Below are 225,190 nucleotides of genomic sequence, written 5' to 3'. Positions count from 1 at the left end.
GAGAACCCGCCGGACACGCCGCTGTCGGCGCTCGCGTAGGTGCCGACGGCCTGCGTGACGCCCGAGGACAGCTCCTGCACCGACTGGGCGAGGCCCTGCAGAGCGGAGGACAGAGCGGCGAAGGCGCCGGACACCTCGCTGCTCGAGCTGCCGGCGTCGGGCGCCACCGCGAGGGCGGCGACCTCGCCCTCGAGCGTGGCTGAGGTGCCCGACAGGTCACCGGCCACGCCGGTCATCGCCGCGGTGTCGATCGTGTAGGCGTCTCCCACGAGGGCAGCATTCCCCCGTCGGGGCCCCGACCATTCGTCCGGAGGAGCACGTGACCACGACGCAGGTCTCGGAGCGGTCCTGGGAGGCCGTGCGGGAGCGGCTCGCTGCAGCACTGTCCGCGCTGCCCGACCGCGGGATCGTCGTACTGGGCGAGCCGGTCACCTACGCCCCGGCCCGCGGGCTCCTGCGCCGCAGGCCGACCCCGCTGCCGAGCCGCTACGTGCAGGTGCTGCGCACGGGGGAGCTCCTGTCCGGCGAGGTCGTCGGGGCCGCGTCGTTCGGCGGTGACTGGGACCTGACGCCGGCCCAGGACCTGGCGGTGCGCGAGCTCGGCTGGTACGCGCCCGGCGAGGTTCCTGACACCCCGGCGGGCTACCCGAACTACCGCCACGACGTGCCGCTGGCCGACTCCGACAGGCTGGCCGCCATGGCCGTCGCCGCGCTCGAGGTGCTGGAGCTCTCGCCCGACGGACCGCTCGAGCTGCGCCAGGAGGCGTGACCCGAGCCGTGGCCCGCAGGGAGAGCTCCGGGGCCGAGCCGTCGGCCGCCCGCAGCGCGCTGGTGCTGCGCGCGGTGCTGGCGGCGTTCGGCGCGCTGGTCTGCGGCGGCTTCTCCGGTCTCGCGCTCGTTGGCGCCGCCGGCCACGACGACCGCCGTGGGCTGCTCGTCTTCGGGCTCGGCACCGCCGTGCTGGCGCTCGTCGCGCTGGTCGACATCGTGGTGCTCGTCCGTCGCATCCGGCAGGAGCGGCGACCCTGGACCTGAGCCGGTCTGTCTCAGACGTCCAGCGCCGCCAGCACCTCGGCCAACCCCTCCGGCGTCGAGACCGCGCTGCCGATGCCGACGGCTCGGGCCCCGGCGTCGAGGAAGCCTCGCAGGTTCGCGGCCGTCACGCCGCCGGTGGCGGCGAAGCGGGCGTCGGGGAACGGGCCGCGCAGCTCCTTGAACCACGACGCGCCGAGGCTGCCGGCCGGGAACGCCTTGAGCCACGCACAGCCGGCCCGGCCCGCCGCTTGCACCTCGGACGCGGTGGCCACGCCCGGCAGGTGGGGGAGGCCGGCGCGGGCGCTCGCGGCGGCGACCTCGGGGTCGAACCCCGGCGCCACCGTGAACGCAGCGCCCGCGGCCACCGCCCGCTCGACCAGCTCGGTCGAGACGACGGTGCCGGCGCCGACGACCGCCCCGCGGGCCCTGGCCTCGTGCGCGAGCGCGGCCAGCACGTCGAGGGCCGCGGCGTCCTGCACAGGCACCTCGACGACGCCCGCACCTGCCGACCACACCCGGTCGGCGATCTCGAGCGCCGTGTCCCGCGGCACCCCGCGCAGGATCGCGACGAGCCGTCCGTCGCCGAGGACGTCCCCGAAGTCGCTCATGTGCGCTGCCCCTCCGTGGTTCCGGGTCTCGGCAGGTAGTCCGGCACGGCGCCCACGTCGCCGACGACCCCGAGCGACGCGGCGGCGAGCCGGTGCCCGATGACCAGCGTCTCCTGCTCCGGCAGGCCGAGCAGCAGTCCGTGCAGGTATCCGGCGGCGAACGCGTCGCCCGCCCCCACCGGCTCGACGACCTCGACCGGCAGGGCCGGCACGTGCACGGGCGGCTCGCCACGGACGTACGCGGTGGCGCCGACCGCTGCGTCCTTGACGACCAGCCGCTGCGGCTGGGGCAGGAGGTCGCGCACGTCGTCCGGGGTCGTCGCGCCCCACAGCGCAGCGGCCTCGTCGAGGCCGACGAAGCACACGTCGGCCGCGCGCGAGAGGCGCAGCAGCGGGGCTGCAGCGTCGCGGCCCCGCCACAGCGCGGGTCGCACGTTGACGTCGAAGCTGACCGTGCCGGTGCACGGCCGGTCCTCGAGCAGCCGGCGCACCAGCTCGTGGCACGACGAGGACAGGGCTGCCGTGATGCCGCTGAGGTGCAGGACCCGCGCGCCGGGCAGCGAGTCGGCCAGCGCGGGACCGAGGTGCGAGGCAGCAGAGCCGGCGCGGTAGTACCAGACGCGCGTGCCGCCGGGCTGCGGGTCCTTGAAGTAGACGCCGGTCCGCGACACCGGGTCGCGCACCACGTGGGAGACGTCGACGCCCGCCTCTGCGACCTCGTGCAGCACCCGCTCGCCCAGCGGGTCGTCGCCCACCGCGCTGACCCACGCCGTGCGCCAGCCGAGGCGCGCCGCGTAGGAGGCCACCGTCGACTCGGCGCCCGCGACGGACACGGTCGCTGTGGACGCGGCGGCCAGCGGACCGAGCGGGACGGGCGTCAGCTGCACCATCGACTCGCCGAGCGTGACGAGGTCGTAGGCGGCCACAGCCCTCCTCCCGGCGTCGGTCCTGCTGGTCCGCGCGCGACTCTACGACCTGCTTCCGCACCCGGTGCCTTCGGAGTACGTTGAGCCGCAGGCGCAGCATCGGGGGTCGCGGTGGCCACGGGGACGAGCTCGGGCGAGGTGCGCGGCACCGCCGCGCGCAACGTCGACGGGCGGGCCATCGCCATCACGGTCTTCAGCACCGTCAAGCCCTGGGGACGCGTCTGGCTCCCCGTGCTCTTCACGCTGCCGCACGTCGCGCCGCGGGTGCTCGACGAGCTGAGGCGCCTGTCCTTCATCCACTTCGCACGGTGGACGCTGGTGCGGCGCATCCCCTGGAACGGACCGCCGCAGCAGCCGGTGACGCTGCACCACCCGCACCTGTTCTTCGAGAGCAACTTCAACGGCGGGTGGGAGGAGTACATCGACGCCTTCTCGTACGTGCTCACCCGCGGCATGCGGCTCTTCTGGGGCAGCTCCTACGGCTTCCCCGGCTCGCTGCCGACCGTGCCGTTCAAGAAGTACATCCGCGACAACGAGATCGAGGCCAGCCACTACTACTCCGCCTACCCGGACGCCACTGCGTCGATGGTCCTCGCTGCGCTGCAGCTCGAGCCGGCGGTGCAGGACCTGGTCAGGCGTGCCCGCACGTCGTCCCCCGACGAGTTCTCCCAGCAGTGGCAGGTATTCCTGACCCGGGCGCAGCGATGGCTCTGATCCCGCGGCTCGACCGCAACCGCTCCGGCAGTGCGCGCGCCCTGATGGTGCTGACGCCGGTCGTGCCGGGCCGGGAGGAGGCGCTGCGTACGCTGCTCGCCGCCCTCCCGCGCGGAAGGGGTCGCAGCCCGTTCGCGGCGCTGCAGCGTACGCACTTCGCCCGTTGGGTCGTCGTCGACGACTTCGTCACCGACCCGGGCCAGCCCTCGCCCGACCCGCTCGGCGGCGCCTATCTCGTGTTCACCAGCAACCTCGACGGACCACTCGACGACTACCTCGACGAGCTGGCGTCCGGCTCGCTGTCCGTGATCGGTGAGGTGTGGGGCCACTGCGTCGCCTGTCCCCACCCGGCGCGGGGTGCGCCCTTCAAGGCCTACCTCGAGCACAACCGCATCGACACCGGCTACTTCTACTCGGCCTACCCCACCGCCACCGTCGCCGACGTGCGCCGGGCTCTCGCCCTGCGGGAGCGCATGATCCGCTTCGTGACGGCGGCGCAGACCATGGACTCCGCCGACGTCCGGGCGCTCCTCCTGCAGGAGTTCGGGTGAGCGGCCTCGAGCTCGCCGACATCCAGGGCGGCGTGCTGCGCGCCTACGGCAACGCCTATGCGTCCACTTCATACCTCTTCGTCGTCGTCACGGACCCGGCAGCCGGTCGGGCGTGGCTGCGGAGCCTGCTGCCCCTGGTGACGACCGCCGAGCCATGGACGGGAGGCAAGCCGGCCACCACCCTCAACATCGCCGTGACCGCCACCGGTCTGACCGCGCTGGGCGTCCCCGACCCGGTCGTCGAGTCCTTCTCGTGGGAGTTCACCGAGGGCATGCGGTCGCGGGCGGCAGTGCTCGGCGACGTGGGTGCGTCGTCGCCCGAGCACTGGGACGTGGGACTCGGGTCGGCGCACCTGCTGCTCCTCGTCAACGCGCTGACCACCGCAGACCTCGAGTCGCGGCTCGCCATGCTCCGCGAGGCCCGCCCGGCCGGCGTTGAGATCGTCCACGAGGAGCACACGCAGGCGCTCCCGGAGACTCGCGAGCACTTCGGGTTCGCCGACGGCTCGGCGCAGCCGGCCATCGCCGGCGTGAACGAGGAGAAGGTACGCGGTGGAGGCGTCCCACTCGCAGACGGCGGCTGGCGACCGCTCGCGGCCGGCGAGTTCATCCTCGGCTACGAGGACGAGGCGTCGCGCGACGACCCGCGCCGTGCGCTGCCGACCGCGCCGGTCGACCCGCTGGGTCGCAACGGGACCTACCTCGTCTGGCGCAAGCTCGAGCAGGACGTCCTGCTGTTCCGGCAGGTCCTGGCCGCCGCGTCGGCCCACTTCGAGGGCGGCGAGGAACTGCTCGCCGCCAAGGTGGTCGGGCGCTGGCGCTCCGGCGCCCCGCTGGTCACGTCCCCCGACGGTGCCGATCCCGCGTTCGACCCGACGGCCGAGGGTGCCAACGACTTCCGCTACGCCGAGGTCGATCCCGCGGGCCTGCGCTGTCCGCTCGGGTCGCACGTGCGCCGGTGCAACCCGCGCGACGTGCCCGGCACAGGGCCGTTCCTCAGCTTCCGGCACCGGATGGTCCGGCGGGGCATGCCCTACGGACCTCTGCTGCCACTCGATGCCACGGAGCCCGACGGGGTCTCGCGAGGTCTGGTGTTCGTGTGCTTCGTGGCGAGCATCTCCCGCCAGTTCGAGGGCGTGCAGGTGCAGTGGCTCGACGACGGCAACATCTTCGGCCTGGGGCACGACAGCGACTTCCTGCTCGGCGGTGACGGCAAGGGCACCGGCAAGATGACCGTGCAGGGCGAGCCGCCGTTCTTCCTGGCTCCGCACGCGTCCTTCGTGACGACGCGGGGCGGCGACTACCTCTTCCAACCGGGCGTCCGGGCCCTCGAGGCCGTCGCCGAGGGGGCGCTCGGCCGCTGAGCGGGTCAGGCCACCGGCAGGGCTGCGGGCAGTCGCACGACGAACCGGGCTCCCGGCGCGCCGTCCTCGAGGGCCGCCGTGCCGCCGCTCGCCGTGGCGAGGTCGCGAACGATCGAGAGGCCGAGCCCGGTGCCGCCCGCGTCGCGGCTGCGCGCGTCGTCGAGCCGCGCGAAGCGCTCGAAGACCCGCTCGCGCGCCTCGGGTGGCACACCCGCCCCGTCATCGGAGACGAGCAGCCGCACCTCGTCGCCGTGACGGCAGGCCGCCGCCTCGACGGCCGTGGCCGCGTGGCGCACGGCGTTGTCGACGAGGTTCTGCACGATGCGGCGCAGGCTGTCGGCGTCGGCCCGCACGCGGACGTCCCCGGCGACGTCGCAGGTGACCGGCACCCGCGGCCCGACGCTCGACACCGCACCCACCACTGAGGCGACGACCGCGCCGAGATCGGTCACCGGCCGGTCGCGGGTCTCGGGGGCGCCGTCGATGCGGGCGAGCAGCAGCAGGTCGTCGACCAGGCGCGTCATGCGGGCGACGTCCTCGAGCACGCCGTCGGCCGTCTCGTCCCACGGCGCGGCCTGCGGGTGGGCGACCGACACCTCGACCTGGGTCCGCACCGCCGCCAGCGGCGAGCGCAGCTCGTGGGCCGCGTCCGCCACAAAGGCGCGCTGGCGGCGCGACGACTCCTCGAGCCGCGCGATCATGCCGTTGAGCGTCACCGCGAGCCGGTGCACCTCGTCGCGCCCCGGCGGCACGGGCAGGCGCAGCCCCTCGCCGGCGCCGGTGATCTCGTCGGCCCGGCGGCGCAGCGCCTCGACCGGCCGCAGCGACGACCCGACGACCAGCCAGCACGCGACCGCGAAGCAGAGGACGGCGAGCGGCACGAGGGCCGCGACGGTGAAGGACACCAGGCGTACGGTGTCGCGCGCCTCCTGCGCCGACACCGCGACCAGCACGGTGGAGGAGCCGGCGGGGACGCCGACCAGGCGGAGCTCGTCGGGCAGCCCGACGCGGGAGCCGGCGAGCGGCACCGCGGCACCGGCGCGTACGCGGCGCACCGTCGCGGAGTCGACCAGCGGCACGAGCGAGTCGCCGCCGACCGAGGCCTCCGCGACCGCACCGGAGCCGTCGAGCACCTGGGCGACAGCGGTGCCGGCGCCGACGGCGAGCGGGCCGCTGGGCAGGCTGTCGGACTGCACGAGCGCGGCGATCTCCCGCGCGCGCTCGCGGCCCGAGGTGTCGAGCCCGTCGAGCAGCGAGTGCCGCAGCGCCAGCACGAGCAGCGCACCGCCCGCGACCAGCGTCACGGCCACCAGTGCGGTGGCGATCGCGGTCAGCCGGGCGCGCAGGCCCGAGCGCTCGAGGGCCCTCACCGCGCGGCCTCCGGCTCGCCGCCGTCGTCGGGCACGAGGCGGTAGCCCGCGCCCCGGACCGTCTCGAGCGAGCGGCGGCCGAACGGCGCGTCGACCTTGCGCCGCAGGTAGCCGACGTAGACCTCGACGACGTTCGGGTCACCGTCGTAGTAGGCGTCCCACACGTGCGCCAGGATCTCGCTCTTCGACACCACCTCGCCACGCCTGCGCAGCAGGAACTCGAGCAGGCCGAACTCGCGGGGCGTCAGCGCCACCTCGGTGCCCGCGCGGGTGACGGTGCGCCGGGCCGGGTCGAGCACCAGGTCGCCCGCCGCCAGCACGGCGGGACGCTCCGGTGCGCCGCGACGCAGCAAGGCCCGCAGCCGGGCGACGAGCACGACGAAGGAGAACGGCTTCGTGAGGTAGTCGTCGGCGCCGATGTCGAGACCGTCGGCCTGGTCGTACTCGCCGTCCTTGGCCGAGAGCATGAGCACGGGCACCCAGTTGTCCTCGGCGCGCAGCGCCTGGCACACGCGGTAGCCCGACAGCCTGGGCAGCATCACGTCGAGCACCACGGCGTCGTAGCCGCCCTCGCGCGCCAGGTGGAGGCCGGTCTCGCCGTCGCCCGCGACGTCGACGGCGAAGCCCTCGGCCCGCAGCCCGCGCTGGAGCGCCTGCGCCATCCGCGCCTCGTCCTCGACCACCAGCACTCGCACGGCCAGCAGCCTGCCGCACCGTTCCTGTGAACTGGCTGAGCGTCGTCCTCAGGAGCTCTCAGCGTCGTCACAGGGAGCGCGGCGCACTGTGGTCCTGTGCCCCGCGGGGCGCCTGCACCACCGGAACGAGAACGAGCACGAGGAGCACGTCATGTCGAGCATCCCGAAGTCGGTCGCCTGGGGCGTCCCGGCCGTCGTCGCCACCGCCGTCGCCGCCGGGCTGGCCGTGGTCCCGGTCGTCGCTGGCGCGTCGCCGGCGCTGCCCAGCCGCAGCGCCGCCGAGCTCCTGCGCGACGTCAGCGCCGCCAAGGACGTGCCGTTCTCCGGCCGGGTCGTGCAGACCTCCCGCCTGGGCCTGCCCAGCGTGCCAGGGCTCGACGCGCTGGCGAGCAAGGCCGGCAGCACCGACACGCTCGCGCTGCTCACCGGCTCGCACAACGGCCAGATCTGGTACGCGGGCAAGGACCGGCTGCGGCTCTCCGCCACCGTCGGCAGCTCGGAGACCGACCTGGTCCGCAACGGGCGCGACGTGTGGGTGTGGGAGTCCTCGGACCGCACGGTGCAGCACGCGGTGCTGCCGGCCGACTCGGACCCGGCGCTCGCCTCTCCGGCCCCGACGACGCTGGCGCTCACCCCGCAGGAGCTCGCCGACCGCGCCCTCGCGGCCGTCACGCCCTCGACCTCGGTGACCGTCGACGGCACCGCCAAGGTGGCCGGGCGCGACGCGTACGAGCTGGTGCTCCGTCCCAAGGCGAGCGGCTCGCTCGTGCGCGAGGTGCGCCTCGCGCTCGACAGCGAGAACTACACGCCGCTGCGCGCGCAGGTCTTCAGCACCAAGAGCGCCGAGGCCGCGCTGGAGGTGCGGTTCGGCTCGATCACCTTCGCCGAGCCCGCGGCCTCGGTCTTCCACTTCACGATGCCGGCGGGCGGCCGGCTCGAGGACCACGGCACCGTCCCGGGGCGCGCGGTGCCCGAGGCGCAGCGCGAGGCCTCGAAGGCCACCGGCGAGCTGCGCCGGGCCGGCGACCACCCCGTGGTGACCGGCAGCGACTGGACCACGGTGGTCGAGCTGCCCAAGGGCAGCGCCCCCGACCTGCAGCTCCCGACCGGTGCCGCGTCGACCGCCGGCAAGGGCTCCGCGGCCAGCACCGCGCTCGGCAACATCTCGCTGGGCAAGCCGGTGAGCGGCCCGTGGGGCTCGGGCACGCTGCTCGAGACCAACCTCGTGAGCGCGCTGGTGCTGTCCGACGGCCGCGTCCTCGTCGGCCCGGTGACCCCCGAGGTGCTGGAGCAGCGCGCCGCCCGCTGACCCTCCGGACTGCCCCCAACCGCGATGATCATGAGGAGGTCAGGAGACACGCCCGCGTGTCGTGCTGACTCCCTCATGATCATCGCCATGTGGGGAGGCGTGTCGGGGGCCGCTCGGGCCGCGCAGGTCGAGCGTGCCCTTGCGGCGCTGCTTGTCGTCGTACATCGCCTGGTCGGCGGCGTGGGTGAGTCCGACCAGGTCCTGGGCGTCCCCGGGCCACGAGGCGCCGCCGCCGCTGATGCCGAGGTCGGGCACCCGGCGCCGCAGACGGGCCAGCACCTCCGTCGCGACGTCCGGACCGCCCGCCGGCACGTCCTCGAGAAGCACGGCGAACTCGTCACCGCCGAGGCGCACCACCCGGTCGCGCGGGCGCACCGACTCCTGCAGCGCGTCGGCGACGCGGCACAGGACGGCGTCGCCGTGCTTGTGACCGTGCGTGTCGTTCACGGCCTTGAAGTCGTCGATGTCGAGCAGCAGCAGCTGGTGGTGCCGGCCCCGCTCGGGCTCGCGCAGCGCCCGGTCGGCCAGCCGCTCGAGCAGCCGCCGGTTGCCGACGCCGGTGAGCGGGTCGGTCAGCACCATGCGCTGCGACTCGGCGTGCCGGCGCCGGCTCACGAGCAGGCCGCTCGCCGCCAGCGCCAGCATCGCCACGAGCAGCACCTCCAGCGCCCGGTTGTGCCAGCGCAGGGCGTCGAGGTCGCGGGGCTGGGCGCTGGTGAGCGACACGGCGAACCGCACACCGAGCGCGGTCTCCCCACCGTGCTCCGTCGCGCCGGGGACGAGCCCCGAGTGCAGCCGCGGGCGCGACTCGAAGAACGGGCGGCCGTCGGCCAGCACGACCACGCGGGCCAGTGCACCGGCGCGCTCCAGCCCGTCGGCCTCGTCGGCGAGGTTGCCGCGCAGCTGCGCGAGGGAGCTCGCCGTGCGCACGTCCTCGGTGAAGACCTCGACGATGTCGGCTGCCGGTCTTCCCCGGGGCGGCGGGGGAGTGGTCACCACGAGCGCCACGCAGGCGACCGCCATGAGGGCCAGCACGGCGCCGAGCGCCTGCCAGGGCGTCGGTCGCCCCACGCGTCGCAGCAGGAGCCTCGTCACCGACGACCTCGCCTCCGATCGAGCAGTCCGCCTGCGGGCGACGGTACGCCTGCGACCTGTGCCTCAGCGTCGGTCGCGTGCCGAGCCGCAGCCTTACGATGACCGCCATGCCCAGCGACGTGCCGCACGTGCTCGGGGATCCCGCCGCGCCGGTCACCGTGTGCGAGTTCGGCGACTACGAGTGCCCCTACTGCGGGGCCGCCGCGCCGGTGCTGCGCGCGCTCGTCGAGCAGTCCGAGGGACGCGTCCGGCTGTTGTGGCGCAACTTCCCGCTCTTCGACGTGCACCCGCACGCGCTGACCGCCGCCCTCGCCGTCGAGTCGACGGCCGAGACCTCCGAGGAGGCGTTCTGGGCGATGCACCGGCTGGTCTTCGAGAAGCAGTCGCGGCTCGACGACGCCGCGCTGCAGGACTACGCCGCCCGTGTGGGTGCTGACCCCTCGATCGCCACGGGGGAGCCTGCCCAGCGGTTCGCGGGCCGGGTGCGCGAGGACTACGAGGCGGGCATCGCGATGGGGGTGCAGGCGACGCCGACCCTGTTCGTCGACGGGCGCACCTACGCCGGCCGCGTCGAGCTCGGCGCGCTGAAGAAGGCGACCGGCCTCCCCTCATCCTCCGGCGGGCGACGTCCATGGCAGCGGGGGCAGTGAGCCGGCAGGCAGCCCGCTCGCAGGGGTGCACAGGGGCGAGCGCTCGCCCATGAACCGGATGACCAGCGTGCCGAGGACCGCCGCGACCAGGCTGCCCGCCAGCACGCCGATCTTGGCCTGGTCGCGCAGCACCGGGTCGTCGAAAGCCAGGTCGGCGACGAACAGCGAGATGGTGAAGCCCATGCCGGCGAGCACCGCGCCGCCGACGAGGTGGCCGTAGCGCACCCGCCCGGGCAGGTCGCCGAGGCCGGAACGCAGCGCAGCCCACGAGGCGAGCGTGATGCCGACCGCGTTGCCGACGACCAGCGCGACCACGATCCCCAGCGTCAGCGGCGAGGTGGACGCGTCGTGCAGCACGCCGCCGTCGACGTGGACGCCCGCGTTGGCCAGGCCGAACAGCGGCACCACGACGTAGGCCGACCACGGGTGCAGCTCGCGCTGCAGCCGCTCGCCGGTCGGTACCGTCGCCTGCACGGCGAGCGTCGCGACCCGCGCCTGCGCGGCGGTCGGCTCCTCGGCGAGCGCACGGCCGAAGAACAGCAGCCGCCGGGTCTGGTCCTCGTGCACGGGCGTCGCAGGCACGAGCAGCCCGACGAGCACGCCGGCGAGCGTGGGGTGCACGCCGGAGCGGTAGACCGCGCACCACAGCGCGACACCGAGCAGGACGTACGGGGTGGTGCGCCACGCCCCCAGCCACCGCAGCGCCGCGAACGCCGCGAGCAGCGCGGCTGCGACGACGAGGGGCCACACGCGTACGGACTCGGTGTAGGCGACCGCGAGCACCGTGATCGCGCCGATGTCGTCGACGACGGCGAGCGTGAGCAGGAACAGCCGCAGGGCGTCGGGGCAGCGCGGGCCGAACAGCGCCAGCACCCCCAGCACGAACGCCGTGTCGGTGGACATCACGACGCCCCAGCCGTGGGCCGTCTGGCTCGAGTGGTCGACGGCGAGGTAGATGGCGACCGGGACGAGCATGCCGCCGACCGCACCCAGGGCCGGCACGACGACCTTGCGGGGGTCGCGGAGGTCTCCGGTGGTCACCTCGGAGGTGATCTCCAGGCCCAGCACGAGGAAGAACAGGGCCATCGCGGCGTCGTTGACCACGTGGCGCAGGTCGAGCGTCATCGCCTCGCTGCCGACCCGCAGCGAGACGGGCGTCTCCCACAGCGAGTCGTAGGAGTGCCACCACGGGGAGTTGGCCCACGCGAGCGCGACCAGCGTGGCGGCGAGCAGCACCACCGCGCTGCCTGCCTCGTTGGCGACGAAGGCGCGCACCGACGGACTGAGCCGGGGCGCCGAGAAGCGCAGCGGCGGGCCGGGCGGGACGACCGTGCTCACGGCCGCTCCTCCACCCGCAGCTCGAAGCCTCTCGCCCTCAGCCGAGCGGTCAGCGCGCCGCCGACCGCGGTCGCCGGGGTCAGCACGCCGCCGCCGCCCTCGTGCGGGTCGAGCGCCAGCGCGAGCGCGCTCTCGCCGAGCATCACGGCAGTCGCGGCGTAGCCGGGGTCGCCCGAGGCCGCCACGTGGGCGACGTAGGCACGACCGCTGCCCGTGTGCGCGGTGGTCCTGGTGCGGAACATGCCGCCCTCCCGGGTCCGCTCGCCGGGGCCGGTGCCAGGCTTGGGGAGCAGCCGGTCGACGACGCGACGGGTGGGGGACAGCCGCAGGGCCGCGACGAGCGCTCCCGTCGCCAGGGCCAGACCGCCCGCCGCGACGGGCGCCAGCCGTCCGGACCCGCACGACACGACCTCGGAGTAGCGCAGCCCGCGCCCGTAGGCCCAGCCCGTCAGCGCGTTGCTGCGCCGCACCACGCGGGTGTTGAACGGCGCCATGACGAAGGGCGCCAGCCACTCGCCCGTTTCCGGGTCGCGCCGTGGCCCGCGCAGTCCCCGTTCGCCGGCGGCCGGCTCGGAGCCACGGTCGGGGCTCAGGGCGTAGGGGTCGCCCATCAGCTGCGCCACCGCGGGGTCGGCGGCGGCCGCGTCGAGCTGGGTACGCAGCGAGTCGACGGTCCCGCCGCTGACGCCGCCGCGTGCTGCGACCAGAGCCAGCTGGGTGCGCGTCAGTCCGCCCGCGCCGTCGGCCAGGGCGCGCTCGGCGAGAGCGCGCACCGCGAGGTCGGAGGGCACCGAGTCGAAGCCGCACGCGTGCACGATGCGGGCGCCGGTAGCGACCGCCGACTCGTGCGCCACGTCGATGCTGCGCCGCACGAAGGCGACCTCGCCGGTGACGTCGGCGTAGTGGGTGCCTGCCGTGGCGCAGGCGCGGACCAGCGGCAGCCCGTGCCGGAGGTAGGGGCCGACCGTGCTGACGACCACGGCTGCGCCCCGGGCGAGCCGCGCCACCGCGTCGTCGTCGGCGGAGTCGACCTCGAGCACCGGCCAGCGAGCGGCCGGCCCGCCCAGCGAGTCCCGGACCTCGCCCACGCGCTGCGCCGACCGGCCGGCCAGCGCCACCCGCAGGTCGGGCGGCGCGTGGCGGGCGAGGTGGCCCGCCACGAGCCGGCCGACGAAACCGCTGGCGCCGAGCAGCACGAGGTCGTGCTCGCGCCCGTCGGTCGTGCCCATGCCCGAACCGTAGCGGGAGCCGGCCCACGACCCCGCCGGTCGTCCACAGGCCCCCGCGGCCTCACTCCAGCAGGCCGCGCAGCGCCTCGACCGACGGGACCACGTAGTACGCGCCGGTGAGCGGCGTGGTGTAGCGGGTCAGCGCGTCGCGGACGCCATCGGCGCCGGCCATCCGGCGCAGCATCTCGGCGAGGCGGTACTGCTCGACGCTGAAGCCGACGAACATCGTCCCGTGGTCGGTGACCCCGCCGTAGGCGACGTTGCGGCGGAAGATCGGCAGCTCGACGCCGTCGCGCTCGAGGACCGTGCGCTTGACGTGCGAGTCCCGGGGCATGTCGTCCTCGTCGAGCTCGACGCTGTCGGCGAGCGTGCGGCCGATGATCCGCTCCTGCGCGCCCGTCGGCAGCGCGGCGAAGTCCTCGGTCGAGTGGCGCCACTGCTGCACGAGCACGACGCTGCTCCCGGCACCCGGCCCCTCCTGCACGACCGCGGCGTCGTAGGCCTCGAGCTGCGAGGGGTTCTCGGTGCCGTCGACGAAGCCGGTGAGGTCGCGGTCGTGCCGGTAGAGCCAGCCGCCGACCTCGGTCGCCGCCCGGGCGAGGGGCGCGAGCGAGCGCAGCGACGACGTGCCAGCGTCGAAGACGACGTCGCGCGCGCCGCCGGCGATCCACAGCCACGCGTCGTGCTGCGTCGCCGGCATCCGGTAGCCGCGCAGGCCGACGACCGGCTCGCCGAAGTCCGCCGCGTCGGCGGGTGCGGCGCCCGGCGCCACCTCCGCCCACAGCTCCGGGCGCAGGCCGACGACGACGCTGACCCCCCGGATGGTCGTCTCCGGCCCGACCAGCGCGGCCAGCGCCGCGGCGAGCTGGCGCGGCTGCGCCCCCTCGACCAGGTCGAGCTCGACGTAGAGGTGGTCGGTGGTCCCGAGGGCGAAGATGCCCGGCTGCGCGGTCGTCACGCGGGCCATCCTGCCCGCCCCCGTAGAGTGCGCACCCCCGCCGCACGCCGAGGAGGCGCCATGACCGAGCCCACGCACGACCACGAGCTCGAGGAGCTCGAGAGCGACGCCTCCGTGCCGCCGCGGCCGGAGGAGCTGGTGGCCGACGCCGCCGACGAGAAGGCCACGCCGCCGCAGAAGGGCGACGACTGAGCCGCGCGCCCGGCGCCCGGCCGATCTAGGCTCGGGGGCATGGCTGCGCACGGCACTGCTGGGCACGTGCACTCGCACGCGCCCATCGGCGGCACGGTCACCGGCGCCTACCGGCGCCGTCTGGCGCTGACCCTCGCCCTCTCGCTGACCGTCCTGGTCGTCGAGGCCGTGGGCGCCTGGGCCGCCGGCTCGGTGGCGCTGCTCGCCGACGCCGGGCACATGCTGTCCGACAGCGCAGGGGTCGGCATCTCGCTGCTCGCCACCACGTACGCCCAGCGTCCGCCCAGCGCGGCCCGCACCTTCGGCTGGCAGCGCGCCGAGGTCCTCGCCGCGCTGGCCAACGGCGTGCTGCTCGCGGGTGTCTCGGCCTACGTGCTGGTCACCGGCGTGCGCCGGCTGTTCGACCCCGGCGAGGTGCACGCCGCGCTGATGCTCTCGGTCGCAGCGGTCGGGCTGGTGGCGAACGCGGTCGCGCTCTCGCTGCTCCACGAGGGCGCGAAGGAGAGCCTCAACGTACGCAGTGCGCGCCTCGAGGTCTTCAGCGACCTGCTCGGGTCGGCGGGCGTGGTCGTCGCTGGCATCGTGCTCGCGCTCACCGGCTGGGACCGCGCCGACGCGGTCGCCGCGATCGCCGTGGGCGCGATGGTCGTGCCCCGCGCGGTGGCGCTGCTCCACGAGGCGGCGAACGTGCTGCTCGAGGCGACCCCGCGCGGCGTCGACCTCGACGAGGTGCGCGCCCACATCCTCGAGGTCCCCGGCGTGGTCGACGTCCACGACCTGCACGCGTGGACGATCACCAGCGGGATGCCCGTGCTCTCCGCCCACGTCGTGGTGCCCGAGGACCAGGTCGCGTGCGGCCAGGGCGGGGTGCTCGACGCGCTCGGCGAGTGCCTCGGCGGGCACTTCGACGTCGAGCACTGCACCTTCCAGATCGAGCCCGCCGGGCACCGGAGCCACGAGCACTCCCACCACGACTGACGCGCTCTGCGACCATCCCTGCCATGTCGCTGCTGCTCGCGCTCGACCTGGTCGGCGTCTTCGCCTTCGCCGTCGACGGTGCCCTCACCGCGGTGCGCGCCGCCCGGCTCGACCTCTTCGGCGTCATCACGCTGGGGATGATCACGGCGCTCGGCGGCGGCATCGTCCGCGACATCCTGCTCGGCGACCTGCCGCCGGCGACGTTCAGCGACTACCGCTACCTGCTCGTCGCCGCGTCGGGCGGGCTCGTCGCCTTCACCTGGCGTCTGGAGCGGCTGGCCTCGGCCATGACGGTCCTCGACGCGGCCGGGCTGGGGCTGTTCGCCGTCACCGGGGCCAGCAAGGCGCTGGAGTTCGGGCTCGGCCCGCTGCAGGCGGTGATCCTCGGGGGCATCACCGGGGTCGGCGGCGGCACGCTGCGCGACATGTTCATCGCGCGCGTGCCCACCATCCTCACCACGGGTCTCTACGCCGTGCCCGCGCTGCTGGGCGCCACGATCACCGTCGTCGCCGACCAGCTCGGCGTCTGGAGCGCGCCGGCCGCCGTCGTCGCCGCGCTCGCCTGCTTCTCGCTGCGGATGGCCGGCGTGCGCTGGGACTGGCACGCGCCCCGCGCGATCGGCTGGCAGGACTAGCGCTCGGCCGGCCTACGCCCCGCCGTGGCGGCGCGCGCCGCCGTCGAAGGTCCAGCCCACGGGGTACTCGCCGTAGACCAGCGACCCGTCGGGGAAGTCGGCCGCGACCCTGGCCACCAGCGCTGCGGCGTCGCGCTCGCTCGCCAGCACGCCGAGGACGACCTCGGGCGCGTCGCGCTCCTCGCTCCTGACGATCCACACGCTCGTGCGCTGCATGGCCGCAGTCTGCACGGGCGTCCCGACCAGCGGACCGAGCCGGCCTGCGAGGGACTAGGCGTCCTCGGACCGCTGGGCGGTCGTTGCCGCCTCGAGCGGCGCGACCGAGCCGGCCACGAGTGCCGCGAGGGCCAGCAGCGCGGCGACGGCGAGCAGGCCGTGCAGCACGGTGGAGTGCTGGCCGAGGAAGCCGATGAGCGGCGGGCCGGCGAGGAACGCGCAGTAGGCGATCGAGGCGACGGCGCTCACCCGGCTGGCCGCCCGCGCGGGGTCGTCGGCGGCCGCGCTCATGCCGACCGGGAAGCCGAGCGAGGCGCCCAGGCCCCAGAGCACGGCGCCGACGAAGGCGACCGCCGAGGTCGGCCCGAAGACGAACAGCAGCAGGCCCACCAGGCCGAGCAGGGTCAGAGCCCGCACCACCGGCACACGTCCGTAGCGGTCCAGCATCCCCGGCCCCACCCAGCGCCCGGCGGTCATGGCGGTCAGGAACACCGCGAAGGCAAGCGTGCCCACCGCGGCCGGCGCGTCGTAGCCGTCGATCACCGCGACGCTGATCCAGTCGTTGCCGGTGCCCTCGGCGAAGGCGAAGGCGAGGACGAACAGGCCGATGAGCAACGTACGCGGCTCCCGCCATGCCGGCACGCCGCCGACCGCGCGGCGCTCGTGCTCCTCGGCCTCGTGGGCGCCGTGGTCGGAGATGAACTGGCGCACCGACAGCGGGACCGCGACGCCGATGACGACGGCCACCACGCTCAGGTGCGCGGTGACCGGCACGTGCAGGGCGATCGCGAGCGCTCCGAGCAGCGCGCCCGCGACCGTGCCGAGGCTGAAGCCGGCGTGGAAGCGCGACATGATCGAGCGGCCGAGGTGGCGCTCGACCAGGGCGCCCTGCACGTTCATCGCCACGTCCCAGGCGCCGTTGCCGAAGCCCAGCATGAAGAGCCCGATGACGACGGGGACGACGCCTGAGAGGTAGCCGAGCGCCACGACCTCGATACCCGCCGCGAGCAGCACGGCCATCACCGTGACGGTCAGCCGTGAGCCGTAGCGCGCGACGAAGCGCCCCGAGAGCGGCAGCGCGATGATCGAGCCGGCGGCGATCGCGAGCAGCACCAGGCCCAGGGACGACGGGCTCAGGTCGAGCTCGTCGCGCACCTGGGGGATGCGGGAGGCCCAGCTCGCGAAGCCGAAGCCCGAGCCGATGAAGGCGGCGTAGGTCGCCATCACCGCGCTGCTGACCCGCGCGGCGCTCGGGCGGTCGGTCGTCGTGGTCATGCGTGGTCCTCGGAGGTCTGCGGTGCGGGTGAGAGTGCCCGGGCCACTGCGGCCCGGATGTCGGAGCGGCTCGGGGGAGAGGTGGAGAGCATGGCGTGCAGCACGTAGCCCTCGATCAGGGCGTCGACGCCGCGGGCGGTCGAGGGGTCGACGTAGCGCTCGAGGACAGCGCGGCTCGTGCGCATCCACGCCTCGGTGATCCGGCGCAGCGCCGGGTCCCTCAGCGCGGCGAGGTAGAGCTCGTAGGCGACGGCCCACTCCTCGGTATCGGCGCCGGCGTCGTGGTCGACCAGGTCGGTGACGGCGTCGACCAGCTGCTCGTGCGTCGAGACGCCGTCGAAGTGGCGGGCATAGACGACCGACATCGCCCGGGCGTGGTGCTCGAACGCCTGGGCGCGCAGGTCGTCGAGGCTCGCGAAGTGGTAGGTCAGCGAGCCGAGGGGCACGTCGGCCTCCGCCGCGATGAGCCGGTGCGTGGTGCCCGCGACGCCGTGCCTCGCGATCACCGCGACCGTCGCCTCGACGATGCGGTCCTTGCGGCCGGGGTCGAACCTGCGTCCCCGCGGTGCGCGGGCGGTGCCCGCGGTCACGGGACGAGGCTGCGTACGACTCGGGCGGGGTTCCCGACGGCGACGACGTCCGCGGGCAGGTCGCGGGTGACGACGGCACCGGCTCCCACGACGGTGTTGGCGCCGATCGTCACCCCGGGGCACACGATGACGCCACCGCCGAGCCAGACGTTGTCGCCGAGGGTGATCGGCCGGGCGGCCTCCCACTTCTGCCGGCGCGGCTCGGGCTCGACCGGGTGGGTCGGGGTCAGCAGCTGGACGTTCGGGCCGATCTGCACGTCGTCGCCGATGGTGATCGGCGCGACGTCGAGGGCGACGAGCCCGAAGTTCGCGAAGCATCGGGCTCCCACGCGCAGGTGGCTGCCGTAGTCGACGAAGACCGGGGGCCGCAGCTCGGTGCCCTCGCCGACCGAGCCGAGCAGCTGCTCGAGCAGGGCGCGCCGCAGCGCGGCTTGGCGCGGGCCGGTGGCGTTGTAGGCGGCCACCAGGTCCTGGGCGCGGTTGCTCTGCTCGGCGAGCTCGGGGTCGTCGGCCAGGTAGAGGTCTCCGGCGAGCATCCGCTCGCGCATCGACGGCGCCATGCGTACAAGCGTACACATCGCGGAGCGCCCGGAGCGCGACGCCCCGGCTGTTACGCAGCGTGAGCACCGGGCGGAGCGACGTCACCAGTCGTCCGCCATCGGCGGGCGATCTGCGGGCTCCGGCACCGCGGCGAGCCGCCCTGCCTGAGTATTGCTACGTGCAACGATCCCGAGCCGCCTCCGACGACGGGTTCCACGTGCCGTCGCTCGGTGCGCTCGGGATGCGCGCGGTCGCCTCGATGCCGCGCACCAGCCTTCTCGTCGTCGACGCCGACCTGCGGGTGCACGCGGTCGCCGGGGCTGCGCTCGCGCGCGCGGGGCTCACGCGGGAGCGGGCGGTCGGGAGGCCGGTCGCCGACGTGCTCCCCGCCCGCCTGCTGGTGCAGGTGACCCGCCGGCTGGCCTGGGCCTTGAGCGGCGCCGAGACCTACGACGACGGCTGCTGGGGCGAGGACGGCGTGGCGCACGAGACGAGCTACAGCCCGGTGCGCGGTGAGGACGGCGGCGTGCTCGGTGCCGTGGCGCTGGTGCGCGAGGTCGCCTCGGAGCGCCGGGCGCTGGACGCGGTCACCGCGTCGCTCGGCCTGCGCCGCGACGTCACCGACCACGCCGGCGACGTCCTCGCCACCTTCGACGGCAGGGGGCGCTTCGCGTGGGTGAGCGAGTCGGTCACGCGCGTCACCGGCTGGACGCCCGGCGAGCTGGTCGGCCGCCGCGCCTACGAGCTGCTGCACCCCGAGGACGAGCGCGAGACGCGTCGCCGGCTGACCGCGCTCTACCAGGGCCTCGACGAGACGACGGCGCACTACCGCTACCTCCACCGCGACGGCGGCTGGGTGCGCTTCGAGGCGCGGGTGCGCGCGCTGCCCGGCCAGCGCGGCGCCGTGCGCGGGCTGGTCTCCACCGCCCGGCAGGTGCCGCTGGCAGCCCCTCCGTCCCCGGCCGATTCCCCCACCGACAGCGCCTTCGAGCTCGTGCCGACCGGCATGGCGCTCGTCGCGCCCGACGGCCGGCTCACGCGGACCAACGCGGCGCTGCGTACGCTGCTCGGCCGCGACGCCGCCGACCTCGGCGCCCGCTCGCTGCAGGAGCTCGCGGAGCAGCCGGGGCAGGTCGCCGAGCTGCTCCACGGCGACCGGGACTCCTACTCCCTGGAGACCGGCCTGCGGCGCGGTGACGGGACGCTCGCGCGCGTGGCGCTCTCCGTGCAGGTGGCGCGCGCGCCCGGCGGGGCGGCGCAGCTGTTCGTGGTGCAGGTCGACGACCTCTCCGCGCGGCACAGCGCCCACGACGAGCTCGTGCGACGCGCCTCGAGCGACCCGCTGACCGGGCTGCCCAACCGCAACGTGCTGTTCGACCGGCTCCGGCACGCGCTCGCCGCAGCGCCCCGCCGGGGCGCGCAGGTCGCCGTCGTCTTCGTCGACCTCGACGGCTTCAAGGCCGTCAACGACTCCTACGGCCACGCCGCCGGCGACGAGGTCCTGCGCCAGGTCGCGGCCCGGCTGCGCCGCGCGGTGCGCGAGGAGGACACCGTGGCGCGGCTCGGCGGCGACGAGTTCGTCGTGCTGAGCGAGGCCGTCACCGACCCGCGCCAGGTCGAGGTGCTCGTCGACCGGCTGCAGGCCGCTGTCCTCGACCCGGTGCAGCTGCCGCAGGGCCCGGTCCGCGTCGGGCTGACGACCGGTGTGGCGATGGGCTCGAGCGCGCCGGCCGAGGAGCTGGTGCGCCGGGCCGACGCCGCGATGTACGCGCGCAAGCCCGCCCGGGTCGTCGACCTGCGCTGAGGGGCGCTGCTGCAGGATGTCGGCCGTGACCGACCAGCTCGACTACGCCCCCGCCCTGGACCGGACCGACCTGTTGGCCCCGCCGGTCGTCGAGGCGCTGCGCGGCGGTGACGCGTCGGGCGTGCGCGTCGCGCCCGTCGACCCGAGCGCGGCCGACACGGCGGAGTTCTGCGCCCGCTACGGCGTCGGGCTCGACGAGTCGGCCAACTGCGTGGTGGTCGTCGGGCGCCGTGAGGGCATCGAGCGCTACGCCGCGTGCGTCGTGCTGGCCACGACCCGCGCCGACGTCAACGGGGCGGGCCGTCGCCTGCTCGGCGTGCGGAAGGCGTCGTTCGCGCCGATGGAGACGGCCGTGGGCCTGACCGGCATGGAGCACGGCGGCATCACCCCCGTCGGCCTGCCCGCCGACTGGCTCGTGCTGGTCGACGCCGCCGTGGCGTCGTCGGCGTCGGTCATCGTCGGCAGCGGCACCCGCACGGCGAAGCTGCGGCTCAGCGGAGCCGACCTCGTGGCCCTCAGCGGTGGCCAGGTCGTCGACGGGCTCGGTCGGCCGGTGGCCTCAGCAGGCGGCGGCGGGTGACGTGCGCATCCGCGAGTAGGCCGAGCCGACGACCACGTCGACGGTCGTGCCGGCCCGCCGGTCGGTGACCAGCCGCGCGCCCGGCACCCACGCCGCGACCTCGCGGGCGGCGGCAGCGCCCTTCGGGCCCGACCGCACGACCACGGTGCCGCCGACCGGGCCCGTCGAGTTGCCGACGGAGGCGACGGTGAAGCCGCGGGACCGGTACGCACGGCCGACCGCCGCCGCGAGCCCGGCCTTGGGGGTGGAGTTGAGCACCCGGACGCGCACGGTGCGCGGCGCGGGCGGGGTGCACGACGGGCCCGGCGTCGGGCTGGGCAGCGTCGCGACGGTCGTCACCGGGGCGCTCGCCACCGGACCGGGGTCGGGGTCGGCGAGCCAGCGGCCCCACGCGTACCAGCCGCCCGCGACGACCGCCGCCGCGAGCGCGACGGTCAGCAGCAGGCGTACGCGGCGGCGCCTCTTGCGCAGCCGCGCCGGCCGGTGCGACCCGCCGTGGATCTCGAACCCCCGCGGGGTGAGCATGCTCACGGGCGGACCTCAGGTCTCCAGCGCCAGGACGCGCGCGTGCAGGACGGTGCGCTGCTGCAGGGCCGCGCGGAGCGCCCGGTGCAGGCCGTCCTCGAGGTAGAGCTCGCCCTGCCACTCCACGACGTGCGCGAACAGGTCGCCGTAGAAGGTGGAGTCCTCGGCCAGCAGGGCGGCGAGGTCGAGCGTGCGCTTCGTGGTGACCAGCTGGTCGAGGCGGATCTGGCGCGGCGGGATCCGCGCCCAGTCCCGCTGCGACGTCGCGTGCGCGGGATAGGGCTTGGAGTCACCCACGGCCTTGAACAGCACGTCGGGAGCCTAACCCGAGGGCCCGTCGCGCTCGGTGCTGCACCACGACGGCCGGCGCACCGTCCCTGTGACGAGACGGTGGCGCCGGCCGTGGTGAGCAGCGCGGAGGATGCGGGATTTGAACCCGCGAGGGGTTGCCCCCAACACGATTTCCAATCGTGCGCCCTAGGCCACTAGGCGAATCCTCCGTCGGAGAGGATAGCGGTCCGGCGGCGCCGGCTGCGCACGCGTGCTGCTGCCGGCCGGGCGGGTGGGGGTACGCCTGCGGTCGGCTAGAGTGGGCGCCAGCCCCTCGCGTGGCGCCATCTCGCTGAACCCCCCCAGGGCCGGAAGGCAGCAAGGGCAGGTGGGCTCTGGTGGGTGCGCGGGGGGCCCTTCTGTGCCCGGGCCGGCTGCGACTCTCTCCGGCGGCCCCGACGCGCGTGACCTCCCCCGGCTCTGGCCGGTCCACCTCACGCAGGTCTCGGCGTCCGGGGGCGCGCGTGACCTGGGGTCGCCCGGACAGGCCTGGACGACGCGCGCCTCGGCGGGGAGCCCGACCCGCGTGACTTCCCCCGGCTCTGGCCGGTCCTTCTCACGCAGCTCTCGGCGCTCCGCGGTGTCTCGGGTGGCTCGCCCGGCCGGCCGTGCACAGGGCGGCCTCGGCGGCGTTTCGTCTTGTCGTTGGGCGCGGTTAGTGTCGTGGCGTGCCCGACGCGCTCTACCGCCGCTACCGCCCAGAGACGTTCGCGGACGTCATCGGGCAGGAGCACGTCACCGAGCCGCTGTCCCAGGCGCTGCGCAAGGACCACGTCCACCACGCCTACCTCTTCTCCGGCCCCCGCGGCTGCGGCAAGACGACCAGCGCGCGCATCCTCGCCCGCTGCCTCAACTGCGAGAAGGGCCCGACGCCCACCCCGTGCGGCGAGTGCCGGAGCTGCCTCGACCTGGCCCGCGGCGGAGCCGGCTCGCTCGACGTCATCGAGATCGACGCCGCGAGCCACGGCGGCGTCGACGACGCCCGCGACCTGCGTGAGAAGGCGTTCTTCTCGCCGGCGTCGTCCCGCTACAAGATCTACATCGTCGACGAGGCCCACATGGTCTCGCCGCAGGGCTTCAACGCGCTGCTCAAGGTGGTCGAGGAGCCGCCGGAGCACCTCAAGTTCATCTTCGCCACGACCGAGCCCGAGAAGGTCATCGGGACGATCCGGTCGCGCACCCACCACTACCCGTTCCGCCTGGTTCCGCCCTCGCGGCTGCAGGAGCACCTCGCCGGCATCAGCGAGCGCGAGCAGATCCCCGTCGCGCCGGGGGTGCTGCCGCTGGTCGTACGCGCCGGGCGCGGTTCGGTGCGCGACGCCCTCTCGGTGCTCGACCAGCTCATGGCGGGGGCCGGCGACGAGGGCGTCACCTACGCGCTCGCCACGGCGCTGCTGGGCTTCACCGACGACGCGCTGCTCGACGCCGCGATCGACGCGTTCGCGGCCGCGGACGGGGCCCAGGTCTTCACGGTCGTCGACCGCGTCATCGAGGGCGGGCTCGACCCGCGCCGCTTCGCCGAGGACCTGCTCGAGCGGCTGCGCGACCTCGTGGTCCTCGCCGCGGTGCCCGAGGCTGCGGGCAGCCTGCTCTCGCACTGCCCCGAGGACCGGCTCGAGCGCATGCGCCACCAGGCGACCCGCTTCGGCGCGGCCGGGCTCTCCCGGGCCGCCGACCTGGTCAGCGCCGGGCTCACCGAGATGCGCGGCACGACCACCCCGCGGCTGCAGCTCGAGCTGATCTGCGCCCGGATCCTGCTGCCGGCCGCCGAGGGCGGCGAGCGCTCGGTGGCGACGCGGCTCGAGCGCGTCGAGCGGCTCGTGTCGGGCGGGCTGCCCATGCCCGCGCCGACCGTCGCCCCGGTGGAGAGCGTCGCCGCGGCGAGCGCTGTGCCGGTCGCGGCTGCCCGGCCGGCCGCGGCCGCTCAGCCAGCCGCACCCGCACGGGCGACCGCGCCTGCTCAGCCGGCCGAGAGCCAGCAGGCCGCGCCGGCGGACAGGACGGCGGAGCTCGAGCGTCCCGCCGCCCCGGAGCAGCCCCCCGCCCGCGAGCAGCCCGAGCAGCCCGAGCAGGGCGAGCCCTCCGCAGCCGCGACGGGTCACGACCTCGGCTCGGTGCGCGGCATCTGGCCCGTCGTGCTCGGCACGCTGGCGACCCTCAAGCGCACCACCTGGACGTTGGTCTCGTCGCAGGCGGCCGTGGCCGGCGTGGGCGACGGGGTGCTGACCCTCGCGTTCCCGACCCCGGGCCTGCGCGAGCAGTTCGCCGGGCGCTCCGACCACGGCGAGTTCGTCCGCCAGGCGCTCATCGACGTGCTCGGCGTCGACTGGCGCGTCGAGGCGATCGTCGGCGGCCCCACGGGGGCGCCCGCCGCGGGCGCCGGCCAGCCGGCACCGGCCTCCCGTGCGGCCGGCCAGCCCGCCGCGCGGACCGGCGAGCGGCGCCCGGCGGCCCAGGCACCGTCCGCCGACGGCTGGTCGTCCCAGCCCGGGGCACCTGCCGCTCAGCCGGCCCCCGCGCAGCGAGCGGGCGGACCGGGCGCACAGGGCGGCGGCGGCACGGGTGGCCGCGCGGCCGACGACCGCGTCCCCGCCGACGACGTGCCGCCGCCCGACGAGCCCCCCGACGAGCTCGAGGGCGCCTCGCTCGAGCCCGACGGCTGGGACGTGCCGGCGCGCGCCACAGCCGTACCCTCCCCAGCTCCCTCGGCCGCGAGCGCGCCGGCCTCCCCGGAAGGCCCTGCCCCCAGCCGTCGCGAGCAGGCCCTCGCGCGCGTGGCGGCCGGTGCGGGGCAGGGGCGCCGCGGGATCGTGCCTCCCGAGCAGGACCAGGCCGAGGCCGACGACCCCGACCTCGACGACAGCGGCCTGACCGGCATCGCCCTGCTCGAGCGCGACCTCGGCGCGCGGGTGATCGGGGAGTTCGACACGACCTGAGCACCACGTAGGCTGCTGGGCGGAGCTCCGCGGCACGGGCGGTGGTCTCGACCCGCCCCAGCTCGCGACAGGAGGAAGCCGGCATGTACGAAGGCGTCGTCCAGGACCTCATCGACGAGCTCGGCCGGCTGCCCGGCGTGGGGCCCAAGAGCGCCCAGCGCATCGCGTTCCACCTGCTCGCGGCCGACCCGGCCGACGTGCGGCGCCTGGTCGTCGCGCTCGAGCAGGTCAAGGAGAAGGTGCGCTTCTGCCGCGTCTGCGGCAACGTCGCCGAGGAGCTCGAGTGCCGGGTCTGCCGCGACCCGCGCCGCGACCTCACGGTCATCTGCGTGGTCGAGGAGCCCAAGGACGTCGTGGCGATCGAGCGCACGCGCGAGTTCCGCGGGCGCTACCACGTGCTCGGCGGCGCGATCAGCCCCATCGAGGGCGTGGGCCCCGACGACCTGCGCGTGCGCGAGCTGCTCGCTAGGTTGGCCGACGGCGTGGTGACCGAGCTGATCCTGGCGACCGACCCCAACCTCGAGGGCGAGGCCACCGCCACCTACCTGGCCCGCATGGTCAAGCCGATGGGCTTGCGGGTGACCCGGCTGGCGAGCGGTCTGCCCGTCGGCGGCGATCTGGAGTACGCGGACGAGGTCACCCTCGGCCGCGCGTTCGAAGGAAGGCGACTGCTCGATGTCTGACACCCACACGCTGGTCCCCACGGGGGACGGCCAGTCCGAGGACTGGGGCGACTTCGCCGCCGAGATCTCCGACCAGGTCGAGAGCTTCGTGCTCGCCGTGCGCGAGATCGCCGCCGGCGAGAGCCCCGAGACCGCGGTCAGCCTGCTGCTGCTGCAGGTCTCGCAGGTGCTGCTGGCCGGCGGTCGTCTCGGCGCCGTGCAGGACGTCGTGCCCGACGAGCGCTTCGAGCCCGACGCGGGCGACGACGCCGACCTCGACGGCGTGCGCACCTCGCTCGCCAACCTGCTCGAGCCGGTCGACGAGTACACCGAGGTCTTCGACCCCTACGGCGAGCCGCCGGAGGTCGTGACGACCACGCTGTCCGACGACATCGCCGACGTCGTCGTCGACCTCGTGCACGGCCTTCAGCACTACAAGGCCGGCCGCACGGTCGAGGCGCTGTGGTGGTGGCAGTTCTCCTACCTCTCGAACTGGGGCGCCACCGCCAGCGCTGCGTTGCGCGCGCTGCAGTCGGTGATCAGCCACGTGCGCCTCGACGCCGGAGCGCAGCACGACGCCGAGCTCGTCGTCGAGGACCGGCTCCTGGCCGAGACCGCGGCGAGCGCGGTCGCGCCGCCGCAGGGCTACGTCCCCCGCCACTAGCACCGACGCCCCGGCGGGCCGAGGCCTGCCGGGGCGCGAGCACGGGCCGTCAGACCTCGGCCTCCGCGTACTCCTCGCGCACCGGTGCGCCGAGCACGACGGCGTCCGGTACGTCTGCCGCCCGCCGCGCACGCACGCTGCGCACCAGCGCCGGTGCGGTGACCAGCAGGCCCAGCACCGCGCCGCCGACGCTGATCCACAGCCCTGCCCGGTAGCCGGAGATCGCGTCGAGCGCTGTCGGCACGCCGTCCGGCCCGGTCCCGGTCGTCCCCTCCACGACCGCGGTCGAGACGGCCAGCAGCACGGCGCCGCCGAGCTGGAACGAGGTCTGCACCAGTCCGGACGCGAGACCCTGCTCCTCGTTGCGCACGCCTGAGGTCGCGGCGGTGTTGATGGAGGCGAACGCCAGGCCGAAGCCGAGGCCGAGCAGGAGCGTCGAGGGCAGCACGACCGCCAGGTAGGACGCGCTCGGGCCGATCCGGCTGAAGACGGCGTAGCCCGCGACGAAGGCGGCCATGCCGCCGGCGAGCGGCACGGCGGGCCCGTACCTGTCGATCAGCGTCCCGACCGGGCGGGCGACCGCGACGACGAGCAGGCCCATCGGCAGCAGGCCGAAGGCCATCCGCACTGCCGACCAGCCGAGGGTCTGCTGGAGGTAGAGAGCGGCGATGAACTGGAAGGCGACGTAGCTGCCGAACACCGTCATCGCGGTGAGGTTGGCGGCGGCGAGGCCCGGGGTCCGCAGGATGCCGAGGCGGACCAGCGGCGCGCGGCTGTAGTGCTCGACCGCCACGAAGGTGGCCAGCAGGGCGGCCGAGGCGGCGAAGCCGAGGACGGTGACGGGGGAGCCCCAGCCCTGGTCGTGGGCCCGGACGACGGTGATGACCAGCGTGAGCATGGCGGCGGTGATGCTCGCGGCGCCGGGCAGGTCGTAGCTGCGCCGGCCGGTGCCGGGCTCGTCGCGGGGGACGAAGCGGGTTCCCAGCGCGAGCAGGACGAGCGCGAGCGGGCCGGGGACCAGGAACGTCCAGCGCCAGCCGATCGAGGTGAGCAGGCCGCCGAGCACGAGCCCGAGCGAGAAGCCGCTCGCCGCGGTGGCGGTGTAGACGGTCAGCGCCTTGGTGCGCTGGGGGCCCTCGCGGAAGCGGGTGGTGATGATCGACAGGGTCGCGGGGGCGGTGAACGCCGCCGCCGCGCCCTTCACGAAGCGGGCGCCGATGAGCAGCGTCCCGTCCGTGGCGACGCCGGTGAGCAGCGACGCCGCCGCGAAGACCGCCAGGCCGACGAGCAGCACCCGCCGCCGGCCGAGCAGGTCGCTCGAGCGCCCGCCGAGCAGCAGGAAGCCGCCGTAGCCCAGGACGTAGCCGCTGATCACCCACTGCAGCGTGCTCGGGGCGAGGTCGAGCGCGGTGCCGACGGAGGGCAGCGCGACGCCGATCATCGAGACGTCCAGCCCGTCGAGGAAGACCGTGCCGCAGAGGACGAGCAGCAGCGTCCAGCCGGCGCGGCCGAGCCGGTCGCCGGGAAGACCGAGGTCGGTCGGGGCGCTGCGAGGAGGAGGGACGGGGGTGGGATGCGGCGTGGTGGACATGGCTCCACCATATGCATGCGCATGCATCGAGCGTCAAGCGCGTTATGCTGGGAGCGTGAGCCCGACGACCCGTGCCGCTGCAGGGGCCGCGCCGGCGGCCCAGCACCAGCTGGTCGAGCAGTGGCGCGACCTCGCCGGTCGCTACGCGCGCGTCAACGAGGCGCTCGAGCGCGAGCTGCAGAAGGGCCACGGGCTGGGCCGCACCGAGTTCGAGCTTCTCGCGCGGCTCGACGAGGCGCCGAACCGCGCCGGGCGGGTCACCGAGCTGGCCGGCGAGGTCGGGCTGAGCCAGAGCGCGCTCTCCCGCATGGTCGACCGGCTCGAGGCGCAGGGCCTCGTCGAGCGCGCCTGCTGCGTGGAGGACCGGCGCGGCGTCTTCGTCGAGCTCACCGCGGTGGGACGCGGCCGGCTCGGTGACGCGCGCCCGAGCTACGACGCCGTGCTGGCGCAGCACCTCACCGCCTGACCGGCGCCGCGCTGTCCACCCAGCGGGACGATCCGGCGCCCTGTCGGACACCGCCGGTAGACTCGCGACCTGCACTGGTCGTCGTGACGCCTGCCTCCGAGCGGTCGTCCACTCCCGTCTGGAGATGCAGCTCGTGGGCCTGGTCGTGCAGAAGTACGGTGGCTCGTCGGTCGCCGACGCCGCGAGCGTCAAGCGCGTCGCCCAGCGCATCGCCGAGACCAAGCGGGCGGGCAACGACGTCGTCGTGGTCGTCTCGGCCATGGGCGACACCACCGACGAGCTGATCGAGCTCGCCGAGCAGGTCACCCCGGTGCCCAGCGGGCGCGAGCTCGACATGCTGCTCACTGCCGGTGAGCGCATCTCGATGGCCGTCGTCGCCATGGCGCTGGGCAACCTCGGCATCGAGGCCCGCTCGTTCACGGGCAGCCAGGCCGGCGTCATCACCGACTCCGCCCATGGCAAGGCCCGCATCATCGACGTGACCCCGGGCCGCATCTCCCAGGCCCTCTCCGAGGGCGCGGTCGCGATCGTCGCCGGCTTCCAGGGCGTCAGCCAGGACACCAAGGACATCACCACGCTGGGCCGCGGCGGCTCCGACACCACGGCGGTAGCGCTCGCGGCGGCGCTGCAGGCCGAGGTGTGCGAGATCTACACCGACGTCGACGGCGTCTACTCCGCCGACCCGCGCATCGTCCCCGCCGCGCGCCGCCTGCCGCACCTCGCCTACGAGGAGATGATGGAGATGGCGGCGTGCGGGGCGAAGGTGCTCCACCTGCGCTGCGTCGAGTACGCCCGCCGCTTCACCCTGCCCATCCACGTGCGCTCGTCGTTCAGCCACCGCACGGGCACCTGGATCAGCGACAACCCCCCGACCCCGGACCTCGCGTCCGGCACGCTCGACGAGGAAGGCACCGAGGTGGAACAGCCCATCATCTCCGCGGTCGCGCACGACCGGAGCGAGGCCAAGGTGACCGTCGTCGGCGTCCCCGACAAGCCCGGCGAGGCGGCGCGCATCTTCCGCGCCGTGGCCGAGGCCGGCACCAACATCGACATGATCGTCCAGAACGTCTCCTCGGTCGCCACCGGCCGCGCCGACATCTCGTTCACGCTGCCCAAGACCGACGGAGCCACGGCGGTCGCGGCGCTGCGCAAGGTGCAGCCCGCCATCGGCTTCGACGACATCCTGTTCGACGACAGCATCGGCAAGGTGTCGCTGATCGGCGCCGGCATGCGCTCGCACCCGGGCGTCTCGGCCACCTTCTTCGACGCCCTGGCGACCGCCGGGGTCAACGTCGAGATCATCTCGACCTCCGAGATCCGCATCTCGGTGGTCGTGCGCGGTGACTCGGTCGACGAGGCCGTGCGCGCCATCCACACCGCCTTCGACCTCGACTCCGACGAGGGCGCCACCGTCTACGCAGGGACCGGCCGATGAGCATCGCCCCGATCGCCCGCCGCGACGGGCGGCCCACGCTCGCCGTCGTCGGCGCCACCGGTGCCGTCGGCACCGTCATGCTCGAGATCCTCAGCACCCGCGCCGACGTGTGGGGCGACATCCGGCTGATCGCGTCGCCGCGCAGCGCCGGCAAGAGGCTGACCGTGCGCGGCGAGGAGCTCGAGGTCGTCGCGCTCTCGCCCGAGGCGTTCGACGGCGTCGACGTCGCGATGTTCGACGTGCCCGACGAGGTCTCGGCCGAGTGGGCGCCGGTCGCGGCCGCCAAGGGCGCCGTCGCCGTCGACAACTCCGGCGCGTTCCGCATGGACCCCGACGTGCCGCTCGTCGTGCCCGAGGTCAACGCCGCCGCAGCGGCGCAGCGGCCCAAGGGCATCATCAGCAACCCCAACTGCACGACGCTGTCGATGATCGTCGCGCTGGGCGCGCTGCACGAGGCCTACACGCTGCAGGAGCTCGTCGTCGCCTCCTACCAGGCCGCGTCCGGCGCGGGGCAGCCCGGCATCGACGCGCTGCGCGAGCAGATGGCCAAGGTCTCGGGCGACGCCTCGCTCGGCACCGTGGCCGGCGACGTGCGCCGCGCCGTGGGCGACCCCGGCCCGTTCCCCGCGCCGCTCGCCTACAACGTGGTGCCGTGGGCGGGCTCGCTCAAGGACGGCGGTTGGTCGAGCGAGGAGCTCAAGGTCCGCAACGAGTCGCGCAAGATCCTCGGCCTGCCCGACCTCAAGGTCTCGGCCACCTGCGTGCGCGTGCCCGTCATCACCACGCACTCGCTGGCCGTCCACGCGGTCTTCGCCACCGAGGTCGAGCAGGAGCGCGCCCAGCACGTGCTCGCCCAGGCCCCTGGCGTGGTGCTGGTCGACGACCCCGCCAACCACGAGTTCCCGACCCCCGCCGACGTGGTCGGCACGGACCCCACATGGGTGGGCCGCGTACGCCGCTCGCTCGACGACCCGCGCGCGCTCGAGCTGTTCCTCTGCGGCGACAACCTGCGCAAGGGCGCGGCGCTCAACACCGCGCAGATCGCCGAGGTCGTCGCCGCCGAGCTCAACCCGCCGCGCTAGCGGCATGGCGGGTGCCCCCGGTGCGTCCGTCGCGGTCCCCGGCCGCGACGTGCGCGCCGCCCGGGTCGCGGTCGGCGCGCTGTTCTTCACCAACGCGGTCGTCTTCGCCAACGTCGTCCCCCGCCTGCCCTACATCAAGAGCTCGCTCGGGCTCTCGAACGCGGCCCTCGGCACGGCGATCGCCGCCGGCCCGCTCGGCGCCCTGATCGCGGGCGCCTTCGCCAGCTGGTTCCTCGTGCGGTGGGGCTCGGCGCGGGTGGCGGTCGGCTCGCTGGTGCTCATGGCGGCCAACCTGCTGCTCATCAGCGTCGCGCCCTCGTGGGGCGTGCTGGCGGCCGGGCTCTTCCTCGCCGGGGTGTGCGACTCGGTGGCCGACATCGCCAACAACGCCCACGGCCTGCGCGTGCAGCGGCGCTACGGACGCTCGATCCTCAACTCGTTCCACGGCATCTGGAGCGTCGGCGCGGTCTTCGGTGGTCTGGTCGGGTCTGCGGCTGCCGGGCTCGACCTCGCCCTGCCCCTCCACCTCGGCGTCATGGCGGCGCTCTCGATCGTCGTCGTGCTCGCCACCGGGCGCCGGCTGCTGCCCGGGCCCGACGACTCGGAGCGCGAGCCGGTGCACCGCGAGGCGGCGTCGTCGGCGAGCCGGTGGTGGACGCAGACGTCGGTGATCCGCGCGCTCGTGGTCCTCGGCGTCGTCGGCTCCATGGGTGCGGCCATCGAGGACGCCGGCGCGACGTGGGGCGGGGTCTACCTGCGCGACAGCCTGCGCTCGGGCGCCGCCGTCGCGGGCATGGCCTTCGTGGCGCTGCAGGGCATGCAGGCGCTGGGTCGGCTGACCGGCGACCGCTGGGTGACCCGCTTCGGCGAGCGCGCGGTCGCGCGCGCCGGTGCCGTCGTCGCGCTGGCCGGCATGGCGCTCGCGCTCTCGCTGCCGAGCGAGGCGACCACGGTCGTCGGCTTCGGCGCTGCCGGTCTCGGCATCTCGACCTGGATCCCGGCCGCGATGCACGCGGCCGACTCGATCCCCGGCCTGCCCAGCGGCATGGCGCTCAGCATCGTGGGCCTGGTCATCCGCGTCGGCTTCTTCGTCGAGCCGCCCGTGGTGGGCGTGGTCGCCGACTCGACGTCGCTGAGGTGGGCGCTGCTGGTCGTGCCGTTCGCCGCCGCTGTCACGCTGCTGGCGGCCCGCGCGCTCACCACGCGCGTCGAGCCGGCCCCCGCCGGCCGTCCCGCTCCGGCCCTGGCGGAGTAGGCGTGGCGCCGTTGTTCGTCCGGACCATCGCCTCCGACTCCCCGTGGGCCGGCGCGGTCGAGCTGCCGTGGGAGCCCGACTGGGACGACGCCACACTGGCGGCGCTGGTCGAGGAGCTCGACGGCGTGGAGCGTACGGCTCTCGTCCTGACGGGGCCCGACAACGCCCACCTCGCGATCGGCGGTTCGGCCCTGGCCGGGCTGATCGTCTACGTGTCCTACGACGAGGAGCAGTTCGCCCTCGCCGGCGGCTCTGACGACGAGGGCACCCGGCCAGTGGTAGCAGGTGGCACGGTGCAGGACTACCCCCTGCGCTACGTCATCGAGCCCGCCGTCGCAGTCCAGGCCGCGTGGACCTTCGTGCAGTACGGCGAGCTCGACGACACCTGGGAGTGGGACCGCGGCTGAGTACAGCGGGTCAGTACTGGAACTGCGAGACCGTCTGCTTCATCTCGTCCGACATGCGCGCCAGCTCGGCCGCCGAGGCCTGCGCCTCGACCACCGCGTCGGCGGTGCTCTGCGCGGTCGCCGCGACGTCCTCGATGCTCGTGTTGATGCGCGAGGTGGCGTCGGCCGCACCGGCGACGTTGCGGTTCATCTCCGCCGTCGTCGCCGACTGCTCCTCGACCGCGCTGGCGATCGTGGTGGTGTAGTCGCTGATGCGGGCGATGACCTCGGCGATCTCCTCGATGGCCCCGACGGCCGATCCGCTGTCGGCCTGGATGGCCTCGACGCGCTTGGCGATGTCGTCGGTGGCGCGGGCGGTCTCCTGCGCGAGGTCCTTGACCTCGCCGGCGACGACGGCGAAGCCCTTGCCGGCCTCACCGGCGCGGGCGGCCTCGATGGTCGCGTTGAGCGCCAGCAGGTTGGTCTGCTCGGCGATCGTGGTGATGACCTTGACGACGTCGCCGATCTGGCGGCTGGACTCGCCGAGGGTGGCGATGGTGCGGTTGGTCGACTGGGCGACGGTGACGGCCTGGCGGGCGACGTCGGCGGCCGCGTTGGCCGACTGGGCGATCTCGCCGATGGAGGCGCCCATCTGCTCGGAGCCGGTGGCCACGGTCGTGACGCTGGAAGAGACCTCGTCCGACGCGCTCGCCACGGCGCGGGCCTGCGCGGAGGCCTGGTGCGCGCCGTCGCTGAGCTGCTCGGCGACCGCGGTGTTCTGGCGGGCGGTCGCAGCGAGGGACTCGGCGGCGGTGCCCATGGTCGAGACGACGTCGCGGATGCGGGCCTGCGCGCGGGTCAGCGTCGCGGCCATGCGGCCGATCTCGTCACGCCCCTCGACGTGGGTGGTCCGGGTGAGGTCGCCTTCGGCCATGGCCTCGAGCGAGGACTGCACCGCGGCGAGCGGGCGGGTGATGCGGCGGCCCACGACCAGCGCGAAGCCGACGGCGCCGGCGAGGCCGAGCACCAGCAGGGCGACGACCTCGGCGATGGAGCGGTGGTAGGCGGCCTTGCCCGCGGCCACGTCGGCGTCGGCGTCGGCCTGCTCGATCGTGGCGAGCCGGTCGAGGGCGTCGCTCAGGTCGGTGTTGAGCTTGACGATGTCGGCGACGGCGGTCGGCACGGTCACGCCGGCGGGCGCCGCCTTGCCGAAGAACCAGTTGTCGCGGAAGGCGCGGTAGTTCGCGAGCGCCTTCTGCACGGCGGCCAGCTGGCTGGCGCGCGGGCCGGTCGTGGTACCCGCGTTCGCACCGTACGTCGTGAGCGCCGCGTCGATCGTCGTGTCCGCGGCAGCCACGCCCTTCTGCATCTGCGCGGCGGCCGCGGTGTACTCGGCGGATCCCGGCTTGAACTGCGCCGAGAGGCCGGCCACACCGATGAGGTTGTAGTACATCTCCATCAGCCCGCCCCGCGCCTGCGAGAGAGCGACGACGCTGGTGAGGTTCGACGCGCGCATCGCGCTCATGCGGTCGTTCGAGTCGCGCAGGCGGCTCACGCCCAGCCCGCTCACGGCGATCGCGACCAGCGCCACCAGCAGCACGCTGACGAGCAGCTTGGCGCGCACGGGGAGGTCGGCGACGGGGTGGCGTCGGGCGGCGGGGGCAGGGGTCGAGGTGCTCACCCGTCATGCATCGACGTCGGAGCGCCGCAGTTGAGCCGATCAGCGTCGGCGCGCCAGCACCGCGACGGCGACGAAGGTCGCCAGCGCCGCCCCAGCCGCTCCCGAGACCGCGCCGAGGAACGGGGTGACGGCGAACAGCGCGAACACGGCGGCCGCGGCGAGCGCCGCGCTGGTCCCGGCGATGCGTACGCGGTCGGCCAGCGCCGCGCGCCAGCCGCCCTCCTGCTCGCGCCCGGGCACCCGCGACGACCCGCCGCTGCGCGCCGGCTCGACGGCCGGGCGCGCGGTGGGCGCCGGGCGCGACTGGCTAGACAGGCTGCGGTCGACCTCGGCGAGCAGGGCCTCGATGTCGTCGTCCTCGCGCACGCCTCCACTGTGCCACGCCCGCGGTGTCACGACTGCTGTGTCCGAACCCGCCGGCGTCGCGACCCTGGTCGCGACGCGGCGGGTTCGGACACTAGGCGGGGGTGGGCAGGCCGAGGTGGCGGCAGACGAACCCGAGCTCGGCCCGCATCTGGCGCACCCGCTCGTCGACGACCAGCGAGCCGTGGCCCGCGTCGAACCGGTAGACCTCGTGCGGGACTCCCCGGGACTCGAGCGCCGCGAGGTAGTTCTCGATCTGGCGGATGGGACAGCGCGGGTCGTTCTCGCCGGCCAGCACCAGCACCGGCGCGCGCACCTGCTCGACGTAGGTGAGCGGTGAGCTCTCGCGGTAGCGGTCGGGCACCTGCTCCGGCGAGCCGCCGAACAGCGAGCGGTCGAAGGCCTTGAGCGGCTCCATCTCGTCCTCGTAGGCCGCGACGTAGTCGGCCACCGGCACTGCGCCGACGCCGGCCTCCCACAGCTGCGGGAGACGGCCGAGCCCGAGCAGCGTGAGGTAGCCGCCCCACGAGCCGCCCGACAGGGCTACCCGCTGCGCGTCGACGAGCCCGTCGGAGACCGCCGCCGACCAGACCGCCTCGAGGTCCTCGAGCTCGGTCAGCCCGACCCGGCCCTCGATCGCGTCGCGCCAGGCCGACCCGTAGCCGGTCGAGCCGCGGTAGTTGACCCGGACGACGGCCAGCCCGGCGTCGACGTAGGCCGCGACGTCGGCGGCGAAGGCGTCGGAGTCGTGCCACGACGGGCCGCCGTGCACGAGGAAGACCGCGGGGTAGGGCGCGGCGCCGCCCTCGGGCAGCGAGACCAGCGCGTGGATGCGACCCCCGGGCCCCTCGACCCAGAGGTCGCGCACCGGCACCGACGGCGGGGCCGGGGGACCGGGCGGCGTCAGCACGACCGCGCCGTCGAGCGTGCGGACCTGCGCGGGCGTTGCGGCCGACGACCAGGCCAGCTCGACGCCGTCGGGCCGCGCGGTGGCCCCGCTCACGACGCCCGGCGGTGTCTCCAGCCGCTCCAGCTCCCCGCTGGCGAGGTCGAGCCGGTGCAGCTCGCTGCGCGCCTGGAACTCGTGGTCGACGAGCAGCGCGGCGCCGTCGGGGTACCAGCTGGCGCTGATCTCGCCGGGCAGGTCGATCGCCAGCTCGCGGACCTCGCCGGTGGCGACGTCCCACACCAGCAGCTCGTCGCGGCCGTGGCGCTCGTGGCCCACCAGCAGCCGGGTGTCGCCGGCGACGGGCGCGAACCCCGCCGGGTGCAGCCCCAGCCCGGGGCCGTCGGAGAGCTCCGCGACGGTGGAGCCGTCCGAGACCCGCACCACGCGTACGTCGGGGTGCCGCGAGTCGCCGTGCTCGCTGTGCGCGAGCGCCAGCAGCGTCTCGTCGTCGGACAGGTCGCCGACGTAGGCGCTCTGCTCGTGGCGGTAGAGCACGCGCGGCTCGCCGCCCGGGACGACCGCGGCGATCTCGGTGCCGATCTCGTCGTCGGAGCGGCCGACGACCGCGAGGCCCGAGCGCCCGAGCGCCAGGCCGGCGGAGTACGCGGCGGCGAGGCCCGGCGCGGCCGGCTCGTCGGAGCCACCGGCGAAGGGCTGCACCCGCCACACGCCGTGCTCGTCGCCGTCGGTGTCGTCGAACCACCAGATCTGCTCGCCGTCGGGCGTCAGCGTCCCCTCGCTCGTGCCGTTGGGCCGGCTCGTCACCTGTCGGTGGGTGCCCTCGCGGCGGTCCCACGCGTACAGCTCGAAGGTGCCCGTCGGGTTCGCGACGTAGAGGCAGCGGTGGGGCGCGTCCTGCGCCCAGTCGGGCAGCGAGACGCGCGCGGCGCGGAACCGCTGCTCCCAGGCGGGCAGCTCGCGGGCGGTCTCGGTGTCGCTCATGGTGGACCATCTCACCACGCGGCGGTGCTTGCCGCTGCGCGCAGGCGGGGACCATCGGGTGTGCTGACCGCGCTGCTCTTCGCCCTCGCGGGGGCCTCCGCCCTGGCCGCCGCCGCCCTGCCGCGCGCGGCCGAGGGGCGACCGTTCAGCCTGCCGCTGGTCTTCCTCGCCGCCGGCGTGGTGCTCGGGCTGGTCCCGAGCGTGCCCGAGGTCGACCCGGTGCAGCACAACGACGCAGTGCTCAACCTCACCGAGGTGGTCGTCCTGGTCGCGCTCATGGGGGCGGGCCTGGCCCTCGACCGCCCGCTGGGCTGGAAGACCTGGAAGACGACCTGGCGGCTGCTCGTCGTCGCCATGCCGGTCACGATCGCGATCGTCACTCTGACGGGCTGGGCGCTGGCCGGGCTGCCGTTCGCCACCGCGCTGCTGCTGGGCGCCGCGCTCTCGCCGACCGACCCGGTGCTCGCCGGCGACGTGCAGGTGGGCGAGCCGAGCGACGCCGAGCACGGCGAGGACGAGGTGCGCTTCGGGCTGACCAGCGAGGCGGGGCTCAACGACGGTGCCGCCTTCCCGGTCGTGCTGCTGGCCGTCGCGCTCGCGGGCTCGCACAGCCTGACCCGCTGGGCGCTCGAGGACGTGCTGTGGCGCGTCGGCGCCGGCGTCGTCGGCGGGCTGCTGGTCGGGCGGCTGCTGGGCCGGCTGTTCTTCCACGCGCGCACGTCGGCGCTGCGCTTCGCCGAGCACGACGCCGACGGCTTCGTCGCGCTCGCGGTGACCTTCCTGGCCTACGGGCTGACAGAGCTGGTCCACGGCTACGGCTTCGTCGCGGTCTTCGTCGCCGCCTGCTCGATCCGGGCCGCCGAGCGCTCCCACGGCTACCACGCGACGATGCACGGCTTCATCGAGCAGATCGAGCGGCTGCTCACCTCGTGGGTCCTGCTCCTGCTGGGCGCCGCGCTCGCCGACGGCCTGCTCGGGGCGCTGACCTGGCGCGGGGTGCTGGTCGGCCTCGTGCTCCTGCTCGTCGCCCGCCCGGTGGGCGGGCTGGTCGCCCTGCTCGGGAGCCGGGCCGGGCGGCGCGAGCGCACGGTGATCGCGGTGTTCGGCGTACGCGGCATCGGCTCGCTGTTCTACCTGGCCTACGCGCTCGGCCACGCCGACTTCCCGGCCCGCGAGCTGTGGGCGACCGTCGGGTTCACGCTGGTGGTCTCGGTCGTGGGCCACGGTCTCACCGCCTCGCCGGCGGTCGCGCGGCTCGACCTGCTGCGCAACCGGCGCGCCCGCCGCAAGCGCGTGCGGCCCACCGCCGAGCAGATCGCGCGGGAGCACGTCTGAGCCTGCGCTGGACGCACGAAGGGCCGCACCCTCGCGGGTGCGGCCCTTCGCGTGCTGCCTGCTGTGCGCAGGCCACCGGTTGTCGGGGTGGCGGGATTTGAACCCACGACCTCTTCGTCCCGAACGAAGCGCGCTACCAAGCTGCGCCACACCCCGGTCCAGCCCGGCAAGGATAGCGGATCGTCGGGCGGGTCCTGCACGTTGCGCGGGGTCGTGCGCTGGGCAAGGGTCGGGTCATGGACTACACCCACCTGGGCCGCACCGGTCTCTCGGTCAGCAGGCTCTGCCTCGGCACCATGAACTTCGGCCCGGAGACCTCCGAGGCCGACTCGCACGCGATCATGGACAGCGCGCTCGAGCACGGCATCAACTTCTTCGACACGGCCAACGTCTACGGCTGGGAGAAGGGCGAGGGGATCACCGAGAAGATCCTCGGCACGTGGTTCGCCCAGGGCGGCGGCCGGCGCGAGAAGACCGTGCTGGCGACCAAGCTCTACGGCGACATGGGCGACTGGCCGAACGACGGCAAGCTGTCGGCGCTCAACATCCGGCGCGCGGCGGACGCCTCGCTCAAGCGCCTGCAGACCGACTACATCGACCTCTACCAGATGCACCACATCGACCGCGCGACGCCGTGGGAGGAGGTCTGGGAGGCCTTCGACGTCCTGCGCACGCAGGGCAAGGTGCTCTACTTCGGCTCGTCCAACTTCGCGGGCTGGCACCTGGCCAAGGCGCAGGAGACGGCGCGGCGGCGCGGGTCCTACGGGCTGGTGAGCGAGCAATCGCTCTACAACCTGATGGCCCGCACGGTCGAGCTCGAGGTGCTGCCGGCCGCGCAGGACTACGGCCTCGGCGTCATCCCGTGGTCGCCGCTGGCCGGCGGACTGCTCGGCGGCGCCCTGCGCAAGCAGCGCGAGGGCAACCGGCGCTCGAGCGAGCGGGTCCAGGCCGAGCTCGAGAAGAACCGCGCCGCGCTCGAGCAGTGGGAGGACTTCTGCGACGAGCTCGGCGAGCACCCGGCGCACGTCGGCCTCGCCTGGCTCCTGCACCAGCCGGCCGTGACCGCCCCGATCATCGGCCCGCGCACCGCCGAGCAGCTCGACGGCACGCTGCGCGCCCTGGAGATCACGCTCGACGCCGGCGCCCTCGCCCGCCTCGACGCCATCTTCCCCGGCCCCGGCGGCGCCGCCCCCGAGGCCTACGCCTGGTAGGAGGCGCACGCCGGACGTTGATCAACAAGGTTGATCAACGTCCGAGGACGCTCACTCCTCGCGGGGGACGAGGGTGAGCAGGGTGGCCTCGGGCGGGCAGGCGAAGCGCACGCGTACGTAGGGCGACGTGCCGAGCCCGGCCGACACGTGCAGCCACGACCCGCCCCAGCGGGAGAGCCCGCGGGCCTGGCCGCGCGGCAGGTCGCAGTTGGTGACGATCGCCGCGGGGGAGAGGGGTACGCGCAGCTGCCCGCCGTGCGTGTGTCCCGCGAGCACGAGGTCCGCGCCGTCGCGGCTCATGCCGTCGAGCACCCGCTGGTAGGGCGCGTGCGCCACCCCGAGCGTGAGGTCCGCGGCCGGGTCGGCCGGGGCGCTCACCTCCGCGTACCGGTCGCGCCGGATGTGCGGGTCGTCCACCCCGACGGCGTCGATGCGGCGCCCGTCCACGACCACGCTCGCCCGCGCGTTGGTCAGCTCGCGCCAGCCGCCCGACACGAGCCCGGCCCGCAGGTCGCGCCAGGGCAGCTCGGCGTCGGCGTGGAAGTCCTCGGGCCGCCGGATCCCGTGGGCGCTGCCGTTGGGACGGAAGTACATGAACGGGTTGCGGCGGGTCGGCGCCACGTAGTCGTTGGAGCCGAACACGAACACGCCGGGCAGGCGCAGCAGCGGCTCCAGCGCGTCGAGCACCGGCGCGACCGAGTAGTAGCCCGCGAGGTTGTCGCCCGTGTCGACGACGAGGTCTGGCTCGAGCTCGGCGAGCCGGCGCACCCACGCGATCTTCTTCGTCTGCTGCGGCAGCAGGTGCAGGTCGGAGACGTGCAGCACGCGCAGCGGGCGCTGGCCCGGGTCGAGCACGGGCACGTCGACGCGGCGCAGGCGGTACGACCGGGCCTCGGCCATCGCGTACCCGACCCCGCCGGCGCCGGTCGCTGCGAGGACGGCGGCGGTACGCGTCGCGGGGTGCATGCGCTCATCGTCCCAGACGCGCGGGGCGGGGTCCCGGGCCGAGCGGGCTAGAGGTGCGGCCGGCAGGGGCCGGCGCCGACCAGCGCCAGGCCGCGACGGTCGCCGGCGCCCAGCTCGGTCTGTCCGGTGTTGTCGCTGAACATCAGCTGCTGCGGGTCGGGCACGTGCGCGAGGCCGACGACGTGGCCCAGCTCGTGCATGACCACAGCGGTCACCTGGTCGCGGCCGCGCTGGGTGACCAGCTCCGGCAGCAGGGCCGGTGCGTCGAGCGCGACGTCTCCGGAGACGTAGGTGAAGGCGCCGTGCGTGTCCGGCCAGGCGGTGCTGCCGCCCAGGCCAGCGACGTCGCCTTCGAGCCCCGGCACCTGGGCCGGCGTGGTCCACGCGACCAGGACCGGAGCCCACTGCATGCCGTATCGGTCGGGCTGATACGCATCGCGGTCCATGCCGGCCGGTTCGTCCGTCTCACCGTCGTAGACGAACGCCAGGCCGGTCGCTGCGGAGATCCGCTGCGCCGCCTGCTGGACCAGTGCGTCCACAGCAGCAGGAGCGTCGCCGCGGTTGACCACGTAGTGCAGCGCGCGGCAGGGGTCGTACCTCACCGGCTGCGAGGAGCCGGGCTCCGTGTGCACGAACGCGAAACCGCGACCGCCGGCGGGCGCGGCCACCGCCGGCAGCAGCCGGTCGGACTGCTCACCCGCACCCGCGGGCGGCACCGAATCGCCGACATCTGCAGCGGTGGCGGGCAGCAGCCGGGGCACCACCTTCGGTGCCGCGAGGCAGAGGACCACGACGGCGATGGCCACGACCTGGCGCGACGGGCGGAACCGGCGTCGGGGCGCGTACGTCACCGGCGCCCGCCACTGGTCCGGCGCCGGCCACTGCCCAGGCGCGCGGGCGTCGAGCCGGTCGAGCGCGCGCAGCGCCCGGGTCATCCGCCGTCGGCGCCGGGCCGGCCCGAACGTCGCGCGGTCCCAGGTCTGTCCAGCCGACACGTACGGCTTCATCGACCGCCGCGCCCGGCCGCTGAGGCACGGGCGCCCGACGGCACCCGGTCGGACCAGCGCTCAGCGGTAGGCGGGCGGCTCCTCCGCCGGGTCGGACGCGACCACGTCGAGCCCGGGGTGGCGCACGAGCTCGTCGACCGCCTGCTCGGAGGCGCCGATGCCGGCCCAGTGCGGGTCGACGTCGCGGGCGACGCACCAGGCGCGGTCGGCAGGCCACACGAACGCGGGGACCGGCGCGTACCCGGGCCAGCCGGGGCGCCGCTGCACCTCGCCCCAGTCGCCGAGGTCGCCGACCTCGCCCTCGAAGAGGGCGTAGCTGCGGTGCGGCAGCTCGAGCAGCGGTCCGTCCAGCGCGGAGGCGGCCGGTACGCGGTGCGGCGCGAGCCCCGGACGCGCCGCCGTGTACGTCTGCGGTCGCTCGTGCGGGGCGTCCGCGGAGGGACCCGGGACGGTGAAGCCCCAACCGTCCCAGAGCGCGTAGTAGCAGTGCTCCGGAGTCGACGTGTGCCGGGCGAGGACGCCGAGCAGGGTACGCAGCAGCTCGGTCTCCGTGCCGGGCCACGGTTCGGCATCGGCCTCCTGCTGGCCGGGCGAGGCGGGGTCCGGCAGGAAGCGCAGCCGTGCGTACGCCGCGAAGCCCTCGGGCCCGAAGGTGACCAGCCGGTCCCACGGCAGCCGGCTCGTCCGCAGCCAGTCGGCCGGCGCCAGGTCGGTGCGGGGGGTCATCACCCAGCCATCGTCACCCGCCGCTGCGGCCGACGCCACCGTCGGCAGAACTTGTCTGCGTACCCAGCGACGAGCGGCTCCACACCTGCCTTGCGGCGCGCCCGGGGCGTACGTTTCGTCACACCCGGAAGTTCCCACCCGAGGCAACCGGATGTCTTCTCAATGTCAGAGGTCCGGATTACGGTGCAGCCACCGAACCCCCTCCGGAGAGAGGCAACCGCCTTGTCCCGACGTCCATCACTGGTCGTAGCCGCGTGCTGCGCCCTGGCTGCGGCGGGAGCGCTGCCCGCCCAGGCCGCGTCCGCCGCATCGTCCAACGCCGCGCTGTCGAAGACGCGCAACGTCGTCGTCGTGCTGAAGGACCAGCACACGAACCTTCCAGCGAGCGGCAGGACGCTCGCCACGCGCGTCTCCGCCACCGCCGCCGACCAGCGCTCGCTGGTCGCGTCGGCCAGGAAGGCCGGTGCCACCGGCATCCGCCAGCTCCACGTGGCCAACGCGTTCGCCGCGAAGCTGACCGGCACCGAGGCGGCGAAGCTCGCGGCCGACCCGACCGTGGCCGGCGTCTACCCCGACCGCCTCGTCGCGGCACCGAAGAAGCTCGCCAAGGAGGCCCCGGCCGCAGCGAGCGCACCCAGCTCGGCCGAGTCGTGCACGACGGACTCCTCGCGCCCGACGCTCGAGCCCGAAGCGCTCCAGCTGACGCACACCGCCTTCGCCGACCCGGCCACGCCGTCGGCCAACAAGATCGCCACGGGCAAGGGCGTGAAGGTCGCGTTCCTCGCCGAGGGGATCGACATCGACAACCCCGACTTCGTCCGGGCCGACGGCAGCCACGTCTTCACCGACTACAAGGACTTCAGCGGCGAGGGCACCGCGGCGCCGACGAGCGGCGGCGAGGCCTTCGGCGACGCGTCCTCGATCGCGGCGCAGGGCCGCCAGGTCTACGACCTCGCCGACTTCGCCAGCCCGGCCGCGCCCGTCAAGACGGGCTGCACCATCCGCGTCCAGGGCATGGCGCCCGGCGCGAGCCTCGTGGGCCTCAAGATCTTCCCGGCCGGCGGGTTCGCCTTCAACTCCGCGATCCTCGCCGCGCTCGACTACGCGGTGACCGTCGACCACGTCGACGTCGTCAGCGAGTCCTTCGGCAGCAACCAGTTCCCCGACACCGGTGACGACCCGACGGCGCTGTTCAACGAGCAGCTCGTGGCCGCCGGCGTCACGGTCCTCGCTAGCAGCGGCGACGCCGGGCCCAACAACACCATCGGCTCCCCGGCCAGCTCGTCCGGCGTCATCTCCGTCGGTGCCACCACCCAGTTCCGCGCCTACGCGCAGCTCGGCTACCGCGGCTTCGTGCTGTCCAACGGGCGCTACCGCAGCGGCGGCATCTCCGGGCTGAGCTCCTCGGGCTTCACCCAGAGCGGCCGCACGATCGACCTCGTCGCTCCCGGTGACCTCGGCTGGTCGGTCTGCACGCCCGACCCCGAGCGCTACGAGGACTGCGTCGACTTCAAGGGCGCGCCCGCGTCGCTCGAGCTGTTCGGCGGCACCAGCGAGTCGGCCCCCCTGGCCGCAGGCGCCGCAGCTCTGGTGATCCAGGCCTACCGCGACACCCATGGCGGGCAGACTCCCGCGCCCGCGCTGGTGCGCTCGATCCTCACCAGCACCTCCGACGACCTCGGCCTCCCGGCTGACGAGCAGGGCTCCGGCCTGCTCAACTCGCTGCGCGCCGTCCAGGCCGCCCGCTCCGCGGCCGGCTCGAGCGTCGCGTCGACCAGCTCCGACCTGCTGGTCTCGCCGACCGCCGTCACCGCTGACGCGGTGTCCGGGAGCACGGCCCAGGCGACGGTCTCGCTGACCAACGTGTCGCGCTCGGCGCGTACGGTGTCGGCCCAGGTCCGCTCGTCCGGCAAGGTACTCGGCACGCCGCAGACCCAGACCGTGACGCTCGGCGCCCTTACCTCGCCGACGTTTCTCGACGGCACCGGCGTCCAGCGCGCCTACACGACGACGACCTTCACGGTCCCGCCGGGCGCGCAGCGGCTCACCGCGCAGGTCGCCTACCCCGGCGCCTCGATCGCGGGCCGCGTCTACTACTCGCTGCTCGAGCCGGACGGCACCTTCGCCGCCCACTCGCTGCCGCAGGGCAACAACGACTACGGCTACGTCGACGTCCCTGCGCCGGTCGCCGGCACCTGGAAGGCGATCGTCTTCACGTCCAGCAACGCGCTCGGCTACACCGGCGACGTGTCGCTGACCACGACGGCGTTCAAGAAGGACGTCGCGGCCTCGGTGCCCGAGCCCTTCACCCTGGCACCTGGCGCCACCAAGACGGTGACCGTGGCGATCCCGCAGCCGCACGACGCGGGCGACCGCTCCGACGCGCTGGTCTTCAGCAGCACGCCGGCCAAGGGCGGCGCTGCCAGCTCCAGCGTCGTGCCGGTCGTGCTCCGCACCCTCGTCCGGCTGCACCAGCACCGGGCGCGGGTCGAGGGCACGCTGCTCGGCACCAACGGGCGCAGCGGCATCCCGAACCCGGCGCTGACCTACGCGTTCGACGTGCCCGCGGGCACCGAGTCGCTGTCGGCCTCGCTCTCGGTGCCGCAGCTCGCGGGGCAGTCCCTCTACGGCTTCCTCGTCGACCCGCAGGGCGAGCCGGTGTCGGAGCGCACCAACCGGCGAGTCGCCTCCGACGGCACCGTGACGCTGAGCACCGGGCTCGACCTGACCCGCACCGCTCCGCAGGCGGGGCGCTGGCAGATCGTGCTGGCACAGCTCGGGTCCTCGCTGCACACGACGACCGACACGCCGTTCCGCCTCGACCTCTCGCTCGACGCGGCGAAGGTCAAGGCCAAGGGGCTGCCGACCGGCGGCACCCTTCGGGCCGGTGTGCCGGTGACGGCGACGCTCTCCTTCAAGAACCGGGGGAGCGCCGACGCGGCCTACTTCGCCGACGCCCGGCTCGCCGGCTCGGTCACGACGCCGCTGGCCGTCGCCAACAGCGACTACACGCTCGTCGACGCACCGCTCTCGCCGTTCCCGGCGGTCTCGGTGCCGACCGAGACCACGTCGCTCACGGTCTCCGCAAGCAGCGACCGGACCATGTTGTTCGAGGTGTCGCCGTTCCCGGCCGACCAGCTCGAGAGCCTGTCCTTCGAGGGCGATCCCGACCGTGAGGCCGGCCCCGCGGGCACCTCGCCCTCGGTGACGGTCAGCGACCCGGTCGTCGCTCCGCAGACGTGGCTGGCGCTGCCCTCCGCCGTCGGGCCCGTGCCCGACTCCGGGGCCGGCACTATTCACGCGACCTTCACCGCCACGGCCGTCACGAAGGCCTTCGACGGTGCGGTCACCTCGAGCACCGGCAACCCCCAGCTCGCCCGCGTCGACGCCGCGGCTCCGGCCGCGTCGCCGGTCACGGTGAGCGCCGGGGCCTCGGGCAGCATCTCGGTGACGATCACGCCGAACGCTCCCGTCGGCACGACGGTCTCCGGCGTGCTCTACCTCGACACCCTCGACGCCGTCACCGGCAGCGTCGACGAGGTCGCGGCGCTGCCCTACACCTACACGGTGGGCTAGCAGCTCGTCCGCTCGTCACGACGGCCCCCGGGACACCTCGTCCCGGGGGCCGTCGCACGTCCGGGCTCTGTGGCCCGCGCCTGCACGGCATTGGCACGATGGGCCATCGTGGCGGCCCTATTGGCACGATGGGCCATCGTGCCAACGGGGTGGGTGCGCGCGAGGCGGGTCAGCGTCGGCGGCGGAGGGCGAGGAGCGCTGCTGCCGCGGAGAACGCGGCGAGCACCAGGTAGCCCACGACGTCGCCCGAGCTGGGACGGCCTGCCGCGTCTGCGGCGCTGCCCAGCCAGACCAGGCACAGCACCGCCGCGGGCGCCCAGCCGTAGCGGCGCAGCCTGCTCGACCGCCGCGCGGACAGCAGCCGGGCGGCCTCCCGGGCACGCCGCATCCGGCCGCGGTCGGGCTCGGCGGGCACGGAGACGGCGGTACCCGGCGCGTCCGTCGTCAGCAGGCGCACCGCGTCCGGGGCGATGCCGAGCAGGTCGGCCGCCTCGGCCAGCCGGGCCAGCGGGTCGCCCGAGCGGCGCATCAGCGCCCGCAGGGCGGCCTCCTGCTCCTGCCGTCCCAGCAGGCCGGCGATCGCGGTCGCGACCGAGGGATCCTCGTCGGCGTCCGGCTCGGGGGGCCAGGCGCAGTGCGCGGCGGGTTCGCCCCGCTCGACCACGACGATCCCGGCGCCGAGCCTGGAGGCAGCGTCCGGCTCGTCGGCCGGACCTGCCTCCATGCCCCGCTCCCACCAGAGCGTCACGGCGACCGAGTCGCGGCGCAAGGACGACGCCGCCGCACCGATGCCTACCGCGGCGCCCACGGCCGCGGCGGTGACAGCGGAGGACGCCTCGCCGAGGGCCACCACCGTCGCCGGCGCACCCACGACCCGCGCGACGGCCACGGCGTGCTCGGGCGGCAGCGCCAGCACGGTGACCGCACGAGCGTCCGGTTCGGTCCGGGTGTCGAGGCCCTCGTCCGGCTCGAGGCCGGTGTGAGGAGCACCTCCGTCATCCCGGGCGCCGGGGGACCGGTCAGTGGGCGCCGGCAACGGGACTAGGGCTTCTTGGCGCCGCCGCCACCCGGGGTGGCGGGCTTGGTCGGGGCCGTGCCCGGCTTGGTGGCGCCCGGCTTGGTCGACCCCGGCTTGGTGGTGCCGGTGCCGCCCTTGCCCGTCGTGTCGCCCTTGCCCGTCGTGTCGCCCTTGCCCGTGGTGTCACCCGTGCCCGTGGTGTCGCCCTGGCCGTCGCCCGACTTGCTCGTGTCGTTCTTCTTGTAGCCGTTCTCGGCGCGGAAGCTCGGCGCGTAGGAGCCGCCGGAGAAGAACTTGCTCTTCGGGCGCACGAAGCTGTCGCTCTCGAGGTCAGCAGCCTCGATCGCCGCTCCGACGGTGTCGTGCCACATCGGCGCGGGCAGGTTCGCGCCCTGCACGATGCCGTAGTAGTGCCCGCCGATCGACTTGCCCGACAGGCGGTAGCCGCCCTTGGGAGGGCTCGGGTCCCAGACGGTGGCGCTGCCGACGAGCGAGGTGGTGTAGCCCATGAACCACGCCTGCTGGCGTCCCTGGGTGGTGCCCGTCTTGCCGGCCACCTGGTGGTTCGACAGCCCGGCGCGGCGGCCGCTGCCGTTCAGGACGACACCGCGCAGCAGGTAGTTCATGGCGTCGGCGACGTCCGGGTCGAGCACCTGGCTGCAGCCCGGCTTCTTCAGGACCTTCTTGCCGCCGTTGCGGTCGTAGACCGCCTCGAACGGGTAGGCGGCGCAGAACTTGCCGCGCGCGGCGAACGTCGCGTAGGCCGCGGCCATGTCGAGCGGGGCGATGTTGTTGGTGCCCAGCGTGAACGACTGGAACTGGTCGAGCGCCTTGCCGGTGGCGGCGTTGTGCAGGCCCAGCTTCCCGGCGAGGGTGGCAGGCCCGCAGACGCCGACCTCCTCCTCGAGCTGGATGAAGTAGGTGTTGATGGACTGCGCCATCGCCCGCTGCATGTTGAACGTGCCCTGCTCGCTGGTGCTCTCGTTGCCGGGCGTGTAGTTCGGGTCGTTGGCAGTGCCGTCGCAGGTCTCGACCGGGGTGACCTTCTTGAGCTCGGCCGGCGCGTAGATGTTGTAGTTGAAGCCGTACTTCACCCGGCCGGACTCGGTCTGCTGCTGCAGCGCGTAGGCCGCGACGAACGCCTTGAACGTCGACCCGGCCTGCGTCCCCTGCGACCCGCCGAACCGGTCGTTGACCGCGATGTTGACCTTCGACTGCCCCTTGGACTTGTCCTCGCCGTAGGGCCGGCTGATCGCGATGCCCTTGACCTTGCCCGTGCCCGGCTGGACCAGCGTGACCACGCCCGCGGCCTGGTCGGTGGGCTTGACCCACTTCTCGACGCCCTTCTGGGCGGCCTCCTGCATCGTCGGGTCGAGGGTCGTGACGACCTTCAGCCCGCCGCGGTAGAGCAGGTTGCGCCGGGTGGTGGCCGAGTTGCCGAAGCTCTTGTCCTGGAGGAAGTAGCGCTTGGCGTAGTCGCAGAACCACTTGAAGTCGTCGTTGGCCGACGCGTCGCACTCCTGCTTGGGGGCGCGCACGTTGAGATAGCTCTTGATCGCGATCTTCTTGACCCGGTCGGCCGACGGCTGGCTCAGCGTCCAGCCCTTGATGCTGACCTGGGTCATGCGCTGGAGGACGACGTCCCGACGCGCCTGCGCGGCGGCCGGGTGGTTGATCGGGTCGGTCGCGTTGGGGCGCTGCACCAGGCCGGCGAGCAGCGCCGCCTGCTTGATGTCGAGCTTGCTCGCGTCGACGCGGAAGTAGCGCTGGGCGGCCGCCTGCACGCCGTAGGCGCCGGCGCCGTAGTAGGCGATGTTGAGGTACTTCTCGAGGATCTGGTCCTTGGTGTACTTCTGCTCGTAGGCGATCGCGAAGCGCAGCTCGCGCAGCTTGCGGTCGAGGCTCTCCTCGGTCGCAGCGCGCTCGGCCTCGGGGTCGTTGCGCTCGCGCGCGGCGTAGACGAGGCTCAGCTTGATCAGCTGCTGGGTCAGCGTCGAGGCGCCCTGCGTGCCGCCGCCGCTCGCGTTGTTGACCGAGGCGCGCAGCAGGCCGCGCACGTCGGCGCCGCCGTGCTCGTAGAAGCGGTCGTCCTCGATGGCGATCTGCGCGCGCTGCATGGCGGGCGAGATCTTGCTCAGCGGCACGTAGGTGCGGTTCTGGTCGTAGAAGCTCGCCAGCAGCGTCGTGCCGTCGTTGGCGTAGAACCGGGTGGTCGTGGGCTGCGGCAGCACCTGCAGGTCGCCCGGCAGGTCCTCGAACTTCTCGGTGCCCGAGCGCGCGATGACGCCGATGCCGGCGGCCACCGGGAGCGCGATGCCGGCCACGAGCACGCCGGCGACCACGCTGAGAGCGACGAGGACCACGAGGCGCCGGACCATGCCGGCCCCCTGCCACAGAACGTACATGCGTGCCAGAGTACGGTGCCCGGCCGACACTGGCCGGGGAGCGCGCCGCCGCGTACGGCCACTGGTGATCACCGCGCGTGGTCGGCGCGGCCGTCGCGAACGGGCCGAGACCGTACCGAGACCGGACCGAGACCGCGCCGCGACCGACTGGCTGGTCAGGTGATCACGCAGGTCAGGGGCATGTCGGAGCGTTGCCCGGCCGGTCTAGTCACTTCGGGCTATGCGCGAACTGTCCGTTTCGGGGGTGACGCAGAGTGCCAGCCCCTACGTACCTTTGTGTCCAAGGCAAGGGGTTGCCTCACGGGGAAGGGACCACGATCATGACTTGGCAGGACGACTGGGCTGCTCGCGGAGCGTGCCGCACCACTGACCCTGACGCGCTGTTCGTCCAGGGTGCCGCCCAGAACCGCGCCAAGGTCGTCTGCTCCGGGTGCCCCGTGCGCGCCGAGTGCCTGGCCGACGCCCTCGACAACCGCACCGAGTTCGGCGTCTGGGGCGGCATGACCGAGCGCGAGCGCCGGGCGCTGCTGCGCCGCTCGCCCCACGTGACCTCGTGGAAGTCGGTCCTGCAGGAGGCGCAGCGCGACTTCGAGGAGTCCTACGCCGGCGCCCGCCGCGCAGGCGTCACCACGCTGAGCATCCCGCGCCAGCGCTCCGCCTGACGCCCGGTCCGACGCTGCCTGTCGGAGGCTGCTACTAGGGTCTGCGGCATGGCCAAGTGGGAGTACGTGACGGTTCCGCTGCTGACGCACGCGACGAAGCAGATCCTCGACAACTGGGGCGAGGACGGCTGGGAGCTCGTGCAGGTCGTGCCCGGCCCCGGCGGGGGTGACCAGCTGGTCGCCTACCTCAAGCGCGAGAAGTGAGCACGCCCACCGACCGGCTGGGCGAGCTCGGCCTCGCGCTGCCGGAGGTCGCCGCACCCGCGGGCGCCTACCTGCCGGCAGTGCGCACCGGCTCGCTGGTCTTCACCGCGGGGCAGATCCCGCTGGTCGACGGCGTCGTCGCGGCCACGGGCAAGCTCGGTGCCGAGATCTCGCTGGAGCGGGGCAAGGAGCTCGCCCGCGTCTGCGTGCTCAACGCGCTCGCCGCCGCCGCGGCCGAGGCCGGCGGCCTCGACCGGGTGCGCCGCGTGGTCAAGCTGGTCGGCTTCGTCGCCTCCGACCCCTCGTTCACCGCCCAGCCCGCGGTGGTCGACGGCGCCAGCGAGCTGCTGGGCGCGGTGTTCGGCGACGCGGGCCGCCACGCGCGCTCCGCCGTCGGCGTCGCGGTGCTCCCGCGCGACGTCCCGGTCGAGGTCGAGCTCGTCGTCGAGGTCGAGGACTAGCGCTGCCGTGGTGCCCGGAAGCGCCCAGCTGCCGGCCGGCGTGGTGCTCGTCCGGGCCGACAACCCCGGCCCCATGACCCTCGAGGGCACCAACACCTGGGTGGTCGACGGCCCGCACGGCGTGCTCGTGGTCGACCCGGGCCCGCTCGACGAGCAGCACCTGGCCGCGGTCCGCCTCGCCGCTGCCTCGACCGGTCCGGTGGCCGGCATCGTCGTCACCCACCGCCACGCCGACCACGCCGCCGGGGCCGAGCGCTTCGCCGGGCTCACGGGCGCACCCCTGGTGGCGCCGACCGCCGACGGACAGCCGCTGCCCGGCGGAGCGGCCCGCTGGCTGACGACCCCCGGCCACACCGACGACTCCGGCTGCGTGCTCCTCGACGGCGCCGTGCTGACGGGAGACACCGTCCTCGGCCGCGGCACCACGGTCATCGACGGGCGCGCCGGCGGCTCGCTCGCCGACTACCTCGCCTCGCTCGAGCGGCTGGCCGGGCTCGGCGAGCTCACCGTGCTGCCCGGCCACGGGCCGGTGCTGCCCTCGTTGCGGGAGGTCGCGAGCGCCCTGCTGGCGCACCGGCGCGAGCGTGTCGAGCACGTACGCGCCGCCCGGCTCGCCGGCGCCACCACCGCCGAGGAGGTGGTGGCCGCGGTCTACCCGGGGTTGGCCGACGACCTGACCTTCGCCGCGGTGCTCTCGACGCAGGCGGCCCTGGACCACCTGGACGCGGAGGTCAGCCCGCCCGGCGGCTGAGCCGGTCGACGTCGAGCAGCACGACGGCGCGCGCCTCGTGGCGCAGCCACCCGCGCTGCTGGAAGTCGGCGAGCGCCTTGTTGACCGTCTCGCGGGAGGCGCCGACCAGCTGGGCGAGCTCTTCCTGGGTGAGGTCGTGGGTGACGTGGATGCCCTCGTCGCCCTGCACGCCGAAGCGACGGGCCAGGTCGAGCAGCGCCTTCGCCACGCGTCCGGGCACGTCGCTGAAGACGAGGTCCGAGAGGTTGTCGTTGGTGCGGCGCAGCCGACGGGCGAGCGCGCGCAGCATGGCGATCGCCACGTCGGGGCGCCGGCGGATCCACGGGTCGAGGTCGGAGTTGCCCAGCCCGATCAGCGTGGTGCCGGTGACCGCGGTCGCCGTCGACGTGCGCGGGCCCGGGTCGAAGAGCGACAGCTCGCCGAACATCTCGCCCGGGCCGAGGATGCTGAGGAGGTTCTCGCGGCCGTCGGCCGACGTGCGGCCGAGCTTGATCTTGCCCTCGGTCACCACGTAGAGCCGGTCACCCTCGTCGCCCTCGGCGAACAGCACGTCGCCGCGCGACAGCGTGACCTCGACCATCGTCGAGCGCAGCTCCGCCACGGCCTCGTCGTCGAGCGCCGCGAACAACGGAGCCCGTCGCACGTGGTCTGACACGACCGCATCGTCGCTGTTCACGCCTGGCAGTCTGCCTCATCCGGCCACGGGTGCGTAGGGCCTACCCCGCAACCGTCGCGTGTCGCTCGCCCGTCCGGCGCAGTGCGACGGGTCAGACGGGCAGCGCCACCAGGCAGAGGCGGGGGTCCACTGCGTACCTCGCCACCAGGTCGCGGGTCGCCGAGTCGATGCGCTGGTGCAGCGCGTGGCGGTAGGTGGACAGCGTGGTGTCCATCTCGACCAGCGTCTCGAGCAGCGCGGCGCGGCCGCCCGCGTCGGTCGGGTCGACCGCCTTCCACACGGCCTCGAGGCCAGGGAGCGGAGGCAGCAGGTCGTCGCCGCTGGCGGTGACGTACGCGGTGCGGCCCGGGAGCACCTGCTCCTGGCTGAGCACCTCGCGCAGCCGGTCGACGCCGAAGTCGCCCTGCTGGCGCAGGACGTCGGCGCGGGCCTGGACCAGGCGACGCCAGTAGGACACCCGGTTCTCCTCCGAGGCGAGCTCGGCGCGCAGGGCGCGCAGCTCGGCCAGGCTGAGGTGGGCGAGGTCGGCCTCGCGGGGGGGCATCGGGCGGGTTCCCCGGCGTACCGGCGGGATCCCGAGCGCCGCCACGGGCAGCTCGTCGATCTCGGTCGTCATGTCCACAGGTCCTTCGGTGCGGGGCGGGGTCGGCATGGGGGGTGTCCGTTCTCGCCCGCTCGCACAGGCGACGGAGAAGGAGTCGTCGGGCAACCGCAGGGCCTTGACCCCCCGGCGCGCAGCGTCACCCGGACGGCGTCGGTGGGCCGTCGTACGCTGAGCCCGTGGCCACCCGATCATCGACACGACCCGGCGCGGCCACGGGAGCGGCGGCAGATCCCGCGCTCGCGGGCGCCCCGCGCTCCTCGGAGTCGCGCACCGCACTCGTACGCCGCGCCCGCCGCATCGACCGGCTGCTGGCCGAGCGCTACCCCGACGCCCACTGCGAGCTCGACTTCGCGAACCCGCTGCAGCTGCTGGTCGCCACGGTGCTCTCGGCGCAGACGACCGACGTGCGGGTCAACATGGTGACGCCGGTGCTCTTCGCCCGCTTCCCGACCGCCGCCGACCTCGCGGCCGCCGACCGGGCCGAGCTCGAGACGATCATCCAGTCGACCGGCTTCTTCCGGCAGAAGGCGCAGTCGGTGCTCGGGCTGGCGCAGGCGCTGGTCGAGCGGCACGGCGGCGAGGTGCCGCCGCGGCTCGACGACCTGGTGCAGCTGCCGGGCGTCGGTCGCAAGACGGCCAACGTCGTGCTCGGCAACGCCTTCGGCATCCCCGGCATCACGGTCGACACCCACTTCGGGCGGCTGGCCCGCAGGTTCGGCTGGACGGCGTCGGAGGACCCGGTCGTCGTCGAGAGCGAGGTCGGGGCGCTGTTCGAGAAGAAGAGCTGGACCATGCTCAGCCACCGGCTGATCTTCCACGGCCGGCGCACCTGCCACTCGCGCAAGCCCGCGTGCGGCGCCTGCCCGGTGGCGACGCTCTGCCCGGCCTACGGCACCGGCGAGACCGACCCCGAGAAGGCCGCGAAGCTCGTCAAGGACCTCGTGCCGGTCGACGCGGCCGCGCCGCTCGGGACGCTGGGGTGACTGCGGCGCGCGAGGCGGAGCCGGTCGGGCTGCCGCCTGCGCTCGCGCCGCTGGGAGGGCTCGTCGGCCGCGTACGCCGCGAGGACCTCAGCCGGCACCTGACCCCCGCCGAGGGCGGGCGGCCCTCCGCGGTCCTGCTCGTGTTCGCCGTCGGCGACGCGGGCGCCGAGGTGCTGCTGCTCCAGCGCGCGGCGGGCCTGCGCAACCACCCGGGCCAGGTCGCCTTCCCCGGCGGGTCGGTCGACGCCGGGGAGTCGCTGGTCGAGTGCGCCGTGCGCGAGGCCGAGGAGGAGACCGGCCTCGACCCGGCGGGCGTCCGCGTGCTCGGCACGCTGCCTTCGCTCTACCTGCCACCGAGCGGCTACGTCGTCACGCCGGTGCTCGCGTGGGAGGCGGCGCCGTCCCCGGTCGCGCCCGGCGACCCCGGCGAGGTGTCGTCGGTCCACCGCGTCAGCGTCCGCGACCTGGTCGACCCGGCCCACCGCCTGCGGGTGCGGCACCCGGCGTCGGGCTACGTCGGGCCGGCGTTCGCCGTCGACGGGCTGCTGGTGTGGGGCTTCACCGCCATGCTCCTGTCGTCGGTGCTGCGGCTCGCCGGCTGGGAGCGGCCGTGGGACCAGGAGGCCGAGCCGGTCGACGCGCCGGCGGCGCCCTCGGCCGCCGGGCCGGCTGCTGCCCCGCCCGGACCCGCGGCGTGATCCTCGACGTCGTCCTCGTCGTGGCCGCCCTCAGCTTCGCGCTCTCCGGCTGGCGGCAGGGCCTGATCGTCGGGGCGCTCGGCTTCGCCGGCTTCCTCGGCGGCGGCATCGCCGCGATGGTGCTCACGCCGCGGGTCGTGCAGGACTGGTCGACCGGTGCGTGGCAGACCGTTATCGCCGCCGGCATCGTGCTGGTCTGCGCGCTGATCGGGCAGGTGCTGCTCACGGCGGTCGGCAGCCGCCTGCGCCGGGTGCTGGTGTGGGGACCGCTGCGGATCGTCGACTCGACGCTGGGCGCCGTCATCAGCGTGCTCGGCATGCTGGTGATCTCGTGGTTCCTCGCCACAGCCGCGCGCAGCTCGTCGGTGCCCGAGATCTCCCGGGCGGTGGGGCAGTCGCACGTGCTGCGTACCGTCGACGACGCGATGCCGACGTCGGCGCGTGGGCTGTTCGCCTCGTTCCGGGGCCTCCTCGACGAGGGGCAGTTCCCACAGGTCTTCGGTGGTCTGTCGCCTGAGCGCATTCTGCCGGTGTCACCGCCCGATGACAGTCCTCTCTATACCACTCCGGTCCGGCGGGCCGGGCGCAGCATCGTGCAGGTGGTGGGGTCGGCTCCGTCGTGCGACCGGCGCATCGAAGGGTCGGGGTTCGTCTACGCCAGCCACCACGTACTCACCAACGCCCACGTGGTCGCAGGGGTCAAGGCGCCCACGGTCAGCGTGGCCGGCACCGGGCCCGACCTGCCGGCGACGGTCGTCGCGTTCGACCCGAAGCGCGACGTGGCGGTGCTGTGGGTGCCCGGCCTGACTGCGGCGCCGCTGCCGCTCGTGACCGGCGCGTCGCGGGGTGACACCGCTGTGGTCGCGGGCTTCCCGCGCGGCGGGCCCTACCGGCTCGCGGCCGCCCGGGTGCGCGAGCAGCTGCGCGCGCACGGGCCCGACATCTACGGCTCGGCCCGCACCACGCGCGACGTGCTCTCGCTCTACTCGCGCGTGCTGCCCGGCAACTCCGGCGGGCCGCTGCTCACGCCGAAGGGCGGCGTCTACGGCGTCGTGTTCGCCAAGTCCGTCGACGACCCGCGCACCGGCTACGCGCTCTCCGTCGGCGAGGTCTCGCCCGTCGCCGACCGCGCCCGCTCCCTCGTCCGCCCCGTCCCCACCGGCCCCTGCGTGCACTGACCAGCGGCCGGGGACCCGGTGAGCCGGCGGGCGGCGGGGAGGAGGCGGGCGCGGAGGGCGGCGGCCTCGGCGGCGAACGCGCGCTGCGCCGCTGCGTACTCGGCCCTGCCGGCGGCCGTCTCGATCTCGACCGGCGCGTAGCCCAGCTCCGACAGGTCGTAGGGCGAGGCGCGCATGTCGAGCTCGCGGACCCGCCGGGCCAGCTCGAAGCAGTCGGCCACCAGCTCGGACTCGACCCACGGCGAGAGCTTGTAGGCCCACTTGTAGAGGTCCATGTTGGCGTGCAGGCAGCCGCCCTGCTCCATCGCAGCCTGCGTCTCGCGCGTCGGCTGCACCGCGTTGAGCGGCCGCGCCGACGGCGTGAAGAACCGGAACGCGTCGAAGTGCGTGCACCGCACCGGCATCGACTCGACCACGGCGGTCGTGCCGGCGGACCCGAGGCGCAGGGGATAGGCCGAGTGGCGCACAGTGGACTGCTCGCTGCCGTGCACCATCGCCCACTCGTGCAGCCCGAAGCACCCGAACGACGCAGGCCGCGAGGCCGTGCGCGCGAGGAGGTCGGCCACCCACGACGCCGTACGCTGCACCCGCTCCGGCGCGGGCGCGAGCTCCGCGCCCCCGGTGGTCGCGACGAAGCCGGCGCCCAGTTGGGCCGGGTCGGCGTCCGCCAGCACGACCGAGGGCCCCGGGCTCCACCGCCGCAGGGCACCCCGCCGCTGGGAGTAGTAGGTGAAGAGGAAGTCCTCCACCGGGTGGGGCTCCTGCCGCCGCGCGCGCTCCTCGGCGGGCACGACCCACTCGTCGACCCGCCGGCGGTGGGCGTCGCGACGAGCGGTCCACGTCGGGAGGTCGAGCAGCACGGGTCCAGCCTAGGCGCGCTGCTCCAGCTCCTGCGGCGCAGCGGGAGCGGCGGCAGCCGCGTGCAGCGGCAGCAGCACCCGGAAGACCGCGCCGCTGCCCGGAGCGGTGTCGACGCCGACGGTGCCGCCGTGCGCCGCGACGATGGCGGCGACGATCGAGAGGCCCAGCCCGTATCCGCTGGCGCCCTGCTCGGCGCGCACGCGCGAGGAGTCGGCCCGGAAGAACCGCTCGAAGATCCGCCGCGCGTCCTCCTCCTGGATGCCCGGTCCCTGGTCGGCCACCTCGACGACCGCGGCGGGCAGCCCGCCGGCCGTGACGACCCTGCCGGCGCGGACGGTCACCGGCGTACCCGCAGGCGTGTGCACCAGCGCGTTGCGCGTCAGGTTCGCCAGCACCTGGCGAAGCTTTCCCTCGTCGCCGACCACCACCGGCGCCTCCGGGCCCAGCCGCTCGAAGCGCACCGGCCGGTCCGGCGCCACGGCCTGCGCGTCGAGCACGGCGTCCTCCGCGAGTCGCGCCAGGTCGACCGGCGCGCGCTCGAGCGGGCGCTGCTGGTCGAGCCGGGCCAGCAACAGGAGGTCCTCGACGAGGCCGGTCATCCGCGTCGCCTCGCCCTCGATGCGGCCCATGACCCGGTCGACGTCGGCGGGCTCGGAGACCGCGCCCTGCCTGTAGAGCTCGGCGAACCCGCGGATGGAGGTCAGGGGCGTACGCAGCTCGTGGCTCGCGTCGCCGATGAACCGGCGCATCCGCTCCTCCGAGCTGCGCGCCTCGGCCTCAGAGCGCGCCTGCGACCGGAAGGCGGACTCGATCTGCGCGACCATCGAGTTGAACGCCCGGCCCAGCCGCCCGACCTCCGTGCGCGGGTCGATCTCGGGTACGCGGCGGCTGAGGTCGCCGCCCGCGATCGCGAGCGCCGTGCGCTCGACGCCGACGAGCGGGCGCAGCGAGCGGCGGATGATGACGAAGCTGACGAGGCCGAGGAGCACGAGCAGGGCGAGCCCGACCACGAGCTCGATGAGTCGCAGCTTGCTCAACGTCGCGTCGACCTCGTCGAGGCTGTAGGCGACGGTGAAGCTGATGCCGGGCTGCGTGCTCAGAAAGACCGTGGCACGCCACGAGTGGTCTCCGTGGACCGCTCCCACCGTGAACGGCTTGCCCGCGCGCGCCTGCGCCTCGTCCCAGGAGATGGCGGGCAGCTGCGGCACGTCGTCGTCGTTGTAGTTCGAGGCGAAGGTGTCGATCTGGGAGCCGTCGACGTCGTTGGCGCGCACGTAGTAGGAGCTGGGCAGCTGGCCGGCGGTGACCCGGTCACGGCGGATCTGTCCCAGGGCCTGCTGCGCGACCTGGACGCCTGTCGACTCCAGCTGGTCGTCGACCCGCCCGACCAGCGAGCTGCGCAGTGCCGCCCCGGCGGCGACGCCCATGACCAGCAGCGCCACGGTGACCATGCTCAGCATCGCCGCGACCAGCCGGACGCGCAGCGGGACTCCGGCGTTCAGCGCCGAGAACCGCCGCCACGCCCTGCCCGCCACGGCGGCGGGGGAGGTCATGTGCGTGGCTGGCGCAAGACGTACCCGACCCCGCGCAGCGTGTGGAGCAGCCGCGGCTCGGTCGTGTCGACCTTCTTGCGCAGGTAGGAGATGTAGGACTCGACGACGTTGGCGTCGCCGCCGAAGTCGTACTGCCACACGGCGTCGAGGATCTGCGCCTTCGACAGCACCCGCCCGGGGTTGGTGAGGAAGTAGCGCAGCAGCTTGAACTCGGTGGGGGAGAGCTGCACGGCCGAGCCGGCCTTGCGCACCTCGTGGGTGTCCTCGTCCACCTCGATGTCGGCGAAGCTGAGGACGTGGCGCTCGGCCGCAGCGGTGTCGCGCGCCCGGCGGAGCACGGCGCGGATGCGCGCGAGCATCTCCTCGAGGCTGAACGGCTTGGTGACGTAGTCGTCGGCGCCCAGCGTCAGCCCGCTCACCTTGTCCTCCGTCGCGTCGCGCGCGGTCAGCAGCACGACGGGCACGCGCGAGCCGTTCTCGCGCATGCGGCGCAGTACGGTGAGCCCGTCGATGCCCGGCATCATCACGTCGAGCACGACGAGCTCGGGGTCGTAGGTCTTCATGACCTCGAGCGCCTCGCGCCCGTCGGCGGCCACGGCGACGTCGAACCCGGCGAAGCGCAGGCTCGCCGAGAGCAGCTCGCGGATGTTGGGCTCGTCGTCGACGACGAGCAGCCGGGCCTCCGCAGTCATCGCCTCTCCCGCTGGTGGGTTCCGGGACGCGTCACCGTCCCGCACGATGTGACTTCCTGCCGATCTGATTGGCAAGGAGTCACATCGTGCCAATCCTGACGCGCCGCCGCCGGCGCCCACAGCGTACGGCTGCGGGCGCCGGCGGGCCGGTCGAGCGCTCAGCTGGCGGAGGCGCCCAGCGTCACGGTGACGGTGTGGCTGGAGCCGCCGCGGGTGTAGACGACCTCGACCTTGTCGCCGGGCTGGTGGCCCGAGATCACGGCCTGCAGGCCGTCGGCGTCGTTCACGGCCTGGCCGCCCACCGAGGTGATGACGTCGCCCTTGGCGATGCCGGCCGCGGCTGCGCCCGAGCCCGCCGAGACGCTGCCGACCAGCGCGCCGGAGCTGCCGTCGGTCGAGTCGGAGATGCTCACGCCGAGCAGCGGGTGGCGCACCGTCTCGCCCTTGGCGAGCTGGGCGGCGATGACCTTGGCCGTGTCGATCGGGATCGCGAAGCCGACGCCGATGCTGCCCGACTCGCCGGAGCCGCTGGAGAGCGAGGCGATCGCCGAGTTGATGCCCACGACCCGGCCGGCCGCGTCGACGAGCGCGCCGCCGGAGTTGCCGGGGTTGACCGCCGCGTCGGTCTGGATCGCGTTCTTCAGCACGGTGCCGCCGCTCGAGGACGACTGCGACTGGGGCTGCGACTGCGAGCCGAGGCCGGGGAACATCTGCTGCGGCGACTGCTGCTCCTCCTCGGCCGGGATGTCGACGCTGCGGTGCAGGGCGCTGACGATGCCGGCAGAGACCGAGCCCTCGAGGCCGAGCGGGTTGCCGATCGCGAGGACCGTGTCGCCCACGTGCAGGCTGCTGCTCGAGCCGAGCGTCGCCGGGGTCAGGCCGGAGACGCCCTCGGCCCGGATGACGGCGAGGTCGGTCGAGGGGTCGCGGCCGAGGATGCGCGCCTTGGCGCTCTTGCCGTCGGAGAACTTGACGGTCAGCGTGCCCCCGTTGGCGACCGCTGCCACCACGTGGTTGTTGGTGAGGATCTGGCCGTCGGCGGTCAGGATGACGCCCGAGCCCTCGCCGGCGCCGGAGTCGCTGGTGAACGACACCGAGACGACGCTCGGCGTCACCTTCGCCGCGACCTGTGCGAGCGACTGGGTCGGGGCGGTCGTCGCGGCAGCCGCACTGGTCGACGCGAACGCGGGGGCGGCTGCGGCGGTGCTGTCGCCGTCGTCGGTCGCGTGGGTGATCAGCGCACCGGCGGTGCCGCCCGCCAGCGCGACCACGGCGATCACCGCGGCAGCGGCGGTGCGGCGCGCCCAGGAGGCGCCGCGCACCGGTGCGGGACCGGGGACGCTGGGGGTCAGCAGCTCGGGGGTCGCGCCGGCCGGAGCGGTGTACGGGCGCTGGTAGTCGGGTCCGGTGGGGCCGTAGGCCGGGGGCTGGGGGGTGCCGGCAGCCGGGCCGTAGCCGAGACCCGAGGGGCCCGTCGCGTAGGGCGGCTGCGGGCCACGACTGGTCCGACCGTCGCTGCCGGCCCACCAGGCGCCGGACTCGGGCGAGGTGCCGTGGGGCTGGTTCGGTGTCGTGTCGTCGTTCATGTGTCCAGGTTGGGCTCGCTACCTGCAACGACCCTGGACAGCGCCTGTGAGGTTGCTGTCAGGGCTGCTGCCTCGGCGAGCGCTCCTCGCGTCGGCGAGGATGGTGGCCATGAGCAACGTGAGGCTGGGCCGGCTGCGCCGCGTCGCCCTCGATGTCGCGCCGCTGCAGACCGCCTCCTACCGGCGCCTGTGGATGGCGGAGAGCGTGTCCGCGATCGGGGTGCAGCTCACCGCCGTGGCCGTCGCGATCCAGGTCTTCGACCTCACCGGCTCCTCGCTGTGGGTGGGGGCGCTCGGTGCCGTCGGCTTCGTCCCTCTGGTGGTGCTCGGGCTCTGGGGCGGCTCGGTCGCCGACGCCGTCGACCGGCGCCGGCTCATCCTCGTCGCGGCCACCTGCGGCTGGGTGTGCACGCTGGGCCTGCTGGTCAACGAGCTCACCGGCCTGCACTCGCTGACCCTTCTCCTGCTGCTGGTGGCCGTGCAGTCAGGTGCCTTCGCGGTGTCGCAGCCCGCGCTCAACGCGGTCATCCCGCGCCTGCTCGAGCCCCGGCTGGTGCCGGCCGCGAACACCCTCGCGTTCACCACGTTCAACGCGGCCACGGTCGTGGGCCCGCTGTTCGCGAGCTTCCTGCTCCACATCGGCGGCTACGGCGTCGCCTACGGCGGCGACGCGCTGCTGTTCACCGCGATGCTCTACGCGGTGGTGCGCCTGCCACCGATCGAGCCGACCGGGCACACGAGCAGCCCGGGCCTGCGCTCGGTCCTCGACGGGCTGCAGTTCATCGGCACCCGGCCGGTGCTGCTGCTCAGCTTCGTGATCGACATCATCGCCATGGTCTTCGCCATGCCGCGCGCGATGTTCCCGCAGGCCGCGGCCGAGTGGTTCGGCGGCAAGCAGTACGCCGGCTGGCTCTACGCCGCCATCGCCCTCGGCGCGGTGCTCGGCGGGCTGTCGTCCGGGTGGATCGGACGCGTACGCCGCCAGGGGCTCGCGCTCGTCGCCGCGGTCGTCGGCTGGGGCCTCGCGGTCGCGGCGGCGGGACTGGCGCGTACGTTGTGGCTGGCCGTCGTCCTGCTCGCCGTCGCGGGCGCCGCGGACCTCGTCTCGGCGGTCTACCGCCAGACGCTGCTGCAGGTCTACGCGCCCGACGAGATGCGCGGGCGCATGCAGGGCGTCTTCACCGTCGTCGTGGCCGGCGGGCCGCGCCTGGGTGACCTGCGCGCCGGCGCGAGCGTCGCCGGCTTCGGGCTCGCGGGCGCGTGGGTCGGCGGCGGGCTGGTCTGCGCGGTGCTCGTCGTCGTGCTGGTCGCCCTGGCGCCCGCCTTGCGGAGGTACACCGCTGTGCAGCGGGATACCGTGACGCCATGAGCGAGCAGAACTGGGCCGGCAACGTGACGTTCTCGGCCAGCGAGGTCGTCCGGCCGACCACCGTCGCCGAGCTGCAGGAGCTCGTCGCCCGCAGCCCGCGCGTCCGGGCGCTGGGCACCGGCCACTCGTTCAGCACGGTCGCCGACACGACCGGCACGCTGGTCTCGCTCGCCGAGATGCCGGCGACCGTCGAGGTCGACAGCGAGGCGCAGACCGTACGCGTCGCCGCCGCCGTCCGCTTCGGCGAGATCGCCGCCGCGCTGCACGAGGCCGGCCTGGCTCTGCACAACATGGGCTCGCTGCCGCACATCTCGGTCGCGGGCGCCTGCGCGACCGGCACCCACGGCTCCGGCATCGGCAAGGGCAACCTCGCCTCGGCCGTGGTCGCGCTCGAGATGGTCACCGCCGACGGCTCGCTCGTGACCCTGCGCAAGGGCGACCCCGACTTCCCGGCCGCGGTGGTGGCCCTGGGCTCCCTCGGCATCGTCACCCACCTGACGCTCGCGGTGCAGCCGTCGTTCGAGGTGCGCCAGTGGGTCTACGACGACCTGTCCTTCGAGCAGGTGCTCGGCTCGTTCGACGAGGTCATGGGCGCCGGCTACAGCGTCAGTGCCTTCACCGACTGGAACGGCGACACCTTCACGACGACGTGGGTGAAGAAGCGCGTCGGCGACGAGGGTGACGGGGACGTGCCCGAGGCGTGGCTCGGCGGCCGGCTCGCCCCCGTGCAGCGGCACTGCATCGAGGGCATGCCGCCCGAGAACTGCACGCAGCAGCTCGGAGTGCCCGGCCCGTGGCACGAGCGGCTGCCGCACTTCCGCATGGAGTTCACGCCGAGCAACGGCGACGAGATCCAGTCCGAGTACCTCGTCGCGGCCGAGAACGGCCCCGACGCGCTGCGCGCGATCCACGGGGTGCGCGAGCAGATCGCGCCCGTGCTCCAGATCTCCGAGATCCGCACGATCGCGGCCGACGAGCTGTGGATGAGCGCCGCCTACGGCCGCGACTCGGTGGCGCTGCACTTCACCTGGATCTCCGACGCCGAGGCCGTCGCGCCCGCGCTGCGCGCGCTCGAGGAGGCCATCGCGCCGTTCGAGGCGCGCCCGCACTGGGGCAAGGTCTTCTCGGTCGAGCCGGAAGACGTGCGTGCGCTGTTCCCGCGGATCGAGGACTTCGGGAAGCTCACGCGCACCTACGACCCCGGGGGCAAGCTGCGCAACGCGTTCGTCGACACCTACCTCGGCTGACCCCCGCGTGACCACCGCCGACCGGCTGGCCGCGAGGGCCGCCGAGCTGGACTCCAGTGCCCCGCTCGCGGGCGCGCCGGAGCTCTTCTCCGTGCCCGAGGGGCTCGTCTACCTCGACGGCAACTCGCTCGGGCCGCTGCCGGTGTGCGTCCCCGCCGCGGTGGCCGACGTCGTCGAGCGGCAGTGGGGGCGCGACCTGATCGCCTCCTGGAACTCCGCCGACTGGTGGGGCGCCCCGCGCCGGGTCGGTGACCGCATCGCCCGGCTGCTCGGCGCCGACCCCGGCCAGGTGCTCGTGGGCGACAGCACCTCGGTGCAGCTCTACTCCTGCTATGTCAACGGACTGCGCCTGCGGCCGGGCCGACAGGTCGTCGTGACCGACCCGGACTCCTTCCCGACCGACCTCTACGTCCTGGACTCGGTGGCCGAGCTGCTCGACGCCGAGGTGGTGCTCGCCTCGCCGCCCGAGGTGCCCGAGCTGCTCTCGCGTCGCGGCGACGAGGTGGCGCTGGTCGCGCTCTCGCACGTCGACTACCGCACCGGCGAGCTGTGGGACCTGCCGCGGCTCACCGCCCGCGCCCACGAGGCCGGCGCCCTGACGCTGTGGGACCTCTGCCACTCTGCCGGCGCGCTGCCCGCCGGGCTCGACGACGCCGAGGTCGACATGGCCGTGGGCTGCGGCTACAAGTACCTCAACGGCGGCCCCGGCGCCCCGGCGTGGGTCTACGTCGCCGAGCGCCACCACCCCGTCTTCGTCTCGGCGGTCGCCGGCTGGAACGGCCACGCCCGCCCGTTCGCGATGTCGGGCACCTACGAGCCTGCCGACGGCATCGAGCGCGCGCGCAACGGCACGCCGCCGATGCTCTCGCTGCTCTCCCTCGAGAGCGCGCTGTCGGTGTTCGACGGGATCGAGGTCGACGACGTACGCGCCCGCTCGCTCTCGCTCACCGGCTTCTTCCTCGAGTGCGTAAACGTGCTCGTGCCGGAGGTGAAGGTCGCGACGCCGCGCGACCCGGCGCGGCGCGGGTCGCAGGTGTCGCTGCGGCACCCCGACGCGTACGCGGTGGTGCAGGCGCTCGCCGCGCACGGCGTCGTCGGCGACTACCGCGAGCCCGACATCGCCCGCTTCGGGTTCTCGCCGCTGACGCTCACGCACGCGCAGGTGCTGGAAGCGGTGCGCCAGCTGCACCTCGTGCTCGCGCGGCGCGAGCACACCGACCCGCGCTACGCGCGGCGGCTCGCCGTCACCTGAGCGGCTAGCTCGGCTGCGGCGCCGGCTGCTGGGAGCTGCCGCCCGCGGGCGCCTCGCTCGCCGGCGGAGGTGCGGTGGGCGTCGTGGTCGGCGTGGTGGTGGGCGTCGGCGTGCTGGTCGGGGTAGGCGTGCTCGAGGGGCTGCGGGTCGGTGACGGGCTGACCGCCGTCGCGCTCGGCGACGGCGTGGGCGTGGGCGACGACGTGCGCGAGTGCGTGGGCGACGGCGCCGGGGCGGGGGTGACCGGAGCCGTGGGGGCCGGGTCCGGGCGCACCGCGAGGTAGAGCCACAGCGTCAGCACGAAGAAGACGGCGAGCCCGTAGGTGGACCTCCGGCCGGGCAGCCGCGCCGGGACCCCTCTCACTCGACCTCCGTCGGGGCTGCGGTGTCGACCGTGCTGGGAGCGGACACGCCCTCGGCGAGCAGGGCCTCGGCGATGTGGCTGCGCAGCGAGCGGCCCACCTCGAACTGCCGGCCGGGCAGGGTCCGGGCGACCACGCGGATGTGGAACTGGTCGACGTCGATGCTCTCGACGCCCATCACGCTCGGCACGTCGAGCAGCAGGGGCTGCAGCTCGGGGTCCTCGTAGGCCGCCTGGCACGCCTGGCGCAGGATCGTGCTCACCCGTCCGACCTCGACGCTGGCCGGCACCGGCACGTCGACCACCGCCCGCGCCCAGCCGCGCGAGAGGTTGGTGACCTGCGCGATCTGGCCGTTGGGCGTCATGATCACCTCGCCGTCGAGCGAGCGGATGCTGGTCACCCGCAGCGTGACGTCCTCGACCGTGCCGATCGCGGGGGTGCCGACGCCGACGATGCTGATGCGGATGACGTCGCCGAAGCCGTACTGCCGCTCCGTGATGATGAAGAAGCCCGAGAGCAGGTCCTGCACGATGCGCTGGGCGCCGAAGCCGAGGGCGACGCCGGCAACGGTCGCCGGTGCCACCAGGCCGGTGAGCGGGATGCCGAGCCGCTGCACCACCAGCACCGCGGCCAGGCAGTAGACCAGGACCATCGTCAGCCAGGTGAGGACCTGGGCGACGGCGTGCCGGTGCTTGGTCGCCTCGGAGCGCACCAGCGCGTCGGTCTCCTGCGCCGCGTCGTCGATGCGGCTGGTGATGCGGTTGCCGACGTGGCGGATGACCCGCGTCAGCAGGATCGTGCCGGTGACGATCAGGACGATCTCCAGCCCGTGGCCCTTGGCCCAGTCCTGCACGTCGGCAGGCGGGGTCAGGAAGTCGGGCACGCGCCCCATTCTGGCCGCAGCGCCGTCCGCCACCGCACCGGGGGAGCCCCCTGTGGACACCGGGCGCGCGGGTCGGCGCCGGCCCGACACAATGTCCCCCGTGGAGGACAGCGCGCTGCGGGGGCTCGTCGGTGAGGTCGTCACCCGTGTGCGGGGGCCGCACGAGCCGGGCGAGGTGCGCCTGCTCTTCCACGGCTGCTGGGAGACGCTGATCGCCTATGGCGACGGGCCGCTGGCGCGCGGGCAGTCGGTGCTGGTCACCGGGTCCCGCGGAGCCGGCGCGGTCGAGGTCATCGCGTGGGCGGGCGAGGTCCCGCCGGAGCCTGGTGCGCTCGGCACCCGGTCGTTCGACGAGCTCGCCACCGGCGAGATGGAGGAGTAGGGCTGCATGTTCGGCTACCGGGTGCCCGCACCAGACGAGGCCATGATCATCTCGGGCGGCAAGCAGAAGGGCGACGAGGGCGGCGTGCTGCCGTTCCGCATCGTCACCGGCCACGGCGCCTGGGTGCTGCCGGTCTTCCGCAAGGTCTCCTACCTCACGCTCGCCATGCGCGAGGCGACGGTCGTGGAGGACTGCGTCAGCCAGCAGGGCATCTCGCTCGCCGTGCGCGCGGTCATCGCCTTCAAGGTCGGCAGCGACACGGCCTCGATCGCCGCGGCGGCCCAGCGCTTCCTCGCCAACCAGAACCAGATGGACGAGCTCACCGGCCAGATCTTCGCCGGCCACCTGCGCTCGATCGTCGGCAGCATGACCGTCGAGGCGATCATCCGCGAGCGCCAGACCCTCGCCGAGAACGTCCTCGACGCCTCCAAGATCGAGATGGCCAAGATCGGCCTCACCGTCGACAGCCTGCAGATCCAGTCGATCGACGACAAGGGCAGCGGCTACATCCGCGCGCTCGCCGCGCCCCACCAGGCCGCGGTCAACCAGGCCGCGCAGATCGCGCAGGCCGTCGCCGACCAGGCCAGTGCCATGGCCCGCCAGGAGAGCGACCGCAACCAGGCCGAGTACGCGCGGCAGACCGCCGTCGCCCGCGCGCAGTACCAGGCCGAGATCGACACCGCCCAGCAGAAGGCCTCGCAGGCCGGCCCGCTCGCCGCGGCCCAGGCCCAGCAGGCCGTGCTCGCCGAGCAGGCGCTGGTCGCGGCCAAGAACGCCGAGCTGCGCGAGGCCCAGCTGATCGCCGAGGTCGTCAAGCCCGCGCAGGCCGAGGCCGAGCGCATCCGCACCCTCGCCCAGGCGCAGGCCGAGGCGACCCGGCTGTCGGCCGAGGCGGCGGCCGCCGAGGGCCGCATCGCGCTCGACCAGGCCGTGATCGCCCAGCTGCCCGACCTCGTCCGGGCGGCGGCGGCCGGGCTGCAGGGCGCCAACCTCACCGTGCTCGACGGCGCGCAGGGGCTCAACGGCGCCGTGGCATCGCTGGCCGCGCAGGGCATCTCCATCCTCGACACCGTGCGCGGCGGGCTCGCCAGCGCGGGCGCGGCGTCGCGCGACGGGTCGTCCGGCGAGGGGTGACGGCCCGCGCCGGTGGGACGCGGGTTAGCGTGCGGCGGTGAGCGACGAGATGCGGTGCGAGCGGATCCGGTACGTCGGCGCCGACGGCGACGAGGTCGAGGCCTACACGGCCCGGCCGCTGGGCGGCGGCTCCCGCGGGGGTGTGGTGGTCCTCCACCACATGCCCGGGTGGGACCGCGCGACCAAGGAGATCACGCGCCGGTTCGCCGAGCTCGGCTACGACGCGGTTCTGCCGAACCTGCACTACCGCGACGCGCCCGGCGCCGACCCCGACGACGCCGCAGCCGCCTCGCGCGCCAATGGCGGCGTGCCCGACGACCGCTTCCTCGGCGACACGGCCGGCGCGCTCGAGTGGCTCCGCTTGCTCGACACCTCGAACGGCAAGGTCGGCAGCATCGGCTACTGCTCGGGCGGACGGCAGTCGCTGCTCGCCGCGACGGCGCTGCCCCTCGACGCGGCGGTCGACTGCTACGGCGGCAACGTCGTGCGCCCCGCCCCCTCCGACTTCCCCATCCGCATCGCGCCGATCGACGACCGGGTGCCCGACCTGCGCTGCCCGCTGCTCGGGCTGTTCGGCGAGGAGGACCACAACCCCTCGCCCGAGGACGTCGCCCGGCTCGAGGAGCTGCTGCAGGCCGCCGGCAAGGACTACGAGTTCCACACCTACGAGGGCGCCGGCCACGGCTTCTTCGCGAGCAACCGCCCGGCCTACCGGGTCGCGGCGGCCAACGAGGGGTGGGAGCGGATCGCCGCCTTCTACGCCCGGACCCTGGGCTGAGGAGGCCTCCGATGTGCACCTACGCCACGGAGCAGGTCGACATCCAAGGCAGCGGCAAGGGCCGTGACGGGTGGTTCGCGGTGAGCTCGGCGACCGTCTACTACGACCACCCGGTGCACCACCTCGCCGGCCACACGCTCAACATCGACTTCGCCGACCGCTCGGCCGGGCCCGCCGCGCGGGTGGCGGTCGAGCTCACCGCGGAGTCGGCTGAGGCGCTCGTCGCGGCCATCACGGCGGCGCTCGCCTCCGTGCCGCCGGAGATCCGCGCCGCGGGCTGAGCTGCGCTCTGCCTGGTCGCTGCGTGCGGCGAGCGCCGTGACCAGGTCGTCGGCGAAGCGCCGACGCGGGCGAGCACCACCTCCAGCGTCCGCAGCGCTCCCCCGCCGCGCTGCGCCGGCGCGACGTTGACCCACGCAACCGCAGCCCGACACCTCGGTGCCGCCGACCAGCCGGTCGAGCAGGTCCTTCAGGCTGCCGGGCAGCGTGCCGGAGTTCGTCGAGCGGCGCCGGGTGCTGCCGCTGACCAGCAGCAGCCTCACCTGCCGCTGCCCCGGAGCCGCGGCACGGTCCCTGCCCCCGCGGGCGCGGCGGCGCCGGCCGTGGCTCGCGCCCACCCGGCCAGGTCGCCGGCGGCGATGCCGTGGGGCGGGAGCGCTGCGTACGCGTCGAGCCGGTCCGCCGCCCGCAGCAGCAGCGCACGGGCCCCGCGCGCGTTGCCGCGCGCCAGGTGCGTCAGCCCGACGCACAGCTGGGCCAGGCCCTGCCACAGCTCGCGCTCCTGCGCGGGTGCCGCCTTCCACGAGCCCTCGAGCACCTCGTGCGCGTGGAAGGGCCGGCCGAGGTCGAGCAGCCGCTGCGCCTCGGCCAGCGCGTCGAGCGGCGGCAGCACGAGGCCGTCGGGCACCCGCTCGACCCCGGTCGACCCGTAGGGCAGCGGCCGGCCGAGCTCGTCGCGCGGGCGGGCGCTCGCCGCTCGACCGCTCGCGTCGCGGTCGCGCTCGGTCACCGGTCGGGCTCGGGGTCGTCGAGCCAGCCGAGCAGCAGGCGTACGAGCTCCTCCGGCCGCTCCTCCTGCGGGAAGTGGCCGACGCCGGCCACCAGGTGCCAGCGGTAGGGCGCCTCGACGAAGCGGTCCGAGCCGGCCGCCGAGCGGGGCAGCACCGCGCCGTCGGCGGCACCGTGCAGGTGGAGCACCGGCACGCGCACGGGCTCGCGCATGCCACGGGCGTAGCGGGCGCCGTCCGGGCGCACCATCGAGCGGACCGCCCAGCGCGAGTACTCGAGCGAGCAGTGCGCGACGCCGGCGACCTGCACCGCCTGCCGGTAGACAGCGGCCTCCTCGGCCGAGGGCCAGCCCGGCGCCGCCCACGCGCGCAGCAGCTGCTCGACGTAGGCGCCGTCGGACTCGGTCAGCCGGCGCTCCGGCAGCATCGGGGCCTGGAAGCCGAGGACGTGGCGGCTGCGCCGCAGCTGGCGCAGGTCGCCGGCGACGGCCGAGCGCATGCGCAGCGGGTGGGGAGCGGCGATCGCGGCCAGGCGGCGCACGACCTTCGGGTGCGCGACCGCGGTGGTCCAGGCGAGCATCCCGCCGAGGCCGTGCCCGACCAGGACGGCGTCGGCGCTGCCGAGCGAGCGGACCACCCCGGCGATGTCGGCGGTGAGCGTCGCAGGGTCGTAGCCGCGAGGGGTCTTGTCGCTCGCGCCGTAGCCGCGCAGGTCCATGGCGGCGGCGCGGTAGCCGGCGGCCGCGAGCGCGGGCAGGACGTGGCGCCAGGTCCACCACATCTGCGGGAAGCCGTGCAGGAGCAGGACCAGCGGACCGGTGCCGGCCTCGGCGACGTGGAAGCGGGCGCCGTTGGCGGCCACCATCCGGTGCTCCCACGGCCCGTCGAGCAGGACGCTCGACGCGTCCTTCACCGCCCACGCTCCCGCATGCGGGAAGCCTCCCACAGACGAGCGACGCCGAGCGCTCCGCCGGGGGGGCCGGTGGAGCGCCGAGCGCCCTCGCGGGAGCTAGTGGAGCGCCGAGCCCTTCAGCGTGGCGACCGAGTCCTTGGTGGTGCGGATGGTCGCCTCCGGAACGGAGATCTTCTTGAGCTGCCGGATGCCGATGAAGACCACCGCGCCGGCGACCAGCAGGAGCACGCCCGCGACGATCAGGAACGCCCACCCGGGGGCGAGGCCCAGCGACGCGAGGCCGTAGGCGGCGGCGATGAGCAGCAGGATCAGCGCCAGGAAGGCGAAGAACCCGGCCACGATGAACATGGCGCTGCCGAGGACGCCGTGCTTGACCTCGTCCTTGACCTCGTGCTTGGCGAGCTCGATCTCGGAGCGCACAAGGGCTGAGAGGTCCTTGGTGGCGGAGGCGACCAGCGCGCCCAGCGACGGCTCGTGCGAGGTCGGCGAAGACGGGATCGGTTGGGACACGGGCGCCTCATTCTCTGGACCGCGGTACGACGTCGACATGATCGCACCCCTACTGGTGGTCGGGCGTACCCCGGCGGCGACGCGCCCGAACCCCGCCTACTCGTCGCCGCCCGCGCTCGCCGGGAGCTTCGCGCTGATGAGGTCCATGACCGTGGAGTCGGCCAGGGTCGTCACGTCGCCGACCGAGCGGTTCTCCGCGACGTCGCGCAGCAGCCGGCGCATGATCTTGCCTGAGCGGGTCTTGGGCAGCTCGGGCACGATCATGATCTGGCGCGGCTTGGCGATCGGGCCGATCTCCTTGCTGACGTGGTTGCGCAGCTCCTGCACGATCTCGGCACCGGCCGCCTCGTCCTCGCCGACGGTGCCGCGCACGATGACGAACGCGACGATCCCCTGCCCTGTGGTGGGGTCGGTCGCCCCGACGACGGCGGCCTCGGCGACCTTCGGGTGCGAGACCAGGGCCGACTCGACCTCGGTCGTCGAGATGCGGTGGCCGCTGACGTTCATGACGTCGTCGACGCGGCCGAGCAGCCAGATGTCGCCGTCCTCGTCCTTCTTGGCGCCGTCACCGGCGAAGTAGCGGCCGGGGAATCGCGACCAGTAGGTCTCGGCGTAGCGCGTGTCGTCGCCCCAGATGCCGCGCAGCATCGAGGGCCAGGGCTCGGTCAGCACGAGGTAGCCGCCACCGCCGTTGGGCACCGGCTCGCCGCGGTCGTCGACGACCTCGGCGCTGATGCCGGGGAGCGGGCGCTGGGCGGAGCCCGGCTTCAGCGTCGTGACGCCGGGCAGCGGGCTGATCATCAGCGCACCCGTCTCGGTCTGCCACCACGTGTCGCAGACAGGGGTCTCGTCGTGCCCGACGACCCGGCGGTACCAGACCCAGGCTTCGGGGTTGATCGGCTCGCCGACGCTGCCCAGCAGGCGGATCTTCGACAGGTCGTGGGCGGCCGGGATCTCCTCTCCCCACTTCATCATGGTGCGGATGAGGGTGGGGGCGGTGTAGAGGATCGTGACGCCGTACTTCTCCGCGATCGACCAGAGACGGCCGCGGTCGGGAGTGTCGGGGGTGCCTTCGTACATCACCTGCGTCGCACGGTTGGCGAGCGGCCCGTAGACGATGTAGGAGTGCCCGGTGACCCAGCCGATGTCGGCCGAGCACCAGTAGACGTCGGTGTCGGGCTTGAGGTCGAAGACGTACTTGTGGGTGTAGGCGACCTGGGTGAGGTAGCCGCCGGTGGTGTGCAGGATGCCCTTGGGCTTCGCGGTCGTGCCGCTGGTGTAGAGGATGTAGAGCGGGTGCTCCGAGTCGTGCGGCTCGTAGGCGTGGGTGTCCGGCTGCCGGTCGACCACCTCGTGCCACCAGACGTCGCGGCCCTCGTGCCACTCGACGTCCTGCTTCGTGCGCTGCACCACCAGCACCTTCTCGACGCTGCTCGTGCGCGAGACGGCCTCGTCGACGGCGGGCTTGAGCGCCGAGGGCGCGCCCCGGCGGAAGCCGCCGTCGGCGGTGATGACCAGCTTGGCGCTGGCGTCGTCGATGCGGCTGGCCAGGGCGTCGGCGGAGAAGCCGCCGAAGACCACCGAGTGCGGCGCGCCGAGCCGAGCGCACGCGAGCATCGCGAAGACGGCCTCGGGGACCATCGGCAGGTAGATCGCGACCCGGTCGCCCTTGGCGACGCCGAGCTCGGTCAGCGCGTTGGCGGCCTTGCACACCTCGCGCTGGAGGTCGGCGTAGGTGATGGTCCGGGTGTCGCCGGGCTCGCCCTCCCAGTGGATCGCCACCTGGTCGCCGTGCCCGGACTCGACGTGCCGGTCGACGCAGTTGTAGGCGACGTTGAGCGTGCCGCCGACGAACCACTTCGCGAACGGCGGCTGCCAGTCGAGCGCGGTCTCCCACGGGGTGTCCCAGCTCAGGTCGCGGGCCTGGTCCTCCCAGAAGCCGACCCGGTCGGCCGCCGCGCGCTCGTACATCTCGGCCCGCGCGTTGGCCTGGGCCGCGAACTCGGGGCTGGGCGCGAACCTGCGCTCCTCGTGCAGGAGGTTCGACAGGCCCTGCTCCGCCGTGCTGTCGCCGTCGCTCACGATGCTCCTTCGCGTCGCCAGGTGTGCGGCCGCCTCAGACCGCCGGGCCCCAGCCTGCCAGCCCGGGCGCGCGGTCGTGCGCGAGGGTCCGCCGCCTGTGCGTACACGTCGGCGCGCCTACGCTGCGCCTGTGGACATCGTGGACCTCGCGCCCGGCGACCCCCGCGTCGTCGACGACGCGCTGCCCGTCCTGCTCGCCCTCCGCCCGCACCTGAGCGCCGAGAGCCTCACGTCGGTCTACGCCGAGGGCCACCCGCAGGGACTGCGCCTGACCGCCGCCTACGTCGAGGGCCGGTGCGTCGGCGTCGCCGGCTGGCGCGTCGTGGCGCTGACCTGGCTGGGGCGCAAGCTCTACGTCGACGACCTGGTGACGGCCGAAGGTGAGAGGTCCAGCGGCGTCGGGAAGGCGCTGCTCGACGAGCTGGAGGCGCGTGCCCGCGCCGCCGGGTGCACGGCGCTCGACCTCGACTCGGGCGTGCAGCGCGCCGACGCGCACCGGTTCTACATGCGCGAGCGGATGTCCATCTCGGCCTTCCACTTCACCAAGCTGCTCTAGCGGCGCTCAGCCGCGCGGCACGCCGCCCTCGCTCGGGCGCCCGGCGCAGGTGTCGAGCCAGGTGTCGGAGGCCACGTCGTCGAGGGTGCCGCTGGGCAGCGCCCCGTGCGTGGCGCTGCCCTGGGAGCCGGTCCACGTCAGGTCGCCGACCGCGGGATCGGGTCGGGCGCGGTCGCAGTCGGGCCCGGTCCAGCGGAGGCGCAGGGTCGCGTCACCGTGCCCCGGCACGCGCAGGCCGCTGGTGGGCAGCTGCGGCGCCATGCCGGCCGGGAGGCCCTCGACCCCGCGCACGACCAGTGCCGTCCCGTCGCCGTTGTGCAGCGGGACCGAGAGCGACAGGCCGTCGCCGCCGTCGGCCAGGGCCACCGGGCCCGCCGTGAGCCCCGGACTGTCGCCCGCGGCGCCCACCACCGCCGCGGGTGCGGCGCTCGCCGACGCCCGCGACGGCGGGTCGACCTCCTTGGTCGAGCCTCCTAGCAGCTTGAAGCCGCCGCCCACGAGCAGCACGACGACGGCCGCCGAGGCGGTCGCGCGCACGGCTGGTGCGCCCTGCGCCTTCACGCGGGCCCGGTCGTGCGGGTCATGCGGGTACGGGGTGGACCCGCCGCGACGACGCCCACCACACCGCGACAGCGGTCACGGCGGCTACGACGAGCGCCGCGAGCAGCGAGCGCTGCGCGGGGGAGCGGTCGCGCAGGCGCACGGGCCTGGTGAAGACGAGCACGGGCCAGCCGCGCGCGACGGCTTCGCGGCGCAGGCCGCGGTCGGGGTTCACGACGCTCGGGTGCCCGACCGCCTCGAGCATCGGCAGGTCGGTGACCGAGTCGCTGTAGGCGTAGCTGCGGGCGAGGTCGTAGCCCTCCTGCTCGGCCAGCCGGCGCACGGCCGCGGCCTTGGCCTCGCCGTAGACGTAGGTCGCGATCTCCCCGGTGTAGCGGCCCTGCTCGACCACCATCTCGGTGGCGACGACGTGGGCGGCGCCCAGCAGGTCGCCGATCGGTCGCACCACCTCGGCCCCGGACGCGCTCACGACCACCACGTCGCGCCCGGCGGCCCGGTGCGACGCGATCAGCGCGGCCGCCTCGGCGTAGACGATCGGGTCGATGAGCTCGTGGAGCGTCTCGGCCACCAGCGACTTGACCAGCGCGACGTCCCAGCCGGCGACCAGCCGGGTCAGGTAGGCCCGCATGCGCTCGACCTGGTCGGAGTCGGCGCTGCCCATGACGTAGGAGAGCTGGGCGTACGCGCTGCGGAGCACTCCGCGGCGCGTGAGCAGGCCGCCCTTGTAGAACGACCGGCTGAACGCCAGCGTGCTGCTCCGGGCGATGACCGTCTTGTCGAGGTCGAAGAAGGCCGCGCGTCGACCGCTGCCGCCGTGCACGTGGTCCCGGTCGTGGTCTCGGCTGTCGTCGCTCAGAGCGGTCGCACGTCGCGGATAGCCGCCGGCGGAGCCGTCCTGCGAGGGGTCCGCGACGTCCGAGGAGCCGGCCACGTCTCGAGGATAGGCACGAGGGGCGGGCTCCCGCCGGCGGGGCGCGTCGTTTGCCTTTTGACCAGTTCGGGTACACGATTGACGAGACCGTGAGGGCCTAGCCCGAACGGCCACCGCGCGAGCCGGCTCCTCCCCCCCGAGCCGGACGCGAGGAGATGGACAGCCCCCGCTACCCCCCCCAGCGGGGGCTGTCCCATCTCCGACGTCGTGTCGTCGCTCCCGCAGGCGTCCGTCGTCCACAGGTCGACGCCCTCGTCTCCCTGGCTGTCCACAGGCTCTCGGACGCTGCTCGACCCGCCGTCCTGCTCCGCGCGACGCTCTCGGCACCCGCCCGTCGCCTGGAGGTCCCGCCGTGCCAGCTCCGCCGTCCCACGTGCTCGTCGTCACCGGCGACCCGTCGCTCGGCGACCCGGTACGCCGCCTGGCCGAAGCAGCGGGCCTGTCGAGCACCGTGGTGCCCGCGGCTCCGTCGCCGGGCGAGTGGCTCGCCGCCGACCTCGTCGTCGTCGGCTCCGACTGCGTCGCTGGCCTGGCCGACCGGCTGCCCCGCCGGCGCGGCGTCGTCGTCGCCCTGGCCGAGGAGCGCGACACCGCGGCGTGGAGCGCCGCCGTGGCCCTCGGCGCTGAGTCGGTGGTCGTGCTGCCCGGCGAGGAGGCGCACCTGCTCGGGCTGCTGACCGCCGGTGCCACGGGCGCGTCGCCGCCGGCCCCCCTCGTCGCCGTGGTGGGCGGACGCGGCGGCGCGGGAGCCACGACGCTGGCCTGCGCGCTGGCCGGCGCCGGTGCCCGGCGCCGCCTGCGCACCGTGCTGGTCGACGCCGACCCGCTGGGCGGCGGGATCGAGCTGGCGCTCGGCGCGGAGGGCTCGACCGGCCTGCGCTGGTCCGAGCTGCCCGCCGGGGGCGCCGGCCTGCCCCCGTCGGCGCTGACCCGACGGCTGGCGGTGGTCGACGGCGTGCACGTCCTCGCGTGCGAGCGCGACGGCTCGCTCGAGGTGCCGGCTCAGGCCGTGGCGCCGGCCCTCGCAGCCGTGCGGAGCGACGCGGACCTCGTCGTCGCAGACCTGCCCCGTCACCTCGGCGCAGCGGGCCGGCTCGTCCTCGAGGCGGCCACGCTGGCGCTGCTGGTCGTGCCCGCCGAGCTGCGTGCCGCGGCCGCCGCCGCCCAGGTCGCCGCGCTGGTCCGCTCGACGGCGGTCGAGCTCCAGGTGGTCGTGCGCGGGCCCGCGCCAGGCGGCCTCGACGCCGAGCTGGTCGCCGGCGCGCTGGGGCTGCCGCTCAGCGGCGAGCTGCGCGCCGAGCCCGGCATCGAGGTGTCGTTCGAGCGCGGCGTGCCGCCGGGACGCGGCGGCCGCGGGCCGCTCGCCGCCTACTGCGCCCGGCTGCTCGACCGCGTCGCGCCGCTCGTCGACCCCGTCGCCGGATGAGCGATCTCCTGCCGCGCCCCGACGAGGCGCTGATGCGCAGGCTGCGCGGTCGGCTGGCCGCCGAGCCGGGGCTGCCTACGACGGCGCGGCTGGCGGCGCTGGTGCGCGAGGAGGCCGCGCTGCTCGGTGGTCCGGCGCTGCTGCACGTCGTCGAGGCCCTGCGCGCCGAGCTGGCCGGTGCGGGCCCGCTCGAGGTGCTCCTCGCCGACCCCGCCGTGACCGACGTGCTGGTCAACGGTCCCGACGACGTGTGGGTCGACCGCGGGGCGGGGCTGGTGCGCGCCTCCGTCGGCTTCGACGACGAGGCCGACGTGCGCCGGGTCGCCGAGCGCCTGTCGGCGCGCGCGGGCCGCCGGCTCGACGAGGCGTCCCCCTGGGTCGACGGCCGGCTCCCCGGCGGGGTGCGCCTGCACGCCGTCCTGCCGCCGGTCGCGGCCGACGGCACGCTCGTGTCGCTGCGCGTCCCGGCCCGCGAGGCCTTCACGCTCGAGGGGCTGGAGGCCTCGGGCGCAGTCGCACCCCGGGCGGCCGAGCTGCTCCGGCTGCTGGTGGCGAGCCGGCTCTCCTTCGTCGTCACCGGCGGCACGGGCAGCGGCAAGACGACGCTGCTCGGCGTGCTCCTCGGGCTCGTCGACGCGCGCGAGCGCCTGGTCCTCGTCGAGGACACGGCGGAGCTGCGGCCCGACCACCCGCACGTCGTCCGTCTCGAGGGGCGCCCGCCGAACCTCGAGGGCGTCGGCGCGGTGCACAGCCGCGACCTGGTGCGCCAGGCGCTGCGCATGCGCCCCGACCGGCTCGTGGTCGGAGAGGTACGCGGTGGCGAGGTCGTCGAGCTGCTCGCCGCGCTCAACACCGGCCACGAAGGCGGGTGCGGCACGCTGCACGCGCGCTCGGCCGGCGCGGTCCCCGCGCGCGTGGAGGCGCTCGCGACCGCTGCGGGCCTGGGCAGGGAGGCGGCGCACGCGCAGCTGGCCGCCGGGCTCGACGCGGTGGTGCACGTCGGGCGCGACCGGAGCGGTGCCCGCCACGTCGACTGCATCGCGCTGGTGAGCCGCCCGGCGGGCGAGGCCTGGTGCCGCGTGGAGCCGGTGTGGGAGCGGTCGACCGGTGACGGGCCTGCCGCCGCGGATCTCCACGAGCTGGCCGACCGGCTCGGTGGTGGCCGGTGAGCGCTCCGTTCGCGCCTCTCGAGGTGCGGCTCCTGGTCGCCGCCTGCGGCACCTGCGTCGCGGCGGGCGCGGTCCTCCTCGGCTCGGGATCCCCAGCGCGCCTGCGCCGGGTGGTCCCGGCGGCTGCGATCCCTGCCAGCTCGAGGCCCCCTGCCGCTGCGGCAGGGGGCGTCGCAGCCCTCGTCGTCCTGGTGCTCCTGTCGGGCGTCCCCGCTGCGCTCGTGACCTGCGCCGTCGCGCTGCTGGTCGTCGTCCTGCGCCGACGGGCGGTCCGGCACCGCGCCGTCGAGCAGCGCCGAGCGGCCGTCCAGGCGGGGACGACGGCGCTCGCGGCCGCCCTGCGCGCCGGCCTCCCGGCGCACGCGGCGTGGCGCGAGGCCGCCGGTGCCACCGACGACGCAGGGGGTGCTGACCTCCTTCTGGCCACGTCGAGGGCGCCCGTCGTCGGTGCCGACGTCGCCGAGGAGCTGCTCATGGCCGCTCGGCGAGCAGGTGCCGAGGGCCTCGGCAGGGTCGCGGTCTGCTGGCGCGTCGGTAGCGGCGCGGGCGCGGGTCTGGCGGCCTCGCTCGACGTCGTGTCCGACGGGCTCCAGGCCGACCAGGCGCTGCGCCGGCAGGTCGCGCTCGAGCTGGCCGCGCCGCGCGCCACCGCGCGGGTCCTCGCGGTGCTGCCGCTGGCGGGGGCCGGGCTCGGCGCCGCCGCGGGCGCCCGACCGTGGGAGGTGCTGCTGCTGACACGGCTCGGCCACGCCTGCCTCGCTGTCGGCACCGCACTCGCAGTCGCCGGCTTGGGATGGGTGGAGGCGCTGGCCCGCCGCGCGCAGCCCCGGTGAGCGCGGCCCTCGCCGCAGGTCTGCTCGCGTGGGGCGGCGTGCTCCTCCTGCAGCCCGGTCGCGCGCCGGCGAGGCGGCTCCGCCGGGTGCTGCCGCCTGCCGGGGGCTCGGCGCGACGGCGTCGGTCGACCGGCGCCCTGCGCGCCCGGCTGCGGCGGCGGGCGGCGGCCACCCACGCCGAGGACGACGCCGTGCTCGCGTGCGACCTGCTCGCTGCATGCCTGCTGGCCGGCTCTCCCGTGCAGACGGCGTTGGCCGTCGTGGGCGCGTCCGTGAGCCGTGCCCCGGGCAGGACGGGCGCTGCAGAGGAGGCGCTGCCCGGTTCGGTGGGCGCGGCGCTCGCGTCGGCCGCGTCTGCGGTCCGCCTCGGCGCCGGACCGGCGGAGGCGGCCGAGCAGATGGTCGCGGCCGCTCCGGCCCTCGCGGGAGTGGCGCGCGCCGTCCAGCGCAGCGCGACGGCGGGCACGCCACTCGCGCCGGCCCTGCTCCGACTGGCGGCCGACTCACGGGCCGACCAGCGGTGGCGGGCCGAGGCGAGGGCCCGGCGTGTCGGCACCTACGCCGCCCTCCCGGTCGCGCTGTGCTTCCTGCCCGCCTTCGTCCTGCTGGGCGTCGTGCCCCTCGTCGTCGGCCTCGGCGACCAGCTGGTGCGCCTGTGACGCGACTGTCCACAGGACGCCTGGCCCGCGGCGCCGGTCATGCACAGGCGCCGCCCGCAGCGGGGCGGCAGGCCGGGTCCGGTAGCGATGCTCGGCGTCGACCACACGCAGCAGGCGCCACCGGCGCCGCGACGAGGAGGCGACATGACGAGCACCACCGAGCCGGGACACGCACAGGCGCGAGGGGCCGAGGCGCTGACGACCGGGACGCCGCCCGACCGGCGGCGTCGACGGCTCGAGCGGCAGCGTCGACGGCTCGAGCGCCTGCGGGGCGACGCGGGCATGACGACGGCGGAGTACGCGGTAGGCACCGTCGCCGCGTGCGCGTTCGCCGGGCTGCTGCTCAAGGTGGTCACCAGCGCGACGGTGTCCGGCCTTCTCACCGGTGTCGTCGAGCGCGCCCTCTCGGCAACCGGGTGAGGCCCGTGCCTGAAGGTGACGCCGGGATGGTGACGGTCGAGGCGGCTGTCGTGCTGCTCGCGGTCGTCCTGGTGCTCGCAGGCTGCCTGTGGGGCCTCGCCGTCGGCGACTCGCAGCTGCGGGTCGACGACGCTGCCGGTCTCGCTGCCAGGGCCGCCGCTCGCGGCGAAGCTGACGACCGGGTGCGGGCGGTGGCGCTCTCCGCCGCACCCGACGGTGCCCGGGTCGTGGTCGAGCGCAGCCAGAGCTCCGTGGCCGTCACCGTCGTGCGGACCGTCACAGGGCCCGGGCTGCTCGGCCGGCTGTCGACGACCGTGCGCCGCCGGGCCGTCGCCGCGCGGGAAGACGCGGTCGTGGCGGTGTCGCCGTGAAGCGGCGGCCCGCACCGGCCGGTCGCCGCGACGAGGGGTTCGCCACGGTCCTGGCGGTCGCGGTGCTCGGCGTCCTGCTCGCCGTGACGGGCAGCGCGCTGCTGGTCGCGGCGGCGGCGACGGCACGTCACCGGGCTGCTACGGCGGCGGACCTGTCGGCGCTGGCCGGTGCCGGAGCGCCGCTCGGGGCCGACGCGTGCGCCCTCGCCGCCCGCGTCGCCGCCGACAACGGCGCCGCCGTGGCGACCTGCGACCAGGAGGCGGGCGGCGCCGTCCGCGTCACCGTCTCGGTGCCCGTGCCGCTGCTCGGGCGCGCCGTCACTGCCGTCGCGCGGGCGGGGAGGTGAGCCCTCAGATGCTGGTCGAGCCGGAGCCGGAGACCCGGCTCTCCTCTGGGCTGGGGCCGTCGCCGGCGACGCCCGACCCGGTGGCGGCGGCGCGGCGCTCCTGGGCGGTGAGGTCGACGGTCCGCCTCTCCTCCCGCTGGCTGGCGGGGGCAGCAGCGCGTTCGGGGCTGCGCTCCTGCTGGCGGAGCCGCGACTCGAGCTCGGCCTTCTCGGCCTGCAGGCGCTCGAGCTCGGAGCTGCGCCCGCGCTTGAGCTCCTTCATCTCGCGGTGGCGCCGGCGTGCGTGGACCGACCAGGTCTTCAGCAGCCACAGCCCGGCCATCACGAGCAGACCTGCGACGACTCCGGCGGCGAAGATCTCGCGCGCGGAGGTGTCGATCGTCTGTCCGAGCACGTCGACGGTCACGGCGTCCGTCGCCTGGACGGCGACGACGACGCAGGCGCCCACTCCCAGGACGAGCAGGACCAGTGCGAGCACGATCACGGCGGGCTCCCTTCCTCGCAACGACGATGCCCGCTGCCGCACCGGTCCATGCGGGCAGAGCGCCACCGACCGAGCGGGCGGGGCGACGGGCGCCGAGGCGTCAGACCGGCGCGCCGGCAAGGACGACGTCGAGCAGGCGCACTGCGCCGGCCTTGTCGAGCGGGTCGTTGCCGTTTCCGCACTTGGGCGACTGCACGCACGACGGGCAGCCGGTCGTGCACGGGCACTCCGCGATGGCCGTGCGGGTCGCCCGCAGCCACTGCGCCGCGCGCGAGTAGCCGCGCTCGGCGAAGCCTGCCCCGCCCGGGTGGCCGTCGTGCACGAACACCGTCATCGCACCGGTGTCGGGGTGCAGGGCGGTGGAGAGCCCCCCGATGTCCCACCGGTCGCAGGTCGCGAACAGCGGCAGCAGGCCGATCGAGGCGTGCTCGGCGGCGTGCGCCGCACCTGGCACGTCGGCCGGCTCGAGCCGGGCTGCGACGAGCTGCTCGGGGGTCACCGTCCACCACACCGCCTTGGTGGTGAGCATCCGCGGCGGGAGGTCGAGCGGGTGCTCGCCGAGCACCTCGCCGGTCTGGACGCGTCGGCGCAGGAAGGCGACGACCTGGCTGGTGACCTCGACGGTGCCCAGCGACAGGCGCGCGTCCCCCCAGGGAGTGGAAGTCTCCTCGGCGAGGACGCGCAGGTCGGCGACCTCGCGCGCGGTCGTCGTCCAGTCGGGGTCTGCCGCGGACACGACAGCCACCCCGTCGTCGAGGTCGAGCTCGTGCACGACGAAGGTCTGGCCCATGTGCACGTGCACCGCGCCGGCGTGCACCTGCGAGTGCGAGGCGGCGGCGTCGACCGTGCCCAGCACGCGCCCCGTCGACCGCTCGACGATGCGCACGGGCGCCCCACCCGTGCCGCGCAGCCCGACGAGCGAGCTGGCCCGCTCGTGGCGGGTCCAGAACCACCCGCTCGGGCGCCGGCGCAGGGCGCCCCCCGCGGTGAGCGCGTCGAGCAGCCCCGGCATCGTCGGGCCGAACCACGCCGAGTCCTCCGGCGTCAGCGGCAGCTCGGCGGCAGCGGCGCACAGGTGGGGGGCCAGGACGTAGGGGTTCTCCGGGTCGAGCACCGTGGCCTCGGGCGGGCGGCCGACGACGTAGTCGGGGTGCCGCACCAGGAAGGTGTCGAGCGGGTCGTCGCGGGCGATCAGCACGGCCAGCGACTCCCGGCCGTCGCGTCCGGCACGACCGGCCTGCTGCCACATCGAGGCGGAGGTGCCGGGCCAGCCGGCCAGCACCACCGCGTCCATGCCGCAGATGTCGACACCGAGCTCGAGCGCGTTGGTGGACGCGACCGCGCGCAGCGCCCCCGACTTCAGCGAGCGCTCGATGGCGCGCCGGTCCTCGGGGAGGTAGCCCGCGCGGTAGGCCGCGACCGACCCGGCGAGCTCCCCGGCCCCGGCCTCCTCGAGCGAGCGCGCGCACTGCAGCGCCACGGTCTCGGCGGCCTTGCGCGAGCGCACGAAGGCGAGCGTGCGGGCGTCGTCGAGCACGAGGTCGGTGAGCAGGTCGGCCGCCTCCGCGGTCGCGCTGCGCCGGACCGGGGCGCCGTTCTCGCCGCTGCCCTCGGTGACCGGGGGCTCCCACAGGGCGAAGACCGTGCCCCCCCGCGGCGAGCAGTCCTCGGTCACCTCGGTGAACTCGAGCCCGGTGAGCCGGCGCGCCGAGCTGGCCGGGTCGGACACCGTCGCCGAGGCGAGCACGAAGGTCGGGTGGGCGCCGTAGCGCGCGCACACCCGGCGCAGGCGGCGCAGCACCGCCGAGACGTGGGAGCCGAACACGCCGCGGTAGGCGTGGCACTCGTCCACCACGACGTACGACAGCGAGCGCAGGAAGCGCACCCACCGCGCGTGGTCGGGCAGCACGCCGACGTGGAGCATGTCGGGGTTGGTCAGCACGACGTTGGCCCAGTCGCGCACCCACGCACGCTGCTCGCTCGGGGTGTCGCCGTCGTAGAGCGAGGCGCGCACGCCGTTGAGCTCGAGCCCGGTGACGGTGCGCAGCTGGTCGCCCGCCAGGGCCTTGGTGGGGGACAGGTAGAGCGTCGTCGAGCGCTGCCCCGCGGCCTGCGCGTCGAGGCTGCGGGAGAGCGCGGGCAGCAGGTAGGCCAGCGACTTGCCCGACGCGGTGCCCGTCGAGAGCACGACGTGCTCGCCGTCCCAGGCCGCCTGCGCCGCGGCCACCTGGTGGCCCCACGGCTGCGCGACGCCCCGGGCGACGAGCGCTGCCCGCAGGTCCGGGTGCACCCAGGAAGGCCAGGGCCGCGTACGCCCCGGTGCCGCCGGCACCTGGGTGACCGAGGTCAGCCGCTCGCGGCGGCCGGGACCCTGCAGCAGGGTCTCGAGCAGGCGCAGGCCGGGGCGCTGGGAGAGGTCCGCGGGCGCCTGGGCGTCCATGCCCTCGCCCGAGCGCGGCAGCACGACGGGCACGCCCGCGACGGGTGCAGCCGGCCGGGGCAGCCCTACGTCGCTGAGCTCGGGCAGCGCGGTCACCCCACCAGGATGCGCCACGTCCGGGCGTGCGTCCGACAGGCGCGTCGACCCGCTCCACGAGCGGTGCGTCACAGCCGCGACGAGCGATGTGTCACAGCCCGAGGTGCGCTTCCGATGGGTGATCGCTCCGGCGTTGGGCAGGACAGTGGTTGAATGCGCCGTTGAGCGATGCCGCTCAACGGCTTTGACCCCTTTTGCCAGGAGGATTCGTGGACCTGTCCCTGTCGACTCGCCCCGAGGGTGACAAGACGGTTGTCGAGGTGGGTGGCGAGATCGACGTCTACACCGCCCCGCGCCTGCGCGAGCAGCTCGTCGACCTCGTCGCCGACGGCAAGTACCACCTCGTCGTCGACATGGAGCGGGTGGACTTCCTCGACTCGACCGGCCTGGGCGTGCTCGTCGGCGGCCTCAAGCGCGTCCGCGCGCACGACGGCTCGCTGCGCCTGGTGTGCACCCAGGAGCGCATCCTGAAGATCTTCCGGATCACCGGGCTGACCAAGGTCTTCCCGATCCACGAGTCCGTCGAGGACGCCCTCGCCGCCACGGACTGAGGACGCTCGCCGTGGAGACGACGACCGTCACCGTGCGGTTCACCGCTCTGCCCGCGCACGTGCGGACCGCCCGGCTGGTCGCCGCGGCGGTCGCGCGTCGCTCGGGGGTCGAGGAGAGCGTCCTCGACGAGGTGCGCCTCGCCGTCGGCGAGGCGTGCTCGCGCGCCGTCGACCTGCACCGGCGCCACTGCCCCGGCGAGCCGGTCACGGTGGCGCTCACCGACGGCAAGACCTCGTTCTCCGTCGAGGTCGTCGACCGCGCCCCCGAGCAGGGCGACGCCGAGCAGACGCTCGGCCGCCTGGCTGAGCAGGGCGGCTCGGCCGTGCTCGAGCCCGCGACGGCCGCGGTCGTCGAGCAGGCGTCCTCCCCCGACGCCGCCGGCTACACCGACGAGGACGAGCAGCTCAGCGACGCTCTGGGGCTCGCTGTCATCTCCGGGCTCGTCGACGACCTCGAGGTGACCCGCAGCGCCACCGGCCTGGCGCTGCGCATGACCTGGCCGCTCGACGTCCCGGTCGCGGCCATCCCCGCACAGCACTAGGCCCCCACCAGCTGGGCCTCGACTAGCCCGTACGGGTGTCCGGCGGGCGCCTGGGCGTGCCCCGGGTGCTCGCGGCGCCTCCGGCGGGCTAGTCTGCGGTTCCGCTCGACGGGGAGTGCCTCCCGTCGTCGGGATCCGACGTCAAGGAGGACGTATGCCCGGGGTCTTCCCCAGTTCCGCCAGCCCGACCGGCGCCCTGCTCGCCGCCGACTCCACGCGGTCGGTGTCGCTGTCCGGCGGCAGCCTGACCCTCGTGGCGGTGGTCACCGTCATCGCGATCCTGTCGCTGGGCGCCGCCGCGTACTTCCGGCAGGAGGTGCTGGCGGCCGGCGAGGGCACGGTGCGCATGCAGGAGATCGCCCGCGCCGTGCAAGAGGGCGCCTCGGCCTACCTGAGCCGGCAGTTCCGCACCCTCGGCGTCTTCGTCGTCATCGTGTTCTTCGTGCTGTTCGCGCTGCCCGGCGACGCGAGCGTCCGCATCGGACGCTCGATCTTCTTCGTCGTCGGCGCGCTGTTCTCGGCCTCGATCGGCTACTTCGGCATGTCGCTGGCCGTGCGCGCCAACGTGCGCGTCGCGGCCGCCGCCCGCGACCAGGGCGCCGAGCCCGCGATGAAGGTCGGCTTCCGCACCGGCGGCGTCGTCGGCATGGCGACGGTCGGCCTCGGCCTGCTGGGCGCCTCGGTCGTCGTGCTGCTCTACCGCGACGACGCCCCCAGCGTGCTCGAGGGCTTCGGCTTCGGAGCTGCGCTGCTGGCGATGTTCATGCGCGTGGGCGGCGGCATCTTCACCAAGGCCGCCGACGTCGGCGCCGACCTGGTCGGCAAGGTCGAGCAGGGCATCCCGGAGGACGACCCGCGCAACGCCGCGACCATCGCCGACAACGTCGGCGACAATGTGGGCGACTGCGCCGGCATGGCCGCCGACCTGTTCGAGTCCTACGCCGTGACGCTGGTCGCCGCGCTCATCCTCGGCAAGGCGGCCTTCGGCGAGGAGGGGCTGGTCTTCCCGCTCATCGTCCCGGCCCTCGGCGCGCTGACCGCGGTCGCCGGCATCCTGATGACCCGCGCCCGCCAGGGCGAGAACGGCCTCAAGGCCATCAACCGGGCGTTCTACGCCTCGGCCGCCATCGCCGCCGTGCTGTGCACGGTCGCGGCGTTCGCCTACCTGCCGGGCTCCTACGGCGGCCTGCACGACGCGTTCGCCGACTCCGACGTCAACCCGCGGGTCGTCGCGATCTTCTCAGTCCTGCTCGGCATCGTGCTGGCGGCCGCGATCCTCGCCCTCACCGGCTACTTCACCGGCACCGACAAGACGCCGACCCGCGACGTCGGGCGCACCTCGCTCACCGGCCCGGCCACGGTCGTGCTCGCCGGCATCAGCCTGGGGCTCGAGTCGGCGGTCTACACCGCCGTCGTCATCGGCGCGGCGGTCTACCTGGCGTTCCTGCTGGGCGGCGGCTCGGTCGTGGTCTCGCTGTTCGCGATCGCCCTGGCCGGCTGCGGCCTGCTCACCACCGTCGGCGTCATCGTGGCGATGGACACCTTCGGCCCGGTCTCCGACAACGCCCAGGGCATCGCCGAGATGTCCGGCGACGTCACCGGTGCCGGCGCCCGGATCCTCACCGACCTCGACGCGGTCGGCAACACCACGAAGGCCATCACCAAGGGCATCGCGATCGCGACCGCCGTGCTCGCGGCGACCGCGCTGTTCGGCTCCTACAGCGACGCGTGGCAGACGGCGTTCACCAACGCCCGGGTCGACGAGTCCTCGCTGAGCGACTCGGTCGTCCACAGCCTGAGCCTGACGATCTCCGACCCCAACGTGCTGGTGGGCCTGATCCTCGGCGCCTCGGTGGTGTTCCTGTTCTCCGGGCTCGCCATCACGGCGGTCTCGCGGGCCGCGGGCGCGGTCGTCTACGAGGTGCGCCGCCAGTTCCGCGACCACCCGGGGATCATGACCGGCGAGACCCGGCCGGAGTACGGCAAGGTCGTCGACATCTGCACCCGCGACTCGCTGCGCGAGCTGGCCACCCCAGGCCTGCTGGCCGTCATGGCGCCGATCGCGGTGGGCTTCGGCCTCGGCATCGGCCCGCTCGCGGCCTACCTCGCCGGCGCCATCGCGTGCGGCACGCTCATGGCGGTCTTCCTGGCCAACGCCGGTGGCGCCTGGGACAACGCCAAGAAGATCGTCGAGGACGGCGCCCACGGCGGCAAGGGCTCGGCCGCCCACGAGGCGACGGTCATCGGCGACACCGTCGGCGACCCGTTCAAGGACACCGCCGGCCCGGCGATCAACCCGCTGATCAAGGTGATGAACCTGGTGGCGGTCCTGATCGCCCCGGCGATCGTCAAGCTGACGGTCGGCGACGACGCCAACACCGGGCTGCGCATCGCCATCGCGGTGCTGGCGCTGGCCGTCATCGTGGCCGCCGTGACGGTGAGCCGCCGTCGCGGGATCGCGGTCGGCGACGCCGAGCCCTCGGCCCGGGCTGGTGCTACCCGCTGAGCCCGGCCCAGCACGTCCCCGCACCGCCCGGAGCAGGCCCAGCCCTCGCTCCGGGCGGTGCGGCGCGTCTGCGTCGTGCGCTGGTCGACGCCGGCTACTCGGCCGACGGGGTGCTCGACATCCTCGGCCCGGCCGCGCAGGCCGCGCTCGAGCGCGGCGAGGGGGTCGCGGGCCTGCGACGCACCTCTCGCCCGGAGGTCGCGGGCAGCGCGCTCGCCGCACTCGTACGACTGTTCCTCCTCCAGCAGCGGGTGCCCGAAGATCAGGTGGCGGGCGCACTGCCGCTCGACCTCGTCGTGCCGGCCGGGATCGTCGCCGTCGAGGACGGGGAGGTGCGAGCGCTCGTCGACATCCGCCCCTACGGCGCCGACGACGGCCCGGGCGACGGGTGGTACATCACCGGCGACCTCGACAGCCGCCTCGACGTCGCCGTCCGCGAGGGCGCGGAGGTCCGCACCGACCACGTGCTCGGGGTCGGCGGGGCGAGCGCGACGCTGGCGCAGCTGGTGCCGCGCACCCCTGTCGGCCGGGCGCTCGACCTCGGCACCGGCGGGGCGGTGCAGGTCCTCCACCTGTCCAAGCACGCGCGCGAGGTCGTCGCCACCGACGTCCTGCCCCGGGCGCTCGCCTTCGCCCGGCTGACCGCGGAGCTCAACGGCGTCGAGGTCGAGCTGCGCGAGGGCAGCCTCACCGAGCCGGTGGCGGGCGAGCACTTCGACCTCGTGGTCTCGAACCCGCCGTTCGTCATCGGCGCGCCCGACGTGCACACCTACCGCGACGCCGGCCTGCCGCTCGACACGCTCGGGCGCCGCCTGCTCGCGGAGGTGCCGCCGCTGCTCGCGCCCGGCGGCACGTTCGTCATGATCGGCGACTGGGTGCGGCTGCGCGGCGAGGAGCGGTTCGAGCGCGTACGCAGCTGGCTCCCCGGCGCCGGCTTCGACTCCCTCGTCGTGGTGCGCGACCAGGAGGACCCTGCGTCGTACGTCTCCACCTGGCTGCGCGACGCGGGCGAGCACACCGCGCCGGACGCGCTCGAGCGCTACGAGCGCTGGCTCGACGGGCTCGAGGGCGCCGGTGTCGAGGCGGTCGAGTTCGGCTGGGTCGTGGTCCGCCGCCACGACGGCCCGGACTCGCGCGCCGAGGTGCTCGACTGGCCCCACCCCGTCGAGCAGCCGGTCGGCCCGTGGCTGGTCGAGCGCATGGACGCGGCGGTGGTCCTCGACGGGTCCGACGACGACGCGCTGCTGGCCACGGCCCTGCGGGTGCGCGACGACGTGCGCCAGGAGCAGCACGGCGCACCCGGCGACGAGGACCCCGAGACGATCGTGCTGCGCCAGCAGCGCGGGCTGCGCGAGGCGCGCACGGTGAGCTCCGAGGTGGCCGGGGTGGTCGGCGCCTGCGACGGAGACATCCCGCTCGGCGTCCTCGTCGAGGCAGTGGCCCAGGTGGTCGAGGTCGACGTGGCGCAGCTGCGGCCGCAGGTGCTCGGCGAGGTGCGCGAGCTGGTCCGCGCCGGGTTCGTCCTGGTCTGACTCCTCGGCGGGCCGGTCTTTCGGGGCGAGCACGCCGGGGTAGGGGACGAGGAGTCCACCTCGAGGAGATCCGTTGCCCCCCAAGCCCCACCAGGACCAGTCAGCCCCCGCCAAGGTGAGCCCCACCGGCGCCACGGAGCGGTCCCTGCCGCTGGTCCGCGACGCCCGCTCGCAGAGCGGTGACCACCTGACCACCGCGAACGGCCTGCGCGTCGACGACACCGACCACTCGCTGAAGGCGGGGCGACGCGGTCCCAGCCTGCTCGAGGACTTCCACCTGCGCGAGAAGATCACGCACTTCGACCACGAGCGCATCCCTGAGCGCGTGGTCCACGCGCGGGGTGCCGCCGCTCACGGCGTCTTCACGTCCTACGGCAGCGCGGCCAGCGCCACGAAGGCCGGTTTCCTGGCCGAGAAGGGCAAGCAGACGCCCGTCTTCGTGCGCTTCTCGACGGTCCTGGGCTCGCGCGGCTCTGCCGACACGGTCCGCGACACCCGCGGCTTCGCGGTGAAGTTCTACACCGACGAAGGCACGTTCGACCTGGTCGGCAACAACATGCCGGTGTTCTTCATCCAGGACGCGATCAAGTTCCCCGACGTCATCCACGCCGGCAAGCCGCACCCCGACCGGGAGATCCCGCAGGCGCAGTCGGCGCACGACACGTTCTGGGACTTCGTCTCGCTGCACACCGAGGCCACCCACCACGTCTTCTGGAACATGTCCGACCGGGGCATCCCGCGCTCCTACCGCACGATGGAGGGCTTCGGCGTCCACACGTTCCGCCTCGAGAACGCCGCGGGCGAGACCGTGCTCGCCAAGTGGCACTGGAAGCCGGTCGCCGGCGTGCACTCCCTGGTGTGGGAGGAGGCGCAGATCACCGCCGGCATGGACCCCGACTTCCACCGGCGCGACATGGCCGACGGCATCGAGAACGGCGCGTTCCTCGAGTGGGAGCTCGGTCTCCAGCTGCTGCCCGACACCCCTGACGAGATGTTCGAGGGCATCGACCTGCTCGACCCCACCAAGATCGTGCCGGAGGAGCTGGCGCCGGTGCAGCTCGTCGGACGGATGACGCTGAACGCCAACCCGACCAACTACTTCGCCGAGACCGAGCAGGTCGCCTTCCACCTCGGCAACCTCGTGCCCGGCATCCAGGTGACCAACGACCCGCTCCTGCAGGGTCGGCTGTTCTCCTACCTCGACACCCAGCTGACACGGCTGGGAGGCCCCAACTTCACCCAGCTGCCCATCAACCGGCCGCACGCCGACGTCAACGACAACCTGCGCGACGGCATGCACCAGACCGCCGTGCACACCGGGCTGGCGCCGTACCTCCCCAACAGCGTCGACGGCGGCGGCCCCAGGACCGCTGACGCGTCGGAGGGCGCCTACGTGACGCTCCCGACGCCGACGACCGGCGAGAAGGTACGCGGTGCAGCAGTCTCCTTCGACGACCACTTCACCCAGGCGCGCCTCTTCTACGTCAGCCTGACCCCGCTGGAGCAGGACCACGTCGTCGAGGCCTTCACCTTCGAGCTGGCGAAGGTGTTCGAGAAGGGCATCCGCGAGCGCATGCTCGCGAACCTCGCGCGCGTCGACACCGCCCTGGCGGGTCGCGTCGCCGTGGGGCTGGGCCTGCCGGTGCCCGAGGCGGTCGACCTCCCCGAGGTGGCGCCGTCGCCGGCGCTGAGCCAGATCTCGCCGGTGCCCGGTCCGGTCGCCGGTCGCGTGGTCGGCGTCGTGGCCGGCCCTGGCGCCGACCTGGCGGGCATCGCGTCCCTGCGCGACGCCCTGGCCGCGCAGGGCGCCGTGCTGCGGATCATCTCGCCGGTCGCCGGCGAGCTGGCCGACGGCACGCACGTCGAGATCGTCGACCGGGCGCTCTACGCGACGCGGTCCGTGGAGTTCGACGCCGTCGTGGTCGCCGGGGGAGCGGGCAGCCTGCGCCACCCGAAGCTCGACGTCCTGCTGCAGGAGGCCTTCCGCCACCTCAAGCCGCTCGGCGCGTGGGGCGACGGCGCCCTCGTGCTGAGGGCGGCGGGCGTCGCGCCGGAAGCCGCCGGCGTGCTCACCGCCGACGAGGCCGGCGCCGGCTTCGCCGAGCAGCTGGTCACGGCGCTCGGCCTGCACCGGGTCTGGGACCGCGCGCCGCAGGTCGTCCCGCAGCCCGCTCCCTGAGCTGCGGCAGCCCTGGTCCGGGGCCGGTGCCGCTAGCCGGTGCCGGCCTCGACCAGGGCGTCGTCGTCCAGCCGGTCGTCGACGCCCTTCGCGCGGGCGGTGAGAGTCACGCCCAGGCTCGCGACGCTGACCAGCACCAGCGCGACGACCGAGCGCAGGGTCAGCGACTGGCCGAGGATGACCAGCCCGGCGAGCGTCGCGCTCATCGGCTCCAGGCTCATCAGCACTCCGAACACCCGGGTCGAGAGCCGGCGCAGGGCCGCCATCTCGAGGCTGTAGGGGACGACCGACGACAGCAGCGCGACACCCACCGCGTGCAGCAGCAGGTCGCCGGAGGTGAAGGTGGGCAGGACGTGCTGCGGCTCGCGGAAGGCGGTCACGACGCCGGCCACCGCGGCGCCGACGGCGAGCGAGACGGCGAGCCCCTGCGTACCAGGCAGCAGCGCGCCGACCCGCGCGCTCGCCACGATGTAGCCGGCCCAGAACAGCCCGGCGACGAACGCGAGCACCAACCCGCGCGTCTGCGCGCCACCGGCGGCGTCGGAGATGCCGAGCAGCGCCACGCCCGCTGCGGCGAGCAGGGCGAAGGCCAGGTCGAGCAGACGGCGGGTCTGCACGAGCGCGAGCAGCAGCGGGCCGAGGAACTCGACGGTCACCGCCGCGCCCAGGGGGGCCGAGCTCAGCGCCTGGTAGAAGACGAGGTTCATCGCCGACATCGACAGGCCGAGCAGCACGGCTGCCAGCAGCGACGCGCGCGACCAGCGCCAGACCTTGGGCCGGATGGCGACGCACAGGACCAGCGCCGAGAGCAGCAGACGGAAGAAGACGACCGTCGTGGGCTCGAGCCGGTCGAACATCTTGGCCGCGACAGCGCTGCCGCACTGCACCGAGACGATCGCCCCGAGCACGAGCAGCGGGGACGGCACGCGCTCGAGCGGGGTCCTCACTGGGCCCATCCTCCCAGACCGCCCGGCGGAGCCGGGAACGCGCCGGTGCGGCGGTGCGGTTTGACAGGCGGGGCGGTGGTGGCGTCACACTCCGCCCTGTCGATCCGTACGCCGCTCGACACCGGCGCGTAGGTTCGATCCCGACGCTGTCGTTCGAAGTGAGGACCCCTGTGCCGCCCCGTACCCGCACCGCCACCGGCCGCCGCCTGGTGATCGTCGAGTCGCCGACCAAGGCGCGCAAGATCGCGGGGTACCTCGGCGACGGCTACGACGTCGAGGCCAGCGTGGGCCACATCCGCGACCTCCCGACGCCCAGCGAGCTCCCGGCCGACATGAAGAAGGGCCCCTACGGCAAGTTCGCGGTCGACGTGGACGCCGGGTTCGCCCCCTACTACGTCGTCGACAACGACAAGAAGAAGAAGGTCTCCGAGCTCAAGGCGCTGCTCAAGAACGCTGACGAGCTCTACCTCGCGACGGACGAGGACCGCGAGGGCGAGGCCATCGCCTGGCACCTGCTCCAGGTCCTGAAGCCGACCGTGCCCGTGCACCGGATGGTCTTCCACGAGATCACACCTGAGGCGATCCGCCGCGCGGTCGACAACACCCGCGAGCTCGACCAGCACCTGGTGGACGCGCAGGAGACCCGGCGCATCCTCGACCGGCTCTACGGCTACGAGATCTCGCCGGTGCTCTGGCGCAAGGTACGCGCGGGGCTCTCCGCCGGCCGCGTGCAGTCGGTCGCCACCCGCCTGGTCGTCGAGCGCGAGCGGGAGCGCATCGCGTTCCGCACCGCGTCGTACTGGGACGTCGAGGCGCAGCTCGAGCGCGCCGGCCAGCCCTTCGCCGCGCGCCTGAGCTCGGTCGACGGCTCCCGCGTGGCCTCGGGCCGAGACTTCACCTCGGAGGGCGTGCTGTCGTCCCGGGCCCAGGGCGCCGGCGTCCGGACCCTCGACGAGACGGCCGCGAGCTCGCTGGCGACCGCGCTCGAGGGCGCGCCGTTCACGGTGCGCTCGGTGGAGGAGAAGCCGTACTCCCGCCGTCCCGCCGCGCCGTTCATCACCTCCACGCTGCAGCAGGAGGCGAGCCGCAAGCTGCGCTGGTCGTCGCAGACGACGATGCGCGTGGCGCAGCGTCTCTACGAGAACGGCTACATCACCTACATGCGCACCGACTCGACGACGCTGTCGCAGTCGGCGCTCGACGCCGCCCGGTCGCAGGCGCGCGAGCTCTACGGCCCCGAGTACGTCCCCGACGTGCCGCGCCGCTACGAGAAGAAGGTCAAGAACGCGCAGGAGGCCCACGAGGCCATCCGCCCGGCCGGCGACGTGTTCCGCACCCCGGGCGAGGTGTCGGGAGAGCTGGCGCGCGACGAGTTCGCGCTCTACGACCTCGTCTGGAAGCGCACGGTCGCCTCGCAGATGGCGGACGCTCGCGGCACGACGGTGTCGGTACGCATCGGTGCGACCCCCCGCTCGGGCGCGTCGGCCTTCGCCGACGCCGAGTTCTCGGCCTCCGGCACGGTGATCTCGTTCCGCGGGTTCCTCGCGGCCTACGAGGAGGGGCGCGACGAGGACGCCGCCGCCCGCGCGGAGGAGCGTGAGCAGCGCCTCCCGGCCGTCGCCGAGGGCGACTCGCTGCAGGCGCTGAGCCTGAGCGCCGAGGGCCACGCGACCAGCCCGCCGGCCCGCTACACCGAGGCCACGCTGGTCAAGGCGCTGGAGGAGCGGGCCATCGGGCGCCCGTCCACCTACGCCTCGATCCTCGGCACCATCCTCGACCGCGGCTACATCTTCAAGAAGGGCAGCGCGCTCGTCCCGACGTGGCTCGCGTTCGCCGTGACCCGGCTGCTCGAGGAGCACTTCGGCGACCTGGTCGACTACGACTTCACCGCCGAGATGGAGGAGGACCTCGACCGCATCGCCGGCGGCAACGCCGACCGCGTCGAGTGGCTGCGCCGGTTCTACTTCGGCGAGGGCGACGGCTCGTCCGCTGGTGCGGGCGGCGGGGCTGACGGTCCCGACGAGCTCGGCGGGCTGAAGAGCGTCGTGGAGAACCTGGGCGACATCGACGCCCGTGAGGTCAACACGTACGACCTCGGCGAGGGCATCGCCGTGCGCGTCGGCCGCTACGGCCCCTACATCGAGCGCGGCGAGCAGCGCGCGTCGCTGCCCGAGGACCTGGCGCCCGACGAGCTGACGGTCGAGAAGGCGGAGGAGCTGCTCTCGGCTCCCTCGGGCGACCGCTCGCTCGGCACGGACCCGGCGACCGGCCGGGAGATCGTCGCGAAGGCCGGCCGCTTCGGCCCCTACGTCACCGAGGTGCTGCCCGAGGGCTCGCCGAAGTCGGCCAAGCCGCGCACCGGCTCGCTGTTCAAGTCGATGTCGCTCGACACCGTCACGCTCGAGCAGGCGCTGCAGCTGCTGACGCTGCCGCGCGTGGTGGGCGTCGACCCGGCCGACGGCGGCGAGATCACCGCGCAGAACGGCCGCTACGGGCCCTACCTGAAGAAGGGCACCGACTCCCGGACCATCGAGTCGGAGGAGCAGCTGCTCACGATCTCCCTCGAGGACGCGCTGAAGATCTACGCCCAGCCGCGCCAGCGCGGTCGCGGAGCAGCGCGCCCACCGCTCAAGGAGCTTGGGCCCGACCCGGTGAGCGGCTCGCCGATGGTGGTCAAGGAGGGCCGCTTCGGCGCCTACGTGACCGACGGGGAGTTCAACGCGACCCTGCGCAAGGGCGACACGGTCGAGGGCCTGACCCCCGAGCGGGCTGCCGAGCTGCTCGCCGACAAGCGGGCGGCCGGGCCGGCGACGAAGAAGACGGCGCGCAAGGCTCCGGCGAAGAAGGCAGCGGGCACGACGGCGAAGAAGGCGACGGCGAAGAAGACCCCGGCCAAGAAGGCGGCCAAGGCCGTCCCGGCAGCGGGTCGGTGACGCGGGGCGCTGTCAGGGCCCGCGGCTAGGGTGGCGGCGTGAGCTCGGCCGACCAGAACCCCGCGATCGTCTCCGGGCTGGGTGCTGCGCGGGGGCTCGGCGGCGACGTCCGCGGCGTCCTCGCCATCCCCACCTTCCGCCGGCTCTGGGCGGCGCTGTGCTTCGCCAGCCTCGGTGACTGGCTGGGCCTGCTCGCGCTCACGGCCTACGCCCAGGCGCTCTCGGCTGGCAGCTACAAGCAGGAGAACCTCGCCGTCGCGGCGGTGTTCCTGCTGCGCCTGGCCCCTGCCATGGTGATCGGCCCGCTCGCGGGCGTCGTCGCCGACCGGCTCGACCGGCGGTGGACCATGGTGGCGGCCAACGGCTTCCGCTTCGTCGTCATCGCCACCATCCCGGTCGTCGGGCAGCTGTGGTGGCTGTTCGCCGCGACGCTGCTCGTCGAGTCCGCGAGCCTGTTCTTCATCCCGGCCAAGGAGGCCACGGTCCCCAACCTGGTGCCGCGCGAGCGGCTCGAGGCGGCCAACCAGCTCAACCTCGCGGGCACCTACGGCTCGGCGCCGGTCGCCGCCGTGGTCTTCGTCGGGCTCTCCCTGCTCGCCCGGCTCCTCGGCGGCACGGACTCCGAGCAGGCCCTGCGCCCGGCGAGCGTCGCGCTCTACGTCAACTCCTTCGCCTTCCTCGTCGCCGCCGTGGTCATCGCCAGGCTGCGCGAGATCCCGCCGCACCCGCCGCGCCCGGCCGACGAGGAGCCGTCCGCGTGGCGGGCACTGGTCGACGGCTGGAAGTACGTCGGCTCCACCCAGGTCGTGCGCGGCCTGGTGTTCGCGATGCTCGGGGCCTTCGCGGCCGCCGGCGCCGTGATCGGGCTGGCCCGCACCTACGTCCGCGACCTGGGTGCGGGCGACGCGGGCTACGGCGTCCTGTTCTTCGCGGTCTTCCTCGGCCTCGCGCTCGGCATGGCGTTCGGCCCGCGGCTGCTGGCGGGCTTCAGCCGGCGGCGCATGCTCTGCCTCTCGATCGTCTGCGCCGGCATCGCGCTGGCCTTCGTCGCGCTGGTGCCCAACATCGTCATCGCGGTGATGTTCACCGTGCTGCTCGGCGCCTTCGCCGGCACGTCGTGGGTGACCGCCTACACGCTGATCGGGCTCGAGGTCGACGACGAGCACCGCGGGCGGGTCTTCGCCTCCCTCAACGTCATGCTGCGGGTCGTGCTCGTCGGCGTCCTGGCCCTCGCGCCGCTGCTGGCCGCGGCCATCGGCGTGCACCGGCTGACGCCGACCGACGAGTGGACCTGGACGCTGTCGGGCGCCGCGATCACGATGCTGCTGGCCGGCGTGCTGGCCGCGGTGCTCGGCGTCGTGTCGTTCCGCGCCATGGACGACCGCCCGGGGGTCCCGCTGCTCGCCGACCTCGTCGGCGCGCTGCGCGGCCGCCCGCTGCCGGAGCCGGGCCGCCAGCCCGTGGCCACCGGGTTCTTCCTCGTGCTCGAGGGCGGCGAGGCGGTGGGCAAGTCGACCCAGGTGCAGGCCGTCGCCGAGTGGGTGCGGGCCCGCGGCCACGAGGTCGTCGTCACCCGCGAGCCCGGCGGCACCGAGGTCGGTGCCAAGGTGCGCGCCATCGTGCTCGACCCGGGCACCGGCCACCTCGTGCCCCAGGCGGAGGCGCTGCTCTACGCCGCCGACCGCGCCCACCACGTCGGCACCCTCGTGCGCCCGGCGCTCGAGCGCGGGGCGGTGGTCATCAGCGACCGCTACGTCGACTCCTCGCTCGCCTACCAGGGCGCCGGCCGGGCCCTGCAGGTCGAGGACGTCGCCCGCATCTCCCGCTGGGCCACCGGCGGGCTGGTGCCCGACCTGACCGTGCTGCTCGACCTGCCGGCAGAGGTCGCGGCGGCCCGGCGGCAGGCCCGCGACGGCGGAGCCGGTGACCGGCTCGAGGCCGAGCCCACCGACTTCCACGAGCGCGTGCGCCGCGGCTTCCTCGAGCTCGCCACCTCCGCCCCGCACCGCTACCTCGTCGTCGACGCGACCGAGCCGGCCGAGGCCGTCAGCGAGCACATCCGCCAGCACCTGCGCGCCGTCCTGCCGTTGAGCGCCGTGGAGGTCGCGGAGCAGGAGCGCGTACGCCGTGAGGAGGCCGCACGCCTCGCCGAGGAGCGGCGCCAGCACGACGAGGAGCGCCGCCTCGCCGTCGAAGCCCGCCGCGCCGAGGAGGCCGAGCGCCGTCGCGCCGAGCGGGAGCGCAACGACGCCGCCATGCAGGAGGCGCTCCGCCAGGCGGCCGAGCAGGCCCGGCTCGACGCGCTGGCCGCCGAGCAGGCCGAGCGCGAGCGCCTCGAGCGCCAGCGCGCCGAGCGCGAGGAGCTCGAGCGGGCCCGGGTCGAGCAGGAGCGGCTCGACGCCGAGCGCGCGGAGCAGGAGCGGCTGGAGCGGGCCGAGCGGGAGCGGGTCGAGCTCGAGCGGGTCGAGCGCGAGCGGGCCGAGCGCGCCGAGCGCGAACGTGCCGAGCGCGAACGTGAGGAGCAGCACCGCGCCGAGTCCGCCGCTCGTGACGACGGCGAGAGCCGTGGCGCCCCGCTGCTCCGAACGCCTCCCCGGCTCGAGGACACCGCGCCTCTCGACGACGCGTCCGACGCCCAGACCCGCGAGCTCACCCTCGTCGACGAGATCTTCTCGATGGGATTCCACACCGAGCGCGCCGACGACGAGACCGCCGAGGAAGGCCCGAGCGGCTCGACCGGAGACGAGCGCGTCGACGGCGACAGCGACTCCTCCCGCGGGTGGCTCCGGTGAGCGTCTGGGACGACGTCGTCGGCCAGGAGCGGGTCATCGCCGAGCTCCGCGCCGCCGTGAGCTCCGCGGCCGACCTGCTCGCGGGCGGCCGCGGCGAGGCCATGACCCACGCGTGGCTGTTCACCGGCCCGCCCGGCTCGGGCCGCTCGGTCGCCGCGCGTGCCTTCGCCGCCGCCCTGCAGTGCGAGCGCGGTGGCTGCGGCCAGTGCACCGCCTGCCGCACAGCGCTGGCCGGCACGCACGCCGACGTCGAGGTCGTGACGACCCGGCTGCTCTCCATCGGCGTGGGTGTCGCGCGCGAGCTGGTGCAGTGGGCTACGCGCCGGCCGTCCGGCGGGCGCTGGCAGGTGGTCCTCGTCGAGGACGTCGACCGGCTCACCGAGCAGGCGGCCAACACGCTGCTCAAGGTCCTCGAGGAGCCGCCGCCGCGTACGGTGTGGCTGCTCTGCGCCCCGAGCCTCGAGGACGCGCTGCCGACCATCCGGTCGCGGTGCCGTCACGTGCTGCTCCGCACGCCACCGGTCGCCGCGGTCGCCGACCTGCTCGTGCGCCGCGACGGCGTGGACCCCGCCATGGCGAGCTTCGCGGCGCGGGCGTCGCAGGGGCACGTCGGCCGCGCCCGCCGCCTGGCCACCGACGAGTCGGCCCGGCTGCGCCGCAACGAGGCGCTGCGCATCCCGACGCAGGTCACCGACCTCGGCTCGTGCCTCACGGCCGCGGCCAACCTGGTCGAGGCGACCAAGGAGGAGGCGGGCGCCCAGTCCGCCTCGCTCGACGGCCGCGAGACCGAAGAACTGGCGCGGGCGCTGGGCAAGGGCACGGTCGGGCGGGCGATGGACCGCAGCGCTGCCAGCCAGCTCAAGGAGCTCGAGAAGCAGCAGAAGACGCGGGCCAAGCGCACCCAGCTCGACGCGCTCGACCGGGCGCTGGTCGACCTGGTCTCGTTCTACCGCGACGTGCTGGCCGTGCAGGTCGGGGCCACCGTGCACCTGGTCAACGAGGAGCTGCGCCCGGCGGTCGAGCGGCTCGCGCGCGGCGGGGCGCCGGAGGAGACCCTGCGCCGCATCGACGCGATCCTCGAGTGCCGGCTCGCCCTCGAGGCCAACGCGGCGCCGCTGCTCGCCGTCGAGGCGATGACCTTGGCGCTGCGCACCGGCTGACCACTCCGCTAGCAGGACCGGTCGGGTGCCTGTGCGCGGGCCGCGGCACGCGTACCGCCACGATGCCGCTAGACTCCATCCTCGTGCTCCGCGCCTCGGTGCGGAGCGCTGCCGCCTTAGCTCAGTCGGCCAGAGCGACGCACTCGTAATGCGTAGGTCATCGGTTCGATTCCGATAGGCGGCTCCACCACCCTCAGGTCTTCTACCCGGGGGCTCACTCGTCCGGGGCAGCGGACGACTCGGGCGTGGTCGCGGCCGCCCGTGAAGTCGGGCAGTCGCGTCCCCCTCAACGCGCCAGGCGCTTCGCGAGCGTCGGCACGACGATGGCGGCGGCGACGCAGTGCAGCGCGATGAGGGTCGCTGCGGACGCGGCGTCGAACCCGACGGTGAGGTCCGGCACGAACGACAGCGCCGTCAGGGCGACCGTGGTGCGGACGAACGTGCGCCGCGGCCGTCGCACCCGGCGAGCCATGACGGCCGCGAGCCCCACGCCGACCAGCGAGAGGACCAGCGTCACCTGGGCGAAGGCGGCGATCGGGATGCCCGCTCCGGCCGAGTCGGCGAACGACACACCGGCGGCCGATGCACAGGACGCGAGGACGGTGGTCGCGACGGACGCGGCGAGGGCGGCGGTGAGGCCGTGCTTCCACAGCGGCAGGCGCGAGGGGGCGTCGAGCCCGTACGCGGTGGCGGTGGTGCCGGCCTGGATCTCGGTCGTGGTCGTGGACATGTCGGGCTCCGTCCGTCAGGGGCCGCTCCGTGCGACCCTCATGCCTCTCCACGAGTGGGCAGCCCCGGATCCGACAGCGCCGTGGGAGTTCTTGTCCGGAGCCCTGGCGGCGGGCCCGCTGTGGCAGGTTGTCGTATTCGGCCGATCCCGTTCGTGGTGGAGGTACGCGGCGGTCACCGAGGCCGCCGGCGACGAGGAGGACATCTCATGGCGCACTACCTGCTCAGCGTGCACGGCCCGGCCGAGCGCACCGAGTTCGGCGACTACGGCTCCCGCGAGGCGATGGAGGAGGCCTTCGCCGCGACCGGGGCCTTCAACGAGGAGCTGAAGAGCTCGGGCTACTGGGTCTTCGCCGGCGGGCTCGAGCCCGCGGCGACGGCCACCGTGGTCGACGGTCGCGGGGACGCGCCGGTGATGACCGACGGGCCCTACCTCGAGACCAAGGAGGTCATCGGAGGGTTCTGGGTCGTCGACGTCCCGGACCTCGACGTCGCGCTCGCCCTCGCGGCCGCGGGGTCCAAGGCGTGCCGGGGCAAGGTCGAGGTCCGCCCGTTCGACGGTCTGGCCTGAGCACGACCGTGGAGTCCGGCCTCACGCCCTCGCAGCTCGAGCTGCCCGGAGCGGCAGCCGTCGAGCGCGTCTTCCGGGAGGAGTACGGACGCGTGGTCGCCTCGCTCGTCCGCCGCTTCGGCGACATCGACGTCGCCGAGGAGGCGGCGGGTGAGGCGCTCGTGGCCGCGCTGGAGAAGTGGCCGGTCACGGGCGTGCCTCCCAACCCCGGCGGATGGCTCACCACCACCGCCGGCAACCGTGCGATCGACAGGCTGCGTCGCGAGGGCCAGCGCGACGCCAAGCACCAGGCGGCGCTCATGGTCTACGACGACACTCCCCACGAGCCCACGGGACCGGTCGAGGACGACCGGCTCCGTCTGCTCTTCACCTGTTGCCACCCCGCGCTGGCCGTGGAGGCGCGGATCGCGCTGACGCTGCGCCTGCTCGGCGGGCTGACCGTCGCCGAGATCGCCGAAGCCTTCCTCGTCCCTGAGACGACGATGGGGCAGCGCATCGCCAGGGCCAAGAAGAAGATCGCGGCGGCTCACGTGCCCTACCGGGTGCCCGAGGCCGCCGACCTGCCGGAGCGGCTCGGCGGTGTGCTGACCGTGCTGTTCCTCATCGCCAACGAGGGCTACCTCGCCAGCGGTGAGGGCAGTCCAGTGCGCGCCGAGCTCACCGACGAGGCGATCCGGCTGGCGCGGCAGCTGCGTCGGCTGCTGCCCCAAGAGCCGGAGGTCGCCGGCCTGCTCGCCCTGCTGCTGCTGCTCGAGGCGCGGCGCGAGGCGCGCGTACGCGACGGGCAGCTCGTGCCGCTCGGCGAGCAGGACCGCGCCGGGTGGGACCGGACGCTTCTCGCTGAAGGGCACGCCCTGGTCCGCGAGTGCCTCGCCACGGGTCGGCCCGGCCGCTTCCAGGTGCTCGCAGCGGTCAACGCAGTCCACACTGACGCGCCGAGCGCTCAGGACACTGACTGGTCTCAGGTGGTCGCGCTGTACGACCTGCTGGTCCGCTTCGACCCGTCACCCGTCGTCGCGCTCAACCGTGCGGTCGCGGTCGCCGAGCTCGACGGGCCCGAGGTCGCCCTCGCCCTCGTCGAACGGCTGCCGCTGGAGGGCTACCACCCCTGGCACGCGACACGCGCCGAGCTCCTGCGCCGGCTCGGTCGGAGCGCCGAGGCCAAGCAGGCGTACGACGCGGCTATCGCGGCCTCGGCCAACTCCGCCGAGCGGGCGTACCTCTCGCGACGGCGCGGCGAGCTCGTCTGACCGACCGCCCACAGCGCCAGCGCTAGCCGGTCCGCGTCCGCCGGATCCCGATGGGTCCCTTCGCAGTGGAGGGGTCGACCACCCTCCCGCCCTGCGTGATGACGACGTCGCCTGCCACGACGAGCCGTCGCGCCGCGGCCCGAGCGGGCTCCAGGAGTCCCTGCCACTCGTCCCCGCCGACGTCCCTGGCCGCTTCTGACGGGCAGATCGTCCCACCGACGGGACGGGTGGCCAGCAACCGCAGGATGGACGCCTCGAGGGCACGGTCGGTGGCGGACACCTTCGCGCGTCTGCACGACCCGGAGCAGTAGCGCACGGATTCCCAGTCCCGCGCCCACTTCTTGCGCCAGGTGATGGTGCGCCCGCAGGCGGCGCACGGCTTCGTGTCGCCGGCGCTCATCGCACCCACGCACTGAACGACTGCAGTGAGCCGGCACCCGGGCGACGCAGCCAGGGCCACGGGTACGTCGCGACGACCTCGAGGCGGCGGCTGCGTACCGTCCAGCCCGGCACGTACGTCCACGTGGTGGCGAGCCGCCGCCCCTGCAGCTCGACGACCGGGTCGCCCAGCCGAACCTCTGCGCCGAGCTCGGCCAGCGTCTCGGCGAGGAAGACGAGCCGCTTGCCGGACAGCCGGAGCCTGGCGAGCAGCGGCTCGTCGAAGACGAACACCGTGGGCAGGTCCGGGCGTGCGTGCCGCGCGGGGTCGCGGTCCCCGAGCGACTCTCCCGTCAGCCAGACGGCGTCCGCCTCACCGCTGACCACGGGCTCCTCGGGACCGCCGTCGGTCACCCCGCCGCGCAGTCCTTCGGGGGCACTGACGCGCGGTCCTGCCTGCGCCGTCGGCCAGTCCTGCACGGGACAGGCCCGCTCGAGCGAGCATGAACGGCACAGCCCTGGCGCACGCTTCTCGACCTGCCACCGGCTGAAGCCGTAGACCTTGCCCGTCCCGGTGCCGACGGTCCACTGCCAGCCCAGCCGGTTCGCAGCTGGAGACCCGTCGAGCAGGTGGCGGTACATCTCCTGCGCGCCCTCCCGCCAGTCCCCACCGGCGCGGACGGAGTACTGCGAGCTGAGCCACATGCGGGTCTGGTTCACCAGCCAGCCGTCCTCGTGCAGCTCGGCCGTCGTCGCAGCCATGCACGCCATCTCCTCCGGCCAGGGCTCCTTGCCCCAGGGCTCGTCGACCCGCGGCGGCCCGAAGCGCAGGGGCCGGTTCGTCGCCCTGCCGACACGGGCGTACAAGTGGCGGGAGTACTCCTGCCACAGCAGCTCGTCGCGGAACTTCCCGCGATCACGAGCGGGGGCGTGCTCGACCGCGTGCCACACGGTCGGAAGGTCGAGCAATCCGTGCCGGATGTAGGGCGAGAGCCTGCTCGCCCCACGTGACCCGGCCGGCAGCACGGTGCTGCGACGTGGCGCGTACCCCGTCACGTCGAGAGCCGCCAGCGCTTCGTCCGCTGCCGCCTGCCCTCCCCGGATGCTCGAGGGCCGTACGTCGTCGCAGCTCAGGTGGCCCAGGTGCTCGCGCACCCAGTCCACGACGCCGTCGCGACCGGTCGGGGGAGCAGGCAGCAGGGGCACGTCCGGATCGTCCCTGATGTTCCCCTGGTCAGCACCTCGACGGAATCTGTGAGGAGATGCCACGCGAGCCGGTCGAGCGGGGTCTCGCGCGGCCCGCCGCGAGGCCTGGGGACCGCAGAACCAGCTGGACTCAACCGGGCATGGGGTCGGCGCCGGCGGCGCGGTCGACCTCGGCCAGGCGTCGCTCGAGGAAGGCGCGCTCCGCGGCGTTCGCTGTGAGCTCGATCGCGCGCCGGTACGACTGAGCTGCGCCGGCGGTGTCGCCGAGTCGGCGCAGCAGGTCGGCGCGGGTGGCAGGCAGGTAGGGGTAGTCGGCGAGCCGCGGGTCGGTCGCCAGCTCGTCGAGGAGCGGCAGGGCGGCGGCCGGACCGTCGGCGAACGCCACGGCGGCGGCCCTGTTGAGCGCGACCACCGGGGTGTCGCACACCATCAGCAGCCGGTCGTAGAGGTGCACGACCCGCGGCCAGTCCGTCCGCTGCAGAGATGGAGCGATCGCGTGCACGCCGGCGATCGCCGCCTGCAGGGTGAACCGCCCAGGTGGGCCGGACGCCAGCGCCCCTGCCGTCACGGTGAGCCCCTCCAGGACCGCGCGCTGGTCCCAGCGCGTCCGGTCCTGGTCGGCGAGCAGGATGAGCCTGCCCTGCTCGTCGGTACGGGTCGCCCGGCGCGCGTCGGTGAGGAGCAGCAGTCCCAGCAGGCCGCGGGTCTCGGCCTGCTCGGGCAGCAGCGCGGCGAGGGTGCGCGCGAGGTGCAGGGCCCGGTCGCAGAGGTCCTCGCGGACGAGCGCGTCCCCCTCGCCGGCCGTGTGGCCGGTGCTGTACAGCAGGTGGACGGCGGTGAGCACGCTGTCCAGTCGCTCGGGCAGCTCCGCCCGGCTGGGGACGCGGTAGGGGATCCGCGCTGCGGAGATCTTCTTCTTCGCGCGGGTGATCCGTGCCGCCATCGTCGGCTCGGCCACCAGGAAGGCCCGTGCGACGTCGGGCGTGGGAACGCCGCAGACCAGGCGCAGGGTGAGGGCGACGCGGGCCTCGGGGGCGAGGGCGGGGTGGCAGCAGGTGAACACCAGCCGGAGCCGGTCGTCCGGCACCGCGTCGTCGAGCCGGTCGAGCTCGGCGGGGTCGGGCGGATCGACGGTCGCCGGCTCCACCAGCAGCGGGAGCTTGCGCCGGAGGGTGACCTCGCGTCGCAACCGGTCGAGCGCCTGGTTCCGCGCCGCCGTGGTCAGCCACGCGCCGGGCCGCTCCGGCACGCCGTCGCGGGCCCAGGCCTGCAGTGCGCGGACGTACGCCTCCTGCGCGCACTCCTCCGCGAGGTCGAGGTCGCCCGCGACGCGCACGGTGGCGGACAGCACGAAGGCCCACTCGGAGCGGTGGGCCTGCGCGAGCGCGGCAGCGACCGCGTCCGCCTGCGTGGCGGACGCGGTCGGCTCGTCGCCGGGAGCGTTCAGAACGGGTTCGTCGTCGGGTCCACGACCGGGCGGACCTCGACGCCGCCACCGGGGGCCGGGCACTGCGTGGCGATCTCGACGGCGTGGTCGAGGTCGCGCGCCTCGACGATGTAGAAGCCGCCGAGGGCCTCCTTGGTCTCGACGAACGGGCCGTCCGTCACAGTGCCGCCACCCTTGAGCGTGGTGGCTGTCGTCGTGGGTGCGAGCGCCGCCCCGCCCTCGATGGACCCGCCGAGCTCGAAGACCTGCTTGGCGAACGCATTGTGCGCGTCGAGCACCGCGCTCCACGCCTCGGGCGACGCGTCCGTGTAGAAGGCCGGGTCTTCGTAGATGAGGATCGCGTACTTGGCCATGGAACTGCCTCCTGCACTGGGTCGCGGGCCGGCCTGTCCGGCTCCGTCACCAGCGACGACGAACACCTTGCCGCCGGATCGACAACCGGGCCCAGGTCTTTCGAATCTCTCTCTGGCGCTCCGGACGCGGCGCTGGCTGTCTGCAACGTCATGTCGCGGGGCCACGAGGAGGTCGCAGGTGACTGCGCAGGATGGCTGTAGGACCATGCGCGTGCCACGCGACCGTGCGTCGTCTGACCACTGTGAGCGCCATGCTCGCGGCCCGGCTCAGCGACCTCGGAGGACGAAGGGTCAGGTCGCGGCACAGGCGGTGCCCAGACCCGCGTCGGCGTATGCCCGACCCGGAGGTCCACGAGCCGCGGGGCGGGCTGGCGGAGAGCGAGTACGCGCAACGTTCGGTCGAGCTGCACGTGTGGCTCGCCGACGGTCGACTGACGTGTGTCGAGCACCTCCGCCACGCGCCCCTTGCCCAGGCTCGTTCCCTACTACCCCGCCGAGCCGCGCAGAGCACGGTGGACGGCAGCGGCCACGCCGATGCCCGCCGCGGCGGCGGTCGACGGCTTGGGGGACCAGCGCAACGCCGCAACGGCCCACCCCACGGGCTCCTCGGGCTGCCGGTCGGACTCGCGAGGTGGAGGAGGCGTCGCCGGCTCGTTCGCGAAGGCGTCGAGCATGCCGCGGACGAACGCGGCCATGTCCTGCGGTCCTCTGCTCGTCGTGAGGTTGCCGTCCCGCACCAGCTCCTGGTCTAGCCAGGTGGCGCCGGCGTTGACCAGGTCGTCACGGATGCCGGGCCACGACGTGAGGGTCCGCCCCGTCAGGAAGCCCGCGGACGCCAGCACCCACGGACCGTGGCAGAGGGTGGCGATGGGCTTGTCGCGCACGGCGAACCCGCGGACGAACTCGCGAGCATGGGCGGACTGCCTCAACAGGTCGGGGTTGATGAAGCCGCCGGGGAGCAGCAGCCCGTCGTAGTCCTCGGGGTCGGCTCGCCCGAGCACCTCGTCCACGCGGACCCGGCTCGCGGGCATGTGCAGGTTGACCCCACGGATGCGTCCGCGCCGCAGGGACACGACGTCGACCTCGGCTCCGGCGGCCTCGAGGGCCCGCAGCGGGACGAGCAGCTCCACCTTCTCGAAGCCGTCGGCTGCCAGGGCAGCGATCCGCCTGCCCTTGAGCCTGCGCCTGCTGAGCATGTCGTCTCCTTCGTGACCGGGTGTCGTGCCGACCGGGCTCACGCCCGGCGGGGCAGCGGGGACGCTGGCACGTACAGACCCTCACGGGTCGCGCGTACGGCTGCCAGCGTCCGGCTCGGCGCCCCCAGCTTGGCGAGGATGTGCTCCAGGTGCGCCGCGACCGTGCGCTGGGCGACGACGAGCGCGCGGGCGATCTGCGCGTTCGAGCGGCCGTCGATGAGCAGCCCGAGGACCTCCAGTTCGCGAGGAGTGAGTCCGCGCAGGTGGTTCGCCGGCGAGAGGACCACCGTCCCCAGCAGGCTCGTCGACTCGTGCTCGGCGCTGCCGAGGACGGTCACCCGCACGTGCCCGTCAGGAGCGTGCCGGCCGCCGAGCGGCCACAGGAACGACGCGTAGACCTGACCGTCCTCCATTCACGAGCGCGCGATCGTCACGACGGGTGAGCCGTCCACGAGCAGCGCGTCGTCCGGAAGTCCTGGGACTGGCAGCTGCGCGCCGCTGCAGCACAGGGCGATGCCGGCGGCTGCACCGCCGACCACCCGTGCAGCCGCGGCCAGCGGTCGCATCGGGTCCGCACCTCGGGTCAGCAGGGGGGTGAGCTGCTGCAGCTCGCGCCGCACCGCCGCGTCGGGTGGTCGCGTGGCTTCCGACAGCAGCGCGAGGAACCCAACATGGCGCTGGCCGTCGAAGAGGGCGACGGCCAGCGCTTCGTGGAAGCCCGCCGGGTGGAGGCACTCGGCCCAGGTCGGCAGCGTCTCAGCGGGATAGGGCAGGTCGGACGGGCTCAGCGGGGGGCGCGCACGGTTGGTCCCCGTCTGCTCGATGTCGTGCGCCATCCGGGGACCCAGGAGGTAGCGCTCGGTGCCCTGCGGCAGGTCCACGCTGGCCAGCGAGGCGTAGCCGACGCTGCTGCCGGGGTCGGCGAGCGCCAGCCATGCGGCGTCGAAGGGCACGCGACGGCGGAGGCTCTCCAGCATGCTGAGCGCCCTGTCGCCAGGCGCGCACGTCGAGGCGGCGAGATCGGCCAGCTCTGCGCTTCCCAGGCTCACGAGGATCCTCCCCGTCCGATCGACGCTGCCGCGTCGTGGACGACACGCTCAGCGCTCTTCGGCGGGGGCCGTGTTCTCGACCGGGCGGTATATACCCTTCGGTGCGGTCTCGCAACCCGACCGGTCCTGACCAGAGGTGCGGCGTCCCGGGATCGCGACATCAGGGCGTCAGGACGACCTTCTCGCAGCCCTCCTCCTTGTTCTTGAAGATGTCGTAGCCGTGCGGCGCCTCGGACAGCGGCAGGCGGTGGGTGATGATCCGCGTGGGGTCGATCTCGCCGCGCTCGATGCGCTGGAGCAGGGGACGCATGTACCGCTGCACGTGGCACTGGCCCGTCCTCAGCGTCAGGGCCCGGTTCATCCACGAGCCGGCCGGGAACTTGTCGACGAAGCCGCCGTAGACGCCGATCACCGAGACGATGCCGCCGCTGCGGCACGAGGTGATCGCCTGGCGCAGGGCGTGCGGCCGGTCCGTCTCCGAGCGGACGGCCTGCTTGGCCCGGTCGTAGAGGTTCACGTGCGCAGCGCCGTGGGTGGCCTCGAGGCCGACCGCGTCGATGCACTTGTCGGGCCCGCGGCCGCCGGTCAGCTCGAGCAGCGCCGAGCGCACGTCGGTGTCCGAGAAGTCGATCGTGTCGTAGCCCTGCGACGCCGCCATCTCCAACCGGTACGCCACGTCGTCGATGACGATCACCCTCGCCGCTCCCAGCAACCGGGCGCTGTCCATGGCGAACTGCCCGACCGGCCCGGCGCCCCACACGGCGACCACGTCCCCGTCGGTGATGTCGCACATCTCAGCACCCATGTAGCCCGTCGGCAGGATGTCGGAGAGGAAGAGCACCTGCTCGTCGGTGAGGTCCGACTCGATCCTCAGCGGGTTGACGTCCGCGAAGACCACACGCGCGTACTCCGCCTGGCCGCCGGCGAAGCCACCGGTGAGGTGCGAGTAGCCGTAGATGCCCGCCACGGGGTGGCCGAACATCTTCTCGGCGATGCCCGCGTTCGGGTTGGTGTTCTCGCAGCAGGACCACAGCTCGTGCTGGCAGGCGTAGCAGGCGCCGCACCCGATGGGGAACGGCACGACGACCCGGTCGCCCACGCGGAGCTTGTCGCCGGCGACCCCGGGCCCGACCTCGACCACCTCGCCCATGAACTCGTGGCCCATGACGTCGCCCTCTTGCATCGTCGGCACGTAGCCGTCGAGCAGGTGCAGGTCGGAGCCGCAGATCGCCGTCCTGGTGATCTTGACGATCGCGTCGCGGCTGTTCAGGATCGTCGGGTCCGGGACCTCCTGGACCTCGACCTCGTTCGCGCTCATCCAGCAGTTGGCCTTCACGCCAGGACCTCCTTGCGCTCGTCGTCGCTGAGCGGGCGGGCGGGGTGCTGAGGGAACTCCTCGCGGGCCTGCTTGCCCCTGGGCGCCCCGTCGCTGCGGACCACTTCACCGGTCTCCATCACCTGCTTGAAGCGGCGCAGGTCGTCGTCGAGCTGCTGGGAGGGCTCCTCGCCGAAGTACTTCGCCGCGGCCCTGCCGAGCGCGCCGCCCGGCACCTCGTAGCTCAGCCTCACGTGCACCTCGGTGCCCCGGGCGCCCGGCGCCGGCACGAAGCGCACCTCACCGGAGTTGGGGACGTCGGCACCTTCGAGGGAGCGCCAGGCGATGCGCTGGCCAGGGACGTCGTCGATGGTCTCGGCGTCCCACTCGACGACTCGACCGAAGGGCGCGTTGGCCTTCCAGTGGCTGCGGCCGGGTCCTGTCCGGCGCACGTCATCGAGGTGCGCCATGAACGACGGCAGCTGCTCGAGCTGCTGCCAGAAGGCGTACACCTCCTCCGGTGTCCTGGTGACGGTCGTGGCCGAGGTCAGTTCCATCGCGGTCCTGCTCTCCTTCCGACGGGTCCGGTGAGGGCTGCGCACAGCAGCACATCGCGCTGCGCAGGTCATGCGCCATCGGCAGAACGACCGATCCCGGCGGTGCCCGACCTCAGTCGCGCAGCATCGGAGGGATCCGCAGCCCCGTGCGCAGCGCCCGTGCCGCCGCGGCCGGGAGGTCGGCCGCCGACAGGGCGAGCAGGGCCGCGTCCAGCGCCTCGGCGACCCGGTCGGCGCTCACGCCGAGCTCAGCCGCGATGGCCGGGACCGACGTCGTCCCGTCGACCACCAGCCCGAGCACCCGCAGCTCCAGCGGGCCCAGTGCGCGCTGGTCGCCGGGCGGGGAGAGGAGCACCGCAGCGACGAGGTGGTCGAGGTGCGGGACCGCGCACTGGACCGCGGTGACGCGGACGAGGAGCTCGCTCTCGACTCCGGTGGCTGCGAGGAAGCTCGTACGCGGACCGCCCGCGGCCAGCTCGCGCTCCGCGGCCACGAGGACGCGGGAGCCCCGGGCCAGCAGGCGGTCCTCTCTCAGCCCCGGGAGGGGCAGGACGTCGCCCCCGCGGGTCAGCACGACCCCGGCGGCAGCCGCCTCCACCACGCGCGCCGTCTCGGCGATCTCCCCGGCCCGGTCGAGCCCGTCGGCGACGAGCGAGCTGACGACAGCGACGATGCGCCGGTCCCTCGAGTCCAGCCCCTGCTCGTCGTCGCTCAACAGGCTCAGGAAGCCCACATGCCGGCCGCCGGAGGTGAACAGCCCTACGGCCAGACCGCTGCGGAACCCGGCCGGCAGCAGGTGCTCCCCCCATGCCTTCAGCTCGGGGAGGGGGACCGGGATGTCGCTGGTCAGCATCGGCCCGCGCTCGCGGTTGAGGCCGAGCTGCTCGACCTCGGTGTCGGCCTCCGGTGTGCGGAAGTAGCGACGCAGGGGGTCTGCGGAGCCGACCGTGGCCAGCGGCGTGTGGCACCGCCGCTCGGGGTCGCGCACGGCCAGCCAGCCCGCGTCGAACGGCAGCACGCGTCGCAGTGCGTCGAGCACCTGCGCGGCCCGGACGTCGGCGGGAGCCGGCTCGGCGGCGACGTGCTGCATCTCGACCCGCAGCGCGCTCACGTCTGCACGTTGTGCACTCACGCTGGCCTCCGTAGCTGCTGCGTACCGACACTGCGACCGTGCCACGCGCACTCCTGCAAGGGAACCGCGCGGTCGTGGTATCGGCAGGTCTGCCCATACCACCGGCGCGCGGCACGGGTGTCCGATGGACGTGGACGGCGTCGCGCCCGGCGCCGTCGTCGAGCCGGCGACAGGAGCACGAGATGGCACGAGACCTCGACGGAGCACTTGTGACGTCCGCGGGTGGTGCGGCATGACGTCCGCCGTAGGGGGCGTGGCCTCACTCGCAGCCCGCGCCGGCGGCACCGTCGTGCGCCAGGTGCGCTCGGCCATCGACCCGTCCGGCGCGAGAGCCGCCGGTCCGGGACAGCCGGCCTCCGGCTGGCTCGCGGTGACCGTCTTCTGCGAGCAGGCCGCGCTCGACACGGCGCACCTGCCGGCACCGTTGGCCGAGCTGGGTGACCGGGTCGAGGTCCGGGTCCGCCCGGCGCCCGGCGGCAAGGGCACCGAGCTGGCGGCACGGCTTCGTGACCGCGGGTCGTCGGGAGCCCTGAGCCGCTTGAGCGGCCACGACCCGCAGGCCGACGTGCGGAGTGCGCTGCGCCAGGCCAAGCAGGTCGTCGAGGTGGGTGAGGTCCTCGCCGTGGACCCGGTGCCGCACGGCAGGCGGACTGCCACCCCCGGAGGCCTGCTGCTCGAGGCGTGGACCAGGGTGGCCCCGAAGGCGGGTGTGCGGTGAAGGCCGTGACGTGGCGGGGGGTCAACGAGATCGGCGTCGAGGACGTGCCCGAACCCACGATCCACAACGACCACGACATGATCGTCCAGGTGGGGCTCTCCGCGACCTGCGGCTCCGACCTGCACCTGATGGGCGGCTACATCCCGGCGATGCGGGCGGGGGACGTGCTGGGGCACGAGTTCATGGGCACCGTCGCCGAGGTCGGCCGAGCCGTGACCAAGCACCGGGTCGGGGACCGCGTGGTCGTGGTCTCCTTCACCAGCTGCGGGCAGTGCTGGTACTGCCGGCAGGGGCTGTGGTCCCTGTGCGACAACGGCAACCCCAACCCCGGGATCACCGAGGCGCTGTGGGGCCAGGCGATCGGCGGGTGCTACGGGTACTCGCACGCGCTGGGCGGGTGGGCGGGCAGCCACGCTCCCTACATCCGCGTGCCGTACGCGGACCAGGGCGCCTTCGCCATCCCCGACGGCGTGTCCGACGAGCGGGCGCTCTTCGCCTCCGACGCCGCGCCCACCGGCTGGACCGGCGCCGACCAGGCCGGCGTCCAGCCAGGTGACGTCGTCGCGGTGTGGGGGGCCGGTGGAGTCGGGCAGATGGCAGCGCGCGCGGCCGTGCTCAAGGGCGCCGAGCGGGTCGTGGTCATCGACCGGTTCGACAACCGCCTGGCGCAGGTACGCGCGCACATCGGCGCGGAGACCTTGCACTACGAGCAGGTCGACGTCCCTGCCGAGCTCCGTGAGCTGACCGGCGGAAGAGGCCCCGACGTCTGCATCGAGGCCGTGGGGATGGAGGCGCACAGCCCGGGACCGCAGTTCGCCTACGACATGGTCAAGCAGCAGATGCGGCTGCAGACCGACCGGCCGACGGCGGTCCGTGAGGCGATCTGCGCCTGTCGCAAGGGAGGGACGGTGTTCACGCTGGGCGTCTTCGCCGGTCTCGTGGACAAGTTCCCGCTCGGTGCGGTCATGAACAAGGCCCTGACCCTGCGCGGCGCCCAGCAGCACGGGCACCGCTACATCCCAGAGATCCTCGAGCGCATGAGCCGGGACGAGGTGAAGACCGAGCACCTCGCCACGCACGTCATGTCCCTCGACGAGGGTCCGAAGGGCTACCGGATGTTCAAGGAGAAGGAGGACGGGTGCGTCCGTGCGGTGTTCCGTCCGTCTGCGTAGCCGCCACGGTGACGTCTGCTCCTGACCCGATGCCCTCGGTGTCCGGGGTGAGCGCTGCGACTGCGTCCTCCTCGTCCTCGTAGGTGCGGCGGACAGCCGCCTCAAGCAGGCGGAGCTGACGCTCCAACGGTTCCTGCCGGTGCGGCGGTGCGACGCTCCTGAGGTCGTCGAGCGCGGCGCAGATCCTCCTGGTGACCTGTGGTTCCGACGCCCCGGCCAGGCGGACCTCGTCGAACGCCAACCGCACGTAGCCGTCCCAGCTCATGACCCGCTCGACCAGGCGCACGACGCCGTCCTCGTCCCGGTGCTCACCGCCCGGGAGGGGGCGGGGGGCCAGCTGGCGCAGGGGGTCGTGCAACCGGTGCAGCGCCTGGACCGCCGTCGTCGGGTCGTTGAACGGCTGCGCGACGGACCGCACGGCGATGTCGACGAGCTTGCGGAACCCGTACGCCAGGTCCTCGGTGTGCACCCGCTCTCCGCCGAGGAGGACGTGACGGGTGAGCTCCGCAGCACCGATGCGTCCCGGCGCGCCGGCACCCGCCCAGCCGGGCCGCTGGTGCACGCGGAGCAGCGGGGCACCGCCGACGACGAAGTCGCCCACCACGGGCACCAGCTCCAGCAGGCAGTCGGCTCGTCGGGCGGCGGCGACCAGCGCCGCGCGGTCGACGCGCGTCACGTTGCCGGGCTCAGGGGCGGCGATCACGTCCGTGGCGCTGGTGGCCGGTGGGTCGCCGTGCGTCCGGACGATGATCTCCCTGGTGCGGTCGCCCACGAGGTCGATCAGCCCCGCGACGCGCAGGCCCTGGCCGGCGTGGTGCACGTAGAGCACCAGGACCACGATGCTCGCGAGCATGAGCGCGTAGGACAGCAGCACCGAGACACCTGGGACCGTCCCGTCCCCGGAGTCGTGGATCTCCCTGAGGGTCAGCACCGCGACCACGAAGCTCGCGCCGAACAGGCCGCTCGCCAGCTGGCTCCAGCGGTCTGCCAGCAGTGCTCCGACGATGCGGGGCGAGAACTGGCCCATCGCCAGCTGGACCGCCACCAGCGTGACCGTGAGGACGAGCGAGGTCAGCGACACCATCGCCGTGGCGAAGGACGAGAGGATCGTCTGCGCGTCGGACGGTGTCCCGGTCACGCTCTGCGGGACGAGCCCGTAGTCCGTCGCACGGTCCAGGCGAGCGTGGCGACGGCGGCCAGGACGCCTGCCCCCAGGCAGCCGAGCGGACGGAGCCACATGCTGGTGCGGACGAAGCGCTGCAGTCGCAACAAGGTCATGCGAGGGGACTACCCCGTCCGACGAAGGGCCCGCCGCCCGCGGGATGGGCAGGTCTGCCGATACCGCCGCTGCTCGCGCCCGGTGTCAGATGAGGACACCGCCGTCGGCACAAGGACCGGCGACACCTCCGCAGAGCGAGGTCACAGCATGAGAGCAGTCGTCTACGAGGGCCCGCGCAAGGTCAGCGTCCAGGACGTGCCCGATGCCCGCATCGAGCGCTCGACCGATGTCCTGGTGCGGATCACCACGACCAACATCTGCGGTTCGGACCTGCACATGTACGAGGGCCGGACCGACTTCGAGGCCGGTCGCTGGTTCGGGCACGAGAACATGGGCGAGGTCATCGCGGTCGGCGACGGCGTGGACAAGGTCCAGGTCGGCGACCACGTCGTCCTTCCGTTCAACATCGCTTGTGGGCACTGCAAGAACTGTGAACGAGGGCTCACCAACTACTGCCTGACCGCACAGCCGAAGAAGGAGTGGGCCGGCGCCGCCTACGGGTTCGCCGACATGGGCCCCTGGGCAGGGGGGCAGGCGGAGCTGCTGCGCGTGCCGTGGGGTGACTTCAACTGCCTGCGCCTGGGGGAGGACGCCGACGAGAAGTCCGCGGACTACGTGATGCTGGCTGACATCTTCCCCACCGGATACCACGCCACCGAACTGGCCGGTGTGCAGCCCGGGGACCAGACGGTCATCTACGGCGCCGGCCCGGTCGGGCTGATGGCAGCGCTCTCGGCGACCATCCGGGGAGCCAGCAAGGTGATGGTGGTGGACCGGCACCCCGACCGGCTGCGCCTGGCCGAGTCCATCGGCGCCATCGCCATCGACGACTCGAAGGTCGACCCTGTCCAGGCCGTGCTCGACCAGACGATGGGGCTCGGAGCCGACAACGGCTGCGAGTGCGTCGGCTACCAGGCGCACGAGCCTGACGGCGAGGAGCAGCCGAACCAGACGATGAACCGGCTCGTCGCGTCCGTGCGCTTCACGGGCAGGATCGGCAACGTCGGTGTCTTCGTGCCGCAGGACCCCGGCGGCAAGGACGAGCTGGCCAAGCAGGGCAAGCTCGCCTTCGACTACGGCATGTTCTGGTTCAAGGGCCAGCACATCGGGAGCGGGCAGGCACCGGTGAAGAAGTACAACCGCCAGCTGCGCGACCTGATCGCCGCCGGGAAGGCGGAACCCTCCTTCATCGTCAGCCACCAGCTGCCGCTCGAGCGGGCCCCGGAGGCCTACGAGCACTTCGACAACCGCGACGACGGCTGGACGAAGGTCGTCCTCAAGCCCCAGATGTCAGGCGCCTGAATGGCTGGGCGGTTGGAAGGCCGGCGTGTCGCCATCCTGGCAGCCGACGGTGTGGAACGCGTCGAGCTGGAGGAGCCTCGTCGAGCGCTCGACGACGCAGGGGCGAGCACGGAGGTCCTGTCGATCAGGGACGGCGAGGTAGCGGCGCGGAACAACGACCTCGAGGACGCGGGCAGCTTCGGCGTCGATCGGCTTGTGGGCAGTGCGTCCGTGGACGAGTACGACGCCCTGCTCCTGCCAGGAGGCACGGTGAACCCGGACAAGCTGCGGATGGAGCCCACAGCAGTCCAGTTCGTGCGGAGCTTCGTCGAGTCAGGCAAGCCCGTCGCCTCGATCTGCCACGGACCGTGGTCGCTGGTCGAGGCCGGCGTGGTCAGCGGTCGTCGGCTGACCTCCTTCCCCAGCCTGCGCACCGACCTGCACAACGCCGGGGCGGAGGTCGTCGACGAGCCGGTCGTCACCGACGGGAACATCACCACGAGCCGGTCGCCCGACGACCTGCCGGCCTTCTGCGACCGCATCGTGCAGGAGTTCGCGGAGCGCGCGTGAGCTACGTCCGGGAGCGGCCACGCACGTCGGGGCGCCGGATCCTGTCCTCCCGCCGGCTGTTGCTGTCGCTCGCGGGCGGGGTCGTGGTGGGCGCGGTCGTGGCAGCGCTCGGTCTGCCCCAGCTCGCCGTCCTGGTGGGCTGGGGCAGTGGCGCCTCTGCGGTGCTGGTGTGGGTGTGGCGGATCAGCTGGCCGCAGGACCACCGGGGCACGAAGCGCCTGGCCGAGGACGAGGGCAGCACCCGAGCCACCGACGGCATGGTCCTCGCGGCAGCAGTCGCCAGCCTCGCCGCGGTCGTGCAGGCCTTGGTCGGCGCGGCCCGGCACGACGCGGTCGGGGTGGTGACCGTCCTGCTATGCGTCCTCGACGCCATCGTGTCCTGGGCGCTGGTCAACACCGTCTTCGCACTGAAGTACGCACGCCTCTACTTCGCCGGTGGCGACGGCGGCATCGACTTCTCGCAGGAGGACCCGCCCGCCTACAGCGACTTCGCCTACCTCGCGTTCACGGTCGGGATGTCGTACGCGGTGGCCGACGACGGGTTCACCAGCCGCGGGCTGCGCAAGGTGGGCCTGGGCCACGCCCTGCTCTCCTACCTGTTCGGGACGGTGGTGATCGCGGTCGCCGTCAGCCTGCTCACGAACCTGGGTCAGTAGCTCCGGTCGGCAGGGCGGGGCGGAGGTCGCTCAGTCCCTGGCAGCCGCCTCCGCGACGATGCCGGCGCGGAGGTCGGCGAGGGCCTGGTGACGGGCGCCAGTGAGGGACGCGTCGCGGACCTGGCGCGCGCGCTCGAACGTCACCGGCCGTGTCAGCCGTCGCACGTGCTCGCCGAGGGCGCGGAAGACGGCCTCGTCACTGCCCCACGGCCCGCCGACCACGACCCAGGCAGGGTCGAGCAGGGCGACGGCGGCAGCCACGACTCCGGCCACGGCCCGCCCGAGGGAGCGGGTGACCCCCCTGTCTCCTCCGCCTCCAGCGTGGACGATCGCCACGAGGGCGGTGACATCGATCGCGCTGGAGTCCGGCAGGCGCAGGTCCAGGTCCCGGAACACTTCGGTGAACGCCATGGCTGAGCCGTCGGGCCCGGTGGTGACGACGTGCGCGACCTCACCTGCGAAGCCGCGGAAACCACGGCGTACCTCTCCGTCGCTCACCACCCCGAGGCCGACGCCCTCACCGAGGTAGAGGTAGACGAAGTCCTGGGCCTCGGCGCCGGTGCGCGCGTCGCGCTCGGCCCGAGCGGCCCAGTTGACGTCGTTGTCGACGGTCACCACTGCGCCTGCCGCCACGTCGCTCAGGACGGCTACCGGGTCGAGCTCGCCGACGAGGAAAGGTGCGTCAGGCAGGTGCACCAGGCGCCCTGACGTCCGGTCGACCGGGTCGGCGGCGCTGACCGACACCGTGCGTACGGGAGCCAGGCCGACGCTCGCGCGGCCGGCTGCCGAGGCCAGCCCTCGAGCCACCTCGTCCGGTCCGACGGGGTGGGTGAGAGGCGTGCTCGTCGTGCGCAGGACGTGGCCGTACGCGTCGAGCGACTCCACCACGACCGAGCCCGGCGCGATGCTGACGGCCAGGGCCGTGCCCAGCTCGTCAGCGAGCGCGTAGTAGACGCCCACGCCGCCGCGACCTGTGGTGCGGTCGCCGGTGTCGCGCAGCACGCCGGCGTCAGCGAGGCGCTGCACGCTCTGGGACACCGTCGGCTTCGACAGGCCCGTGGCGGTGGCCAGCTGGGCCCGCGTCGCCGCGCCGCCCGTCATCACAGCGTGCAGCACGTGCTCGTCGCTGAGCGACCGCAGCAGCGCCAGCGAGGGCTTGGTCGCAGACACGGAGGGAGTCTAGTCAGGACTCTTGCCTGGAACGTCGGCACCGGCTACGGTTGGACCAGTAAAGAGTCCTAACTGGAGGAGCTCCTGATGACCGTCACCGAGACACCGCCTACCGACGCCCTGCCGGCGCTGCCGCACTGGGAGACGACGCCGGACGACCTCCCCGGCGCGATCCGGGAGGTCAAGGTGGCGTTGCGAGCGCGGATCGAGGCGTCCGGTCGCACGGTGGAGCAGGTCTTCGCCGTCGTGGAGGAGCGACTGCGCGAGCGGGTCGAGGAGATCGCTGCGGCCAAGGCGCGGGGCGAGCAGGTCTGGCCGGTCATCGACTACGCGGACATCGAGGCCGGCACCGTCTCGCCCGAGCAGCTCGACCTCCTGTACCGGCGCGGTTGCGTGGTCGTGCGTGGCCACTTCCCGCGAGAGCAGGCACTCGCCTGGGATCGGGGCATCCTCGACTACGTCGAGAGCAACGCCTTCTTCAAGGACTATCGCGGCCCCGGCGACGACTTCTTCGGCAGTGTCGGCTCGAGGCCCGAGATCTACCCCATCTACTGGTCACCCGCGCAGATGCAGGCACGCCAGAGCGAGCGCATGGCTCGCGTGCAGAGCTTGCTGAACGCCCAGTGGACCAGCGAGTCCGAAGGTGTGCAGTGGTTCGACGCGGACCGCGACTCGCTCTACCCCGACCGCATCCGCCGCCGCCCGCCGGGCGCCGACTCCGGCGGGCTCGGCACCCACCTCGACCCCGGCACCCTCGACCTGTGGATGACCGAGGAGAACCAGCTGGCGTTCAGGCACGTGTTCGACGGCACGGTTGAGCAGTACGACCCGTGGGACGCGGCGCACCGTACCGTCGGTCCACAGTTCCCGGGCACGACGATGTGCTCGGCGTTCCGCACCTTCCAGGGCTGGACTGCGCTGTCAGACATGGCCCACGACCAGGGCGTCCTGCACACCGTGCCGATCCCTGAGGCCATGGCATACCTCATGCTGCGTCCGCTGCTCTCCGACGTCCCGGACGACGACATGTGCGGCGTCACCGTCAACAAGGTCTTCCCGGCCAACGAGAAGTGGCACCCCCTGCTCATGCAGGCCGTCTGCGGCATCCCTGACGTTCAGGCCGGTGACAGCGTCTGGTGGCACCGCGACATGATCCACGGCGTCGACCCGGTCACCGACCAGCAGGGCTGGGGCAACGTCATGTACATCCCGGCCGCGCCTTGGTGCCCCCGCAACGAGGCCTACGCAGCCCACGTGCGTGAGGCGTTCCTCACCGGCGCCAGCCCCAGCGACTTCCCCGCGGAGGACTACGAGAAGAGCTGGCCCAACCGCTTCCGGCCCGAGGACCTCAACGAGACCGGGCGCCGCGGGCTGGGGCTGGTCTGAGCCACCGACCGACAGTGCCAGGATGGCGCGGTGCACGACAGCCGTACGCCGCGCCGTCCTGACGTCACGACCGTCGAGCTGGTGGGTGGTGTCGAGCCGCTCCGGCTCCAGCTGCGCGACTACGACGAGCGCTGGCCCGTGGTCTACCGCGAGCACGAGCGGCGCATCCGACGTGCCCTGGCACCAGCGGATGTCGACGTCGAGCACATCGGGTCGACTGCCGTACCCGGCCTCGCGGCGAAGCCGATCGTCGACATCGTCGTCGCGGTCGACGACATCACCGCCGAGGAGGACTACCTGGACGCCCTGCTGGCAGCGGGCTACGTGCTCCGGGTGCGCGAGCCGGGCCACCGCCTCGTGCGCACCCCGGCGCGCGACGTGCACGTGCACGTCTACGGCCGGGGTGACGCCGCGGTGGGCGAGTACCTGCTCCTCCGCGACCACCTGCGCTCGCACGAGGAGGACCGTGCCCTCTACGAGAGCACGAAGCGGACCCTGCTGAGCCGGGAGTGGGATGACATGAACGCCTACGCCGACGCCAAGACTGCAGTCATCGAGGAGATCAAGCGAGCTGCCTGCGGTGGGTGGCCAGGAAGTCGGTGAGCGTCGAACGCTGCGGGTTGACTGCGGCACTGCTGTCCACGGCCCGGCGACCGCTGTAGGACTCGGGGAACTCCGCGTAGTACTGGAACATGTTGCCGAGCTCGTCGGCGCTCGGGAACCCGGAGCCGCGGAACTGCTCAGCCGTGAGGGGTCGGTAGGCCACCTGCTCGCCGAGCACCGTGCTGAAGGCAGCCGCCATCTGCTCGCCGGTCAGGATGTCGCTGACCACAGGGACCGTCGCGCCGATGGTGTCGCCGGGCTGCTCCAGGACCTGCAGTACGAACCTGCCGATGTCGTCGGAGGCGACGCCGGCGACGGGAGCGTCTCCGACGGGCAGGTGCAGGGCAAGGACGCCGTCCGGGTCCCGCTGCGGCTTGAGATCGCCCAGGAGCTGGTCCCAGTAGAACGACATCAGCAGGTAGGTCACCGACAGACCGGAGGCGGCGAACAGGCCGTCGGCAGTGCCGCCCTTGACGTCGAAGTGGGGCACCCGGTAGTCGCCGCCGAGGACCGGCATCCGGTCGTCGTCGTCCGCGATGACCTCGCGGGTGTCCTCGAGCGTCGACCACAGCACGTGCTGCATCTGCGCCGCCTGCGCGGCGCCGATGAGGTTGCGCACCTCGTCGATCTCGCGCGCGGGGGACCGGTGCTCCCAGAACGGCGTCACGAGGTAGGCGCCGTAGGCGCCGTCGAAGGCCTTGCGGAGGCTGTCCTGGTCCTCGAGGGTCGCCTCGACGACCTCGGCGCCGCCCTCGGCCAGGGCCTGCGCCTTGGCCGAGGTGGCGTCGCGGGTCACTGCCCGCACGGCGAAGGTGCCGTCGGCCAGGAGGGCGCGCGCCACCGCGCCGCCCTGGGTGCCGGTCGCGCCGATGACGGTGACGATCTGCTGGACGGGCATGCGATGTCCTCTCTGGGTCAGCTGGCGGTGGGGGCGACGACGACGACCTTGCCGGGGAGCTCGCCGGCGGCGGCCCGGGCGTGGAGCGCGGGGAGGTCGGCCAGCGCGACGCGCTCAGCGACGTCGATGTGCAGCTCGCCGGTGCTCACGCGGGCGACCAGGTCGGCGAGCTGGTCGGCGTCGCTGCGGACGTAGAGGTCGATGCCGCGCACACCGCGCGCCTCGTCGGACGGCGCCGGCATCCAGACCGTCGTGTTGACGAGGCGGCCGCCGTCGCGGACCAGCGCCAGGAGCGCCGCCAGCTGGTCGGGCGTCACGGGCGCGAGGTTGAGGACGAGGTCGACCGGCTCGGTCACCGCTGCCGTCACCTCCGTGGTGGTGTGGTCGACGACCTCGTCGGCGCCGGCAGCCCTGGCGCGTACGCCGCTGCTCGCCCCCGCGACCGCGATGACGTGGGCGCCGGCCTCCTTCGCGAGCTGCACGGCGTAGCCGCCGACCGCTCCGCCGCCGCCGTTGACGAGGACCCGCTGCCCGGCGGTCAGGCCGCCGTGGTCGAAGAGCGCCTGCCACGCGGTCAGTCCGACGATCGGCAGCGCCGCCGCGTCGGTCAGCGGGACGCCCTTCGGCGCCCCGGTCAGCACCTCGGCCGGCGCCAGCACGTACTCGGCCGCCGCCCCGTCCTCGGTCATCGGCAGGAAGCCGACGACCTCGTCGCCGACCGCGACGGTGTCGACGCCGGCACCGAGCGCGTCGACCGTCCCGGCCACGTCGATGCCCGGGATGTGCGGCAGCTGGACCGGGATCGGTCCCTGCATGGAGCCGGCGCGGATGTTGGCGTCGACGCCGTTGAACGACGTGGCGGCGACCCGGATGCGGACCTGCCCGGCGCCGGGGGTGGGCTGCTCGGCGTCCTCGAACGCCAGGACCTCAGGACCGCCGTACTGGTGGAAACGTACTGCCTTCATCGCCTGACCTGCTCTCGTGTCGGGGTTGGTGAACCCAACCTGGCAGGTCTCGACGCGGTCATCCTGGGCCGAGTTGGCCCACCTTCACGACGGTCGAGCCGTCGGCCTCGCTGACCAGCTCGGCCAGGCGCGCGGCGTCGTCCGAGCGCGGGGCCGCCGTGAGCATCAGCGCGGCGAGGTCCTCGCCGGGGATCGCCAGCAGGTTGCCGACGAGCGTCACGGACTCGCCGCGCGGCCGGACGAAGGTGGCGCTGCTCTCGAATGCCTGGACCGGCCGGGGGGCGCGCCACAGGGCGTCGAACCGGCGGCTTCGGGTGCGCAGCTCGTCGACCAGAGCGGCCAGCGCGGCGTCGCCGGGATAGCGCAGCAGTGCGTTGCGCAGCTGGGTCACCAGGACGGCCTGGTGGTCGTCCGCGTCCGCCGCCGACTGCTGGAACGACTCGAACGGGTCGACGAAGGTCCGCCAGGCGATGTTCCAGTCCCACGGGTCGCCCGGCAGGTCCCAGTGACCGAGGGCGAGGAACGCGCTGTTGACGGCGACGAGGTTCATCGCCGCGTCGGAGACGAACATCGGGGTGTCGGAGAACCGCTCCAGAAGCCTCGTCGCGCCAGGACCCATCTGGGTGGGCACCGTGCCGTCCGAAGCGGCGTACCCCGCGAGGGCGCACAGCCGCTCGTAGTCGCCGCGCCCGACCCGGAGGCCGCGCGCGATGGCCTTGACCACGCCGGCCGACGGGTGGCTGCGGCCCTGCTCGAGGCGGCGTACGTAGTCGGCCGACATCCCCGCGAGCTCACCGAGCTCCTCGCGCCGCAAGCCTCGTGTGCGTCGGCCACCGGCCGGCAGTCCGACGGACTCCGGCGCAGTGCTCTCGCGCAGGTGGCGCACCGCCGCGCCGAACTCGTGCTGCTCCACGGCGCCAGTCTGGCCGACCAGCAGCGCGGAGCGGAAGACGTGGGAGACGCGTTCGCTCAGGGCCTCAAGGATCGGCTGCCCGCCGTCGGAGCGAGCGGCATCCCCAGGTCGGCCGGTGACTGACGCTCACCGTCGCCGGTCGTAGGCGGTGCGGCGCGCCGGCCCGGACGGCGACGGAGCACGACCGCACACACGGTCGCGACGGCGACGACGAGTGCGAAAGCCAGTGGTCGCCAAGGCTGCGCCGCGGCTCGGCGAGCAGTCCGCGACGCTCGTAGTGCCTCAGCGTCTGGACGTTGACGCCGGCGGCGGACGCCACTTGGCTGCTGCGCAGTGGAGTCATGCCGAGACCAAGGACTTGTGCCTGCGTAAGGGATGCAACTGCTCACGAACCGGTCGTGCGTCGGGCCCGTACGCTCCATGTTGCACAGAGCCAGTTACCACTGAGTGCCACTGTGCTGTGCATGCCATGACTACCGCTCAGCTGGTTCATGACACTCTGCGGGTCGAAGTGCCTGCTGCTAGAGGGTTCCTGGTCTGTGAGGCGACTCTGTCAGTGGTGGCTTGTAGGTTCTGGAATGTGATCGCAGCAGCCGAGCAGCAGGCGTGGGAGTCGATGACCGACACCCTCGACACCCTGCTGTCCGGCGACGGTGACGTGGTCGGCTCGGTCACCTCCGAAGGGCTGTTGGCGCGGCTGAAGCACCTGGCGGCGGTCCGCGCGCGGCTCGACGCGCTCGAAGCGCAGACGCTGACCGCGGTCGATGTCCGGGAGGCCTACCGGCTCGACGCCGCCCCCAACACTGCGGCCTGGCTCCGGCACCACCTCCGCCTCGACCCGCGCGCCGCCCGCGCCCGGCTGGCCCGGGCTCGCACCCTGACCGAGCTGCCGGGCACCGCGACTGCCCTTGCGTCAGCGGAGATCGAGGCGGCGCACGTCGACGCGCTCACCCGCGGCCGGGCCCGGGTCGGCACGACCATGGAGGAGGCCGAGTCCACGCTGCTCGAGCTGGCTCGCCGCTCCAGCGCGGACCAGCTCCGCCTCGCCGTCGACCGGCTCGTCCAGGTCGTCGACCCCGACGAGACGGCCACTGAACGCGCCGAACGCCAGCGCGCCGCCCGGCACGTGAACATCACCCCCGGGTTCGACGGGACGTGGAGCCTGAGCGGGTTGCTCGACCCGGCCGACGGCGTGCTGGTCAAGGCCGCGTTCGACGCGTTCTCCGGCCGCCAACCGCTGCCCGATGGCACCCCCGACCCGCGCACCAAGGGCCAGCGCACCGCCGACGCGCTCGTCCAGCTCGCCGGCACCGCCCTCGCCACCGGGAACGCGCCCACCGTCGGTGGGATCGCCCCGCACGTCTCCCTCGTGCTCGACCTGCCCACCCTGCGCGGCGAACTGTCGGGCAAGGGCCAACGGTCAGACATCTCTGAGAGCACCGCCGGCGGGAGCGCCGCGGCAGCGGCGGCGGCGGCCGGGCTCGCGGCGAGCGGGCTCGCCGCCCTGGTCGGCCGGGCGTTCGGGCCCGCCGCGCTCGCACGCCTGACCTGCGCCTGCCAGCTCACGCCGGTCATCGTCAGCGAGTGGGGCGAGCCGCTCGCGCTCGGGCGCGAGTCCCGGCTCGCGCCCCGCTCCCACGTCAAGGCGCTGTGGGTCCGGGACGGCGGGTGCATCACCCCCGGCTGCACCAACCTCAACGTCCAGGCCCACCACGTCCGGCACTGGGCCCGCGACCACGGGCCCACCGAGGTGCCCAACGAGGTCCTGCTCTGCGAACGCTGCCACCACCTCGTCCACGACGACGGCTGGACCATCGAACCCGACCCCCACAGACCAGGCCTCTTCCAGATCTGCTCACCGAGAGGCGGACCACCCGCACCCGCGGTCCACGCCATCGACCGCAACCCCGGCGCCACCCTCCCCCTGCCCTTCGGTCCCGACGACAGCTAGGGCTGTCGACCGAGCCGGAGGACGCCACCACCGCCGTACTTGCGGTGCACCGACTGCTTCGTGACTCCGAGCTGCCCTGCGACCTCCGCCCATGACAGTCCAGCGTTGCGTGCTCGGCGGACCAGCTGTGCCTCCAGCCGCTCGGTCTCCCGCCGCAGCTCTGCGGCTGCCCGCAGCGCTGCCCGGGGGTCGTCGTCGCCAGCTGCCTGTGCGAGCGCCACCAAGGACCTCACCTCCACGACTCGTACTCCCGTCGTCAGCATGTGCTGACGACCACGGTAGGTCCGGGGTCGATCGGCGTCAACACATGCTGACGAAACGCCTGGCTGCTGCGCCCGCACAACGTTGAGCGGCTCCCCGCCCGACTGGGAGACGATGCACGGGTGGAACACACGGAGCATCGGCGCACGTACACCGTCGCGAGCGAGGGCTTGACGCGCCCTGCGGCTACGGCGGTGTGCGCCGCACTGCTGGACGTAGTGGCTCCACTTGCCCGTCGTGTGTACGTGGACCCTGTGAGTGATTGGCGCGACCTGCCGGCTGACGTGGCCGCCGCCGAGCGCGTCATCCAGGATCAGGATCGAACGGCGCGCCGGATCGGGATGATCGAGGTCGATCCGACGGACCCTGCTCTGATGGACGCGCTCCGCGTCTACGCGGCCTGGTCGATCTGCGTCGAGATCCACGGCGACGGCCCGGGCCTACTGGCGTCCATGGACGACTCGGGCCGGTCGATCTGCGCGGAGCTGACGGTGACCGAGGCACAGGATTGGAGGTCCTCGGTCAACGGGTGCGTGGCCATCGAACCGCTGGAGGACACCCACCGGCGGCGTAGGCAGTCACGATGGCGGCTGTGGCGACGCAGACAGTGAGCGGTGGTCCTTGCGGTCAGCTGCTCGCGGCGTCCACCTCGCGCGGCCGGCAGACGAGGTGGATAGCTCCCGTCGGATAGGTCCGCGTCTCGACGAAGTCCAGCGTCAGCAGGCTCGTCGGTTCGTCGAAGAGGCGTCGCCCACCGCCTGCCACCACCGGGGTCATGTTGAGGTGCAGCTCGTCGAGCAGTCCGTCGCGGAGCAGGTCCCGAGCGAGCGATCCGCAGCCGTAGACCAGAAGGTCGCTCTGCTCGCGCAACCCTGCGACGTCGTCGTAGCGGACGCCGGAGGAGTTCGCCCATCCCTCGAACGACCTCAGGGTCGAGGTCACGACGTACTTCGGCATCGAGTTGAGCCGCTCGGCCATGGGCCCGGACTGCTCGCGCCACGCCGGCCCGAGCGACTGCCACGTGGCCCGTCCGAGGAGCAGCGCGTCAGCGGCGAGGGCGAGGGCGAGGGAATCCTGCTGCCCCTCCTTGCTGATCCAGGGCAGGAGAGCCTCTGGCGGCGACTCGATGACGCCGTCGAGCGTGACGTGGGACTGCAGCGTGATCCGGCTCATGGTGCTGTGACGGTAGTCGGCGACGGGACTCGTCGGCCGCAGGTTCACCGGTTCCGCAGGTTCGTGGTCTCGTGGGCCGCACTCGGCCGGGCACCTCGGAGCTTGCGCCCGATCGAGAGGGCCGAGACCAGTGCCCAGACGCCCTCCAGGAGCAGGAATCCTCACTCCTGCGAGAAGACCGCACTTCCCGCGAGGACTCCGGAGCCGAGCGCGTTGGCGGCGAGGTAGGCGTAGGACGACTGCTCGAGCCGGCCCGTCAGAGCTGCGAGAAGTGCTGCGAGGAGCACGAGCGAGCCCGCGATCTGGATGGTGTCGGCACGACGAGTCTCCAAGCTCTCACGACGACTCGCCCTGAGGACGGTCAGATCCGTCCCTTCGCACCGGCCGCTTCCAGTACGACCACGGGAACGACGGGCCGGGCACCTGCTGCCAACCCCCGGCCTCCCAGCGGGCGCGCCGGCCCACCGCCCACGGCACCCGGCGGTGCTCCCACGGCGTGCTCGAGGCCTCGACCACGTGGTAGAGGGGGCCGTAGCTCACGACGTGCCACCCGGCGCGCCCCTCGCGCTCCAGCACCGACATCTCGTCGAACGCGGTGAGCGGCGTGAGGACCCGGCGCTCGTGGGGACCAGGGTCACCGGGGTCCGGTGCCGCGGCGGCGAAACGCTGCTGCGCAGCCTGCTTGCTCACCCCGAGCAGGCGACCGAGCGTGTCCCAGCTGTGGCCGGCGGCCCGGGCGCCGGCGACCGACTCGCGCAGCAGCTGGCTGGTCTGCTCGGCCGCGACGCGGCTGGCGGCCACCAGCCGGAGGTACGCGTCGGGGTCGTTCTCGAGCGCGTCGCGGAGGCCGGACGGCGTACCGAGCACCGCCTCCGCCACGGCGTCGCGGACGGCTGCCGCCTCGTCGGCGGTGAGGTCCGGTGCCGGCGCGCCGGACCCGACGGGTGCCGTCACGGCTGGTGCGGGGAGCGCAGCGGCTCGAGGTCGTCGAGCACCTGCCGGTCGCGTGCAGCCCTCGCCGCGCGACGCTGCAGCGCCAGGCAGACCACGCAGCCCACGGCGATGACGGCGGCAACGCCGCAGACGAAGCCGGCGACCGAGTCGACGACGTCGCCGTCGCTGACGACGCCGACGAGACCGCCGAGCACGACGAAGGTGAGCGACACCGCGAGGACCTGGACGAGCGGCTGGGAGAGGTGCGTACGTGCCATGTGTCAAGGTTGGCTTGACGACTGCCCAGCTGTCAAGACCGAGTTGACGGTCGCCGTGGCAGAGTGCCGTCATGGACGACGCGACGCCGCCCGGCGCATCTCTCGAGCAGCACTACCGCGACTACATCGCTGCTCTCGACGAGCGGCGCTTCGACGACCTGCCGGCCTACGTCGCCGACGAGCTCGTCTACAACGACGCCCCGATGACGCTGCGGGACTACCGAGCGCTGCTCGAGGACGACGTGCGCCGCATCCCCGACCTCGTCTATGACGTGCGGCTGCTGGTCACCGGCGAGGACCACGTTGCCTGCGTGCTCCGGTTCGACTGCACCCCGGCCGAGACGTTCCGCGGGCTCGAGCCGACGGGGGAGCGGATCGTCTTCACCGAGCACGTCTTCTACCGCTTCGAGGACAGGCGCATCGTGCAGGTGTGGTCGCTGCTCGACCTGGAGGCGCTCGAGCGGCAGCTCGCCCGCGCGGCCGACCACTCGCCGCCCGGACGCTAGCGCCGCGGGGGATGCTCGACCCACGGCTGAACCCCGCAACGTGCAGACGAGATCTTCGTGGTCCTCAGCGGGCGCATGGAACTCGAGCTGCCCGACCGGACCGTCAGCCTCGGTCCGATGGACGTCTTCACGGTCCCGCAGGGCGTGCGCCACCGGCCCCGCGCCGAGCTCGGCACCCGCATCCTCATGATCGAGGCCCGCGGCACCACCCAGGACGGGACCGCGACCGGCGCCACCGGCCAGCGCCTGCCCTGACGCCGCGCTCCGGTCCTCAGCCGGAGCGGCGCGGCGGCTGGCAGCTGGGGCACCACCACGTACGCCGCCGCTCCGGGTCACCGGGCACCTCGGCCACCACGCGCACCGTCGTGCCGCAGCGCAGGCACGGGCGGCCGGCCCGGCCGGCGACCCAGTGCTGCTCGCCGCGGCGTGTCGAGCCGGTCGTCACCATCGCCGCCTCCGGGTGGTCGGCGGAGTGCCGCAGCATCCGGGCGGCCAGGTCCACGGTCGCGGGCAGGTCGACGAGCGACACCGGCGTCCACGGGTCGTAGCCGCGCAGGAAGCACGTCTCGTTGACCCACAGGTTGCCCAGCCCCGCGATGCAGCGCTGGTCGAGCAGTGCGGCGACGACCGGGCGGTCGGGGACGGAGGCCAGGCGGCGTACGGCTTCCTCGGCGTCCCAGTCCGCGCGCAGCGGGTCAGGTCCGAGGTGCCCGACGACCGAGTGCTCGTCCGAGGTCTTGAGCAGCTCGACGAGCGGCATCTTCACCGCGAACGCCTGCTGGCCGTCGTCGAGGACCAGCTGCACGCGTACGTGGGGATGCACCCTGCGCGGCAGCCGCTTGTCGGGTGCGAGCACCGTCCACGACCCGTCCATGCGCAGGTGCGTGTGCAGCGTCAAGCCGCCGCTCAGGCGGGTCAGCAGGTGCTTCCCGTGCGTGTCGGTGCCGAGCACCTGGCGGCCGCTGAGGTCGGCGGTCGCGAAGCGGGGTACGCGGAAGTCGGACCGCACGACCGTCCGCCCGCCCAGCCGGGCGTCGAGCCGTCGCGCCACCCGCCATACGCTGTCACCCTCGGGCACCTGTGCACGCTACCCCCTGCGGATCTCGCTCGCGCAGGTCGCGGGAAGGGTCCTACGGTGGGCGGCGTGACGCTGCGGCCGGTCCAGGTGAACATCAAGGCCAGCTCCGACGCTGCGCTCGGCCGGTTCTGGGCCGGCGCGCTCGGGTGGGTCGTCGACGACAGCGAGCCGGGCGTCACGAGCGTCGTCCCGGCCGACGCCAGCTGGCCGGTGCCCGACACGCTGACCATCGACCTCGTGCCCGTGCCAGACCTCGAGGCGGTGCGCACCCGGCTGCACCTCGAGCTCGCGACGACCTCTGGAGACCACCACTCCGAGCTGCTCGCCCGGGTGCAGGGGCTCGGCGCGACAGTCGTCGGGACGACCGACGACGGCTGCCGTACGGTGCTCGCCGACCCTGAAGGCGGCGCGTTCTGCGTGCTGGCACCGCAGGACCACGACCGCACGGGGCCGATCGCCGCACTGGTCGTCGAGTGCGCCGACCCGCAGGTGCTGGCCGCCTTCTGGTCCGACGCTCTCGGGTGGGTCGTGGCGGAGTCGGGCGAGCGGGTCCTGCTGCGCGCGAGCACGGGGGCGGGGCCGTGCCTCGAGCTCGTCGGCTCGTCGCACCTGCCCGCGACGCTCGCCTCGCACGCGCACGTCGACCTGCTGCCGGACCCGGTCGACGCCAAGCCGGCGGAGGTGGCCCGGCTCCTGGAGCTCGGTGCCGCCAACGCCGACGTCGGGCAGGGTGACGTGCCGTGGGCCGTGATGGCCGACCCCGAGGGCAACGAGTTCTGCGTCCTCGGGCGGCCCTGAGCCGGGTCAGCCGGCGTAGAGGTCCCGCAGCATCGCCGCCTCCGCGCAGTGGTGCACCAGCTCGTCCGCGACGTGCAGCACGAACGAGAGCCGGGTCGAGTGCGCATAGGCACCCGCAGCCGGTCCGACGGCAGCCCCCAGGTCGTCGACGGACGACAGCAGTGCCCGCCAGCCCGCGTACGCGGCGTCCAGCGCAGCCCGGGCGTCGCTCGCCGTTCCGAAGCTCCGCCTCACGGCGCGGGGTGGAGCTGCGCCGAGCCACGTCCAGTTGCGGCTCTCCGTGAGCACCTGGCCGATGTGCTCCAACCGCCAGGCAAGACTGATGCGGGCGTCTCGCGTCGGAGTCCAGACCAGCTCGTCGTCGGTGAGCCCGTCGAGTCGAGTGGTGAAGCGTTGCCAGGCGTGGTCGAACAGCGAGAGCAGCTCGGCGCGCACGAGGTCGTCCATGCAGCGAGTGTGCCCGCCCGGACATCCTCGTGGACGACGAGACGTCTGCCCTCGAGGGCTGGTGCGACCCGCGACTGCTTCCCTAGGGTGGCGTCCCGTGACGACGACCAAGACCCGGGGCACCTGTCTCCTGTCCGCCGCCTTGCTAGGGCTCGCGTTCGGCTCCGCGTCGCCTGCCTCCGCCACCACGTCGGCCTCCGCGGTGTCGGTCAACGTGTGGACCATCCCGACCGCGGACTCGCGCGTCGAGCACATCGCCGCCGGCCCCGACGGCGCGCTCTGGTGGTCGGAGCCCTACGGCTACCGGCTCGGCCGCATCACCACTGGTGGTGACGTCAGTGAGCTCGAGGTCCCTGACGACTCGACCGTCACGGGCAGCGGCCCCGACGAGCTCGTCTCGTCAGGTGGATCGCTGTGGTTCGTCAAGGACTTCGGCACCGACGTCTGGCACTACACGCCGGGGCAGGGCGGAGGCCACGTCGCCTACGTCAACGAGCAGGTCCGCAACCTCGCACCTGCTGCCGGTGGCGGCGTCTGGGCGACGACCCTGGGTGGGAGCGACGTCGACCACATCGGCGCCGACGGGTCCTTCGACGACTTCTCGGCGAGCTACCTCTCCCCGGCGCCGATCGCCCTGGCACCTGACGGTACGGCGTGGTACGGCGACGGAGGCAGCTACCTCAAGCACATCGACGCTGCCGGCCACCAGGTCAACGTCCCCACGGCCAACCCGACGGTCTACGACGTCACGTCCATCGGCTTCGACGGCCAGCAGCGGCTGTGGTTCACGATGTTCGACCCCGGCGCGACGTTCTCGCCGGCGTTCGGCGGCGCGCTGGGCCACCTCGACGCGCAAGGCACCCCGCACATCACCGACCTGCGGCAGCTCGGCCTGCCCAGCGACACGCTGCCCCGCGCGCTGCGCCTCGGACCCGACGGGCGGCTCTACTTCCTGCTCAACCTCGCCAGCGGTCCGACCCTCGCCCGGATCGAGGCGGACGGCTCCCTGACCGGGGTGTCGACGGCGACGTTCAACGGCTACACGCTCACCGACTTCACCTTCGGCGCCGACGGCAACCTGTGGTTCGTCGACCGTGGCGCCAACGCCGTCGGCCGGGTGGTTCTCGACGGTGGCGCGTTCGGCCCGCTGCTGGCCCCCGCGAAGCCTCCCGCCCAGGACCCTCCGCCGCAGGCGCCCCCCGCTTCGGCGCCGCCAGCGCCGCCGGCTGTCCCGCCGGCAGCGCCGCCTGCACCGACGCCACCGCAGACCACTCCCCGGCAGCCGCCGTCGACGCCTCCCGGCGTACGCGTGTGCGCCGTGTCGAAGAAGGCCGCCTGCCGCTCGGTGCTGGCGGCGCGGACGGTCACCGTCCGCGCCGTCCTCGACCGGGCCGCGACGGTCACGCTCTCGGTGCGACGTGCGCCCGTGCGAGGCAGGAAGGCAGCCACACCCGTACGCGTCGGCAGCGTCCGCGCGCACAAGGGCACCGTGCTGCTGCGCTGGAACAAGAAGTTGCGCGGCAAGCCCGTGCCGCACGGCCGCTACCAGCTGGTCGTCACGGCTACGGCCACGGGCAAGCGCACCACGAGGACGATCCTCATCACGCTCTGACGCGGCAGAAGGGGCTCACATCGTCGTGACCATGCCACCGTCGATCAGCACGTCGGCGCCGGTGATGTTGCCGGCCGTGGATGAGGCGAGCAGCAAGACCACCTGAGCCACTTCGTCGGGGCGGGTGAAGCGCTGGGTCGGCGTGCCGGCGACGGCCGCGTTGCGCACGGCAGCGGGGTCGACGCCCTGGGCCGCGCTCAGGGTCTCGGCCACCCCGCCGGCGCCGAGCCACAACGCCGTCTCGACCGGGCCCGGGCTGACGGTGTTGACGCGGACACCGGCTGGCCCGAGCTCCTTGGACAGCGACTTGCAGAAGCTGCGCAGCGCCGCCTTGGCCGCGCTGTAGTCGATGACGCCGGGGTCGGGCAGGGCCGCGTTGACCGAGCAGACCGTCACGATGGTGGACGGCGCGGCCGCGACGAGGTGCGGCAGGGCCGCCCGCGTCGCGCGGACCGCGGACATCAGGTTGACCTCGAGCGCCCACTGCCAGTCGTCGTCGGTCACGGCGGCGAAGCCCTCGGTGCGCGGGTGCACCCCGCCGACGTTGTTGACCACCACGTCGATGCCGCCGAAGCGGTCCACGGCCGCGTCGACGAGCTCCTGGCACCCCGACGCGGTGGTCAGGTCCGTGAGCACGGCGAGAGCGTCGCCGCCGTCGACCAGGGCCGTCAGCTCGGCCGAGCCGTGGAGGGCGCCCGCGGCCACGCGTACGCCCTCCTCGCGCAGCGCGCGGGCGATGGCCAGGCCGATGCCCTTGCTGGCTCCTGTCACGACGGCCGTCCTGCCGTCCAGCTCGAGCTTCACAGCGACTGCCCCCGCAGCCACGCCAGGCAGGTGTCGGCGACCTCGCCCCAGCCGGAGTCGATGGTCAGCGAGTGGCCCTTGTCGGGGAACGTGTGCAGGTCGGTCACGGCGTCGGAGTGCCTGTACTGCTTGAGCGTCGAGCGGGTCACCGACTCCGGCACGGTGTGGTCCTTGCCGCTCGCGATCAGCAGGAGCGGCCCGCGGCCGGAGTTGGCGGTGTCGACGGCAGCGGGGGAGTGCGGGCTGAAGTTCGACGCAGCCGCCTCGAAGAGCGGCTTGCCCGGCGCCGGGATCGTCCACCGCGCGTAGAGCTCGTCGGACTCCTCCTCGGACACCGCGTTGGCGAAGGCGTAGCGGAACTGCTCGGCGGTGAGCGACACCGCCCGGTGCTTGTTGGCCGGGTTCTTGAAGACCGGCAGGGTCGCGCGCAGCGCCGAGAGCGGCACGGGCAGCACCCCCTTGATCTGCGCCGCGTCGATCGCGACGGCCGCCTTGCCGAGGTCCCTGCCCAGCAGCTTCTGCGCGATCATCCCGCCGAACGAGTGCCCGACGAGCACGGGCGGCTCCGGCAGCCCGCGGATGATCTCGGCGAAGTGGTCGACCACGTCGTCGATGCCGTGGTCGGCGATCTCGTCGGCGTGCTGCCGCGACTCCTCGACGGTCTCGCGGTCACCGGGCCACCCCGGCGCCTGCACCTCGTAGCCCTCGTCGCGGAACCGCGCCATCCACGGCTCCCAGGACGTGGCGTGCAGCCACAGCCCGTGGATGAACATGACGGACGTGCCCACGGTCGTCTCCCTCGCTCGTGCGGCAGCACCGGTGCGCGCCGCCGTGCACCGGACGCTAGGGAGCAGAGGGCCTGCCGCGCTTCAGTCGGACGACTGCATCTGCGCAGCGGGCACCGGGCCGGTGAGCACGCCGGCGAGCTGGTGCCGGCTGGTGATGCCGAGCTTGGGGAAGATGCGGTAGAGGTGCGAGCCGACCGTGCGGTGCGACAGGAACAGCCGCTGGGCGATCTCCCGGTTCGACAGGCCGCGCGCAGCCAGCGCGGCGATCTGCGCCTCCTGCGGGGAGAGCCGCTCGCGCTCGCTGGTCGTCGGTCGCCAGCCGCGCTCTCCGGTGGCGCGCAGCTCCTGGTCGGCGCGCAGGGCCCACGGCTGCGCGCCGAGCGCGTCGAAGGCACTGCGAGCCGTACGCAGCGGCTCCCGCGACTCGGTCACGCGCCGCTGTCGCCGCAGCCACGAGCCGTGGGCCAGCTGCAGCCGCGCGTGGTGCCACGGGAACCCCTGCGCCGCGCCTGCCAGCGCATCCCTGAAGAGCCCGTCCGCGGTCGCCTCGTCGGCGAGCACGGCCCGGGAGTACTCCAGGGCGATGCGTGTGCCGCCCGCGGTGGACCCGTCGGCGAGCTCGTCGACGGCGGCCAGGGTCGCCCTCGCCTCCGGGCGGGCGCCGCTGCGCACCGCAGCCTCGGCGAGGTAGCCGACGGTCCAGAGCTGCTGCACCCGTTGGAAAGCCGGGTCCGTGGGCGCGAACACCCGGAGCAGCTCGCCGTAGGCCTGTGCCGGCCGGTCTGCGGCCAGCTCTCCCACGCCGCGCACCAGCTGCGCGCCGGCGAGCAGCGAGGAGCTGGCGTTCGGGAGCTGGAGCGCGGTCTGCTCGGCCCGGGCGAGCAGGGGTGACGAGCCGCGCCAGCGCCCGCCGACCGCGTCGATGAAGGCGGCCGCCAGCTCCGCCGTGCCGGCCCACACGCGCTGGCCGGTCTCCTCCGCCAGCCGCGCCCCCTCGTCCGCCGACCGTGCCGCGTCGAAGATGCCGAGGTTGATCTCCGCCCAGGACCGGATGGCGAGCGCCTCCGCGAGCAGGCTCAGCCGGCCGTCGGCCCGGAGCCCGGACACCGCGACGGTCAGGAACGACTCGGCGCGGACGAAGTCGCCGGCGCAGAAGGCGGCGATGCCGAGCAGCCCGGCGATGTCGGCGCGTCCGGCCGCGTCGCCCGGCAGCGCGTCGAGCGCCTGCAGCACCGGTGCGCTGAGCTCGAGGGACTCTGTCAGCCCGAGCACCGCCAGCAGTCGCGGGTCGCCCGCTGGCAGGGGCACGTCGCGCGCGGCGCCGACGATGTCGCGGCGCACGGCCGCGCCGGGGTCGCGCCACCAGACCCGCCGCGCGGCACCGAACAGCAGCTGCATGGCCAGGTCGAGGTCGTCCTGGCTGGTGGCCAGTCGGGCCAGCTCGACCAGGTGGCGGACCTCGGCCGGCTCGCTCGTCGCCCCGTCGTGGAACGCGCCGGCCAGCCAGGCGAGCCGCGACCGGTCGCGCGGCCGCAGCGACATCCCTGCCGTGCGCGCGGTCACCTGCTCGACCTGTGCGTACCTCCCGAGCTGGTAGCCGAGCTCGGCGGCGCTGATGAGCCGGGCCGCCTCGTCCTGCGGGTCGGGGCTGAGCTCGGCCGCGCGCTCGAGGGTCGAGGCGGCGGTCGCGTACGCCCCGCGGCGCCGCGCCTCGCCGGCCACCTGCTCCAGCTCCGAGGCGACCTGCTCGTCGCGGCCGGGCACCGAGCTGGCGCGGTGCCAGACAGCCCGCTCGGGGTGGGCCCCGAGGACCGTCGCGAGCGCCGCGTGCACCTCCCCGCGCCGCTGCGCCGGCATGGCGCGGCGCAGCGCGGACCGGACGAGCGGGTGCGCCACGGCGTACGTCGTGCCGGCGACCGTGAGCAGCGCGAGCTCGCGCGCGGGCACCGCGGCCCCCGGACCGACGTCCTGGCCGGCGACCAGGGCGGCCGCTGCCAGGACCGGCGCGAGGTCGTCGCCGTCGTCGAGCGCCGCCACGTCGAGGACGGCCCGCGCGGGCGCGTCCAGCTCGTCGGCCCGGGCGAGGTAGGCGCGCTCGAGCCGGCCGGTCAGGGGAAGCTCGAGCTCGCTCCACTCCCTCGCCGGGTCCTGGGCCGAGCGCGCCAGCTCGACCAGGGCGAGCGGGTTGCCGCCGGCCAGCTCCACCACGCGGGCGCGCAGCTCCGGCTCGAGCGCCGGGGCGCGCCGCAGCACCAGCTCGTGGGCGTCGGCCTCCGAGAGCCCGCCGAGCCGCACCCACGTGGTCGTGCGCTCGTCGCCGAGCAGCGTCGACTCGGTGTGCGCGCTCGAGAGCAGCAGGACGCGCTCGTCGGCGATGCGCCGGGCCACGAAGGCCAGCGCGTCGACCGACGGGCGGTCCATCCACTGCAGGTCGTCGAGGCAGACGAGCACCGGCGCGGCGCCCGCGGCGTCGACGAGGAGCTCGAGCGCCGCCAGCGAGGTGAAGAACGGGTTGACCTCTGGAGCGTCCGCGAGCCCGAAGCTCGCGAGCAGCGCAGTGCGCTGCGGGGCGGGCAGCTCCGGCGCCCGCCCGAGAAGCGGGGACAGCACCTGGTGCAGCGCGGCGTAGGGCAGGTGGCTCTCCGACGAGCTGCCGCGGGCGCCGAGGACGGTCGCCCCTGCCGCCCTCGCGAGGTCGGCCAGGTGCGCCTGCACCGCGCTCTTGCCCGCGCCCGGCTCGCCGGTGAGCCCGACCGAGCCCCCGGCTCCGCTCGAGCTGCTCAGCCGGGCGCGCAGGACGTCGACCACCTCGTCGCGCCCGACGAGCCGCGAGCCGTCTGACGCGATCATGGGACGAGGATGCCCGCGCGGGAAGCCTTCCGTCCACCGTGCCCCTGCAGCAGCACTTGCCCGTGACCACCTTCCGAACGTCCCTCGAGGCGACCGGCGGCACCGACGTCGGCATCGTCGTCGCGGGAGACGTCGCAGGCAGCGCCCACCCATCACGCCGGTCGTCGTGCTGCAGGTGCAACCGCCGTCGACCGTCACGACGACGCGTACGCGCTTGCTGCGGTCGGACGCGACGTCCCGCGCTCAGCGGGCCGGCACCGGGCGCAGCGCCTCGGGGTACTTCGCCGCGCTGGCCGTCTGGTAGAGGACCACCGGCTCCTCCAGCTCGCCCCGGGCGGCCAGCCGCTCGGCTGCGACGAGCGTCGCTGCTCCTTCAGGGGAGGCGTAGACGCCCTCCTCGCGGGCGAGCCGCGAGACCGCGTCCAGGACGTCGCCCTCCGAGGCGCCGAGCACCGTGCCGCCGCTGCGGCGCACTCGCTCGAGCACCAGCCAGCCCTCGCTCGGCGCGGTCACGCGCAGACCCGCTGCGACCGTACGCGGCACACCCTCCCACCGCGCCACCTCGCTCCCGCCCGCGTCCCAGGCGCGCACCAGCGGCGCGCAGTCCTCGGACTGCACCGCCACCAGGCGGGGACCGTCGCCGGCCCAGCCCAGGGCCTGCGCCTGCTCGACGGCCTCGGAGGCGGCCACCAGACCGACGCCGCCGCCGACGGGGAAGACCACGGTGCCGGGCCACCGCCAGCCGAGGTCGTGGAAGACCTCGAGCCAGGCGGTCTTCTTTCCGTCGACGCGGTAGGGCTCGCCGAAGGTCGCGGCCAGGAACCACCCGCGCTCGGCCGCCAGCTCGCGGGCCCGTGCCCCGGCCTCGGCCAGGGTGCCTGGCACCAGGTGGAGCTCGGCGCCCGCGGTCAGCACCTCGGCCTGGTTCACGAGTGGAGCCGACTCGGCCATGACGACCGCGGCCGGGACCCCGGCTCGGGCGGCGTAGAGCGCCCACGTGCCGCCGGCGTTCCCGGCGGTGGGGAGGACGACGCCCGGGATGCCGAGCTCGATCGCCCGGGCCAGGGCCACGGCGGCACCGCGCGCCTTGAACGTCGTGCCGGGCAGTGGGCTCTCGTCCTTGAGCAGCACCTCGACGCCGAGCCGCTCGCTCGTGCGCCGCAGCGTGACCAGCGGCGTCGCAGCCTCCCCGAGCGACAGCGCCGGCGGGCCGGGGTGCCGCAGCGGCAGCAGCTCGGTCCAGCGCCACAGGTCGGCCGGGCGCGCCGCCACGGCGTCGCGGTCGACGGCGCCCGGCGACAGGTCGTACTGCGGCAGCAGCGTCGCACCGTCGTCCGCGCAGCGGCCCTGCAACACGTCGGCGTCGTAGGGCTTGCCGCACCGGGCGCAGGCGAGCCCGGCGAGCAGGCTGCCGCTCACCGCGAGCTCGGGTCGGTGAACCGGCCGAGCAGGCGCAGCACGCCGTCGAGCGCGATGCCGAGCAGCGAGATCGTCACGATGCCGCTGAGCAGGATGGGCGTCTGCAGGTAGTTGCCGGCCTGCACGATGAGGAAGCCGACACCGCTGGTGGCGGCGATCATCTCGACCGCCACGATGCTCGTCCACGCACCGCCCATCGCCAGCCGCATGCCGGTGAGGATGCCGGGCAGCGCCGCGCGCATGCGCACGAAGACGAGGGTGTGCGCGTGCGAGGCGCCCAGCGCGCGACTGGCCATCTCGAGCTCCCTGGGCACCGCGTCGAGCGCGCTGACGGTCGCGATGATGACGGTCGGCACGACGCCCACGAGGATCAACGCGAACTTCGAGCGCTCCCCGATGCCGAACCACACGATGAACAGCGGGATGAACGCGAGCGGGGGCAGCGGCCGGGTCAGCTCGATGAGCGGGTCGACGAGGTCACGCACCACCCGGTTGCTCGACATGACGGCGCCGACCGCGATGCCGACCAGCGAGCCCACCGCGAAGCCGGCGAGGATGCGCGCGGTCGAGATGAGCGCGTCCTGCCAGAGGGTGTTGCCGTTGCCCGGGTAGCGGTCGGACATGTACTGCCAGAACTGGCGGGCCGTCTCCTGCACCGTCGGCAGCACGACCTCGTCGTCCAGCGCGAGCGCCAGCACCTGCCACACCGCCAGGACGGCGAGGACGCCGACGAAGCCGGTGCCCAGCCTGCGGGCGCGCCGGCGGCGGTCGTGCGTGCGTGGCGCGACGGCGAGCAGCGGGGACGCCGCGCCGCCGGTCGCGACCAGCGGCCGTGGGATGCCCTGAGTGGTTCCCGTGGTCTCCGTGGTCCGGCCCGTGTCTGTCGTCATGTCAGACCTCCGTGTTGAGGACGGAGCGGATCCGTCGCTTGGCGGCCACGAACTCGAGCGTGTCGGCGTCCTCGTAGGACCGCGGCCTCGGCAGCTCGACGGGGAACTCCGCCCGGCTGTGGCCCGGGCTCCCCGACATCACGACGACGCGGTCGGACAGCAGGACCGCCTCCTCGACGTCGTGGGTGACGAACACGATGGTGGTGCGCTGCACCTGCCACAGGTCGAGCAGGAACCGCTGCATCGCAGCCCGGGTGATGGCGTCGAGCGCGGCGAACGGCTCGTCCATCAGCAGCAGCTTCGGCTTGTTGATCAGCACCCGGGCGAACGCGGCGCGGTGGCGCATGCCCCCCGAGAGCTCGTGCGGGTAGGCGTCGGCGTGGTCGGCGAGGCCGACGGTACGCAGCAGCTCGGTGGCTGCGGCGCGTACGTCGTCGTCGAGCTGGCGGCGCGCCCGCGGGCCGTAGAGCACGTTGCCCATCACGGTCGCCCACGGGAAGAGCATCGGCGACTGGAAGAGCACCCCCCGGTCAGGACCGGGCCCGCGCACCGGCTCGCCCGCGACCCGGACCTCACCGGCGTCGGGGGTGCTGAAGCCGGCGAGCAGGTTGAGCAGCGTCGACTTGCCGCAGCCCGAAGGGCCGAGCAGGCAGACGAACTCGCCCTGCTGCACCGTGAGGTCGAAGCCGTCGAGCGCCAGCCGCGCGTCGCCGCGACGCTTGCGCCCGCGGAAGCTCTTGCTCACCCCGCGCACCTCGACTGCGGGCACCGCCAGGGTCGAGGACCCGAGGGCCGGCGTCGCGCCGATCTGGTCGGTGCTCACTTGTCGCAACCGTCGGCGACGGCCTTCTCGACGAAGCTCGGGTCGATGTGCGAGGCGATCTCGGCGTCCGTCGGGATCTTCTGCACGCGGCCCTGCGCCTTGAGGAAGTCCGCGCTGAGCTTGTAGGCCTTGAGGATCTTGCCCGTGGAGACGTCGCCACCGTCGTCCTTGAACCACGACAGCTGGGTCTCGTTCGAGACGAAGGGAAGCGCCTTGGTGGCCGCGATGGCGTCGGCGGGCGCGGCGCCCACGAGCTTGGCGCCGTTGGTGATGACCGTCTCGGCGTTCGCACCCTTGACCGCGGTGAGGCCCTTCATCGCCTGGCAGACCAGGGACTGCACGACGTCGGCGTGCTTCGAGGCGAAGTCCTCGGTGACCACCAGGACGTTGAGCGACGGGAAGCCGAGCTCGGCGATCTGCTGGGCGGTGACGACGGTGCGCGCGCCGCCCTTCTTGAGGATGTCATAGGCCTGCGGCAGCTCGACGTAGGCCGCGTCGATCTTGCCCGCCTTGTAGGCGGCGCCCGCCGCCGCCTCGCTCGGGAAGCCGACGACCTTGACCTTGTCGGTCAGGCCCTTGGTCGAGATCCATCCGCGCAGCTCGAAGTCCTCGGAGGAGCCGTTGAGGTCTCCGATGGTCTTGCCGGCCAGGTCGGCGTCGGCCTTGATGCTCGTGGGCACCACGAGCTGGGCGGCGTCGAAGCTCTCGGCGTAGATGACCTTGATCGGCGTGCCGGTGGCGATGGCGCCGACGACCGGGGGGTTGCCGACGCCGGAGGCGACGGGGAAGGCGCCGCCGCGCAGCTCGGCGAGTCCGGCGACGCCGCTGCCCATCGGAGTCAGCTTGAAGGTGGCGGGCACCTTGGCCGCGAGCTCGGGATTGGCCGAGATGATGGACTCGGGGCCGAGCGCGGCGCCCTGGAAGTAGCCGATGCCGAGCGTGAGCTTGCCGCCGCCGGAGCCGGCGGGCGAGGTGCCGCTCGCCGCGGAGCTCGAGGAGTCGCTGCTCCCGCACGCGGCCGTGAGGGCCAGTGCGGTGGAGGCCGCCGTCAGCAGGGACAGGCGGCGCAGGGGGGCGTGGGAGCGCATGTGGAGCTTCTCCAAGGAGGAAGGGGAGCGTGACACCGGGACCCGGTGGTCCGGCGCGTGGTGGCTGAGCCAGGGAGGGACGTGGTCGTGCACCGATGCACAGACGGTCCGAGGGCCGGCGTCGAAGGGTCTCGAGCGGTCGGCGCGCCGCACCGGGACGGACCGGGCGGGGGATGCGGAGGGCTAGGCGCGGTGGCGCGAACAGATGCCGCCGGCGACGCGGACGAGGTCCACGTGTCGGCGCGACGTTCCGCTGAAGCCCTCAAACATGATAGGAATGGTCCACAACGCGGGGCGGCCTGTCAAGCCGCACGCCGCGACCCGGTGGAAGAGACGTCGCGGGCGACCGGCGGCGCGAGGTGGGGAGGAGGAGTTCCTGTGCAGCGAGCACGACTGGTGTCGCGTCGGTTCCTCGACCTGGGGCGCCGGACCTCCTCGGCCTGTCCCCACGTCGACTGAGCGAGCGCTCCGCGCGCCCGCAGTCCACCTCAGACCACTGCCGTGCACACCCCCGCGCTTGGAGCTGCCGCATGTCCACCGTCCTGCCACACCCCCGCCCGACGGCCGCCGGGCCCGCGGCCCTCGACTTCGACCTGCTCGGGCCGCACATCGGCGCCGAGGTGCGCGGGCTCGACCTCGCGGACGCCAGCGACGACGAGCTGAGCGCGGTGCGGTCGGCCCTCGTCGAGCACAAGGTGCTCTTCTTCCGGTTCCAATCGCTCGACCCCGACAGCCAGGTCGCCCTCGGCAACCGGCTCGGAGGACTCACCGCCTCCCACCCGGTCGTGCCGGGGCTCGACGACGCGCACCCGGAGATCTACGCCCTCGACAGCGCCGACAACGGGTTCGCCGACGTGTGGCACACCGACGTGACGTTCGTGCGCCGCCCGCCGCTCGGCTCGATCCTGCGGGCGGTGCAGCTGCCGCCGAGCGGTGGCGACACCCAGTGGGCCGACACTCAGGCCGCCTACGACTCGCTGTCGACGCCGGTCCAGCAGCTGGTCGACCAGCTCACCGCGGTGCACGACGGCTCCCGCGAGTTCGGCTACTACCTCGCCCAGCGGCAGAAGGGCGAGGGCAGCGTGTGGGACGGCGAACGCGTGCGCTCCCTCGACCCGGTCGAGCACCCGGTCGTGCGCGTGCACCCCGAGAGCGGGCGCAAGGGGCTCTTCGTCAACCCGGGCTTCACGTCCCACATCGTGGGCGTCTCGGAGGCGGAGAGCCGCGGCATCCTCGACCTGCTGTACGCCCACATCACCAAGCCCGAGCACATCGTGCGGCACCGGTGGCGCGAGGGAGATCTCGCGATGTGGGACAACCGCAGCACCCTGCACTACGCCAACCGCGACTACGGCGACGCCCGTCGCGTGATGCACCGCATCACGCTGCAGGGCGACGTCCCCGTTGGCCCGAGCCCGGTGCTCGCGTCGTGAGGGTGCACTGGTTCCTGCCCTCGCGCGGCGACGGGCGGCACGTCGGCTCGGCCACGGTGCGCGAGGGTTCGAGCTCCGCGGCGGTCGCGCGGCGGCCCAGCGTCGACTACCTGTCGCAGGTGGCCCGTGCCGCCGAGGCCGTCGGCTTCGAGGCGGTGCTGACGCCGGTCGGTGCCGCGTGCGAGGACCCCTGGATCCTGTGCGCGAGCGTGGCGCAGCACACCTCGCGGATCGAGTTCCTCGTCGCCTTCCGACCCGGCTTCGTGCTGCCGACGCTGCTCGCCCAGCAGGCGGCGACCTTCCAGCGCATGACGGGCGGCCGCCTGCGGCTCAACGTCGTGACCGGCGGCGACCCCGCCGAGCAGCGTGCCTACGGCGACCCGCTCGACCACGACGCGCGCTACGCCGTCACCGACGAGTTCCTCGACGTCCTCTCGCAGTGCTGGTCGGGAGAGCGCTTCGACCACGCGGGCGAGCACTTCACAGTGGAACGCGGTGGTCTGCTCGAGCCGGTGGAGGTGCCGCCGCGCATCTACTTCGGCGGCGCCTCCCCCGCGGCCGAGGCGGTGGCGGCGCGACGGGCCGACACGTACCTCACGTGGGGCGAACCGCCCGCACTCGTGCGCCCGCGCGTCGAGCGGATGCGCGAGGCGGCCGAGCGCGAGGGCCGCAGCCTGTCCTTCGGCATCCGGCTCCACGTGATCTCCCGCGACACCCCCGAGGAGGCGTGGCGCGAGGCCGACCGCCTGCTCGAGGGCATGTCGCCGGAGGCGGTCCGCGACGCGCAGGCGCGATTCGCGCGGATGGACTCCGTCGGCCAGGCCCGCATGGCGAGCCTGCACGGCGGCACGGCGGCGGACCTCGAGGTCTCGCCCAACCTGTGGGCCGGGGTCGGACTGGTGCGCGAGGGGGCGGCGACCGCCCTCGTCGGCTCGCACGAGCAGGTGGCCGAGCGGCTCGCGGAGTACGAGGAGATCGGCTTCGACGAGGTCATCCTCTCCGGCTGGCCGCACCTCGAAGAGGCGTGGCGGGTGGGCGAGCAGGTGCTGCCCCTGCTCGACCGCGCGGCGGTGCCGGCGTGACCCTGCAGGCCACCAGGCCGGCGGCGGTGCTGCCGGCCCGGGGCGTCCCCCGCGACGAGCTGCTGCGCACGGTCTTCGAGCGGCGAGCCGACGACGCGCCCTGGCGAGAAGGGCGCATCTTCAGCCTCGTCTACCACCCCGGCTCGCCCGAGCTCGAGGAGCTGCTCGCGGCGGTCAGCCGCGAGTACCTCGCCGAGAACGCCCTGAACCCGCGCAGGTTCCCGTCGCTGGCACGCATGGAGCGCGAGGCCGCCGACATCGTCGCGGGGCTCCTCCACGGCACGCCGGGAGCCGGTGGCCTCACGAGCGGGGGCACCGAGTCCATCTTCCTCGCCGTCTACGTCGCCCGCGAGGTCGCGCGCGGCCGCGGCATCGCGTCGCCCCGCATCGTGACCGGGCGCACCGCGCACCCGGCGTTCGCGAAGGCCTGCCACCTGCTCGGGGTGCGGCAGGAGCGCGTCCCGGTGCGTGCCGACCGCCGGGTCGACGTCGAGGCCCTGGCCGCCGCCGTCGACGAGGACACGATCCTGGTCGTGGCCTCGGCGCCCAACTACCCCTACGGCGTGGTCGACGACGTGCCCGCCGTGGCGGCCGTCGCGCGGGACGCGGGCATCCTGTGCCACGTCGACGCGTGCCTCGGCGGGCTGCTGCTGCCGTTCTGGGAGCGCATCGGCGAGCCGGTGGCGCCGTGGGACTTCCGAGTCGAGGGCGTGACCAGCATCAGCGCCGACATCCACAAGTACGGCTACTCCTTCAAGGGCGCGTCGGCGCTGCTGTGGCGCGACCCGGCGCACTACCGCGCGCAGTGGTGGGTCGACGACGACGTCTGGGGCGGCGGGCTCTACGGCTCGTCCACGACGGCCGGCACCCGGCCCGCCCCGCCGATCGCCGGCGCGTGGGCGGCGCTGCACGGGCTGGGGGAGGAGGGCTACCTCCGGCTCGCCCGCTCGGTCCGCGACGCGCGCGACCGGCTGCTCGCCGGGCTGGCCGGCATCGCGGACCTCGCGCCCACGGTCGCGCCGGACCTCTCGGTGCTCGAGATCGGCAGCAGCGAGCTCGACCTCGGCGCGGTCGCCGACGCGCTCGAGGAGCGCCGCTGGTGGCTCGACCGCCAGCCCGGCGGCCTGCACCTGATGCTCTCGCCCTACCACCGCGAGGTCGTCGATGACCTGCTGGCGGCGCTGCGCGCAGCGGTCGACGACGTACGCGCCGGCCGGGTGTCGCGCGGCGTGCCCGCGGCGTACGCAGCGGTGCCCTGAGCGGCTGCCGCGCTACTCCTGCGCGGCGGCCAGGCGGGCGCCCACCCGGGCGACGACCCGGCGCAGCGCTGCGGTCGAGAGCCCCGCGCTGCCCGTCACCGCGACACCGGTCGCGCGGGTGCGGCCGGTGACGAAGGCGACCTGCACGACGACGGCACCGTCGTAGTCGCCGGCCAGCGGCAGGCGCAGCTGCGCTGCCGCAGCCGACCACCCGGCTCCGGCCGGCACGGGGACCGCGCGCACGACCGCGGCAGCGGTGTCGAAGCTGGCGCTGCGCGCCACCGCGGGCAGCAGGACCTCGCGGACGCAGGTGCGCAGGCGCCCGGCGTACGCGGTGGACAGCGCCCTCGACGCCCGGGCCGGCAGCGGGGCGGTGCGGCTCAGCACCACCTGGCTGGCGCTGCCGCTCTGGCGGGCGAAGGACGGGCCGGCCGACCAGCGCAGCCGCCGCTCGACCGGGCGCGTGCCGACGCAGGCCTGCAGCTGCGCCGGGAACCCGGCCGGCACGACGTCCGGGCTGCGGGTCCAGCCGCTGCCCGGCAGGTCGGCGGCCGCGACGGTCGGCGCCGGGGCGGCGCTGGTCACCGGACGGGGCGAGGGCACCGCCTCAGCGGCCGCTCCAGCGGCTGCGAAGGAGGCGGCCGCGGCGACGGCGGCCAGGGCGAGCGACGGCGCGAGGTGGGACACGAGCAGGGAGCGTACGTCTCCTCGAGGCTGATGTCCGCCCGGTCGCGATCCGCGGATCCTGTCTGCTGTGACCGTTTTGTGATCTTCGGTGAGGGCACCCTCCGTGACGGAGAGAAACCGGCCGACCGAAGGAGAACGCATGTTCACGCAGGACCAGGCACGCTCAGTGATCGGCAGCACGCTGTACGGCAGCGGCAACGAGAAGATCGGCAAGATCGGGCAGATCTTCGTCGACGACGAGACCGGACGTCCCGAGTGGGTCACCGTCCACACCGGCCTCTTCGGCACGCACGAGAGCTTCGTGCCCGTGGCCGACGGCACCGTGTCCGACGACGGCCTGACCGTGCCGTTCGGCAAGGACCAGATCAAGGACGCCCCCAACGTCGACCCCGAGGGCGGGCACCTGTCCGAGTCCGAGGAGGAGCAGCTCTACTCCTACTACGGCCTCTCGCGCAGCGGCGTCCGCGGCGAGGGCTACGAGAGCGGCCTCGCGGCCGGCACCACCTCGGGCGTGACCACGGGCACCACGACGACCGACAGCAGCTTCGACAGCGCGACGACGGGCACCACGACGGCGTCGGGCACCACCGCGTACGAGACCGCTGGTGACGCCTCCTACGCCGGCGACGCGGCGCGCGCCGAGACCGCCGCCACGACGAGCGCTGCGGGCACCACCGGCACGACCGGCTACGACACCTCCGGCCCCACCACCGACGACGCGATGACCCGCTCCGAGGAGCACCTGCGCGCCGGTGTCGAGACCGTGCAGGCAGGGCGCGCCCGCCTGCGCAAGTGGGTCGAGACCGAGCAGCAGACGGTCACCGTCCCGGTCACCACCGAGCACGCGCGCCTCGTGACCGAGCCCGTCGACGCGTCGAACATCGACCAGGCGACCTCCGGCCCGGACATCTCCGAGGAGGAGCACGAGGTCGTCCTCACCACGCAGCGCCCGGTGGTCACCACCGAGACGGTGCCGGTCGAGCGCGTACGCCTCGAGACCGAGTCCGAGACCCACGAGGAGACCGTGAGCGGCGAGGTCCGCAAGGAGCGCATCGACCTCGACGAGGGCACCGAGACCCGCGCGACCGGCGGGACCACCGCGGGCACCGACGACCTGCGCTGAGCGCAGCGTCTGGAAGGCCAGACACCCGTAGCGGCAGCGCTTCCGTCCCCTCCACGAGCCGGAAGCCCTGCCGCTCCGAGGAGATGCTTCGGAACCGACGGCCGGGCCCCTGAGGCCCGGCCGTCGGCGTTCACCCGGACGGTGCAGCAGCGGCGCAGCCCAGCGCACCGGTCACCGCTGCGCTGGTGGCGGCCAGTCGGGTGAGCGCGCCCGGCCAGTCCGCGGAGCCAGGGGTACGCAGGGCGACCACCGCCGCGTCGCCCGCCCCGATCGCGGGCGAGGCGGTCTCGCGCCGGCCCGCCGCCTGGCGCGCCGAGATCTCGCGCGCCGACTCGACGTCCTCGGCCAGCGAGTAGGACAGCGTGCGCCGGCCGGCCTCGTCGACGGCGGCCAGCTGGGGGGCCAGCGTCGTGGCGGATACGTGCAGCTGGTGCACCGAGGCGCAGAGCTCCGCGGCGGTCGCCTGCTCAGCGCCACCGCAGCCGGCCAGCCCCGCCAGCCCCGCCAGCACGCCGAGCACGACCACTGCGACCCCAGGGCCTGATCGAGTCGCGCGCACGCGTGCACGATAGTGGTGGGCCCGCACCGCCGGCCCTCGCCTGCAGCAACTAGGATCATGGCGCCCGGACGGGTGGCCCACCGCTATCCGGGCGGTGCGGCTCGGGGCAGGGATCGGAGCCTGGTGGACGAGACGCTGGTGGTCGCGCAGGCTCCGCCGCGCGCCCTGCGCGTCCTGCTCGTCGAGGACGACCCGGGCGACGCCTTCCTGGTGACCGAGCTGCTCGCCGACGACCCGGCCGCCGTGGTCATCGAGGTCGTGGGCACCGTGGCGCTGGCGCGCCGCGCGCTGCTCGAGGCCCAGGACAGCGGCACCAGGCTCGACTGCGTGCTGCTCGACCTCGGCCTGCCCGACGCGCAGGGGCTCGACGCGCTGCGCGCGGTCCTGGAGGTCGCGGGCCGCGCGGCGGTGCTCTGCCTGACCGGCCACGCCGACGAGCACCGCGGCGTCGCCGCCGCTGCCGCGGGCGCGCAGGACTACCTCGCCAAGAACCAGGTCGACGGCCCGCTGCTGTGGCGGGCCATCCGCTACGCCATCGAGCGCAAGCGCGCCGACGAGCAGACCCGGGCGCTCTACCTCTCCCAGGCGCGCGCGGCGGAGAACGCGCGGCTCGAGCGCGGCCTGCTGCCCCACCCCGAGGTCTCCGACCCCTCGATCAGGGTCACGCCGCGCTACCGGCCGGGGCGCGAGGCGGTGCTCGGCGGCGACTTCTACGACGTGGTCGAGACCGACGACGGAACCCTCTACCTGCTCATCGGCGACGTCGCCGGCCACGGCCCCGACGAGGCGGCGCTGGGCGTGTGCCTGCGCATCGCGTGGCGCACCCTGGTGCTCTCCGGCCGGGCCTCCGACTCGCTGCTCCCCGTGCTCGAGGACGTCCTCGTGCGCGAGCGGCGCAGCGACGAGGTCTTCGCCACGGTCTGCATGCTGGTCGTCGATCCCGACCGGCGCAGCGCGCGCATGTTCCTCGCCGGGCACCCGGCGCCGCTGCTGCTCGCCGGCGTCCCCGAGCAGCTGCCCGACGAGATGGTGGGCCCGGCGCTCGGCGTGCTGCCGGGCGTCGTCTGGGGCAGCCGGCCGGTGACCCTCGAGCCGGGCTGGCGCCTGGTGCTGTTCACCGACGGCATCGTCGAGGGCCACGTCGACGAGGGCTCGGGCCGCGACAGCGGGCGCGACCGCCTCGGTGTGCCGGGCCTGCTGACGCTCGCGCAGGCGAGCCCGTCCTACGCGCGCTCCGGCGAGCTGCTCGACGACCTCATCGCGAAGGCTCGCGCCCTGCACGGCGGCGACCTGTCCGACGACGTGGCGCTCGTGCTGGTGGAGCACGCGGCGGAGGCCGGGTGAGCGCGGTCGGGACCTCGCCGCGGCGTACGTCGTGGACCCTGCGCCGCCGGCTCACGGCGCTGCTGGTGGTCGTGGGGCTGGTGCTCGTGGGGCTGCTCGCCGGCGCAGCCCTGCTGCTCGCCAAGACGAGGAGCACCCAGCACCGCGTCGTCAGCGACTACTTCCTGGTCATCCGGTCGGGCACAGACGGGTTCGCCGCCCTGCTCGACGCCGAGACCGCTGTGCGTGGCTACGCGCTCACCGGTGACCGCAGCACCCTCCAGCCGCTGCAGTCCCTGCAGTCGCCGAGGCTGCGCGACGAGTCCCAGCAGGTGCAGCGGATCCTCGAGCGCGAGCCCGAGCTCAAGGCGTCCTACACGACGGCGGCGGCGTCCGCCAGGACCTGGTACGAGCAGTGGGCGCAGCCTGCGATAGCCGAGGTGCAGCGCTCCGGTCCCCGCAGCATCGGCGACGACGACATCCTGCGCGGCAAGTCCCTGTTCGACCGGGTGCGCGTCACCTACGCCGGCTACCTCGACACGCTGGCGCAGCGGCGTGCCGAGGCGCGCCGCACCCTCGACTCCGAGACCCGGATGCTCTTCGCTCTCGTCGTCGCCGCTCTGCTCGTCGTGGCGGTGCTCGCCGTCTCGGTGTGGCTGGCGCTGCTGCGGTGGGTCGTGCGCCCGCTCGACCGGCTGGCCGAGGAGACCCGCGCCGTGCGCGGCGGCGACCTGGAGCACGCGGTCGTCGCCAGCGGCCCGCCCGAGGTCGAGTCGCTCGGCCGCGACGTCGAGGCCATGCGCCGCGCGCTCGTCAGCCGGCTCGACGAGGTGCGCCGCGCCGGCGAGGAGCTCGAGGCCGGGCGCCAGCAGCTCGAGCAGCAGGCCGACGACCTCGCGCGCTCCAACCGCGACCTCGAGCAGTTCGCCTACGTCGCCTCCCACGACCTGCAGGAGCCGCTGCGCAAGGTGGCCAGCTTCTGCCAGCTGCTGCAGAAGCGCTACGGCGGCCAGCTCGACGACCGCGCCGACCAGTACATCGGGTTCGCCGTCGACGGCGCCAAGCGCATGCAGCAGCTCATCAACGACCTGCTGGCGTTCTCGCGCGTCGGCCGGATGAGCGCGGGCACGGCGCCGGTGGCCCTCGACACCTGCCTCGGCCTCGCCCTGCGCAACCTCGACGCCGCGCTCGCCGACAGCGGAGCCAGCGTCACCGCCGACCCGTTGCCCACCGTCACCGGCGAGGCCTCGCTGCTCACGCAGCTGCTGCAGAACCTCATCGGCAACGCGGTCAAGTTCCGCCGCCCCGACGTGGCGCCGACCGTCCACATCGGCGTCCGCGAGCTCGAGGGCGCCTTCGAGTTCTGCTGCTCGGACAACGGGATCGGCATCGAGCAGCAGTACGCTGAGCGCGTCTTCGTGATCTTCCAGCGGCTGCACCCCAAGGAGGAGTACGAAGGCACCGGCATCGGTCTCGCGCTCTGCCGCCGGATCGTCGAGTTCCACGGCGGCGAGATCTGGATCGAGCCGCGCGAGGACCAGCCGGGCACCACCGTGCGGTGGACGCTGCCGGTGGTGGCCGAGCGGCTGCCGGCGCAGGACGAGCCAGGGGCGGCCGCCCCTGTCGACGAAGGAGCACGTGCGTGAGCGACGACCTGACCCGGGCAGTGCCCACGCCCATCGACGTCCTGCTGGTGGAGGACGACCCCGGCGACGTGCTGATGACGCGCGAGGCCTTCGAGGACAACAAGGTCGCCAACAACCTCCACGTCGTGAGCGACGGCGCGAAGGCGCTCGAGTTCCTGCGCCGCGAGGGCGACTACGCCGACGCCCCGACCCCCGACCTGATCCTGCTCGACCTCAACCTGCCCCGCAAGGACGGCCGCGAGGTCCTCAGCGAGATCAAGAACGACCCGGCGCTGCGCACGATCCCGGTGGTCGTGCTCACCACGTCGGAGGCGCAGGAGGACGTCGTCAGGTCCTACTCCCTGCACGCCAACGCCTACGTCACGAAGCCGGTCGACTTCGAGCGGTTCATCGCCGTGGTCCGCCAGATCGACGACTTCTTCGTGAGCGTCGTCAAGCTGCCGCGGCACTAGGAGGCGACGATGGGCCAGGACGTCTACGAAGAGCTCGAGCGCGAGATCGCGCTGTTCCTGCGCCGGGCGCGCGCCATCTCCAAGGACTTCGCCCGGGCCGTGCACCCCGAGCTGGAGGCCGACGCCTACGGCCTGCTCATCCGGATCGCCGACGACGGCGGCGCCCGGGGCACCGACCTGGCCGACTACTACGGCATCGGCAAGCCCACGGTGAGCCGCCAGGTGCGCCTGCTCGAGGAGCTCGGCCTCGTCGAGCGCCGTCCCGACCCCAGCGACGCGCGCGCCGCGTTCTTCTGCCTGACGAGCGAGGGTGAGCAGCGGATGGAGCGCATGCGCACCGCGCGGCGCGAGCGGTTCCAGCAGATGCTGCGCGAGTGGGACTCCGGCGACGCCGAGCAGCTCGCCCGCCTGCTGGCCCGGCTCAACGTGCTCTTCAAGACCCCGCTGGTCGACGGGCCCTGAGCTCCGCGCCGGCGGCCGCGGCGCGTACCTGGCTCAGACCTTCGAGAACTCAGGCACCCAGCTGCCGTCGTCGCGGCGCACGAAGTCGCCGAGCAGCGCAGGCAGCTCGCGCTGCATCACGGTCGCGACGGCGTCGAACACCCGGCGGATCTCCTCCTCCGCGCCGGGGTCGGTGCGCATGGCGATGACGTGGCGCAGCGCGCGGATGTTGACGCTCCACCCGATGGTCGTCGCGACGCCGTCGGGGGCGTAGCGGCGGGCCGCGCTCGTGACCGTCTTCTTGGTGTGGAAGTCGACGCCCTCGCCGGCGATGCCGGTGCGGTCGACGACCAGCTCCTGGAAGCTCTCCATCGAGGCGATCAGCTCGTTGGCGCGGGCCAGCAGCTCGGGGTCCGCGCGCACGAAGTCCGGGTGCTCGAACGGGATGTCGGCGAGGCGCACGTAGCGCAGCGACTCCTGGCTGATCGCCGCTCCGGCTCGGTGGCGGACCAGCTCGTGGGTGAAGACGCGGCTCACGCCGGCGAACACGAAGGAGTACGTCGCGTGCTCGAGCACGCTGCCGTGCGCGCTGCGCAGGATGTTGCGGAGGTACTCGGTGGAGTCCTCGCGCACCTTGGTCACGTTGGGGTTCAGCCCGGGCGACCAGCTGCGGTAGCACATCCGGCCCATGAACTCGACGAGCCGCTCGCCGTCGGGAGCGGACTCGCCGCGGACGCGCTCGAGCCAGGCCTCGCCGTGCACGGCTGTGAGGTAGCGCTCCACCTCGGCCCAGTCGATCTGCGGTCGGGCGATCAGGAAGACCTCGGGGGAGACGTCGCGCACGAGCGGGGAGCCTAGCCGAGGCTCAGCCCAGGGCTGCTTGCGCTCTCGCCAGCCAGCGCTGGAAGACGCCGTCGGGGAAGTCGCTGTCCTGCCCGCCGTGGCTGAAGTAGACGACGGTCATCCGGTTGCCCTTGCGGGCGATGCCGATGTAGCCGAACACCGCCTCGTCGGCGTTGCCGGGGATCGGCGTCACCGTCGACCAGAGCATGGTGCCCGCCGTGCTCCGCATCGGGAAGACGCGGCTGTGGCAGGCGGCTACGCGCCGGGCCACGTCGGCCTGCGCCCGTGCGGTGGCCTGCATCGTCGGCAGCTGGACGACGGTCTGCAGCGCGCGGGTCACCGGCGCCGGGGCGCCCGGCAGGCGGAAGACCGACGTGGCGGTCACCCCGCGCGGGAGCAGGGGTACGCAGGGGCCGCGCAGCTGCGTACGCGCTGTGCCGGCGGCCACCCAGTGGTTGCCCCCGCCGAACGTCGGGACGACGTTCGCGGGCAGCAGGTCGGCGCTCACGGGGGAGGCGGCCGCCGCTGGTGCGGCCGGGAGGGCGGCGAGCAGGAGCGCCGCCAGCGGGGCGAGCAGGACGCGTCGGTGCATGCAGGTAGGACGCACGAAGGGTGGCGGATGGTTGCAGGCAGGCGCCGCGTACTTTTCTCGGCATGGAACAGAGGACTCTCGGGCGCACGCAGCGCCAGGTCAGTGTCGTGGGGCTCGGTGCGTGGCAGCTGGGTGCGGACTGGGGCGAGGTGGACGAGTCGGACGCCCTGGCGACGCTCGACGCGGCGCTGGAGGCGGGTGTCACCTTCATCGACACCGCCGACGTCTACGGCGACGGGCGCAGCGAGACCGTCATCGGCAAGCTGCTGAAGGCGCGTCCCGACAGCGGCGTCTTCGTGGCCACGAAGGCGGGGCGGCGGGCCGACCCGCACGTGGCCGAGGCCTACACCCTCGAGAACCTGCGCAGCTGGGTCGACCGCTCGCGCACCAACCTCGGCGTCGACGTGCTCGACCTCGTGCAGCTGCACTGCCCGCCCACGGCGGTCTACTCGACCGACGCGGTCTACGACGCGCTCGACACGCTGGTCGCCGAGCAGCGGGTCGCCGCCTACGGCGTGTCGGTCGAGACGGTGGCCGAGGCGCAGACGGCGCTGGAGCGCCCGGGCGTCGCGACGATCCAGGTCATCCTCAACGCCTTCCGGCAGAAGCCGCTCGAGGAGCTGCTGCCCGCCGCGGCCGCCGCCGGGGTCGGGATCATCGCGCGGGTGCCGCTGGCGAGCGGGCTGCTGTCGGGCAAGTACGACGAGAGCACCGAGTTCGGCGCCGACGACCACCGCACCTACAACCGCAACGGCGAGGCCTTCGACGTCGGCGAGACCTTCGCGGGGGTCGACTTCGTGACCGGCGTGCAGGCGGCGCGGGAGATCGCGGCGCTGACGCCGTCGGGTGCGACGACGGCGCAGTTGGCCCTGCGCTGGATCCTCGACCAGCCCGGCGTCTCTGTCGTCATCCCCGGCGCCCGCAACGCCGACCAGGCCCGCTCCAACGCCGCCGCGGCCGCGCTCCCGCCGCTCGACGACGCGACGCGTACGCGCATCCGCGACGTCTACGACGCCCGCATCCGCCCCCAGGTGCACTCCCGCTGGTGACGCCGATGTTGATCGGCTAGGCCGATCAACCTCGTGCCGGGCCCATCAAGTTGCATGGGCCCGGCACGAGTTCGATCGGCTAGGGCGATCAACGTCGCCCCGGTGGGGTCAGTGGCCGCCGGAGGAGGCGAGGCGCTCGCGGGAGCTGGTGATCTCGGCCTCGGCCTCGTCGCGGCCGGTCCAGGTGGCGCCTTCGACGGACTTGCCGGGCTCGAGGTCCTTGTAGACCTCGAAGAAGTGCTGCACCTCGAGCCGGTCGAACTCCGGCATGTCGGTGATGTCCTTGAGGTGGTTCATGCGGGGGTCGCCCGCGACCACGCACATGACCTTGTCGTCGCCGCCGGCCTCGTCGGTCATGCGGAACATGCCGATCGCGCGGCAGCGGATGATGCAGCCGGGGAACGTCGGCTCCTCGAGCAGCACCATCGCGTCGAGCGGGTCGCCGTCCTCGCCGAGCGTGCCCTCGATGTAGCCGTAGTCGTGCGGGTAGCGCGTCGAGGTGAACAGCATGCGGTCGAGCTTGATGCGACCGGTCTCGTGGTCGACCTCGTACTTGTTGCGTGACCCCCGAGGGATCTCAACCAGGACGTCGAACTCCATGGGTCCTCCGGGATGGTGGTGGATCGGGATCGTACGGCTGTGCGTCGGTGGTCGGTAGTCTCTCGTGCTGTGCGCGCCCCGGTGGTCGCCGGGGTCGCCCGGAAGCGAGTCGTCGCGCCGGTCGTGGCGCTGGCGCTGCTCGTGCCGGGCTTGCTCGCGCAGCACGTCGGCGCGGCGACGCCGCAGCCACCCACCTCACCGCCTGGTACGCCTGCGGCCTCCGCCCCGCCGGCCGTTCCCTCCCAGCCGCCCCCCGTCCTGCCGCCCGCCCCGGTCTCCGGCGCCACCGCCGCCGGCGTGGCGCGCGCGCTGGCGGGCCCGCTCGCCGCTCGCCGTCTCGGGACGGCCGTCGCCGCGACGGTGCTCGCCGCGGACGGCACGACGCTGCTGGACCGCGCTGGCACCACGCCCCACACGCCGGCCTCGACCACGAAGATGCTGACCGCCGTGGCCGCGCTCGAGGTGCTCGGCCCGCAGACCCGGCTCTCGACCCGCGTCGTGACCGACGAGCCGGCCGGCGCAGGCACCCCCGGGCCCACGGGGACCAGCGGGCCGCTCGACGTCGTGCTCGTCGGCGCGGGCGACGCGAGCCTGCGCTCGGGGGCGGCCGACACCCGCGCGCACCCCAGCGGCGACGCCACCTCCTACGCGCGGCTCGACGTGCTCGCCGACCGCGTCGCGAAGGCCGCCGCCGGGCGCCCGGTGAGCGTCCACGTCGACGACTCGCTGTTCGCCGCGCCGGCGATCAGCCCGGACTGGGGCAAGGGCTACGTCCCGAGCGGCGAGGCCGCTCCCGTCATGGCGCTCAGCGTCGACCAGGGCCGCGTACGCGTCGGTGCCCCCGCCCGCGTCGCCGACCCGGCGCTCGCCGCCGGGAGGGCGCTGGCAGCACAGCTGCGTACCCGTCACGTCGCGACGGTCGGGACGGTGACCCGCACCCGCGCCACGCCCTCGGCCCGGGCGCTGGCGCAGGTGCAGTCGCCGCCGGTCCGCGACCTGGTCGAGCGGATGCTGACCCAGAGCGACAACGACCTGGCCGAGGCGCTCGGCCGACTGGTGGCGCACGCCGCGGGGCAGGCGGCGAACTCGGCCGGCGCCGGGGCGGCGGTCGTCTCCGCAGTCGGAGCGCTCGGCGTGCCCGTCACGGGCGCCCACCTGCTCGACACGAGCGGGCTGGCCCGCGGCTCGCGCATCCCGCCGACGACGCTCGTGCGCACCCTGCTGACTGCGGCGTCGCCGCAGCACCCCGAGCTGCGCTCCCTGCTCACCGGCCTCCCCGTCGCCGGCGCCACCGGCACGCTCGCCGGCCGCTACCCGCGCGGCGGTCCGGCCGCAGCGGCCCGGGGCGAGGTGCGCGCCAAGACCGGCACGCTCACCGGCGTCAGCGCGCTCGCAGGCGTCGCGCAGGGGCGCGACGGAGGGCTGGTCGTCTTCGCGTTCATGGCCGACGCCGTGCCCGCGACCGGCACGCTCGAGGCCCGTGCGGCGCTCGACGCCGCGGCGGCGGCCCTCGCGGCCTGCGGCTGCGCGGGCTGAGGGGGAGCGCGGTGGTCCGGGGCGCGGGGACGGGTGAGCTGCTGCTCACGCTGGTGGCGGCGCTGCTCGTCGTGGCCGGGGTCACCGGGCTCGTCAAGGGGCGCCAGGCCGTCGGCACGGCTCTGGTCGTCGCCGGCATGCTGGTCGGCCCGGGACTCCTGGCCCTGCTGCGCTGACCCGCCACGTAGCGTGGGCGCCATGACGTCAGCCAGCGCGGTGCCCACGGTCGACTGGGACCTCGCGGTGGCCGCCGCGGTCCGGCTCTCCCCGCGCCCGCCGAAGCTGGGCCGCGGCGAGATCGCGGAGGTGGTCGGCGAGCTGCGCGGGGCGGCGCGCACGGCGCAGGAGCACGTACGCGCCCACACCGGCCTCGTCGCGCCGGCCGGCGCCTCGTCGGTCGCGGTCGTCGACCGCGAGGGCTGGATCCGTGCCAACGCCGCGGGCTTCGAGGCGGTCATGGACCCGCTCGTCGAGCGGATCGCCGCCAAGCGCAAGGGCCCCGGCGCGACGCCCGCGGCCGCCCTGGTGGGCGGCGCCCTGACCGGCGCCGAGGCCGGCGGCCTGCTGGCGTTCATGTCGGGCAAGGTGCTCGGCCAGTTCGAGGTCTTCGGCCCGCAGGAGGCCGGCCGCCTGCTGCTCGTGGCGCCCAACGTGGTCACGGTCGAGCGCGAGCTCGAGGTCGACCCGCACGACTTCCGGCTCTGGGTGTGCCTGCACGAGGAGACCCACCGCGTGCAGTTCGGCGTGGCCCCGTGGCTGCGCGAGCACCTGCTGGGCCAGCTCGAGGGCTTCGTCGACGACGTCGAGCTCGACGCGGCCGCGGCCGTGCGGCGGCTGTGGGCGGTCCTGCGCGCGGTGTCGGCCGCCGTGCGCGGCAAGGAGGGTCTCTCGCTGGTGGAGGCGGTGCAGACGCCTGCGCAGCGGGAGTCGCTGGCCCGCGTCACGGCGGTCATGTCGCTGCTCGAGGGCCACGCCGACGTGGTGATGGACGGCGTCGGCCCCGCGGTGGTGCCCTCGGTCGAGCAGATCCGCGAGAAGTTCCAGCGCCGGCGCACCCAGCCGACCCGCCAGCAGTCGGTCGCCCGCTCGCTGCTCGGCATGGACGCCAAGCTGCGGCAGTACCGCGACGGCGCCGTCTTCGTCCGCGGCGCGCTCGAGCGCGTGGGCATGGAGGGCTTCAACCGCGTCTGGGAGTCGCCCGAGACGCTGCCGCTGCCGCACGAGATCGCCGACCCCGCCGCCTGGGTCGCGCGGACGGCCTGAGCCGTGGGTGGTCGGCTCGCGCCGGCCGTCGCGGCGGTCCGGGTCGCCGTCAGGGAGCACCTCGCCGCGCACGTGGCGCCGGGCTCGACCGTGCTCGCCGCCTGCAGCGGTGGCGCCGACTCCCTCGCGCTCGCGGCCGCGCTGGCGTTCGAGGGCCCGCGCAGGGACGTGCGCGTGGCCGCCGCGGTCGTCGACCACCGGCTGCAGGCGGGGTCCGACGCGGTCGCCGCCCGCGCCGCGGAGGCGCTCGCGGCGCTCGGCATCGCCGACGTGGCGGTCGGCGCGGTCGAGGTGAGCGGGCCCGGCGGCCCCGAGGGAGCCGCGCGCGACGCGAGGTACGCGGCCCTCCGCGCCCGCGCCGCCGAGCTCGGCGCCGCTGCCGTCGCGCTCGGGCACACGCTCGACGACCAGGCCGAGACCGTCCTGCTCGGACTGGCACGCGGCAGCGGCGCCCGCTCGCTCTCGGGCATGGCGGCGGTGCGCGACCTGTGGCACCGCCCGCTGCTCCCGGTCACCCGCGCGACGACCCGCGAGGCCTGCGCGGCCCAGGGTCTCCAGCCCTGGGACGACCCGCACAACGCCGACCGCCGGTACGCACGGGTGCGCGTGCGGCTCGACGCGCTCCCCGCGCTCGAGGCCGCGCTCGGCCCGGGTGTCGCGGCTGCACTGGCCCGCACGGCCGCTCAGCTGCGCGACGACGCCGACGCGCTGGACGCGTGGGCGGCGCAGGTGCCCGACGCGTACGACGTCGCCGCGCTCGCGGCGCTGCCGCGCGCGGTCCGCACCCGCGTGCTGCACCGGCTCGCGCTGGCGGAGGGGGCGGCCCCTGGAGCGATGGGTGCCCGGCACGTCGCGGCCCTGGAGGCGCTGGTGAGCGCGTGGCACGGCCAGGGCCCGGTCGGGCTGCCGGGCGGTGTCGAGGCGTCGCGGGCGTGTGGCAGGCTCACGTTCGCACGGTCCTGACGCCCCCGCGGACCGGCGCCCGCAGACCCGCAGATCCGCAAGGAGCCCCACCCGTGGACCAGGCCACCGTCGCCGACGACCTCGAGAAGATCCTCGTCACCAAGGAGCAGATCGACGAGCGGCTCGCGGGCATGGCCGCCCGGATCAGCGCCGACTACGAAGGACGCGACCTGCTCCTCGTCGGCGTCCTCAAGGGCGCGGTCATGGTCATGGCCGACCTGGTGCGCGCGCTCGACCGCCACGTCGAGATGGACTGGATGGCGGTCTCGTCCTACGGCTCGGGCACCAAGAGCTCGGGCGTGGTCCGCATCCTCAAGGACCTCGACAAGGACATCTCCGGCCTGCACGTGCTCGTCGTCGAGGACATCATCGACTCCGGCCTGACCCTCTCGTGGCTGCTGGCCAACCTGCGCTCGCGGGGCCCCGCCTCGATCGAGGTGGCCGCCCTGCTGCGCAAGCCCGACGCCGCCAAGGTCGACGTCGACGTGCGCTACGTCGGCTTCGAGATCCCCGACGAGTTCGTCGTCGGCTACGGCCTCGACTACGCCGAGCGCTACCGCAACCTGCCGTTCGTCGGCACGCTCGCGCCGCACGTCTACCGCTGAGGCGCCCGGGCCCTCCTCTCTGCGCCCTGAGCGGAACGGCGGAACAGGTGCCGCGACCGGGTCGTTGACCAGCGCGTACGGTTGCCGCACCTCACCAGCGGTGTACCGTCGCATGCCAGACCGTCACTGTCTCGAGGAGGGACGGGGCCACCCGCCCCGGTTCGATGGACGTCAAGCGCTTCTTCCGTGGACCCGTCTTCTGGGTCATGCTCGCCGTGCTCGCGGCCGTCCTCGTCACCTCGACCGTGCGGTCGTCCGGCGGCTTCAAGACCGTCGACACCGCTCAGGCGCTGAACGCGATCTCGTCCGGCCAGGTGCAGTCGGCCAAGCTGGTCGACCGCGACCAGCGGCTCGAGCTGACCCTGAAGCCCGGCACGAAGATCGACGGCGCCACCAAGGTGCGCGCCTCCTACGTCGACATGCAGCAGGTCTCGATCGTCCAGGCGCTGGGCTCGACCCCGCCGCCGGACGGCTACGACGTGCAGGTGCCGCGCCAGAGCTGGCTGGTCAGCCTGCTGCTGACGGTCGTGCCGATACTGCTGATCTTCGTCGTGTTCCTCTTCGTGATGAACTCGATGCAGGGCGGCGGCAACCGGGTCATGAACTTCGGCAAGTCCAAGGCCAAGGTCGTCAGCAAGGACACCCCGAAGACGACGTTCGCCGACGTCGCCGGTGCCGACGAGGCCGTCGAGGAGCTCCACGAGATCAAGGAGTTCCTCGAGAACCCGGCCAAGTTCCAGGCCATCGGCGCCAAGATCCCCAAGGGCGTGCTGCTCTACGGCCCTCCCGGCACCGGCAAGACCCTGCTCGCGCGCGCCGTCGCCGGCGAGGCGGGCGTGCCGTTCTACTCGATCTCGGGCTCCGACTTCGTCGAGATGTTCGTCGGTGTCGGCGCGAGCCGCGTCCGCGACCTGTTCGAGCAGGCCAAGACCAACGCCCCCGCCATCGTCTTCATCGACGAGATCGACGCGGTCGGCCGCCACCGCGGCGCGGGCCTCGGCGGCGGGCACGACGAGCGCGAGCAGACGCTCAACCAGCTGCTGGTCGAGATGGACGGCTTCGACGTCAAGGGCGGCGTGATCCTCATCGCGGCCACCAACCGGCCGGACATCCTCGACCCCGCGCTGCTGCGCCCGGGCCGCTTCGACCGCCAGATCGCGGTCGAGAGCCCCGACCTCAACGGCCGCCACCGCATCCTGCAGGTGCACGCCAAGGGCAAGCCGCTCGACCCGTCGGTCGACCTGATGGCGGTGGCCCGGCGCACGCCCGGCTTCACCGGCGCCGACCTGGCCAACGTGCTCAACGAGGCCGCGCTGCTGACCGCCCGCAACGACCGCAAGCTGATCGACCCGTACGCCATGGACGAGGCCATCGACCGCGTCGTCGCCGGGCCGCAGAAGAAGACGCGGCTCATGAGCGACAAGGAGAAGAAGCTCACCGCCTACCACGAGGGCGGCCACGCCCTCGTCGCCGCGGCGCTGCCCAACACCGACCCGGTGCACAAGGTCACGATCCTGCCGCGCGGGCGGGCCCTCGGCTACACCATGGTGCTGCCCGACGACGACAAGTACTCCACGACCCGCAACGAGATGCTCGACCAGCTCGCCTACATGCTGGGCGGGCGCGCGGCCGAGGAGATCGTCTTCGCCGACCCGACCACCGGTGCGGCCAACGACATCGAGAAGGCGACGGGCGTCGCCCGGGCCATGGTCACGCAGTACGGCATGACCCAGCGCATCGGTGCGATCAAGCTCGGCCAGACCAACGGCGAGCCCTTCCTCGGGCGCGACATGGGCCACCAGCGCGACTACTCCGAGGAGGTCGCCTCGGTGGTCGACACCGAGGTGCGCGCGCTGATCGAGGCCGCGCACGAGGAGGCCTGGGCGATCCTGTCCGACAACCGCGACATCCTCGACCGGCTCGTGCTCGAGCTGATGGAGAAGGAGACGCTCAACAAGGAGCAGATCGCCGCGGTGTTCTCCGACGTGCGCCGCCGGCCCTCCCGCCCCGCGTGGACCGGCTCGGCGAAGTTCCGCCCCGGCGCCGGGCCTGTGCTCACGCCCAAGGAGCGCGCGCTCGTCGCCAACGGCCAGTCGCCCAACGGCCGGCTGGAGAAGTCCATGGGCATCGGCGGTCCGACCGACGTGCCGGGCGGCCCGCTCCCCACCGAGGGCTGATGAGCACCGGCGTCGACGGCACCGGGGCCACCGCCGCCGAGGCGGTGCAGGCCGCGGCCACCGGTCCGTCCTACGACGGCACGCCGACGCGCCCGCCCTACGACGAGGAGCGGGCGCAGCGGGCGGTGCGCGAGCTGCTGCTCGCTCTCGGCGAGGACCCCGACCGCGACGGCATCCGCGAGACCCCGGCGCGGGTGGCGCGGGCCTACCGCGAGCTGTTCGCCGGGCTGTGGCAGCAGCCCGAGGACGTCCTCACCACGACGTTCGACCTCGGGCACGACGAGATGGTGCTCGTCAAGGACATCACCCTGGTCAGCGCCTGCGAGCACCACCTGCTGCCGTTCTACGGCGTCGCGCACGTCGGCTACATCCCGGCCGAGGACGGCCGCATCACCGGGCTGTCCAAGATCGCCCGGCTGGTCGAGGTGTTCGCCCGGCGCCTGCAGGTGCAGGAGCGGCTGACCACCCAGGTCGCCGACGCGATGACCGAGGTGCTGCGCCCGCGCGGGGTCATCGTCGTCATCGAGGCCGAGCACAGCTGCATGACCACCCGCGGCGTGCGCAAGCCCGGCTCGAAGACCGTCACCAGCGCCGTCCGCGGCCAGCTGCGCGACCCCGCCACCCGGGCCGAGGCGATGAGCCTCATCCTGAGCCGGTGACCTCGGTCCGCGGCTTGCCGGCGGGCCTCGACCTGGACCGCTGCGTGGTCATGGGCGTCGTCAACGTGACGCCCGACTCCTTCAGCGACGGCGGCCGCTGGCTCGAGCCCGGCGCGGCCGTCGCCCACGGGCTCGACCTGGTCGCCGAGGGCGCCGACCTCGTCGACGTCGGCGGTGAGTCGACGCGCCCCGGAGCGGCGCGCGTCGACGCCGACGAGGAGCTGCGCCGGGTGCTCCCGGTGGTGCAGGGGCTGGTAGCCGCAGGCGTACCCGTCTCCATCGACACGATGCGCGCCACGACCGCCGAGGCGGCCCTGGCCGCCGGCGCGTGCCTGGTCAACGACGTCTCCGGCGGGCTCGCCGACACCGACCTGCCCCGGGTCGCGCGCGACGCCGGCGCCGCCTACGTCGTCATGCACTGGCGGGGCCACAGCACCTCGATGGACGAGCGCGCGGTCTACGCCGACGTGGTCGGCGAGGTCGTCGCCGAGCTGGGCCAGCGCGTCGACGCCCTGGTCGCTGCCGGGCTCGACCCCGACCAGCTGGTCGTCGACCCGGGGCTCGGCTTCGCCAAGCGGGCCGAGCACAACTGGGCGGTCCTCGCCGGTCTCGAGCAGCTCGCGGCGCTGGGGCGCCCGGTGCTCGTCGGTGCCAGCCGCAAGCGGTTCCTCGGCGCGCTGCTCAGCGGCTCCGACGGCGTCCCCGCGCCGGTCGAGGAGCGCGAGGCCGCGACCGTCGCCGTCACCGGGCTCCTCGCGGCGGCCGGCGTGTGGGGCGTGCGCGTCCACTCCGTGCGCGCCAACCGCGCCGCCGTCGAGGTGGGCCGCGCGACCCGCGCCGCCCGGGCGGGCGCCCTGCATGGCTGACGACGCCCGGCTGGTCGAGCGGGTCACGCGCTCGCTCTACACCGCCATCGAGACCGCCGACCTCGACCTCATGGGCGCGGTCTGGCTCGAGAGCGACGACGTCGTCTGCGTCCACCCCGGCTGGCCGGCCGTGCGCGGCCGCGGCCAGGTGCTGCGGTCGTGGGCCGTGGTGATGGCCGGCACTCCCTACGTCCAGTTCTTCCTCACCGACCTCGACGTGCAGGTCGCCGGCGACACCGCCGTCGTGACCTGCTCCGAGAGCCTGCTCACCGGCGCCGAGGGGGCGGCCGAGGGGTTCGTCGGCGCCCAGGCGGTGTCGACCAAGGTGCTGCGCCGCACGCCGGGCGGCTGGCGGGTCGCGCTCCACCACTCCTCGCCGGTGATGGGCACGCCGTCGGACGAGGCCGACGACGACGAGGGGGCGCAGAGTGCCGACGACTGACCGCATCGAGATCGTCGGCCTGCGGGCCTTCGGCCGCCACGGCGTCTTCGCCCACGAGCGCGAGCAGGGCCAGGACTTCGTCGTCGACGTCGTGCTCGAGGTCGACCTCGAGCCGGCAGGCCGCACCGACGAGCTCGCCGCCACCGTCAACTACGGCGTCGTCTCCGAGGCCGTGGTCGCGCGCATCGGCGGCGAGCCGTTCGACCTGATCGAGTCGCTCGCCGACCGCATCGCCGCCGACGCCCTCGCGCAGCCGCTCGTGCAGGCGGTGGAGGTGACCGTGCACAAGCCGTCGGCGCCCATCACCGTCCCCTTCACCGACGTGACGGTCCGGATCCGGCGCGCCGCCAGTCGCTGCGCCGTCGTCGCCCTCGGCGCCAACCTCGGCGACCGGCGGGCCGCGCTGCAGGGCGCGGTGTGGGCGCTGGGAGCGGCCGGCACCGTACGCGCCGTCAGCCCGGTCTTCGAGACCGCCGCCCTCACGCTGCCGGGCGCCGGGCCGCAGCCCGACTACCTCAACGCCGTCGTCCTGCTCGACACCGCGCTCGAGCCGGCTTCGCTGCTCGCCCACGCCCACGCCGTCGAGGCGTCGTTCGGCCGCGAGCGCACCGAGCGCTGGGGAGCCCGCACCCTCGACGTCGACCTCGTCGCGGTCGAGGGTGTGACCAGCACCGACCCCGCGCTCACGCTGCCGCACCCCCGCGCGCACGAGCGGGCCTTCGTGCTGGCGCCGTGGGCCGCGCTCGCTCCCTCCGCACAGCTGCCGGGCCGCGACGGGCGTGTCGCCGAGCTGCTCGCCGCCCTGCCTGACGACGAGCGCGCCGGCGTGCGCCGGCGCGACGACCTGGCCCTCGCTGTGCCGGTCGCGCCGCTGGTCGGGGTGGCGCCGTGAGCTCCCAGCACGTACGCCCCACCTCCGCCCGCACGGTGGTGCTGTCAGCCGTCGCGGCGGGCGTCGCGGTGTGGTCGCTGCTGCGCGTCCTCGACGCGCGCAGCATCGACGTCCTGACCCAGGCGTGGCTCGGCATCCCGTGGTCGCTGCCGGTGGGCCTGGCCCTGGTCGGCGTGGGACTGCTGGTCTCGGCGCGCGCCTGGAGGCAGCGGCTCTCCGGCGCGTCGGGCGCCCGGCCGGTCGAGCTGCTCGCGGCGGCGCGCGCGGTGGCGGTCGCGAAGGCGTCGGCCGTGGTGGGCGCGGTGCTCGCCGGTGCCTACGCCGGCTACGCCGTCTTCCTGCTGCCCAGCTCCGACAGCGACCTGCGCACCTCGCGCCTGATCGGCTCGGCGGCCACGGCGCTGGCGTCGGCGCTCGTCGTGGGCGCCGGGCTGCTGCTCGAGCGCGTGCTCCGCCTGCCCGAGGACGACGACGACCCCTCCCAGCGCGGCTGAGCCCGCCGTGGTCACGGTCGAGCAGGTGCGTGCCGTGGCCCTGAGCCTGCCGCAGGCCTACGAAGCGCTGGTCCGCGACCGGGTGAAGTTCCGCGTCGGCCGCATCGTCTTCGCGACCCTGAGCCGCGACGAGACCGTGCTGGGCTTCGGCTTCCCCGAGCCGGAGCGCGAGTCGATGGTCGCGACCCGGCCGGAGGTCTTCCTGCTGCCGCCGGCCTCCGACATGAGGTACTCCTGGCTGTGCGCCCGGATGGCCGCGCTGGAGCCCGAAGAGACGGCCGAGCTGCTCGTCGGGGCGTGGGAGCTGTGCGTGCCGAAGACGGTGGCGGCCGAGTTCTCCTCCGGGCGAGGGGCTGCCGGCCCGCGGCCCGGATCGGGCAGGATCGGCCCATGAGCGGCAACTCCCCGGGCGCAGGCGGCTTCCTGCGCGGCATGGCCGGCGACGTGCTCGGCATGGCCGGTGACGTGCGCGGCATGGTCCGCAGCGAGGTCCGCGGCACCGTCGACGAGCTCACCGGCAGGGTGACCGGCCGTGCGCGCAGGGCGGGCAAGGGCGCGGCCCTGCTCGGCGGAGCCGGGGCCATGGGCGCGCTCTCCCTGGGCACCGCGGCGGTCCTCGTCCTCCGCGTGCTCGAGGCGGTGCTGCCCCGGCGGACGGCCGCCTTCGTCGCGACGGTGCTGTTCGGCGGGGCGGCCGCGGGGCTGGGCGCGGCGGGGGTGGCGGAGCTCAAGCGCTCGGCAGCGCGCGAGCGCCCGGACACCGAGGCCTGAGGTGCGCACCGGGCGTCTCGAGGCGTTCAGCGACGGCGTCATCGCCATCCTGATCACGATCATGGTCCTCGAGCTGCACGTGCCCGAGGAGCCGACGTGGTCCTCGCTCCACGAGGAGCTGCCGGTGCTGCTGAGCTACCCGCTGAGCTTCGTCTACCTGGGCATCTACTGGAACAACCACCACCACATGCTGCAGGCGACCGAGCGCGTCGACGGCCTGGTGCTCTGGGCCAACCTGCACCTGCTGTTCTGGCTCTCGCTGGTGCCGTTCGCCACCGGGTGGATGGGGGAGACCACGTTCGCGACGGTGCCGACCGAGGCGTACGGCGTGGTGCTGCTCGCCGCGGCCCTGGCCTACTACGCGCTGCAGTGGTCGATCATCCGCTGCGAGGGGCCGGGCTCCCTGCTGCACGTGGCGGTCGGCCGCGACCGCAAGGGCAAGCTGTCGCCGCTGTTCTACCTCGCGGCCATGGTGCTCACGCTGGTCGACCGGTGGCTGGGCGTCGCGATGTACGTGCTGGTCGCCCTGCTCTGGCTGGTGCCCGACCGGCGCGTGGAGCGGGTGCTGACCCGTACGCCGCCGGCGGCCTGAGCCTCAGCGCCCCTCGACCAGGCGGGCGAGGTTGTCGAGCGCCATCCGCGTGCCCGTCTCGTTGTCGGCGGGCGCCACCGCGTCCGGGACGCCGTCGTGCACGAGCACCACCTCGGTGCGGCCGTCGTGGGCCCTCAGCGTCGTGGTCATGGTCATGGTGGCGCCCAGCTCGGGGTCGTCGGTCTCGAACGCGAGCTCCTCGACGACCTGCTCGTCCGGCACCAGCCGCACGAAGCGGCCGGAGTAGGTGTCGGTGTGCTCTCCGGACTTGCCCTGCGCCGAGCCGGAGGCGTAGGTCAGGGACACCCGGAAGCGGCCGCCCTCACGGGCGTCGAACTCGTGCACGTGCGCGCTCATGCCCTCGGGCACCCGCCAGCGCGACACCGCCTGCGGGTCGAGCAGCGCGTCGTAGACCGCGCGCGGGGAGGCGCGGACGCTCCGGGACGTCGTCGTCGAGTACACGCCCCGCACGCTAGTCCCGGTCAGCCCTCGTGGCGCAGGAACTCCCGCCAGGTCGTCGTGCCCGTCACGTGCTCGCCGCGGGGAGCAGCATCCCGCCGGCGAGGCCCCTCCCCACCGCCCCGGGCAGTCGCACGGGCACCACCCGGCGGTGGGAGCCGCGCGCCTCGAGCAGCTCCCGGGCCAGGTCGACGACCTCGTGCTGCTCGGGGCCCGCGATCGCGACTGCGTCGCCCGCCGGCGGCTGCGCCAGGAGGCTCACGAGGTGCGCCGCGACCTCCCGCGCTGCAACCGGCTGGCTGCGCATGCGCGGGACCAGGGCGACGGGCCCGCTGGAGCGGTCGAGCACCTGGCCGGGGAACTCCAGGAACTGCGTCGCCCGCAGCACGGTCCAGGGGAGCGGACTGCGGCGCACGAGCTGCTCCTGGAGCCGCTTGCCCTGGTAGTAGCCGAGGTCGACCTCGTCGACGCCCACGATCGAGAGCAGGAGCACGTGCTCGACCCGGGCGTCCGCCGCCGCGTCGAGCAGGCGGCGGGTGGCGCTGGCGAAGAACGCCCGCGAGCGCCGTGCGCTCGTCGTCGCGACGTTCGAGACGTCGACGACGGCGGTGCACCCGGTCAGGGCCCCCTCGAGCCCGGCGCCCGTCAGCAGGTCGACGCCCGCGCTCCTCGCCACGACGACGGGGTCGTGGCCTCCCCGGGCGAGCTCGGCGACGACCAGCCGCCCGACCACGCCGGAACCCCCGGCGACCGCGACCCGCACCTGCGCTCCTCCCCACCGCCGTTCCCGGCCTGCTGCCGGCCTGCTGCCGGCGAGGGACCCTAGCGGAAGCGCTCAGCTCGGGACGTTGTCGACCTCGGTGTGCTCGAGGGGGACGCCGAGGGCGTCCGCGTCGACGCTGCGTCGCAGCGCCTCGTGGAGGGTGCGCGGGGTCAGCACCCCGACGTACCTGTCGCCGTCGAGCACCGCGACCCAGCCGGCGTCGTGCTGGAGCATCTCCTGGAACGCCTGCTTGAGCGTCGCGCGGGCCGGCACCCACGCCTCCATGCGGTGGCAGACCTCGCCCACCGTCGCGACGCCGCCGGCCGTGTCACGCAGGCCCACCCAGCCCTTGAGCGTCCCCCGCTCGTCGAGGCAGACCGCCCAGGCGGCGCCCTCGCCGCGCAGCGTCTCCTCGGCGGCGGCGAGGCTGTCGGAGGCGTAGACGACCGGCGGGGACTCGAGGTCGGTGGCGGCGATGCCGGTGACCGAGAGCCGCTTGAGCCCGCGGTCGGCGCCGACGAAGGACGCGACGAAGTCGGTGGCCGGCGCGCCGAGCACGGTGGCGGGCGCGTCGTACTGCTCGAGCTTGCCGCCCTGCGAGAGCACCGCGATGCGGTCGGCGAGCCGCACGGCCTCGTCGATGTCGTGGGTCACGAGGACCACCGTCTTGTGGATCTCCTCCTGCAGGCGCAGGAACTCCAGCTGCAGCCGGTCGCGCACGATCGGGTCGACCGCGCTGAACGGCTCGTCCATGAGCAGCACGGGCGGGTCGGCGGCGAGGGCGCGCGCCACCCCGACGCGCTGGCGCTGGCCGCCCGAGAGCTGGTGCGGGTAGCGCTTGGCGTGCACGGCGGGGTCGAGCCCGACGAGCTCGAGCAGCTCGAGCGAGCGGGCGCGGGCCTTCGAGCGGTCCCAGCCGAGCAGCAGCGGGACGGTCGAGACGTTGTCGAGCACGCTCTTGTGGGGGAACAGGCCGCCGGACTGGATGACGTAGCCGATGCGCCGGCGCAGGCCGTTGGGCTCGACCTTCGTGACGTCGTCGCCGTCGAGCAGGATGCGCCCGCTGCTCGGCTCGATCAGGCGGTTCACCATCTTGAGCGTCGTGGTCTTGCCGCAGCCCGAGGGCCCGACCAGCGCGACGAGCTCGCCGCGGTCGACCGAGAGGTCGAGCGAGCGCACCGCGTCGGTGCCGTCTGCGTACCTCTTGCCGACGCCGACGAGCTGGATCATCGGGTCGCCCCCGCCTGGCGTGGCGGTCTGCGACCGCACCGGGGTAGCGTCCATCCGTGGCCTCCTCCGCCCCCAACCCGTGGCTGGACTGGGGCTACGTGCGTGACAACCGCACGGACATCCTCACCGCTCTCGAGCACCACGTCACGTTGACCCTCGAAACCGTGGTCGTGGCGACCCTCGTCTCGGTGCCCCTGGCGATGCTGGCACGACGCTTCGGCGTGCTGCGCGCGCCGGTGATCGGGCTCTCCGGAGTGGTCTACACGATCCCGTCGCTGGCGCTGTTCGCCCTGCTGGCGCCCTACACCGGCATCGGGTCGCGCACGGTGCTGATCGGGCTGGTCCTCTACGCGCTGCTCATCCTGGTGCGCAACACCCTGGCCGGCCTCGACGCCGTGCCCGACGACGTGCGCGAGGCCGCCCGCGGCATGGGCTACGGCCCGCTGCGCGTCCTGCTGCGTGTCGAGCTGCCGATCGCGATGCCCGCGGTCATGGCGGGCATCCGGCTGGCCACCGTCTCGACGGTCGCGCTGGTCACCGTCGGCGTCGTGGTGGGCTACGGCGGGCTCGGCCAGCTGATCCTGCGCGGGTTCAACAACAACTTCTACCGGGCCGAGATCCTCACCAACTCGCTGCTGTGCGTGGCGCTCGCGCTGGTGCTCGACCTGCTGCTGCTGGGCGTCTCGCGGGCGGTCACGCCCTGGGCGAGGGGGCGCTCGTGAGCTACGTCCACGACGCGGTCGTCTGGCTCAACGACCCGCTCAACTGGAAGGGCCAGCACGGCGTCGTGCAGCTGCTGGTCGACCACCTGCGCATCACCGGGCTCTCCGTGGGGCTCGCCTCGCTCGTCGCGCTGCCGCTCGGCATCGGCTTCGGCCACCTCGGGCGCGGCGGCGCGTTCACGGTCGCGGCGGCCAACGTCTCCCGTGCGGTGCCGGTGCTCGCGGTGCTCACGATCCTCGTCTCGACGCCGGTGGGCTTCGGCGACCGGGCGACCGTCATCGCCCTCGCGCTGTTCGCCGCGCCCGTCGTGCTCGCCAACGCCTACGTCGGCATGCGCGGGGTGGACCCCGACCTCGTCGAGGCCGCGACGGCGATGGGCCTGTCGGGCGGGCAGGTGCTGCGCCGGGTGGAGCTCCCGCTGGCGCTGCCGCTCGTCGCCGCCGGCATCCGTACGGCTGTGGTGCAGGTGATCGCGACCGCGACCCTGGCCGCGCTGGTGGGCGGCGGCGGCCTCGGCACGATCATCAACGAGGGCTTCAGCACGCAGGACTACGGCGAGACCCTCGCCGGCGGGCTCCTCGTCTCGCTGCTCGCGGTCGTCGCTGAGCTCGGCCTCGCCGGGCTGCAGCGGTCGCTGACGCCGGCCAGCCTGCGCCCGCCGCGCCGCCGGCGGCGGGCTGCCGCCGTGCTGGCCGAGGCGCCGGAGGACCCGGCGCTCGCCGCGTCCGGCGCGTGAACGGCTTCGAGCTCGGCAACGACGGCCCGACCATCATCGTCGTGGGCATCGACGGCTCGCCCACCTCGATGCGTGCCGGCGCCTACGCGGCCGGCCTCGCGCGCCGCCAGGGCGCCGAGCTGCTCGTCGTCCACGTCGTCGGCGGCATGGCGATGGCGGGCCTCGTGCCCGGCGCGATCGGCGTCGTCGAGGCGACGCTCGACGAGAACGCGGAGCAGATCGCCAAGCAGGTCGAGTGGGGCGCGGAGCACGCCGGCGTGCGTGCGCAGTTCCGCAGCGCCCGCGGCGACGCGTTCACGGAGCTCTCGCGGATCGCCGACGAGGTACGCGCCGACGCCGTCGTCGTCGGCGCCTCCGCGAGCGCGGGGCACCGGATCGTCGGGTCGCTGGCCGTGCGCCTGGTGCGGGCCGGGCGCTGGCCGGTCACGGTCGTACCCTGAAGCTGACCGATCCGCTCCACTAGGCTGCAGTGCGGAACGGACTTGCGGCCAGCCGCCGCGTGCGGTGGCATATGGCCACGGTCCGGGAACAACCGGACTGGTGCCGCGCGCTGCCTGGCCAAGGCGGGGCGACACACGAGAGGACCTCACACCCATGCGCACACGACTTGGACTGGCGGCGGGAGTGCTCGCTGCGAGCGGCATGCTGCTCGCCGGCTGCGGCGACTCTGGATCGTCCAGCGGCTCGGGCGGTGCGCCTGCCTCCTCGGCGGCCGCCCCGAGCGCGGCGTCGAGCTCGGCTTCGAGCGGCGGCGCCAGCACTGACGCGTCGGCTGCTCCCGCGGGCGGCACCGCCGACTGCAAGCCGGTCGCCGGCAAGGAGCTCGTCGTCCTCACCGACGACAAGAAGCTGCAGACGGTCGACAACATCGTCCCGGCGATCAACGCCAAGGCGGCCACCCCGGCGCTGACCGCAGCGCTCGACAAGGTGTCCTCGGTCCTGACGACCGACGACCTGGTCTCGCTCAACCGCCAGGTCAGCGCCGAGCGCAAGACCTCGCCGAACGTCGCCAAGGCCTACGTCAAGGACAAGGGCCTCGACAGCGGGCTCTCCGGCGGCTCGGGATCGATCACGGTGGGCGCCGCCAACTTCGCCGAGAACCAGACGGTCGCCGAGATCTACGCCGCCGTCCTCGACGCGGCCGGCTTCAAGGCCAAGACCCAGACCATCGGCGCCCGCGAGGTCTACCTCGCCGCGCTCGAGAAGGGCCAGATCCAGGTCGTGCCGGAGTACGTCGGCACGCTCACCGAGTTCATCAACAAGGCGCAGAACGGCCCCAAGGCCACCGCGCTGGCCAGCCCCGACCTCGACAAGACGGTCGCCGCGCTGACCCCGCTGGCCAAGAAGGTCGGCCTGACGATCGGCAAGCCGGCCGAGGCGGCCGACCAGAACGCGTTCGCGGTGACCACCGCCTTCGCCGAGGCCAACGGCGTCAAGACGCTGTCCGACCTCGCCGCGAAGTGCGGCTCCGGCCTGGTGCTCGGCGGCCCGCCGGAGTGCCCGACCCGCCCGTTCTGCCAGCCCGGCCTCGAGTCGAGCTACGGGCTGAAGTTCGACTCCTTCACCGCGCTCGACGCCGGTGGCCCGCTCACCATGACGGCCCTCAAGACCGGCAAGGTCAGCCTCGGGCTCGTCTTCAGCTCCGACGGCGGCCTCACCTCCGCGTCCTAGCCCGCCCCTCCGCCCAGCCCCCTGTTGGCACGATGTGACTCCTTGCCAATCTGATTGGCAAGAAGTCACATCGTGCCAAACCAGGGGGTGGGGCGTGCCCGGGTGCGTCAGCGGTCGATGTCGCCGGTGATGAAGAAGAGCGAGGTCAGCACCGGCACGAGCTCAGCCACCGGCGTACCAGGCAGCAGCGCCTCGAGCGCCTGCACGTTGCCGAACGACGCGCTGCGCAGCTTCAGCCGCCACGGCACCTTGCCGCCGCGCGAGACCAGGTAGTAGCCGTTGAGCCCCAGCAGGTTCTCCGTCACCGAGTAGGCCGTGCCCTCGGGCACGGTGAGCACCTTCGGCAGCCGCACCGCGAACTCCCCCGGCTCCACGCGGGCCAGCGCCGCGAGCGCGAGGTCAAGACCCGTACGCGCCGACTCCGCGAGCACCTCCCAGCGCGCGAGCGCGTCGCCCTCCACCCGGCGAGTGCGCGGCACCTCCAGCTCGCCGTAGGCGAGGTACGGCGCGTCGATCCGCAGGTCGGCGTCGATCCCCGACGCGCGGGCGACCGGCCCGCTCACGCCGTAGGTCAGCGCGTCCTCCCGCGTCAGCACGCCCAGCCCGCGCAGCCGGTCGCGGAACGCCGGCGCGGCGACGACCGCGCACGCGGCGTCGAGGCCGCTGCGCACGTCCTCCAGCGCGTGCACCGCCTCGGGCAGCCAGCCCTCGGGGAGGTCCTCCTTCAGCCCGCCGACGCGGTTGAGCATGAAGTGGACCCGGCCGCCCGACACCGCCTCGAGCACCCGCTGCAGCGGCTCGCGCAGGGCGAGCACCGCGGGGTCGGTGACCGTGTCTCCCTCCGGGCGCGCAGGGTCCGGCGGGCTGGCGAGGAACATCAGCGCGCCGAGCACGCGGTTCATCTCGGCCAGGGCGGTGCGCGCCCACACCGCCCGCGGCGGCACCTCCATGCCCAGCATCCGCTCGGCGGCCAGCACGATGCCGAGCTCGTTGGCGAAGGCCGAGAGCCAGTCGTGGCGGTTGGCCAGCACGATCACCTGGCGGTAGTCGCGCGCCTCGAACAGCTTCTCGGCCCCGCGGTGCATGAACCCGACCTCGGGCTCGACGGCCGCGACGACGGAGTCCTCGACGCGCAGGTGCAGCCGCAGCCCGCCGTGGGCCGACGGGTGCTGCGGGCCGATGGGCAGCACGAGGTCGGCCGCCTCCGGCCCCCACCCCGTCGCCGCGCCGACGCCCACCCGCAGAGTCCTCACGGCGGGCATGCTCGCACGACCTGGCTACGCTGCCGGTCGTGGACGACCCGTTCGACCCGTTCGACGTCGAGTGGCGACCGGTGTCGCCGCGCCTCGCGACGGTGCGCCGCGCCCTGGGCTGCGGCGCGCTGCTGCTCGTCACGGTGCTGGTCGCCGTCGGGCTCGGCCTGCTCGCGGGCACGACCTGGGCAGGGCTCGCCGTGCTGGTCGGCGTGCTCGCGGCCGCCCTGGTCTGGGTGCTGGTCGGGCGCAACGTCGCCTCGTGGGCCTACGCCGAGCGCGCCGACGACCTGCTGCTCCGCAAGGGGCTGCTCGTGCGCCGCCTGACCGTCGTGCCCTACGGCCGCATGCAGTTCGTCGACGTGACCGCCGACCCGGTGCACCGGCTGGCCGGGCTCGCGACGGTGCAGCTGCACACGGCAGCGGCGACGACCGACGCGGTGATCCGCGGGCTGGTGCCCGCCGAGGCGGCCCGGCTGCGCGACCGGCTCGCCGCCCGTGGCGAGGCTCGGGCCGCCGGCCTGTGACGCAGCCCCTGCGGCGCCTGCACCCGCTCACGCCGTTCATCCGCGGCTGGAAGATCTTCGTCGCCTTCGCCGTCGTGGTCGCCCAGCAGGTGGGCCTCGAGCGCCACGGCCCGGCCCGCTGGGCGCTGCTCGCGCTGGCGGGCGCGGTGCCCGTCGCCGCGGTCGCCGGGTGGCTCGCGTGGCGCACCACGACGTACGGCTTCGACGGCGAGGACCTCCGCGTCGACAGCGGGATCGTCGTGCGCCGCTCCCGTCGCGTGCGGCTCGACCGGCTGCAGGCGGTCGACGTCGTACGCCCGCTGCTGGCCCGCCTCGTCGGGCTCGCGGAGCTGCGGCTCGAGGTGGTGGGCGCCAGCTCGAGCGAGGGCGGGCTCGCCTACCTCTCGGAGGAGGAGGCCCGCGCGCTGCGCGCCGAGCTGCTCGCCCGCGCCGCGGGCCTCGTCGCCGCCGAGCACGCCGACCCCGCCGCCGGGGCCCCGGTGCACGAGGAGGCGCCGGAGCACCTGCTCCACGCGGTCCCGTGGGGCCGCTACGTCGCCTCGCTCGTGCTCTCGGCGCCGACCCTGGTGGCCGGCCTCGTGATCGGCGCCGCGGTGGCGCTGTCGGCCTGGCAGCGCACGGCGGCGCCGCTCGCGCTCGTGCTCCCGGCGCTCGTGGTGCCGGTGCAGCAGTTCTTCGTCCGCGGCCAGGCCGACGCCGGCTTCGAGGTCTCCGGCTCCGCCGACGGGCTGCGGCTGCGCCACGGGCTGCTCGAGAGCCGCCAGCAGACGGTGCCGCCGGGGCGGGTGCAGGCGATCCGCGTGGTGGCACCGGTGCTGTGGCGCCCGTGGGGCTGGGTGCGGCTCGAGGTGGCGGTCGCGGGCTACGGGCAGAAGGCGCAGGCGCTCACCGGCACGCTGCTGCCGGTCGCGCCGCGCGCGGAGGCCGAGCAGCTGGTACGCCTGGTGCTGGGTGCGGAGGTCGGGCCCGCCGACCACGACCGCCTCGCCGTCCCGCTGGTGCCCGCTCCCCGCCGGGCCCGCTGGCTCGACCCGCTGGGCTGGCGCGCGCTCGGCGTGGGCGGCGACGACGAGGTGCTGCTGGCCCGGCACGGCGCCTTCCGGGTGGTGCTCGACGTCGTGCCGCACGCCAAGGTGCAGTCGCTGCGGGTGGTGCAGGGCCCGCTGCAGCGCCGGCTCGGCCTGGTCACGCTGCACGTCGACCTGCCGCCCCACATCGCTCCGCTGGTGCCGCACCGCGACGCCGCCGAGGCGGCGGCACTGCTCGCGACCGAGGTCGAGCGCACCCGGGCTGCGCGCGCCCGGGCGAGGCCCGAGCGGTGGGCGCAACCGGCTGGCGGACGGTCCGCCGGGCTCTAGACTCTGCTCCACCATGCAGGTACCCGCCGCGCCCGCCGCCTTCGACCCCACCCGCCGGGCGTTCGTCGTGGACCCCTACCCCGTCTACGCCGAGCTGCGCGAGAGCGCCCCCGTGGCCTGGGCCGCGCAGACCGGCCAGGTGCTGGTCGCTCGCCACGAGGACATCGACGCCGTCCTGCGCGACCGTCGCTTCGGGCGCAGCTACCTCCAGGTCGCCACGCACGCCGACATGGGCCGGCCCGACGAGCCCGAGGAGCTCGCGCCGTTCTGGGACGTCGTGCGCGACGGCATGCTCGACACCGAGCCGCCCGACCACACCCGCCTGCGGCGCCTGGTGTCCAAGGCGTTCACCCCTGCGCGCGTCGCCGCCCTGCGTCCGAAGGTCGAGGCCATCGCCGCCCGCCTGGTCGACGCGCTGCTCGACGCCGGCAGCGACGGCTCGGCCGTCGAGCTGCGATCGGCGGTCGCCGAGCCGCTGCCCGTCGCGGTCATCGCCGACCTGCTGGGGGTGCCGGAGTCCGACCGCGGGCTGCTGCTGCCGTGGTCGCACGCGATGTGCCGGATGTACGAGCTGCACCCCACCGTCGACGACCAGCGCGGGGCGGTGCAGGCGGCCGGCGAGTTCGCCGCCTACCTGCGCGACCTCGCGGCCGACCGTCGCCTGCACCCCCAGGACGACCTGGTCACCGCCCTCGCCGAGGTGGTCGACGAGGGCGAGCGGCTCACCGAGGACGAGCTGGTCGGCACCTGTGTGCTGCTGCTCAACGCCGGCCACGAGGCGACCGTCGGCGTGACCACCAACGGCACCGCCACCCTCCTCCAGCACCCCGACCAGCTCGAGCGGCTGCGGGGCGACCTCGCGCTGCTGCCCACCGCCGTCGAGGAGCTGCTGCGCTACAGCACGCCGCTGCAGCTGTTCTCCCGCTGGGCGCTCGAGGACGCCGACATCGCCGGCATCCCCGTGCCCCGCGGCACCCAGGCGGCCCTGCTGTTCGGCTCGGCCAACCGCGACCCCGCGCGCTTCGACGACCCCGAGCGGTTCGACGTCGGCCGCACCCCGAACCCGCACATCTCCTTCGGTGCCGGCATCCACTACTGCCTGGGTGCGCCGCTCGCGCGGCTCGAGCTGGGCGCGATCTTCAGCGAGCTGGTGCAGCGGGTGCCGGGCCTGGCGATCGCCTCCGAGCCCGTGTGGGGCCGCGGCTACATCATCCGCACGCTCGAAGGCCTGTCCGTCACCGTCCGCTGAGGCGCCGGCCCGCTCCGGGTCCCCTCCGCGACGCCCTGCCCGCTGGGCGGCCGGACCAGCGGCCCCGGGTTGGTGGCCGCTCCGGCGGGTATCGGCGCTCCACGCATCCGTGCCGTGTCAGGAGCATGCCGTGACCACCTCCATCCGCACCGACCAGCCGCGCTCAGGGCGCCCTGCCGGGCCGCCGCTCACGCGCGCGGCGCGGCACGGGTGGCTGCTCGTGCTCGCCATCGGCAGCGCCTTCTTCGTCGCCGACGAGCGCACGCTGGTGGGCACGCAGAACCCCAACTTCCTCCCGTCGGTGATCCTGCTGGGCGCCGCCGCCGTGCCTGCCGCGTTCACCACCTTCGTCTACGGGCGCCGGCTGGCGTTCGACGTGCCGGTTGGCACGGTTTGGACCACCGCAGTGCTAGGTGGACTGATCGGTACGGTCGTGGCCGGGTCGCTGGAGTACAAGACGCTGCGCACGCTCGGCGTGCTGCCCATGGTCGGGGTTGCAGCGATCGAGGAGTTCGCGAAGCTGCTGCTGCCTGCGGCGGTGCTCTTCCTGCGCCCGTGGCGGCGACGCGCAGACGGGCTGCTGCTCGGAGTCGCCGCAGGAGCGGGGTTCGCCGCCCTCGAGACCATGGGCTACGGCATGGTGACGCTGCTCCAGAGCGGCGGCGACATCGGTGCGGTGCAGAACCTGCTGCTGGTGCGCGGGATCCTCAGCCCGGCCGGTCACATGGCCTGGACCGGCATCGCCGCAGCGGCGCTCTGGTCGGCCGCGGCGGGCGGGTGGTCAGCGGCAGGCGTACGCCGTGTGGTCGTCGCAGTCGTCGTCGTGGTCGGCATCCACACCGCCTGGGACAGCGTCCACACGATGGTCGGCTACGTCGTGCTCGCCGCCGTCAGCCTGGCCGTGCTCACCTACGTGACCCACCGCATCGCGGTCGCCGAGCCGGTGGCTGCTTCCGGCTGAGCCGGCGGCCCGCTCAGGGCTCGGCGATGACGGCAGACGGCGCGTGCAACGCCCGTCACTGCACGCGTACGCCGCACCGCTGCACCAGCCACGTGAACCCGCCCAGCGCGGCCGGGTCGCGCAGCTCGGCCCGCTCGAGCCGCTGCTGGAGGCCGCCCGCCTCCAGCAGCCCGTCCATCGCGTCCCGCTGGGAGGACACCGCCAGCGTGGTCGCCCCCGCCTGCTCACCGGCGGCCTGCACCGCGTCGAGCGCGACGGCGCTCGTCACGTCGCACGACCCGTCCGGCACCGGTCGCACCAGGCGGCCGCCGCGGTGCGCGCGCAGGGTGCCGTCGGCGTACGCGCCCGCTGCCCGCTCGTCGCGGGTGTGGGCGTAGTCGACCGCCACGGCGACCCCGTCGACGGCGCGCACGACCGCGGCCCAGGCAGCGTCGCGCGGGAGCCCCACCTCCGCGCGCTCGCCGACCCGGCGCAGCGGCCACCAGCGGTCGAGCCAGGCGAGGTCGTTCGGAGCTGGCGCGTCGCCGAGCGCCTCCCCGCCCGTCCGCGGGTCGACGAGCACCAGCCGCGGGCCGTCGCCGGTCTGCTCGAGGACGTCGACCGGCACGGAGTCGAGCCACTCGTTGGCGACGACGAGCGCACCGTCGCAGCGGGGGAGCTCGGCCGTCCAGCCCACGGCCGGAGCCAGGCCCACCGGCCGGGGAGCCAGGTCGACGCCGTGCAGCGCCAGGTCGGGTTGCAGGGCGGCGAGGCCGGCGACCAGCTCGCCGCCGCCGGCGCCCAGGTCCACCACGGTGCGCAGCCCGTGGCGGTCGGCCAGGGCGGCGACCGCGCGGGCGAACGACGGCACGTGCGCCGAGGTGCGGAAGTGCGCGCGTGGCTCCTCGCGCACGTAGAAGCCTCCGCGGCCGTAGAGCGCGGCCGCCGTCGCCTCGCGCCAGGTCAGGAGCACGCGAGCAGTCTGGCGCCCGGATAGGCTGGCCGGGACAGGCCGTCTGGTACCCCTCGTGGACTGGAACGTGAACCCCCATGCCGCTGCCCGCGTCACCCGCCGCCCGTGCGCGGCCCGCCCGCCTCGACGTGGGCGTCGTCGGCACGGGCCGGGCCGGTGCGGTCATCGGTGCGGCGCTCGGCGGCGCCGGCCACCGGGTCGTGGCCGCCTCGGGCGTCTCGGAGGCCAGCCGGTCGCGCGCCGCCGCGCTGCTGCCGGGCGTGCCGCTGCTCCCGCCCGCCGACGTCGTGTCGCGTGCGGGACTCGCCGTGCTCGCCGTGCCCGACGACGAGCTGGCACCCCTGGCCCGCGGACTGGCCGAGGTCGGCGCCGTGCGCCCCGGCACCCTGCTCGTCCACCTCAGCGGCCGGCACGGCGTCGGCGTGCTCCAGCCGGCGGTCGAGGCGGGTGCCCTGCCGCTCGCGATCCACCCGGCGATGACCTTCACCGGCACGCCGGTCGACCTCTCGCGCCTGGCGGGCTGCCCCTTCGCGGTGACCGCGCCCGAGCCGCTCGTGCCCATCGGCCAGGCGCTGGTCGTGGAGATGGGCGGCGAGCCGCAGGGCGTGCCCGAGTCGCTGCGCCCGCTCTACCACGCGGCGCTCGCAGGTGCTGCGAACTCCCTCGTGACGCTGGTGGCGCAGTCGCTCGACCTGCTGGTCACCTGCGGCATCGAGCAGCCGGCCCGCTTCGTGGCGCCGCTGCTGTCGGCCGCCCTCGACGGCGCCCTGCGCAACGGCGACCTGGCCCTGACCGGCCCGGTGGCGCGCGGCGACGCCGGCACCGTGGCCTCGCACGTCCACGAGCTGGGGCTGGTCTCGCCGGAGGCGGCGGCCGCCTACGTCGCCCTCGCCCGGCTCACCGCCGACCGCGCGCTGGCGGCCGGGGTGCTCGCGCCCGAGCGGGCCGAGCCGCTGCTCGACGTCCTGGCCGGCAGGGCCCGATGACGAGAGCCGGGAGGGCCCGATGACCGCACTGGTGCACGAGACGGCAGCACTGCGTACCTCGCTCGAGGGCCGCGGCCCGCTCGCCGTCGTCATGACGATGGGCGCCCTGCACGCGGGGCACGCCGCTCTCGTGCGCGCCGCGCGGGCCCGCGTCGGCGACACCGGCACCGTCGTCGTGACGGTGTTCGTCAACCCGCTGCAGTTCGGGCCGGGGGAGGACTTCGAGCGCTATCCGCGCACGCTCGACGACGACCTCGAGGTCTGCCGCCGTGAGGGGGTCGACGTGGTCTTCGCCCCCTCGGCGGCCGAGGTCTACCCCCGCGAGCCGGTCGTGCGCGTCGACCCCGGGCCGCCCGGGAGCGACCTGGAGGGCGCCTCCCGGCCGGGGCACTTCGCGGGCGTGCTCACGGTGGTGCTCAAGCTGATGAACCTCGTGCGCCCGCAGCTCGCGTTCTTCGGCGAGAAGGACTGGCAGCAGCTCTCGCTGGTCACGGCGATGGCGACCGACCTGTCGCTCGGCGTGGAGGTCGTCGGCGTGCCCACCGTGCGCGAGCCCGACGGGCTGGCCCTCTCGAGCCGCAACCGCTACCTCTCGGCCGACGAGCGGGCGGCGGCGCTCGCGCTGTCGCGTGCCCTGCAGGCCGGCGCTGCTCAGGGCGCCCGGGGGTCCGAGGCGGTCCTCGCGGCGGGACGCGAGGTGCTGGCCGGTGCGTCGGGGGTACGCGTCGACTACCTCGAGCTGCGCGGGCCTGGCTTCTCGGCGGACCCGCGCGGCGGCGAGGCCCGCCTGCTCGTCGCCGCCCGCGTCGGCACCACCCGGCTCATCGACAACGTGCCCGTGCGGCTCGGGTCGGCCGCATGACGACCGTCGAGGGGCTGCCGCAGCGGCTCGACGCACCGGAGCCCGGCTGGACCGCGCGCGCCGACGTGGTCGTGGTCGGCAGTGGCATCGCGGGACTCACCGTGGCACTGGGCGCCCGTCGCGCCGGGCTCTCGGTGCTGCTCGTCACCAAGACGTTCCTCGACGCCGGCTCCACCCGCTGGGCGCAGGGCGGCATCGCGGCGGCGCTGGCTCCCGACGACTCGCCGGAGGAGCACCTCGACGACACCCTCGTCGCGGGCGTCGGCCTGTGCGAGGAGGACGCGGTCCGCGTCCTGGTCACCGAGGGCCCGCGCCGGGTGCGCGAGCTGATCGACCTCGGTGCCCGGCTCGACCGCGACGCCGCGGGTGCGCTGTCGCTGACCCGCGAGGGCGGCCACCACCGCGACCGCATCGTGCACGCGGGCGGCGACGCGACCGGGCTCGAGGTCGAGCGCGCGCTCATCGCCGCCGTGCACGCCGACCCAGAGGTCGAGGTGGTCGAGCACGCGCTGGTGCTCGACCTGCTCACGACCGCGGGGGGCCGTGCCTGCGGGGTGACGCTCCACGTCATCGGCGAGGGGATCCGCGACGGCGTCGGTGCCGCGCTCGGGCGCGCGGTCGTGCTGGCGACGGGCGGGCTGGGCCAGGTCTACGCCTCCACGACCAACCCGTCGGTGTCGACCGGTGACGGCGTGGCCCTCGCCCTGCGGGCCGGTGCCGAGGTGGCCGACCTCGAGTTCGTGCAGTTCCACCCGACCGTGCTGTGGCTCGGGGAGGTCTCCGGTGGTCAGCAGCCGCTGGTCTCCGAGGCCGTCCGCGGTGAAGGGGCGTTCCTCGTCGACGACGAGGGGGTCCGGTTCCTCCAGGGCGTGCACCCGATGGCCGACCTCGCCCCCCGCGACGTCGTGGCCAAGGCGATCCTGCGGCGCATGCGCGAGACCGGCACCGACCACGTCTGGCTCGACGGCCGGCACTTCGGCGAGGAGACGTGGCGGCGCCGGTTCCCCACCATCCTCGCCAGCTGCCGAGAGCACGGCGTCGACCCGGTGCACGACCTCATCCCCGTCGTCCCCGCGTGCCACTACGCCAGCGGCGGGGTGCTGACCGACCTCGAGGGGCGCACGAGCGTCGAGGGCCTGTACGCCTGTGGCGAGGTCGCGTGCACCGGCGTGCACGGCGCCAACCGGCTCGCGTCGAACTCCCTGCTCGAGGGGCTCGTCTTCGCGGCGCGCATCGCCGACTCCTTCGGCGGCACGAGCCTCCCGCCGCAGGGCGAGCCGGCGGCGGAGACCCGTCCCGCGGGGCTGCTCGACCGCAGCGCGCGCCCGCCGCTGCAGCGGGCGATGTCGGAGGGCGCCGGCGTGCTGCGCTCGGCAGCCAGCCTCGCGGCGACCGCGGAGGCGCTGCGTACCCTCGCGGCCGGCACCGGAGCGGCCCGCGGCATCGAGGCGTGGGAGGCCACCAACCTGCTGACCGTGGCCTCGGCGCTGACGCTCGCGGCGCGCACGCGCACCGAGACGCGCGGCTCGCACTGGCGCGAGGACCATCCCGAGCGCGACGACGACACCTGGAGGACCCACCTCGTGACCACCCTGACCGCCGGCTCCCTCTCGACGCGCCCGCGCCCGCTGCGCTCCCCGGGACGGCTGGGATGAGCGAGCTGCGCCCCGAGACCCGCGCCGCACTGACCAACGCCGGCCTCGACCCCGAGCGGGTCGTCGACATCGTGCAGCGGGCCCTCGACGAGGACCTCGACGGCGGCGTGGACGTCACGACGGTCGCCACCGTCGACGAGCACGCCCTGACCGCGGGCGACCTGGTGACCCGCTCCGACGGTGCGATCGCCGGCATCCCCGTGGCCGCAGCGGTCTTCGAGCTCGCCGGTGGTGCGGTCCTCGAGCCGGTGGTCCGCGACGGCACCGTCGTCGCGGCGGGCACGGCGGTCGCCACCGTCGCCGGGCCGACCCGCGCCGTGCTCACGGCCGAGCGCACCGCCCTCAACCTCATGGGTCGGCTGTCGGGGATCGCGACGCTGACGGCCATCTGGGTCGACGCCGTGCGCGGCACGGGTGCCGAGATCCGCGACACCCGCAAGACCACGCCAGGCCTCCGCATCCTCGAGAAGTACGCCGTGCGCTGCGGGGGCGGCGTCAACCACCGCATGTCGCTCTCCGACGCCGCGATGGTCAAGGACAACCACGTCGTCGCGGCCGGGGGAGTGGTGGCCGCGTTCGAGGCGGTGCGCAGCCGCTGGCCGCGGCTGCCGATCGAGGTCGAGGCCGACACGGTCGAGGACGCGGTGCTGGCTGTGGAGGCGGGCGCCGACCTGGTGCTGCTCGACAACATGGGGGTCGAGGACCTGCGGCGGGCCGTCGCCCTCGTCGCCGGCCGGGCGCGGCTCGAAGCCAGCGGCGGGCTGACGCTGCGCAGCGCGCGCGACGTCGCAGAGACGGGCGTCGACTACCTCGCCGTCGGAGCGCTGACCCACTCGGCGCAGGTGCTCGACATCGGGCTCGACCTGCACGGGCTGCCGGCCCGTGGCGAGAAGGGCTGAGCGACGTGCTGCTGACCATCGACATCGGCAACACCCACATGGTGCTGGGGCTCTTCGACGGTGCCGAGGTCGTCGAGCACTGGCGCATCGCCACCGACCCTCGCCGCACGGCCGACGAGATCGCCGTCGTCCTGCGCTCGCTGCTGGCCGGCAGCTCGATGCAGCCGGTGGTCGAGGGCATCGCGGTCTGCTCCACCGTGCCGGCGGTGCTCCACGAGATGCGCGACCTCTGCGCCCGCTACTACGCCGACGTGCCGAGCGTCATCGTCGAGCCGGGCGTGAAGACGGGGGTGCCGGTGCTCACCGACAACCCCAAGGAGGTCGGCTCGGACCGCATCCTCAACACGCTGGCCGCCGTGGCCCTGCACGGCGGGCCGGCGATCGTCGTCGACTTCGGCACTGCCACCTCCTTCGACGCGGTGTCGGTGCGCGGCGAGTTCGTCGGCGGGGCCATCGCCCCGGGCGTCGAGATCTCCGTCGAGGCGCTCGGGTCGCGCGGCGCGCAGCTGCGCCGGGTCGAGATCGCCCGCCCGCGCTCGGTCATCGGCCGCAACACCGTCGAGGCGCTGCAGTCCGGCATCGTCTTCGGCTTCGCCGGCCAGGTCGACGGCATCGTCGAGCGGATGGCCCGCGAGCTCGCCGACGACCCCGACGACGTGACCGTGATCGCCACGGGCGGTCTCGCACCGCTCGTGCTGGCGGAGTCGGCCACCATCGACGTGCACGAGCCGTGGCTCACGCTGCACGGCCTCCGGCTGGCGTTCGAGCGCAACCGGTGAGTGCCGTCGACGCCGGCTCCCCGGCCGCCTTCGCGGGTGGCGCCGACCGGGTGCTGTCCTCCGACGAGGTCACCGCCTTCGTGCGGTCCGCGCTGGCGTCGGCGGACCTCGACGGCCGCAGCGTCTGCGTCGTGGTCCCTGACCGTACGCGGAGCTGTCCGCTGCCGCTGCTCATGGGCGCCGTCCACGACGCCCTGCACGGCCGGGTGTCGAGGCTGACGGTGCTCGTCGCGCTGGGCACGCACGCGCCCATGGCCGAGGCCGACCTCGACGACTGGCTCGGCGCCCCGCCCGGGGGCCGGGCCGAGCGCTATCCCGGCATGCAGGTCCTCAACCACGAGTGGCAGGACCCGGCGACCTTCGTCGACCTCGGCCACATCCCGGCCGACCGCATCGCCGAGCTGTCGGGCGGCCTGCTGCACACCGGCGTCGACGTCAAGCTCAACCGCGCGGTCGCCGAGCACGACGTGGCCCTCGTCGTCGGCCCGGTCTTCCCCCACGAGGTCGTCGGGTTCTCCGGCGGCAACAAGTACTTCTTCCCCGGCGTCGCAGGCCAGGAGATCATCGACATCTCCCACTGGCTGGGCGCGCTCATCACCAGCGCACAGATCATCGGCACCCGCGGCACCACGCCCGTGCGGGCGCTCATCGACGAGGCGGCCCGGCTCGTGCCGAGCGAGCGGCTGGCGCTCTGCGTCGTGGTGCAGGCAGGCACGAGCAGCCTGCACGCTGCGGCGTTCGGCACGCCGGAGTCCGCGTGGGCGGCGGCCGCCGACGTGTCGGCCGAGACGCACGTGCGCTACCTCGACGCCCCCGTGCGGCGCGTGGTCTCGGTGATGCCGAGGAAGTACGACGACATCTGGACCGGCGCCAAGGGCTTCTACAAGCTCGAGCCCGTCGTCGCCGACGGCGGGGAGGTCATCCTCTACGCCCCGCACATCACGCGCATCGCGGCCATGCACCCCGAGATCGAGACCATCGGATACCACTGCCGCGACTACTTCGTGAAGCAGTGGGACCGCTTCTCCGACCTGCACTGGGGAGTGCTCGCCCACTCGACCCACCTGCGCGGGGCCGGCACGTGGGACCCCGAGCACGGCGAGCACGACCGGGTGAAGGTCACGCTCGCCACCGGCATCCCCGAGTCCGTCGTGCGCGGTGCCAACCTCGACCACCTCGACCCGGCCGACGTCGACCTGGCGGCCCTCGCGGCCGACCCCGACACACTCGTCGTCCCCGACGCCGGAGAGGTGCTCTACCGGCTGCGCTGAGACGCCGCACGGACCGACACCGACGAGAGGAGCCCCGATGCTGCGGCCCCAGGACACCCGCACCCGTGAACGCAGGTCGCTCGACGGCCTGTGGCGCTTCCGCCTCGACGGCGCCGGCGAGGGCCGCGCGCAGCGGTGGTTCGCCGCGCCGCTCGAGCAGTACCGCCTCATGGCGGTGCCGGCCAGCTTCAACGACATCGTCGCCGATCCCGACGTCCGCGACTACGCCGGCGAGCTCTGGTACCAGACCACGGCCCGGGTCCCGCGCGGCTGGGACGGCTCCCGGGTGGTGCTGCACCTCGAGTCCGCCACGCACCGGGCGACGGTGTGGGTGGGCGACACCGAGGTGGTGAGCCACGAGGGCGGCTACACACCGTTCGAGGCCGACGTCACCGAGCACGTACGCGCCGGCGAGCTCGTCCGCATCACCGTCTGCGTCGACAACCGCCTCTCGTTCGAGACGATCCCGCCAGGCCTCGTGGTCCAGACGCCGAGAGGGCCGCGGCAGCGCTGGTTCCACGACTTCTACAACTACGCCGGCATCCACCGGCACGTGTGGCTCTCGAGCACGCCGACGACGTGGGTGGACGACGTCACCGTCGTGACCGGGCTCGAGGGCAGCGTCGGCACCGTCGCGTACGACGTCGAGGTGCGCGGCACCGCGGCGTACGACGTGGCGGCGACCCTGCGCGACGGCACCGGCGCGGTGGTCGCGACCGGCACCGGCGCCTCCGGGACCCTTCGTGTCGAGGACGTGCACCGGTGGGCGCCGGGCGACGGCTACCTCTACGAGCTCGAGGTGCGGCTGGAGCACGACGGCGCCGTCCTCGACAGCTGGCTGCAGCCGGTCGGGGTGCGCACGGTCGAGGTCCGGGGCACCGAGTTCCTGGTGAACGGCGAGCCGTTCCACTTCAGGGGCTTCGGCAAGCACGAGGACGCCGCGGTGATCGGCAGGGCCCACAGCGACGCCTACCTGCTGCGGGACTTCGAGCTGCTGCGCTGGATCGGTGCCAACTCCTTCCGCACCTCGCACTACCCCTACTCCGAGGACGTCCTCGACCTCGCCGACCGCGAGGGGATCGTCCTGATCGACGAGGTGGCGGCCGTCGGGCTGCACTTCGGGCTGGGCGGCAGCATCCCCGGGCCTCCTGGCAGGACCACGTTCTCGGCCGAGACCATCAACGGCACGACGCAGGCCGTGCACGCCCAGGCGATCCGCGAGCTGGTGGCGCGCGACAAGAACCACCCCTGCGTCGTGCTGTGGAGCATCGCCAACGAGCCGGAGAGCGAGACCGCTGCGGCCGAGGAGTACTTCCGCCCGCTGTTCGACGTCGCCCGCGAGGCCGACCCCACCCGGCCCGTGGGCTTCGTCAACGTCGCCCTCGCGCCGCACGGGACGTGCCGCGTCTCCCAGTTCGGGGACGTCATCATGCTGAACCGCTACTACGGCTGGTACGTCCACACCGGCGACCTCGACGCGGCCGAGCTCGCGTGGGAGCAGGAGCTGCGCGGGTGGGCGGGCGACGGCAAGCCCATCATCGTCACCGAGTACGGCGCCGACACCCTGGCCGGTCTCCACAGCCTGGCCGCCGAGCCGTGGTCGGAGGAGTACCAGGTCGCCTACCTCGACATGAACCACCGCGTCCTCGACCGCATCCCCGCCGTCGTCGGCGAGCACGTCTGGAACTTCGCCGACTTCGCGACCGCCCCCGGCGTCATGCGCGTCGGTGGCAACAGGAAGGGCGTGTTCACCCGCGACCGCCAGCCCAAGGCGGCGGCGCACGCGCTGCGGCGGCGCTGGCTCGTGGCCCCAGCCGAGTGAGGCACCTCGCTGGTTAGGCGCGGCGGAGCGGCGGGAGGATGACTGCATGACGACCTCGGAGCAGACCCCCCTCACCGACGCCGCGGCGTGGGCCCGGCTCAACGCCCACTACGAGCAGGTCAAGGACCTGCACCTGCGCGAGCTGTTCGAGCAGGACCCGACGCGCGGCGAGACCTTCACCGCGAGCGCCGGCGACCTGTTCGTCGACTACAGCAAGAACCGGCTGACCGCCGAGACGCTGGAGATCCTGGTCGACCTGGCCCGCGAGCGGGGGGTCGCCGAGCGGTTCGAGGCGATGGTCACCGGCGAGAAGATCAACACGACCGAGGGGCGCGCGGTGCTGCACACGGCGCTGCGCGCTCCGCGGGGGGCGGTCGTCGAGGTGGACGGCGTCGACGTCGTGCCGCAGGTGCACGAGGTGCTCGACCGGATGGCGGCGTTCGCCGACTCCGTGCGCAGCGGCGAGTGGGTAGGGCACACGGGCCAGCGCATCCGTACGGTCATCAACATCGGCATCGGCGGCTCCGACCTGGGGCCTGCCATGGCCTACACCGCGCTCAAGCCGTTCACCCAGCGCGAGATCGAGTGCCGGTTCGTCTCCAACGTCGACGGTGCCGACATCGCGGAGGCGACCCGCGGGCTCGACGCGGCGACCACGCTGTTCATCGTCAGCTCCAAGACGTTCACGACGCTGGAGACGCTGACCAACGCCACGACCGCACGCGACTGGCTGGTCGGGCAGCTGGGCGACGAGTCGGCCGTCGCCAAGCACTTCGTCGCGGTCTCGACCAACGCCGAGGCGGTCGGCGGGTTCGGCATCGACACCGCCAACATGTTCGGCTTCTGGGACTGGGTGGGCGGCCGGTACTCCTTCGACAGCGCGATCGGGCTCTCGCTGATGGTGGCGGTCGGGCCGGACGGCTTCCGCGAGCTGCTCGCCGGCATGCACGAGATCGACGAGCACGTGCGCACGACGCCGCTCGAGCGCAACGTGCCGGTGCTGCTGGGGCTGATCGGCATCTGGTACCGCGACTTCTTCGGCGCCCAGACGCACGCCGTGCTGCCCTACAGCCAGTACCTCGACAAGCTCGCGGACTACCTCCAGCAGCTCGACATGGAGTCCAACGGCAAGTCGGTGACGCTGTCGGGGCAGCCGGTCGACGCCCCGACGGGCCCGATCGTGTGGGGCACCCCCGGCACCAACGGCCAGCACGCCTACTACCAGCTGATCCACCAGGGCACGACGATGGTCCCGGCCGACTTCATCGGCATCGCCCGGCCGGCCGAGGACGTCGGCGAGCACCAGGACCTGCTGATGGCCAACTACTTCGCCCAGCCCGAGGCGCTGGCGTTCGGCAAGACCCCCGAGGCGCTGCGCGAGGAAGGCGTCGCCGAGGAGCTGGTGCCGCACCGGACCTTCGAGGGCAACCGGCCCACGAACTCTATCCTTCTCCCCGAGCTCACCCCGCGCACCCTGGGCCAGCTCATCGCGACCTACGAGCACAAGGTCTTCACGCAGGGCACGATCTGGGGCATCAACAGCTTCGACCAGTGGGGCGTCGAGCTGGGCAAGGTGCTCGCCAAGCGGATCGCACCCGAGCTGACCGCCGGCTCCGACGCCGACCTGGCGCACGACAGCTCGACCAACGCGCTCATCCGCCGCTACCGCTCCCTGCGCGGCCGCTGACACCGCTGCGTCCGAACCCGCCGCCGCATCGCCGCAGGTCGGCGGCGCGCGGGTTCGGACAAAGGGCTCGGTACCCTGGGCGGGTGAGTGACACGACCCCCGCCAGCGAGCCGACCCTGAGCGAGCAGGAGCAGGTACGCCGCGAGAAGCTCGCGCGCCTGCGCGCGGAGGGCGTCGACCCGTACCCCGTCGGCTTCCCGCGCACGACCACGATCGCCGCCCTGCGCGAGCGGCACGCCGGGCTGGAGCCCGACACCCGCACGGGCGAGCGCGTCGGCGTCACCGGCCGGGTCGTGCTCAACCGGATCACCGGCAAGCTCTGCTTCGCCACGATCCGCGACGCCACGGGCGACGTGCAGGTCATGCTCTCGCTCGACGCCCTCGGGCCCGAGCGGCTGCAGGCGTGGAAGAGCGACGTCGACCTGGGCGACCACGTGGGCGTCGAGGGCGAGGTCATCTCGAGCCGGCGCGGCGAGCTCAGCGTGATGGCCGACTCGTGGGCGATCACCTCGAAGTCGCTGCGTCCGCTGCCCGACAAGCACAAGGGCCTGACCGACCCCGAGGCCCGGGTGCGCCAGCGCTACGTCGACCTGATCGTCAACCCCGAGTCGCGGAGGATGCTCCACACCCGCAGCGCCGCCGTGCGCTCCATCCGCGAGACGATGCACGCCCGGGGCTACGTCGAGGTCGAGACCCCGATGCTCCAGACGATCCACGGCGGCGCGAACGCGCGCCCGTTCACGACCCACATCAACGCCTACGACCTCGAGCTCTTCCTGCGCATCGCGCCCGAGCTCTACCTCAAGCGGCTGGTCGTCGGTGGCGTCGAGAAGGTCTTCGAGGTCAACCGCAACTTCCGCAACGAGGGCGCGGACTCCAGCCACAACCCCGAGTTCACGATGCTGGAGGCCTACGAGGCCTACGGCGACTACGACACGATGCTCACCCTCACCCGCGAGCTGATCCAGCAGACCGCGCGCGACGCGCTCGGCTCGACCGTCGTCCGCCACACCGGCGACGACGGCGAGGTGGCCGAGCACGACATCGGCGGCGACTGGCGGGTCGTGACCGTCAACGACGCGATCTCCGACGCCCTCGGCGAGCCGGTCACCAACGACTCCACGCTCGAGGAGCTGAGCGCCCTGGCCGAGAAGGCCGGCGTGCCCCTGGCGCCGCAGTGGGGCCGCGGGCAGGTGCTGCTCGAGCTCTACGAGCACCTGGTCGAGGAGCACACCGTGCTCCCCACCTTCTACAAGGACTTCCCGACCGACGTCTCGCCGCTGACCCGGGCGCACCGGCAGGACCCGCGGGTCGCCGAGCGCTGGGACCTGGTGGCCTTCGGCGCCGAGATGGGCACCGCCTACTCCGAGCTCGTCGACCCGGTCGAGCAGCGTGCCCGGCTCACCGCGCAGTCGCTGCTGGCCGCGGGCGGCGACGTCGACGCGATGGTGCTCGACGAGGACTTCCTGCGGGCGCTGGAGTACGCGATGCCGCCCTCCGGCGGCCTCGGCATCGGCGTCGACCGCGTGCTCATGATGCTGACGGGCAAGGGCATCCGCGAGACGGTGCTGTTCCCGCTCGTGCGGCCCGGGCAGTAGAGCCCGCTCGTGGGTCAGCGGCGCGGGCTGGTCAGCGTGCGGCGGGCGCGCACCTCCGACGTGCGCGAGATCCGCCGGCTCGTCGACGCCTACGCCGACGACCGCCGGCTGCTCTCCAAGGCCACCGTCACGCTCTACGAGGACGTGCAGGAGTTCTGGGTCGCCGAGCAGGACCAACAGGTCGTGGGCTGCGGCGCGCTGCACGTGCTCTGGGAGGACCTCGCCGAAGTGCGCACGCTCGCGGTCTCCGAACGCGTACGCGGCCTGGGCGTGGGCGGCGCGCTGCTCTCCCAGCTGCTCGAGCAGGCTGCGTCCCTCGGCGTCGCCAAGGTGTTCTGCCTCACCTTCGAGGTCGGGTTCTTCGGCCACCACGGCTTCGTCGAGCTCGAGGGGACGCCGGTCTCGCCGGAGGTGTTCGCCGCGCTGCTCGAGTCCTACGACGAGGGCGTCGCCGAGTTCCTGGACCTCGAGCGGGTGAAGCCGAACACCCTCGGCAACACCCGCATGATCCGCCACCTCTGAAACGCCTGGGCGCAGCGTCGGCGCCTGCTCCGAGCCGGTGCGAGACTGGTGCGGTGAACGTACTCGCCGCGCTCGTCCCCACCGTCGTCATCGCCGGTGCCTTCATCGGTCTTCTCGTCTTCGCATTCCGCGCCACGGACGGTCGGAGCAATGACGACCGCGAGTAGTTGTGCTCGTGACAATTGCCCGGAGTAGTCCATTCGGCGCAATGCTCGGCGCCCTTCCCGTCTAGCACAATGGCGCCGTGATGCTATAGGTTGGCATTTCCCGAACACATTCCGAGAAAGGCCGGCACCACAATGGCGCAGCGCACTGTCGTCACGCTCGAGGACGACATCGACGGCGGTCCCGCCGAAGAGACGGTGACATTCGCCCTCGACGGCGTGACCTACGAGATCGACCTCAACGCCGACAACGCCGCGTCGCTGCGCGACGCCCTCGCCCCCTACGTCGGCGCCGGGCGCCGCACCGGCGGGCGCTCGGGCGGCGGCACGCGCACCCGCACCAGCCGCGCCTCCGCGCCGGCCGCCCCCTCCCGACGCGGCGACAGCGCCAGCATCCGCGAGTGGGCCCGCGAGAACGGCTACACGGTCAGCGACCGCGGCCGCATCCCGAGCAACGTGATCGAGGAGTACGAGAAGGCCGCGGGCTGAGCCCAGCCTCTCGACCTGCGCAGCGCTGACGACGGGTGCGCCGGGGGCCGTTCGCCCCTGGCGTACCCGTCTGCGCTGCGGCGCCGGAATGGTGCCGCCCGGGTGCTCGTTGACCCCTTCGACTCGTACGGATGTGGCGGTTCGTCCGCGCTCCGTCCCCTTCCTCCCCGGTCGGGCGCATGGGCCGGGGGAGCGACAGGGGCGGACGCAGCGACGCACGGACGAGTCGTCGGGGCTAGCATGCGGAAGGACAGGCGCTCGCTAGGAGCGCCCGGTCCGATCCGCTTCGTGAGGAGCGTGCAATGTTCGAGAGGTTCACCGACCGTGCGCGGCGGGTCGTCGTCCTGGCCCAAGAAGAGGCCAGGATGCTCAACCACAACTACATCGGCACCGAGCACATCCTTCTCGGCCTGATCCACGAGGGCGAGGGCGTGGCCGCCAAGGCCCTCGAGTCCCTCGGCATCTCGCTGGAGGCCGTGCGCTCGCAGGTCGAGGAGATCATCGGCCAGGGCCAGCAGGCCCCGTCCGGGCACATCCCCTTCACCCCGCGCGCCAAGAAGGTCCTGGAGCTCTCGCTGCGCGAGGCGCTGCAGCTCGGCCACAACTACATCGGCACCGAGCACATCCTGCTCGGGCTCATCCGCGAGGGCGAGGGCGTCGCCGCCCAGGTGCTCGTGAAGCTCGGGGCGGACCTCAACCGCGTCCGCCAGCAGGTCATCCAGCTGCTCTCCGGCTACCAGGGCAAGGAGACCGCCACGGCGGGCGGCCCTGCCGAGGGCGCCCCCTCGACCTCCCTCGTCCTCGACCAGTTCGGCCGCAACCTCACGCAGGCCGCTCGCGAGGGCAAGCTCGACCCGGTCATCGGGCGCGAGAAGGAGATCGAGCGCGTGATGCAGGTGCTCTCGCGCCGCACCAAGAACAACCCGGTGCTGATCGGCGAGCCCGGCGTCGGCAAGACCGCGGTCGTCGAGGGCCTGGCCCAGGCGATCGTCAAGGGCGAGGTGCCCGAGACCCTCAAGGACAAGCACCTCTACACCCTCGACCTCGGCGCCCTCGTCGCCGGCTCGCGCTACCGCGGCGACTTCGAGGAGCGGCTCAAGAAGGTCCTCAAGGAGATCCGCACCCGCGGCGACATCATCCTGTTCATCGACGAGCTCCACACGCTCGTCGGTGCCGGTGCCGCCGAGGGCGCGATCGACGCGGCCTCGATCCTCAAGCCGATGCTCGCCCGCGGCGAGCTCCAGACCATCGGCGCGACCACGCTCGACGAGTACCGCAAGCACCTGGAGAAGGACGCCGCCCTCGAGCGCCGCTTCCAGCCGATCCAGGTGGCCGAGCCCTCGCTGCCGCACACCATCGAGATCCTCAAGGGCCTGCGCGACCGCTACGAGGCGCACCACCGGGTCTCGATCACCGACGCGGCCCTGGTCGCGGCGGCCACGCTGGCCGACCGCTACATCTCCGACCGCTTCCTCCCCGACAAGGCGATCGACCTGATCGACGAGGCCGGCTCGCGCATGCGCATCCGCCGCATGACCGCGCCGCCGGACCTGCGCGAGTACGACGAGCGCATCGCCGGCGTCCGCCGCGAGAAGGAGTCCGCGATCGACGCGCAGGACTTCGAGAAGGCGGCGCGCCTGCGCGACGAGGAGAAGCGGCTCCTGGGCGACAAGGCCCAGCGCGAGAAGGAGTGGAAGGCCGGCGACATGGACGTCGTGGCCGAGGTCGACGAGGACCTGATCGCCGAGGTGCTCGCCACCGCCACCGGCATCCCGGTGCTCCGCCTCACCGAGGAGGAGAGCCAGCGGCTGCTCAAGATGGAGGACGAGCTGCACCGCCGGGTCATCGGCCAGGAGCAGGCCATCAAGGCCCTGTCCCAGGCGATCCGGCGCACGCGGGCCGGCCTCAAGGACCCCAAGCGCCCCGGCGGCTCGTTCATCTTCGCGGGGCCCTCGGGCGTCGGGAAGACCGAGCTGTCCAAGACGCTGGCCGAGTTCCTGTTCGGTGACGAGGACGCGCTGATCGCCCTCGACATGAGCGAGTTCTCGGAGAAGCACACCGTGTCGCGGCTGTTCGGCTCGCCCCCCGGCTACGTCGGCTACGAAGAGGGCGGCCAGCTCACCGAGAAGGTGCGCCGCAAGCCGTTCTCGGTCGTGCTGTTCGACGAGGTCGAGAAGGCCCACCCGGACATCTTCAACTCGCTGCTGCAGATCCTGGAGGACGGTCGCCTGACCGACTCCCAGGGCCGGGTCGTCGACTTCAAGAACACCGTGATCATCATGACCACGAACCTCGGCACCCGCGACATCTCCAAGGGCTTCAACCTCGGCTTCGCGGCCGTGGGCGACACCCAGACCGGCTACGACCGGATGAAGGCCAAGGTCCAGGACGAGCTCAAGCAGCACTTCCGGCCCGAGTTCCTCAACCGCATCGACGACATCGTCGTGTTCCACCAGCTCACCCAGGCCGAGATCATCACGATCGTCGACCTGATGCTGGCCCGGCTCGACGAGCGGCTCAAGGACAAGGACATGGGCCTCGAGCTCACGCCCGCGGCCAAGCAGCTGCTGGCGGAGCGCGGCTACGACCCCGTCCTGGGTGCCCGGCCCCTGCGCCGCACCATCCAGCGCGAGATCGAGGACGCGCTGTCGGAGAAGATCCTGTTCGGCGAGGTCAAGCCGGGCGAGATCGTCTTCGTCGACATCGAGGGCGAGGGCAAGGAGGCCAGCTTCACCTTCCGCGGCGAGGCCAAGCCCCCGCTGCCCGAGGTGACCCTCACCAAGTCGCTCTAGCCCCACCCGCACGGCCAGGACGGGCCGCCTCCCCACCCGGGGAGGCGGCCCGTCTCGCGTCTGCGGTGCCGCCGGCGTACCCCCCCTGGTTGGCACGATGTGACTCCTTGCCAATCGGATTGGCAAGGAGTCACATCGTGCCAACGCTGGGGGAGGGTTCAGGCGGGGTCGAGCTCGGCGACGAGGACGGTACGCTGGGAGGGCAGGCGGTGCGCTTCGACGAGCAGGCCGACCTGGACCTCGCTGCCGTCCTGGCGCAGCGCGGGCATCTCGACGCGGCGGCCGACGACGTGGCGCTCGCCGGTGAGCAGGAAGCGGACGAAGCCGGCGATGTGGGCCTCGTGCATCCGCGGCGGGATGATCGCCACCAGCCGGCGCCCCACCAGCGCCTCGCGCGACCAGCCGAGCAGCTCGGCGGCGGGTGCGCTCACCGCCAGGATCCGGTTGGCGTCGTCGGCGGCCAGCAGCGCGCGGTCCGACGCGGTCACCGAGGAGGTGTCCCACGCCGGCGACTCGCGCGCCATCGGCGCCGCGCTCGCGTCGAGCCGGCTCCACGGCTCGGGATCCGCGCCCATGGCCTGGTTGACGACCTGGTCGCAGCACCAGATGCGCAGCCGGCGGATCTCGGGCTGGCTCGCCGGCGCCAGCAGCAGCCCGGCCGCCGCCTGGGCGACGGCCCGGTCGAGGGCGCGCTGCAGGGTCAGGAACCGCGGCACGGCGGACCGCGGCAGCTGGGCCCGCGCGTCGACGGAGCTCGCGCCCGGCGCGGCCGCCGCCAGCGACGGCGCCACCGCCTCGGCCAGCACCGTCAGCGCCTCGTTGCCGGCCGCGGCGTCGTCGGCCTCGGAGGCGTCGGCGCGGGTGGCCTCGTCGAGCGCCGTCATCAGGTGCTCGCGCAGCAGCGACGCCGCGTGCTCGAGGAACGTCGCGTAGAGGCCGACCGGCAGGTGCAGCAGGCGCACCTCGACGCTCGGCTCCGGCTGTGGCGCCGCCTGCTCGGCGCGCTCGGGCTGCGGCTGCCCGAGCGCGAACCACACGACCTTGCCGCCGGAGTCGGTGCGCCGGGCACCGTGCTGCACGGAGAGCGCCTGCAGCAGCTCGAGACCGCGGCCGGTCGTCGCGTCGGTGGTGAAGCTGCGCTGCACGGGCAGGTGGGGGCTGTGGTCGGCGACCTCGACCACGACGCCCCGTCGGTTGACGGTGACCGTGATCCCGACCGACGAGCGGGCGTGCACGACGGCGTTGGTCACCAGCTCGCTGACCAGCAGGGCCGCGGTGTCGACGACGTCCTCGGCCTGGCCGGCGCGGCGCAGCGTGTCCTCGACGGCGTGCCGGGCCCGGCGCACGCTCGCAGGCTCGGGCGCCAGGCCGACCTCGCGGTGCACGAGATCGGGCGCTCCGCCGGACGCCGGTCCTTCCACCACGGGCTCCGCCTACCCCGCTCCGGCGGGTGCCACCCCTGCTGCAGCCGGCCCGTGCGTGCCCGGCAGGCACCACCGCCCGTCGGGCAGCTCGCTCGCCAGCCCGTCGGCGGCCAGGGCGGCGAGCGCGCGCTCGCGCTGCTCGGGCAGGTGCCAGGCCTCGTCGAGCAGGTCGCGCGGCACCGGCTCCGACGCCGTGCGCAGCACCGCCATCAGCCGCCCGCGCACCTGGCGGTCGGTGCCGGCGAACGCCTGCGGCCGCCGCGCCTGCGTCTGGGCAGCGGGGTAGCCGGCGGCCCGCCACCGGCAGGCGTCGGCGACCGGGCACTCGGAGCACCGCGGTGCCCGGGCGGTGCAGACCAGCGCACCGAGCTCCATCGTGGCGACCGCCCAGCGGGCGGCCTCGCCCGGGTCGTCGGGCAAGAGCGCCTCGGCGCGCGCGTACTCCGCCGCGGTGGCGCTCGGGCCGGCGTTCTCGACGCCGTCGCCCACCCGCGCGAGCACCCGGCGCACGTTGGTGTCGAGCACGGCGTGGCGCCGTCCGTGGGCGAACGAGAGCACCGCGGCCGCGGTGTAGGCGCCGACGCCCGGCAGCGTACGCAGTGCCGCCAGCTCGTCGGGCAGCTCGCCGCCGTGCTGCTCGGTCACGACCACCGCCGCGGCGTGCAGCCGCAGCGCCCGGCGCGGGTAGCCGAGCCGGCCCCACGCGCGCACGGCCTCGCCGGGCGCCTCGGCGGCGAGCGCCGCCGCAGTCGGCCAGCGCGCCGTCCACTCCAGCCACACGGGCAGCACCCGCGCGACCGGCGTCTGCTGCAGCATGACCTCGCTGACCAGCACGTCCCAGGCGCTCACGCCCGGCTGGCGCCACGGCAGGTCGCGGGCGTGCGCGGCGTACCAGTCGAGCAGCGGCGCGTGCAGGGGTGAGACAGGCATGGCGCGTCGGATCGTACGGCGTGGGAGCGCACCGCGCCCGCGCGCGAGCCCTAGCCTCCGCTCGTGGTCCTGCAACCGGTCGGCCCCGAGCCGCCGAACGTCTACTGGCGGCGCCGCGCGCTGGTGGTCGCAGGCGTGCTGGTCGTGCTCGTCGTGCTGCTGAAGGCGTGCACCGGCGCAGGCGGCGGGAAGGACGCGTCGGCGGACCCGACGGCGGACTCCTCGACGCCGGCGGCCTCCACCGGCTCCGCGCTCGGCGGCGGGCTCGACGACCCGTCGGCCGCGCCCAGCAGCGGCGCCGACGCCTCCGCGGCGGCGGACCCGTCGGGCGGCCCGTCCACCGCGCCGAGCAGCACGCCCGGCGCCACGCCCGCGGCCACGCCGGCGCCCGGCGGCACCTGCTCCGACCGCCAGCTCCGCGTCGTGGTCGGCACCGACGCCAGCGCCTACCGCGCGGGCGCCACCCCTCGGCTCTCGTTCACCGTCACCAACAACTCTTCGACCCCGTGCACGCGCGACGTCGGCACCGCCGCGCTCTCGCTCGAGGTCCGCTCGGGTCCCGACCGCATCTGGAACTCCGACGACTGCACCTCGAAGGGCAGCTCGTCGGTGCGCACCCTGGCCGCCGGCACGACGTTCACGCCGCGCTCGGTGACCTGGTCGGGCAAGCGCTCCGGGCCGGGCAAGTGCGGGCCGGGCCGGGCGCGCGCCAAGGCCGGCACCTACACGGTGACCGCCCGCGTGGGGACGCTCACCAGCGCGCCCAAGCGCTTCGTCCTCCGCTGACGAGGGGCGCAGGAGCGCCGCGTACGCTGCCTGCTCCAGCAGTCGTGACAGGAGGAGTCGGCGTGGGGCAGTGGGTCACGTTCCTCGTCGGCCAGCGCGTGATGACGGTGCGCGACGACGAGGTCGACGGCATCGTCCGCGACGCCGAGGTCGCCCCGCTGTCCGGGCTCCGGGCGCCCATCACCGCGGGCATGCAGCACGAGGGCCAACGGCTCCCGCTGGTCGACCTGCGCGAGCACGAGGCCCGCGCCGACGTGCTGGTGATGCCCGGGGGCGAGGTCGGCGTGGTCGTGGACGGCGTGTTCGCGGTCGTCGACGACGAGGCGCTCGAGCTCGACGAGACGCTGCCCGACGAGCCGATGCCGGTCTACGTGCAGGCGGTGCTGCGCCGCTCGGGCGGGGCCGCCGGGCGGGTGTTCTACGTCGACCTGCCGGCGCTGTCGGGGCTCGCACCCCCGAGCTGACCGAGCGCGGGCGCCCGACCGTCAGACGTAGCGCTCGAGGATCGAGGACTCGGCCAGGCGGGAGAGGCCCTCGCGCACCGTGCGGGCGCGCGACTCGCCCACGCCCTCGACGGCCTGCAGGTCGTCGATGTTGGCGGCGAGCAGCTTCTGCAGGCTGGCGAAGTGCTCGACCAGCCGGTCGACCACCGTGGCCGGCAGGCGGGGGACCTTGGCGAGCAGGCGGTAGCCCCGCGGGCTGACCGCGGCGTCGAGCCCGTCGCCGGCGGTGCCGAAGCCGATGGCCCGGGCGATGGCCGCCAGGTCGAGCAGGCCGGCGGCGTCGAGGCCGTCGAGCTCGGTGAGCACGTCCTCGACGGTGCGCGCCCGGCGCCCCGACGGGAGGTAGTCGCGGGCGACGAGCTCGCGGTCGGCGTCGACGCCGGCCACCAGCTCCTCGAGCTGGAGCGAGAGCAGGCGCCCGTCGGTGCCGAGCTCGACGACGTAGCCCTCGATCTCGTGGGCGATCTTGCGGACCATCTCGAGGCGCTGCACGACCGTGCTGACGTCGCGGGCGGTGACGAGGTCCTCGATCTCGAGCGCCGACAGCGTGCCGGAGACCTCGTCGAGGCGCAGCTTGTAGCGCTCGAGGGTCGCGAGCGCCTGGTTGGCCCGGCTCAGGATCTGGGTGGAGTCCTCGAGCACGTAGCGCCGGCCGGCGGCGTAGAGCGCCACCATCGACATCGACTGGCTCACCGAGACGACCGGCACGCCGAGCTGGCGGGCCACCCGCTCGGCTGTGCGGTGCCGGGTGCCGGACTCCTCGGTCGGGATCGAGGGGTCGGGCACGAGCTGCACGGCGGCGCGCAGGATCTTGGTGACCTCGGCGTCGCAGACGACGGCGCCGTCCATCTTGGACAGCTCGCGCAGGCGGGTGGAGGAGAACTCGACGTCGAGCTGGAAGCCGCCGGTGCACAGCGCCTCGACGTTGCGGTCGTAGCCGAGCACGACCAGGGCTCCGGTGCGCCCGCGCAGGATGCGCTCGAGGCCTTCGCGCAGCTGGGTGCCGGGTGCGAGCAGCGCGAGGATGGAGCGCAGGGGGTCGTCCGTCGTCTGCCGGTCGCTCGCTGCCACTGGTCTCCTCGCTGGGTCACCCGTCGCCGGCTGGGATCAGCGACAGTCTAGCCGGGGTGGTCGCGATGCCCGCCGCGAGCGCGCTCTTGGCCTTCTCGCCGATGCCGAGCACGTGCTGGACCGCGACCATGAGGTTGCCGCACGGGTAGGTCTTCATGCCCGGGGGCGCGACGAAGGACCCCGGCGGCACGAGCGCGACCGTGGCGCCCAGCCGGGCCGCCTCGGCGAGCCGGCGCTCGATGCCGGCGACGTGCCGGATCTCGCCGGCCAGCCCGATCTCGCCGAAGGCGACGAGCGTCTGCGGCAGGGGCGCGTCGTGCTGGGCGCTGACGACCGCGATGGCGACGGCGAGGTCGGAGGAGGGCTCGGCGAGGCGTACGCCGCCCACCGTCGCGACGTAGACGTCCTGGTCGTGCAGCCGCACGCCCACCCGGCGCTCGAGCACGGCGAGGATCATCGCGACCCGCGCGCCCTCGAGCCCGCTGGTGGTGCGCCGCGGGCTGGGCAGCTTGGACGGGGCGACCAGCGCCTGCACCTCGGCCAGCAGCGGGCGACGCCCCTCGAGCGCGACGGTCGTGCAGGTGCCGGGCACGTCGCCCTCGTGGCGCGAGACGAACAGCCGGCTGGGGTCTGCCAGCTCGGTGGTGCCGCTCTCGCCGAGCTCGAAGCAGCCGACCTCGTCGGTGGGGCCGTAGCGGTTCTTGACCGAACGGACCAGCCTCAGCGGGTGGGAGCGCTCGCCCTCGACCTGCAGCACGACGTCGACGAGGTGCTCCAGCGTGCGCGGGCCCGCGATGCTGCCGTCCTTGGTGACGTGGCCGACGAGCACGGTGGCGATGCCGCGCTCCTTGGCCACCCGGATGACCGCCGTCGCGACCTCGCGGACCTGGGAGACGCCGCCGGCGGAGCCGTCGACCTCGGCCGAGGCGATCGTCTGCACCGAGTCGACGACCAGCAGCGCCGGCGAGACGGCGTCGACGTGGCCCAGCAGCGCGCCGAGGTCGGTCTCGGCGGCGAGCAGCAGGTGGGGGTCGAGCGCGTCGACGCGCTCGGCGCGCAGCCGCACCTGGCCGGCCGACTCCTCCCCGCTGACGTAGAGCGTCGGGCGGTCGGGCGCCGCGCAGCGGGCCGCGACCTCGAGCAGCAGCGTCGACTTGCCCACCCCCGGCTCGCCGGCGAGCAGCACGACGGCCCCGGGCACGAGGCCGCCGCCGAGCACCCGGTCGAGCTCGCCGATGCCGGTGGGCCGGGCGCGCGTCGTCTCGACCTCGACCTCGGCGATCGGGCGGGCCGGTGCGGAGACGGGCCCGGCCGAGGTGTTGCCTGCAGCCTTCGGGCCGGTCTCCTGCACGGTGCCCCACGCCGAGCACTCGCCGCAGCGGCCGACCCACTTGCCCGTCGTCCAGCCGCACTCGGAGCAGGCGTAGGCCGGCCGGTCCTTCGTCCTCGCCGCAGCCTTGGTCGCCATGCCGCCGACCCTAGGCGCTCCCACCGACAGGGTGGTCCGCGACGGGCGCGCTGTGGACGACGGGCCGAGCGTCGGCGGGCTCGAACCCGACGGCGAGCACCGCGGGCAGCGTGCCGCGCAGCAGGTGCTCGAGGACGAGCCGCTCGTGCGGCACGACCGGCTCCGGCAGCGCGTCGAGCGCGTACCACCGGAGGTCGGCCGCCCGGTCGGCCTCCTGCAGCGCCGGCTCGCCGGCCCACTCGCGCGCCTCGAAGAAGAAGTCGGCGCGCTCGTCGACGGCCAGGCCGGTGCCGCCCGAGCGGTGCATGCCGCACAGCGGGCGCAGCGAGTCGGGCGACAGCTCGACGCCGAGCTCCTCGCGCGCCTCGCGCACCGCCGCCTGCACGACCGACTCGCCGGCCTCGACGTGCCCGGCCGCGCCGCACGCCCAGTGCCCGTCGAGGTAGCCCGTGCCCTGGCGCAGCTGCAGCAGCACCTCACCGGGCCCGTCGCCGCGACGCAGCACGACGTACGCCGCCGGCACCAGCGCGTAGGCCGCGCCCTCCGGCCGGTCGGCGCAGGTGGCGGAGTCCGCGCTCACGAGCGGGCGCCGAGCAGCGCGTCGACGCGCTCGCGCGCCCAGTCGGGCGGCGCGGCGGCCTCGGTGAAGATCGCGCGGTAGTAGAGGGGCGCGAGCAGCGAGTCGACGGCGGCCTCGAGGCCGGGTGCGGAGCCACCCCGGCCCTGCTCGCGCTCGAGCATCGCGGCGAGCTGGGCGTGCCGGTCGGCGACGCAGGCGCACCCACCCTGCGTGCCGGCGGCGACGGCTGCGCGCATCACCGCGAGCGCGTCGGGGTCGGCGAGGTCGGTCGCGACGTCGGACACCCACGTCTCGAGGTCGCCGCGCAGCGTGCCGGTGTCAGGGGTGACGAGGTCGCCGCTGAACCGGCTGGCCGCGACCGCGGCGAGCAGGTCGCCCAGCGTGGGCCAGCGCCGGTAGACGGTGGTGGGGTGCACGCCGGCCCGGGCGGCGATGAGGGGGACGCTGAGCGCGTCGGGCGGCAGCTCGGCCAGCAGCTCCTCCACCGCGCGGTGCACCGCTGCCCGCACGCGCGCGGACCGGCCGCCCGGGCGGGCAGTGCCGGGGACTTCTTCGAGGGTCTGCGCTGTTGGCATGCTCGTCACTTCTCCACTATCGCACTGATCGCTGCGTCTGCTAGCGTCGGCCTTAACGCATCGATCTTTGCGCGAAGGAGCTGCACCTCGTGTCCACCGCCACCACGCCGGCCCGCACCGACCTCGGCACCCGAGAGCCGCTGCGGCGCACGCGGCTCGCGCACCCCGCCGCCTTCGTCGCCGTCGCCGCGACCCTGGTCCTCTTCATGGCCGCCTCGAGCGCACCCTCGCCGCTCTACGTCGTCTACCAGCACGACTGGGGCTTCTCCGCCACGACGCTGACCGTGGTCTTCGCCGTCTACGTCGCCGGCCTGCTGGGCTCGCTGCTCGTCGTCGGCGCCCTGTCCGACCACGTGGGCCGCCGTCCGGTGCTGCTCGCCGCCGTCGCGCTCGAGGCAGTGGCGCTCGGGCTCTTCCTCGGCGCCGGCAACGTCACCGTGCTCGCCGTCGCCCGCGTCGCCCAGGGCATCGCGACCGGCGCGGCCATGACCACGCTGGGCGCCGCGCTCGCCGACCTCAACCCGGCGCACGCCCCGACGCGCGCCGGCGTGGTCAACGGCGCTGCACCGCTGGCCGGGCTCGCCCTCGGCTCGCTCGGCTGCGGAGCCCTGGTGCAGTACGCGCCGGCGCCGACGCACCTGGTCTACGCGGTGCTGCTGGCCGGCGTCGCCGCCGCCGCGGTCGCTGCCTGGCTGCTGCCGGAGACCTCGACGCTGCGCCCGGGCGCCCGTGCCTCGCTGCGCCCCCGGGTGGCCGTGCCGCCGCGCCTGCGGCTCGAGGTGCTGGGCCTCGTGCCGGTCCTCGTGGCGAGCTGGGCCCTCGGCGGCCTCTACCTCTCGCTCGGCCCGTCGGTCGCGGTCGCGGAGTTCGGCCTCAGCAGCCACCTCGTCGGCGGTCTGGTCGTGACGCTGCTGTGCGGCGTCGGCGCGGTGGCGACCGTGACCCTGCGCGGCCTGTCGCTCGGCCGCATCCTCACCATCGCCTCCGGCCTGCTCCTGGTCGGCATGCTCGTCACGCTGGGCGGCTTCGAGGCGAGCTCCGACGTGGTCGCAGCGGTCGGCACCGTCGTCGCCGGTGTCGGCTTCGGCGCCGCTGCGCTGGGCGGCTTCGGCACCCTCGCCCGCATCGCCGCTCCCGAGGAGCGCGGCGAGCTGTTCGCCGCCGCGTTCGTCATCTCCTACGTCGCCTTCAGCGTGCCGGCCGTCGCTGCGGGCTTCGCCACGACCTCGTTCGGGCTGCACCCGACGGTCGTCGTCTACGGCGCGTTCGTCGCGGTGCTGGCGCTCTCGGCGCTGGTGGTGCAGGGGGTCCGCGCCCGGCGCTGAGCCGGCGCCCGGCAGACTTGCCGGCGTGGCAGCACCCGAGGGACCCGCGTCCGGACCGCACGGCGAGCTGGACGCGGGGGAGGCGGTGCGGCGCGCGGTGGTCGAGCTGGCCGCCATCGCCCAGACCGGGCTCCACTACAACCGCGACGTCTTCGACCGGGCCCGCTACGCGCAGGTGGCCGACGTCGCCGAGGCGCTGCGCGCGCTCGTGACCCCCGGACCGATGGAGGAGCTCGCACCACTGGTCGACCCCGACGGCGGCCACGCCACTCCCAAGGTCGATGTGCGCGGCGTGGTCTTCGACGACCGGGACCGCGTGCTCCTCGTGCGTGAGCGCTCCGACGGTCTCTGGACCCCGCCCGGCGGCTGGTGCGACCCGCTCGAGCCGCCCACGCGCTCCGCGCTGCGCGAGATCTCCGAGGAGGCCGGCGTCGAAGCCCGCGCCCTGCGGCTCGCTGCCCTGCTCGACCGCGACACCCGCGGCCACGAACCGCGCATGCCGGTCACCGTCTACAAGCTGTTCTTCGTGTGCGAGGTGCTCGACCGCGGCACCGGCACGCGCGACGCCAAGGAGATCCTCGACGTCGGGTGGTTCGCGATGGACCAGCTGCCGCCGCTCTCGCTGGCGCGGGTGTCGCGCGAGGAGCTCGAGATCTGCCACCGCTCGTGGCTCGACCCCTCGCTGCCCACGGTCGTGGACTAGCGGACCGTCGCGTCGGCGGGGTGCGGCGCCACCATCACCAGCGGCGAGGCGAGCCGCGCCTCGCAGTGGCGCACCAGCTCGGCGTACGCCGCGGCGCCCATCAGCTCGCGCAGCTCCGGGGCGTAGGACACGTAGACCGGCTCCCGCCCGACGTGCGCCTCGGTGTTGCCGGTGCAATACCAGTCGAGGTCGTGGCCGCCGGGGCCCCACCCGCGGCGGTCGTACTCGCCGATCGAGGTGATGAGCACCTCGGTGCCGTCGGGGCGCTCGACCCGCTCGTAGGTGCGCCGCACGGGCAGCTGCCAGCACACGTCCGGCTTGGTCTCGAGCGGCTCCATGCCGCGCTCGAGCGCGAGGCTGTGGAGCGCGCAGCCGTAGCCGCCCTCGAAGCCCGGCCGGTTGAGGAAGACGCACGCGCCGTCGACGACCCGGGTCTTGCGGGCGCCTTCGTCGTCGACCTCGACCCAGTGGGCGCGGCCCTTGCCGTGCAGCTGCCAGGTCGCCGGCGTCAGCTGCTTGACGAACCCCGCGACGCGCTTCTCGTCGGCCTTGTCGGCGAAGTGGGCGCCCAGCGTGCAGCACCCGTCGAGCGGCCGGTCGCGGTAGATGCCCGCGCAGCCCGAGCCGAAGATGCACGTCCAGCTCGAGGTCAGCCACGTCAGGTCGCAGCGGAACACCTGCTCCGCATCGTCCGGGTCGGCGAACTCGACCCACGCGCGGGGGAAATCCAGGGAGACCTCGGGCACGCGCACACCCTAGCCGCGCCGGTCGCGGGCACCGTGGTCAGCGCTCGTCGGGGCGGCGCCACTGCGTACCCTCCTGTGCGTGCGCCTCGGAGTCCTCGATGTCGGGTCCAACACCGTCCACCTGCTGGTGGTGGACGCGCACCCCGGTGCCCGGCCGCTGCCGGCGTTCTCGCACCGGATGCCCCTGCGGCTGGCCGAGCAGCTCGACGCCGACGGGCGCATCAACGCCGGTGGCTCCGACGCGCTGCTGAGCTTCGTGCAGGACTCGTGCCGGATGGCCGACGACCAGGGCGTCTCGGAGGTGCTCGCGTTCGCCACCTCGGCGATCCGCGAGGCGCCGAACGGCGAGGACGTGCTGGCCCGCGTGCACGCCGAGACCGGTGTGCGTCTGCAGGTGCTGCCCGGAGGTGACGAGGCGCGGCTGACGTTCCTGGCCGTACGCCGGTGGTTCGGGTGGTCTGCCGGCCGGCTCCTCGTCCTCGACATCGGCGGCGGCAGCCTCGAGGTCGCGGCGGGCATGGACGAGGACCCGTCAACTGCCTTCAGCGTGCCGCTCGGTGCCGGGCGGCTGACGCGCGACTGGCTGCACGGCGACCCGCCGTCGAGCTCCGACGTGAAGGCGCTGCGCAAGCACATCCGCGCGGAGCTCGGCCGCGAGGTGCGCGACGTGCTGCTCGCGGGAGCACCGGACCGGGCGGTGGGCTCGTCGAAGACGTTCCGGTCGCTGGCGCGGATCACGGGCGCCGCGCCGTACGCCGACGGTCCCTACGTCCGCCGCGTCCTGCGCCGCGACGACCTCGCCGACTGGGCGGAGCGGCTGCCGGGCATGCCGCTGCGCAAGCGCCTGGCGCTGCCCGGGGTCAGCGAGGACCGTGCACCCCAGCTGGCCGCCGGGGCTCTCGTCGCCCACGCGGCGATGGACCTGCTCGGCGTCGAGGAGCTCGAGATCTCGCCCTGGGCGCTGCGCGAGGGCATCATCCTGCGCCGGCTCGACGCGCTGCAGCAGTGAGCCCGCCCGGCTCCGGCACGCCTCGCAGGAGACCGGGGCGCCCGGCGGGCGGCTCCGACGCCTACGAGCGCATCGTCACCGCCGCGCGCGAGGTCTTCGGCGCCGAGGGCTACGACCGGGCGAGCCTGCGCGCGATCGCCCGAGCCGCCGGTGTGGACCCCTCGCTGGTGCACCACTACTTCGCGGGCAAGGAGGAGGTCTTCGTCGCGGCGATGGACCTGCCCTTCGACCCCCGCCAGGCGCTGCCCGCAGTGGTCGACGGGCCGTGGGAGTCGGTGGGGGAGCGGCTGGTGCGCTTCTTCCTGGGCGTCTGGGCCGACCCGGCCGGCCGCGGTCCCTTCGTCGCGCTGCTGTCGGCCGCCACCGGCAGCGCCACGGGCGCCGAGCTGCTCCGCGGCTTCGTCGGGGAGGTGCTGCTGCCTCTCGTGGTCCCGCGGGTCGACGGCCCGGACGCCGAGCTGCGCGTGCAGGCGGCGGCCGCGCAGCTGGTGGGGCTCGGGCTGCTGCGGCACGTGGTGGCGGTGGAGCCGCTGGCCGGCGCGACCGACGAGGACGTGGTGGCCCTGGTGGCCCCGACCGTGCAGCGCTACCTGGGGCCGCAGGTCCCTTGACAGACCCGCACCGCGGGTCAATATTCATCACATGGTGAATAACGCGGTGGAGGTGCGCGACCTCGTGGTCCGGCGCGGTGGGCGGCCGGTGCTGCCGGGCGTCAGCTGCTCGGTCCGCACGGGCTCCATCACCGGACTGCTGGGCCCCAGCGGCTGCGGGAAGTCGACCCTGATGCGCGCCGTGGTCGGTGCGCAGGTCGTCGAGTCCGGCTCCGTGCGCGTCCTCGGCGCGCCGGCCGGCTCTCCCGAGCTGCGCAGCCGCGTCGGCTACGTCACCCAGGCGCCGAGCGTCTACGCCGACCTGACGGTGCGCGAGGGCCTCGACTACTTCGCCGTGCTGCTCGGAGCCCCGCCCGGCCAGGTGCGGGACGTGGTCGAGGCGGTCGGCCTCTCGCGGCACGCCGGCACCCTCGTACGCCGCCTGTCCGGGGGCGAGCGCGCGCGGGTCTCGCTGGCGGCGGCACTGCTCGGCCGCCCCGAGCTGCTGGTGCTCGACGAGCCGACCGTGGGCCTCGACCCGGTGCTGCGCCGCGACCTGTGGCAGCTGTTCGGCGAACTGGCACGCGGTGGTTGCACGCTGCTGGTCTCGAGCCACGTCATGGACGAGGCCGAGCGCTGCGAGCGGCTGCTCCTCATGCGGGACGGGCGCTTCCTCGCCGACGCCAGCGCGGCCGAGCTGCTCACCACCACCTCGACCGACGACGTCGAGTCCGCGTTCCTCGCCCTCGTCGAGCGTCAGGGAGGTGCGCTGGTATGAGCGTCCTCCGGACCTCCGCCACGGCGCTGCGGGTGCTGCGGCAGCTCCGGCGCGACCCGCGTACGGTCGCCCTCCTCCTGCTCGTCCCGTGCGTGCTGCTGTGGCTGCTGTCCGCGGTCTTCTCGTCGCAGTCGGCCGTCTTCGACCGCGTCGGGCCGGCCCTGCTCGGGATCTTCCCGTTCGTCAGCATGTTCCTCGTGACGAGCGTGGCCACGCTGCGCGAGCGGACGTCGGGCACCTTCGAGCGGCTCATGACGATGCCCATCTCGAAGCTCGACCTGATCGCAGGATATGCACTGGGCTTCGCCGTCGTCGCCGTGCTCCAGGGCGTCATCGCGACGGTCGTGTCGCTGCAGCTCCTAGGACTGGACATCGCTGGACCGGTCTGGTCTCTCCTGGTCGTCGCGGTGCTCGACGCCTTGCTGGGCGTCGCGCTGGGCCTGCTCGTCAGCGCCTTCGCGGCGACCGAGTTCCAGGCGGTGCAGTTCCTGCCCGCCGTCGTGCTGCCGCAGGTGCTGCTGTGCGGGCTGATCGCGCCGCGCGAGCAGATGGCGCGCGGGCTGGAGCTGCTCAGCGACGTGCTGCCGCTCACCTACGCCGCGGATGCGATGGGGGAGCTGTCCACCAGCACGGGCTTCGGCGGCACGGCGGCCCGCGACTGCCTCGTGGTGGTGGGCTCCACCGTCCTCGCGCTCGCCCTCGGCGCGGCGACGCTGCGCCGGCGCACCCCCTGACCCACGACGTCGTGGTCCCTGGTCGCCGCCCCAGGGCCATGGGGCACCACGACGTCGTGGGGCTGGCTACGCTCCCGCCATGACCTCGATCGCGGTGCTGGGCGCAGGGACGATGGGCGAGGCGATCCTCGCCGGCCTCCTCCGGAGCGGGACGCCCGCGAGCGACGTCGTCGTGACCACCCGCCGCGAGGAGCGGTCGGCCGAGCTGCTGGCGCGCCACGGCGTACGCACCGTGAGCACCGAGGAGGCGGCGGGCGCCGACGTCGTCGTGCTGGGCGTGAAGCCGGTCGACATGGCCGGGCTCGTCGAGGAGCTGGCGCACGCGGTCACGCCGCAGTCGCTGCTGGTCTCCATCGCGGCAGGGCTGCCGACCCGGTTCTACGAGGAGCGGCTGCACCGGCCGGTGCCCGTCGTGCGGGTCATGCCCAACACGCCCATCAGCGTGGGTGAGGCGATGAACGTCCTGACCGCCGGGCAGTACGCCGGCGAGCAGCACCTGGCCACGGTCGAGGAGCTGCTGGCGCCGGTCGGGCGCTCGGTGCGGGTCAAGGAGACGCTCTTCGACGCGGCGACGGCGCTCGCCGGGAGCGGGCCGGCCTACCACTTCCTCTACGCCGAGGCGATGGTCGACGCGGGCGTGCTGCTCGGGCTGCCGCGCGCGATGGCGCGCGAGCTGGTGGCGCAGACGGCGTACGGTGCGGCCGCCATGCTGCGCGACTCCGGACGCAGCGCCGCCGAGCTCAGGGACCAGGTCACGTCGCCCGGCGGTACGACCATCGCGGCACTGCGCCAGCTCGAGGCCCACGGTCTGCGGGCCGCCGTCTTCGACGCTCTCGAGGCGGCCCGCGACCGCAGCCGCGAGATGGGTGCCGGCTGAGGGCTACGCCTCGCCCATCACCAGGCCCTCGATGTCGTGCTTCTGCGTGATGGGCGTGAGCGTGTCCACGACGCGCGCCGTCAGGTGCTGGCGCACCTCCTCGGGCAGGCCGGCCCAGTAGCCCTTGGTCACGGCGGTGTCGTGCAGGGCGTCGTGGCCGGCGCCGGGGGCGTCGACGCCGACGACCAGGACCGGGCGGCTCTTCTCGGACTGGTTGGCCGTGCCGCGGTGGATCGTCAGCGCCGAACGGGCCGAGATGTCGCCGCGCTGGGGGTACTTGCGCTGGGCGAGCGACTCGAAGCGGCTCCACTCCTCGCGGTCGGGGAACATCTGGTGCTTCCAGTCGAGGCCCGACTCGTACTGCGTGCCGGGGGCGATCTCGAACGGGCCCATGTCCTCGGCGGTGTCGACCGCAGTGAGGTTGAAGGCGAGCGAGGTGAGGCGGTGGTCGCGGTAGGTCTCGACCGGCGCCGGGAAGTCGCGGTGCCACGGCTGGTTCATGGCGCCGGCGAACGGGATGTCGAAGCCGAGCTCGACGACGGTCCAGTCGGGGCCGAGGATGCTCTCGCTGACCGCGCGGAACCACGGGTGCATCACGATGTCGACGAAGCCGCGCAGCTGCTCGGGGTGGATCTCGACGTAGTAGCGGTTCGGGCCGCGGCCGACGGCGCCGTGCTCGCGGGCCGAGGCCTCCTCGAACGCGGCGAGGATGTCCTCGCGCATCGCGTCGGCCCACTCGACGCTGAACGCGCCCTTGCACGCGGTGATGCCGTCGCGGGTGATCGCGGTGGTGATGGCCTCGCGGTCGATGGTCTCGAGCGTCATCGTGTCCCTCTCCGTCGTGGTGTACCTCTGTTGTACATCGATGTACCTCTCGGCCGCAACCCCCTCGCCCTGACGATGATCATGGGGTTCTCAGGAGGCACGTCCGCGTGTCGTGCGGACGAGCCCATGATCATCGCGGGTGCGGGTAGGGCGAGGTGCGCGTGAGCGAGGTCGCACTGCGCGGGCGGGCGGGGCACGCCGCGCCGACGTAGCCTGTGGACATGTCCCGCGGGAAGCGCCGGGCCGCCGTGCTCGCGGTCCCGTTGGCGGCCGTCGTCCTCGTCGGTGCCGCCGCGTGGGCCGTGACCTCCGGCGGTGACGAGACCTCGCCGACGCTCGCCACGGTCGGACGTGCCACGGTGCGCGAGGTCGTCGAGGCGCCCGGCCAGGTCGTCGCCCGGGCCGCCGTGACGGTGACCAGCCCTGCGCAGGGCACGGTCGCCGAGCTGCGCGTCGCCGACGGCGCCCGCGTCGAGCAGGGCCAGGTGCTGCTCCGCATCGACTCGCCGACGGCCCGCGCCCGGCTCGAGCAGGCCCGCCAGGCCGACGCCCAGCTGGCCCGCTCGACCCCCGGCGCCGTGGACCTGCGCGCGCCCGCGTCGGTGCAGCGCCAGGCCGCAGCGACGGCCAAGGCTGCGGCCGACGGGTTCGCGAGCGCGCGGGCCGCGGCCGAGGCGATCCCCGACCCGGCCGCCCGGGCACAGGCGCTGGCGACCGTCACCTCGGCCGAGTCGCAGTTCGCCGTCGCCCAGCAGGCGGCGCAGGACTCGCTCGACCGCCTCAACGCCGGTGCGAGCAGCCTGACCTCCGCGGCCGCCGCACTCGTCGACGCCCAGCGCCTGCAGACGAGAGCCGCGATCGCCGTCGCCCAGTCGACCGTTGACAGCCTGGTCGTCCGCGCGCCCGTCGCGGGCGTCGTCACCTTCGGCGCGGCCGGTGCCGGATCCGGCACGAGCGGCCTCGACGACGCGCTGAGCGCGCTGCCCTCCGGGCTGGCCGGCCAGGCGAGCGACCTGCTCGGCAGCGCCGCCGGCGCGGTGGCGGGCGGGTCCTCCGGCGGCGCCGGCACGCCCGTGATCGCCGAGGGACTGCCGGTCAGCAGCGGTGCGTCCCTGCTGACCGTGACCGACGACTCCGACGTGAGCCTGAGCGCCGAGGTCGACGAGACCGACATCCTGCTCGTGCAGCGCGGCACCCGCGCGGGCGTGGAGCTGGACGCGGTGCCGGGCACGACGTACCAGGCCTCCGTGACCTCCGTGGAGGCGAACCCCGCCTCCAGCGCGGCGGGCAGCGTCTCCTACCGCGTACGCCTGCGGCTGGGTGACGCCGTCACGCCCGACGGCTCCGACGCGCCGACGCCGCGCCCCGGCATGAGCGCCGTCGTCGACCTGCGCGTGCGCACGGCGAAGGACGCGGTGTCGGTGCCCGCGGCCGCCGTCTTCAAGGTCGGCGACCGTGACGCCGTCTGGGTCGCCGAGGGCCACGAGCTGCGCCGGCGCATGGTGTCGCTGGGCGCGCAGGGCGAGGACCTCGTGCAGGTCGTCTCGGGCGTGGAGGCGGGCGAGCGCGTCGTCGTGAGCGGGGCCGACCGCGTGCACGACGGCCAGCACGTGGCATGAGCACGCCCGCGATCGAGGCGGTCGGGATCACGAGGGACTACCCCCTCGAGGGCGTGACGGTGCAGGCGCTGCGCGGGGTGTCGCTGCGCATCGACGAGGGCGAGTACGTCGCCGTGGTCGGCCCCTCCGGCTCGGGCAAGTCGACCCTCATGCACCTGCTCGGCTGCCTCGACCGGCCCACGACCGGCTCGCTCAAGGTGGGCGGCGAGGAGTCCTCGGGGCTCGACGGCACCGCGCTGGCGTCGCTGCGCAACCGCACGATCGGCTTCGTCTTCCAGAGCTTCGCCCTCCTGCCGCGGGTGAGTGCGCTCGACAACGTGGCTCTCCCACTGGTCTACCGAGGTGTGCCCGGGGCCGAGCGCCGGGCGCGGGCGGCCGCCGCCCTCGACCGCGTCGGTCTCGCCGAGCGCCGCAACCACCGGCCCACCCAGCTCTCCGGCGGCGAGCAGCAGCGCGTCGCCATCGCCCGCGCGCTGGTCGGCGAGCCGCGGATCCTGCTGGCCGACGAGCCCACCGGCAACCTCGACACCCGCACCGGTCACGAGGTCATGGCGATCCTGGAGCGGCTCAACGTCGAGTCCGGCGTCGCGGTGGTGCTCGTGACCCACGACCTGGAGGTCGCGGCGCGGGCACGGCGGCAGGTGCACGTACGCGACGGCCTCGTCGAGCGCGACACCGGCGTGCCGGCGTGACCGGGCTCGAGGCCCTGCGCGTCGCCCTCGACGCGCTGCGCGCGAACCGGCTGCGCTCGGCGCTGACGATGGTCGGCGTCGTCGTCGGCGTCAGCGCGGTGGTGCTGCTCGTCGCCATCGGCAGCGGTGCCCGCCAGCAGGTCGAGCAGCAGGTCGAGGGACTGGGGTCGAACCTCCTGCTCGTGGTGCCCGGCAAGTTCCAGTTCGGCGCCGCGCCCTCGGTCAGCAGGCTGCAGCTCTCCGACGTCGACCTGCTCGCGCGGGTGGTCGGCGACAAGCGCGCGGTCGCGGTGACGGTGACCTCGGGGGAGCAGGTGCGCGCCGGTGCCAAGTCGGTGTTCGCGACCGTCAGCGGCACCAACCAGAACGTGCCCTTCGTCTTCAACGAGCCGCTGCGACGCGGGGTCTACCTCTCCGCCACGGACGTGAGCACCCGGCGCCGGGTCGCGGTGCTCGGCTCGGCGGTGGCCGACCAGCTCTTCGCCGACCGCGAGCCGCTCGGGCGCTTCGTGACGATCGGCGGCGTGCGCTTCCGCGTCATCGGCGTGCTCGCCAGCCAGGGCTCGGCCTTCGGCGTGAGCCGCGACGTCGAGGTGCACGTGCCGGTCACCTCGGCGCAGCGGCTCTTCGGTGTGCGCCGCATCGACGCGCTCGCCGTCAAGGCGGCCCGCAGCGACGACGTCGACCGGCTGCAGCCGCAGCTGGTGGCCGCGCTGCAGCAGGAGTACCCCGGCGAGGAGTTCTCCGCGGTCTCGCAGGCCCAGATCCTCGGCACGGTCGGCACGATCCTCAGCCTGCTGACCCTGGTGCTCTCGGCCATCGCGGCGATCTCGCTGGTCGTCGGAGGCGTCGGCGTCTCCAACATCATGCTGGTGAGCGTCCGCGAGCGGACTCGGGAGATCGGCCTGCGCATGGCTCTGGGCGCCCGGCAGCGCGACATCCTGGCCCAGTTCCTCGCCGAGGCCGTGCTGCTCACCACCGTCGGCGGCGTGGTCGGCATCGGAGTCGGGGTAGGCGGCTCGCTGCTCGTCGACTACGTGAGCCCGCTGCCGGCTGTCATCAGCTGGTGGTCGCCGCTGCTCGCGTTCGGCGTCTCGGTCGCGGTCGGCGTCATCTTCGGCGTCGCGCCGGCGCGGCGGGCCGGTCGGCTCGACCCCGTCGTCGCGCTCCGCCAGGAGTAGGCCTCAGACCGGCACGAGCGGCGACCACGGCTCCGGCGGCAGCTCGACCACCACCGGGTCGCCGGGCCGCACCTCGCCGCCCGCGAGCACCACGGACATGACGCCTGCCCGGCGCTCGACGCTCCCGTCGGGGCGGCGCGGCGTCACGACCTCGAGCAGCCCGGTGCGGAAGCGCTCGATCTGCACGCACGGGTTGCGCAGCCCGGTGACCTCGACGACCGCGTCGGCGCCCAGCCGCAGCCGCGTGCCGCGCGGCAGGCCCAGCAGGTCGACCCCGCTCGTCGTGACGTTCTCGCCCAGCTGGCCGGGGCCGACGTCGAAGCCGTCGGCGACGAGCTCCTCGAGCAGCTCGGCGGCGATCAGGTGCACCTGGCGCAGGTTGGGGGCCGTCGGGTCCCGCCGCACGCGGGACAGGTGCTGCACGGTGGCGCCGGCGTGCGAGTCGCCCTCGACGCCGAGCCCCTCGACCAGCCGGACCGCCTCGACGACGAGCTTGCTGAACCGGTGGGACCCGTCGCGGCTGACGGCGGTCACGGCGCTGCTGGTCATGCCCTGATCCTCGCGCACCGCGGCTCAGAGCTCGACGACCGCCGCGACCCCGCCGCGCCGCTCGTCGCCGACGGCGGTCGTGGTGCCGTCGGAGGAGCGGCGCACGGCGTGCACCCCGCCGAAGTAGAGGTCGGGGCGCGCCCAGGTCTGCACCGCGTACGCGTCGGCGAGCCCGCGCGCCACGTCGGCCGCGAGTCCCGGCTCGACCTGCAGCCGCCCGCCGTCCCAGTGCAGGCGCGGTGCCCGCACGGCGTCCTCGAGCCCGGCCCCCCGGTCGAGCAGGCGCGAGAGCACGCAGGTCATCGTGCTGCGGATGCGCTCGCTGCCGCCGGTGCCCAGCGCCGTCACGGACCCGTCGGCGCTCCGCACGACCGTGGGCGCCGTCATCGAGCCGATGCGGGTGCCGGGCTCGAGCGCGTGCAGGCCCTCGGGGTGCAGGTCGAGCTCGCCCATCATGTTGTTGAGCAGCACGCCGGTGCCGGGCACGAAGACGCCGGAGCAGCTGCCGTTGGAGGTCGTCATCGAGGCGGCGGTGCCGTCGGCGTCGACGACGCTGACGTGGGTGGTGCCGCGCAGCGCCTGCGGTCCGGCGCCCGGCTCGCGGGCCGAGATGCGTACGAGTGCGGCCGCCAGCCGGTGCGCCCAGGCGCCCTCGTCGTCGTCGCCGCTGCCCGCGAGCTCGGCGAGGGCGCTCACGACGCGGGAGCCGCCGACCGAGGGCGGCGGGTTGGTCACGACGCCGGCGGCCGGGTGCTCCAGGTGCAGCGGGGCGCGCTCGACCACCGCGTACGCCTCGAGGTCGTCGACCGTGAGCACACCGCCGCCCGCGGCGGCCGCCGCCGCGAACGGCGCGGCCCAGCGCGCGTCGGCCAGGCTGCGGGTGCGGCCCGCGGCCACCTCGGCGAGCAGCGCGGCGTAGGCCTCGTTGTGCAGCCGCTGCCCGCGAGCCAGCAGCTCGCCGCGCGGCGCCACGAGCTCGCGGCCCTCCGCGCTGAGCAGCAGGATCTCGCGCAGCAGAACGAGCAGGCCGGCCTGGATGCCGTCGAGGACGCTGCCCTCGAGCGCGAGCCGGCGGGCGGGCGCGACGACGTCTGCGAGGGGCAGCACTCCCCACCGGGCGTGGGCGGCGAGGTAGCCGTCGAGGCAGCCCGGCACGGCGACCGAGCCCCACCCGGCGTGGAAGACCTGGTCGGCGTCCTCGAAGTGCACGGTCACCGGCGCCATCTCCGGCTCGCGCCGCGCTCCGCGCCCGGGCGCCGCGACGAAGGCGTCGAGCACCACCGGGCGCTCGCCCGGCCGGTCGACGAGCAGGAAGCCGCCGCCGCCGAGCCCGGTGAGCGTGAGCTCGGAGACCGCCGAGGCGAAGCCGGCGGCCACGACCGCGTCGACGGCGGTGCCACCGGCTCGCAGCACCTCGACCGCGGCCCGCGCGGTGTCGGCGTTGCCCGCGGCGACGCCCGCCTGCCTCTTCACGGTCCGCACCGTACGCGGCGCCCGCCGGGGAGCGGCGACCGAGCAGCGGCGCTCAGCCGCGCAGCCGGGCGCTGCGCTCGTGCACGAGGTTGACCGAGAGCAGCAGGTCGCGGTCGGCGAGGACGGCGTCGGGCGTGCCGACGCAGACCGCACGGTGGTCCTCGGAGAACACCACGCACCGGTCGGCGAGCACGTCGAGCGCCTCGAGGTCGTGGGTCGCGAGGACGATGGTCTTGCCGGCCTCGTTGAGCTCGACCAGCAGCTCGGTGAGCCAGTGCTGGGTGCGCGGGTCGAGCGCCGCGGTCGGCTCGTCGAAGAGCAGCACCTCGGGGTTCATCACGAGCACTGAGGCGATGGCGACGCGCTTCTTCTGCCCGCCCGAGAGCTGGAACGGCGCGCGGTCGGCGAGCTCGGCGATGCCGAGCATCTCGAGCACGTCGGCGACCCGGGCGAGCGTCTCGTCGCGGTCGAGCCCCATCTGCAGGCAGCCGAAGGCGACCTCCTCGCGCACCGTGGGCGAGAAGACCTGCGTGTCGGAGTTCTGGAAGACGAAGCCCACCCGCGAGCGGAAGGCCGCGGAGAGCTGCTCGTCCTCGAGGGAGTCCTCGGTGACCTGCTCCCCGAAGGCGTGCAGCGTGCCTGCGGTCGGGAACACCAGGCCGTCGAGCACCCGCAGCAGCGTCGACTTGCCGCAGCCGTTGGCGCCGAGCAGCGCCAGCTTCTCGCCGCGCAGCACGTCGAGGTCGACGCCGTCGAGCGCGGGGAAGCGCTCGAGGTAGGAGAAGCTCAGCCCGCGCCCCACCAGCACCGCGTCGGCGGGGGCGTCAGCAGGCAGCGGCTGCGACCCGTGCAGGCCGGCCGGCACCTCGAGGTGGAGGTGCTCACCGCCCTCGCCGTGCACGTGGTCGGCGTGCGGGCCCGTCGGGTGGCTGTGGTCGTCGTGGCGGTGGCGGTGCCACCGGCTGCTAGCGGCCAACGAGCAGGTCTCCCCCGTAGGTCGCCGCGGCGAGGGCCACGGTGAGGGCGGCAGCCAGCGCGTCGGCCGGCCGGAAGCGCGCCGCCTCGAGGGTCTTGGCGTCGCCGCGGTAGCCGCGCGCGACCATCGCGAGGTGCACCTCCTCGGAGAGGTGGTGCGACTTGCCGAACAGCGCACCGGCCGACGAGGCGAGGAAGCTGCGAGCGGTGGCGCCCGAGCCGAGGGAGCCGACCGTGCGGGCCTTGCGGGCTTCGTACATGTCGGTCACCGTCGCGAGCAGCAGGAAGACGTAGCGGTAGGCCATGCCGATGACCAGCACGAACATCCGCGGCACCCCGACCGCGCGCAGCGCGGCCAGCAGCCGCACCCACGGCGTGGTGAGCGTCAGCAGCACGACCAGCGAGATCGAGGTGGCCACCCGGGCGACCACGAGAGCCGCGGAGGTGAGCCCCTGGCTGGTGAGGCCCTGCGGGTGCCCGTGCCAGCTCCACAGCTCGACCACCACGTGCCCGGAGGTCACCACCGAGAGCGTCGCGGGCAGCACCACGATGCCGGTGAACACCGGCACGAACAGCCACACCCGCTTGACGAAGAAGCCCAGCGGCAGGCGGGAGGCGGCGGCGAGCACGAGGGTGACGGCGTAGGCGGCGAGCAGCACCCCGACGTTGTGCACCAGGCCCACCGCCACGAGCAGCACGAACAGCGAGACCAGCTTGGTGCGCGGGTCGAGGCGCTGGAGCAGGCCGCCGCGGGCCGCGACGTCCTCGCTGAACATCACCTGGCGCAGCAGCTGGGCGCCGCCGGTGAGGGTCTTCTCGACGAAGGAGCCCTTGCGCCGCCGGCCGATGCAGCCGCACGGGCAGAGCCCCACCTCGCCCTGCAGGAGCCAGTCAGGAGTACGCGTCGCGACCGGAGCGGTAGCGCTCACGCCGACGTCCCGACGGGTACGTCTGCGGTGGCGTCGCCGCTGCCGCCGCGGCGGCGGCTGACGGTGCCGACCGCGCTGGCGACGGCGAAGACCAGCAGTGCGACGACGGCGATGCCGACGACGGCCGAGAGCAGGTAGGCCAGCGTCGCGTGCTGGCCGTCGGAGAACCCGTAGCCGCCGAGCAGCGTGTGGGACCAGAAGCCGTTGTACTTCTCCAGGCCGGCCGGCACGGCGTCGATCCCGGCCCTGCCGAGGTCGAGGTCGGCGGGGCTGTCCTCGCCGAAGGCACCGCCTGGGGCGAGCAGCCCGAGCGGGGTCAGGACCACCGCCAGCGCGAGGAACGCGGCGGTCACCCGGCCGGGCGTCAGCACCCGGTGCCGGCGGGGCGAGGGTGCGTCGCCCGCGCTCAGCGGGACACCCGGGTGGCTCGGCACCAGGCGCCGGACGTCGGCGCGCGCGAGGTAGGCCAGGACGCCGCCGGTGAGGATCGCCTCGGCGGCCCCGGCGAAGGTCAGGTGGGGCAGCGCCATCGCGGGGATGGTCTGGGACAGGTGGTAGGGCGAGTAGAGCGGGGCGCCCGAGCTCGTGCGGAACAGGTCGGGCTGGATGCCGAACTCCACGGCCGCGGCCAGGGCGGCGGCGTTGATGCCGGCGTAGCCGCCGGCGGCAGCGGCGACCACGCGGCGGGTCGAGTCGAGCGGAGAGCGGCCGGCGACCAACCGGTAGACGGCGTAGCCGACGAACGGCAGCAGGATCGCCATGTTGACGACGTTGGCGCCGTAGGCGAGCACGCCGCCGTCGCCGAACAGCAGGGCCTGGAAGAGCAGGGCGACCGAGACGGCGATGACCGCAGCCCAGGGCCCGAGCACGATCGCCACCACCACCCCTCCGACCGCGTGGGCGGTCGTGCCGTCGGGGATCGGGATGTTGAACATCATGACGAGGAAGCTCAGCGCCGCGAAGACGGCCAGCAGCGGCACGTTGCGCGTCTTGACCACCTTGGTCACGCGCTGGGAGGCGAGGTACCAGACCGGGGCGGCCACGGCGTACCCGACCGCGCAGGTCTGGGGGCTGAGGTAGCCGTCGGGGATGTGCACTGCGCCTCCTGGGTCGGGGCGGTCGACCGCCTCCAGCACACTCTATCCACCTGCAAAGCGTTTGCAACAAGACGGCGGTCGCGAGAGGCGGACCGAGCGACGTGGAGGGGTTCGGAGCGGGGCCGGGGCCGGACGGGTGGCAGCGAGCCCGGCGACGCCGCCTTAGTCTCGAGCACGTGCGGATCGACGGACGGACCGGTGCAGTCCCGCGCGCGCTGGCGGCTGCCGGTGCCGTGGTGGTGGCTGCTCTCGGCTGGTTGCTCCTGGTCGTCGCGCCCGCGTCCGCGCACGACCACCTGCTCTCGATGACGCCAGCAGCCGGTGCCCGGGTCGGGGAGGTGCCGGCCGAGGTGTCGCTGACCTTCGACGCGGCGGTGGGCTCGCTGGGCTCCTCCATCGCGGTCACCGACCCCTCCGGCACCCGCATCGACGCCCGCGTGCCGGAGGTGACCGACCGGACGATCGGCGTCTCGCTCAGCGTGCCGAGCACGCCGCTGAAGGGCACCTACACCGTCGACTACCGCATCGTGTCCGCCGACGGCCACGTCGTCAGCGACCACGAGGCCTTCGAGGTGACCACAGGTGCAGCCGCGCCGCCCGCGACGGCGGCGCCCGCCGCTGCCGCCGCGAAGACCTCGTCCTTCCTCGGCGTCCACGCCGGCCACGTGGTCCTGGTCGGCGCGGTCGCGGCGCTCGCCCTCGCGTACCTCGGCTTCGACCTCTTGCGCCGGCGCGCGGGCTAGCTCTCCGGAGCGGCGCCCAGCAGCGTCGTCACGGAGGTGGGTCGGCGCGAGCACCCCCGTCGGGCGTGGGGGCGTGGCCGCCGACGCCGCAGTCGCGCGGTGGTGCCAGCACCCCTGCCGGTCGGCATGCCTGTGCGGTGGTCGTGCTCCGGGCCCGCGACAAGAGTGGTCGGCAGGAGTCGGCGAGCACCGCCGGACGGACGAAACGCCTACCGACACAGGAGAGTGGAGCATGAACGCCCAGCCCAACGGCACCCGTGCGAGGTCCGCGGGAGCCACCGTGGCCGCGCTGGCCGTGACGACCTCGGCGGTCCTGAGCATCGCCGCGGCCGCCCCTGGCACCGCACAGGCAGCCGGGTCGTCGCAGGCCGGCGCGGCCTGCGACGTCACGGTCTACACCCCGCCCGAGATCACCTCGCTCGCCCTCTCGCCCGGGCGGGTGGACGTCCGCACGGCGCCGCGCAAGGTCGCCGTCAGCGTCGGCGCCACCGACGACGACGCGGGCGTCAGCTCGGTGCAGGTCGTCCTCGCCTCGCCGAAGGGCCCCGGCGGCAAGCAGTCCTACGCAGCGGCCACCCTCACCCGCTCCGCCGGCACCGCCACGAACGGCACCTTCAGCGGCACGGCGACCGTCTCGCGCTGGGTCGTGCCCGGCGCGTGGACGGTGCAGTCGCTGTTCGCCACCGACGCCCACGGCGCCGTCGAGTTCATGCAGACCGCCGACGTGGTGGCGAAGGGCTGGCCGAGCCGGCTCAGCGTCGTGTCGACGCCCGACGTCGCACCGCCCGCGCTCTCGTCCCTGGTCTTGTCCCCGGCCAAGGCCGACAGCCGGGCCAAGGCCGCGAAGGTCCACGTCACCGCCAAGGCGGCCGACAACCTCTCGGGCGTCTCGTTCGTCGGCGTCAGCATCACCCGCGCCGGCGGCAAGAGCACGCTGCCTGCGCTGCTGCGCCGCACGGGCGGCACTGCCCGCGCCGGTACGTGGACCGGCGACGTGGTCGTCCCGCGCTGGGTCGGCTCCGCCCGCTGGAGCGTCGAGGCCACCGTGATGGACGCAGCGGTCAACCTGCGCGGCTACACCACGAAGGCGATCGCGGCCAAGCGGTGGACCAGCGCCGTCCCGGTCGTGTCGGGCACCGATGCCCTCGCCCCGACGCTGTCCGCGGTGACCCTCGCGCCGACCCGGGTCGACGTGACCGGTGGCGGCGCGAGCATCCGCGCCACCGCGTCGGCCAGGGACGCGCTCTCCGGCGTGGTCTCCGGCCGGGTCACCTGGACCAGCCCGTCGGGCCAGCAGAGCGTGACGGTCGAGCTCTCGCGCACCTCGGGCACGCCGCAGTCGGGCACCTGGGCCGGCAAGGCCGAGGTCAACGCGTGCGCCGAGTCGGGCACGTGGACGCCGAGCGCCGAGGTCACCGACCTCGCCGGCAACGTGCGGGAGTACGCAGCGGCACAGGCCGCCGCCTTCGCCCCCAGCCTGGTCGTCGTCGGCCGCGACGCCCTCGCCGTGCCGGCGCCCGACAGCACGCCCGACACGACGGGCGACCCGACCGCGACGGTCCCCGAGCAGGGCACCGAGCCCGGTGACCCCCAGGGCGGCGGCGACAACGGCTGACACCGCTGGGTAGCAGCCGTTCTGCGTGGCGTGACGGGACCGGGGGCGCACGCGCTCCCGGTCCCGCTATGGTGTGCCGCCGGCCAGGCGTGTGCGGGGCACTCCGACGGCCGTCCCACCATCCACGGCACACCCCCTCTGGAGCAGAGCGATGGCGCTCGAGCAGCAGATGCACGCCCCGTCACCGGCACAGCTGGCGCCCGGCCGGCCCCACAACGGGCTCGGCCTCACCGCCCTCGGCCTCGGGCTGCTGGCGGTGCTCACGTCGGTCTCCGTGCTGGGCGGGCTCTGGTGCGGGGCGGCGGCCCTCGTGCTCGGGGCGATGAGCAGCAACCGCATCGCCGCGGGCGAGGCCACGAACCGGGCGGTCACCCGGGTCGGCGTGCTGCTCGGCCTGCTCGGTGTCGTCCTCTCCGCGGGCGTCCTGCTCGAGCTGCTGCTCCGCGTCGCCCAGCCCTAGGCGCTCGAGCACCCGAGCGGCCCGCCGCGCTGCTCCGAACGGGAGAACAGCGGGCGTACGCCCGGTGACGCGCTCCGCACCGACGCGTACGGTGGGCTGCGTGACGGCGACGGCGCACCGTGCTGACCAGGTCCGCGACCCCCAGCCGGGTCGCGACGACCCGGGCGGCGCGCCCACGACCGAGGTCTCGTGGGACGAGGGGTTCCTCGACTACGACTTCGGCCCGGGCCACCCCATGTCGCCGGTGCGCCTCGACCTCGCCATGCGGCTGGCGCGCGAGCTCGGCGTGCTCGACGGCGTGACGACCACCACCGCACCGCCCGCCGACGACCGGCTGCTCGCGCTCGTGCACGGCGACGACTTCGTGGCCGAGGTGAAGAAGGCGGGCGCTGCGCCGTGGCGCGCCGACGGCAGCCGCGGCGTCGGCAGCGACGACACCCCGGCCTTCGCCGACATGCACGCGGTCAGCACCCGCTACGTCGGCGCGACCGTGCAGGCGGCCGAGCGCCTGTGGCGCGGCGACACCCTCCACGCGGTCAACCTCGCCGGCGGCATGCACCACTCGATGCCCGGTTCGGCGTCCGGCTTCTGCGTCTACAACGACGTCGCCATCGCGATCACCCGGCTGCTCGAGCTGGGGGCCACCCGCGTCGCCTACGTCGACGTCGACGTCCACCACGGCGACGGCGTCGAGACCGCGTTCTACGACGACCCGCGCGTGCTCACCGTCTCGGTGCACGAGAGCGGGGTGTCGCTGTTCCCCGGCACGGGCTTCCCCGGCTCGTCGGGCACCGGCGCGGCCGAGGGCTCGGCCGTCAACGTGGCGCTGCCCGCGGGCACGGGCGACGCCGGGTGGCTGCGCGCGTTCGACGCCGTGGTGCCCCCGCTGCTCGAGGACTTCGCGCCGCAGGTGCTCGTGACCCAGCACGGCGCCGACAGCCACCTCGAGGACCCGCTCGCGCACCTGCGGCTCTCGCTCGACGCGCAGCGCCGGTCCTACGCGATGCTCCACGACCTCGCCCACCGCCACGCCGGCGGGCGCTGGCTCGCCACCGGCGGCGGGGGCTACGAGGTGCTCGACGTCGTGCCGCGCGCCTGGGCCCACCTGCTCGGCATCGCGCTGCACCGCCCGATCGACCCGGCGACCCCGACGCCCGAGGGCTGGCGCCACTACGTCAGCTCGCGCTTCGGCCGCACGCCGGCCCAGCGCATGACCGACGGCGCCGACGCGGGCTTCCGCCCGTGGAGCGAGGGCTACGACCCCGCCGACCCGGTCGACCAGGCCGTGCTCGCCACCCGCACCGCGGTCTTCCCCAGCCGGGGGCTCGACCCGCAGCTGTGAGGACGCGGGCGGCGAGCGGGTGGATCTGCGCTGCCCGCCTTTCACTTCCGCCCCGTTCGCCCCTACTCTTGCGCCAGGCGTCTGGGTGACGTGCGTGCCGGAGGGGAAGCCGGCACCCGCCCGGAGCAGGGAGTCCGGTGCGCGATGGCAGGCAAGGCCGGCGGTGAGAGGCCCCAGGGTGCCTCGCTGGGGGAGATGCGGTTCATGACGGTCGCCGAGGTGGCCGACATCATGCGCGTGTCCAAGATGACGGTCTACCGGCTGGTGCACTCGGGCGAGCTGCCCGCCGTGCGCGTCGGCCGCTCCTTCCGCGTCCCGGAGCAGGCGGTGCACGACTACGTGCGCGGCTCGTTCATGGGCACCGCCTGACCCTGCGCCCGTGCCCCCGCCCGCGGTACGGGTACGCAGGGGTGCCGCGCGCAGGTACGCTTGAGCCCTCGTCCCCGGCCGCTGGCCGGGGCATCACTGCCCGCCTGCTCCACCCGAGCCGGGGCGCAGGTCGATCCGTCCGGTCTGGTTGAGGAGCTCGCGTGGGTTCGGTCATCAAGAAGCGTCGCAAGCGCATGGCGAAGAAGAAGCACCGCAAGCTGCTTCGCAAGACGCGCGTCCAGCGCCGCAACAAGAAGTAGCGACGCCGCGGGCGCGAGCCCGCGAGCTCCTCTCTACGCCTCCTCCGGAGCGGTGGTGCCCTGCGCGCCACCGCTCCGCGGTGCGTCCAGCCCTTGCCCGTCCAGCGCCTGCCCGTCCAGGGCCCGGGCGGCGAGCGACAGGGCCAGCAGCAGCGCGAGCACGCCGAGCCCGTTGACGGCCACCCGCGCGTACCCGTGCCGGTCGACGTCGGCGAACGGGTACGGGTACCAGTGGGCGGAGGCGCCGTAGACGCCGGTGTAGACGACGTAGGCCAGCGGCCAGGCCATCGCGCCGGCGACCGTCCGCCCGTCGGTCCGCCCGCGCGGCCCCAGGGCGAGCCAGCCCGCGACCGCCATCAGCGGCACCACCACGTGCAGCAGCTTGTCGGTGACCGCCGACCAGCCGTGCAGGTGCAGCAGCGGGCGCAGGAAGAAGAAGTGCACGACCCCGGTCACCGTGATGCCCACCACGGCGTCGAGGCGGGTGACCCGCCAGAGCCGCCCGTCGCGCGCCGGGTCGAGCGCCAGGGACGCGACCGTCACCAGCACGAGCAGGTTGCTCTGGACGGTGAAGTAGCCGAAGAAGCGCCACAGCCGCGTGCCGGTGCCGGGCACCGGCCCGTCGGTCACGAGCACCGAGGCCCCGGAGACCACCAGCCCCACCTGCACGGCCAGGGCGACGGCGCAGACCGCGGCCGTGGCGGCGTGCCAGGCGCGGGCGAGGTCGCGACGCGTACGCAGTGGTGCCCTCACGTCCGCGTCCCCAGCGCCACGCGCCGCGGCCGCCAGCGGGCGAGGGCCGGCGTGGGGAGGAGCTGCGGGCGCCCGAACACCGTGCGCACGCCCTCGCTGAAGCGCACCAGCGGCGGCGGGCCGGCGACCGGCACCCCTGCGGCGGCGCAGAGCTCGTCGTCGAGCGCGGTCACCGCCGCCTCGCGCAGCGGCCAGGGCTCGTGGGAGTTCGGCACCCACAGCGTACGGCCGGCGACCCGCGTGTGGGCGCCCCAGCGCGAGGTGAGGAAGACGTCGAGCGGCGTCGGCACCACCGGCGGACCCACGGTGAGGGCGATGCTGGTGCGGGCTCCTCGCGGCCCGGGCCAGCGCCGGGAGGAGCGCCACTCCCGGGCGGCGGCGCCCTCCTGCTCGCGCATCCGCGACCAGGTGTAGGGCAGGCCGAGGCCCACCCGCGCGGCGAGCACCACGAGCAGCCGGCTCGCGTCGAGGCTGCGGAAGACGACGCCGTGCCGGCCGGCGGCGTCGACCGAGTAGAGCCGCACGTTGGTCTCGAGGAACGAGCCGAGCCAGGGGACCGGCCGGCCCTCGCCCAGCCCGGCGCCCGACATGCCGAACGGCACCAGGCTCACCCACGTCGTGCCGCCCAGCACGTCGGGCTCGCAGCCCGGCGGGAAGAACCGGCGCACGGCCTCCGGGTCGACCGGCCAGTGCAGGAAGGCCAGGTCGCGCCAGCGCTGGTCGAACAGCACGCGGCCGGGGAGCGCCGGTGCCGTCACCGGGAAGTCGTCGGGCAGAGCGGCACCCGCGCCGCCCTCCGTCCCCCCGCTCGTCCGCACGCCCTGACGCAACCACACCAGGGGCCCGGCGTCCATCCGACGCGACCGCGGCACGCGTGGGGCAGACTCGGCGAGCGTGAGCGCACCGCGGGTCGTCCTGGTCGGCAAGCCCGGCTGCCACCTCTGCGACGCGGCCCGCGAGGTCGTCGCCGAGGTGACCGGCCGGCTGGGGGAGGGCTACGAGGAGCGCAGCATCCTCGACGACGCGGCGCTCCACGACGCCTACTGGGAGCGGATCCCGGTCGTGCTCGTCGACGACGTCGTCGTGGACTACTGGCACGTCGACGCCTCCCGGCTCGAGCAGGCGATCGGGCGCGGCCGGAAGTAGGCTGGATCCCAAGGTTGCCCGAGGCCCAGTTGTCAAACTTGGTCGTAGCCCGTCCGGCTGCGTAGCCTTGCCACGCCAACCCGCCCACCAGGGAGTGCGAGCCGCAAACCGTGACCGAACGCCGGAGCGAGGGCAGCGCTGAGAAGCGCGTTCCCGCAGCCGCCTTCGGAGCCGACGTGCCCGAGCGACTGCTCCTCCCCGGCGTACCCGACGCGACCGTCGCGCGCCTCCCGGTCTACCTGCGGGTGCTCGGCGCCCTGTCCGACCGGGGCACCCGCACCGTCAGCTCCGACGAGCTGGCCGGCCTCGCCGGCGTGGGGTCCGCCGTGGTCCGCCGCGACCTCTCGCACCTCGGCCCGACCGGCACCCGCGGGGTCGGCTACGACGTCGAGGCGCTCGCCGAGCGGGTCTCCCACATGCTCGGCCTCACCCACGAGCGCGCCGTCGTGATCGTCGGCGCCGGCAACCTCGGCTCGGCGCTCGCGGGCTACGCCGGCTTCGGCTCGCGCGGGTTCCGGGTCAGCGCGCTGCTCGACACCGACCCCGCGGTGGTGGGGACGCCGGTCGGCGACCTCGTCGTCGAGGACGTCGCCGCGCTCGAGCAGGTGGTCGCCCGCACCGGGGCCGCCATCGGCGTCATCACCACTCCTGGCCCCGCCGCGCAGTCGGTCTGCGACCGGCTCGTCGACGCCGGCATCGCCAGCATTCTGAGCTTCGCGCCCACCACGCTGAGCGTGCCCGACGGCGTCGACGTGCGCCGCGTCGACCTCTCGGTCGAGCTGGCCATCCTCGCCTTCCACGACTCGCGCCGGCTGCCCGCCGAGCTCGGCCTGGCCGCCGCGGGGGACGCGTCGTGAGCGTGCTCGCCGTCGGGCTCTCCCACCGCACCGCGCCGGTGCCCGTGCTCGAGCGCGCGGCGCTGCCCTGGTCCGAGGTGCCCGCGCTGCTGACGGCCGCGGTCAGCGGCGTCCACGTGACCGAGGCAGTGGCGATCGCGACGTGCAACCGGCTCGAGGTCTACGCCGACGTCGACAAGTTCCACGGCGGCGTCGCCGAGCTGGGCGCGCTCATCAGCGAGCGCATGGGCATGTCGATCGAGGAGCTCACCCCGCACCTCTACGTCCACTACGAGGAGCGGGCGGTCTCCCACCTGTTCTCCGTGGCCGCCGGTCTCGACTCGATGGTCGTCGGCGAGGGCCAGATCCTCGGACAGGTCAAGCAGGCCCTGCGCGTCGCCCAGGAGGCCGGCACCGTGCGCCGCGTCCTCAACGAGCTCGTGCAGACCGCGCTGCGGGTCGGCAAGCGCGCCCGCACCGACACCGGCATCGACCGCGCGGGGCAGTCGGTCGTCGGCGTCGGGCTCGCCAGCGCCGAGGGCGTGCTCGACGGGCTCGTCGGGCGCCGGGCCCTCGTCGTCGGCGCCGGCTCGCTCAGCGCCCTCGCCGCCACCACGCTCCAGCGCGCCGGCGTCACCGACATCGTCGTCGCCAACCGCACCCGCGCCCACGGCGAGCGCGTCGCCGAGAGCGTCGGCGGCCGCTACGCGCCGCTCGAGGCCCTCGAGGACGAGCTCGCCGCCACCGACCTGGTGGTCTCGTGCACCGGTGCCGTCGGCACCGTCGTCTCCGCCGAGCAGGTCGGCCGGGCGCTCGCGCGGCGGGCCGGAGGCGCGTACGCCGTGGTCGACCTCGCGCTGCCCCGCGACGTCGAGTCCGCGGTCGCCGACATCCCGGGCGTCCACCTCGTCGACCTCGAGCGCATCGGCGAGCTGGTGGCCGCCCAGGACGGCGGCCCCGACATCTCGGCCGCCCGCGCCATCGTCGCCTCGGAGGTGCAGGCGTTCCTGGCCTGGCAGCTCGCGGCCAGCGTCGCGCCCACCGTCGTGGCGCTGCGGGCCCGTGCCGACCAGGTCGTCGAGGCCGAGCTCGACCGGCTGACCGGGCGGCTGCCCGAGGCCGACGGGCGCACGCTCGACGAGGTGTCGCACGCCCTGCGCCGGGTCGTCGACAAGCTGCTGCACGCGCCGACCGTGCGGGTCAAGGAGCTGGCCGCCGAGCCGGTGCCGGTGTCCTACGCCGAGGTCCTGCGCGAGCTGTTCGACCTGGGCCCGGGCCCGGCCGAGGCGGTCTCCCGCGCCGCGGTCGAGGAGCCGGGGCGATGAGCGCACCGCTGCTGCTCGGCACGCGCCGCAGCGCGCTCGCGACCGCGCAGTCGGGCCACGTCGCCGCCGCGCTCACCGCTGCGACCGGCCGTGAGGTCGAGCTCGTCGAGATCACCACCTACGGCGACGTGACCCGTGCCGCGCTCGCCCAGATCGGCGGCACGGGCGTCTTCGTCGGGGCCCTGCGCGACGCGCTGCTGCGCGGCGAGGTCGACCTCGCGGTCCACTCGCTCAAGGACCTCCCCACCGCGCCGGCGCCCGGCATCGCGCTCGCCGCCGTGCCCCTGCGGGAGGACCCGCGCGACGTGCTCGTCGCCCGCGACGGGCTGACCCTGGCCGAGCTGCCCCCGGGCTCGCGCATCGGCACCGGTTCGCCCCGGCGGGCCGCTCAGATCGCCGCGCTGGGCCACGGGCACGAGGTCGTCGCCGTGCGCGGCAACGTCGACACCCGGCTCGGGTTCGTCAGCTCCGGCGAGCTCGACGCGGTGGTCCTCGCCCGCGCCGGCCTGGCCCGGCTCGGGCGCACCGACGTGGTCACCGAGACCCTCGACCCGCTGCAGCTGCTGCCGGCCCCGGGGCAGGGCGCGCTCGCGGTCGAGTGCCGCACCGACGACGCCGAGACCGCAGCGCTGCTGGCCGCCCTCGACGACCCGGCGTCCCGGCTCGCCGTGCTGGCCGAGCGCTCGCTGCTGGCCGCGCTCGAGGCGGGCTGCTCCGCGCCCGTCGGCGCCCTGGCCGAGCTCGGCGAGGACGACGAGGGCCGGGCCGAGGCCTACCTGCGCGCCGTCGTCGCCTCGTCCTCGGGCGACGCGCTCCGGCTGAGCGTCACCGGGCCCTGCGCGAGCCCCGCCGACGCGCGGGCCCTCGGCGCCCGGCTCGCCGCCGACCTGCTCGAGGCGGGCGCCGCCGAGCTCGCCCCCTCGCTGGCCGCGGCCGGCACCACGACCTCCCTCGACCCGAGTGCGTCATCGTCGCCGCTCCCGGACGCCCCCGCTTCCGCCCACCTGCCCGACCTCGGGCCCCTAACTGGGGAGCGTGTCACGTGACGACCCGCCTCGTCTCGACGAAGAACAACACCGGAAACGAGGCTCCCGTGGAGATCTCTGCCGACCTCGGAGGTGTCTCCGCCGTGTCCGTCAGCTCCGACGTCCCGGTCGTGACCGTCTCGGCCGAGGCCGACGCCGCAGCCGTCGCGGTGCCCGAGGGCGCCGACGCGCAGGCGACCGCCGGCGGGTCCGCTCCCTCGACCGCCAAGACCACCAAGCGGGCCGCGGCGCCGAAGGCGGGCGCGAAGCCGGTGGGCACCGTCGCCCTCATCGGCGCAGGCCCCGGAGACCCCGGGCTGCTGACCGTGCGCGCGGTCGAGGTGCTCCGAGCTGCCGACGTGGTCGTCGGCTCGCTCGAGCTGCACGCCGACGTCGTCGCCCGCTACGCGCGCCCCGACGCCGAGCGCGTCGACACCTCGCTGGCGGGCTCGTCCGACACCGAGCTCGCGCGGGTCCTGGTCCGCCACGCCCGCGACGGCCGCGCGGTCGCCCGGCTGTTCAGCGGCGACCCGTTCCTCGCCGGCCACGGCGCCGAGGCGGCCGCGGCGCTGGCCAAGGCCAAGGTGCCCTTCGAGGTCGTGCCGGGCGTCTCCAGCGCGACAGCCGTGCCCGCCTACGCCGGTGTGCCGCTCACCTCGGCGAAGGCCCCGGAGGTGCGCGTCGTCGACGTCAGCGCCAAGGGCGTCTCGTGGGACGCGCTGGCCTCGGGCAGCGCCACGCTGGTGCTGCTGGGCGCCGAAGCCTCGCTCGCGTCGGTGTCCGAGCGGCTCGTCGCAGCTGGCCGCCCGGCGAGCACCCCCGCGGCAGCCACCTGCAACGGCACCACCACCAGCCAGCAGACGGTCGTCACGACGCTCGGTCGCCTGGCGGCCGACGCCGCCCCTGTCGTGTCCGGCTGCACCGGCCGCGTCGTCGTGGTCGTCGGCGAGGTCGTCAACCAGCGCGACAAGCTCTCGTGGTTCGAGACCAAGCCGCTGTTCGGCTGGCGGGTGCTCGTCCCGCGCACGCGCGAGCAGGCGGGGACGCTCTCGGAGCAGCTGCGTACGTTCGGCGCCGTCCCCGAGGAGGTCCCGACGATCGCGGTCGAGCCGCCGCGCACCCCGCAGCAGGTCGAGCGCGCCGTCAAGGGCCTGGTCACCGGCCGCTTCGAGTGGATCGCGTTCACCTCGCGCAACGCGGTCAAGGCGATCCGCGAGAAGTTCGAGGAGTACGGCCTCGACGCCCGCGCGTTCTCGGGCATCAAGGTGGCAGCGGTGGGCGAGCAGACCGCCGCCGACCTGCGCTCGTGGGGCATCGTGCCCGACCTGGTGCCCTCGGGCGAGCAGTCCTCGGCCGGGCTGCTGGCCGACTGGCCGGCCTACGACCCGGTGCTCGACCCGATCGACCGGGTCTTCCTGCCGCGCGCCGACATCGCCACCGAGACCCTCGTCGAAGGGCTCACCGCGCTGGGCTGGCAGGTCGAGGACGTCACGGCCTACCGCACCGTGCGCGCGGCACCCCCGGCCGCCCCGATCCGCGACGCGATCAAGTCGGGCGGCTTCGACGCGGTGATCTTCACCTCGTCCTCGACCGTCCGCAACCTGGTCGGCATCGCGGGCAAGCCGCACACGACCACGGTCGTGGCGTGCATCGGCCCGGCGACCGCCAAGACGGCCGAGGAGCACGGGCTGCGCGTCGACGTGCTCGCGCCGGAGCCGTCGGTGGCGGCCCTGGCCGGTGCGCTCGCCGACTACGGCACCTCGCTGCGGCTCGCCGCGGCCGAGGCGGGCGAGCCGGTGCTGCGCCCGTCGGAGAAGCGGCCCTCGGCCCGCCGGCGCGCCAAGTGAGCGGGTTCCCCGCCGTGCCCACTCGCGGGTTCCCCGCCGTACGCCCCCGCCGGCTGCGGGTCACCCCCGCCGTCCGGCGGCTCGTGGCGGAGACCTCGGTCGAGGCGCGCCACCTGGTGCTGCCGGCCTTCGTGCGCGAGGGCGTGTCCGAGCCCGTGGCCATCGCCTCGATGCCGGGCGTCGTGCAGCACTCGCTCGACTCGCTGCGCAAGGCCGCGGCCGAGGCGGCCTCGCTCGGGCTCGGCGGGATCATGCTGTTCGGCATCCCGCTGGTCAAGGACGCCGTCGGCTCGGCCGGCACGGACCCCGACGGCATCCTCCAGCAGGCGCTGCGCGCGGTGCGCGAGGAGGTCGGCGACGACCTGGTCGTCATGAGCGACCTGTGCCTCGACGAGTTCACCGACCACGGCCACTGCGGCGTGCTCGCCGCCGACGGCAGCGTCGACAACGACGTGACGCTGGTGCGCTACGCCGAGATGGCGGTCGTGCAGGCCGAGGCCGGTGCCCACGTGGTGGGTCCCAGCGGCATGATGGACGGCCAGGTCGGCGTCATCCGCTCCGCGCTCGACTCCGCCGGCTTCACCTCCACCTCGGTGCTCGCCTACTCGGCGAAGTACGCGTCGGCGTTCTACGGCCCGTTCCGCGAGGCCGTCGACTCCTCGCTGCGCGGCGACCGCAAGACCTACCAGCAGGACCCCGCCAACGCCCGCGAGTCGCTGCGCGAGGTGCTCCTCGACCTCGAGGAGGGCGCCGACATGGTGATGGTCAAGCCGGCCAGCGCCTACCTCGACATCCTGCGCGCGGTCGCCGACACCGTCGACGTGCCGGTCGCGGCCTACCAGGTGTCGGGGGAGTACTCCATGGTCGAGGCGGCCGCCGAGCGCGGCTGGATCGACCGCGACCGCACCGTGCTCGAGACCGTCACGGGCATCCGGCGCGCCGGTGCCGACGTCGTGCTGACCTACTGGGCGGCCGAGGTCGCGGGCTGGCTCGCCCGGGCCTGAGCGCTCAGGGCTCCCTGAACACCGGGGTGTCCGGGTCGTCGGCGTCCGCGCCGGCCACCTGGCCCCGGTGCAGCGGCACGTCGTCGCTGACGGCGGCCACGACCTCGTCGGCGGCCGCGATCATCGACTCCTCGCCGTCGGGCGGCACCGTGCCCGGCACGCCCTCGCCGCTGCCCGTGTCCATCGCCGACTCCAGCTCGTGCTCGCTCATGCAGCCCTCTTTCCCCGCCGGCGAGGCCGGGCAACGTCGCTAGCTGTACTGATCAGGCACGTTGGTCGAGGTCGTGTGACGACACGATCTGATTGATCTTGATGTGGGAGGACCTCCCGGCGTGGAGTGGAGCTGCTGA

General features: G+C 74.3%; 230 protein-coding genes, 3 tRNA genes, 1 other RNA gene and 2 pseudogenes (1 of these 236 cut by a window edge). 138 read left to right on the top strand and 98 right to left on the bottom strand.

Annotation, left to right across the window (positions count from 1 at the left end):
* Window positions 1–269: the 5' portion of a WXG100 family type VII secretion target gene (locus tag CLV35_RS09385; protein ID WP_121193207.1), read on the bottom strand. Its footprint begins 22 nt before the window's first position; 269 of the gene's 291 nt are visible here — the first part of the coding sequence; it begins with the start codon at window positions 267–269; its stop codon lies off the left edge, out of view.
* A 50-nt stretch (window positions 270–319) separates the two neighbouring features.
* On the opposite strand from CLV35_RS09385, the gene CLV35_RS09380 reads away from it, so the two are divergent.
* Both CLV35_RS09380 and CLV35_RS09375 read left to right on the top strand, forming a co-directional pair.
* Complete coding sequence (locus tag CLV35_RS09380; protein WP_121193206.1) at window positions 320–769, top strand: TY-Chap domain-containing protein; 450 nt, start codon at window positions 320–322, stop codon at window positions 767–769.
* Window positions 766–1,035, top strand: a complete 270-nt coding sequence (locus tag CLV35_RS09375) for a DUF6343 family protein (protein ID WP_121193205.1) — start codon at window positions 766–768, stop codon at window positions 1,033–1,035. Before CLV35_RS09380 ends, CLV35_RS09375 begins: the two co-directional genes overlap by 4 nt.
* 11 nt (window positions 1,036–1,046) lie before the next feature.
* Here CLV35_RS09375 and CLV35_RS09370 read toward each other — a convergent pair whose 3' ends face one another.
* A complete protein-coding gene (locus tag CLV35_RS09370) occupies window positions 1,047–1,643 on the bottom strand; it encodes a bifunctional 4-hydroxy-2-oxoglutarate aldolase/2-dehydro-3-deoxy-phosphogluconate aldolase (RefSeq protein WP_121193204.1) in 597 nt (198 codons plus the stop codon).
* The gene (locus CLV35_RS09365; RefSeq protein ID WP_231121662.1) at window positions 1,640–2,569 is read right to left on the bottom strand and encodes a sugar kinase; all 930 of its coding nucleotides are present in this window, start codon (window positions 2,567–2,569) and stop codon (window positions 1,640–1,642) included. Before CLV35_RS09365 ends, CLV35_RS09370 begins: the two co-directional genes overlap by 4 nt.
* Window positions 2,570–2,680: 111 nt before the next feature.
* Between CLV35_RS09365 and CLV35_RS09360 the strand changes: the two genes are divergently transcribed.
* From CLV35_RS09360 to CLV35_RS09350, 3 genes are read left to right on the top strand one after another with little or no spacing between them, the layout of a single operon-like run.
* Window positions 2,681–3,283: a hypothetical protein gene (locus tag CLV35_RS09360; RefSeq protein ID WP_121193203.1), complete on the top strand. Its 603-nt coding sequence runs from the start codon at window positions 2,681–2,683 to the stop codon at window positions 3,281–3,283.
* On the top strand, window positions 3,274–3,834 hold the full coding sequence (locus CLV35_RS09355) for a hypothetical protein (protein ID WP_121193202.1): 561 nt from the start codon (window positions 3,274–3,276) through the stop codon (window positions 3,832–3,834). Before CLV35_RS09360 ends, CLV35_RS09355 begins: the two co-directional genes overlap by 10 nt.
* Window positions 3,831–5,198, top strand: a complete 1,368-nt coding sequence (locus tag CLV35_RS09350; protein WP_121193201.1) for a Dyp-type peroxidase — start codon at window positions 3,831–3,833, stop codon at window positions 5,196–5,198. Before CLV35_RS09355 ends, CLV35_RS09350 begins: the two co-directional genes overlap by 4 nt.
* Before the next feature lie 5 nt (window positions 5,199–5,203).
* Here the strand turns inward: CLV35_RS09350 and CLV35_RS09345 are convergent, their stop codons facing one another.
* Both CLV35_RS09345 and CLV35_RS09340 read right to left on the bottom strand, forming a co-directional pair.
* The gene (locus CLV35_RS09345) at window positions 5,204–6,568 is read right to left on the bottom strand and encodes an ATP-binding protein (protein ID WP_121193200.1); all 1,365 of its coding nucleotides are present in this window, start codon (window positions 6,566–6,568) and stop codon (window positions 5,204–5,206) included.
* On the bottom strand, window positions 6,565–7,263 hold the full coding sequence (locus tag CLV35_RS09340; protein ID WP_121193199.1) for a response regulator transcription factor: 699 nt from the start codon (window positions 7,261–7,263) through the stop codon (window positions 6,565–6,567). The genes CLV35_RS09345 and CLV35_RS09340 overlap by 4 nt, the downstream gene beginning before the upstream one ends.
* 151 nt (window positions 7,264–7,414) lie before the next feature.
* Here CLV35_RS09340 and CLV35_RS09335 point away from each other — a divergent pair, with 151 nt between their 5' ends.
* Window positions 7,415–8,572, top strand: coding sequence for a LolA family protein (locus CLV35_RS09335; RefSeq protein ID WP_147431918.1), 1,158 nt, complete (start codon window positions 7,415–7,417; stop codon window positions 8,570–8,572).
* Window positions 8,573–8,611: 39 nt separating this feature from the next.
* Here the strand turns inward: CLV35_RS09335 and CLV35_RS19710 are convergent, their stop codons facing one another.
* Window positions 8,612–9,667, bottom strand: a complete 1,056-nt coding sequence (locus tag CLV35_RS19710) for a GGDEF domain-containing protein (protein WP_231121661.1) — start codon at window positions 9,665–9,667, stop codon at window positions 8,612–8,614.
* A 107-nt stretch (window positions 9,668–9,774) separates the two neighbouring features.
* Between CLV35_RS19710 and CLV35_RS09325 the strand changes: the two genes are divergently transcribed.
* Window positions 9,775–10,317: a DsbA family protein gene (locus CLV35_RS09325; protein WP_231121660.1), complete on the top strand. Its 543-nt coding sequence runs from the start codon at window positions 9,775–9,777 to the stop codon at window positions 10,315–10,317.
* Here the strand turns inward: CLV35_RS09325 and nhaA are convergent.
* From nhaA to CLV35_RS09310, 3 genes are all read right to left on the bottom strand, one after another.
* Window positions 10,276–11,655, bottom strand: coding sequence for a Na+/H+ antiporter NhaA (gene nhaA / locus CLV35_RS09320; protein ID WP_121193196.1), 1,380 nt, complete (start codon window positions 11,653–11,655; stop codon window positions 10,276–10,278). The genes CLV35_RS09325 and nhaA overlap by 42 nt on opposite strands.
* Window positions 11,652–12,884, bottom strand: coding sequence for a saccharopine dehydrogenase family protein (locus CLV35_RS09315; RefSeq protein WP_121193195.1), 1,233 nt, complete (start codon window positions 12,882–12,884; stop codon window positions 11,652–11,654). The genes nhaA and CLV35_RS09315 overlap by 4 nt, the downstream gene beginning before the upstream one ends.
* 61 nt (window positions 12,885–12,945) lie before the next feature.
* Complete coding sequence (locus CLV35_RS09310; RefSeq protein ID WP_231121659.1) at window positions 12,946–13,842, bottom strand: Dyp-type peroxidase; 897 nt, start codon at window positions 13,840–13,842, stop codon at window positions 12,946–12,948.
* A gap of 60 nt (window positions 13,843–13,902) precedes the next feature.
* Here CLV35_RS09310 and CLV35_RS20785 point away from each other — a divergent pair, with 60 nt between their 5' ends.
* From CLV35_RS20785 to CLV35_RS09300, 3 genes are read left to right on the top strand one after another with little or no spacing between them, the layout of a single operon-like run.
* Window positions 13,903–14,034 carry a hypothetical protein gene (locus tag CLV35_RS20785; protein WP_269203904.1) on the top strand — a complete coding sequence of 44 codons (132 nt, stop codon included), beginning with the start codon at window positions 13,903–13,905 and terminating at the stop codon, window positions 14,032–14,034.
* Between the two features lie 39 nt (window positions 14,035–14,073).
* Window positions 14,074–15,012: a cation diffusion facilitator family transporter gene (locus CLV35_RS09305; RefSeq protein WP_121193193.1), complete on the top strand. Its 939-nt coding sequence runs from the start codon at window positions 14,074–14,076 to the stop codon at window positions 15,010–15,012.
* 23 nt (window positions 15,013–15,035) lie between these two features.
* Window positions 15,036–15,647 carry a trimeric intracellular cation channel family protein gene (locus tag CLV35_RS09300; RefSeq protein WP_121193192.1) on the top strand — a complete coding sequence of 204 codons (612 nt, stop codon included), beginning with the start codon at window positions 15,036–15,038 and terminating at the stop codon, window positions 15,645–15,647.
* A gap of 12 nt (window positions 15,648–15,659) precedes the next feature.
* Here CLV35_RS09300 and CLV35_RS09295 read toward each other — a convergent pair whose 3' ends face one another.
* The 4 genes from CLV35_RS09295 to CLV35_RS09280 are packed head-to-tail and all read right to left on the bottom strand — an operon-like array spanning window position 15,660 to window position 18,288.
* Window positions 15,660–15,863, bottom strand: coding sequence for a hypothetical protein (locus CLV35_RS09295; protein ID WP_147431917.1), 204 nt, complete (start codon window positions 15,861–15,863; stop codon window positions 15,660–15,662).
* A gap of 54 nt (window positions 15,864–15,917) precedes the next feature.
* Window positions 15,918–17,138, bottom strand: a complete 1,221-nt coding sequence (locus CLV35_RS09290) for an MFS transporter (RefSeq protein ID WP_121193190.1) — start codon at window positions 17,136–17,138, stop codon at window positions 15,918–15,920.
* Complete coding sequence (locus tag CLV35_RS09285) at window positions 17,135–17,728, bottom strand: TetR/AcrR family transcriptional regulator (RefSeq protein ID WP_121193189.1); 594 nt, start codon at window positions 17,726–17,728, stop codon at window positions 17,135–17,137. Before CLV35_RS09285 ends, CLV35_RS09290 begins: the two co-directional genes overlap by 4 nt.
* Window positions 17,725–18,288: a sugar O-acetyltransferase gene (locus CLV35_RS09280; RefSeq protein ID WP_269203903.1), complete on the bottom strand. Its 564-nt coding sequence runs from the start codon at window positions 18,286–18,288 to the stop codon at window positions 17,725–17,727. Before CLV35_RS09280 ends, CLV35_RS09285 begins: the two co-directional genes overlap by 4 nt.
* A gap of 158 nt (window positions 18,289–18,446) precedes the next feature.
* Here CLV35_RS09280 and CLV35_RS09275 point away from each other — a divergent pair, with 158 nt between their 5' ends.
* Window positions 18,447–20,072, top strand: coding sequence for a diguanylate cyclase domain-containing protein (locus CLV35_RS09275; RefSeq protein WP_147431916.1), 1,626 nt, complete (start codon window positions 18,447–18,449; stop codon window positions 20,070–20,072).
* Window positions 20,073–20,088: 16 nt separating this feature from the next.
* A complete protein-coding gene (locus tag CLV35_RS09270) occupies window positions 20,089–20,652 on the top strand; it encodes a YbaK/EbsC family protein (RefSeq protein WP_121193187.1) in 564 nt (187 codons plus the stop codon).
* Here CLV35_RS09270 and CLV35_RS09265 read toward each other — a convergent pair.
* The 3 genes from CLV35_RS09265 to CLV35_RS09255 all read right to left on the bottom strand — a co-directional run bounded on the left by CLV35_RS09265 (window position 20,632) and on the right by CLV35_RS09255 (window position 21,677).
* On the bottom strand, window positions 20,632–21,177 hold the full coding sequence (locus CLV35_RS09265) for a LytR C-terminal domain-containing protein (RefSeq protein ID WP_231121712.1): 546 nt from the start codon (window positions 21,175–21,177) through the stop codon (window positions 20,632–20,634). The genes CLV35_RS09270 and CLV35_RS09265 overlap by 21 nt on opposite strands.
* 15 nt (window positions 21,178–21,192) lie before the next feature.
* On the bottom strand, window positions 21,193–21,489 hold the full coding sequence (locus CLV35_RS09260) for a type II toxin-antitoxin system VapB family antitoxin (protein ID WP_121193185.1): 297 nt from the start codon (window positions 21,487–21,489) through the stop codon (window positions 21,193–21,195).
* A gap of 103 nt (window positions 21,490–21,592) precedes the next feature.
* Window positions 21,593–21,677: transfer RNA gene (locus CLV35_RS09255), tRNA-Ser, on the bottom strand.
* Window positions 21,678–21,773: 96 nt separating this feature from the next.
* On the opposite strand from CLV35_RS09255, the gene ffs reads away from it, so the two are divergent.
* The 4 genes from ffs (at window position 21,774) to CLV35_RS09235 (ending at window position 25,769) form a co-directional block, all read left to right on the top strand.
* Window positions 21,774–21,868, top strand: an RNA gene (gene ffs, locus CLV35_RS09250) — signal recognition particle sRNA small type.
* 307 nt (window positions 21,869–22,175) lie between these two features.
* Entirely contained in the window at window positions 22,176–24,443 is a 2,268-nt protein-coding gene (locus CLV35_RS09245) for a DNA polymerase III subunit gamma and tau (RefSeq protein WP_121193184.1), read from the top strand.
* A gap of 83 nt (window positions 24,444–24,526) precedes the next feature.
* On the top strand, window positions 24,527–25,126 hold the full coding sequence (gene recR / locus CLV35_RS09240; RefSeq protein WP_121193183.1) for a recombination mediator RecR: 600 nt from the start codon (window positions 24,527–24,529) through the stop codon (window positions 25,124–25,126).
* Window positions 25,119–25,769: a DUF5063 domain-containing protein gene (locus tag CLV35_RS09235; protein ID WP_121193182.1), complete on the top strand. Its 651-nt coding sequence runs from the start codon at window positions 25,119–25,121 to the stop codon at window positions 25,767–25,769. The genes recR and CLV35_RS09235 overlap by 8 nt, the downstream gene beginning before the upstream one ends.
* 49 nt (window positions 25,770–25,818) lie before the next feature.
* Here CLV35_RS09235 and CLV35_RS09230 read toward each other — a convergent pair whose 3' ends face one another.
* On the bottom strand, window positions 25,819–27,360 hold the full coding sequence (locus tag CLV35_RS09230; RefSeq protein WP_121193181.1) for an MFS transporter: 1,542 nt from the start codon (window positions 27,358–27,360) through the stop codon (window positions 25,819–25,821).
* 55 nt (window positions 27,361–27,415) lie between these two features.
* Here CLV35_RS09230 and CLV35_RS09225 point away from each other — a divergent pair, with 55 nt between their 5' ends.
* The 5 genes from CLV35_RS09225 (at window position 27,416) to CLV35_RS09205 (ending at window position 32,005) form a co-directional block, all read left to right on the top strand.
* A complete protein-coding gene (locus tag CLV35_RS09225) occupies window positions 27,416–27,826 on the top strand; it encodes a MarR family winged helix-turn-helix transcriptional regulator (protein ID WP_231121657.1) in 411 nt (136 codons plus the stop codon).
* 133 nt (window positions 27,827–27,959) lie between these two features.
* Window positions 27,960–29,261 carry an aspartate kinase gene (locus CLV35_RS09220; RefSeq protein ID WP_121193504.1) on the top strand — a complete coding sequence of 434 codons (1,302 nt, stop codon included), beginning with the start codon at window positions 27,960–27,962 and terminating at the stop codon, window positions 29,259–29,261.
* Window positions 29,258–30,343, top strand: coding sequence for an aspartate-semialdehyde dehydrogenase (locus CLV35_RS09215; protein ID WP_121193179.1), 1,086 nt, complete (start codon window positions 29,258–29,260; stop codon window positions 30,341–30,343). The genes CLV35_RS09220 and CLV35_RS09215 overlap by 4 nt, the downstream gene beginning before the upstream one ends.
* Before the next feature lie 4 nt (window positions 30,344–30,347).
* Window positions 30,348–31,598, top strand: coding sequence for an MFS transporter (locus tag CLV35_RS09210; protein WP_121193178.1), 1,251 nt, complete (start codon window positions 30,348–30,350; stop codon window positions 31,596–31,598).
* A gap of 2 nt (window positions 31,599–31,600) precedes the next feature.
* Window positions 31,601–32,005 carry an Imm1 family immunity protein gene (locus CLV35_RS09205; RefSeq protein WP_121193177.1) on the top strand — a complete coding sequence of 135 codons (405 nt, stop codon included), beginning with the start codon at window positions 31,601–31,603 and terminating at the stop codon, window positions 32,003–32,005.
* A gap of 10 nt (window positions 32,006–32,015) precedes the next feature.
* Here CLV35_RS09205 and CLV35_RS09200 read toward each other — a convergent pair whose 3' ends face one another.
* The 3 genes from CLV35_RS09200 to CLV35_RS09190 form a co-directional block, all read right to left on the bottom strand.
* Window positions 32,016–33,665 (bottom strand): methyl-accepting chemotaxis protein, encoded by a 1,650-nt coding sequence (locus CLV35_RS09200; protein ID WP_121193176.1) that lies wholly within the window; start codon window positions 33,663–33,665, stop codon window positions 32,016–32,018.
* Between the two features lie 39 nt (window positions 33,666–33,704).
* Entirely contained in the window at window positions 33,705–34,031 is a 327-nt protein-coding gene (locus CLV35_RS09195; protein ID WP_121193175.1) for a hypothetical protein, read from the bottom strand.
* Window positions 34,032–34,122: 91 nt separating this feature from the next.
* On the bottom strand, window positions 34,123–35,919 hold the full coding sequence (locus CLV35_RS09190) for a S9 family peptidase (RefSeq protein WP_121193174.1): 1,797 nt from the start codon (window positions 35,917–35,919) through the stop codon (window positions 34,123–34,125).
* A 60-nt stretch (window positions 35,920–35,979) separates the two neighbouring features.
* Between CLV35_RS09190 and CLV35_RS09185 the strand changes: the two genes are divergently transcribed.
* Complete coding sequence (locus CLV35_RS09185) at window positions 35,980–37,254, top strand: cation:proton antiporter (protein WP_121193173.1); 1,275 nt, start codon at window positions 35,980–35,982, stop codon at window positions 37,252–37,254.
* 82 nt (window positions 37,255–37,336) lie between these two features.
* Here the strand turns inward: CLV35_RS09185 and CLV35_RS09180 are convergent.
* Window positions 37,337–37,410: transfer RNA gene (locus CLV35_RS09180), tRNA-Pro, on the bottom strand.
* 80 nt (window positions 37,411–37,490) lie between these two features.
* Between CLV35_RS09180 and CLV35_RS09175 the strand changes: the two genes are divergently transcribed.
* Window positions 37,491–38,465 carry an aldo/keto reductase gene (locus tag CLV35_RS09175; RefSeq protein WP_121193172.1) on the top strand — a complete coding sequence of 325 codons (975 nt, stop codon included), beginning with the start codon at window positions 37,491–37,493 and terminating at the stop codon, window positions 38,463–38,465.
* A 51-nt stretch (window positions 38,466–38,516) separates the two neighbouring features.
* On the opposite strand, the gene CLV35_RS09170 is transcribed toward CLV35_RS09175, so the two are convergent.
* The 3 genes from CLV35_RS09170 to CLV35_RS20460 form a co-directional block, all read right to left on the bottom strand.
* Window positions 38,517–39,431, bottom strand: coding sequence for a metallophosphoesterase (locus CLV35_RS09170; protein ID WP_121193171.1), 915 nt, complete (start codon window positions 39,429–39,431; stop codon window positions 38,517–38,519).
* Window positions 39,432–39,478: 47 nt separating this feature from the next.
* Window positions 39,479–40,426 (bottom strand): matrixin family metalloprotease, encoded by a 948-nt coding sequence (locus CLV35_RS09165; RefSeq protein ID WP_183061889.1) that lies wholly within the window; start codon window positions 40,424–40,426, stop codon window positions 39,479–39,481.
* A gap of 72 nt (window positions 40,427–40,498) precedes the next feature.
* Complete coding sequence (locus CLV35_RS20460; protein WP_231121655.1) at window positions 40,499–41,164, bottom strand: hypothetical protein; 666 nt, start codon at window positions 41,162–41,164, stop codon at window positions 40,499–40,501.
* 222 nt (window positions 41,165–41,386) lie between these two features.
* On the opposite strand from CLV35_RS20460, the gene CLV35_RS09155 reads away from it, so the two are divergent.
* Window positions 41,387–44,740 (top strand): S8 family serine peptidase, encoded by a 3,354-nt coding sequence (locus tag CLV35_RS09155; RefSeq protein WP_147431915.1) that lies wholly within the window; start codon window positions 41,387–41,389, stop codon window positions 44,738–44,740.
* 169 nt (window positions 44,741–44,909) lie between these two features.
* On the opposite strand, the gene CLV35_RS09150 is transcribed toward CLV35_RS09155, so the two are convergent.
* Window positions 44,910–45,656, bottom strand: coding sequence for a hypothetical protein (locus CLV35_RS09150; protein WP_121193168.1), 747 nt, complete (start codon window positions 45,654–45,656; stop codon window positions 44,910–44,912).
* A gap of 125 nt (window positions 45,657–45,781) precedes the next feature.
* Window positions 45,782–48,163, bottom strand: a complete 2,382-nt coding sequence (locus CLV35_RS09145) for a transglycosylase domain-containing protein (RefSeq protein WP_121193167.1) — start codon at window positions 48,161–48,163, stop codon at window positions 45,782–45,784.
* Window positions 48,164–48,483: 320 nt separating this feature from the next.
* Here CLV35_RS09145 and CLV35_RS20780 point away from each other — a divergent pair, with 320 nt between their 5' ends.
* Genes CLV35_RS20780 through CLV35_RS09125 form a run of 4 tightly spaced genes read left to right on the top strand, consistent with a single transcriptional unit; the run spans window position 48,484 to window position 50,241 of the window.
* On the top strand, window positions 48,484–48,825 hold the full coding sequence (locus tag CLV35_RS20780; protein ID WP_121193166.1) for a WhiB family transcriptional regulator: 342 nt from the start codon (window positions 48,484–48,486) through the stop codon (window positions 48,823–48,825).
* A 48-nt stretch (window positions 48,826–48,873) separates the two neighbouring features.
* Window positions 48,874–49,029: a DUF4177 domain-containing protein gene (locus tag CLV35_RS09135; protein ID WP_121193165.1), complete on the top strand. Its 156-nt coding sequence runs from the start codon at window positions 48,874–48,876 to the stop codon at window positions 49,027–49,029.
* On the top strand, window positions 49,026–49,490 hold the full coding sequence (locus CLV35_RS09130; RefSeq protein WP_121193164.1) for a RidA family protein: 465 nt from the start codon (window positions 49,026–49,028) through the stop codon (window positions 49,488–49,490). Before CLV35_RS09135 ends, CLV35_RS09130 begins: the two co-directional genes overlap by 4 nt.
* A 7-nt stretch (window positions 49,491–49,497) precedes the next feature.
* Window positions 49,498–50,241, top strand: a complete 744-nt coding sequence (locus CLV35_RS09125) for an MBL fold metallo-hydrolase (RefSeq protein WP_231121654.1) — start codon at window positions 49,498–49,500, stop codon at window positions 50,239–50,241.
* Here the strand turns inward: CLV35_RS09125 and CLV35_RS09120 are convergent.
* Complete coding sequence (locus tag CLV35_RS09120; protein ID WP_121193501.1) at window positions 50,222–50,896, bottom strand: Crp/Fnr family transcriptional regulator; 675 nt, start codon at window positions 50,894–50,896, stop codon at window positions 50,222–50,224. The genes CLV35_RS09125 and CLV35_RS09120 overlap by 20 nt on opposite strands.
* A gap of 112 nt (window positions 50,897–51,008) precedes the next feature.
* Window positions 51,009–51,533, bottom strand: a complete 525-nt coding sequence (locus CLV35_RS09115) for an RsiG family protein (RefSeq protein WP_147431914.1) — start codon at window positions 51,531–51,533, stop codon at window positions 51,009–51,011.
* A 164-nt stretch (window positions 51,534–51,697) separates the two neighbouring features.
* Here CLV35_RS09115 and nth point away from each other — a divergent pair, with 164 nt between their 5' ends.
* From nth to CLV35_RS09100, 3 genes are read left to right on the top strand one after another with little or no spacing between them, the layout of a single operon-like run.
* On the top strand, window positions 51,698–52,504 hold the full coding sequence (nth, locus tag CLV35_RS09110; RefSeq protein WP_121193162.1) for an endonuclease III: 807 nt from the start codon (window positions 51,698–51,700) through the stop codon (window positions 52,502–52,504).
* Complete coding sequence (locus CLV35_RS09105) at window positions 52,501–53,202, top strand: NUDIX hydrolase (protein WP_231121653.1); 702 nt, start codon at window positions 52,501–52,503, stop codon at window positions 53,200–53,202. Before nth ends, CLV35_RS09105 begins: the two co-directional genes overlap by 4 nt.
* Window positions 53,199–54,380, top strand: coding sequence for a MarP family serine protease (locus CLV35_RS09100; protein ID WP_121193499.1), 1,182 nt, complete (start codon window positions 53,199–53,201; stop codon window positions 54,378–54,380). The genes CLV35_RS09105 and CLV35_RS09100 overlap by 4 nt, the downstream gene beginning before the upstream one ends.
* On the opposite strand, the gene CLV35_RS09095 is transcribed toward CLV35_RS09100, so the two are convergent.
* The 4 genes from CLV35_RS09095 to CLV35_RS09080 all read right to left on the bottom strand — a co-directional run bounded on the left by CLV35_RS09095 (window position 54,290) and on the right by CLV35_RS09080 (window position 59,072).
* The gene (locus CLV35_RS09095; RefSeq protein WP_407938202.1) at window positions 54,290–55,237 is read right to left on the bottom strand and encodes a 3-methyladenine DNA glycosylase; all 948 of its coding nucleotides are present in this window, start codon (window positions 55,235–55,237) and stop codon (window positions 54,290–54,292) included. The genes CLV35_RS09100 and CLV35_RS09095 overlap by 91 nt on opposite strands.
* Before the next feature lie 12 nt (window positions 55,238–55,249).
* Window positions 55,250–56,794 (bottom strand): sensor histidine kinase, encoded by a 1,545-nt coding sequence (locus CLV35_RS09090; protein WP_121193161.1) that lies wholly within the window; start codon window positions 56,792–56,794, stop codon window positions 55,250–55,252.
* Window positions 56,791–57,486, bottom strand: coding sequence for a response regulator transcription factor (locus CLV35_RS09085; protein WP_121193160.1), 696 nt, complete (start codon window positions 57,484–57,486; stop codon window positions 56,791–56,793). The genes CLV35_RS09090 and CLV35_RS09085 overlap by 4 nt, the downstream gene beginning before the upstream one ends.
* A 158-nt stretch (window positions 57,487–57,644) precedes the next feature.
* Entirely contained in the window at window positions 57,645–59,072 is a 1,428-nt protein-coding gene (locus CLV35_RS09080) for a S1C family serine protease (RefSeq protein WP_121193159.1), read from the bottom strand.
* 100 nt (window positions 59,073–59,172) lie between these two features.
* Here CLV35_RS09080 and CLV35_RS09075 point away from each other — a divergent pair, with 100 nt between their 5' ends.
* From CLV35_RS09075 to CLV35_RS09060, 4 genes are all read left to right on the top strand, one after another.
* Window positions 59,173–60,441, top strand: coding sequence for an MFS transporter (locus tag CLV35_RS09075; protein WP_407938199.1), 1,269 nt, complete (start codon window positions 59,173–59,175; stop codon window positions 60,439–60,441).
* Window positions 60,438–61,688, top strand: coding sequence for an FAD-binding protein (locus tag CLV35_RS09070; RefSeq protein WP_121193157.1), 1,251 nt, complete (start codon window positions 60,438–60,440; stop codon window positions 61,686–61,688). The genes CLV35_RS09075 and CLV35_RS09070 overlap by 4 nt, the downstream gene beginning before the upstream one ends.
* Window positions 61,689–61,695: 7 nt before the next feature.
* A complete protein-coding gene (locus CLV35_RS09065) occupies window positions 61,696–62,940 on the top strand; it encodes a kynureninase (protein WP_231121651.1) in 1,245 nt (414 codons plus the stop codon).
* 74 nt (window positions 62,941–63,014) lie between these two features.
* The gene (locus CLV35_RS09060; protein WP_121193156.1) at window positions 63,015–63,224 is read left to right on the top strand and encodes a hypothetical protein; all 210 of its coding nucleotides are present in this window, start codon (window positions 63,015–63,017) and stop codon (window positions 63,222–63,224) included.
* A gap of 76 nt (window positions 63,225–63,300) precedes the next feature.
* On the opposite strand, the gene CLV35_RS09055 is transcribed toward CLV35_RS09060, so the two are convergent.
* On the bottom strand, window positions 63,301–64,185 hold the full coding sequence (locus CLV35_RS09055) for a mechanosensitive ion channel family protein (RefSeq protein ID WP_231121650.1): 885 nt from the start codon (window positions 64,183–64,185) through the stop codon (window positions 63,301–63,303).
* Between the two features lie 100 nt (window positions 64,186–64,285).
* Here CLV35_RS09055 and CLV35_RS09050 point away from each other — a divergent pair, with 100 nt between their 5' ends.
* The 4 genes from CLV35_RS09050 to CLV35_RS09035 are packed head-to-tail and all read left to right on the top strand — an operon-like array spanning window position 64,286 to window position 66,760.
* Window positions 64,286–64,567, top strand: coding sequence for a hypothetical protein (locus CLV35_RS09050; RefSeq protein ID WP_147431913.1), 282 nt, complete (start codon window positions 64,286–64,288; stop codon window positions 64,565–64,567).
* Window positions 64,568–64,573: 6 nt separating this feature from the next.
* Window positions 64,574–65,701: an SPFH domain-containing protein gene (locus tag CLV35_RS09045; protein ID WP_121193153.1), complete on the top strand. Its 1,128-nt coding sequence runs from the start codon at window positions 64,574–64,576 to the stop codon at window positions 65,699–65,701.
* 37 nt (window positions 65,702–65,738) lie between these two features.
* On the top strand, window positions 65,739–66,479 hold the full coding sequence (locus CLV35_RS09040) for a dienelactone hydrolase family protein (RefSeq protein WP_231121649.1): 741 nt from the start codon (window positions 65,739–65,741) through the stop codon (window positions 66,477–66,479).
* An 11-nt stretch (window positions 66,480–66,490) separates the two neighbouring features.
* The gene (locus CLV35_RS09035) at window positions 66,491–66,760 is read left to right on the top strand and encodes a DUF6295 family protein (protein ID WP_121193152.1); all 270 of its coding nucleotides are present in this window, start codon (window positions 66,491–66,493) and stop codon (window positions 66,758–66,760) included.
* Between the two features lie 257 nt (window positions 66,761–67,017).
* On the opposite strand, the gene CLV35_RS09030 is transcribed toward CLV35_RS09035, so the two are convergent.
* From CLV35_RS09030 to acs, 4 genes are all read right to left on the bottom strand, one after another.
* Window positions 67,018–67,488, bottom strand: coding sequence for a DUF309 domain-containing protein (locus CLV35_RS09030; RefSeq protein WP_121193151.1), 471 nt, complete (start codon window positions 67,486–67,488; stop codon window positions 67,018–67,020).
* Window positions 67,485–68,351 carry an alpha/beta fold hydrolase gene (locus CLV35_RS09025; RefSeq protein WP_121193496.1) on the bottom strand — a complete coding sequence of 289 codons (867 nt, stop codon included), beginning with the start codon at window positions 68,349–68,351 and terminating at the stop codon, window positions 67,485–67,487. Before CLV35_RS09025 ends, CLV35_RS09030 begins: the two co-directional genes overlap by 4 nt.
* Window positions 68,352–68,495: 144 nt before the next feature.
* The gene (locus CLV35_RS09020) at window positions 68,496–68,909 is read right to left on the bottom strand and encodes a phage holin family protein (protein ID WP_231121647.1); all 414 of its coding nucleotides are present in this window, start codon (window positions 68,907–68,909) and stop codon (window positions 68,496–68,498) included.
* 96 nt (window positions 68,910–69,005) lie between these two features.
* Complete coding sequence (gene acs, locus CLV35_RS09015; protein WP_121193149.1) at window positions 69,006–70,991, bottom strand: acetate--CoA ligase; 1,986 nt, start codon at window positions 70,989–70,991, stop codon at window positions 69,006–69,008.
* Window positions 70,992–71,121: 130 nt separating this feature from the next.
* On the opposite strand from acs, the gene CLV35_RS09010 reads away from it, so the two are divergent.
* Window positions 71,122–71,547 (top strand): GNAT family N-acetyltransferase, encoded by a 426-nt coding sequence (locus CLV35_RS09010; RefSeq protein ID WP_121193148.1) that lies wholly within the window; start codon window positions 71,122–71,124, stop codon window positions 71,545–71,547.
* 6 nt (window positions 71,548–71,553) lie between these two features.
* Here the strand turns inward: CLV35_RS09010 and CLV35_RS09005 are convergent, their stop codons facing one another.
* A complete protein-coding gene (locus tag CLV35_RS09005) occupies window positions 71,554–72,108 on the bottom strand; it encodes a hypothetical protein (RefSeq protein WP_121193147.1) in 555 nt (184 codons plus the stop codon).
* A 19-nt stretch (window positions 72,109–72,127) separates the two neighbouring features.
* Complete coding sequence (locus CLV35_RS09000; protein ID WP_121193495.1) at window positions 72,128–72,928, bottom strand: HAD family hydrolase; 801 nt, start codon at window positions 72,926–72,928, stop codon at window positions 72,128–72,130.
* A gap of 463 nt (window positions 72,929–73,391) precedes the next feature.
* On the opposite strand from CLV35_RS09000, the gene ssd reads away from it, so the two are divergent.
* From ssd to CLV35_RS08965, 7 genes and pseudogenes are all read left to right on the top strand, one after another.
* Complete coding sequence (gene ssd, locus CLV35_RS08995; protein WP_121193146.1) at window positions 73,392–74,465, top strand: septum site-determining protein Ssd; 1,074 nt, start codon at window positions 73,392–73,394, stop codon at window positions 74,463–74,465.
* Entirely contained in the window at window positions 74,462–75,634 is a 1,173-nt protein-coding gene (locus tag CLV35_RS08990; protein WP_231121645.1) for a TadA family conjugal transfer-associated ATPase, read from the top strand. Before ssd ends, CLV35_RS08990 begins: the two co-directional genes overlap by 4 nt.
* Entirely contained in the window at window positions 75,631–76,467 is an 837-nt protein-coding gene (locus CLV35_RS08985; protein ID WP_121193145.1) for a type II secretion system F family protein, read from the top strand. Before CLV35_RS08990 ends, CLV35_RS08985 begins: the two co-directional genes overlap by 4 nt.
* On the top strand, window positions 76,464–77,126 hold the full coding sequence (locus CLV35_RS08980) for a type II secretion system F family protein (RefSeq protein ID WP_183061888.1): 663 nt from the start codon (window positions 76,464–76,466) through the stop codon (window positions 77,124–77,126). Before CLV35_RS08985 ends, CLV35_RS08980 begins: the two co-directional genes overlap by 4 nt.
* A gap of 246 nt (window positions 77,127–77,372) precedes the next feature.
* Window positions 77,373–77,546: pseudogene (locus CLV35_RS21000) on the top strand (DUF4244 domain-containing protein); the annotation flags it as partial.
* 5 nt (window positions 77,547–77,551) lie between these two features.
* Window positions 77,552–77,917, top strand: a complete 366-nt coding sequence (locus CLV35_RS08970; protein WP_147431912.1) for a TadE family type IV pilus minor pilin — start codon at window positions 77,552–77,554, stop codon at window positions 77,915–77,917.
* A complete protein-coding gene (locus tag CLV35_RS08965) occupies window positions 77,914–78,264 on the top strand; it encodes an Rv3654c family TadE-like protein (RefSeq protein ID WP_121193141.1) in 351 nt (116 codons plus the stop codon). Before CLV35_RS08970 ends, CLV35_RS08965 begins: the two co-directional genes overlap by 4 nt.
* A gap of 4 nt (window positions 78,265–78,268) precedes the next feature.
* Here the strand turns inward: CLV35_RS08965 and CLV35_RS08960 are convergent, their stop codons facing one another.
* Window positions 78,269–78,748, bottom strand: coding sequence for a hypothetical protein (locus tag CLV35_RS08960; RefSeq protein WP_121193140.1), 480 nt, complete (start codon window positions 78,746–78,748; stop codon window positions 78,269–78,271).
* A gap of 100 nt (window positions 78,749–78,848) precedes the next feature.
* On the bottom strand, window positions 78,849–81,188 hold the full coding sequence (locus CLV35_RS08955) for a DEAD/DEAH box helicase (protein ID WP_121193493.1): 2,340 nt from the start codon (window positions 81,186–81,188) through the stop codon (window positions 78,849–78,851).
* A 305-nt stretch (window positions 81,189–81,493) separates the two neighbouring features.
* Here CLV35_RS08955 and CLV35_RS08950 point away from each other — a divergent pair, with 305 nt between their 5' ends.
* The 5 genes from CLV35_RS08950 (at window position 81,494) to CLV35_RS08930 (ending at window position 88,594) form a co-directional block, all read left to right on the top strand.
* Window positions 81,494–81,835 carry an STAS domain-containing protein gene (locus CLV35_RS08950; protein ID WP_121193139.1) on the top strand — a complete coding sequence of 114 codons (342 nt, stop codon included), beginning with the start codon at window positions 81,494–81,496 and terminating at the stop codon, window positions 81,833–81,835.
* A gap of 11 nt (window positions 81,836–81,846) precedes the next feature.
* A complete protein-coding gene (locus CLV35_RS08945) occupies window positions 81,847–82,377 on the top strand; it encodes an ATP-binding protein (protein ID WP_121193138.1) in 531 nt (176 codons plus the stop codon).
* 154 nt (window positions 82,378–82,531) lie between these two features.
* Complete coding sequence (locus CLV35_RS08940; protein WP_121193137.1) at window positions 82,532–84,883, top strand: sodium-translocating pyrophosphatase; 2,352 nt, start codon at window positions 82,532–82,534, stop codon at window positions 84,881–84,883.
* A 68-nt stretch (window positions 84,884–84,951) separates the two neighbouring features.
* Window positions 84,952–86,415 carry a DUF7059 domain-containing protein gene (locus CLV35_RS08935; RefSeq protein ID WP_456238340.1) on the top strand — a complete coding sequence of 488 codons (1,464 nt, stop codon included), beginning with the start codon at window positions 84,952–84,954 and terminating at the stop codon, window positions 86,413–86,415.
* 73 nt (window positions 86,416–86,488) lie between these two features.
* The gene (locus CLV35_RS08930; RefSeq protein WP_121193136.1) at window positions 86,489–88,594 is read left to right on the top strand and encodes a catalase; all 2,106 of its coding nucleotides are present in this window, start codon (window positions 86,489–86,491) and stop codon (window positions 88,592–88,594) included.
* A 32-nt stretch (window positions 88,595–88,626) separates the two neighbouring features.
* Here the strand turns inward: CLV35_RS08930 and CLV35_RS08925 are convergent, their stop codons facing one another.
* Window positions 88,627–89,550, bottom strand: coding sequence for an EamA family transporter (locus CLV35_RS08925; protein ID WP_121193135.1), 924 nt, complete (start codon window positions 89,548–89,550; stop codon window positions 88,627–88,629).
* A 161-nt stretch (window positions 89,551–89,711) separates the two neighbouring features.
* On the opposite strand from CLV35_RS08925, the gene topA reads away from it, so the two are divergent.
* The 4 genes from topA (at window position 89,712) to CLV35_RS08900 (ending at window position 96,613) form a co-directional block, all read left to right on the top strand.
* On the top strand, window positions 89,712–92,474 hold the full coding sequence (gene topA / locus CLV35_RS08920) for a type I DNA topoisomerase (protein WP_121193134.1): 2,763 nt from the start codon (window positions 89,712–89,714) through the stop codon (window positions 92,472–92,474).
* 38 nt (window positions 92,475–92,512) lie between these two features.
* Window positions 92,513–95,266, top strand: coding sequence for a dTMP kinase (tmk, locus tag CLV35_RS08915; protein ID WP_231121641.1), 2,754 nt, complete (start codon window positions 92,513–92,515; stop codon window positions 95,264–95,266).
* Window positions 95,263–96,426: a DNA polymerase III subunit delta' gene (locus CLV35_RS08905; RefSeq protein WP_121193491.1), complete on the top strand. Its 1,164-nt coding sequence runs from the start codon at window positions 95,263–95,265 to the stop codon at window positions 96,424–96,426. The genes tmk and CLV35_RS08905 overlap by 4 nt, the downstream gene beginning before the upstream one ends.
* A gap of 110 nt (window positions 96,427–96,536) precedes the next feature.
* Window positions 96,537–96,613: transfer RNA gene (locus tag CLV35_RS08900), tRNA-Thr, on the top strand.
* Between the two features lie 99 nt (window positions 96,614–96,712).
* Here the strand turns inward: CLV35_RS08900 and CLV35_RS08895 are convergent.
* Window positions 96,713–97,156: a DUF6069 family protein gene (locus CLV35_RS08895; protein ID WP_121193133.1), complete on the bottom strand. Its 444-nt coding sequence runs from the start codon at window positions 97,154–97,156 to the stop codon at window positions 96,713–96,715.
* Window positions 97,157–97,363: 207 nt separating this feature from the next.
* Here CLV35_RS08895 and CLV35_RS08890 point away from each other — a divergent pair, with 207 nt between their 5' ends.
* Together CLV35_RS08890 and CLV35_RS08885 are read left to right on the top strand one after the other, a co-directional pair.
* On the top strand, window positions 97,364–97,726 hold the full coding sequence (locus CLV35_RS08890; RefSeq protein ID WP_121193132.1) for a YciI family protein: 363 nt from the start codon (window positions 97,364–97,366) through the stop codon (window positions 97,724–97,726).
* 8 nt (window positions 97,727–97,734) lie between these two features.
* Entirely contained in the window at window positions 97,735–98,976 is a 1,242-nt protein-coding gene (locus CLV35_RS08885; protein ID WP_231121640.1) for an RNA polymerase sigma factor, read from the top strand.
* 22 nt (window positions 98,977–98,998) lie between these two features.
* Here the strand turns inward: CLV35_RS08885 and CLV35_RS20995 are convergent, their stop codons facing one another.
* The 10 genes from CLV35_RS20995 to CLV35_RS08840 all read right to left on the bottom strand — a co-directional run bounded on the left by CLV35_RS20995 (window position 98,999) and on the right by CLV35_RS08840 (window position 107,588).
* Window positions 98,999–99,376, bottom strand: coding sequence for a DUF2256 and DUF3253 domain-containing protein (locus tag CLV35_RS20995; protein ID WP_121193489.1), 378 nt, complete (start codon window positions 99,374–99,376; stop codon window positions 98,999–99,001).
* Entirely contained in the window at window positions 99,373–100,560 is a 1,188-nt protein-coding gene (locus tag CLV35_RS08875; protein WP_121193131.1) for an FAD-binding domain-containing protein, read from the bottom strand. The genes CLV35_RS20995 and CLV35_RS08875 overlap by 4 nt, the downstream gene beginning before the upstream one ends.
* A 130-nt stretch (window positions 100,561–100,690) precedes the next feature.
* A complete protein-coding gene (locus CLV35_RS08870) occupies window positions 100,691–101,911 on the bottom strand; it encodes an RNA polymerase sigma factor (protein WP_121193488.1) in 1,221 nt (406 codons plus the stop codon).
* Between the two features lie 92 nt (window positions 101,912–102,003).
* A complete protein-coding gene (locus CLV35_RS08865; protein WP_121193130.1) occupies window positions 102,004–102,360 on the bottom strand; it encodes a YciI family protein in 357 nt (118 codons plus the stop codon).
* Window positions 102,361–102,845: 485 nt separating this feature from the next.
* Complete coding sequence (locus CLV35_RS08860) at window positions 102,846–103,556, bottom strand: type 1 glutamine amidotransferase domain-containing protein (RefSeq protein WP_121193129.1); 711 nt, start codon at window positions 103,554–103,556, stop codon at window positions 102,846–102,848.
* 38 nt (window positions 103,557–103,594) lie between these two features.
* Window positions 103,595–103,969: a response regulator transcription factor gene (locus CLV35_RS20450; protein WP_231121639.1), complete on the bottom strand. Its 375-nt coding sequence runs from the start codon at window positions 103,967–103,969 to the stop codon at window positions 103,595–103,597.
* A complete protein-coding gene (locus CLV35_RS20445) occupies window positions 103,970–104,533 on the bottom strand; it encodes a hypothetical protein (protein WP_231121638.1) in 564 nt (187 codons plus the stop codon).
* Window positions 104,534–104,765: 232 nt separating this feature from the next.
* Window positions 104,766–105,941: a zinc-dependent alcohol dehydrogenase gene (locus tag CLV35_RS08850; RefSeq protein ID WP_121193128.1), complete on the bottom strand. Its 1,176-nt coding sequence runs from the start codon at window positions 105,939–105,941 to the stop codon at window positions 104,766–104,768.
* Window positions 105,938–106,477, bottom strand: a complete 540-nt coding sequence (locus CLV35_RS08845; RefSeq protein ID WP_121193127.1) for an SRPBCC family protein — start codon at window positions 106,475–106,477, stop codon at window positions 105,938–105,940. Before CLV35_RS08845 ends, CLV35_RS08850 begins: the two co-directional genes overlap by 4 nt.
* A 112-nt stretch (window positions 106,478–106,589) precedes the next feature.
* On the bottom strand, window positions 106,590–107,588 hold the full coding sequence (locus CLV35_RS08840) for a GAF domain-containing protein (protein WP_183061887.1): 999 nt from the start codon (window positions 107,586–107,588) through the stop codon (window positions 106,590–106,592).
* Between the two features lie 274 nt (window positions 107,589–107,862).
* On the opposite strand from CLV35_RS08840, the gene CLV35_RS08835 reads away from it, so the two are divergent.
* Both CLV35_RS08835 and CLV35_RS08830 read left to right on the top strand, forming a co-directional pair.
* Window positions 107,863–108,327: a hypothetical protein gene (locus CLV35_RS08835; protein ID WP_231121637.1), complete on the top strand. Its 465-nt coding sequence runs from the start codon at window positions 107,863–107,865 to the stop codon at window positions 108,325–108,327.
* Window positions 108,324–109,499, top strand: coding sequence for a zinc-dependent alcohol dehydrogenase (locus tag CLV35_RS08830; protein ID WP_121193125.1), 1,176 nt, complete (start codon window positions 108,324–108,326; stop codon window positions 109,497–109,499). The genes CLV35_RS08835 and CLV35_RS08830 overlap by 4 nt, the downstream gene beginning before the upstream one ends.
* Here the strand turns inward: CLV35_RS08830 and CLV35_RS08825 are convergent.
* The gene (locus CLV35_RS08825; protein ID WP_231121636.1) at window positions 109,447–110,637 is read right to left on the bottom strand and encodes a DUF2254 domain-containing protein; all 1,191 of its coding nucleotides are present in this window, start codon (window positions 110,635–110,637) and stop codon (window positions 109,447–109,449) included. The genes CLV35_RS08830 and CLV35_RS08825 overlap by 53 nt on opposite strands.
* Window positions 110,638–110,925: 288 nt before the next feature.
* On the opposite strand from CLV35_RS08825, the gene CLV35_RS08820 reads away from it, so the two are divergent.
* The 3 genes from CLV35_RS08820 to CLV35_RS08810 are packed head-to-tail and all read left to right on the top strand — an operon-like array spanning window position 110,926 to window position 113,285.
* Window positions 110,926–112,080, top strand: coding sequence for a glutathione-independent formaldehyde dehydrogenase (locus CLV35_RS08820; RefSeq protein WP_121193124.1), 1,155 nt, complete (start codon window positions 110,926–110,928; stop codon window positions 112,078–112,080).
* Complete coding sequence (locus tag CLV35_RS08815; RefSeq protein ID WP_121193123.1) at window positions 112,081–112,629, top strand: type 1 glutamine amidotransferase domain-containing protein; 549 nt, start codon at window positions 112,081–112,083, stop codon at window positions 112,627–112,629.
* The gene (locus tag CLV35_RS08810) at window positions 112,626–113,285 is read left to right on the top strand and encodes a DUF1345 domain-containing protein (protein ID WP_231121634.1); all 660 of its coding nucleotides are present in this window, start codon (window positions 112,626–112,628) and stop codon (window positions 113,283–113,285) included. The genes CLV35_RS08815 and CLV35_RS08810 overlap by 4 nt, the downstream gene beginning before the upstream one ends.
* Window positions 113,286–113,315: 30 nt before the next feature.
* Here the strand turns inward: CLV35_RS08810 and CLV35_RS08805 are convergent, their stop codons facing one another.
* Window positions 113,316–114,455: an ROK family transcriptional regulator gene (locus tag CLV35_RS08805; protein ID WP_121193122.1), complete on the bottom strand. Its 1,140-nt coding sequence runs from the start codon at window positions 114,453–114,455 to the stop codon at window positions 113,316–113,318.
* A gap of 87 nt (window positions 114,456–114,542) precedes the next feature.
* Here CLV35_RS08805 and CLV35_RS08800 point away from each other — a divergent pair, with 87 nt between their 5' ends.
* Window positions 114,543–115,841 carry a DUF1479 domain-containing protein gene (locus CLV35_RS08800; RefSeq protein WP_121193121.1) on the top strand — a complete coding sequence of 433 codons (1,299 nt, stop codon included), beginning with the start codon at window positions 114,543–114,545 and terminating at the stop codon, window positions 115,839–115,841.
* Window positions 115,842–115,871: 30 nt separating this feature from the next.
* Window positions 115,872–116,444 (top strand): GrpB family protein, encoded by a 573-nt coding sequence (locus CLV35_RS08795; protein WP_121193120.1) that lies wholly within the window; start codon window positions 115,872–115,874, stop codon window positions 116,442–116,444.
* On the opposite strand, the gene CLV35_RS08790 is transcribed toward CLV35_RS08795, so the two are convergent.
* The 4 genes and pseudogenes from CLV35_RS08790 to CLV35_RS20990 all read right to left on the bottom strand — a co-directional run.
* Entirely contained in the window at window positions 116,404–117,342 is a 939-nt protein-coding gene (locus CLV35_RS08790) for an NmrA/HSCARG family protein (protein ID WP_121193119.1), read from the bottom strand. The two genes, CLV35_RS08795 and CLV35_RS08790, sit on opposite strands and share 41 nt — an antisense overlap.
* Before the next feature lie 17 nt (window positions 117,343–117,359).
* The gene (locus tag CLV35_RS08785) at window positions 117,360–118,307 is read right to left on the bottom strand and encodes an NADP-dependent oxidoreductase (RefSeq protein ID WP_121193118.1); all 948 of its coding nucleotides are present in this window, start codon (window positions 118,305–118,307) and stop codon (window positions 117,360–117,362) included.
* Between the two features lie 58 nt (window positions 118,308–118,365).
* On the bottom strand, window positions 118,366–119,220 hold the full coding sequence (locus tag CLV35_RS08780; RefSeq protein ID WP_121193117.1) for an MmyB family transcriptional regulator: 855 nt from the start codon (window positions 119,218–119,220) through the stop codon (window positions 118,366–118,368).
* A gap of 220 nt (window positions 119,221–119,440) precedes the next feature.
* Window positions 119,441–119,563 (bottom strand): annotated as a pseudogene (locus CLV35_RS20990) (MerR family DNA-binding transcriptional regulator); the annotation flags it as partial.
* A gap of 237 nt (window positions 119,564–119,800) precedes the next feature.
* On the opposite strand from CLV35_RS20990, the gene CLV35_RS08770 reads away from it, so the two are divergent.
* Both CLV35_RS08770 and CLV35_RS08760 read left to right on the top strand, forming a co-directional pair.
* Window positions 119,801–121,171 (top strand): HNH endonuclease signature motif containing protein, encoded by a 1,371-nt coding sequence (locus CLV35_RS08770; RefSeq protein WP_183061886.1) that lies wholly within the window; start codon window positions 119,801–119,803, stop codon window positions 121,169–121,171.
* Between the two features lie 515 nt (window positions 121,172–121,686).
* Window positions 121,687–122,043 (top strand): hypothetical protein, encoded by a 357-nt coding sequence (locus CLV35_RS08760; RefSeq protein ID WP_183061885.1) that lies wholly within the window; start codon window positions 121,687–121,689, stop codon window positions 122,041–122,043.
* 16 nt (window positions 122,044–122,059) lie between these two features.
* On the opposite strand, the gene CLV35_RS08755 is transcribed toward CLV35_RS08760, so the two are convergent.
* The 4 genes from CLV35_RS08755 to CLV35_RS08740 form a co-directional block, all read right to left on the bottom strand.
* The gene (locus CLV35_RS08755; protein WP_147431911.1) at window positions 122,060–122,605 is read right to left on the bottom strand and encodes a dihydrofolate reductase family protein; all 546 of its coding nucleotides are present in this window, start codon (window positions 122,603–122,605) and stop codon (window positions 122,060–122,062) included.
* A gap of 161 nt (window positions 122,606–122,766) precedes the next feature.
* Window positions 122,767–122,937, bottom strand: a complete 171-nt coding sequence (locus CLV35_RS20440) for a hypothetical protein (RefSeq protein ID WP_231121633.1) — start codon at window positions 122,935–122,937, stop codon at window positions 122,767–122,769.
* 4 nt (window positions 122,938–122,941) lie between these two features.
* Window positions 122,942–123,559 carry a hypothetical protein gene (locus tag CLV35_RS08745; protein ID WP_121193111.1) on the bottom strand — a complete coding sequence of 206 codons (618 nt, stop codon included), beginning with the start codon at window positions 123,557–123,559 and terminating at the stop codon, window positions 122,942–122,944.
* Window positions 123,556–123,816, bottom strand: a complete 261-nt coding sequence (locus CLV35_RS08740) for a hypothetical protein (protein ID WP_121193110.1) — start codon at window positions 123,814–123,816, stop codon at window positions 123,556–123,558. Before CLV35_RS08740 ends, CLV35_RS08745 begins: the two co-directional genes overlap by 4 nt.
* Window positions 123,817–123,887: 71 nt before the next feature.
* Here CLV35_RS08740 and CLV35_RS08735 point away from each other — a divergent pair, with 71 nt between their 5' ends.
* On the top strand, window positions 123,888–124,322 hold the full coding sequence (locus tag CLV35_RS08735) for an ester cyclase (protein ID WP_121193109.1): 435 nt from the start codon (window positions 123,888–123,890) through the stop codon (window positions 124,320–124,322).
* A gap of 51 nt (window positions 124,323–124,373) precedes the next feature.
* Window positions 124,374–124,577, top strand: coding sequence for a cupin domain-containing protein (locus CLV35_RS08730; RefSeq protein ID WP_269203908.1), 204 nt, complete (start codon window positions 124,374–124,376; stop codon window positions 124,575–124,577).
* A gap of 16 nt (window positions 124,578–124,593) precedes the next feature.
* Here the strand turns inward: CLV35_RS08730 and CLV35_RS08725 are convergent, their stop codons facing one another.
* Window positions 124,594–125,400, bottom strand: a complete 807-nt coding sequence (locus CLV35_RS08725; protein WP_121193108.1) for an Fpg/Nei family DNA glycosylase — start codon at window positions 125,398–125,400, stop codon at window positions 124,594–124,596.
* 66 nt (window positions 125,401–125,466) lie between these two features.
* Between CLV35_RS08725 and CLV35_RS08720 the strand changes: the two genes are divergently transcribed.
* The gene (locus CLV35_RS08720; protein WP_121193484.1) at window positions 125,467–126,198 is read left to right on the top strand and encodes a VOC family protein; all 732 of its coding nucleotides are present in this window, start codon (window positions 125,467–125,469) and stop codon (window positions 126,196–126,198) included.
* A gap of 6 nt (window positions 126,199–126,204) precedes the next feature.
* On the opposite strand, the gene CLV35_RS08715 is transcribed toward CLV35_RS08720, so the two are convergent.
* Window positions 126,205–126,645: a DinB family protein gene (locus CLV35_RS08715; RefSeq protein ID WP_121193107.1), complete on the bottom strand. Its 441-nt coding sequence runs from the start codon at window positions 126,643–126,645 to the stop codon at window positions 126,205–126,207.
* 97 nt (window positions 126,646–126,742) lie between these two features.
* Between CLV35_RS08715 and CLV35_RS08710 the strand changes: the two genes are divergently transcribed.
* Entirely contained in the window at window positions 126,743–128,257 is a 1,515-nt protein-coding gene (locus CLV35_RS08710) for a Vgb family protein (protein WP_121193106.1), read from the top strand.
* A 15-nt stretch (window positions 128,258–128,272) separates the two neighbouring features.
* Here the strand turns inward: CLV35_RS08710 and CLV35_RS08705 are convergent, their stop codons facing one another.
* The 7 genes from CLV35_RS08705 to CLV35_RS08675 all read right to left on the bottom strand — a co-directional run bounded on the left by CLV35_RS08705 (window position 128,273) and on the right by CLV35_RS08675 (window position 136,919).
* Window positions 128,273–129,061, bottom strand: a complete 789-nt coding sequence (locus CLV35_RS08705) for an SDR family NAD(P)-dependent oxidoreductase (RefSeq protein WP_121193105.1) — start codon at window positions 129,059–129,061, stop codon at window positions 128,273–128,275.
* Entirely contained in the window at window positions 129,058–129,834 is a 777-nt protein-coding gene (locus CLV35_RS08700) for an alpha/beta hydrolase (RefSeq protein WP_121193483.1), read from the bottom strand. The genes CLV35_RS08705 and CLV35_RS08700 overlap by 4 nt, the downstream gene beginning before the upstream one ends.
* A 96-nt stretch (window positions 129,835–129,930) precedes the next feature.
* A complete protein-coding gene (locus tag CLV35_RS08695) occupies window positions 129,931–132,699 on the bottom strand; it encodes an ATP-binding protein (RefSeq protein WP_183061884.1) in 2,769 nt (922 codons plus the stop codon).
* A 243-nt stretch (window positions 132,700–132,942) separates the two neighbouring features.
* On the bottom strand, window positions 132,943–134,118 hold the full coding sequence (locus CLV35_RS08690; protein ID WP_121193103.1) for a threonine synthase: 1,176 nt from the start codon (window positions 134,116–134,118) through the stop codon (window positions 132,943–132,945).
* Window positions 134,115–135,008: an ABC transporter permease gene (locus CLV35_RS08685; RefSeq protein ID WP_121193102.1), complete on the bottom strand. Its 894-nt coding sequence runs from the start codon at window positions 135,006–135,008 to the stop codon at window positions 134,115–134,117. Before CLV35_RS08685 ends, CLV35_RS08690 begins: the two co-directional genes overlap by 4 nt.
* 1 nt (window position 135,009) lies before the next feature.
* The gene (locus CLV35_RS08680) at window positions 135,010–135,831 is read right to left on the bottom strand and encodes an ABC transporter ATP-binding protein (RefSeq protein WP_231121629.1); all 822 of its coding nucleotides are present in this window, start codon (window positions 135,829–135,831) and stop codon (window positions 135,010–135,012) included.
* Window positions 135,828–136,919: an ABC transporter substrate-binding protein gene (locus CLV35_RS08675; RefSeq protein ID WP_121193101.1), complete on the bottom strand. Its 1,092-nt coding sequence runs from the start codon at window positions 136,917–136,919 to the stop codon at window positions 135,828–135,830. The genes CLV35_RS08680 and CLV35_RS08675 overlap by 4 nt, the downstream gene beginning before the upstream one ends.
* A gap of 530 nt (window positions 136,920–137,449) precedes the next feature.
* On the opposite strand from CLV35_RS08675, the gene CLV35_RS08670 reads away from it, so the two are divergent.
* From CLV35_RS08670 to CLV35_RS08660, 3 genes are read left to right on the top strand one after another with little or no spacing between them, the layout of a single operon-like run.
* Window positions 137,450–138,352, top strand: coding sequence for a TauD/TfdA dioxygenase family protein (locus tag CLV35_RS08670; RefSeq protein ID WP_121193100.1), 903 nt, complete (start codon window positions 137,450–137,452; stop codon window positions 138,350–138,352).
* Window positions 138,349–139,434, top strand: a complete 1,086-nt coding sequence (locus tag CLV35_RS08665; protein ID WP_121193099.1) for an LLM class flavin-dependent oxidoreductase — start codon at window positions 138,349–138,351, stop codon at window positions 139,432–139,434. The genes CLV35_RS08670 and CLV35_RS08665 overlap by 4 nt, the downstream gene beginning before the upstream one ends.
* A complete protein-coding gene (locus CLV35_RS08660) occupies window positions 139,431–140,693 on the top strand; it encodes a pyridoxal phosphate-dependent decarboxylase family protein (RefSeq protein WP_183061883.1) in 1,263 nt (420 codons plus the stop codon). The genes CLV35_RS08665 and CLV35_RS08660 overlap by 4 nt, the downstream gene beginning before the upstream one ends.
* A 12-nt stretch (window positions 140,694–140,705) precedes the next feature.
* On the opposite strand, the gene CLV35_RS08655 is transcribed toward CLV35_RS08660, so the two are convergent.
* On the bottom strand, window positions 140,706–141,380 hold the full coding sequence (locus CLV35_RS08655) for a hypothetical protein (protein ID WP_121193097.1): 675 nt from the start codon (window positions 141,378–141,380) through the stop codon (window positions 140,706–140,708).
* Between the two features lie 139 nt (window positions 141,381–141,519).
* On the opposite strand from CLV35_RS08655, the gene CLV35_RS08650 reads away from it, so the two are divergent.
* Window positions 141,520–142,503, top strand: a complete 984-nt coding sequence (locus tag CLV35_RS08650; RefSeq protein WP_121193096.1) for a DUF2382 domain-containing protein — start codon at window positions 141,520–141,522, stop codon at window positions 142,501–142,503.
* A 130-nt stretch (window positions 142,504–142,633) separates the two neighbouring features.
* On the opposite strand, the gene CLV35_RS08645 is transcribed toward CLV35_RS08650, so the two are convergent.
* Window positions 142,634–143,062: a hypothetical protein gene (locus CLV35_RS08645; RefSeq protein ID WP_147431910.1), complete on the bottom strand. Its 429-nt coding sequence runs from the start codon at window positions 143,060–143,062 to the stop codon at window positions 142,634–142,636.
* Between the two features lie 123 nt (window positions 143,063–143,185).
* Here CLV35_RS08645 and CLV35_RS08640 point away from each other — a divergent pair, with 123 nt between their 5' ends.
* From CLV35_RS08640 to CLV35_RS08625, 4 genes are all read left to right on the top strand, one after another.
* Complete coding sequence (locus CLV35_RS08640; RefSeq protein ID WP_231121628.1) at window positions 143,186–144,406, top strand: PP2C family protein-serine/threonine phosphatase; 1,221 nt, start codon at window positions 143,186–143,188, stop codon at window positions 144,404–144,406.
* Window positions 144,403–146,031 carry a sensor histidine kinase gene (locus CLV35_RS08635; RefSeq protein WP_121193093.1) on the top strand — a complete coding sequence of 543 codons (1,629 nt, stop codon included), beginning with the start codon at window positions 144,403–144,405 and terminating at the stop codon, window positions 146,029–146,031. Before CLV35_RS08640 ends, CLV35_RS08635 begins: the two co-directional genes overlap by 4 nt.
* Before the next feature lie 74 nt (window positions 146,032–146,105).
* The gene (locus CLV35_RS08630) at window positions 146,106–146,483 is read left to right on the top strand and encodes a response regulator (protein WP_121193481.1); all 378 of its coding nucleotides are present in this window, start codon (window positions 146,106–146,108) and stop codon (window positions 146,481–146,483) included.
* Between the two features lie 9 nt (window positions 146,484–146,492).
* Window positions 146,493–146,945 (top strand): MarR family winged helix-turn-helix transcriptional regulator, encoded by a 453-nt coding sequence (locus tag CLV35_RS08625; RefSeq protein WP_121193092.1) that lies wholly within the window; start codon window positions 146,493–146,495, stop codon window positions 146,943–146,945.
* A gap of 33 nt (window positions 146,946–146,978) precedes the next feature.
* On the opposite strand, the gene thyX is transcribed toward CLV35_RS08625, so the two are convergent.
* On the bottom strand, window positions 146,979–147,767 hold the full coding sequence (thyX, locus tag CLV35_RS08620) for an FAD-dependent thymidylate synthase (RefSeq protein WP_121193091.1): 789 nt from the start codon (window positions 147,765–147,767) through the stop codon (window positions 146,979–146,981).
* 22 nt (window positions 147,768–147,789) lie between these two features.
* Window positions 147,790–148,359 (bottom strand): hypothetical protein, encoded by a 570-nt coding sequence (locus tag CLV35_RS08615; RefSeq protein ID WP_121193090.1) that lies wholly within the window; start codon window positions 148,357–148,359, stop codon window positions 147,790–147,792.
* Between the two features lie 62 nt (window positions 148,360–148,421).
* On the opposite strand from CLV35_RS08615, the gene CLV35_RS08610 reads away from it, so the two are divergent.
* Window positions 148,422–149,408 carry an aldo/keto reductase gene (locus CLV35_RS08610; RefSeq protein WP_121193089.1) on the top strand — a complete coding sequence of 329 codons (987 nt, stop codon included), beginning with the start codon at window positions 148,422–148,424 and terminating at the stop codon, window positions 149,406–149,408.
* A gap of 108 nt (window positions 149,409–149,516) precedes the next feature.
* Here the strand turns inward: CLV35_RS08610 and CLV35_RS08605 are convergent, their stop codons facing one another.
* Complete coding sequence (locus CLV35_RS08605) at window positions 149,517–150,008, bottom strand: inorganic diphosphatase (RefSeq protein WP_121193088.1); 492 nt, start codon at window positions 150,006–150,008, stop codon at window positions 149,517–149,519.
* Window positions 150,009–150,077: 69 nt separating this feature from the next.
* On the opposite strand from CLV35_RS08605, the gene dacB reads away from it, so the two are divergent.
* From dacB to CLV35_RS08540, 14 genes are all read left to right on the top strand, one after another.
* The gene (gene dacB / locus CLV35_RS08600; RefSeq protein ID WP_121193087.1) at window positions 150,078–151,544 is read left to right on the top strand and encodes a D-alanyl-D-alanine carboxypeptidase/D-alanyl-D-alanine endopeptidase; all 1,467 of its coding nucleotides are present in this window, start codon (window positions 150,078–150,080) and stop codon (window positions 151,542–151,544) included.
* 11 nt (window positions 151,545–151,555) lie between these two features.
* Window positions 151,556–151,720, top strand: coding sequence for a GPGG-motif small membrane protein (locus CLV35_RS20000; RefSeq protein ID WP_183061882.1), 165 nt, complete (start codon window positions 151,556–151,558; stop codon window positions 151,718–151,720).
* Between the two features lie 22 nt (window positions 151,721–151,742).
* Window positions 151,743–152,807, top strand: a complete 1,065-nt coding sequence (locus tag CLV35_RS08595) for a zinc-dependent metalloprotease (RefSeq protein WP_121193480.1) — start codon at window positions 151,743–151,745, stop codon at window positions 152,805–152,807.
* A gap of 3 nt (window positions 152,808–152,810) precedes the next feature.
* Complete coding sequence (tilS, locus tag CLV35_RS08590) at window positions 152,811–153,770, top strand: tRNA lysidine(34) synthetase TilS (protein WP_121193086.1); 960 nt, start codon at window positions 152,811–152,813, stop codon at window positions 153,768–153,770.
* 53 nt (window positions 153,771–153,823) lie between these two features.
* On the top strand, window positions 153,824–154,375 hold the full coding sequence (gene hpt / locus CLV35_RS08585) for a hypoxanthine phosphoribosyltransferase (protein ID WP_121193085.1): 552 nt from the start codon (window positions 153,824–153,826) through the stop codon (window positions 154,373–154,375).
* A gap of 164 nt (window positions 154,376–154,539) precedes the next feature.
* A complete protein-coding gene (gene ftsH / locus CLV35_RS08580; protein WP_121193084.1) occupies window positions 154,540–156,552 on the top strand; it encodes an ATP-dependent zinc metalloprotease FtsH in 2,013 nt (670 codons plus the stop codon).
* On the top strand, window positions 156,552–157,211 hold the full coding sequence (gene folE, locus CLV35_RS08575; RefSeq protein ID WP_121193083.1) for a GTP cyclohydrolase I FolE: 660 nt from the start codon (window positions 156,552–156,554) through the stop codon (window positions 157,209–157,211). The genes ftsH and folE overlap by 1 nt, the downstream gene beginning before the upstream one ends.
* 50 nt (window positions 157,212–157,261) lie before the next feature.
* Window positions 157,262–158,077, top strand: a complete 816-nt coding sequence (folP, locus tag CLV35_RS08570; protein WP_121193479.1) for a dihydropteroate synthase — start codon at window positions 157,262–157,264, stop codon at window positions 158,075–158,077.
* Window positions 158,070–158,519, top strand: coding sequence for a nuclear transport factor 2 family protein (locus CLV35_RS08565; protein ID WP_121193082.1), 450 nt, complete (start codon window positions 158,070–158,072; stop codon window positions 158,517–158,519). The genes folP and CLV35_RS08565 overlap by 8 nt, the downstream gene beginning before the upstream one ends.
* Window positions 158,506–159,411, top strand: a complete 906-nt coding sequence (gene folK / locus CLV35_RS08560; protein WP_121193081.1) for a 2-amino-4-hydroxy-6-hydroxymethyldihydropteridine diphosphokinase — start codon at window positions 158,506–158,508, stop codon at window positions 159,409–159,411. Before CLV35_RS08565 ends, folK begins: the two co-directional genes overlap by 14 nt.
* Window positions 159,408–159,905, top strand: a complete 498-nt coding sequence (locus CLV35_RS08555; RefSeq protein ID WP_121193080.1) for a DUF3180 domain-containing protein — start codon at window positions 159,408–159,410, stop codon at window positions 159,903–159,905. Before folK ends, CLV35_RS08555 begins: the two co-directional genes overlap by 4 nt.
* Window positions 159,906–159,912: 7 nt before the next feature.
* On the top strand, window positions 159,913–160,299 hold the full coding sequence (locus tag CLV35_RS08550; protein WP_121193079.1) for an MmcQ/YjbR family DNA-binding protein: 387 nt from the start codon (window positions 159,913–159,915) through the stop codon (window positions 160,297–160,299).
* Window positions 160,296–160,676: a phage holin family protein gene (locus CLV35_RS08545; RefSeq protein ID WP_121193078.1), complete on the top strand. Its 381-nt coding sequence runs from the start codon at window positions 160,296–160,298 to the stop codon at window positions 160,674–160,676. Before CLV35_RS08550 ends, CLV35_RS08545 begins: the two co-directional genes overlap by 4 nt.
* A 1-nt stretch (window position 160,677) precedes the next feature.
* The gene (locus CLV35_RS08540) at window positions 160,678–161,268 is read left to right on the top strand and encodes a TMEM175 family protein (RefSeq protein ID WP_121193077.1); all 591 of its coding nucleotides are present in this window, start codon (window positions 160,678–160,680) and stop codon (window positions 161,266–161,268) included.
* A 3-nt stretch (window positions 161,269–161,271) separates the two neighbouring features.
* On the opposite strand, the gene CLV35_RS08535 is transcribed toward CLV35_RS08540, so the two are convergent.
* The 3 genes from CLV35_RS08535 to CLV35_RS08525 form a co-directional block, all read right to left on the bottom strand.
* Window positions 161,272–161,730 carry an SRPBCC domain-containing protein gene (locus CLV35_RS08535; RefSeq protein ID WP_121193076.1) on the bottom strand — a complete coding sequence of 153 codons (459 nt, stop codon included), beginning with the start codon at window positions 161,728–161,730 and terminating at the stop codon, window positions 161,272–161,274.
* 64 nt (window positions 161,731–161,794) lie between these two features.
* A complete protein-coding gene (locus tag CLV35_RS08530; protein WP_121193075.1) occupies window positions 161,795–162,490 on the bottom strand; it encodes an SDR family oxidoreductase in 696 nt (231 codons plus the stop codon).
* 72 nt (window positions 162,491–162,562) lie between these two features.
* Window positions 162,563–163,720 carry an ABC transporter ATP-binding protein gene (locus tag CLV35_RS08525; protein ID WP_121193478.1) on the bottom strand — a complete coding sequence of 386 codons (1,158 nt, stop codon included), beginning with the start codon at window positions 163,718–163,720 and terminating at the stop codon, window positions 162,563–162,565.
* A gap of 56 nt (window positions 163,721–163,776) precedes the next feature.
* On the opposite strand from CLV35_RS08525, the gene CLV35_RS08520 reads away from it, so the two are divergent.
* From CLV35_RS08520 to CLV35_RS08505, 4 genes are all read left to right on the top strand, one after another.
* Window positions 163,777–164,442, top strand: a complete 666-nt coding sequence (locus CLV35_RS08520; RefSeq protein ID WP_121193074.1) for an ABC transporter permease — start codon at window positions 163,777–163,779, stop codon at window positions 164,440–164,442.
* Entirely contained in the window at window positions 164,439–165,179 is a 741-nt protein-coding gene (locus CLV35_RS08515) for an ABC transporter permease (protein WP_121193073.1), read from the top strand. The genes CLV35_RS08520 and CLV35_RS08515 overlap by 4 nt, the downstream gene beginning before the upstream one ends.
* Complete coding sequence (locus tag CLV35_RS08510; RefSeq protein WP_231121623.1) at window positions 165,176–165,619, top strand: universal stress protein; 444 nt, start codon at window positions 165,176–165,178, stop codon at window positions 165,617–165,619. The genes CLV35_RS08515 and CLV35_RS08510 overlap by 4 nt, the downstream gene beginning before the upstream one ends.
* 154 nt (window positions 165,620–165,773) lie before the next feature.
* Entirely contained in the window at window positions 165,774–166,850 is a 1,077-nt protein-coding gene (locus CLV35_RS08505) for a glycine betaine ABC transporter substrate-binding protein (protein ID WP_121193072.1), read from the top strand.
* 107 nt (window positions 166,851–166,957) lie between these two features.
* Here the strand turns inward: CLV35_RS08505 and CLV35_RS08500 are convergent, their stop codons facing one another.
* Window positions 166,958–168,112 (bottom strand): NADH-quinone oxidoreductase subunit D-related protein, encoded by a 1,155-nt coding sequence (locus CLV35_RS08500; protein ID WP_121193071.1) that lies wholly within the window; start codon window positions 168,110–168,112, stop codon window positions 166,958–166,960.
* Window positions 168,113–168,141: 29 nt separating this feature from the next.
* Here CLV35_RS08500 and CLV35_RS08495 point away from each other — a divergent pair, with 29 nt between their 5' ends.
* From CLV35_RS08495 to CLV35_RS08480, 4 genes are all read left to right on the top strand, one after another.
* A complete protein-coding gene (locus tag CLV35_RS08495; RefSeq protein ID WP_121193070.1) occupies window positions 168,142–168,630 on the top strand; it encodes a PH domain-containing protein in 489 nt (162 codons plus the stop codon).
* A complete protein-coding gene (locus CLV35_RS08490; RefSeq protein WP_121193069.1) occupies window positions 168,627–169,988 on the top strand; it encodes a PH domain-containing protein in 1,362 nt (453 codons plus the stop codon). Before CLV35_RS08495 ends, CLV35_RS08490 begins: the two co-directional genes overlap by 4 nt.
* A 13-nt stretch (window positions 169,989–170,001) precedes the next feature.
* Window positions 170,002–171,237, top strand: a complete 1,236-nt coding sequence (locus CLV35_RS08485) for a cytochrome P450 (protein ID WP_121193068.1) — start codon at window positions 170,002–170,004, stop codon at window positions 171,235–171,237.
* A 130-nt stretch (window positions 171,238–171,367) separates the two neighbouring features.
* Entirely contained in the window at window positions 171,368–172,198 is an 831-nt protein-coding gene (locus CLV35_RS08480; RefSeq protein WP_231121621.1) for a PrsW family glutamic-type intramembrane protease, read from the top strand.
* Between the two features lie 55 nt (window positions 172,199–172,253).
* On the opposite strand, the gene CLV35_RS08475 is transcribed toward CLV35_RS08480, so the two are convergent.
* A complete protein-coding gene (locus CLV35_RS08475; protein ID WP_121193067.1) occupies window positions 172,254–173,150 on the bottom strand; it encodes an SAM-dependent methyltransferase in 897 nt (298 codons plus the stop codon).
* A 77-nt stretch (window positions 173,151–173,227) separates the two neighbouring features.
* Between CLV35_RS08475 and CLV35_RS08470 the strand changes: the two genes are divergently transcribed.
* From CLV35_RS08470 to CLV35_RS08415, 12 genes are all read left to right on the top strand, one after another.
* The gene (locus tag CLV35_RS08470) at window positions 173,228–174,136 is read left to right on the top strand and encodes a Rossmann-like and DUF2520 domain-containing protein (RefSeq protein ID WP_121193066.1); all 909 of its coding nucleotides are present in this window, start codon (window positions 173,228–173,230) and stop codon (window positions 174,134–174,136) included.
* A 19-nt stretch (window positions 174,137–174,155) separates the two neighbouring features.
* On the top strand, window positions 174,156–174,998 hold the full coding sequence (panC, locus tag CLV35_RS08465; RefSeq protein WP_121193065.1) for a pantoate--beta-alanine ligase: 843 nt from the start codon (window positions 174,156–174,158) through the stop codon (window positions 174,996–174,998).
* Complete coding sequence (locus CLV35_RS08460; RefSeq protein WP_121193064.1) at window positions 174,995–176,653, top strand: L-aspartate oxidase; 1,659 nt, start codon at window positions 174,995–174,997, stop codon at window positions 176,651–176,653. The genes panC and CLV35_RS08460 overlap by 4 nt, the downstream gene beginning before the upstream one ends.
* The gene (gene nadC, locus CLV35_RS08455; RefSeq protein ID WP_121193063.1) at window positions 176,650–177,552 is read left to right on the top strand and encodes a carboxylating nicotinate-nucleotide diphosphorylase; all 903 of its coding nucleotides are present in this window, start codon (window positions 176,650–176,652) and stop codon (window positions 177,550–177,552) included. Before CLV35_RS08460 ends, nadC begins: the two co-directional genes overlap by 4 nt.
* A gap of 5 nt (window positions 177,553–177,557) precedes the next feature.
* Window positions 177,558–178,331: a type III pantothenate kinase gene (locus tag CLV35_RS08450; protein WP_121193062.1), complete on the top strand. Its 774-nt coding sequence runs from the start codon at window positions 177,558–177,560 to the stop codon at window positions 178,329–178,331.
* Window positions 178,328–179,602 (top strand): lactate racemase domain-containing protein, encoded by a 1,275-nt coding sequence (locus CLV35_RS08445; protein WP_121193061.1) that lies wholly within the window; start codon window positions 178,328–178,330, stop codon window positions 179,600–179,602. The genes CLV35_RS08450 and CLV35_RS08445 overlap by 4 nt, the downstream gene beginning before the upstream one ends.
* Window positions 179,603–179,639: 37 nt before the next feature.
* A complete protein-coding gene (uidA, locus tag CLV35_RS08440) occupies window positions 179,640–181,424 on the top strand; it encodes a beta-glucuronidase (RefSeq protein WP_121193060.1) in 1,785 nt (594 codons plus the stop codon).
* 46 nt (window positions 181,425–181,470) lie between these two features.
* Window positions 181,471–183,111, top strand: a complete 1,641-nt coding sequence (pgi, locus tag CLV35_RS08435) for a glucose-6-phosphate isomerase (RefSeq protein ID WP_121193059.1) — start codon at window positions 181,471–181,473, stop codon at window positions 183,109–183,111.
* Between the two features lie 83 nt (window positions 183,112–183,194).
* A complete protein-coding gene (lysX, locus tag CLV35_RS08430; protein ID WP_121193058.1) occupies window positions 183,195–184,709 on the top strand; it encodes a bifunctional lysylphosphatidylglycerol synthetase/lysine--tRNA ligase LysX in 1,515 nt (504 codons plus the stop codon).
* Between the two features lie 9 nt (window positions 184,710–184,718).
* Window positions 184,719–185,231, top strand: a complete 513-nt coding sequence (locus CLV35_RS08425) for an amino-acid N-acetyltransferase (protein ID WP_121193057.1) — start codon at window positions 184,719–184,721, stop codon at window positions 185,229–185,231.
* A gap of 299 nt (window positions 185,232–185,530) precedes the next feature.
* Window positions 185,531–185,884: a histone-like nucleoid-structuring protein Lsr2 gene (locus CLV35_RS08420; RefSeq protein WP_121193056.1), complete on the top strand. Its 354-nt coding sequence runs from the start codon at window positions 185,531–185,533 to the stop codon at window positions 185,882–185,884.
* Between the two features lie 302 nt (window positions 185,885–186,186).
* Complete coding sequence (locus CLV35_RS08415; RefSeq protein ID WP_121193055.1) at window positions 186,187–188,676, top strand: ATP-dependent Clp protease ATP-binding subunit; 2,490 nt, start codon at window positions 186,187–186,189, stop codon at window positions 188,674–188,676.
* Window positions 188,677–188,834: 158 nt separating this feature from the next.
* Here CLV35_RS08415 and CLV35_RS08410 read toward each other — a convergent pair whose 3' ends face one another.
* Window positions 188,835–190,061, bottom strand: coding sequence for an ATP-binding protein (locus CLV35_RS08410; protein ID WP_183061881.1), 1,227 nt, complete (start codon window positions 190,059–190,061; stop codon window positions 188,835–188,837).
* 48 nt (window positions 190,062–190,109) lie between these two features.
* Entirely contained in the window at window positions 190,110–191,030 is a 921-nt protein-coding gene (locus CLV35_RS08405) for an HhH-GPD family protein (protein ID WP_121193053.1), read from the bottom strand.
* A 63-nt stretch (window positions 191,031–191,093) separates the two neighbouring features.
* Here CLV35_RS08405 and CLV35_RS08400 point away from each other — a divergent pair, with 63 nt between their 5' ends.
* Window positions 191,094–191,816 carry a hypothetical protein gene (locus CLV35_RS08400; RefSeq protein ID WP_121193052.1) on the top strand — a complete coding sequence of 241 codons (723 nt, stop codon included), beginning with the start codon at window positions 191,094–191,096 and terminating at the stop codon, window positions 191,814–191,816.
* Window positions 191,817–191,878: 62 nt separating this feature from the next.
* Entirely contained in the window at window positions 191,879–192,280 is a 402-nt protein-coding gene (locus CLV35_RS08395; RefSeq protein WP_121193051.1) for a hypothetical protein, read from the top strand.
* Between the two features lie 21 nt (window positions 192,281–192,301).
* On the opposite strand, the gene disA is transcribed toward CLV35_RS08395, so the two are convergent.
* From disA to CLV35_RS08375, 4 genes are read right to left on the bottom strand one after another with little or no spacing between them, the layout of a single operon-like run.
* On the bottom strand, window positions 192,302–193,390 hold the full coding sequence (gene disA / locus CLV35_RS08390) for a DNA integrity scanning diadenylate cyclase DisA (RefSeq protein ID WP_121193050.1): 1,089 nt from the start codon (window positions 193,388–193,390) through the stop codon (window positions 192,302–192,304).
* 16 nt (window positions 193,391–193,406) lie between these two features.
* The gene (gene radA, locus CLV35_RS08385) at window positions 193,407–194,858 is read right to left on the bottom strand and encodes a DNA repair protein RadA (RefSeq protein ID WP_121193049.1); all 1,452 of its coding nucleotides are present in this window, start codon (window positions 194,856–194,858) and stop codon (window positions 193,407–193,409) included.
* Window positions 194,859–194,868: 10 nt separating this feature from the next.
* A complete protein-coding gene (locus CLV35_RS08380) occupies window positions 194,869–195,438 on the bottom strand; it encodes an NUDIX hydrolase (protein ID WP_121193048.1) in 570 nt (189 codons plus the stop codon).
* The gene (locus CLV35_RS08375; RefSeq protein ID WP_121193475.1) at window positions 195,435–196,013 is read right to left on the bottom strand and encodes a TetR/AcrR family transcriptional regulator; all 579 of its coding nucleotides are present in this window, start codon (window positions 196,011–196,013) and stop codon (window positions 195,435–195,437) included. Before CLV35_RS08375 ends, CLV35_RS08380 begins: the two co-directional genes overlap by 4 nt.
* An 89-nt stretch (window positions 196,014–196,102) precedes the next feature.
* Here CLV35_RS08375 and CLV35_RS08370 point away from each other — a divergent pair, with 89 nt between their 5' ends.
* Window positions 196,103–197,338 carry an MFS transporter gene (locus CLV35_RS08370; protein WP_231121620.1) on the top strand — a complete coding sequence of 412 codons (1,236 nt, stop codon included), beginning with the start codon at window positions 196,103–196,105 and terminating at the stop codon, window positions 197,336–197,338.
* A 25-nt stretch (window positions 197,339–197,363) separates the two neighbouring features.
* Entirely contained in the window at window positions 197,364–198,041 is a 678-nt protein-coding gene (locus tag CLV35_RS08365) for an NUDIX hydrolase N-terminal domain-containing protein (protein WP_231121619.1), read from the top strand.
* On the opposite strand, the gene CLV35_RS08360 is transcribed toward CLV35_RS08365, so the two are convergent.
* A complete protein-coding gene (locus CLV35_RS08360) occupies window positions 198,038–198,787 on the bottom strand; it encodes a hypothetical protein (protein WP_121193472.1) in 750 nt (249 codons plus the stop codon). The two genes, CLV35_RS08365 and CLV35_RS08360, sit on opposite strands and share 4 nt — an antisense overlap.
* A 79-nt stretch (window positions 198,788–198,866) precedes the next feature.
* On the opposite strand from CLV35_RS08360, the gene CLV35_RS08355 reads away from it, so the two are divergent.
* The 5 genes from CLV35_RS08355 (at window position 198,867) to proC (ending at window position 202,775) form a co-directional block, all read left to right on the top strand.
* Window positions 198,867–199,796, top strand: a complete 930-nt coding sequence (locus CLV35_RS08355) for a Ppx/GppA phosphatase family protein (RefSeq protein WP_121193047.1) — start codon at window positions 198,867–198,869, stop codon at window positions 199,794–199,796.
* Window positions 199,793–200,407, top strand: a complete 615-nt coding sequence (locus tag CLV35_RS08350) for a TetR/AcrR family transcriptional regulator (protein WP_121193046.1) — start codon at window positions 199,793–199,795, stop codon at window positions 200,405–200,407. The genes CLV35_RS08355 and CLV35_RS08350 overlap by 4 nt, the downstream gene beginning before the upstream one ends.
* 31 nt (window positions 200,408–200,438) lie before the next feature.
* Entirely contained in the window at window positions 200,439–201,164 is a 726-nt protein-coding gene (locus CLV35_RS08345; protein WP_121193045.1) for an ABC transporter ATP-binding protein, read from the top strand.
* On the top strand, window positions 201,161–201,898 hold the full coding sequence (locus CLV35_RS08340) for an ABC transporter permease (RefSeq protein ID WP_121193044.1): 738 nt from the start codon (window positions 201,161–201,163) through the stop codon (window positions 201,896–201,898). The genes CLV35_RS08345 and CLV35_RS08340 overlap by 4 nt, the downstream gene beginning before the upstream one ends.
* Before the next feature lie 79 nt (window positions 201,899–201,977).
* Complete coding sequence (gene proC, locus CLV35_RS08335) at window positions 201,978–202,775, top strand: pyrroline-5-carboxylate reductase (protein WP_121193043.1); 798 nt, start codon at window positions 201,978–201,980, stop codon at window positions 202,773–202,775.
* 3 nt (window positions 202,776–202,778) lie between these two features.
* Here the strand turns inward: proC and CLV35_RS08330 are convergent, their stop codons facing one another.
* Complete coding sequence (locus CLV35_RS08330; RefSeq protein ID WP_121193042.1) at window positions 202,779–203,600, bottom strand: phytanoyl-CoA dioxygenase family protein; 822 nt, start codon at window positions 203,598–203,600, stop codon at window positions 202,779–202,781.
* A 221-nt stretch (window positions 203,601–203,821) separates the two neighbouring features.
* On the opposite strand from CLV35_RS08330, the gene CLV35_RS08325 reads away from it, so the two are divergent.
* From CLV35_RS08325 to CLV35_RS08315, 3 genes are read left to right on the top strand one after another with little or no spacing between them, the layout of a single operon-like run.
* Complete coding sequence (locus CLV35_RS08325) at window positions 203,822–205,219, top strand: efflux RND transporter periplasmic adaptor subunit (protein ID WP_147431909.1); 1,398 nt, start codon at window positions 203,822–203,824, stop codon at window positions 205,217–205,219.
* Window positions 205,216–205,911 (top strand): ABC transporter ATP-binding protein, encoded by a 696-nt coding sequence (locus CLV35_RS08320; protein WP_121193040.1) that lies wholly within the window; start codon window positions 205,216–205,218, stop codon window positions 205,909–205,911. Before CLV35_RS08325 ends, CLV35_RS08320 begins: the two co-directional genes overlap by 4 nt.
* Window positions 205,908–207,092, top strand: a complete 1,185-nt coding sequence (locus tag CLV35_RS08315) for an ABC transporter permease (protein WP_121193039.1) — start codon at window positions 205,908–205,910, stop codon at window positions 207,090–207,092. Before CLV35_RS08320 ends, CLV35_RS08315 begins: the two co-directional genes overlap by 4 nt.
* 3 nt (window positions 207,093–207,095) lie before the next feature.
* Here CLV35_RS08315 and CLV35_RS08310 read toward each other — a convergent pair whose 3' ends face one another.
* The 5 genes from CLV35_RS08310 to cbiM are packed head-to-tail and all read right to left on the bottom strand — an operon-like array spanning window position 207,096 to window position 212,115.
* On the bottom strand, window positions 207,096–207,641 hold the full coding sequence (locus tag CLV35_RS08310; protein ID WP_121193038.1) for an MOSC domain-containing protein: 546 nt from the start codon (window positions 207,639–207,641) through the stop codon (window positions 207,096–207,098).
* A gap of 24 nt (window positions 207,642–207,665) precedes the next feature.
* Entirely contained in the window at window positions 207,666–209,114 is a 1,449-nt protein-coding gene (locus tag CLV35_RS08305; protein WP_183061880.1) for a gamma-glutamyltransferase, read from the bottom strand.
* A 52-nt stretch (window positions 209,115–209,166) separates the two neighbouring features.
* A complete protein-coding gene (locus CLV35_RS08300) occupies window positions 209,167–210,090 on the bottom strand; it encodes an energy-coupling factor ABC transporter ATP-binding protein (protein WP_231121618.1) in 924 nt (307 codons plus the stop codon).
* Window positions 210,080–211,018, bottom strand: coding sequence for a cobalt ECF transporter T component CbiQ (gene cbiQ, locus CLV35_RS08295; RefSeq protein ID WP_121193036.1), 939 nt, complete (start codon window positions 211,016–211,018; stop codon window positions 210,080–210,082). Before cbiQ ends, CLV35_RS08300 begins: the two co-directional genes overlap by 11 nt.
* The gene (gene cbiM / locus CLV35_RS08290) at window positions 211,015–212,115 is read right to left on the bottom strand and encodes a cobalt transporter CbiM (protein ID WP_121193035.1); all 1,101 of its coding nucleotides are present in this window, start codon (window positions 212,113–212,115) and stop codon (window positions 211,015–211,017) included. Before cbiM ends, cbiQ begins: the two co-directional genes overlap by 4 nt.
* A 176-nt stretch (window positions 212,116–212,291) precedes the next feature.
* On the opposite strand from cbiM, the gene CLV35_RS08285 reads away from it, so the two are divergent.
* The 6 genes from CLV35_RS08285 to CLV35_RS08260 all read left to right on the top strand — a co-directional run bounded on the left by CLV35_RS08285 (window position 212,292) and on the right by CLV35_RS08260 (window position 216,904).
* The gene (locus tag CLV35_RS08285) at window positions 212,292–212,858 is read left to right on the top strand and encodes a copper resistance CopC family protein (protein ID WP_121193034.1); all 567 of its coding nucleotides are present in this window, start codon (window positions 212,292–212,294) and stop codon (window positions 212,856–212,858) included.
* A gap of 232 nt (window positions 212,859–213,090) precedes the next feature.
* Window positions 213,091–214,473 (top strand): hypothetical protein, encoded by a 1,383-nt coding sequence (locus tag CLV35_RS08280; protein ID WP_121193033.1) that lies wholly within the window; start codon window positions 213,091–213,093, stop codon window positions 214,471–214,473.
* Window positions 214,474–214,624: 151 nt separating this feature from the next.
* Window positions 214,625–214,933 carry a hypothetical protein gene (locus CLV35_RS08275; protein WP_121193032.1) on the top strand — a complete coding sequence of 103 codons (309 nt, stop codon included), beginning with the start codon at window positions 214,625–214,627 and terminating at the stop codon, window positions 214,931–214,933.
* A gap of 235 nt (window positions 214,934–215,168) precedes the next feature.
* A complete protein-coding gene (locus tag CLV35_RS08270; RefSeq protein ID WP_121193470.1) occupies window positions 215,169–216,275 on the top strand; it encodes an acetoin utilization protein AcuC in 1,107 nt (368 codons plus the stop codon).
* Between the two features lie 144 nt (window positions 216,276–216,419).
* Window positions 216,420–216,644, top strand: coding sequence for a helix-turn-helix domain-containing protein (locus tag CLV35_RS08265; protein ID WP_121193031.1), 225 nt, complete (start codon window positions 216,420–216,422; stop codon window positions 216,642–216,644).
* Window positions 216,645–216,805: 161 nt separating this feature from the next.
* Window positions 216,806–216,904, top strand: a complete 99-nt coding sequence (locus tag CLV35_RS08260) for a 30S ribosomal protein bS22 (protein ID WP_121193030.1) — start codon at window positions 216,806–216,808, stop codon at window positions 216,902–216,904.
* A 33-nt stretch (window positions 216,905–216,937) separates the two neighbouring features.
* Here CLV35_RS08260 and CLV35_RS08255 read toward each other — a convergent pair whose 3' ends face one another.
* Window positions 216,938–217,657 carry a Pr6Pr family membrane protein gene (locus tag CLV35_RS08255; RefSeq protein ID WP_231121615.1) on the bottom strand — a complete coding sequence of 240 codons (720 nt, stop codon included), beginning with the start codon at window positions 217,655–217,657 and terminating at the stop codon, window positions 216,938–216,940.
* A complete protein-coding gene (locus CLV35_RS08250) occupies window positions 217,654–218,475 on the bottom strand; it encodes a YqjF family protein (RefSeq protein ID WP_231121614.1) in 822 nt (273 codons plus the stop codon). Before CLV35_RS08250 ends, CLV35_RS08255 begins: the two co-directional genes overlap by 4 nt.
* 76 nt (window positions 218,476–218,551) lie before the next feature.
* On the opposite strand from CLV35_RS08250, the gene CLV35_RS08245 reads away from it, so the two are divergent.
* The 6 genes from CLV35_RS08245 (at window position 218,552) to hemB (ending at window position 224,840) form a co-directional block, all read left to right on the top strand.
* Window positions 218,552–218,803 carry a glutaredoxin family protein gene (locus tag CLV35_RS08245; protein ID WP_231121613.1) on the top strand — a complete coding sequence of 84 codons (252 nt, stop codon included), beginning with the start codon at window positions 218,552–218,554 and terminating at the stop codon, window positions 218,801–218,803.
* Window positions 218,804–218,979: 176 nt separating this feature from the next.
* Window positions 218,980–219,660 carry a redox-sensing transcriptional repressor Rex gene (locus CLV35_RS08240; RefSeq protein WP_121193469.1) on the top strand — a complete coding sequence of 227 codons (681 nt, stop codon included), beginning with the start codon at window positions 218,980–218,982 and terminating at the stop codon, window positions 219,658–219,660.
* Window positions 219,657–220,964: a glutamyl-tRNA reductase gene (locus CLV35_RS08235; protein ID WP_121193027.1), complete on the top strand. Its 1,308-nt coding sequence runs from the start codon at window positions 219,657–219,659 to the stop codon at window positions 220,962–220,964. Before CLV35_RS08240 ends, CLV35_RS08235 begins: the two co-directional genes overlap by 4 nt.
* Window positions 220,961–222,010: a hydroxymethylbilane synthase gene (gene hemC / locus CLV35_RS08230; protein ID WP_121193026.1), complete on the top strand. Its 1,050-nt coding sequence runs from the start codon at window positions 220,961–220,963 to the stop codon at window positions 222,008–222,010. Before CLV35_RS08235 ends, hemC begins: the two co-directional genes overlap by 4 nt.
* Window positions 222,011–222,159: 149 nt before the next feature.
* Window positions 222,160–223,836, top strand: a complete 1,677-nt coding sequence (locus tag CLV35_RS08225) for a bifunctional uroporphyrinogen-III C-methyltransferase/uroporphyrinogen-III synthase (RefSeq protein ID WP_407938201.1) — start codon at window positions 222,160–222,162, stop codon at window positions 223,834–223,836.
* Between the two features lie 14 nt (window positions 223,837–223,850).
* The gene (gene hemB / locus CLV35_RS08220; RefSeq protein WP_121193467.1) at window positions 223,851–224,840 is read left to right on the top strand and encodes a porphobilinogen synthase; all 990 of its coding nucleotides are present in this window, start codon (window positions 223,851–223,853) and stop codon (window positions 224,838–224,840) included.
* 4 nt (window positions 224,841–224,844) lie between these two features.
* Here the strand turns inward: hemB and CLV35_RS08215 are convergent, their stop codons facing one another.
* Complete coding sequence (locus tag CLV35_RS08215; RefSeq protein WP_121193025.1) at window positions 224,845–225,051, bottom strand: hypothetical protein; 207 nt, start codon at window positions 225,049–225,051, stop codon at window positions 224,845–224,847.
* Window positions 225,052–225,190 lie beyond the last annotated feature (139 nt).

The organism is Motilibacter peucedani (assembly GCF_003634695.1).
In the GTDB taxonomy this organism is placed as follows: domain Bacteria; phylum Actinomycetota; class Actinomycetes; order Motilibacterales; family Motilibacteraceae; genus Motilibacter; species Motilibacter peucedani.
Note: the sequence above shows the minus strand (reverse complement) of the source record. Positions and strands in the feature narration are given on the sequence as shown.

Coding starts and splice junctions, on each gene's coding strand:
- CLV35_RS09370 (WP_121193204.1), bottom strand. CDS start 1,643: ATGAGCGACTTCGGGGACGTCCTCGGCGACGGACGGCTCGTCGCGATC.
- CLV35_RS09355 (WP_121193202.1), top strand. CDS start 3,274: ATGGCTCTGATCCCGCGGCTCGACCGCAACCGCTCCGGCAGTGCGCGC.
- CLV35_RS09335 (WP_147431918.1), top strand. CDS start 7,415: ATGTCGAGCATCCCGAAGTCGGTCGCCTGGGGCGTCCCGGCCGTCGTC.
- CLV35_RS09325 (WP_231121660.1), top strand. CDS start 9,775: ATGCCCAGCGACGTGCCGCACGTGCTCGGGGATCCCGCCGCGCCGGTC.
- CLV35_RS09315 (WP_121193195.1), bottom strand. CDS start 12,884: ATGGGCACGACCGACGGGCGCGAGCACGACCTCGTGCTGCTCGGCGCC.
- CLV35_RS20785 (WP_269203904.1), top strand. CDS start 13,903: ATGACCGAGCCCACGCACGACCACGAGCTCGAGGAGCTCGAGAGCGAC.
- CLV35_RS09305 (WP_121193193.1), top strand. CDS start 14,074: ATGGCTGCGCACGGCACTGCTGGGCACGTGCACTCGCACGCGCCCATC.
- CLV35_RS09300 (WP_121193192.1), top strand. CDS start 15,036: ATGTCGCTGCTGCTCGCGCTCGACCTGGTCGGCGTCTTCGCCTTCGCC.
- CLV35_RS09295 (WP_147431917.1), bottom strand. CDS start 15,863: ATGCAGCGCACGAGCGTGTGGATCGTCAGGAGCGAGGAGCGCGACGCG.
- CLV35_RS09290 (WP_121193190.1), bottom strand. CDS start 17,138: ATGACCACGACGACCGACCGCCCGAGCGCCGCGCGGGTCAGCAGCGCG.
- CLV35_RS09280 (WP_269203903.1), bottom strand. CDS start 18,288: ATGGCGCCGTCGATGCGCGAGCGGATGCTCGCCGGAGACCTCTACCTG.
- CLV35_RS09270 (WP_121193187.1), top strand. CDS start 20,089: ATGTCGGCCGTGACCGACCAGCTCGACTACGCCCCCGCCCTGGACCGG.
- CLV35_RS09265 (WP_231121712.1), bottom strand. CDS start 21,177: ATGCTCACCCCGCGGGGGTTCGAGATCCACGGCGGGTCGCACCGGCCG.
- recR (WP_121193183.1), top strand. CDS start 24,527: ATGTACGAAGGCGTCGTCCAGGACCTCATCGACGAGCTCGGCCGGCTG.
- CLV35_RS09235 (WP_121193182.1), top strand. CDS start 25,119: ATGTCTGACACCCACACGCTGGTCCCCACGGGGGACGGCCAGTCCGAG.
- CLV35_RS09230 (WP_121193181.1), bottom strand. CDS start 27,360: ATGTCCACCACGCCGCATCCCACCCCCGTCCCTCCTCCTCGCAGCGCC.
- CLV35_RS09215 (WP_121193179.1), top strand. CDS start 29,258: ATGAGCATCGCCCCGATCGCCCGCCGCGACGGGCGGCCCACGCTCGCC.
- CLV35_RS09210 (WP_121193178.1), top strand. CDS start 30,348: ATGGCGGGTGCCCCCGGTGCGTCCGTCGCGGTCCCCGGCCGCGACGTG.
- CLV35_RS09190 (WP_121193174.1), bottom strand. CDS start 35,919: ATGAGCGACACCGAGACCGCCCGCGAGCTGCCCGCCTGGGAGCAGCGG.
- CLV35_RS09175 (WP_121193172.1), top strand. CDS start 37,491: ATGGACTACACCCACCTGGGCCGCACCGGTCTCTCGGTCAGCAGGCTC.
- CLV35_RS09170 (WP_121193171.1), bottom strand. CDS start 39,431: ATGCACCCCGCGACGCGTACCGCCGCCGTCCTCGCAGCGACCGGCGCC.
- CLV35_RS20460 (WP_231121655.1), bottom strand. CDS start 41,164: ATGACCCCCCGCACCGACCTGGCGCCGGCCGACTGGCTGCGGACGAGC.
- CLV35_RS09145 (WP_121193167.1), bottom strand. CDS start 48,163: ATGTACGTTCTGTGGCAGGGGGCCGGCATGGTCCGGCGCCTCGTGGTC.
- CLV35_RS20780 (WP_121193166.1), top strand. CDS start 48,484: ATGACTTGGCAGGACGACTGGGCTGCTCGCGGAGCGTGCCGCACCACT.
- CLV35_RS09135 (WP_121193165.1), top strand. CDS start 48,874: ATGGCCAAGTGGGAGTACGTGACGGTTCCGCTGCTGACGCACGCGACG.
- CLV35_RS09115 (WP_147431914.1), bottom strand. CDS start 51,533: ATGACGACCGAGATCGACGAGCTGCCCGTGGCGGCGCTCGGGATCCCG.
- CLV35_RS09090 (WP_121193161.1), bottom strand. CDS start 56,794: ATGACCTCCCCCGCCGCCGTGGCGGGCAGGGCGTGGCGGCGGTTCTCG.
- CLV35_RS09085 (WP_121193160.1), bottom strand. CDS start 57,486: ATGACTGCGGAGGCCCGGCTGCTCGTCGTCGACGACGAGCCCAACATC.
- CLV35_RS09080 (WP_121193159.1), bottom strand. CDS start 59,072: ATGAACGACGACACGACACCGAACCAGCCCCACGGCACCTCGCCCGAG.
- CLV35_RS09075 (WP_407938199.1), top strand. CDS start 59,173: ATGGTGGCCATGAGCAACGTGAGGCTGGGCCGGCTGCGCCGCGTCGCC.
- CLV35_RS09070 (WP_121193157.1), top strand. CDS start 60,438: ATGAGCGAGCAGAACTGGGCCGGCAACGTGACGTTCTCGGCCAGCGAG.
- CLV35_RS09045 (WP_121193153.1), top strand. CDS start 64,574: ATGTTCGGCTACCGGGTGCCCGCACCAGACGAGGCCATGATCATCTCG.
- CLV35_RS09035 (WP_121193152.1), top strand. CDS start 66,491: ATGTGCACCTACGCCACGGAGCAGGTCGACATCCAAGGCAGCGGCAAG.
- CLV35_RS09025 (WP_121193496.1), bottom strand. CDS start 68,351: ATGGTGGCCGCCAACGGCGCCCGCTTCCACGTCGCCGAGGCCGGCACC.
- CLV35_RS08990 (WP_231121645.1), top strand. CDS start 74,462: ATGAGCGATCTCCTGCCGCGCCCCGACGAGGCGCTGATGCGCAGGCTG.
- CLV35_RS08955 (WP_121193493.1), bottom strand. CDS start 81,188: ATGGACGCCCAGGCGCCCGCGGACCTCTCCCAGCGCCCCGGCCTGCGC.
- CLV35_RS08940 (WP_121193137.1), top strand. CDS start 82,532: ATGCCCGGGGTCTTCCCCAGTTCCGCCAGCCCGACCGGCGCCCTGCTC.
- CLV35_RS08925 (WP_121193135.1), bottom strand. CDS start 89,550: ATGGGCCCAGTGAGGACCCCGCTCGAGCGCGTGCCGTCCCCGCTGCTC.
- CLV35_RS08895 (WP_121193133.1), bottom strand. CDS start 97,156: ATGTCCACGACCACGACCGAGATCCAGGCCGGCACCACCGCCACCGCG.
- CLV35_RS08890 (WP_121193132.1), top strand. CDS start 97,364: ATGGCGCACTACCTGCTCAGCGTGCACGGCCCGGCCGAGCGCACCGAG.
- CLV35_RS20995 (WP_121193489.1), bottom strand. CDS start 99,376: ATGAGCGCCGGCGACACGAAGCCGTGCGCCGCCTGCGGGCGCACCATC.
- CLV35_RS08865 (WP_121193130.1), bottom strand. CDS start 102,360: ATGGCCAAGTACGCGATCCTCATCTACGAAGACCCGGCCTTCTACACG.
- CLV35_RS08860 (WP_121193129.1), bottom strand. CDS start 103,556: ATGCTCAGCAGGCGCAGGCTCAAGGGCAGGCGGATCGCTGCCCTGGCA.
- CLV35_RS20450 (WP_231121639.1), bottom strand. CDS start 103,969: ATGGAGGACGGTCAGGTCTACGCGTCGTTCCTGTGGCCGCTCGGCGGC.
- CLV35_RS20445 (WP_231121638.1), bottom strand. CDS start 104,533: ATGCTGGAGAGCCTCCGCCGTCGCGTGCCCTTCGACGCCGCATGGCTG.
- CLV35_RS08845 (WP_121193127.1), bottom strand. CDS start 106,477: ATGGAACTGACCTCGGCCACGACCGTCACCAGGACACCGGAGGAGGTG.
- CLV35_RS08820 (WP_121193124.1), top strand. CDS start 110,926: ATGAGAGCAGTCGTCTACGAGGGCCCGCGCAAGGTCAGCGTCCAGGAC.
- CLV35_RS08815 (WP_121193123.1), top strand. CDS start 112,081: ATGGCTGGGCGGTTGGAAGGCCGGCGTGTCGCCATCCTGGCAGCCGAC.
- CLV35_RS08800 (WP_121193121.1), top strand. CDS start 114,543: ATGACCGTCACCGAGACACCGCCTACCGACGCCCTGCCGGCGCTGCCG.
- CLV35_RS08790 (WP_121193119.1), bottom strand. CDS start 117,342: ATGCCCGTCCAGCAGATCGTCACCGTCATCGGCGCGACCGGCACCCAG.
- CLV35_RS08785 (WP_121193118.1), bottom strand. CDS start 118,307: ATGAAGGCAGTACGTTTCCACCAGTACGGCGGTCCTGAGGTCCTGGCG.
- CLV35_RS08755 (WP_147431911.1), bottom strand. CDS start 122,605: ATGAGCCGGATCACGCTGCAGTCCCACGTCACGCTCGACGGCGTCATC.
- CLV35_RS08740 (WP_121193110.1), bottom strand. CDS start 123,816: ATGGCACGTACGCACCTCTCCCAGCCGCTCGTCCAGGTCCTCGCGGTG.
- CLV35_RS08735 (WP_121193109.1), top strand. CDS start 123,888: ATGGACGACGCGACGCCGCCCGGCGCATCTCTCGAGCAGCACTACCGC.
- CLV35_RS08715 (WP_121193107.1), bottom strand. CDS start 126,645: ATGGACGACCTCGTGCGCGCCGAGCTGCTCTCGCTGTTCGACCACGCC.
- CLV35_RS08700 (WP_121193483.1), bottom strand. CDS start 129,834: ATGTTCATCCACGGGCTGTGGCTGCACGCCACGTCCTGGGAGCCGTGG.
- CLV35_RS08695 (WP_183061884.1), bottom strand. CDS start 132,699: ATGATCGCGTCAGACGGCTCGCGGCTCGTCGGGCGCGACGAGGTGGTC.
- CLV35_RS08685 (WP_121193102.1), bottom strand. CDS start 135,008: ATGACGACAGACACGGGCCGGACCACGGAGACCACGGGAACCACTCAG.
- CLV35_RS08675 (WP_121193101.1), bottom strand. CDS start 136,919: ATGCGCTCCCACGCCCCCCTGCGCCGCCTGTCCCTGCTGACGGCGGCC.
- CLV35_RS08670 (WP_121193100.1), top strand. CDS start 137,450: ATGTCCACCGTCCTGCCACACCCCCGCCCGACGGCCGCCGGGCCCGCG.
- CLV35_RS08650 (WP_121193096.1), top strand. CDS start 141,520: ATGTTCACGCAGGACCAGGCACGCTCAGTGATCGGCAGCACGCTGTAC.
- CLV35_RS08630 (WP_121193481.1), top strand. CDS start 146,106: ATGACGCGCGAGGCCTTCGAGGACAACAAGGTCGCCAACAACCTCCAC.
- CLV35_RS08625 (WP_121193092.1), top strand. CDS start 146,493: ATGGGCCAGGACGTCTACGAAGAGCTCGAGCGCGAGATCGCGCTGTTC.
- CLV35_RS08615 (WP_121193090.1), bottom strand. CDS start 148,359: ATGCACCGACGCGTCCTGCTCGCCCCGCTGGCGGCGCTCCTGCTCGCC.
- CLV35_RS08610 (WP_121193089.1), top strand. CDS start 148,422: ATGGAACAGAGGACTCTCGGGCGCACGCAGCGCCAGGTCAGTGTCGTG.
- CLV35_RS08605 (WP_121193088.1), bottom strand. CDS start 150,008: ATGGAGTTCGACGTCCTGGTTGAGATCCCTCGGGGGTCACGCAACAAG.
- CLV35_RS08595 (WP_121193480.1), top strand. CDS start 151,743: ATGACGTCAGCCAGCGCGGTGCCCACGGTCGACTGGGACCTCGCGGTG.
- ftsH (WP_121193084.1), top strand. CDS start 154,540: ATGGACGTCAAGCGCTTCTTCCGTGGACCCGTCTTCTGGGTCATGCTC.
- folE (WP_121193083.1), top strand. CDS start 156,552: ATGAGCACCGGCGTCGACGGCACCGGGGCCACCGCCGCCGAGGCGGTG.
- folP (WP_121193479.1), top strand. CDS start 157,262: ATGGGCGTCGTCAACGTGACGCCCGACTCCTTCAGCGACGGCGGCCGC.
- CLV35_RS08565 (WP_121193082.1), top strand. CDS start 158,070: ATGGCTGACGACGCCCGGCTGGTCGAGCGGGTCACGCGCTCGCTCTAC.
- CLV35_RS08545 (WP_121193078.1), top strand. CDS start 160,296: ATGAGCGGCAACTCCCCGGGCGCAGGCGGCTTCCTGCGCGGCATGGCC.
- CLV35_RS08525 (WP_121193478.1), bottom strand. CDS start 163,720: ATGATCCAGCTCGTCGGCGTCGGCAAGAGGTACGCAGACGGCACCGAC.
- CLV35_RS08505 (WP_121193072.1), top strand. CDS start 165,774: ATGCGCACACGACTTGGACTGGCGGCGGGAGTGCTCGCTGCGAGCGGC.
- CLV35_RS08500 (WP_121193071.1), bottom strand. CDS start 168,112: ATGCCCGCCGTGAGGACTCTGCGGGTGGGCGTCGGCGCGGCGACGGGG.
- CLV35_RS08485 (WP_121193068.1), top strand. CDS start 170,002: ATGCAGGTACCCGCCGCGCCCGCCGCCTTCGACCCCACCCGCCGGGCG.
- CLV35_RS08470 (WP_121193066.1), top strand. CDS start 173,228: ATGCCGCTGCCCGCGTCACCCGCCGCCCGTGCGCGGCCCGCCCGCCTC.
- panC (WP_121193065.1), top strand. CDS start 174,156: ATGACCGCACTGGTGCACGAGACGGCAGCACTGCGTACCTCGCTCGAG.
- CLV35_RS08460 (WP_121193064.1), top strand. CDS start 174,995: ATGACGACCGTCGAGGGGCTGCCGCAGCGGCTCGACGCACCGGAGCCC.
- nadC (WP_121193063.1), top strand. CDS start 176,650: ATGAGCGAGCTGCGCCCCGAGACCCGCGCCGCACTGACCAACGCCGGC.
- uidA (WP_121193060.1), top strand. CDS start 179,640: ATGCTGCGGCCCCAGGACACCCGCACCCGTGAACGCAGGTCGCTCGAC.
- pgi (WP_121193059.1), top strand. CDS start 181,471: ATGACGACCTCGGAGCAGACCCCCCTCACCGACGCCGCGGCGTGGGCC.
- CLV35_RS08420 (WP_121193056.1), top strand. CDS start 185,531: ATGGCGCAGCGCACTGTCGTCACGCTCGAGGACGACATCGACGGCGGT.
- CLV35_RS08415 (WP_121193055.1), top strand. CDS start 186,187: ATGTTCGAGAGGTTCACCGACCGTGCGCGGCGGGTCGTCGTCCTGGCC.
- CLV35_RS08405 (WP_121193053.1), bottom strand. CDS start 191,030: ATGCCTGTCTCACCCCTGCACGCGCCGCTGCTCGACTGGTACGCCGCG.
- radA (WP_121193049.1), bottom strand. CDS start 194,858: ATGGCGACCAAGGCTGCGGCGAGGACGAAGGACCGGCCGGCCTACGCC.
- CLV35_RS08375 (WP_121193475.1), bottom strand. CDS start 196,013: ATGCCAACAGCGCAGACCCTCGAAGAAGTCCCCGGCACTGCCCGCCCG.
- CLV35_RS08345 (WP_121193045.1), top strand. CDS start 200,439: ATGGTGAATAACGCGGTGGAGGTGCGCGACCTCGTGGTCCGGCGCGGT.
- CLV35_RS08340 (WP_121193044.1), top strand. CDS start 201,161: ATGAGCGTCCTCCGGACCTCCGCCACGGCGCTGCGGGTGCTGCGGCAG.
- proC (WP_121193043.1), top strand. CDS start 201,978: ATGACCTCGATCGCGGTGCTGGGCGCAGGGACGATGGGCGAGGCGATC.
- CLV35_RS08330 (WP_121193042.1), bottom strand. CDS start 203,600: ATGACGCTCGAGACCATCGACCGCGAGGCCATCACCACCGCGATCACC.
- CLV35_RS08325 (WP_147431909.1), top strand. CDS start 203,822: ATGTCCCGCGGGAAGCGCCGGGCCGCCGTGCTCGCGGTCCCGTTGGCG.
- CLV35_RS08320 (WP_121193040.1), top strand. CDS start 205,216: ATGAGCACGCCCGCGATCGAGGCGGTCGGGATCACGAGGGACTACCCC.
- CLV35_RS08310 (WP_121193038.1), bottom strand. CDS start 207,641: ATGACCAGCAGCGCCGTGACCGCCGTCAGCCGCGACGGGTCCCACCGG.
- CLV35_RS08280 (WP_121193033.1), top strand. CDS start 213,091: ATGAACGCCCAGCCCAACGGCACCCGTGCGAGGTCCGCGGGAGCCACC.
- CLV35_RS08275 (WP_121193032.1), top strand. CDS start 214,625: ATGGCGCTCGAGCAGCAGATGCACGCCCCGTCACCGGCACAGCTGGCG.
- CLV35_RS08270 (WP_121193470.1), top strand. CDS start 215,169: ATGTCGCCGGTGCGCCTCGACCTCGCCATGCGGCTGGCGCGCGAGCTC.
- CLV35_RS08265 (WP_121193031.1), top strand. CDS start 216,420: ATGGCAGGCAAGGCCGGCGGTGAGAGGCCCCAGGGTGCCTCGCTGGGG.
- hemC (WP_121193026.1), top strand. CDS start 220,961: ATGAGCGCACCGCTGCTGCTCGGCACGCGCCGCAGCGCGCTCGCGACC.
- CLV35_RS08215 (WP_121193025.1), bottom strand. CDS start 225,051: ATGAGCGAGCACGAGCTGGAGTCGGCGATGGACACGGGCAGCGGCGAG.